The organism is Variovorax paradoxus (genome assembly GCF_022009635.1).
Taxonomy (GTDB): domain Bacteria; phylum Pseudomonadota; class Gammaproteobacteria; order Burkholderiales; family Burkholderiaceae_C; genus Variovorax.
In genome coordinates, this window is the sequence record NZ_CP091716.1 from 3537706 (window position 1) to 3759669 (window position 221964).

The following is a 221964-nucleotide window of genomic DNA, read 5'->3' on the forward strand; positions in this document are numbered from 1 at the left end:
CGCGAGATCCACTGGCTCGAATGGGGTGCCGAAGACGCGCCCGTGGTCATCGCCTGGCACGGCCTGGCGCGCACCGGCCGCGACATGGACGAACTGGCGCAGCACTTCGCCTCGCGCGGCTTCCGCGTGATCTGTCCGGACACCATCGGCCGCGGCCTGAGCCAGTGGAGTCCGCTGCCCGACGAGGAATACAAGCTGTCGTTCTACGCGCGCATCGCCAATGCGCTGTGCGACGAACTGCGACTGGGGCGTGTGCACTGGGTGGGTACCTCGATGGGCGGGGCCATCGGCACGGTGTGCGCGTCAGGCCTCTTCGAGCCGCGCATGAAGGCCCGCATCGCGAGCCTGGTGCTCAACGACAACGCGCCGGAGCTGGCCCAGCCCGCCATCGAACGCATCCGCGCCTACGCGGGCCAGCCGCCCGCGTTCGACACCGTGGCCGAACTGGAGGCGTTCTTCCGCACCGTCTACAAGCCCTACGGCTGGCTCAGCGACGCGCAATGGCGCCGGCTGACCGAAAGCTCCACGCGCCGGCTGGCCGACGGCCGTGTCACGCCGCACTACGACCCGGCGATGGTCCGGCAGTTCAGCGCGCACGACAACGACTACCTGATCTGGCCGCACTACGACGCCATCGAAGTGCCGGTGCTGTGCCTGCGCGGTGTCGAGTCCGACCTGGTGCTGCCCGAGGTGATCGAGGAAATGAAGCGCCGCGGCCCCGGCGCCGCCGGCCGGCTGCAGGTGATCGAAGTGCCTGCCTGCGGACACGCGCCCGCGCTCAACGTGCCGGAACAACTGGATCCGGTCGAAGGGTTTATCCGGGCCGCCGGTCGGTGAAGCCGCGGCGGCGGGACAATCGCCGCCGCGTCTTCAACCACCACAACAAGGCCTCGAACATCATGGCGCTCTCGCTGTATGACCTGTCCGTGCCCGTCTTCGCACGCGGACTCGGCCAACTCACCCATCTGCTCGACAAGAGCCTGGCGCACGCCAAGGCCAACGGCATCGACCCGGCCGCGCTGGTCGAGGCCCGCCTGGCGCCCGACATGCTCACCCTGGCCGGCCAGATCCAGCGCGCCAGCGACGCGTCGAAGCTGGGCACGGCCCGCATCGCCGGCATCACCGCGCCGAGCTTTCCGGACGAGGAAAAGACCTGGGACGACCTGCTCGCGCGCATCGTGAAGACGCAGGACTTCCTGGCCACGGTTGACCGCGCGCTGATCGACGGGCAGGAAGAACGCCCCGTGACCATCAAGGCGCGCGAAGGCGAAGCGCACTTCACCGCGCAGCGCTACCTGCTGCAGTTCGCGCTGCCCAACTTCTTCTTCCACGTGACCACCGCCTACGACGTGCTGCGCCACAAGGGCATTCCGGTGGGCAAGATGGACTACCTCGGCAAGTTCTGAGGCCGCCTCCCCGGGGGGGCGCCCGGACAAAGTTCAAATTGCCGTGACACATGCGCACGCCCGGCGTGCGCCGCGAACAATCGCACCTGACCGCTGTCGGTCTGACACAGGAACGGGGTTGCGATCATGAAGAACATGCTGTCCAGGAGAGCGTTCTCGGGGCTCGCGGCGGGGGCGTCGGCCCTGGTGGCCGCGGCCGGTGGCGGATGGCCGGTGCGCAGTGCCTTTGCCGCGCCGCCGGTCCTGCGGGAGTACGGCAAGGCCCCCGAGTTCGCCGGCATCGACAAATGGCTCAACTCCGAACCGCTCACCCTCAGGAGCCTGGCCGGGCAGGTGGTGCTGGTCGATTTCTGGACCTACTCCTGCATCAACTGCATTCGCACGCTGCCGCACGTGGTGAGCTGGTACGAGAAGTACAAGGACCAGGGCTTCGTGGTGGTGGGCGTGCATTCGCCCGAGTTCGCCTACGAGAAGCTGACGCGCAACGTGGAAGACGCGATCCGGCGATTCAACATCCGCTACCCGGTGGCGCAGGACAACGCCTTTGCCACCTGGAAGGCCTACGACAACCAGTACTGGCCGGCTTTCTACCTGGTCGACAGCAAGGGCCAGGTGATGCGGCAGCACTTCGGCGAAGGCGAATATGCCGAGATGGAGACCGCTATCGAGGCGCTGCTGTCGCGCAAGTCGGCGGTCTGAGGCTTGCGGGCTACCGGGCGCGCGTCAGGGCTTGCGCGCGCACAGCGAATACATCAGCGGGATGCGGGGCATGCCTTCAGGCGGCGCCATGCGGCGGCCGCCGATGTCGCGCATGCCCTCGAAGGGCTTCCAGCCGTTGGCATACGGATACTCGTCGAGGCGCTCGACCACCAGGCCGGCCTGCGACAGCGCGGTCGTCACCTGGCCCACGCCCCATGAGAACTCGAAGCTCGGGTGCGGGTTGCTGAAGTCCTGCACGCCGGCCTCGTAGCCCTCGCGCACGAGGCCATCGCCGGACTCGGCCACGTAGTCGCTCACGCCGTCTTCCGGCACCGGCGCGTCGTTGAAATAGTCGTAGTGGAACCGCCACGCCGGGTCGAACACCATCGCGAACGGATGGAAGTCGATGAAGACGAAGCGCCCGCCGGGCGCGAGCACTTGCGACACGCCGCGCGCCCATGCCGACAGGTCGGACAGCCAGCACAGCGTGCCGTAGGAACAGAACACGATGTCGTGGCGCTCGCCGCGCGCCTGTGCCTCACCGAAGTAGTCGTACACGTCCGAGCGGACGAACCGCGCCGGAACGCCCGACTGCGCCGAGAGCCGCGTCGCGAAGGCGATGGCCTCGTCGGAAATGTCCACGCCCGTCACGTCGGCGCCCAGCCGCGCGATGCTCAGGCTGTCCTGTCCGGCGTTGCACTGAAGGTGCAGCACGCGCAGGCCCTGCACGTTGCCGAGCAGCCCGGCTTCTTCGGGGAAGAGCGTCGAGCCGCCGTTGCGGAAGAACGCAGCCTGGTCGCCCTTGTGGCTGTTGTGCGCGACGGTGGCCGCGTTCCACGAGAGCCGGTTGGCCTCGTGCAGTTCTTTTTTCATCGCGTGAATGCCTGTGTCGGCCAGCCCGCCAGGTTGCGCTCGGCGATGCCCGCGAGCGCGGTGATCCACGCCGGGCTGTCGTTGAGGCAGGGGATGTAGCTGAAGGCCTTGCCGCCTGCGTGCAGGAAGGCTTCGCGGCCTTCCATGGCGATTTCTTCCAGCGTTTCCAGGCAGTCGGCGGGAAAGCCCGGGCACACCACGTCGACGCGCTGGATGCCTGAGGCGCCCAGTTCGCGCAGCGTGGGTTCGGTGTAGGGCTCGAGCCACTTGGCGCGGCCGAAGCGCGACTGGAAGGTGACGCGATGCTGCGCCGCGGAAAGCCCCAGCCGCGCAGCGAGCAGGCGCGCGGTTTCCAGGCACTGCGACTGGTACGGGTCGCCGAGCGCGATGTTGCGCGCGGGAATGCCGTGGAAGCTCATCAGCAGCACTTCGCCGCGGCCTTCGGTCTTCCAGTGTTTCTCGATGCCTTGCGCGAGCGCCTCGATGTAGGCCGGGTCGTCGTGGAAGTCGTTGACGAAGCGGAACTCCGGTAGGCGGCGCTGCTTGCGGCTCCAGTCGTTCACCGCGTCGATCACGCTGGCCGTGGTGGTAGCCGAGTATTGCGGGTAGGCCTGCAGCACCAGCACGCGGGTGGCGCCTTCGGCCTGCAGCGCGTCGAGGCGCGAGGCGATGGACGGGTTGGCGTAGCGCATCGCGTCGCGCACCGTCACGCGGTGGCCGCGTTCGCCGAGCCAGCCGGCCAGCAGCGTGGCCTGCTTCTGCGTGAACACCTTGAGCGGCGAGCCTTCGGGCGTCCAGATGCTCGCGTACTTGGCGGCCGACTTGGCGGGCCGCGTGCGCAGGATGATGCCGTGCAGGATCAGCGCCCAGATCGCCTTGGGGATCTCGACCACGCGCGGGTCGCCCAGGAAGTCGGCGAGGTAGGGGCGCACGGCGGCGGCGGTGGGTGCGTCGGGCGAGCCCAGGTTGCACCAGAGCACGGCGGTGCGCGGGGTGCCCGGCTGGGCGGTCTCGGGATGTGGAGGCATGCGATATTCTCTCAGGCATGACCTCCGCTTCGACGGCGCCAGCGGGCGCCGAACCCCTCGACCTCCAACGCATTTCCGCGATTTCGCTCGACCTCGACGACACGCTGTGGCCGATCTGGCCGACCATCGAGCGCGCCGAGGGCGTGCTGCAGGAATGGCTGCTGCGCGAGGCGCCCAAGACGGCCTCGCTGCTGCTCACCCCCGGCATTCTTCGCGAACTGCGCGAGGCCACCGCCAAGGAACGTTCCGACCTCGCGCACGACCTCAGCGCGCTGCGCCGCGAGTCGATCCGCACCGCGCTCAAGCGCGCGGGCGAAGACCCGGCTCTGGCCGACCCGGCCTTCGACGCCTTCTTCGAGGAACGCCAGCGCGTGACGCTGTACGACGACGCGCTGCCCGCGCTCAAGTGGCTCAGCGAGCGCTATCCGCTGGTGGCCATCTCGAACGGCAACGCCGACATCCACAAGACCGGCGTCGGCCGCTGGTTCCGCACCGCCTTCAATGCCCGCGCCTTCGGCAGCGGCAAGCCGCATGCGCCGATCTTCCGCGCCGCCGCGGCATCGGTCGGCTTCCTGCCGAAAGACGTGCTGCACGTGGGCGACGACGCCGAACTCGACGTGGTCGGCGCGCTCAATGTCGGGATGCAGGCCGCATGGCTCGTGCGCGACGAGCGGCCCTGGGTGCATGGCGCCCGGCCGCAGCTGATCGTGCCGAACCTGCACGCGCTGTGCGTGGCGCTGGGCGCCTGAAGCCTTACTTGAATACCGGCCGGAAGAAGCTGCGTTCGTAGCTGAGGATGCAGCGGGTTTCTTCCGCGTACCTGAAGGCGGCCTGGCACTCCGGGTCCTGCATCGAGTCGGCGCGGTACTTTTCGTAGGCGGCAAGGCTCGGAAAGGTGAACATCGCCAGAGCCACGTTGTTCGTGCCTTCCGAGGGCAGGAAGTAGCCGTGGTGCTGGCCGCCGAACTTCTCGACCAGCGGAATCCAGAGCTTGCCGTAGTGCTCGAACTCCTTGAGCTTGTAGGCGTCGACGATGTAGCGCAGGTAGCAGGTGACCATGGGGCGGGTTCCGGGAAGTGAGGGGGTATTGGCGCGGCGTCTGCGCCGAATCGCCGGGCTGACTATAGTTTCCCGTCGTCCTCAACGTCTTGCGGCCTCGCGCCGGACAGGAACCCGAAGTGCATTTTTCGAACTGGCTCGTCTTCTGCGGCGTCACGCTGCTCGTCGCCTTCACCCCCGGACCGGCGGTGCTGCTCGCGGTCTCGAACTCGATGAGCGTGGGTCCGCGACGCGCGATGATCAGCTCGCTCGGCAATGCGACAGGGCTGTTCATGGTGTCGGCCGCGGCGATGGCCGGCCTGGGCGTGGTGCTCTCGACCTCGGCCCATGCCTTCATGCTGCTGAAGCTGGCCGGCGCGGCCTACCTGATCTACCTGGGCATCAAGCAGTGGCGCAGCCAGGGCAGCGTGTTCGCCGACCTGCAGGGCGCACCGGCCGGTGCCGTGCCGCGTTCGAGCCTGCGACTGTTCGGCAACGGCCTGACGGTGGCGCTGACCAACCCCAAGGGCATTCTTTTCTTCTCCGCGCTGTTCCCGCAGTTCCTCACGCAGGAAGCGCCGCTGGCCATGCAGTTCGCGGTGCTGACGACCACCTTCGCGACTGCCTCGGTGCTGTCGCATGCGTTCTACGTGCTGCTGGCACGCCTGCTGCGCAAGCAGCTGTCGGACCCGCGCCGCACGCGGCTGTTCAACAAGGTGTCGGGCGGGGCCTTCGTGCTGCTGGGCCTGAGCCTGCTGCGGCTGCGCAACAAGGCCGCGGCCTGAGCTTCTTCTTCGCGCTTCAGTCGAGCGCGAACTGCTCGCGCAATGCCGCGCAGAAGTCGGCCGAGCCGCTGAGCGAGAGGGTGACAGTGTCGAAGCGCGGGTTTTCCTCGCGCGTTTCCTGCAGGTCGTAGTCCCAGGTCGCGCCTTCGTCGAGGGGGCCCCGCGCGTGCGGGAAGGTGGCCTCGGCCCACGCCAGCACGGCGGCGATTTCCTGCTTTACCTCGGGCGTCTTTTCGGGCGTGGTCGATGCCATCGCGTCGAAGGTGCCGTGGCCTTCGGTGTCTTCGCTGTAGTCGAAGTCGAGATAGCGCAGTTCGGTGGTCATGGTGTCAATGCCTGGGCGGCGGCGAGCCCGCTGAGGACGGCGCCTTCGAGCGTGGCGGGGTAGGGGCCTTCGGTGTAGTCGCCGCAGGCCTGCAGGCCGGGCGCGATGGCCGAGGAAGGCCTGGCGAGGGCGGGCGTGCATGCGAAGGTGGCGCGCTTTTCGACCACGGTCTGCACGAGCTGCAGCTCCGATTGGCCCAGTTGCGCGGCCGCCTGCGCGATCACCTGTTCTTCCAGCACTTCACGCGAGCCCTCGTTGGCGCTGACGACCATCGCGAGTACCCCTTGCATGCCGCCAAGCTGGCCCCGGTCGAACGCGAACTGCGCGGGGGCGGTGGCCGGGTCGCTGCGCAGCGCGAGCATCGGTTCTGCCAGCGGCGAGGCGCCGCGCACGTAGACGGTGGCGATGGCTTCGAAGCGCAAGGCCTCGGTGGTCGCGCACCAGCCATCCGCTTGCAGGCCGGACGCGCGGACCAGCCGTGCCGCGTCCCACGGCGCGCAGGCCAGCACGACCTGGTCGAAGACTTCGCCGTCGGCACGCCACTGGACACCTTCGGGTGCGATCGCGCGCACCCGGGTGCCGATGCGCACTTGCGCGCCCTGTGCGGTCAGCCATCGGATGGCCGCGTCGGGAAGCAGTGCGCCCAGGTCGGCACGGGGCAGCAGCAGGTCGGCGCCGCCGCTGCCGCTGAAGAGGGCGTCTTTCAGAACGCGAAGGAACACTTCGCCGCTCGACTGCGCCACCGGCGTGTTGAGCGCGGAAACGCACAGCGGCTCGATCAGCTCCTTCATCACGCGCGGCGTGAGGCCGGCGCACAGATCGGCGACCGTGGTGGTGCCGGCGCAGCGAAAGCCCGCAAGGCGCCAGCCGATGGCGGTGCGCAGCAGCGACGACTTGTCGCGCCACGTCCAGCCGCGCGCGGTGAAGATGCCGGCCAGCAGGTCGAGCGGCGCGGGCAGCCGCGGCAGCTTGAGCCCGCCGCCGTCCGCAAAGCGCAGCGACAGCGGCAGGCGCAGCAGCACGCTGTCGACATCCACGCCGACATCGCGCATGAGCTTCAGCGTGGCGGTGTACGCGCCGATCAGGATGTGCTGCCCGTTGTCGAGCGCCAGCCCATGCATGTCGTCGACGCGCCGCGCCCGGCCGCCGGGCATGTGCGCTGCTTCGAACAGCGTGACGGCTTGCCCGAGCCGCGTGGCCTCGACCGCGCAGGCGAGGCCGGCCCAGCCGGCACCGATGACGGCTGTCTTCATGCGCGATGTGCCGCTGGCGTGGGGCCATTTCCAGGAACACCGAGGAACTGGCTTTGCCGGGCCTCAGGTGTTGCCCCCGGTAGGGGGGGGGCGAAGCGACACGAAGTGCGCGAAGCCTGGGGGCGAGTCATATTCTGCCCAGCGCCTGAACTTTCCAGGCCAGCCAGAACTTGCGTACCGGCGTCAGGCTCACGCGCTGGTTCAGCACCTGGAAGTCGTCGCGCTCGATCTCGCGCAGCAGGGTGCGGTAGATGCTGGCCATCATGAGGCCCGGCTTCTGCGCGCGGCGGTCGGCCAGCGGGAGCAGGGCGAGCGCCTCGTCGTAGGCCACATGGGCGCGCGCGGCCTGGAACTTCATCAGCGTGACGAAGCGGTCGGAGTGCACGCGGTTCAGGATCTCGTGCGCCTTCACGTCGAACTTCTGCAGCTCGTTCACCGGCAGGTAGATGCGTCCGCGCAGGGCGTCTTCGCCCACGTCGCGCAGGATGTTGGTGAGTTGCAGCGCCAGGCCCAGCTTGTGGGCGTAGGCGGTGGTCTGCGGGTCGGTCTGGCCGAAGATGCGCGCCGCGACTTCGCCCACCACGCCGGCCACCAGGTGGCAGTAGCGCGAAAGGCCCGGGAAGTCGAGGTAGCGGGTCTGGTGCAGGTCCATCTGGCAGCCGTCGATCACCTCGTTGAGCTGGCGCGCCTCGATGCGGTAGGCCGCGGCGTGCGGCATCAGCGCCTGCATCACCGGGTGGCGGGGCGTGCCGGCAAAAGACTGGGCCACCTCGGTGCGCCACCAGGCGAGCTTGGTGGCGGCCACGCCTGGGTCGCTGACCTCGTCGACCACGTCGTCGACCTCGCGGCAGAACGCATAGAAGGCCGTGATCGCGGCGCGGCGCGGCTTGGGGAGAAACAGGAAGGCGTAATAGAAACTGCTGCCCGAGGCGGCGGCCTTGTCTTGCACGTATTGCTCGGGATTCATCGGGGAGGCGCTGCTTTCATGGGCCGTGATTGTCTCCGCATCCGCATGGCCTTCCAGAGCAGCACGGGGGCATCGGCCTTGCCGACGGTGGGGCGCTGCGAGAAGGTGTCGAAGCCGAGGTCGACGATCTTGTCGAGGATGCGCAGCCCGCCCTGCACGACCAGCCGCAGTTCCCAGCCCGCGCGGCCCGGTAGCCGGTGCACCAGCGGCGCGCCTTCGGTCATGAGTTCGCGCGCCCAATAAGACATCACTGCTATCAGATTGATAGCTTCCTGCGGCGGCGGGGCCGGCGAGAGCGGCGCGAAGACCTTGAAGTTCTCGCGCGTCAGGCCGCGCCGATCGCAGTCGGTCAGCGGAAAGTAGAAGCGCCCGCGCGGCAGGTCGACGCCCGGGTCCTGCCAGAAATTGATGAGCTGCAGCGCGCTGCAGATGGCGTCGCTCTGCGCCAGCGCCTGGGCGTCGTGCACGTCGTACAGGTGCAGCAAGAGGCGGCCGACCGGGTTGGCGGAGCGGCGGCAGTAGTCGAGCAACTCGGCGCGGTCGGCATAGGTGCCGTGGTCGCGGGTTTTCTCGATGTCCTGCATGAAGGCGCTCAGCAGGTCGGCGAGCAGGTCTTCGGGCAGCTTGTACTGCGCGATGCTGTGGACCAGGGGGCCGAACACATGGGGCCAGCGCGACGACGCCAGCACCTCGCCCTGCGCGGCGGCGGCCAGTTCTTCTCGGTAGGCGCGCAGCTCGGCCAGCCGCTGGTCGGGCGAGGCTTCGCCTTCGTCGGCGATGTCGTCGGCGGTGCGCGCGAAGTGGTAAATGGCGGCAATGGGCGGTCGCAGGTGCGGCGGGCACAGCCAGGAGGCGACCGGAAAATTTTCGTAGTGGGCCGGCGCAGCGGCAAGGTGGGGAGTGGCAGGCACGCGACGATTGTCCGCGACGACGCAACGCCTCGGCACTATGCTCGCATCGTCGCCACTTCGAACTTCCTGCTTCTCATGAAAGCATCCGCACCGGCTTCCGGGTCCCAGGTTTCAGCGTATGGCGAGGCAGCGCACCCGGCGGGGCCGACGCTCATGATCGCCGCGCTGGGCGTGGTGTTCGGCGACATCGGCACCTCGCCGCTCTACGCCTTCAAGGAGACGATGAACCCGGAGCACGGCGTGCCGTTCTCTCCCGACTCGGTGCTGGGCCTGCTCTCGCTGATCTTCTGGGGGCTGATGTTCGTGGTCACGCTGAAGTACGTGGTGTTCGTGCTGCGCGCCGACCACGACGGCGAGGGCGGCATCCTGGCGCTGCAGGCGCTGGCGCGCAACGCGGTGGCCGGGCCGAAGACAAAACCCTGGGTATGGAACGTGATCGGCATGCTCGGGCTGGTGGGCGCGGCCATGTTCTACGGCGACAGCCTCATTACCCCGGCCATCTCAGTGCTGTCGGCGGTCGAGGGCCTGGAGGTGCAGGCGCCGGTGCTGCAGAAGGCGGTGCTGCCGATCACGGTGATCATCCTCATAGGGCTGTTCGCGGTGCAGAAAAAAGGCACGGGCGTGGTCGGCAAGGTGTTCGGGCCGGTCATGCTGTTGTGGTTCCTGATACTCGCCGCGGCCGGGCTGTGGCAGGTGCTGCAGCAGCCGCAGGTGCTGGCGGCGCTCGATCCGCGCCGGGCCCTCGGTTTCCTGGTCGAGCACCGGGCGCAGTCGCTGGCGGTGCTGGGCGCGGTGTTCCTGGCCTTCACGGGCGGGGAGGCGCTGTATGCCGACATGGGGCATTTTGGCGCCAGGCCGATCCGGCTTGCCTGGCTGTTCATCGCGCTGCCGGGGCTGGTGCTGAACTACTTCGGGCAGGGTGCGCTGGTGCTGGGCAACCCGGCGGCCATCGACAACCCGTTCTTCCGGCTCTTTCCCTCTTGGGGCGTGCTGCCGATGGTGGTGCTGGCGGCCATGGCCACGGTCATTGCTTCGCAGGCGGTGATTTCGGGCGCCTTCTCGCTCACGGCGCAGGCGATGCGCATGGGCTACCTGCCGCGGATGCGGGTGATCCAGACCTCGGGCACGGCCATCGGTCAGATCTACGTGCCGACGGTCAACTGGCTGCTGATGGTGGGGGTGCTGCTGCTGGTGCTGGGCTTCCGCAGCTCGGGCGCGCTGTCGGCGGCTTACGGCATCGCGGTGTCGATCACCATGGTGACGACCACGCTGCTGGCCGGCATCGTGGCCTGGGGCCTGTGGCGTTGGAACAAGGTGGCGGTGGTGGTCGGCGCGGCGGCCTTCGTGGTGGTCGACCTGACCTTCGTGGTGGCCAACAGCCTCAAGATCGCGGAGGGCGGCTGGCTCACGCTGGCGGTGGCGGTCGTGGTGATGGTGCTCTTCACCACCTGGGCCAAGGGCCGCCGGCTGGGGCTGGAAGCCGCCGCGGCCGAGAGCCTGCCGCTGCGGCCCTTCTTCGAGTCGCTGGCACTGCACATGCCGCATCGCGTGAGCGGCACGGCGGTGTTCCTGAACCCCGACGCCACGGCGGTGCCGCATGCGCTGCTGCACAACCTCAAGCACAACCAGGTGCTGCACGAGCAGGTGATCGTGCTGCGCGTGCAGCCCAGCGACACGCCGCGCGTCGATGCGCGCAACCGCATCGAGGCCGAGCAGCTGATGGACGGCATATGGGTGGTCACGGCGCATCACGGCTTCATGGAGCGGCCGGACGTGCCCGAGTTCATGCGCATCCTGGCCTACCAGAAGACGCTGGCGATCGACTCGATGAAGACCTCGTATTTCGTCTCGCGCGCCTCGGTCGGCGAGGAAAACCTGCCGGGCATGAACCCGGTCCGGCGCGCGCTGTTCGGCTGGCTGCAGCGCAATGCGGGGCGGGCATCGGACTATTTCGAACTGCCCGACAACCGCCTGGTGGAGATGGGGCTGCGCACGTAGCTTGGAGGCGCGAGCGGGGCTTCGTTCTCCGCTCTAGTGACCAACGGGTCATTGACAGTATTTCGCGCTTACCCTAGATTACTAACCAGTGGGTCATTAATGACCCGGTTCGTCCTCTTCTGGGTGTCTCATGACCGCCTCCACCACTGTCTTTTCCCGTGCCCGCAGCGCCGCATGGCTGCTGCTTCCCGCCGTCTTCCTGGTCGGCTGCTCGCCGAAACCCGCGGCCCAGGACCCTGTTCGCGCGGTCAAGTTCGTGACCGTGGGGGCGAGCGAATTCGACGCCCAGCCCGAGTTCTCGGCCGAGGTGCGGGCGCGTGTCGAGTCGCGACTGGGCTTCCGCGTGGCGGGCAAGATCACCCGGCGCCAGGCCGAGCTCGGCCAGCATGTGCAGGCCGGCCAAGTGCTGGCGCAACTCGATCCGCAGGATTACCGGCTCGCCGCCGAAGCCGCCCGCGCCCAGCAGGCCGCGGCGCTGACCAACCGTGATCTAGCCGCCGCCGACCTGAAGCGCTACCGCGAGCTGCGCGAGCAGAACTTCATCAGCGGCGCCGAACTGGAGCGCCGCGAAACCACCTGGAAGGCCGCGCAAGCCCAGCTCGAGCAGGCACAGGCCCAACTCTCGTCGCAAGGCAACCAGGCCAACTACACGACGCTCGTGGCCGACGTGGCCGGCATCATCACCGCCATCGAGGCGGAGCCGGGCCAAGTGGTGCAGGCCGGCACGCCGGTCGTGCGCATCGCGCAGGACGGCGCGCGCGACGTGGTGTTCGCGGTGCCGGAAGACCGCGCCACGCTCGTGAAGACGGGTTCGCCGGTCACGGTGCGCGGCTGGTCGGGCGGCAACGAACTGCAGGGCCAGGTCCGCGAGGTCGCGGCCAGCGCCGATGCTGTCACGCGCACCTATTCGATCAAGGTGGCCATCGACGCCGCCACCGCGCCGCCGCTCGGCGCCACGGTCTATGCGCGCCCGCAGGCGCTGGCGCATGCCGGCGCCACGGTGCTGAAGCTGCCGACCAGCGCCCTGCGCCAGGAAGGCAAGGGCTCGGCTGTGTGGGTGCTCGACAAATCGACCATGACGGTGCGCTCGCAGGCCGTGCAGGTGGCCACGGCCGACGGCAACGAGGCCGTCATCGCCAGCGGCATCACGCCCGGCATGATGGTCGTGGCCGCCGGTGTGCACGTGCTCTCGCCGGGTCAGAAGGTCACCATCTACCAGTCGAAGGAGGCGGCCGCGGCCGCCGCCAATGCCGGCACAAAGGCGTCGGTGCAGCCCGTGGCCGCCGTCGCCGCGACCGACAAGGAGATCGCGGCAGGCGCAACGGGTGGTGTTGCCAAATGAGCGGCAGCCCAGCGAACACCCACGACAAGCCCGCCGGCTTCAACCTCTCCAAATGGGCGCTGGACCACGCGCCCCTGACGCGCTACCTGATGGTGGTGCTGATGGTGCTGGGTGCGTTCGCGTACTTCCAGCTGGGGCAGGACGAAGACCCGCCGTTCACCTTCCGCGCCATGGTCGTCAAGACCTACTGGCCGGGCGCCACCGCGCAGCAGGTGGCCGAACAAGTGACCGACAAGCTCGAGCGCACGCTGCAGGAAGCGCCCTACGCCGACAAGATCCGCAGCTACTCGAAGCCGGGCGAGTCGCAGATCATCTTCAACATCAAGGACTCGTCGAAGTCCACCGAGGTCGCCAACGTCTGGTACACGGTGCGCAAGAAGATCGGCGACATGCGCGCCACCTTGCCGGCCGGCGTGCAGGGGCCGTTCTTCAATGACGACTTCGGCGACGTCTACGGCGTGATCTACGCGCTGGAAAGCGAAGGCTTCAGCTACGCCGAACTCAAGACGCTGGCCGACGACGTGCGCCAGCAGCTGCTGCGCGTGAAGGACGTGGCCAAGGTCGATCAGTTCGGTGTGCAGGACGAGAAGGTCTACATCGAGATCTCGCAGAAGCGCCTGGCCCAGCTCGGGCTCGACTTCAATGCGGTGCTGCAGCAGCTCGGCTCGCAGAACGCGGTGGAAAGCGCCGGCTCCATCTCGTCGCCGCAGGACGTGGTGCAGGTGCGCGTGGCCGGCCAGTTCACCAGCGTCGACCAGCTGCGCGACATGCCCATCCGCGGCAGCTCGGGCAGCCAGATCAAGCTGGGCGACATCGCGGACATCCACCGCGGCTATGTCGATCCGCCGGCGGTCAAGGTGCACCACCAGGGCAAGGAAGTGATCGCGCTCGGCGTGTCGATGGCCAAGGGCGGCGACATCATCGCGCTGGGCAAGGCACTGAAGGCCACCACCGCCACCATCGACAAGCGCCTGCCGGCCGGCGTGAAGCTGGCGCAGGTGCAGGACCAGCCGGTGTCCGTGGCCAGCTCGGTCAATGAATTCGTCGGGGTGCTGATCGAGGCCGTGGCCATCGTGCTGGCCGTGAGCATCATCTCGCTCGGGCTGCACAAGGGCGGGCGCTTCGGCTGGTACATCGACATGCGTCCGGGGCTGGTGGTGGCGATCACCATTCCGCTGGTACTGGCCGTGACCTTCCTGGCGATGAACTACTTCGGCATCGGGCTGCACAAGATATCGCTGGGCTCGCTCATCATCGCGCTCGGCCTCCTGGTGGACGACGCCATCATCGCGGTCGAGATGATGGTGCGGAAGATGGAAGAGGGCTACGACAAGGCCCGCGCAGCCACCTACGCCTACGACGTCACCGCCAAGCCGATGCTCACGGGCACGCTCATCACCGCCGCCGGCTTCCTGCCGATCGGCCTGGCCAAGTCGGTGACGGGCGAATACACCTTCGCGATCTTTGCCGTGACGGTGATCGCGCTGGTGCTGTCGTGGATCGTCTCGGTGTACTTCGTGCCGTACCTCGGCACGCTGCTGCTCAAGGTGAAGGCGCACGACCCCGATGCACCGCCGCACGAGATGTTCGACTCGGCTTTCTACAACGCCTTTCGCCGCGCGGTGAATTGGTGCGTGGAGCACCGCTGGGCGACCATCGGCGCCACTGTGTTGATCTTCGCGCTGGGTATCGTGGGCATGGGCAAGGTGCAGCAGCAGTTCTTCCCGGACTCGAGCCGGCCCGAGATCCTGGTCGACATCTGGTTCCCGGAAGGCACTTCGTTCGCCGCGAACGAGGAAGTTGCAAAGCGCGTGGAGAAACGATTCATGGAAGAGGCCGGCGTGAGTACGGTCAGCACCTGGATCGGCTCGGGCGTGCCACGCTTCTACCTGCCGCTGGACCAGGTGTTCCCGCAGACCAACGTGTCGCAGCTCATCGTGCTGGCCAAGGACCTGAAGGTGCGCGAAACGCTGCGCCTGAAGCTGCCGCAGCTGCTGGCGCAGGAGTTTCCCGAGGTGCGGGGCCGCGTCAAGCTGCTGCCCAACGGGCCGCCCGTGGCCTACCCGGTGCAGTTCCGCGTGATCGGACCCGACCCCGCGCTGCTGCGCGGCCACGCCGACGAGGTCAAGGCCGTGCTGCGCGACAACCCCAACATGCGCGGCGTGAACGACAACTGGAACGAGTCGGTGAAGGTGATCCGCCTCGAGGTCGACCAGGCCAAGGCCCGCGCCCTGGGCGTGACCAGCCAGGCCATCGCGCAGGCGTCGAAGACGATGTTCAGCGGCACCACCGTGGGCCAGTACCGCGAGAACGACCTGCTGATCGACATCGTGCTGCGCCAGGCGCCCGACGAGCGCCAGGCCATCTCGGACATCGGCAATGCCTACATCCCGACGAGCTCGGGCCGCTCGATTCCGCTCACGCAGATCGCCAAGCCGGTGTTCACCTGGGAGCCGGGCGTGATGTGGCGCGAGAACCGCGACTACGCCATCACCGTGCAGGGCGACGTGATCGAAGGCCTGCAGGGCGCGACCGTCACGACCCAGCTGCTGCCGAAGCTGCGCGAGCTGGAGGCCGGCTGGGCCGCGGCCGGGCAGGGCGGCTACCGCGTCGAAGTGGCGGGCGCGGCCGAGGAAAGCAGCAAGGGCTCGGCCTCCATCGTGGCCGGCGTGCCGATCATGCTGTTCCTGGTGTTCACGTTGCTGATGCTGCAGCTGCACAGCTTCAGCCGTTCGCTGCTGGTGTTCATCACCGGTCCGATGGGCATTGCCGGCGTGGCTGGCGCGCTGCTGGTGCTGAACCGGCCGTTCGGCTTCGTCGCGCTGCTGGGCGTGATCGCGCTGATGGGCATGATCCAGCGCAACGCGGTGATCCTGATCGACCAGATCGAGATCGACCGCGCGGCGGGCGTGCCGGCGTGGGACGCGATCGTCGAGTCGGCGGTGCGGCGGCTGCGCCCGATCGTGCTGACGGCGGCGGCCGCGGTGCTGGCGATGATCCCGCTGTCGCGCAGCGTGTTCTGGGGGCCGATGGCGGTTGCAATCATGGGCGGGCTGATCGTGGCAACGGTGTTGACCCTGCTCGCGTTGCCTGCGATGTACGCCGCTGCATTCCGTGTGAAGCGAGAGCCGAAAGCGGTGCCGATTAGCGTCTAAAATAGAAAGCTGACCGATTTCAAGCGGATGGTCTTTGGCCCACGGCAACCCGTGGCGCAGAAAGCCCGTCCGCTTTTGCATTCACCTGAAAAGATTGGCATCGCGCGGGTGGCGAAATTGGTAGACGCACCAGGTTTAGGTCCTGACGTTCGCAAGAACGTGCCGGTTCGAGTCCGGCCCCGCGCACCAGCCCTCTGCAACGTAGCCCGTTCTATCGAGCAGTAAAAAGCCCCGTTTCGCAAGGAACGGGGCTTTTTCTTTTGCGCCGGTTCTTACCAGTCGTTGTCGCCGCCGCTGTTGTCGCTGCCGCTGTCGAAACTGCCGCCGCCGCTCGAGTCGTCCCAGGAACTCGTGTCCTTGATGCCGAAGTCGTTGTCGACGATGCGATCGGACTCAGGCGTGGTCGACGAAGGCCAGAGGCCGCGGCCCATTTCGGTGTTGCCGTTGTCGGTGATGCGGCTCGTGCCGTTGTCCCGGTTGTCGATCGTGTTGCTGTCACTGCCGTGCATCCAGTGGCGCACCGCTTCCTGCGCGACCATCGCGCCGACGCCCACCGCCGCACCCGTGGCAAGCGCCGATCCGAGGCCCATGCCGGGGCTGGCTGCGGGCGGTGGCGCGGGTGTCCAGTTGCCGCCGGGGCCATAGCTTCCGTAGCCAGCCGGAGCGCCCTGCATGCCTGGCATTCCTGGGCCCGGGCCGTACGACGGAGCGACCGGTGTCGCGGGCGGCGCGACACGGCGCCGGAAGGCGAGATACCCGACGACCAGCAGCCCCAAAAGGACGATGGGCGTCCAGGGCACGGAGCTCGTTCCGCGCTCGGTGACGCGCGGCGCAGGCGCGGCGGGTTCGCTCACGCGAGAGGGCGCGCTCCTGGTCTGCGGCGCCGGCTTGTCGAGCTTGTTCGTGAGCCGCTCGACGGCCTCGGGCTTGGCGAAATCGAGTTCGGGCGACAGCGTCTTCGCCTTCGCGAGCTCGCTTCTCGCGTCGTCGAGCTTGCCTTCGGCCGCGAGCAGTTCGGAGTGGACGAAGTGCGCCTTGGCGCTGCTCGGGTGGTCCTTCAGCACCTTCGCGATCATCGCGTCGGCGTCGGACATGCGGCCGCCGTTGGCGGCCTCGTAGATCTGCTGGATGGTCGGCTCTTTGGGAGCCGGCGCGTCGGTCTTGGCCTGCGCGAGCGATGGCATGCCGAATGCCACGGCAAGGGTGAAGGCGAGGGCGGCGAACATTCTCTGGAGCATGAGAGTCTTCCTGTGCGTTCCTGTGAAGGACGATGAATCGATGGTCACTCTACGAGCCGAATATTGGCCAAACCTGACCGCCGTTCGCGCCGCCTCCCACCCCCGTGAAAACCCGCTTTCCCGCCGGATTAGAATCCCGGGTTGCCCAGTTTTGCAGGCGGCACCAGCGTGCCTCCGCTTAAATCCCGCCAGCGAGTGTAAGTCCTTGATCTGTATTGATAAAAAAAGATGCAGGCCCCGCGCAACAGCCCCCTTACCAGGAAGACATCATGACCGTGACCGTTGAAACTCTCGAGAAGCTCGAACGCAAGATCACGCTGACCCTGCCGGTCGGCACCATCCAGTCCGAAGTCGATTCGCGCCTCAAGAAGCTCGCGCGCACCGTCAAGATGGACGGCTTCCGTCCCGGCAAGGTGCCGATGAACGTCGTGGCCCAGCGCTATGGCTACTCGGTGCACTACGAAGTCATGAACGACAAGGTCGGCGAGGCCTTCTCGCAAGCCGCGAACGAAGCCAAGCTGCGCGTCGCCGGCCAGCCCCGCATCACCGAGAAGGAAGACTCGCCCGAAGGCGAACTCGCCTTCGACGCAATCTTCGAAGTGTTCCCCGAAGTCAAGATCAACGACCTGTCGGGCGCCGAAGTCGAGAAGCTCTCGGCCGAAGTGGGCGAAGACGCCATCGACAAGACCCTGGACATCCTGCGCAAGCAGCGCCGTACCTTCGCCCAGCGCGCGCAAGACGCCGTGGCCCAAGACGGTGATCGCGTGACGGTCGACTTCGAAGGCAAGATCGACGGCGAGCCCTTCCAGGGCGGCAAGGCCGAAGACTTCCAGTTCATCGTCGGCGAAGGCCAGATGCTCAAGGAATTCGAAGACGCGGTGCGCGGCATGAAGTCCGGCGACAGCCGCACTTTCCCGCTGTCGTTCCCGGCCGACTACCACGGCAAGGACGTGGCCGGCAAGCAAGCCGACTTCCTCGTGACCGTGAAGAAGATCGAAGCCTCGCACCTGCCCGAAGTCAACGAACAGCTCGCCAAGTCGCTCGGCATTGCCGAAGCCACCGTGGAAGGCCTGCGCGCCGACATCAAGCGCAACCTCGAGCGCGAAGTGAAGTTCCGCCTGCTGGCCCGCAACAAGAACGCCGTGATGGACGCCCTGGTGGCCAACGCCGAACTCGACCTGCCGAACGCCAGCGTGCAAGCCGAAGTGAACCGCATGGTCGAAGGCGCCCGTGCCGAGCTGAAGCAGCGCGGCATCAAGGATGCCGACAAGGCTCCGATTCCCGACGAAGTGTTCCGTCCGCAAGCCGAGCGCCGCGTGCGCCTGGGCCTGGTGGTGGCCGAACTGGTGCGTGCCAACAACCTGCAGGCCAAGCCCGAGCAGATCAAGGCCCACATCGACGAACTGGCCGCCAGCTACGAAAAGCCGGCCGACGTGGTGCGCTGGTACTTCAGCGACAACAACCGCCTGGCCGAAGTCGAAGCCGTCGTCATCGAGAACAACGTGACCGACTTCGTCCTGGGCAAGGCCAAGGTCAACGAGAAGTCGGTGTCGTTCGACGAACTGATGGCGCAGCAGCAAGGCTGATCTTCGCCGCCGCCCGCTACGCCAATGGGGCTTGTGCTTTGCGGCACGAGCCCCATTTCACTCAGGCGTACAGTTCACAAGTAGCGAACGATTTCATTTTCCGGAGAGCATATTCATGAGCGCACAGGAAATCCAAGGCCTCGGCATGGTCCCGATGGTCATCGAGCAATCGGGCCGCGGCGAGCGGTCTTATGACATCTACTCGCGGCTCCTCAAGGAGCGCATCATTTTCCTGGTGGGCGAGGTCAACGACCAGACGGCCAATCTCGTGGTGGCGCAGCTGCTGTTCCTCGAGAGCGAGAACCCGGACAAGGACATCTCCTTCTACATCAACTCCCCGGGCGGCAGCGTGAGCGCCGGCATGGCGATCTACGACACCATGCAGTTCATCAAGCCGGACGTGTCGACCATGTGCCTGGGCTTCGCGGCCAGCATGGGCGCCTTCCTGCTGGCGGCCGGCGAGAAGGGCAAGCGCTTCTCGCTGCCCAACTCGAAGATCATGATCCACCAGGTGCTGGGCGGCGCACGCGGCCAGGCCACCGACATCGAGATCCATGCGCGCGACATCCTGCGCACCAAGGACCAGATGAACCGCATCCTGGCCGAGCGCACCGGCCAGCCGCTGGAAAAGGTCAAGACCGACACCGAGCGTGACTATTTCCTCACGGCCGACGAGGCCAAGGACTACGGTCTGGTCGACCAGGTCGTCGCCAAGCGCGGTTGAAGGCCGGCGCCGGCGGCGCCAAATGGCAGAAACGGCGTTTTCCACACGGGAAACGCCGTTTTTGTTTAGTTATCATTGTCCCTACCCTGTAACGAGGCATCTGTCCATGGCCGAAAAAAAAGGCTCTTCCAGCGAAAAAACGCTTTATTGCTCGTTCTGCGGCAAGAGCCAGCATGAGGTCAAGAAGCTGATCGCGGGCCCTTCGGTCTTCATCTGCGACGAGTGCATCGACCTTTGCAACGAGATCATCCGCGACGAACTGCCCGCGGGTGAAGAGGCGCGCGAGGCACGCAGCGACCTGCCGACGCCGCTGGAGATCAAGACCAACCTCGACAACTACGTGATCGGCCAGGAGCCGGCCAAGCGCATGCTGTCGGTGGCGGTCTACAACCACTACAAGCGCCTGCGCCACAAGGAAAAGGCCAAGGGCGACGACGTGGAGCTCAGCAAGAGCAACATCCTGCTGATCGGCCCCACGGGCTCGGGCAAGACGCTGCTGGCGCAAACGCTGGCGCGCATGCTTGACGTGCCGTTCGTGATGGCCGACGCCACCACGCTGACCGAAGCCGGCTACGTGGGCGAAGACGTCGAGAACATCATCCAGAAGCTGCTGCAGAGCTGCAACTACGAGGTCGAGCGCGCCCAGCGCGGCATCGTCTACATCGACGAAATCGACAAGATCTCGCGCAAGTCCGACAACCCCTCGATCACCCGCGACGTGTCGGGCGAGGGCGTGCAGCAGGCCTTGCTGAAGCTCATTGAAGGCACCATGGCCAGCGTGCCGCCGCAGGGCGGGCGCAAGCACCCGAATCAAGACTTCCTGCAGATCGACACGACCAACATCCTGTTCATCTGCGGCGGCGCGTTCGCCGGCCTCGAAAAGGTCATCGAAAACCGCACCGAGGCCTCGGGCATCGGCTTCGGCGCCGCTGTCAAGAGCAAGGCCCAGCGCAGCATCACCGAGGTGTTCCGCGAAGTCGAACCCGAAGACCTGATCAAGTTCGGCCTGATCCCCGAACTCGTGGGCCGCATGCCCGTGGTCGCGTCGCTCGCCGAACTCAGCGAAGACGCGCTGGTCCAGATCCTGACCGAGCCCAAGAACGCCGTGGTCAAGCAGTTCACCAAGCTGTTGCAGATGGAAGGCGTTGACCTCGAGATCCGCCCGGCGGCGCTCAAGGCGATCGCGCGCAAGGCCCTGGCCCGCAAGACCGGCGCGCGCGGCCTGCGCTCGATCCTTGAACAGTCGCTGATCGACACCATGTTCGAATTGCCGAACGCGACCAATGTCGACAAGGTGGTGGTCGAGGAATCGACCATCGACGAAAACAAGCCCCCGCTGCTCGTGTACCGCGAGGCGGCGAAAAAGGCTTAAAGCCAAAGACGCGAAGGATCTGCATGTCTGGCCACACACCCCTGCCTCCCGAAGCCCTCGACCTGCCGCTGCTGCCGCTGCGGGACGTCGTGGTGTTTCCCCACATGGTGATCCCGCTCTTCGTGGGCCGCCCCAAGAGCATCAAGGCGCTGGAGCTGGCCATGGAGGCGGAGCGCCGCATCATGCTGGTGGCCCAGAAGGCCGCCGCCAAGGACGAGCCCTCGGTAGAGGACATGTTCGAGGTCGGCTGCGTCTCGACCATCCTGCAGATGCTCAAGCTGCCCGACGGCACGGTGAAGGTGCTGGTCGAGGGCCAGCAGCGCGCCCGCGTGAACCGCATCGATGACGGCGAGACCCATTTCTCGGCCAACGTGACGCCTGTCGAGGCGGTCGAAGGCGGCGAGAAGGGCACCGAGGTCGAGGCGCTGCGCCGCGCCGTGATGCAGCAGTTCGACCAGTACGTCAAGCTGAACAAGAAGATTCCGCCCGAGATCCTGACCTCGATCTCGAGCATCGACGATCCGGGCCGCCTGGCGGACACCATCGCCGCGCACCTGCCGCTCAAGCTCGACAACAAGCAGGCCGTGCTGGACCTCGACGACGTCAAGGCCCGCCTGGAAAACCTGTTCGGCCAGCTCGAGCGCGAAGTCGACATCCTGAACGTCGACAAGAAGATCCGCGGCCGCGTGAAGCGCCAGATGGAGAAGAACCAGCGCGACTTCTACCTCAACGAGCAGGTCAAGGCCATCCAGAAGGAGCTCGGCGAAGGCGAAGAGGGCGCGGACATCGAGGAGATCGAGAAGAAGATCAAGCTCGCGAAGATGTCCAAGGAAGGCCTGAAGAAGGCCGAGGGCGAGCTCAAGAAGCTCAAGCTCATGTCGCCCATGTCGGCCGAGGCCACCGTGGTGCGCAACTACATCGACGTGCTGATCGGCCTGCCCTGGAGCAAGAAGACCAAGATCAAGCACGACCTGGCCAACGCGGAGGCGGTGCTCAATGCCGACCACTACGGCCTCGAGAAGGTCAAGGACCGCATCCTCGAATATCTCGCGGTGCAGCAACGTGTCGACAAGGTCAAGGCACCGATCCTGTGCCTCGTCGGACCTCCGGGCGTGGGCAAGACCTCGCTGGGGCAGTCGATCGCCAAGGCGACCGGCCGCAAGTACACCCGCATGGCGCTGGGCGGCATGCGCGACGAAGCCGAGATCCGCGGCCACCGCCGCACCTACATCGGCGCGCTGCCGGGTAAGGTGCTGCAGGGGCTGAGCAAGATCGGCACGCGCAATCCGCTGTTCCTGCTCGACGAGATCGACAAGCTGGGCACGGACTTCCGCGGCGACCCGTCGAGCGCGCTGCTCGAGGTGCTCGACCCCGAGCAGAACCACACCTTCGGCGACCACTACGTGGAAGTCGACTTCGATCTGAGCGACGTGATGTTCGTCGCCACCTCGAATTCGATGAACATTCCGCCGGCGCTGCTGGACCGCATGGAAGTCATCCGCCTCTCGGGCTACACCGAGGACGAGAAGACCAACATCGCGATCAAGTACCTGCTGCCCAAGCAGATGAAGAACAACGGCGTGAAGGACGAAGAACTCTTCGTCACCGAAGAGGCCGTGCGCGACATCGTGCGCTACTACACGCGTGAAGCGGGTGTGCGTTCGCTCGAGCGCGAGCTGTCCAAGATCTGCCGCAAGGTGGTGAAGGGGCTGCTGCTCAAGCAGCTCACGCCGAAGGTCACGGTCGACGGCGCGAACCTCAACGAGTTCCTGGGCGTGCGCAAGTACAGCTTCGGCCTCGCGGAAAAGCAGAACCAGGTCGGCCAGGTGGTCGGCCTTGCATGGACCGAAGTCGGCGGCGACCTGCTGACGATCGAGGCCGTGACCATGCCCGGCAAGGGCGTGATCAGCCGCACCGGTTCGCTGGGCGACGTGATGAAGGAGTCGGTCGAGGCCGCACGCACCGTGGTGCGCAGCCGCTCGCGCCGCCTGGGCATCAAGGACGAAGTGTTCGAGAAGCGCGACATCCACATCCACGTGCCCGACGGCGCCACGCCGAAGGACGGCCCGAGCGCGGGCGCGGCAATGACGACGGCCTTCGTGTCGGCGCTCACGGGCATTCCCGTGCGCAGCGACGTCGCGATGACCGGCGAGATCACGTTGCGCGGCGAGGTGACGGCCATCGGCGGCCTGAAGGAAAAGCTGCTGGCCGCGCTGCGCGGCGGCATCAAGACCGTGCTGATCCCGGAAGAGAACGCCAAGGACCTGCAGGACATTCCCGAGAACGTGAAGAACGGCCTCGAGATCGTTCCCGTGAAGTGGATCGACAAGGTGCTCGAGATCGCTCTCGAGAAGATGCCTGAAGAATTGTCCGACGAAGAAGTGGCCGCATCGGCTGCTGCAGTGGCCGAACTGGCCAAGCAGCGTGCTGCGGCGCCGGCTTCCGGAGGCTCCGTCAAACATTGATCGATCGATTGATCGCAAAACTTTCAGAGTCCAGAAATATTGGTATATAATTCGAGGCTCGAAACGCGGGAATAGCTCAGTTGGTAGAGCGCAACCTTGCCAAGGTTGAGGTCGAGAGTTCGAGACTCTTTTCCCGCTCCAGTTTTGAAAAAGGGAAGCTCCAGCTTCCCTTTTTTTCGCTAGGTCGATTTCGTTTTTCTGCGTGGCGCGATAGCAAAGCGGTTATGCAACGGATTGCAAATCCGTCTAGCCCGGTTCGACTCCGGGTCGCGCCTCCACCCTCTCGTTCAACTCGATTCGACCCCGACCACCAAGCCCCGCCAACCAACGTTGCCGGGGCTTGTTTTGTTTGGGTTATCTTCGATGTTCAACCTGACGCCCGGATGGTGAAATTGGTAGACACATCGGACTTAAAATCCGCCGCTTCCTTAATCGGGGCATACGGGTTCGACCCCCGTTCCGGGTACCACATTTACAAGGGAGCATTCGATGCCTCGCTACAACGCTCCATTTGAGATCCATGTGCACGGCGATGTGCCGTTGCGCGCGGACGTGAGCTTCGACCAGATCCAGGAGGCGCTCAAGCCCCTGTGGAAGTACGCCGGCGCCAAGTCGCTGGCCGACGGCGCCACCAGCACCTACGAAGAAGAGCCGGGCATCCGCTTCGAGCAGAAGGACCACATGCTCCAGATCTGCTGGACGGTGCCGGGCGACGAAGACTTCCGCCAGGCGCTCGACGAGATGTGCATGGGCCTGAACGAGCTGTCGGACCGCGGCGCGGCCATCGAGGTCACGTTCTACGACACCGACTTCGACGAGGAAGAGGGCGACCCCGAAGAAGAGTCGCGCGACGACTTCCTGATGCTGTTCGTCGGCCCCAATCCGGCAGCCATCATGCAGGTGCAGCGCGACCTGCTGGTGGAAGACGTCGTAAACCTCATGGAACGCCACTTCGACGGTGCCGAACTGGGTGGGGTCGTTTCCGAGATCGATCGCCTCTTCAGCGACCGTTTTGACGCCTTGGTGAACTCGCTGGAAATCGGCAAGCGCCCGCGCGGCACGGGCGGCCCCGGCAGCGGGGGCAGCGGCGGTGGACACGGCGGCGGGCGCCGTCCGCGCCACCTGCACTGAGCAACAGCAGAAGAAAAAGAAAAAAGAAACTTCAGGGTGCTTGCCGCAGCAGCGACTTCGGCACCTTGAAGCGCTCGCCGTCATAGCGCAGCGTCACTGTGCTGAACTTCGCGGGCAGCGCCTTCTCCACGCACCCCTGGTCTTCCTCTTCCTGCGCGCGGCTTTGCACCAGCGTGCGCGACAGCTGCAGGTCGGCAAAGCCGTTGCTCGTCGTCTTGCCGACCGACAGCATCGTGCGCAGCTTCTCGAAGTGGCCGGTGCAGGTCGAGTCCCATCCCCCGTTGTCGTGGTCGAGCTCGACCTCCTGCAGCACCTGGCGGAACTGCTTGCCGTGCTGCACGTACAGGCGCACGGTCTCGCTCGCCAGCGGGCTGCCGGGGGCGCTGGTGCCCCGGTAGCGCACGCGCACGCCGAAGGCGCGGGCGTCGGACGCCAGCACGTAGCGCGAGGTGTCGATGCGGATGTCCTGGATCGAGGTGGTGGCGTCCTCGTCGAGTGCCTCGGGCTGGAAGAGCCGGCCAATCACGGTGTCGCGTTCAGTGTTGCCGTTGTCGGGGCGCTGGATCAGCAGCAGCTCCAGGTCGAAGACCTTGGCGCCGTTATCGGTGGTCTCGCGCGGCAGCGGCAACACGACGATGCTGCGCCCCGGAAAAGCCGGCCAGACCTTGCAGGCCGCGAGCCGCTCGTCGAGCGGTCGCTTGGGGTGCAGCTTGGCGTGCATGCGTTCGGCCAAACCGCTCTCGCAGGCCGCATGACTCAGGCCGGCGGCCAGCAGAAGGCTCAGGAAGAGGGCAGCGTGGCGAATCTGGGAACGCATGGAAGTCGTGGAGTCCGATCAGGCTGAAGCGGCGGTGGTGCCGGTGGCAAGCCCGAGCCAGCGCGCCGCGGCGGCTTCGAGCACGGCAACATTGCCGCTGCTTTCGAGGCGCAGCCCGCCGGTGGTGCCGCTGCCCGCGAGCCGGCCGGCCGAAGCCAGCAGGCGCCGCGTCTGCTGCGCGACGGGCACACCGGTATCGATGAAGCGCAGCGTGGCCGGGGCATGCCGGCGCAGCTCGTCCTTCACGAGCGGGTAGTGGGTGCAACCAAGCACCACCGTGTCGACCTGCGTCGGCCCATCGCCGAAAGGCCCGGCCTCACGCATGTAGCGCTCGCACAGCGCCGCAATGCCGGCGGCATCGAAGCCTTCGATGGCCTTCACCAGCCCGTCGCAGGGCACCGGCCGCACCTCGGCCGACCCGGCGAACGAGGCGCGCAGGGCCGCGTACTTGGCGCTGGCCAGCGTGCCGCGCGTGGCCATCACCGAGATGTGCCCCGTGCGGCTGGCTGCCACGGCGGGCTTGAGACCAGGCTCCAGCCCGACGATCGGCAGGTCGGGATGCTCGGCGCGCATCAGGTGGATGGCGGCGGTCGTGGCCGTGTTGCACGCCACGACCAGTGCCTTGATGCCGTGCTCGCGCCGCAGGTGTTCGACCACCGCGCGCGAGCGCTCGATCACGTAGGCGTCTCCGCGCTCGCCGTAGGGCGCATAGGCCGTGTCGGCGAAGTACACGAAGTTCTCGTGCGGCAACTCGGCCCTCAGCGCGGCCAGCACGCTGAGGCCGCCCACGCCGCTGTCGAAGACGCCTATCGGGTTCAACTCAGGCTTCTTCCATCATGATGGTCTTGAATTCGCCGCTGGCGATGCGCTTTTGCCACTCGGCCGGGCCGGTGATGTGCGCGCTGGTGCCGCCGGCGTCGACCGCCACCGTCACGGGCATGTCGACCACGTCGAATTCGTAGATGGCTTCCATGCCCAGGTCCTCGAAGCCCACCACCTTGGCGGTCTTGATGGCCTTGCTGACCAGGTAGGCGGCGCCGCCCACGGCCATGAGGTAGGCGCTCTTGTGCTTCTTGATGGCCTCGATGGCGACCGGGCCGCGCTCGGCCTTGCCGATCATCGCGATCAGGCCGGTTTCGGCCAGCATCATTTCGGTGAAGCCGTCCATGCGCGTGGCGGTGGTCGGGCCTGCGGGACCCACGGCCTCGTCGCCTACCGGGTCGACCGGGCCGACGTAGTAGATGACGCGGTTGGTGAAGTCCACCGGCAGCTTCTCGCCCTTGGCCAGCATGCCCTGGATGCGCTTGTGAGCGGCGTCGCGGCCGGTGAGCATCTTGCCGTTCAGCAGGATCGTGTCGCCCGGCTTCCAGCTTGCCACTTCGGCGGGCGTGAGCTTGTCGAGGTCGACGCGCTTGCTCTTCTTTTCGTCGGGGGCCCAGTTCACGTCGGGCCACAGGTCGAGCGAGGGCGCCTCGAGGTACACGGGGCCGCTGCCGTCCATCGTGAAGTGCGCGTGGCGCGTGGCCGCGCAGTTGGGGATCATGGCCACGGGCTTGCTCGCCGCGTGCGTGGGGTACATCTGGATCTTGACGTCGAGCACGGTGGCCAGGCCGCCCAGGCCCTGCGCGCCGATGCCCAGCGCGTTGACCTTCTCGTACAGCTCGACGCGCAGCGCCTCGACCTTGCTCAGCTCGGCGCCCGAGTTCTTCTTGGCCAGCAGCTCGTGCATGTCGAGGTCGTCCATCAGGCTTTCCTTGGCCATCAGCGCGGCCTTCTCGGCGGTGCCGCCGATGCCGATGCCCAGCATGCCCGGGGGGCACCAGCCGGCGCCCATGGTCGGCACGGTCTTGAGCACCCAGTCGACCACGCTGTCGCCGGGGTTCAGCATGACCAGCTTGCTCTTGTTCTCGCTGCCGCCGCCCTTGGCGGCCACGGTGACCTCGAGCTTGTCGCCCGGAACGATCTCCGTGAAGATGACCGCGGGCGTGTTGTCCTTGGTGTTCTTGCGGTCGAACTGCGGGTCGGCCACCACCGAGGCGCGCAGCGTGTTGTCGGGGTGGTTGTAGCCGCGGCGCACGCCTTCGTTGATGGCGTCGTCCAGGCTGCCGGTGAAGCCGCCCCAGCGCACGTCCATGCCCACCTTGAGGAACACGTTGACGATGCCGGTGTCCTGGCAGATCGGGCGCTGGCCCGTGGCGCTCATCTTGCTGTTGGTCAGGATCTGCGCGATGGCGTCCTTGGCCGCGGGGCTCTGCTCGCGCTCGTAGGCGCGGGCCAGGTGGGCGATGTAGTCGGCGGGGTGGTAGTAGCTGATGTACTGCAGCGCGGCGCTGATCGATTCGATCAGGTCGGCCTGCTGGATCGTGGTCGTCATGGTGGGGGGCTTTTTTAGGAATGTGAAAACGCCCCCCGATTATCTCAGCCCATCGCCTAGGGAGCCGCCGCGGCCCGCGCCTGGGCGATCCACCCGTCGAACAGCTCCTGGTGCGCCTTGATCCACCCGTCGGTGTGCCGTTCCACGTCCTGCTGCGTGTTCGCGCCCTGGCTCATGCGCAGGTTCTGCGCGTTGATGTCGCTGATCGGCAGCTTCATGACCTCGAACAGCTTGCCCGCGGCCGGGTTCTTCTCGACGAAGGCCCGGTTGGCCACGATCTGCTCCTGGTTGGCCTGGAAGCCGTAGTTCTTGCCGTTCGGCAACTGGGTGTCGACGTTGCCGGCGTCGCCCTGCGACGAAGAGAAGGGCACCTGCAGCCACACCACGTCCGCCCCCGGGCGCAGCACGGCGCTGACCCAGTAGGGCGTCCACGTGTAGTACAGCACCGGCTTTTCCTGCTTGAAGCGGGCGATGGTGTCGGCCATCAGCGCGGCGTAGCTGCCTTGCTTGTGGGTGACGGTGTCGCGCAGCTGGTAGGCCGTCAGGTGGTTCTCGATGGCCAGCTCGCAGCCCCAGCCGGGGTTGCAGCCCGTGAGGTCGGCCTTGCCGTCGCCGTCCGCGTCGAACAGCTTGGCGATGGCCGGGTCCTTCAGCTGGGCGATGCTGGTGATGCCGTATTGCTCGGCCGTCTTGCGGTCGATCAGGTAGCCCTGCACCGCGCCGTCGGAGTACACGCCCTTGCGCCACAGCTTGGCATCGCCGCCGCTGTTCTTGTAGAAGTCGGCATGCAGCAGGCTCCAGTGGTTGGTCATGAAAGTGGCGTCGCCGTTGGCGATGGCCAGGTGCTCGGTGGCGGGCTCCAGGTCTTTCATGGGCTCGACGGTGTAGCCGAGCTTCTCGAGCGCGCGCATCACCAGCAGCGTCTGGAAGGCCTCCTCGGCCAGCGAGCTTTTCAGCGGCAGCACGGTCACGCCCTTGCCGGGCAGGTCGTTGCCCGTGGCCAGGGCCGTGGCGCCGCAGGCCACGAAGGCCAGGGCCAGCAGGCCGCGTGCGATGAGACTGGTTTTCTTCGTCATGCGTTGGTGTCCTCCGTTCATTGCGCCTGGGTCGACAGGGCAGGCACCGGCTCGCCAGCGGCGCGGCTCGGCGCCACCGCGCGTTGCAGCATGCGCAGCGCGAAGCCCACCGGCCCGGTGTGCCACCAGCGGCGGCCGCCGGCACGGCGCGACTTGCCCATGGCCTGCGTCAGGCGGTCCAGCGAGATCGCCAGCAGCACGATGCCCAGGCCGCCAACGGTGGCCAGGCCCATGTCGAGCCGGCCGATGCCGCGCAGCACCATCTGGCCGAGGCCGCCCACGGCGATCATCGAGGCGATCACCACCATCGACAGCGACAGCATCAACGCCTGGTTGATGCCCGCCATGATCGACGGCATGGCCAGCGGCAGCTGCACTTTCACCAGCATCTGCCAGGGCGAGGCGCCGTAGGCGCGCGCGGCCTCGATGAGGTCAGGCCGCACCTGGCGCAGGCCGAGGTTGGTCAGGCGCACCAGCGGGGCCAGCGCGAAGATGATCGTGACGATCACGCCCGGTACGTTGCCGATGCCGAACAGCATCACCACCGGTACCAGGTACACGAAGGCGGGCGTGGTCTGCATGGCGTCGAGCACCGGCCGCATGATCCGCTGCGCCCGGTCGCTGCTGGCCAGCAGCACGCCCAGCGGCAGACCGATGACCATGCAGAACACCAGCGAGGTCAGCACCAGCGACAGCGTCACCATCGCCTCGGGCCAGATGCCCAGCATGGCCACCAGCAGCAGCGCCACGGTGGTGCCGATGGCCAGCGCGCGGCCCGCGAACTGCCAGGCGAACAGGCCGATCAGCGCGATCATCGCCAGCGTGGGCAGGCCGGTCAGCAGGCTCTGCACCGAATTGAGCGTGCTGTCGATGGGCAGGCGCACGGTCTGGAAGAAGGGGCGGAAGTGCTCGACCACCCAGCCCAGGCCCTGGTTGATCCAGGACTCGATGGGCAGCGAGCCGTCCCACAGGCGGTGCAGCTGGAAGCCGCCGGTGGCGGCATCGGCCTGGCCGGCCATCTGGTGCGCTGTGTGGGCGGGGGCGTCGAGCCAGGCGCTGGTCGACGCGGGGTCGGGCGCGGCGGACATCGCTTCCCACGGATCGACCGGCGCAGGCATCGGCGCGGGCGTCGCGAGCGTGGAGGCAGCGTCGTTAAGGGGCGCGAGTTCGGAGGGCAGTGTGGTGTCGTTCATCTGGAGGTCCTTCGAAATCGGTCAGGCCACTGCTGCTGCGGCGGCGGGTTGCTGTTGCGGCTGGTGCGTGGGGTCGATCGGCGGCGTGTCGCGGTCGAGGAACTTCAGCAACGTCGTCTTGCTGATGGCGCCGCAGAAGCGGCCGTCGGCGGCCACCACAGGCACCGCGCACGGCGCCTGGCCCACCTGGCCGAAGAGGCCGGCCACGGGCGCGTCGGCCTCGATCACGCCCAGGTCGCTGAGAAACGCGTGCCGCAGGCCCAGCGGGCCCGAATGGCCGTCCAGCGCCGCGCGCAGGGTGTCGGCCGACACGGTGCCCAGGTAACGCTTGTTCGGGCTGGTCACGTAGGCGAAGTCGCGGTCCTGGTCTTCCAGCTGCTTGAGCGCCGCGCGCGCGCCGCGCTCGGGGTGCTCGCTGACCACGGTGAGCTGCTTGCGCGCGATGTCGCCGGCCTTGAACACGGCCGCCGCGTCCACGCCGCGCACGAAGCTGCGCACGTAGTCGTTGGCGGGGCTGCGCAGGATCTCGTCGGGCGTGCCGACCTGGATCACCTGGCCGTCCTTCATGATCGCGATGCGGTCGCCGATGCGCATGGCTTCGTCGAGGTCGTGCGAAATGAAGACGATGGTGCGGCGCTGCTCCTGCTGCAGGCGCAGCAGCTCCGACTGCATCTCGGTGCGGATGATCGGGTCGAGCGCCGAGAAGGCTTCGTCCATCAGCAGGATCGACGGGTCCGAGGCCAGCGCCCGCGCCAGGCCCACGCGCTGCTGCATGCCGCCGGAAAGCTCGTCAGGGTAGCTGGCGCCCCAGCCCGCCAGGCCCACCTGCGCCAGTGCCTTGTCGGCCTGCGCGAGGCGCTCCTTCTTGCCCGTGCCCGAGAGCTCGAGGCCGAAGGCGGTGTTCTCGCGCACCGTCATGTGCGGCATCAGCGCGAACGACTGGAACACCATGCTGATGTCCTTGCGGCGCAGCGCGCGCAGGCGGGCGTCGGAGTGTTCGTTGATGTCGGCGCCGTCGATCACGATGCGGCCCGCGGTCGGCTCGATCAGCCGGTTCAAGAGGCGCACCAGCGTCGACTTGCCCGAACCCGAGAGCCCCATGATGACGAAGATTTCTCCGGCCTGGATTTCGAAAGTGGCGTCGAACACGCCGATCGACTGGCCGGTGCGGGCCAGGATTTCTTTCTTGGACAGACCTTGCCGGACCAGCTCCAGTGCTTGCTCGGGCTCGTCGCCGAACACCTTGAAGACATGGTCGATGAGAATTCCTTTGGCCATACGTCGGGGCTCCTTTCGTGTGAAGGGTTGACAGATCGCCGCCCCCGAAAGGACGACGCGACCACGCCCCCAGCCCATTCGATGGACTGCCGACAGGCACTGAAGACGACTTGGCGACGAAACCAGTGCCCGCCGGATGCTTCATTCGCAGAGCGGCGGGCCTGGTCGAGGGGCGCCGCCTGGATGAGCTTGGCGTGGCAATGGGGACGGAAAGATCCGTCCGGTTTGCCGGGCTTGGCCCGGCGGGGGACCTTGCACCGCGACGGGATTCGGTGATCCGCGAGTAGTGAAGGCTTGACCGACGCTGTCATCATCATGACTTGTCGGTCGTCAGAAGACGTTAATCATAACTTTTTGACATGATGAGGTCAAGGCGCGGGAGGTATCAGCCTGTCAGCGGCAGCGCAATAGCCTCGTCAGATGAGAGCCACTCTTATTGGCGCGATACTGTGCATCGCGCCGGAAAGCGGCGCGCTTTTTCTTGAATGCGGAGCTTTTTCTCATGACGACTTCCCCCAAGACCCGTGCCGAGCGCGACACCTTCGGACCGATCGACGTGCCGGCCGACAAGCTGTGGGGCGCGCAAACGCAGCGCTCGCTGCAGAACTTCGACATCTCCGGCGAGCAGCAGCCGCGCGAAATCATCAAGGCGCTGGCGCAGGTGAAGCGCGCGTCGGCCGTGGTCAACCATGCGCTGGGCCTGCAGGACGAGAAAAAGACCGGCGCCATCGTGGCCGCGGCCGACGAAGTCATCGCCGGCAAGCACCCGGGCGAGTTCCCGCTGGTGGTCTGGCAGACCGGCTCGGGCACCCAGACCAACATGAACGTCAACGAAGTGCTGGCCAACCGCGCGAGCGAGCTGCTCGGCGGCGAACGCGGCGAAGGCCGCCTCGTGCACCCGAACGACGACGTGAACCGCAGCCAGTCGAGCAACGACGTGTTCCCGACCGCGATGCACGTGGCCGCCGTGGAAGCCATCACCCACAAGCTGCTGCCCGCCATCGCCAAGCTGCGCGGCACGCTGGAGCAGAAGTCGAAGGACTTCGCGGACATCGTGAAGATCGGCCGCACCCACCTGCAGGACGCCACGCCCCTCACGCTGGGCCAGGAGTTCTCCGGCTACGTGGCGCAACTGGCGAATGGCGAGGCGCATGTGCGCGCCGCGCTGCCGCACCTGAGCGAACTGGCGCTGGGCGGCACGGCCGTCGGCACCGGTCTCAACGCGCCCAAGGGCTACGCGGAGCAGGTGGCGGCCGAGCTGGCGAAGATCACAGGCCTGCCGTTCGTGACCGCGCCGAACAAGTTCGAAGCCATGGCCAGCGTCGACGCGCTGGTGCATGCCCACGGCGCGCTGAAGACGCTGGCCGCCAGCATGAACAAGATCGCCAACGACGTGCGCTGGCTCGCCAGCGGCCCGCGCAGCGGCATCGGCGAACTGAGCATCCCCGAGAACGAGCCGGGCTCGTCGATCATGCCGGGCAAGGTCAACCCGACGCAGAGCGAGGCGGTCACGATGCTGGCCGCGCAGGTGTTTGGCAACGACGTGGCCATCAACATCGGCGGCGCGTCGGGCAACTTCGAGCTGAACGTGTTCCGCCCGATGGTGGCGCACAACTTCCTGCAGAGCGTGCGCCTGCTGGCCGACGGCATGGTGAGCTTCAACGACCACTGCGCGGTGGGCATCGAGCCGAACCGCGAACGCATCACCGAGCTGGTGCAGCGTTCGCTGATGCTGGTGACGGCGCTGAACACGCACATCGGCTACGACAAGTCGGCCTACATCGCCAAGAAGGCGCACAAGGAAGGCACGAGCCTGCGCGAAGCCGCCATCGCGTCGGGCCACCTCACGGCCGAGCAGTTCGATGCATGGGTGGTGCCGGAGAACATGACCGGCCGTTGATTCGCCAGTCGGCACCATGAAAAAAGGACCCTCGCGGGTCCTTTTTCATTTTCAATAACCGGTGGTGTAGCGCTGACGGGGGTGAGAGGGCTTTTCCAGCTCGTCGATGAACGCGATCGCGTAGTCCGCGAAGGTGATCCAGCTGCGGCCTTCGGCGCTTACCAGCAGGTCGTCCTTGCCCAGGCGGAACTTGCCGGTGCGCTCGCCTTCGACGAATTCGGCGGAGGGCGACAGGAAGGTCCAGTCGAGATCCTTTTCGCTGCGCAGGGTGTCGAGGAACACGCCGCCGGCCGAGGCCTCGGCGCGGTAGGCGTCCGGGAAGTTGGGCGTGTCGATCACCTTCAGGCCGGGCGCCGCGAACAGGCTGCCGGCGCCGCCGACCACCAGCAGGCGCTTCACGCCGGCACGCTTCGTCGGCTCGATGATGGCCGCGGGCGGCACGGTGGCGAAGTGCGCGGCGCTGAACACGGCGTCGTGGCCGGCCAGGGCCTTCTCGAGGGCGGCGCCGTCGAGCACGTCGAGGTCGACGGCCTTCACGCTGGCGCGGCCGGCCAGCTTGGCGCTGGCCTTGCGGGCGATGGCGGTGACGGTGTGGCCGCGGCGCAGCGCCTCTTCGAGAAGCTGGCTGCCGGCGCGCCCGGTGGCGCCGATGATGGCGATGTGGCTCATGGTGATCTCCAGAAAGTGGATGGGATGAACCGCATCTTAGGTTTCTGCTTTCGAAAGAAATACCTCGATTTGCGCGCTTGTTTATTCCTAAAATCGTGCAAATGGATCGATTGAATGCAATGCGGGTGTTCGTCAACGTGGTCGATTCGGGCAGCCTTTCCGCTGCCGCCGACAAGCTCGACCTGTCCCGTCCGGTGGTCACGCGCTACGTGGCCGAACTGGAGCAGTGGACCGGCGCGCGCCTGCTGCATCGCACGACGCGCCGGCTGAGCCTCACGGCGGCTGGCGAAGAGCTGCTGCCGCGTTGCCGCCAAGTGCTGGAACTCACGGGCGACATGCAGGCCGCGGTGCGGCACCCGGCCGAGGCGCCGCGCGGGCAGCTGCGCATCACGGCCAGCACGTCGTTCGCGCAAGCGCAGCTGGCCGGGGCGGTGGCCGACTATGTGCGGCTCTATCCGGGCGTGGCGGTCGACCTGGTGCTGCTCGACCGGTCGGTCAACCTGGTGGACGAGCGCATCGACCTCGCGATTCGGGTGGCTGCGGAAATCGACCCCAACCTCATCGCCCGGCGGCTTACCGACTGCCGCTCGGTGGTGTGCGCCTCACCGGGCTACCTGAAGGAGCAGGGCAGGCCGCTGCGGGTGGAAGAGTTGGCCCAGCGCAATTGCCTCACGCATTCCTACTTCGGGCGCAGCCTGTGGAACTTCACGCGCAAGGAAGACGGGGAGCCGGTGTCGGTGGCCGTGGGCGGCAACGTGTCGACCAACGATGCGGCCAGCCTGATGTACCTGGCGCGGGCCGGGGCGGGCATCGCGATGCTGCCGACCTACCTCACGTCGGAGCTGCTGCAGAAGGGGGAACTGGTGCGGCTCTTTACCGATTTCGAGCCGCAGGTGGTGGGCATGTACGCGGTGTATGCCTCGCGCAAGCACATGCCGGCCACGCTGCGCACGATGCTCGACTTTCTGGCCGCGCGCTTTACTGAAGTGCCTGCGTGGGACGCGCCGCACGCAGGCTAGGGGCAGGGCTCAGTGGCGGTCGTCGCCGTGCGGCGCCGACGAGGTCATGAGCTTGTCGGTGTAGGCGATGGCCATGGCCGAGAACAGGAACGCGATGTGGATCACCGTCTGCGCGATGAGCACGCGGTCGGTGTAGTTGTCGGCGTTGATGAAGGTCTTCAGCAGGTGGATCGAGCTGATGCCGATGATGGCCGTGGCCAGCTTCACCTTGAGCACCGATGCGTTCACGTGGCTGAGCCACTCGGGCTGGTCGCGGTGGCCTTCGAGGTCCATGCGGCTCACGAAGGTCTCGTAGCCGCCCACGATCACCATGATCAGCAGGTTGGAGATCATGACCACGTCGATCAGCGCCAGCACCACCAGCATGATCACCGTCTCGTTCAGCGTGCCGACCGGTGCGGTGGTCTTGTAGCCGATGCTGGTGATCAGCGCCTGCAGGGCTTCCTTGCTGCCGAAGGCTGCTTCCACGAGGTGCAGCAGCTCGACCAGGAAATGCACCACGTACACCGCCTGCGCCACGATCAGGCCCAGGTACAGCGGCAATTGCAGCCAGCGGCTCGCGAAAATCAGCTTGGGCAGCGGCCGAAGCGGCGAACCACGGCGCGGTACGGGCGGGTTCCGGGTGTCGAAGGGATCGGGAGCGGACATCGGGAGGGCGGTTGTTTTGGACGGGGGATTCTAGGGGTGTCCCCGTGTCGCACTCGTGATAACCCCGCGAACTAACATCGGGCAGTCACCGACCCGTCAGTGACCCGTAAGTGGGCACGCCGACATTACGGCCGCATCCATCCAGGAGACATAGAGCATGAGCAGCGCATCGAAGAACATTGAATCCGTCCTGGTCGAGAACCGCGTGTTCCCGCCCGACGCCCGCGCCACCGAAGGCGCCCGTATTTCCGGCATGGCCGCCTACGAGGCCCTGTGCAAGGAAGCCGAACAGGACTTCGACGGTTTCTGGACCCGCCTGGCCAAGGGCAACCTGCAGTGGACCAAGCCGTTCACCAAGACGCTCGACGAGTCGAACGCACCGTTCTACCAATGGTTCGGCGACGGCGAACTCAACGCCAGCGCCAACTGCCTCGACAGGCACGTCGGCACCCCGGTCGAGAACAAGACCGCCATCGTCTTCGAGGCCGACGACGGCACCGTCACCAACGTCACCTACAAGGAACTGCTGGCCCGCGTGAGCCAGTTCGCCAATGCGCTGAAGGCGCAGGGCATCAAGAAGGGCGACCGCGTCATCATCTACATGCCGATGACCGTGGAGGGCGTGATCGCCATGCAGGCCTGCGCGCGCATCGGCGCCACCCACAGCGTGGTGTTCGGCGGCTTCTCGGCCAAGGCGCTGCAGGAGCGCATCATCGACGCGGGCGCGGTGGCGGTCATCACGGCCAACTACCAGCTGCGCGGCGGCAAGGAACTGCCGCTGAAGGCCATCGTGGACGACGGCATCGCGCTGGGCGGCTGCGAGTCGATCAAGACCGTGTTCGTATATGAGCGCACGCCCACCGCCTGGACGCGCGTCGAAGGCCGCGACAAGACCTTCGACGAAGCGCTCAAGGGCCAGAGCACCGAGTGCGCGCCCGTGCCGGTGAATGCCGAGCATCCGCTGTTCATCCTCTACACCTCGGGCTCCACCGGCAAGCCCAAGGGCGTGCAGCACGCCACCGGCGGCTACCTGCTGTGGGCCAAGCTCACGATGGACTGGACCTTCGACATCAAGCCCGAAGACGTGTTCTGGTGCACCGCCGACATCGGCTGGATCACCGGCCACACCTACGTCGCCTACGGCCCGCTCGCGGCCGGCGCCACGCAGGTGGTGTTCGAAGGCATCCCGACCTTCCCGCACGCGGGCCGCTTCTGGCAGATGATCGAGAAGCACAAGGTCAGCGTGTTCTACACGGCGCCCACCGCCATCCGCTCGCTCATCAAGGCGGCCGAGGGCGACGAGAAAGTGCACCCGAAGAACTGGGACCTCACCAGCCTGCGCATCCTCGGTTCGGTCGGCGAGCCGATCAATCCGGAGGCGTGGATGTGGTACCACCGCCATATCGGCGGCGAGCGCTGCCCGATCGTCGACACCTTCTGGCAGACCGAGACCGGTGGCCACGTCATCACGCCGCTGCCGGGCGCCACGCCGCTGGTGCCGGGCTCGTGCACGCTGCCGCTGCCGGGCATCATGGCCGCCATCGTCGACGAGACGGGTAAAGATTTGCCCAACGGCGCGGGCGGCATGCTGGTCATCAAGCGGCCCTGGCCCTCGATGATCCGCACCATCTGGAACGACCCCGAGCGCTTCAAGAAGAGCTACTTCCCCGAGGAAATGGGCGGCACCATCTACCTGGCCGGCGACGGCGCGGTGCGCAGCGCCGACCGCGGCTACTTCCGCATCACCGGCCGCATCGACGACGTGCTCAATGTGTCGGGCCACCGCCTGGGCACGATGGAAATCGAATCGGCGCTGGTGTCCAAGACCGACCTCGTGGCCGAAGCCGCCGTGGTGGGCCGACCCGACGACGTGACCGGCGAGGCGGTGTGCGCCTTCGTCGTGCTCAAGCGCGGCCGCCCGACCGGTGATGAAGCCAAGCAGATTGCCAACGAGCTGCGCAACTGGGTCGCCAAGGAAATCGGCCCCATCGCCAAGCCCAAGGACATCCGCTTCGGCGACAACCTGCCCAAGACGCGCAGCGGCAAGATCATGCGCCGCCTGCTGCGCAGCATCGCCAAGGGCGAGGCCATCACGCAGGACACTTCGACGCTGGAGAACCCGGCCATCCTGGAACAGCTGGCCGAGAAGCTCTGACGGCTGTAGGACGTGGCCCCCTGTGGGGCCATAAGCCCGTGGACGGCCTCCGGCTGGGGTAAAACCGTCGGAATGACCGTGCGCCTCGACGCGCACGGCTGTTTCCGATGTGTTCGATCTTTCCGAAGGAGGCCCCCATGGGCGTGAGATCTGCTTTTCTTTTTGTCATCGTGCTGCTCATCGCGGCACTCGCCGCGTTGAACTGGGGCACGCTGTCCGCGCCCACCGACGTGTGGCTGGGCTTCATGACCGTGTCGGCGCCGCTGGGGCTGATCATGCTGGGCCTCACGGTGGTGCTGGCGGCCTTCTTCCTCGTGTACGTGCTGTACCTGCACAGCTCCGTGCTGATCGACACCAAGCGCCACACGAAGGAAATGCAGGCTCAGCGCGATCTGGCCGACAAGGCCGAAGCGTCGCGCTTTACCGAGCTGCGCAATTTCCTGGAAGCGCAGGAGAACAAGCACATGGCGCAGAACGCCGACCGGCAGACCGCGCTGCTGGCGCGTCTGGATCAGCTGGAGACGTCGGTCCGGTTGCGCTCCGACCAGACCGACAACACGGTGGCCGCGCACATCGGCCAGCTCGAAGACCGCATCGAGCGCCGGCCGCTGTCGCCGGTCGTGATGCCGGCCGACATCAACCCGCAGGGTTGAGCGAAAAGGCGCTTTCTTTTTTACTTACTTCGTCTGCAGCACCCAGGTGGCGAGCTTCTTCGCATCGGCTTCGCTGACCTGGTTGTTGGCCGGCATCGGCACCGGCCCCCAGACGCCGGAGCCGCCCTTCATGATCTTGCTGGCGAGCTTGTCGACCGCGCCCTTGTCGTCTTTGTACTTCGCGGCCACGTCCTTGAACGACGGCCCGAGCACCTTGCGCTCGACCGCATGACAGCTCATGCAGTTCTTCGAGGTGGCCAGCGCCAGGTCGGCGAAGGCGGGCGCGGCGAGTACGCCAAGGCCGAGACCCAGGGCTGCCGTCATCAAGACTCTTTTCATGGGGATCTATTTCGTAAGGGCTGAGTTACATTCGGCTCAACGCGATTGTAGGTAGCGCCGTGCACGGCGTCCCTCAGCGTTGCCAATACAACCTCAAGGGATTCGCGATGTGGTTTCTGGCATTGGGCCTGCTCGGCCTGGCCCTGAAGTATCTCGAAGTCGGCATGGTCGCCGGCTGGAGCTGGTGGATCGTGCTGTCGCCGTTTGCCATGGCCCTCGCGTGGTGGGCATGGGCCGATTCGTCGGGCTATACCAAGCGCAAGATCATGGAGCGGGAAGACCAGCGCAAGCAGGCGCGCATCGACCGCCAGAAAACCAACATGGGCGTCAAGACCACCAACGCTCAGCGCCGGAAGTAGGGCTCGCCCCCAGGCTGCGCGGCACTTCGTGTCCGCTTCGCCTTCCCCCTACCGGGGGCAACACCTGAGGCCCGGCAAAGCCGGTTCCTCGGTGTTTCTTGCAATACCTGCCCTGGTCAGAATTTGTCGAGGACTGCGCCTGAGCTGGCGCTCGAGGCATTGAACGCGAACTTCGCCTGCACGCCGCGCGTGTAGCGCGGTGCCGGTGCCTTCCAGCCTTCGCGGCGCTTGGCGATCTCGGCTTCGGGCACGTTCAGCTCGAGCTTGAGTTCATGCGCGTCGATGGTGATCGAGTCGCCCTCGTTCACGAAGGCGATGGTGCCGCCCGCGGCGGCTTCGGGTGCCACGTGGCCCACCACCATGCCCCAGGTGCCGCCGGAGAAGCGGCCGTCGGTGATCAGGCCCACGCTTTCGCCGAGGCCCGCGCCGATCAGCGCGCCGGTGGGCGCCAGCATCTCGGGCATGCCGGGGCCGCCCTTGGGGCCGAGGTAGCGCAGCACCATCACGTCGCCGGCCTTGATCTTGCCGTCCAGAATCGCCTTGAGCGCCGACTGCTCGTCGTCGAACACGCGGGCCGGGCCGGTGATGACCGGGTTCTTCAGGCCGGTGATCTTGGCCACGGCGCCTTCGGGCGACAGGTTGCCCTTCAGGATGGCCAGGTGGCCTTCGTCGTACATCGGCTTGTCGATCGGGCGGATCACGTCCTGGTCGGCGCGCGGCACGTCCGGCACGTCCTTGAGCACTTCCTCGATCGTCTGGCCGGAGATGGTGATGCAGTCGCCGTGCAGCAGGCCTGCCTTCAGCAGCACCTTCATCACTTGCGGAATGCCGCCGGCCTGGTGCAGGTCGACCGCGAGGTACTTGCCCGAGGGCTTCAGGTCGCAGATGACCGGCACCTTCTTGCGCATGCGCTCGAAGTCGTCGATGGTCCACTCCACGCCGGCCGCGTGCGCGATGGCCAGGAAGTGCAGCACCGCGTTGGTCGAGCCGCCGGTGGCCATGATGACCGCTACCGCGTTCTCGATGGCCTTCTTGGTCACGATGTCGCGCGGCTTCAGGTCTTTCTTGATCGCCTCGATCAGCACCTTGGCCGACTCCTTGGCCGAGTTGGCCTTTTCGTCGTGCGGGTTGGCCATGGTCGACGAGTAGGGCAGCGAGATGCCCAGCGCCTCGAAGGCGCTCGACATGGTGTTGGCGGTGTACATGCCGCCGCACGAACCGGTGCCGGGAATGGCGCGCTTCTCGATCTCGAGCAGGTCTTCGTCGCTCATGTTGCCGGCGGCGTTCTGGCCCACGGCTTCGAACACGCTCACGATGTTCAGGTCCTGGCCCTTGTAGCGGCCCGGAAGAATGGTGCCGCCGTACACGTAGATGGCCGGCACGTTGGCGCGCAGCATGCCCATCAGGCCGCCGGGCATGTTCTTGTCGCAGCCGCCGACCACCAGCACGCCGTCCATCCACTGGCCGCCCACGCAGGTCTCGATGCAGTCGGAAATGACTTCGCGGCTGACCAGCGAGTACTTCATGCCTTCGGTGCCCATGGCCATGCCGTCGGAGATGGTGGGGGTGCCGAACACCTGCGCGTTGCCGCCGGCTTCCTCGATGCCCGCGATGGCCGCGTCAGCCAGCTTCTGCAGGCCCGAGTTGCAGGGCGTGATGGTGCTGTGGCCGTTGGCGACGCCGACCATCGGCTTCTTGAAGTCGCTTTCCTCGTAGCCCATGGCGTAGAACATGGAGCGGTTGGGGGCGCGGCTCTTGCCTTCGACGATGTTGGCGCTGCGGCGGTTGATCTGGATCGGTTTGGTGTCCATGGTGTCTCTTCTGTCGTGGGGGAGATCGGGGAGCCCAAGTATCGGACTTCTGATTGATTGCTTCCAATCCATTTTCAAGCATGGATTGATATGCTCAGCATATGAATGAAGCCCTCATCGACCTGCGGGCCTGGCGCCAGTTCGTGGCCGTGGCCGAAGAACTGCATTTCGGCCGCGCCGCGCTGCGCCTGCACATGACGCAGCCGCCGGTGACCCAGGCCATCGCCCAGCTCGAAAAAGCGCTGGGCGTGGTGCTGTTCGACCGCACCCGCCGCCGCGTGGCGCTCACCCCGGCCGGCGAGGCGCTGCTGCCCGACGTGCGCGAACTGCTGGCCCGCGCCCAGGCGCTGCCGGCACGTGCCCGCGCGGCGGCGGCGGGGCAGGTGGGCCGGGTGCGAATCGCCTTCGTCTCGACGGTCGGCTTCGAGCGGCTGCCGGCCTGGGTGCGCGAGTTTCGCGTGCTGTGCCCAGAGGTGGCGCTGGAGCTGGTCGAGGCCACCGGCGACGTGCAGCTCGAAGCCTTCGCGCGCGGCGAGATCGATGCCGGGCTGATGCTGCACTCGCCCGGCGCCGCGCCACCGGGGCTCGCGAGGCTGGCGGTGTCCGAGGAGCCGCTGGTGCTCGCGCTGCCCGAGCGGCATGCGCTGGCGCAAACACCCAGGCTGCTGATGTCCGAGGTGCTGGCCGAACCGCTGGTGATCTTTCCGCGCCGCATCGTGCCTTCGCTGCACGACGCGATCTTCGGCCTGTACCACGCGGCGGGGCGCGTGCCGCAGCTGGGACAGGAGGCGATCCAGATGCAGACCATCGTCAACCTCGTCTCCGGCGGCATCGGCGTGGCCTGGGTGCCCGAGAGCGTCACGCAGTTCCGGCGCGCGGGTGTCGTGTACCGACGTGCCGAGGAATTCGCGCCGGCCGCGCGGCGGCGCAATGCGCCGGTGCTGCCGGCCTGCGAAACAAGCCTGGTGTGGCCCGAGGAGGCGGCCAATCCGGCGCTCGCGCGCTTCATCGCGTTCGTGCGGGAGCGCGGCGGAACTGCCCCTGATGACGCCCAAGAAGAAAGAAGCGCCGTATGAAATTTGCTCCGTTCCTCCGCTGCCTGGCCGGCGCGGTGCTCGTGTTCCATGCCGTGAGCGGCAGCGCGGAGCCATCCGCTGTTCCCCAGTTCAAGGACTACCCGGCCGACGCGCCCTACACCGGCCCCAACAAACCGCTGCTGCTCGACAGCGAGTTCGCCCGGCTCTACCGCACCCGGCTGCGCGAGGCGATCGCCCAAGGCAAACCGGATTTCGCGGGGCGCTACATCGTCACGCGCTGGGGCTGCGGTTCGGGTGGCTGCAATGTCGGCGCGGTGGTCGACGCCTCCACCGGCCGTGCCACGCCCATGCCCGGCGCGTTGATGAGCGTCTATCCGCTGAAGCCGCAGTTCGAGAAGGAAGACGGCCAGGAACTCATCTACCGCAAGTCCAGCCGGCTGCTGGTGCAGGCCGGCGACACGGACAACGCGAACAGCTCCGGCACGGACGTGGTCGAGTTCTACGAGTTCAGCAACGGCAAGTTCAACTTCATCAAGAGCATGCCTTACGGCCGAGCCGCCAGCACGCGGCCCTGACGCGGTCTGCGCGGGCGGGCGGGGGCGGCCTTCGCGGGCGGGTCGAGCGAGTCGGTCAGCAGCGCCTCGAGCCAACCGGCAAAGGCCTGCATGCGGCGCGACAGGTTGCGCCGGTGCGGGTACACCAGTTGCACCGGCAGCGGCTCGGCGCGCGCGTCGGGCAGCACCTCGACCAGCTCGCCGGCCGCGAGATGCTCGCGCACGTCGTACGCCGGGATCTGAATCAACCCCAGCCCGGCCAGCGCGCAGGCGATGTAGGTCTCGGCATTGTTCGCCGCCACCTGGCTGCGCATGCGCAGCGACGCGGTTTCGCTGTTCTCCCGCCATTCCCAGGGGGCTGCGCGCCCGCTGGTGGCCGATGCGTAGTTGACGGCCAGGTGCCGTGTCAGGTCCGCGGGCGCGCGCGGCGTGCCGTGGCGCGCGAGGTAGGCCGGGCTCGCGCAGTTGACGAGCGTGAAGTGCCCGAGCGGCCGCGCCACCAGGCTGCTGCTGGCCAGCGGGCCCACGCGCAGCGCGCAATCGACGCCTTCGAGTACCAGGTCGACCGCGCGGTCGCTGGAGCCCAGCTCCAGCTCGATGCCGGGATGCCGCTCGAAGAAGCCCGGCAGCGCCGGCGCGATCAGCCGCCGCGCGATGCGGCTGGGCACGTCGACCTTGAGCCGTCCGCTCACCTGGCCGTCGGCGGGCAGGAACTGCTGCTCGATGTCTTCCATGTCGGCCACCAGGGCGCGGGCCCGCTCCAGCATCACCTCGCCGTCGGGCGTGAGGCCGACGCGGCGCGTGGTCCGGTGCAGCAGGCGCGAGCCGAGCCGCGTCTCGAGTTGCTGCACGGCGGTGGAGACGGTGGCGCGCGGCAGGCCCAGCCGGTCGGCGGCGCGCGTGAAGCTGCCGGTTTCGGCCACGCGCATGAAAACCTGGAGGAGGTCGATTCGGTCCATTGTTCGCGGATTTTCGAACAGTCTAGCTTTGGATGAGCGATTTATCTGTGAAGGAGCGATCAATAGACTGAAGCCTCCTGTCACTCGTCAACAATCAACCAAGGGATCACGCCATGTCCGCACGCACGCTCAAGAACAAGGTCGCCGTCATTGCCGGTGGCGGCAAGAACCTCGGCGCTCTCATCGGCCACCTGCTGGTCGACGGGGGTGCCCGCGGCATCGCCATCCACTACAACAGCGACGCCTCGCGCGCCGAGGCCGAAGCGACCGCATCCGCCCTCAAGGCCAAGGGCGCCGACACGCTGCTGGTGCAGGGCGATCTCTCGGTGGTCGACAACAACGCCAGTCTGTTCGACCAGGCCGTGAAGCATTTCGGGCAGGTCGACATTGCCGTCAACACCGCCGGCGTCGTCATCAAGAAGCCGATCCTGGACGTCACCGAGGCCGACTACGACAAGAGCTTCGACGCCAACGCCAAGGCCGCCTTCTTCTTCATCCAGCAGGCTGGCCGCACGCTGGCCGACGGCGGCAGCATCGTCACGCTGGTGAGTTCGCTGCTTGCGGCCTACACGCCGTTCTATGCGATCTACCCGGGCTCGAAGGCGGCGGTGGAACACTTCACGCGCGCCGCCTCCAAGGAATTCGGCGAGCGCGGCATCTCGGTCAACGCCATCGGCCCCGGCCCCATGGACACGCCGTTCTTCTACGGCCAGGAAAGCAAGGAGGCCGTGGCGTACCACAGCAGCGCGGCGGCGCTCAGCAAGTTCTCGAAGAAGGGCCTGACCGACATCGAGGACATCGCGCCCATCGTGCGCTTCCTCGTCACCGAAGGCTGGTGGATCACCGGCCAGACCATCTTCGCCAACGGCGGCTACACCACGCGCTGATCCGGCAGGATGCCGCCAGGAGGATCGACGACATGCACACGGTCATGGTGATGGGCGGCGGCTTCGCGCTGCTGGTGGTGTTCCTGCTGGCGGGGCGCTTCATGGGCGACGGCTCCGCGCTGGCCCTGGCCACGGCGGCCAAGTGGTTCATTCCGGCCTGGTTCGTCGGCGCCGGCATCAACATGGCCGTGGGCGTGATCAAGGCGGGGTATTCGGTGGCCGAGGAACTGCCGATCTTCCTGCTGATATTCGCCGTGCCGGCGGTGGTCGCGGGGCTGCTCTGGTGGAAGTTCGGTCGGTAGCTTCGGGCCGAATATCCCCGTCCCGGCCTCGACATTCGGCCGGGGCACAATCTGCGGATGCTCATGTATCCGCAGATCAATCCCATCGCCCTGCAACTGGGGCCAGTGGCCATCCACTGGTACGGCCTGACCTACCTGGCCGCCTTTGCGCTGTTCTATTTTCTCGGCACGCGCCGACTGCGACATGAGCCGTACCGCTCGCTGGTGGGCGCGGGCGCATGGCAGCGCAAGGACATCGAGGACATACTTTTCCTTGGCGTGATGGGCGTCATCGTTGGCGGGCGGCTCGGCTACTGCCTGTTCTACAAGCCCGAGTTCTATCTCACGCATCCGCTCGAAATTCTGTACGTGTGGCAGGGCGGCATGAGCTTCCACGGCGGCCTGCTCGGCGTGATCGGCGCAATGGTGTGGTTCTCGCACTCGCGCGCGCGGCCGTTCTGGCAGGTGATGGACTTCGTCGCGCCCTGCGTGCCGACCGGCCTTGCCGCCGGCCGGGTGGGCAACTTCATCAACGGCGAACTCTGGGGCCGCTTCAGCAGCCCCGACCTGCCCTGGGGCATGGTGTTTCCGCAGAGCGGCTCGATGCTGCCGCGCCATCCGTCGCAGGTCTACCAGTTCCTGCTCGAAGGGCTGTTGCTGTTCGCGATCATGTGGATCTACGCGCGCAAGGAACGCAAGCAGGGGCAGGTGGCCTCCGTGTTCCTCATCGGCTACGGCGCGCTGCGCTTCATTGCCGAGTACTTCCGCGAGCCAGACGACTTCCTGGGCCTGCGGGCGCTCAGCCTGAGCCAGGGCCAATGGCTCAGCGTGCCGATGGTCATTGCCGGCATTGCACTGTGGTTCTGGTTCGGCCGCGGCGGCAAGACGGCCGCCACCGCGCGCGCTTGATCCGGAAGTTCGCAGGGTAAGTCCCAGCCGCGCAGCGGATGCGCGGTCTTGCGCCGCCTCGCGTGCAAGCTCAGAATTACGCGTAATTACAGGAAATTACGCGGTCCGATCCATGCGCCTGGTCCCCAACTCCCTGCACGACGAAGTCGCCGCCACGCTGCGCGAGCAGATCTTCGACGGCACCCTGGCGCCCGGCAGCTTCGTGGACGAGATCGCGCTGTGCGAGCGGCTCTCCATTTCGCGCACGCCGCTGCGCGAGGCGCTCAAGGTGCTCACCGCCGAAGGCCTGCTTCGGCACGAGCCGCGCCGCGGCTGCTTCGTGAGGGAAGTGACGGAGCGCGACCTCGACGAGATCTTCCCGGTCATCGCGCTGCTCGAAGGCCGCTGCGCCTACGAAGCCGCCCGCAACGCCAGCGACGCCGAGCTGCACGAGCTCGACGCGCTGCACGAGCGGCTGGTGCGCCATGCCAAGGCGCGCCGCATCAACGACTACTACGCCACCAACCACCTCATTCACGAGGCGATCATCACGCTCGCCGACAACAAGTGGCTGGCCCAGGTGATCGGCGACCTGCGCAAGATACTGAAGCTCGCGCGCCTGCAGCAGCTGCATGCGCCCGGGCGGCTGGAGCAGAGCCTTTCCGAGCATCTGGCCGTGTTCGCGGCCCTGAAGGCACGCGACAGCGAAGGCGCCGACGCCGCCATGCGCACCCACATGCTGCGCCAGCGCGAGGCACTGCGCGAAGTGATGCGCCACCAGAAATCCAGGGTGATGTCGTGACCATCCCCTCAAGCATTGGAGCTTCCAGATGAGTGCGACCGAATGGTTCCAGGCCCGGCTGCGGTCCGGCGAAGGCTCGAAGGTGCCGGTGGCGCTGGAGAGCACCGCCAGGAGCGCGCCGAAAAACGCCCCCAAGCCCAGCGCGCGTTCCACCGCCGAGCGCCTGCAGGTCACGCTGCGCAAGGCCGACGAGGCCCTGTCGCCGCGCGCCCTGCGCCGCGTGCTGGCCGAACTGCAGGCAGTGATCGATCCGCGCGTGAGCGAGGTCGAGGGCGGGCGCCGCGCCCATGCCATTGCCGTGGCTTACGCCGCCGCCAAGCCCGAGGAGCGCCGCGACTACTGGGCGCTCATGAGCGAGCATTTCGCCGCCGACGCGCAAAAGCTCAAGACCGCCCGCGACCAGCATCAGGCAGCGGTCGGCACGCCCGACGAAGGTCAGGCCGAACTGCGTCTGCGCCGCGCGCTGGTGTCGCCGCGCATGCGCCTCCTGCAGCGCTTCGCGGTCGAGCCCGAGGGCATGCGCTTTCTGGTCGACCTGCGCGCCGACCTGCTGCCGTGCCTGAAAGCCGACAAGCGCCTGATAGCGCTCGACGCCGAGCTGGAGCACCTGTTCTCCACCTGGTTCGACGTGGCCTTCCTGGAGCTGCGCCGCATCGACTGGGATTCGCCGGCCTCGTTGATCGAGAAGCTCATCCGCTACGAGGCGGTGCATGACATCAAGAGCTGGTCCGACGTGAAGAACCGGCTGGACGACAGCGACCGCCGCTGCTATGGCTTCTTCCATCCGCGCCTGCCCAACGAGCCGCTGATCTTCGTCGAGGTGGCGCTGGTCGACCGCATCAGCGACGGCATCACGCCGCTGCTCGACGAAGCCGCCGTGCCGGTGCTGCCGGCCAAGGCCACCACCGCCATCTTCTATTCGATCAGCAACACGCAGAACGGCCTGCGCGGCGTGAGCTTCGGCGACTCGCTCATCAAGCGCGTGGTCGAGACCCTGCAGGACGAACTGCCGCGCCTGAAGACCTTTGCCACGCTGTCGCCGATTCCGGGCTTTCGCACGTGGCTCGCAAAGAACGCCGCCGAGCTGCTGCCGCGGCTCGATGAAAAGCGCGAGGCCGAACTCGGCCGCCTCGTCGGCTCGCTGCCGCCCACCGCGGAGCGCCTGCTTGCCGCCGTGGACGCGGCCACCAGCTTCGAGCCCAAGTCGCCGCTGCGCCAATGGCTCATGCAGGCCGCCGCCGAATACCTGGGCCGCGCGCTGGTCGACGGCACGCCGGCCGACCCGGTGGCGCGCTTCCACCTGGGCAACGGCGCGCGCGTCGAGCGGCTCAACTGGGCGGGTGACCCTTCGCCCAAGGGGCAGAAGCAGTCGTACGGTCTGATGGTCAATTACCTCTACGACCTCAAGCGGCTGGACAAACATCGCACCTGGCTGGCGGACGGCAAGGTGGCAGTGTCGGGAGACATCGAAAGCCTGTTCTTCAAAAAAGGCTGAAGTCCGAAAGAGCGCAGCAACAGCAAGTGCCAGTGCCGGCGCAAGAAACGCCGGCGGCCGCATCGGGCGGCAAAATCCACAACGACAGGAGACGAGACAAATGAGCCACAACTTCCAACGCCGCGACGTCCTGCGCGCGGCCGCCGCCGGAGCAGCCGTGCTTTGCGGGGCCGCGCGCGCCGAGCCGGGCTGGCCCGCCAAGCCGGTGACGATGGTCGTGCCGTTCCCGGCGGGCGGCGGCACCGACGCATTCGCGCGGCCGTTGTCGGGCCAGTTCTCGCGGCTGACGAACCAGTCGCTCATCATCGACAACCGCGGCGGCGCCGGCGGCACGCTGGGCGCCAGCGTCGCATCGAAGGCGTCGGCCGACGGCTACTCGCTCTTCATGGGCGCGGTCCATCACGCAATCGCGCCTTCGGTCTACCCGAAGCTCGACTACGACATCGAGAAAGACTTCGTTCCGCTGATGCTGCTGGCCAACGTGCCGCAGGTGGTGGTGGTCAACCCGAAGCGGGTGCAGGCCACGACCATCAAGGAACTCATCGCGCTGGCCAAGCGCAGCCCCGGGCAGCTCAACTACGGCTCGGCGGGCGCGGGCACCTCGCACCACCTGGCGGGCGAACTGTTCAAGCTGCAGACCGGCACCTTCATCACCCACATTCCGTACCGCGGCGCGGGCCCGGCGCTGGCCGACCTGATCTCGGGCAACGTCGACCTCATGTTCGACGGCCTCGGTTCCTCGGCGCAATACATCAAGAGCGGCCGCATCAAGGCGCTGATGGTGGCCGGCACCAAGCGCAACCCCGCGTTCCCCGACGTACCATGCGCGGCCGAAGTCGGCCTGCCCGACTACACCGTCACCACCTGGTACGGCCTGTGGGCGCCCAGGCGCACCCCGGCCGATGTGCAGCCGCAGATCATCGATGAAATGAAGAAAGTGCTCGCAAGCGACGACATCAAGAACATCTGGGCCCAGAACGGCTCGGAGATCCCGACCCTCACCGGCGCCGCCTACGGCAGCTTCGTGAATTCCGAAATCAAGCGATGGGCGACGGTGGTGAAGGCCTCGGGCGCGAAGATCGAATGAGCATCGGCGAGCAGCAAGGCAGCCAGGTTTCGTTGCGCCGGGAAGGCGCGATCGCTTTCGTCACGCTCTCGAACTCGGGGCGGCTCAATGCGATGACGCGCGCCATGTGGCGCACGCTGCGCGCCGTGTTCGACGACCTGCGTGAGAACGACGAAGGCAACGGCGGCCTGCGCTGCGTCGTCGTGCACGGGGAGGGCGGGGCCTTCTGCGCGGGCGGCGACATTTCCGAATACCCGTCGTTCCGCTTCGAAGAACCCAGCCTGCGCGAATTCCACGAGAACGAGGTGTGGGCCGCGCTGCAGGCCATGCTCGATTGCCCGCTGCCGCTGGTCGCGCAGATCGAAGGCGCCTGCATGGGCGCGGGCATCGAGATCGCGAGCTGCTGCGACATCCGGCTGGCGGGTGCGTCCGCGAAGTTCGGCGCGCCTATTGCCAAGCTGGGCTTTCCGATGGCGCCGCGCGAGGCCGCGCTGGTGCACGGTGCCATCGGCGATGTGCTCGCGCGCGACATGCTGCTGGCCGCCGGCGTGCATGGCGCGCAGCGGCTGTACGACGCGGGCTTCCTGCTGAGCGTGCTGCCCGACAACGAAGTTGCCGCCGCCGCGCGCGACCACGCCACGCGCATCGCGGCGCTCGCGCCACAGACCGCGCGCCTGCACAAGAAAACTTTCTCCGCGCTGCGTGCCGGCGCGCCCTCGGCCCACAGCCTCTTGGCCACGGCCTATGACTATGCCGACTCCCCCGAGCATCGCGAAGGCATCGACGCCTTCCTTGCCAAGCGCAAACCGAATTTCTGAAGTAGTACCTGCCTGATGAAGAAGACCGACAACGCCAACCTGTTCGCCGCCTTGCGCGCGGCCTTTCCCGCCGACCTCGACGCCATCGCCGTCGAGACAGACAGCGGCCTGTTCTATTCGTGGCGCGACGTCGAACGCGCCAGCGCCATGATCGCCAACCTGCTCGAGGCCCTGGGGCTCGAGAAGGGCGCGCGCATCGCGGTGCAGGTGGAGAAGTCGGTCGAGGCGATGCTGCTGTACCTCGCCACCTTGCGCGCCGGCTACGTGTTCCTGCCGCTGAACACCGCCTACCAGAGCGCCGAGATCGAATACTTCATCGGCAATGCAGAGCCGGCCGTGGTGGTGTGTACCAGCCGCAATGCGTCGTGGGTCGCTCCCATTGCCACCGCGGCGGGCACGAAGCACGTCTTCACGCTGGACGACGACCGCACCGGCACGCTGCTGGAGGTGGCCGCGCAATGCAGCGACCGGCACACGCCGGCGCGGCGCAAGGCCGACGACATGGCCGCCATCCTTTACACCAGCGGCACCACCGGCCGCAGCAAGGGCGCGATGCTGTCGCACGGCAACCTGCTGTCGAACGCCGAGGTGCTGAAGGACTACTGGGGCTGGACCGAAGGCGACGTGCTGATCCACGCGCTGCCCATCTTCCACGTGCACGGCCTCTTCGTGGCGCTGCACGGTGCGCTGCTCAACGGCAGCAAGATGCTGTGGTTCTCCAAGTTCGATCCGAAGCGCATCGTGCAGAAGCTGCCCGAGGCCACGGTGTTCATGGGCGTGCCCACGCTGTACGTGCGGCTGCTGGCGGAGCCGGGCCTCACGCGCGAGGCGGTGCGCAACATGCGGCTGTTCATCGCGGGCTCGGCGCCGCTGTTGATCGAGACCTTCGAGGAATGGCGCGAGCGCACCGGCCACACCATCTTGGAGCGCTACGGCATGAGCGAGACCGCCATGCTCACCTCCAACCCCTACAACCCCGCGCAGGGCGAGCGCCGCGGCGGCACCGTCGGCTTCGCGCTGCCGGGCGTGCAACTGCGCGTGCGCGACGACAGCGGCCGCGACTGCACCACCGACGAGATCGGCAACATCGAAGTCAGCGGCCCCAACGTGTTCTCGGGCTACTGGCGCATGCCCGAGAAGACGAAGGAAGAGTTCACCGCCGACGGCTTCTTCAAGACCGGCGACGTGGGCAAGATCGACGGCCTGGGCTACATCACCATCGTCGGGCGCAGCAAGGACCTGATCATCAGCGGCGGCTACAACGTGTACCCGGCCGAGATCGAGGGCTACATCAACGAAATGGCCGGCGTGGCCGAAAGCGCAGTGGTCGGCGTGCCGCACCCCGACTTCGGCGAGGTGGGCGTGGCCATCGTCATTCCCAAGGCGGGCGCCTCGCTGGACGCCGACGCGATCGTGGCCGACCTGAAGTCCAAGCTCGCGAACTTCAAGATCCCGAAGCGCTGCTTCGTGGTGCCGGAGCTGCCGCGCAACACGATGGGCAAGGTGCAGAAGGCGCTGCTGCGCGCGGAGCACAAGGCCTTGTTCGCCGCCTAGGCGGCGGGCTCGGCCTTGGCGTCGGTGCGCTGGAACACGATGTCCGCCACCGCCGGTTCGAAGGGCGCGGCGATGCGGTCGATGCGGCCTTCGCGATCGTAGAGAAAGGTCAGCGCCAGCTCGTCGGGGTGGAACTCGGCGGGCCGGTGCGGCGTGTGGAACACGTCGTAGTGCCAGTGCGCGAGCGGGCCCGAGAAGGTGCGCCAGCGCCAGGCCAGGCCCTCGGCTTCCCGCGCAATCTCGATGCGTCCGTAGGCCGGGTGCGCATAGACGCCGACGTACTCGTCCAGCGCATGGCTGGGCTGCGTGTCCTTGCGACGTTTGTCTTCGCGGGTGGCGCGCTCTGATTTCTGCTGCTCTACGAACTCGCGGCGCTTCGGCTGGAGGCGCGCGAACCAGTCGACCGGTTCGCGGCCGCTCACGTGGTCGAGCACGGCGTAGGTCAGTATCGAGGTGACCGTGCTCGGTGCCCGGTTGGTCAGCACCACCACGGCGGTGCGGCGTTCGGGCACGACCGTCATCAGCGTGCCCCAGCCGAGCCATGAGCCCGAGTGCGCGTACGTGCGGTCGCCGCGGTAGTTCTCGCAGAACAGGCCGAAGCCGTAGTGCGAATCGCCGATCTCGGCGTGTTCCGACCGGCCCATGTGCACATGCGGCGTGCACATCTCGCGCAGCGATTTCGCCGACAGCAGTTGCGCGCCGTTCACCTTGCCTTCGTCCAGAAGGAAGCGCGCCCATTTCGCGATGTCGGCCAGCGAGACATTCATGCCGCCGCCGGCCGTGGTGCGAATGGGCCACAGCGGAGAAGGCACGCATTCGTCACCGACCATTGCATGCGGCCGCGCTGCGTTGTCCGCGGCTTCGAGCGCCTCGATGGTGAAGCCGAAGTCCTTGAAGCCCAACGGCTTCAGCAGCCGCTCGGTGGTGAAGTCTTCCCAGCGCTGGCCGCTGATGCGTTCCGTGACCATGCCGGCCACCATGTAGCCCAGGTTCGAGTACTGGAAGGTATCGCGCAGTTCGCGGCTTGGTGCGAGGTGGCGCAGCAGTGGCAGCATCTGCGCGCCGCCGAGGTCGCCGGGCATGTGCACCCAGTCGTGGCGCGGCAGGCCGCTGCGGTGGCACAGCAGGTCGCGCACGGTGAGGCGTTCGGTCGCGAGCGCGTCGTGCAGGCGGAACTCGGGAATCACCTCGCGCACCGGGCGGTTCCATTCGAGCCTGCCTTCGTCGATCAGCAGGCCGAGGCCCGCGGCGGTCAACGACTTGGTGATCGAGCACAGCAGGAACTGCGTCTCGGGCGTCACGGGCTCGGCACCGCGCATGTCGCGCACGCCGTAGCCCTTCTGGTGCACCAGCTCGCCGTCGCGCACCACCGCGAGCGCGAGGCCCGGAATCTTCCACTCGCGCATCGAGGCTTCGACCAGCCTCTCGAGATCGCTCCACATGTCGGGTCCTTGCCTCGGGAATAGGGCTGGGCATCCTAAGGCATCCGGCATCGAACAGAGTTCAGGCCAGCCCGTTCATCAGCCCGCTGCGCGCGTGGCAGTTGATGTATTCGTAGCTCTGCTCGTCGGCCTTCAGCACCGACACCTCGTGGTACACGCGCAGCTGCAGCTGGAAGTTCAGCGCCTGCACGTAGCGCATGAAGCTGCCGAAGATCGCGACGTGCGTCGGATGCGACTCGGCCCAGCGTTCCATGTCGGCCAGCGAGCGCCACCAGCTCAGGCCAAAGGACTTCTGCAGCGGCTTGCCGTGCGTGTCGAGGTTGTGCATGTAGCGGTTGCTGTAGCAGCCGATGCCCAGTCCCTGGTCGCGCAGGAAGTCCATGCCTTCGCGCAGCACCGGCTCCATGTCGTCGATGTAGAGCGTGCGCTCCTGGCCGGTGGTGTCGGTCCATTCCTGGCCGGAGCGGATCATCGCGATGTTCTCGTGGCCCGAGATTCGCACGCGCTGCCCCGGAGCCGGCGCACCGGCGATCACCGCGCGTGTGCCTGACGGCACCATGGCGTCGGTCTGCGAGAGTGGGATGCGGTCGCGCATCGATCCCCAGTAGCCGTGCTCCTGCAGCTCGCCGCTGATCTCGCCCATCACCACGCCGACCCCTTCGAAGCGATCGGGCGTGTTGAACATGGTCTCGAAGTGCGCGACGCGCGGCGAGGCAATTTCGCGAAAATAGCCGAGACCTTCTGATAGCCTTTCTTCCGAACGCCACCAGGCGTCGACCTGGGGCGTGGCGCTCCAGCGTGCATGGGCCGCGGCGTCACTCCAGTAGGCGATGGCGATCATGTTGTCGAAACCGTCGGCATCGACGTAGTGCGCCAGGTCGTGGTGGCCCGGGCCGTCGGGCAGGGCGAAGTCGCGCGCGATCCTCATCAGCGCGGCGCAGGCGCGGCCCTGCATGTCCGCGCCGCGCGACTGCACGCCGAAGTAGCCCATCACGACCTGCGTCGTCGTGGTCGGTGCGCGGGCCGACCATACGGGGTAGGGCGGCGTGTAGTCGTCTTCCACGCGGCGGTGGCGCGTGCGTGGGCACTTCAGGTGTTCGGCAATGGCGGATTCCATGGCGCGGTTCCTTGTCGGCTGGCGCTCAGGCCTCGACCGGCTCGGCCACGCTGGCCTCGGGCACCGGCGCAAGCACCACCACCACGGGCTCGCGGCGCGTCTTGTTCAGCAGCAGCTGCGTGGCGTCGGGGCGCGAGTAGTGGCCGCTCGGGTCGGCCGCGGCCTTGGCGAGCGAGATCATGCCCAGGTCGATGTCGGCGATGACCAGGCCTTCTTCGTCTTCGGCCAGGGGCGTGCCCAGCGGCGAACCGTCGGGTCCGTAGATGCGCGCATGGCCGCCGCCGACCCCCAGCATCTGCTGCTTGCCGGCGTCGGTGCACATCAGCTCGCTCATCGCCTTCGACACCGTGGCGCAGGGCGCTATCACGAAGCAGCTGCCCTCGGCCGCATACACCTGGCTCGCGGCGTTGTTGACCTCGTGGCCCAGCGCATAGGCGGCGCCGCGGTAGAGAGAGAAGCTCGGCCACGCGCCGCAGTGGATCTGCTCGTTCTGCGAATACATCGCGTACTTGCTCAACGGCTGCAGATGTTCCCAGCAGCACAGCGAGCCGATGTTGCCGATGGGCGTGGGCACCACGTGCAGGTCGGAGCCGTCGCCCTCGCCGAACACGGTGCGTTCCACGTGCGTGGGCTTGAGCTTGCGGCGGGTCTGCACGGTGTTGCCCTGGTCGTCGATCAAAGCCTGCGCGATGTAGAGGCTGCCCGCGGCCTTCTCGCTGTAGCCGAAGGACAGCCAGATCCTGTGCTTGCGCGCCGCGGCCTTCAGGCGCTCGAACTCGGGCGAGCCGACGACCAGCGAGTTGTCGTGGTAGCGCTGCACGAACTGCATGCCCCACGCCGGCGAGTCGAGCCAGATCCACCAGGGATAGCCCGGCACCCAGGTCTCGGGAAAGGCGATGAGCTGCACGCCCTGTTTGGCGGCCTGCGCCATCAGCTCGATGGTCTTGTCGATGGTGGCGTCGAGGTCGAGGAACACGGGCGCGGCCTGCACGGCGGCAACGCGCAGCTTGGGGTGGACGGTGGTCGGCATGGTGGGTCTCCAGGTGCAAGGAAGGTAAGGAATCGCAGGCCAAGCGCACCGGGTTTGCGCTGTGGCATACGGGTTGCTTGAAGCGTAAATTCGCGGCGCCGAAACGGCTTGACCCGGATTGGCGGCGTTCTTGTTCCAGCGTTGCATGCCCTGTTCTTGGCCTCCTGCAGGCCTTCCGAGGAATTCCGATGACCCAGTTGCTCAGCACCGACGCCGTCTCGCGCGACCAGCGGCTCGCCTACTGGACCGACATGATCTGCAACGTCTACGTGCAGCTCGAGTGCGACGCCGTGCAGCAGTCAGGCACGGGCAACTTCGAGGGCAGCATCCGCCAGCACACGCTGCCGAGCCTCGACATGTCGGTGGTCACCTCGGGCCCCCAGAAGGTGATGCGCACGCCGGGCCACATCGCGCATTCGAGCGACGACTATTTCCTCGTGAGCATCCAGGCGCGCGGCCAGGGCGTGGTGCGCCAGGACGGCCGCGACGCCGTGCTGTCGGCCGGCGACTTCGCGCTGTACGACAGTACGCGGCCCTACGAGCTGCTGTTCGAGGAGTCGTTCGAGCAGATCGTGCTCAAGCTGCCCGGCGACCGCCTGCGCGGCGAGTTGCGGGATACGGAGGCGCTGACGGCCACCACGGTGTCGGGCCGCGAAGGCGCGGGCCACCTGCTGCTGGGCATGATCCGCACGCTGCGCGAGGATATCGACACGCTGCAGCCCGCGTCGGCGCTGGCCGTGGCGCACGGAGTGCAGAGCATCCTGGTGGCGGGGCTGCAGACGCTGCCTGCCGCGCGCGCACCGGCGCTCAGCAACCTCACGGCCTACCACCTGGCGCGGGTGAAGCGGCTCATCGACGAGCAACTGGCCGATCCGATGCTGTCGGTGGGCACCCTGGCCGCGCAGCTGGGCGTGTCGGTGAGCCACATTCACCGCGTGTTCAAGAGCGAGCCGCTCACGCCCTCGCAGTACATCTGGGAGCGCCGGCTCGAGGCCTGCAGCCGCGACCTGCTGGAGCCGCGCCTGGCGGGGCGGCCGGTGGCCGAGATTGCCTATGGCCGCGGCTTCAACGACGCGGCGCATTTCAGCCGCGCGTTTCGCGAGCGCTTCGGTTGCTCGCCGCGAGCCTGGCGGCAGCAGCGGGTGCAGTGAGTGGCGGGCAGCGGGCCGGCGGTCAGCCGTGCAGGCCCTTCCAGAGCATGTAGGCCGCCAGCACATACAGGATGCTCGCGAACACGCGCTTGAGCTTCTTCACCGGCAGGCTGTGCGCGGCCCTGGCGCCCAGCGGCGCCGTGAGCACGCTGCACGCGGCGATCACCGCGAGCGCGGGCAGCCAGATGTAGCCGAAGGAACCGGCCGGCAAGCCTTCGACCGACTGGCCGCTGATCACGTAGCCCGCCACGTTGGCTACCGCGATCGGAAAGCCCAGCGCGGCGCTGGTGGCGACGGCGTTGTGGATGGCGACGTTGCACCAGGTCATGAAGGGCACGCTGATGAAGCCCCCGCCCGCGCCCACCAGCCCCGAGATGAAGCCGATGGCGCCACCCGCCGCGAGCTGGCCGCCCGTGCCGGGCATCTGCCGCGTCGGCTTGGGTTTCTTGTCCAGGAACATCTGCGTGGCCGAGAAGCCCACGAACAGCGCGAACACGATGGCCAGGGCCGTGCCCTTGAGCAGCGCGAACACGCCCAGGCTGCCCGCGAGGCTGCCGATGACGATACCGGGCGCGAGCCGTTTCACGATGTCCCAGCGCACCGCGCCGCGCTTGTGGTGCGCGCGCACGCTCGACACCGAGGTGAAGATGATGGTGGCCATGGAGGTCGCGATGGCGATCTTCACCGCCAGGTCGGCCGGCACGCCGCGGTGGCCCATGATGATCGTGATGAACGGCACCATCATCATGCCGCCGCCGATGCCCAGGAGGCCCGCGAGAAAACCGGTGCCGAGACCGAGTGCCGCGAGTTCGGCGATGAGCAGGGGGTCGAGCAGGGCGGCGATGTTCACGGTGGCGTAGGCGAAGGAAAAAGAAAGCGCTTGCGCAAAAAGCAGCGGCCCCGTGCAACTGGTGCAGGGGGCCGCGGCGGGAAAAGGTGTCTGCAGATGATGTGCCGGACCCGCATCCTGAACCAGGGTTCAGGTGGGCGAGGGCAGCAAGACTTCGGGTTCATCTGACGCGAGATGATCACGCCCGTCTAGCGATGTACCAAGCCCGGCTCCGGAGAGCATTGGAACAAGGAAATATTAAGCCCGACACGTCTGCAGACAGTTCGGATTTTACGCCTGCCTGCCCGTGTCCGACGAAATCATTCAGAGCAAATGTCCATCGCCGGCCAGGGCCTGATCGAGTCTTTGAATGAGCTGGGCGGCCTTCGGGTCGGTTTCTGTTGTATCGGCGGCGGTGCTTGCTGCCTCGGCGGGAGGTACTGCCGCGGGCGCGGCTGCAGTGGCGGCTTGCTGCGCGGCCAGATCGAAGGCCAGATTCAGCGACGCCAGCACCGCGATGCGGTCGCGGGCCTTGACTTTTCCTGCATCGCGGATCTTGCACATGGCCGCGTCCACGCGTTCGACGGCTTCGCGCAACTGCGCCTCGCCGCCATCGGGACAGCCGAGCAGATAGCTCTGACCCATGATCTGTACTTCAATCTGCTTCATGCGGAGGGGTCTTGGGGAGGTGGTTCAGCCGGCAGCCGTTCGAGCAGCGCGTCGAGGCGCGTGCGGGCCGCGGCGAGCCGCGACTTCAGGGCGTCGCGTTCACGCGTGAGCGCATCGACCTGTTCCTGCAGCAACTCGTTGGTGCGCTGCACCTCTTCGTGACGCACGAGCAGGCGTTCGACACGCTCGGCGATCTGGTCGATGGGGCTGGATGCGGGCATGGTTGGCGATTGTAGTTTCCCTGGAAGGGGCCTTCGCCGGGAGCGGGCGAGGGTACGTCGAGGCGTGGATTCTGCGGCCTTCCATCGGCGTTTCAAACTACTCGCTGAGCCGCACGTAGGTGGCGAGCAGCGCGCTCTTGGCGGCCACGCCCAGCAGCATGGGGTTGGCCTCGCTCTCGATCACCGGCAGGCGCTCGCCCCGGTGCTCGAGAAAGCGCTGCAGCGCTTCGCCCAGGCCGGTGTCGGCGGTGATGGGCAGGATCACCTGCGAGAGCAGGGCGCCGGCGGAGGTCTCGGCCGGCGCCGCGCCGAGCGCGGCCAGCGGCACCACGCCCAGGTAGCGCCCCTGGGCATCGACCACGTACAGGTACTTCACCGGATGCTGCAGGAAGAGCTTGCTCATCGCCTCGCGATCCGCGTCGGGGCCCACCACCGTCTCGGCCGGCTGCACCAGGTCGCGCACATGCAGGCCGCGCAGGCGAAGCTGCGCGTCGCGCTGCTCGTTGCGGCGCAGCGTGATCTCGTACATGGAGCCGGCATTGGCCGAGCGTGCGACGAAGTACGCGATGACGCTCGCGGCCATCAGCGGCAGCATGACCTGGTAGCTCAGCGTCATCTCGAAAATCATCAATATCGCCATCAGCGGCGCCTGCGTCGCGCCCGCCAGGAACGCACCCATGCCGACGATGGCGTAGGCGAAGGGTGCCGAACTCGAAGCCGGCCACAGCGCCTGCACCGCCAGCCCGAAGAGCGCGCCGATCATGCAGCCGAAGAACAGCGCCGGCGTGAACACGCCGCCCACCGCGCCCGAGCCCGCGGTGGCCATCGTCGCTGCCGCCTTGGCGACCAGCACCATCGCGATCAGCGTCCAGGGCCACGGCGTGTGCAGCACCGCGTTGACCACGCTGTAGCCGTTGCCCCAGACCTCGGGCATCGGCACCGAAATGGCGCCCATCAGCAGGCCGCCCAGCGCAAGCCGCCACGGCAGCGCGATCGGCAGCTTCGCGAACAGCGCGCGGCTGCCCTGCAGCGCGCGCAGGAAGCCGACCGCCGCAAAGCCCAGCAGCACGCCGAGCACGCAGAACAGAATCACCTCGGTGCCGTGGATCTCGGGGAACGCCGGCATCTTGTAGGGCGGCTGGTAGCCCGGCAGCGCGCGCATGGCGACGTTCGCCACCACCGACGCGATGATGATCGGCCCCACGCTTTCCATCGCGATGGAGCCCAGCACGATCTCTGCGACGAAGAAGGCGCCCGCGATGGGCGCGTTGTAGGCGGCGGTGAGACCGGCCGCGGCGCCGCAGGCCACCAGCAGCCGCAGCCGTTCCGCCGGAAAGCGCAGCAGCCGCCCCAGTTGCGAGGCGGCCAGCGCCGCGAGCTGCACCATCGAGCCCTCGCGCCCGATGGAGCCGCCGGTGCCGATGCTCACGAGAGACGACGCGCTGCGCACCAGCGTCTGCGCGACCGGAATGCGGCCGTCGCCCAGCACGATCGCTTCCATGTAGTCGGAGGTGGCGCTGCGCACCGCAACGCGTTTGGCCAGCACCAGCAGCAGGCCGGCCACCAGTCCGCCGAGCGTCGGGCAGGCGATGCGCGCCCACCACGGCAGGTGTTTGGCCATGGCCACCAGCCCTTCGCCGGGGCCGAGCAGCAGGTGCTCGAAACCGTAGAGCGCCGCACGGAACAGCTCGGTCGCCAGCGTGCCGAGCAGGCCGGCGGCAATGGACCACAGCAGCATCGACTGCCAGCCAGAAACGCCGAAAAGCCGCTGCAGCGCGGAACGAATATTCAGGAAAACCGAGGCCGGGCGCATCGCTCCGATGTTAGCGGCGGCGCAACTTTCGGCTTAAACAGTGCTCGCCAGGGCCTAAAATCCCGCCCGTTGGTGCCTGCGGCGTGGTTCACGCGCCGCGGTTCAACGGGAAGCAGGAGTGAAGGTCCCCCGAACACGCGTCGGGCCCGGCCCAAGCCGCCTGCGCTGCCCCCGCAACGGTCAAGCAGACGACGCCGCAAGGCGTCACCCCTATCCACACAGCCACTGGGCACCCTGAAACAGGTGCCTGGGAAGGCGGCGGGGGGCGTTCTGCCAGCCCGGATACCGGCCAACAAGGCGGCTGCCGCATGCACCAAAGAAAAAGTGCGCGAGGCAGCCATTGCGCCCAGGTGCCGGCGGGGAAGCCGGCACGGGGCATTGACGTTCGTTCGGCACATTTCATGATTTCCCACGCTTCCGTTTCCCGTGGCCGCGCTCCCGCGCGCCGTCTCCGTTTCGCCTGCCTGCCGCTGGCGCTGGCATCCGCCTTCGGCGGCCTGGCCCATGCGCAAGAAGCGCCCACCCTCGGCGAAACGGTGGTCACGGCCAACCGCACGCCGCAGGCGCTGTCCGACCTGGTGGGCGACGTGTCCATCATCGATCGCCAGACCATCGAGCGCAGCGGCGCCACGGGCGTGGCCGATGTGCTGGCGCGCCTGCCGGGCATCGAGATTTCGCGCTCCGGCGGCGTGGGCAATACCACCAGCCTGTACATCCGCGGCGCGGAAACGCGCTTCACCGCCGTCTACCTGGACGGCGTGCGCATCGACTCGCAATCGACCGGCGGCGCCGGCTGGGAAGGCATTCCGCTGTCGCAGATCGACCGCATCGAAGTGCTGCGCGGGCCGGCCGCCGCGGTGTACGGCTCGGACGCCATCGGCGGCGTGATCCAGCTCTTCACCAGGCGCGGCGAAGAGGGCGTCTCGCCTTACGCGGGCATCGGTTTCGGCAGCTACGGCCTGCGCAAGATCGAAGGCGGCGTGAGCGGCAAGTCGGGCCTGCTGGACTACTCCTTCGGCGTCGCGCATGAAGAGAGCAAGGGCTACAACATCCAGCCGGTCGACAAGCGCAACGTGGTCAAGGACGGCTTCACCAGCCCCGACCGCGACGGCTACAACAGCACCTCGGGCAACCTGAAGCTGGGCTTCCAGATCACGCCCGATCAGCGCATCGACGCCACGCTGCTGGCCAGCGACATCCAGGCCGGCTACGACGCCACCGTGTCCTACAAGACCAAGCTGCCGTTCCTGTTCGCCAACGACATCTCGAGCAATACGCTGCGCACCGCCGGCCTCACCTGGTCGGCCAAGTGGAACGACGTCTACAGCACCCGCGTGCAGATCACCGATTCGCAGTCGGTCTACAAGACGCAGCCGAGCTTCTACCGCACCGAAACCCACCTGCGCGGCTACCTGTTCCAGAACGAATTCCGCTTCGGCCCGCACCTGGTGACGGCGGCCCTTGAGCGCCGCGAAGACGCGCTCGACAACGCGCCCACCACCAGCTCGAAGCTGCTCTCGCGCGACCGCGCGCAGGACGCGGTGTCGCTGGGCTACGGCTTCGTGCAGGGCCCGCACTCGCTGCAGCTGCACCTGCGCCACGACCGCGACAGCGAGTTCGGCGGCAAGACCACCGGCAGCGCCGCCTACGGCTATGCCATCACACCGTCGCTGCGCTTCACGGCCTCGGCCGGCACCGCCTTCCGCGTGCCCACGCTGTACCAGCGCTTCAGCGAATACGGCCTGGCATCGCTGCAGCCCGAATCCAGCCGCAACGTCGAACTGGGCCTGCAGTACACCGAAGGCGCCTCGCATGCCGGCATCGTGGTCTACAAGAACCAGGTGCGCAACCTGATCACCTTCGACGGCACGGCCAAGGGCTGCGCCTCGTCCTTTGGTTGCTACGGCAACACCGCGCGCGCCCGCTACCAGGGCGTCACGCTGTCGGGCGGCCATCGCATCGGCGACGTCACGCTGCGCACCTCGCTCGACTTCCAGGACCCGCGCGACCTCGGCACGCACAACCTGCTGGCACGCCGCGCGCAGCGCCACGCCACCTTCGGCGCCGACTGGCGCGTCGCGGGCTGGACGCTGGGCGCCGAGGTGCAGACCTCGAGCCGGCGCTACGACGACGCCGCCAACAGCGTCAAGCTGGGCGGCTACACGGTGCTGAACCTGTCGGCCAGCACGCAGATCACGCGCGACCTGAACCTGATCGCGCGGGTCGACAATGTGGGCAACAAGGACTACCAGTACGCGCGCCTGTACGCCACCGCCGGCCGCACCGCGTACGTCGGTCTCAAGTGGACGCCGCAATAAGCAACCCCTCGCAACGAAGCGACACCGCCGGTGCCGCGGCGGCCGCCTGCGCCGCGGTGCTGGTGGCGGCCCCGGCCTCGGGGCAGGGCAAGACCACGGTCGCGGCCGCGCTCGCGCGGCTGCACGCGCGGCAGGGCCGGCGGGTGCGGGCCTTCAAGTGCGGGCCCGACTTTCTCGATCCGCTCTGGCTCGCGCTGGCCACCGGCGCGCCGGTGCATTCGCTCGACCTCTGGATGACCGGCGAGGCCGACTGCCGCGAGCGCCTGCGCGCGGCGGCGGCCGACTGCGACCTGCTGATCGTCGAAGGCGTGATGGGCCTGTTCGACGGCACGCCCAGTGCCGCCGACCTGTCCCAGCGCTTCGGCCTGCCGGTGCTGGCCGTGATCGACGCGCACGCCATGGCCGGCACCTTCGGCGCGCTGGCCTACGGCCTGCAGAACTTCAGGCCCGGCCTGCCGTGGGCCGGCGTGCTGGCCAACCGCGTCGGCAGCGAGCGCCATGCCGGCATGCTGAAAGAGGCGCTGCGCGAACCGTCCCGATGGCTGGGTGCCTTGCCGCGCGACGCCGGCTTCACCTTGCCCGAGCGTCACCTCGGCCTGGTTGTTGCCGACGAACTGGGCGACGCGATGGCGCGCCTCGACGCCGTGGCCGACGTGCTGGCCGGCACGCTGCTGGGACAGCTGGACGTCGCGCAACTGCCGCAGGTGCGCTTCGATGCCGCGCCGCCGGTAGCCCCGGTGGCACCGCTGCTGGCCGGCAGCACCATCGCCATTGCGCGCGACGCCGCCTTCTCCTTCATCTACCCCGCGAACCTCGACGTGCTCGGCGCGCTGGGTGCGCGGCTGTCTTTCTTCTCGCCGCTCGCGGGCGACGCCTTGCCCGCTTGCGACGCCGTCTGGCTGCCCGGCGGCTACCCGGAGCTGCATGCCGAGGCGCTGTCGCGCTGCGAGCCGATGCGTGCCGAGCTGGCGGCCCATGTCGCCGCCGGCAAGCCCGTGTGGGCCGAGTGCGGCGGCATGATGGCGCTGTTCGACGAACTGGCCACGCATGACGACGGCGCGGGCGACCGCAACGTGCATCGCCTCTGGGGCCTGCTGCCCGGCAGGGTGACGATGCAGAAGCGCCTGGCCGGTCTCGGCCCGCAGCAACTGCAGCTCGGCGGCCACGCATTGCGCGGTCACACCTTCCACTATTCACGCTGCGAGACGCCACTCGCGCCCGTCGCGCGCACCGCCCGGCCCGGCACGACCCAGGCCGTGGGCGCGCAGGGCGGCGAGGCGCTCTATGTGCACGGTCCGGTGCGCGCCAGCTATTTCCATGCGTGGTTCGCTTCCAGCCCGGAAGCCACCGCGTGCCTTTTCGGCGCCATGCCCATCGAGTTGCAAAGCCATGCCCCCCATGAATAAGCCGGCGACAGTCGAGCACGAGTTCATCCTCGGCGGCCAGAAGAGCGGCAAGTCGCGCCGCGCCGAGCAAAGGGCAGCCGACTGGCTCCTTGCCGGCCCGCGCACGCATCGCGCCGTGATGATCGCCACCGCCCAGGCCTATGACGACGAGATGCTCGAGCGCATCGTGCGCCACCAGGCCGACCGCGCCGAGCGCGTGCCCGGCATGCGCACCATCGAAGAGCCCATCGAACTCGCGCGCGCCATCGTCACGCAGAGCACGCCCGAGACGCTGGTGGTGGTCGACTGCCTCACGCTCTGGCTCACCAACCTGATGATGCCGATGCCCTGCGAAGACGCCCGTCCCGCCACGCGCACGCCGGCCACGCACGCCGCCATGCTGCTGGTCGCGCTGCGCGAAGCGCGCGGGCCCGTGGTGCTGGTGGGCAACGAGATCGGCCTGGGCGTGATCCCGCTGGGCCGCGAGACCCGCGCCTTCGTCGATGCGCTGGGCCGCTTGAACCAGGACGTGGCCGCCGCCTGCCATCGCGTGACGCTCATGGCCGCCGGCCTGCCGCTGAGCCTGAAAGCACCCGCCGCATGCGCATGAAGAACAAGATCCGCATTCCCTTGGCCGCGCTCGGCCTGGCCATTTTTGCGCTGGCGGCGCATGCGCTGGACGTGGTCGACGAGCGCGGCGTCACCGTGAGCCTGCGCGAGCCGCCGCGCCGCATCGTCACGCTGCTGCCTTCGCTCACCGAATCGGTCTGCGCGCTCGGCGCCTGCGACCGGCTGGTGGGCGTCGACCGCTATTCGAATTCGCCCGAGCAGGTCAAGGCGCTGCCGCAGGTCGGCGGCGGGCTCGATCCGAACGTCGAAGCCATCGTCGCGCTCAAGCCCGACGCGGTGCTGCTCGCCAAGTCGTCGCGCGTGACGCAGCGGCTGGAGGCGCTGGGCATCAAGGTGCTGGTGCTCGAGCCCAAGAGCCATGCCGACGTGCGGCGCGTGCTCGACAAGCTCGACCAGGTGCTCGGCACGCACGAGGCACCCAAGGTCTGGCGCGTGATCGACGCCAGCGTGTCGGCCGCCGCGCAGTCGCTGCCCGCGAGCGCCAAAGGCCTGCGCGTGTACTTCGAGGTGAACAGCGCGCCGTACGCGGCGGGCGAGTCGTCGTTCATCGGCGAGACGCTCACCCGGCTCGGCGTGAAGAACATCGTGCCGGCATCGCTCGGGCCCTTTCCCAAGCTCAACCCCGAGTACGTGGTGCGCGCCAATCCCGACCTCATCATGGTCAGCGTGCGCAGCGCGCAAGGGCTGGAGCAGCGGCCCGGCTGGGCCGGCATCCGCGCGGTGCGCGAAGGGCGCATCTGCCGCTTCAGCGCCGAGCAGTCCGACGTGCTGGTGCGCCCCGGCCCGCGCATGGACGAGGCCGCGCGCCTGATGGCGCAGTGCCTGAGCGACAAGGGCGGCAAGCGGTGAGCGCGGCCCACAGGCACACGGCGCACCTGCGGCGGGTGCTGCTGCTCGGCCTGGGCCTGCTGGTGCTGGGCGCCGGGGCGATGCTGCTGGGCCTGGGCATCGGCAGCACCGGCTTCGAGAGCCTGCTGTTGGCCCGGCACGACCCGGTGGCGCTGCAGATCGTGTGGGACATCCGGCTGCCGCGCACGCTCGGCGCCTGGCTGGCCGGCGCCTTGCTCGGGCTGGCGGGCTCGGTGGCGCAGGGGCTGTTTCGCAATCCGCTGGCCGACCCGTACCTGCTGGGCAGCGCCTCGGGTGCCTCGCTCGGCGTGGCGCTGGCGCTGCTGATGTTCGGCGGCTCGGCCGCCAGCACGCAATGGGTGATGCGGCTCGGGCTCACCGGCGCGGCCTTCGTCGGCGCGGTGGTCGCGGTGATGCTCACGCTGCTGCTCGCGCGCGGCGTGCAGCAGACGCTGCGGCTGCTGCTCGCGGGCGTGATCGTCGGCGTGGTGCTGGGCGCCGCCAAAGACCTCATCACCATCGCCTCGGCCGACATTCTTCAGGCCATACAGGGCTTCATCCTCGGCAGCACCGGGCTGGTCGGCTGGAGCGCCTGCGCCGTGATGGCGATGGTCGGCGCGGTGTGCCTGCTGCTGGGCTGGGCGCTGGCGCCGGTGCTCGACGGGCTGGCGCTCGGCGAGGCCACGGCGCGCAGCCTGGGCCTGCCGCTGGGCGCGATGCGCGCGGCGCTAGTGGTGGTGCTCGCGCTGGCCACCGGCGCGGCGGTGGCGCAGACCGGGCTGATCGCCTTCGTCGGTCTGGCTGCGCCGCATCTGGTGCGCTCGGCGGTCAAGACCACGCATGCGCGGCTGATCGTGCTGTCGGCGCTGATGGGCGGGCTGCTCCTGATGTCGGCCGACCTGCTGGCGCGCTGGCTGATTGCGCCGCAGGAGCTGCCGGTGGGCGTGCTCACGGCGGTGCTGGGCGGCAGCTACCTGCTGTGGCTGATGCACCGGCGCGGCGCGCGCGGGGGCGTGGCATGAGCAACGCTCCCGCGCTCGAAGCACGCCGCCTGAGCGCCACGCTCGGCGCCACCGAGGTGCTGCATGGCATCGACCTGGCGCTCGCCTCCGGGCGCTGGACCAGCATCGTCGGGCCGAACGGCGCGGGCAAGTCGACCTTGCTCAAGGCGCTGGCGGGGCTGCTCGCGCACCGGGGCGAGGTGCGGCTGTTCGGCCAGGCGCAGGCGAAGATTCCGGCGCGCGCGCGAGCGCAGCGCTTGTCTTGGCTCGGCCAGAGCGGCACGGGCGAGGGCAGTGCCGACGACCTGATGGTGTACGACGTCGCCATGCTCGGCCGCCTGCCGCACCAGCGCTGGCTGGCCGCGCCCAGCGATGCCGACCGTGACGCCGTCGAACGTGCGCTGCGCACCACCCAGGCCTGGGACTGGCGCGACCGGCCGCTGGGCCAGCTTTCCGGCGGCGAGCGCCAGCGCGTGCTGCTGGCGCGCGCGCTGGCGGTCGAGGCTGAGCTGCTGCTGATGGACGAGCCGCTCGCCAATCTCGACCCGCCGCACCAGGCCGACTGGATGCAGACGGCGCGCGCCCTGGTCGCCGAAGGCCGCACGGTGGTCAGCGTGCTGCACGAGCTGCCGATGGCGCTGGCCGCCGACGAACTGGTGGTGATGAACCACGGCCGCGTGACGCATCACGGCGCCTGCGGCAACCCGGCCACGCATGCCGCGCTGGAGCAGGTGTTCGACCACCGCATCCGCGTGCACCGCGTTGCCGACCAATGGATCGCGCTGCCGCAGTAACCCACATACGAACCGAAGAATCATGCAGATCGAAACACCACCCAGCGAGAAGCCTTACGAGAAGCCCGAGGGCGAGCGCCGCGGCATCGTCATCGTCAACACCGGCGACGGCAAGGGCAAGAGCACGGCCGCCTTCGGCCTCGCGCTGCGCGCCCATGGCCGCGGCAAGGCCGTGAAGATCTACCAGTTCATGAAAGTGCCGACGGCGCGTTTCGGCGAGCACCGCATGTTCGAGCAGATCGGCATTCCGATCGAGGGGCTGGGCGACGGCTTCAGCTGGAAGAGCCAGGACCTGGAGCGCTCGGGCCAGCTCGCGCGCGACGGCTGGGAGAAGGCGAAGGCGGCGATCATGTCGGGCGAGTTCTTTCTCGTGGTGCTCGACGAGATCACTTACCCGCTGATCTACGGATGGCTGCCGCTCGACGGCGTGCTCGAAACCTTGCGCGCACGGCCCAGGCATGTGCACGTGGTGCTGACGGGGCGCCGCTGCCCACCGGAGATCATCGAGTTGGCCGATACGGTGACCGAGATGACTTTGGTGAAGCACGCGTTCAAGGCTGGTATTCCTGCGCAGCGCGGGATCGAGGATTGACGTGGGGCTGTTTTTTCGCCGTCGCTCAGGGCGCGCTCACCCCGAAAGAGCAGCGTGACCAGCCCGACTTTCACTGAAGAAGAAGCGCAGGCGGTCTATCGCGCCATCCACGAGCGCCGCGACATGCGCCACTTCGCAGGCGGCCAGGTGGAGCCCGATGTGCTGCGACGGCTGCTCGACGCGGCACACCACGCGCCCAGCGTCGGCTTCATGCAGCCGTGGCGCTTCATCAGGGTTCGCGGCGAAGCCTTGCGGCAGCGGTTGCACCACGTCGTCGAACAGGAACGCGTGCTCACGGCCCGCGCGCTCGGCGAGCGTGAAGACGAGTTCATGCGGCTCAAGGTGCAGGGCCTGCTCGACGCCGCCGAACTGCTCGTGGTGACGCTGGCGGACGGACGCGAGAAGCACGTGTTCGGCCGCCGCACGCTGCCTCGAATGGACCTGGCCTCGGCCTCCTGCGCCATCCAGAACCTCTGGCTTGCGGCGCGCGCCGAAGGGCTGGGCATGGGCTGGGTGTCGCTGTTCGATCCGGCCGAGGTGTCGGTGCTGCTCGGGCTGCCCGAAGGCGCCGAGCCCATCGCCTTGCTGTGCCTGGGGCCCGTGCACCAGTTCTACGAAGAGCCGATGCTGCAGCGCGAACGCTGGGCGAAGCGCGAGCCGCTCGCGTCGCTGGTGTTCGACGAAAGCTGGGGCCGTCCTTCGGACCTGTTCGACCCCACTTCTTCTCCCACGGAGCCGACCTGATGCTGGCCTTCGACACCGTTCTCTTCGAGCTTGCGCGCCTGTTCCTCTGGCCGGTGACGCTGGGCGTGCTGCTGTCCTTCGTTTATGCGGTCTATTGCCTCGGCGCCTTCGGCATCGAGTATGTGCAGCGCCGCCGCGATCCGTTGCGCGCGCTGGTGCTGCAACGCCACGCCACCGCGAGCCAGGAGCAGATGGAGCTGGTGGTGCTCAAGCAGCTCGAAGGCGTGCGGCTGTGCAGCCGGGTGGCGCCGATGCTGGGGCTGATCGCCACGATGATCCCGATGGGCCCGGCGCTGGTGGCCGTGGCCTCGGGCGAATCGCAGGGCGTGGCGCAGAGCCTGGCGCCCGCGTTCGCCAGCGTGATCGTGGCGCTGGCTTCGGCTTCCATCACCTTCGTGGTGTACACCGTGCGCCGCCGATGGCTCATGCGCGAACTGGTGACGGTGCTGGACGCGCGGGATCGGCTCTCATGAGCCGGCGGCAGTTTTCCATCCTGAGCAGCCTGGACAGCGACGACGACGATCCGGTGCTCTCGACCATCAACCTGATCGACGTGTTCATGGTGGTGATCGGCATGCTGATGATCGCGGTCATCAACAACCCGATGAACCCGTTCGCGCAGGACAAGGTGACGATCATCCGCAACGAGGGCAAGCCCGACATGGAGATCATCACGCGCGAAGGCCAGAAGCTCACACGCTTCAAGGCCAGCGGCGCGACGGGGCAGGGCGACGGCGAAAAGGCCGGCACCGCCTGGCGGCTGAAGGACGGCACGATGGTCTACGTGCCGGCGGACGCGGTGCCGGCGCAGGGCGGGAAGTGACGCGGGTCTTCTTGCGCTGGCTGCTCGGGCTGCTGGCGGCGCTGGGGTTGCTGGCGTCGGTTCATGCGCAGCCGGCTGGCGGGCGTGTCGTGGTGTTGAGCACGCCGTTGGTGTCGCCGGCGCGGGTGGTTCGGCTGGAGGCCGCGGCGCGCGAGGCGGGGTTGCCGCTGCAGGTGGTGTCGGCTTCGAAGGATTCGCCCGAGACGCTGGCAGCCGCGCTGGAAGACGCACGGCTGCTGGTCATCGACGCGCCGCACATCAGCGTGGCACAGGCTGCCGCCGCCCGCTTCGGCGACGTGATTTCGCGTGGCGCCGTGCCCTATGTGCTGGTCGGCGAGTTCGCGCTGGTTGCCAAGGGGCAGGCCTCCGCCGCCGCGCCGCTCGCGGCCGAGCGCGGCGTCGATGCCGCGTGGGCGCAGCGGCTGCGCGAGTACTGGCGCTTCGCCGGCACGGCCAACCTTGCCGCCTCGATGCAGGCGATGGCCAAGCCCGGCGAGTTGGCGGGGCTTCCGGCGCCCGTGCCGCTTCCGCTGGCCGGCTTCTATCACCCAGGCTGGCCGCGCATCGAAACCGACATCGCCGCGCTCGACCGGTTGCCCGGCAACCCCGCAAGCGGCACTGTCGCCATCGCGATCAACAGCGCCACCGTCACCGGCGACGACACCGGCTGGCTCGATGCGCTCATCGCCTCGCTCGAACAGCGCAGCCTGCGCGCCTACGCCTTCTACGGCCCGCGCCAGCAGAAAGACCTGTTCTTCGGCATGACGCACGCCGGCGAGCGGCGCGTGGCCGACCTGATCGTCAACGCCTCGCTGGTCTTCAGCCCCAACGAGCGCAAGGCCGAGCTCGAGCGCATCGGCGTGCCCGTGCTGCAGACGCTGCCCTCGCTGGCGATGGACGCAACGCAGTGGGCGCAGAGCAAGGACGGCCTTTCGCAAACCGACATCGCCTCGTACTACAGCCCGAGCGAACTGGCCGGCATGACCGACCCGATGCTTGTGAGCGCGCGCGACGCGGCCTCCGGCACGCTGCAGCCGCTGCCTGCGCAGATCGACGCCGTGGCCGCCAAGGCCGCCGCGCTGCTGCGGCTGCAGCGCACGCCCGCCTCGCAGCGGCGCGTGGCGATGCTGGTCTACAACTATCCGCCGGGCGAGGCCAACTTCGGCGCGTCCTTCCTCAACGTGCCGCGCAGCGTGAACAACATGCTCGCCGCGATGAAGTCCGCCGGCTACGACACCGATCTGCCGGGCACCGACGCGCTGATCGCGCAGGTGCAGGCGACGATGAAGGCCTACTACCCGACAGGGCAGGACGACGCCCTGCAGCCGCTGCTCGACCGGGGCCTGGCCGAAGCGATGCCGCTGCCTCGCTACCTCACATGGTTTCGCACGCTGCCCGAGGCGACGCAACGGCGCATCGAGGCCTACTGGGGGCCGCCTGAAAAGTCGGCCATGCTGCGCCCGGTCGCGGGCGAGCCGGTCTTCGTGATTCCGCGCGTGCGCTTCGGCAATGTCGTGGTGTTGCGCCAGCCGCCGCGCTTCGAGCCCGGCACGCAGGTCGTGGACAAGGCCGGGCAGGTCTATCACCGATCGGCCGTGCCGCTGAGCCACGGCTACCTGGCCACCTACCTGTGGCTGCGCACGCAGTTCGGCGCGAGCGCGGTGGTGCATGTGGGCACCCATGGCACGGTCGAATGGTCGGCGGGCAAGGAGCGCGGGCTGTCGGTGCAGGACGATCCGCTGCTCGCGCTGGCCGACCTGCCGAACGTGTACCCGTACATCATGGACAACCTCGGCGAGGCCACCACCGCCAAGCGGCGCGGCCGCGCGACGATGGTGAGCCATTCGACGCCGATGTTCGCGCCCGCGGGTTTCCGGCCCGGCGTGCAGGCGATGCACGAGCGCATGCACGACTGGGAAAACCTGTCGCCCGGGCCGGTGAAGACGGCCATGGAAAGGCAGCTGACGGCCGAGTTCGCCGAACAGCACTATGACCGCGACCTGCAATGGACACCGGCGCGTATCCGCGCCGACTTCGCGGGTTTCATCGCGGTGCTGCATCCGTACCTCGACGAGCTCGCGCAGACAGCGCAGCCGCTGGGCCTGGCCACCTTCGGACAGGCGCCGGATGCCGAACGCCGGCGCATGACGATCCTTCAGATTCTCGGCAAGCCGCTGGTGGAAGCGTTGGGCGAGGACATCGACGAGGCCTTCCTGATCGACGCGAAGAGCGTGGCCGCATCGAAGCCCGCGCGCTGGGTCGAACTCGCGTTGAGCGACGCCGCGGCCGCGAGCGCGATGGGCAAGACGCCTGCAGATGTGCAGAAGCTCGGCGAGCTGGCCGAGCGCGCCCGCAAGCTCGACGCCGTGCTCTCGCACAACGAGGAAATCGAAGGCCTGCTGACGGCGCTGGACGGCCGCTACCTCAAGGCCAGCTACGGCGGCGACCCGGTGCGCAACCCCGACAGCCTGCCGACCGGGCGCAACCTCTACGGCTTCGACCCGAGCCGCGTGCCCACGCGCGCCGCCTGGGAAACGGGCGTCGCAGCAATGGACGCCTGGATCGCCGCGCATGCGAAGAGCCACGCCGGCAAGGCGCCCGAAAAGATCGCGTTCACGCTGTGGGCCGGCGAGGCTTCGCGCCACCAGGGCGTGCTCGAGAGCCAGGCTTTCCATGCGATGGGCGTGAAGCCGCGCTGGGACGACGCGGGCCGCATGAGCGGCATCGAAGTGATTCCGGCGAAGGCCTTGGGGCGTGCGCGCATGGACGTGCTCATCAGCGTCACCGGCTCCTACCGCGACCAGTTCCCGAACGTGATGCGCTGGCTCGACGAGGCGGTGCGGCAGGTGGCCGCCTTGCCCGAGCCCGGCAATGCGGTGGCGCAGCACAGCGAGGCGCTGGCCGGCAAGCTGCGCGCCCAGGGCGCCACGCCGGAGGAGGCAAGGCGATGGGCTACCGCGCGGGTGTTCTCGAACGAGCAGGGCAGCTATGGCGCGGGGCTGGAGGAAGCCGCGCTCGCGAGCGATGCCTGGAAGAGCCAGCAGCGCGGCGGCGGCGATGCGCAGATGGCGCAGCTCTACATGGACCGCATGGGCCATGCCTACGGCAAGGGCCTGGACGGCGCGTCGCGGCCCGGCGCCTACGCGGGCAACCTCGCGCAGGTCGACGCGGCGCTGATGGCGCGCAGCTCCAATCTTTATGGCGTGCTCACCAACGACGATCCCTTCCAGTACCTCGGCGGTATCGCGCAGGCGGTGCGGCAGCTCACCGGCAAGGACCCGGCGCTGTACGTGCAGAACCTGCGCGACGGCCCGGCTGTGCGCACAGACACCGCCGCCGGCGCCATCGCGCGCGAGATGCAGACGCGCTACCTGCATCCGCAGTGGATCGCCGCGCAGAAGGCCGAGGGCTACAGCGGCACGCTGCAGGTCCTGAAGACGGCGCAGTTCCTGTGGGGCTGGCAGGTCACCGCGCCCGACGTGGTGCGGCAGGACCAGTGGCAGTCGCTGCACGACGTGTATGTGCGCGACAGATACAAGCTGGGCACGCGCGAATGGCTCGAAGGCGACAACCGCGCGGCGTTCGCGCAGACGCTGGAACGCATGCTCGACGCGGTAAGGCTGAACTACTGGAAGCCCGATGCGGCCACGCGCAGGGAACTGGCGCGGGCCTATGTCGAGGCGGCAGGCGCCACCGGCCTGCGTGAGCGCAATGAAGGCGTGCAGCGCTTCGTGCGCCAGCAGCTCGCCGCGCCCACGGTGCACGCCGCAACGGTCGCTCCGGTGATTGCGGCGCCGCCACCTGCGGAACCCGCCAAGGCTCCGGAAGCCGAGCCGGCAGCCGACGGCGCGCGGCCTGTGAGCGGCCTGCGGCTGGAACCCACGCCCGATAAGCTGCCGGCGCCCAAGGCCGAATCCGTCGTGCTGCAACTGTGGGTCGTGTTCGGCGCCGCGTTGCTCGCCGCGCTTGGCGCCCTGGTTCAGTGGCGGCGCGGCAGGGCAGCCGCCTGATTCGCGAGAATGGCGGCTCCCATGCCTGCTGACGATCCGTTGTCCTATTCCTTCGCCCTTGTCGCCGCGCTGTGGCTCGCGCTGGCCATCGACCGCTGGCTCGGCGAACCGCGCCCATACCTGCACCCCGTGGTGTGGATGGGCAACTACCTCGGCTGGATCGGCTCGCGCGCCGCGCCGCTGCATCACCACGCGAAGCCGGTCGACATGCCGGCCTTCTTCATCGGCGCGCTGACCTGGTGTGTCGGCGCGATGGCTGTCTGGGGCGTGGCCTCCGGTCTGCAGGGCGCGATCGTGCAATGGCTGCCCGCATGGGCCGTGGCCGTGCTGCTGGGCCTGCTGTTCAAGCCGCTGTTCGCATGGCGCATGCTGCGCGACGAAGTACTGGCGGTCGAGGACGCGCTGGCCGTGTCGCTCGACGCGGGCCGTGCGCAGCTCGCCCGGCTGGTGAGCCGCAATGTGGCCGAGCTCGGTGAGCGCGAAGTGCGCGAGAGCGCCATCGAGTCGCTGGCCGAGAACCTCAACGACTCGTTGGTGGCCCCGGTGTTCTGGTTCGTGCTGTTCGGCCTGCCGGGGGCGGCGATCTACCGTTTTGCCAACACGGCCGATGCGATGTGGGGCTACCGCGGCGAACGCGGCGGCCGCGACTGGACATGGTTCGGCAAATGGGCCGCGCGCGCGGACGACGTGCTTTCGTGGGTGCCCGCGCGCATCACGGCGGTGCTGCTCGCGGTGGCGGCCTTGCGCTGGCCTGCGCGGTTGTCGGAAGAAGCGCGGCGCACGCCGTCGCCCAACAGCGGCTGGCCGATGGCGGCGATGGCGCTGTTGCTTGGCGTGCGGCTGGCGAAGCCGGGCGTGTATGCGCTGAATGCGGAAGGGCGCGCGCCTGCCTCGGCGGACACGCGGCGTGCCGCGCAACTGGGCGCGGTGGTGGTGTTGGCATGGGCGGTGTGCGCCTCACTGGTCATCGTCGCGGTGCTGGGGGGGACGGGGGGATGACGGGCGGCTTCATTCACGGCGGACCCGACGCATCGGGCGCGGCACCCCATGATTTCTCGACCAACGGCAATGCGGTGGGTGCATGCCCCGCCGTGCTTGCCGCATTGCGCGACGCCGATCCCACGCATTACCCGGACCCGCGCTACACGGCGTTGCGCGACCGGCTCGCGGGCTTCCACGGCGTGGCGCCGGAACGCATCGTGATCGCGGCGAGCGCGAGCGAATTCATCCACCGCATCGGCGCCGCCGTCGCTCAGGGCGGTGCCGGCGTGGTCTGGCTGCCGGCGCACAGCTACGGCGACTACGAGCGCGCCGCGCGGGCCTGGGGCCTGCAGGTGCTGCGCGCGCCCGCGCCGTTCGAGACGGCTGCCTTGCGCTGGTGCTGCGAACCATCGAGCCCGCTCGGGCAGCCGCAGGCCAATCTGGTGGCGCATGCGCAAGGCGACGGAGGGCCTTGCGTGCTCGATATGGCCTATGAACCGCTGCGCCTCGAAGGCAGTCCCTCGCTGGATGCCGCACAGCGCGACCGCGTCTGGCAGATGTGGACGCCGAACAAGGCCATGGGCCTCACCGGCATTCGCGCTGCCTATGCCATTGCGCCCCTCGACGCTGTCGGCTCGCCGTTGATGGGGCGCCTCGAGCGGTTGGCGCCGTCGTGGCCGCTGGGCACGCATGGCGTGGTGCTGCTGGCGACATGGACCGGCGACGACGCCCAGCGCTGGCTCGCGCAAAGCCTGGTCACGCTGCGCGAATGGAAAGCGCAGCAGCAGGTCGCCTGCGAGTCGCTGGGCTGGCAGTGCCTGCCCGGCGACGCGAACTTCTTCTGCGCCCGCACCGACAAGCCATATCCCCATTTCGCCGACGCACTGCGCGCCGAGGGCATCAAACTGCGCGACTGCGCCTCCTTCGGCCTGCCGGGCCATGTGCGGCTCGGCGTGTTGCCGCCCGCGAGCCATCAAGCCTTGAAAGAGGGATGGACAAAGGCGGTGTCTTCCCTCGAACATTCGCGCTGAGCGCGCACCCGAACAAGAACACGAAGACCATGCTCTACGCCATCACCACGCTTTTTCTCTGCCAGCTTGCCGGCGAACTGCTCGTGCAGTGGCTCGGCCTGCCGATTCCCGGTCCGCTGATCGGCATGGTGCTGCTGTTCATCGGCCTGCTGGTGCGCGGCGGCGTGCCGCAGGTGCTGACCGACACCTCGGGCCATCTGCTGCGCAACCTGATGCTGCTGTTCATTCCGGCCGTGGCCGGCGTGATGCTGCATTTCGAACGGGTAGGGCGCGAGTGGCTGCCGTTCCTGGCGGCCGGCATCGTGGGCGCGGCCTTCACCATGACGGTCACCGCGCTCACCTTCCGCTGGATGATCCGCGTCACCGGCAAGGACGCCGAATGAGCGCCGCGCAGGGCCGCCCCAAGCAAGCTCGCACCGCAGCGCGAAGCGCGGAGGTCTTCCGGTTGAGCGCCGCGCCGGGCCGCCCCAAGCAAGCTCGCACCGCAGCGCGAAGCGCGGAGGTCTTCCGGTCGAGCGCCGCGCCGGGCCGCCCCAAGCAAGCTCGCACCGCAGCGCGAAGCGCGGAGGTCTTCCGATGATGAGCGCGCCGGCCAGGCTGTCCGAAATCTGGGTCTTCCTCGCGCAATCGCCGCTGCTGTGGCTGTCGCTCACGCTGCTGGCCTACCTGGGCGCGCTGTGGCTGCACACGCGCAGCGGGCGCAATCCGGTGGTCAACCCGGTGCTGATTTCCGTGATCGTCATCGTGTCGGTGCTGCTGCTCACGCGCACGCCTTACGACACGTATTTCGAGGGCGCCAAGTTCGTGCACTTCCTGATCGGCCCGGCCACGGTGGCGCTGGCGGTGCCGCTCTACGGGCAGGTCGGGCGGCTGCGCAGGCTGTGGCTGCCGATCGGCGTGGCGCTGCTGGTGGGCTCGGTCGCGGCCATCGTCTCGGCGATCGGCATCGCCTGGGTGCTGGGCGGTTCGCACGAGCTGATGATGTCGCTGGCGCCCAAGTCGGCCACCATGCCGATCGCGATGGGCGTGGCCGAGAAGATCGGCGGGCTGCCTTCGCTGGCAGCGGTGGCGGCCGCCATTGCGGGCATCTCGGGCGCCATCATGGCCACGGGCCTCTTGAACCTGCTGCGCATCCGCGAGCCCGCGGTGCGCGGCTTCGCGGTCGGCATGGCGGCGCACGGCATCGGCACGGCGCGGGCCATCCAGGTGAACGAAACGGCGGGCGCGTTCTCCGCGCTGGCCATGGGGCTCAACGGCATCGCGACGGCGCTGCTGGTGCCGCTGATCGTCAAGCTGATGGGAGCCTGAGGGCGTGTCCCGGTACTGGCCCAGACCCATCACCGAGGCGCGGCCCATGGAGCTCGTCTGGCCCGCGAAGCCCTATCTGAGCGGCTATGTGTCGGCCCTGAATCGGGGCTGGGCGCGCGACGAATCCCGGCCCGAATCCGGTGCCGAGGAGCGCGCGGCCATCGAGGCCGACTCGGCGCAGTTCCTCGCGAACCTGGTGGACCGCGAAGCCAAGGGCCCGCCCGTCACGCTGCCCGACGGCTCGCGCGTGCCGCGCCTGCCGGGCTACAAGCTCTGGATGTGGGACGGCGAGTTCTGCGGCAGCATCGATCTGCGCTGGCAGCCCGGCACCATCGCCTTGCCCGTCTACTGCCTGGGGCACATCGGCTACCACGTGGTGCCGTGGAAGCAGCGAAAGGGCTACGCGACGCGCGCGCTGCGCGCCGTGCTCGCGCTGGCGGCCGGCGAGGGACTGAGCCGGGTCGAGATCACGACCAGCCCCGACAACTTCGCCTCGCAGAAGGTGATTCTGGCCAACGGCGGCGTGCAGGCCGAGACCTTCCTCACGCTGCCCAGCCAGGGCAGCCTGACCAAGTTCCGCTACTTCATCTACCTCTGATACCCGCTAGCAAGGAGCGCAAGCCATGGCCCACTACACAGCCGAAGTCCTCTGGCAGCGAGGCGAGCAGGATTTCCTGGGCAACACCTACAGCCGGCGGCACACGCTGCGCTTTGACGGCGGGGTGGAGGTGCCGGCCTCGTCGTCGCCGCACGTGGTGCCGCTGCCCATGTCGGACGCCTCGGCGGTCGACCCGGAGGAAATGTTCGTCGCATCGCTGTCGAACTGCCACATGCTGTGGTTCCTCACGATGGCGGTGAAGCGCAAGTTCGTGGTCGACCGCTACTTCGACGCGGCCGTCGGCACCATGGAAAAGAACGCCGAAGGCAAGATGGCGATGACGGTGGTCACGCTGCGGCCCGAAGTGACCTTCTCGGGCGAGCACCTGCCCACGCGCGAGCAGATCGAGCAGATGCACCACCGCGCGCACGACGAATGCTTCATCGCGAACTCGGTGAAGACCGAGGTGCGCTGCGAGCCGGTGTACTGAGGGCTTGTTCAGCCCACCAGCGAACGGCTCTTCATTTCGAGCCGCGTGATCAGGCGCTGCAGCGCGGTTTCGGCGCCGGCCGGCAGCGTGACGAAACGGAACCCCAGTTGGTAGCGTAGCGTGCCGTTCTCCAGCGTGGTGGCGCGCTGCGACACGAGCTGCATGTCGAGCGTGAGCTGGCCCAGGGTGCCGAGCGACAGTTCGCAGTCGAGCAGGCGGGTGCCCAGGGGCAATTCGGCCACCCGCACGTCCTTGGTGCGCAGGCCGACGCCGCCGAGCGACAGGTCTTGCACCTCGAAGCTGAACGGATCGCCCTTGGGCGGCAGGCGCCCCGAGCAGGTGAACGAATCGAGGATCGGCGCATCGACGCGGAAATACTCGCGCCGCTGCATGTAGACCAGCACTTCGGGAAAGTCGGCCTCGAAGGCGGGCAGCCCCTCGAAGCGGACCTCGCGTGGCGTGGTGATCGAGAACTCGAGGCGCACGCCCTCCGGCTGGGCCTGGAACAGGCAGCGCCGCGCGGCCAGCAGGCCCTTGTTCTGCTCGGGCTGCGCGCCCCAGTCGAAGGTGAAGACGCGCCTGCGCAGATCCACGTCCAGAAGCTGCGTCACGAGGTGGCCGCCGGCATATTGAACGGTGAGGTTGTTGCTGCGATTGACGAGATTGCGCAGCTGAACGCCGATCTCCGCCGGGGTGCGGCGGCCGAAATTGCCTGCGCTTTCATCGGGCGCGTCGGCCTGGGCGTTCGACGGGTCTGTATCCATGAGCTTGCCGGTGTGTATGTTCTTGCGGGCGCGTGCCGAGCCCCTGCCGGGGCTTTTGCGCGGTCTTCATCGAGGCCGCGGCACGTGCGTTCAGCCGGAAATCGCAACGCTTTCCGGTATCGGACCTAAGTCATTAGCGGCATCAAGCGGCGAACATTTAGGGTCCGGCGCGAATTATCTTCTGCAAATGTGGCGGAACCGGCGGCCCGCACAGGGCAAATCAGCGGCGCTGCAGCCTTGGATTCTTCGCGAACAGCTCCGCCGCCCAGTCCACGAAGGCCCGCACCTTGGCGCTCAGGTGCCGGTTGGGCGGGTAGACCACGTGGATGGGCAGCGGGTCGCGGCTCCAGTCGGGCAGCACCTCGACCAGCTCGCCGCTTTCCAGCAGCGGCTCGGCCATGAAGGTGATGCACTGCGAAATGCCGAAGCCGCCCAGCACCGCCGCGATGTGGGCGTTGCTCTCGTTCACCGACACGCGGTAGGGGCCGTTCAGCTCGATCTGCTCGTCGCCCTTCTTGAACTCGTGCGGGTAGACGCGCCGCGTGGTGCCCGAGAAGTAGCTCACCACGTGATGCCGCTTCTCGATGTCGTTCGGGTGCTGCGGCATGCCGTAGCGCTTGATGTACGCGGGTGACGCCACGGTGACGAAGTGCAGCGTGCCGATGCGCCGCGCCACCAGCGACTGGTCGCTGAGCTCGCCGGCGCGGATCACGCAGTCGACGTTGTCGCTGATCAGGTCGACCGTGCGGTCGCTCACGCCCAGGTCGACCTGGATGTCGGGGTAGCGGTCGCAGAAGGTGGCCAGCGCGGGCAGGATGACCAGCCGCGCCACCGAGGTGCCGATGTCGATGCGCAGCCGCCCCGTGGGGTTGGCCTGCGCGTTCGTCATGCTGGCTTCCATGTCGTCGAAATCGTTCAGGAGGCGCGCGGCCCGCTCGAAGTACGCGGCGCCGTCGGGCGTGACCGTCACGCGGCGCGTGGTGCGGTTGAGCAGCTTCACCCGCAGGCGCGATTCCAGCGCCTGGATCTGCTTGGTGACGGTGCCCTTGGGCAGCGCGAGCGAGTCGGCGGCCCGGGTGAAAGTGCCGGCCTCCACGACGCGGACAAAGATCCGCATGGCCTGGATTTGATCCATTGAATGCCTGTTCTGGGATACCCGGCCCACACCGGGGGGAGCGGATTCTCACACAAGAGGGCAATCCCCATGTGGCCCCGGATTGTTGTCGGTTTGGAAACAGAGTGGGGGCATGTTTCCTGTTTAACGCCGCATGTAGCGCCTTATATTTCAACCATCGCCCATTCCCCCGAGGTCGCCCATGTCACCCGTTCCATCGTCCCGTTCCGCCGAAGCCGCAGCGCGCGCCGCGGCACAAGGCGTGGAAGCCGATCTGTCGATCGAGCTGCCCGGCCGTGAACCGGTCGGTGCGCGCGTGTACGGCCAGCGTGCCAAGGGCGACGTGGTGCCGCTGGTGCTGCATTTCCATGGCGGAACCTTCGTGTGCGGCGGCCTGGACAACGGCCGCAACGTGGCCCGACTGCTGTCCGGCGCCGGTGCGGTGGTGGTTTCGCTGGCTTATCCGCTGGCGCCCCAGTCGCCCTTTCCGGAACCGATCGAGGTGGGCTATGCCGCCCTCGAATGGCTCTACAAGCAGCGCACCAAGCTGGGCGGTAAGGGCGCGCAGGTCTACCTGGCCGGCGAGGAAGCCGGTGGCAACCTCGCGGCCGCCGTGGCGCTGATCGCCCGCGACCGCGCCCATCCGCCGGTGGCCGGCCAGATCCTGCTGTCGCCCATGCTCGACCCGTGCGCCGGCACCGCCTCGCTGCGCAAGGCCACCAACGATGCGGCCGAGTGCCGCTGGGCCAGCGGCTGGGAAAAGTACCTGAGCTGCCCCTCGAACGCCACGCACCCCTATGCGGTGCCCAGCGGTTCGCTGCGGCTGTCGGCCCTGGCGCCCGCGCTGGTGCTGGTGGGGCAGGACGACGCCATGCGCGACGAGGCCCTGACCTTCGCCGGCCGCCTGCGCGCCGCCGGCATCGAAGTCACGAGCAGCGTGCTGCCCAGCGCCACCGACTGGCCGAAGGCGCTGTACGACACCGAGAACACGGGTTGCGTGGCCTGTGAGGCCACGGTGCAGCAGCACTTCCGTGAGTTCTTCAGCGCAACCACGCCAAAGGCCGTGCCCTCGGGCACGGCGCCCAACCACCCCAGCTAGTACCCGGCCGACCCTGTCCGCCTGATCGACACGCTGCCGGCGCGGCAGCGTGCGAGGGCCCCTTTTTTTCCGAAATCCGCCTCCTGGTGCCGAAAAGCGCCGGGCTGGCCTGTTGCATCCCAAAAGTCATCGAGAAGGACTGAACATCATGTCGAACAACGAGAAAAAGCTTTCTTCCGCCGCCCGCAAGGGCCTGTGGCCTGCCGTGACCGGCCTCACCGCGCTGCTGGCAGTGGCCGCCGCGGTGGTGGGCATGTACAGCTTCAAGGCCGAAGCCAACAACACCCCGGCCGCGCCGCAGGCCACGCCGGTGTCGGTGGCCACCGTGGCCTCGAGCGAGATCAACGCCTGGGACGAGTTCTCGGGCCGGCTTGAAGCCGTCGAGCGCGTCGACGTGCGCTCCCGCGTGGCGGGCGCCGTGCAGGCGGTGCACTTTCGCGAAGGCGCGCTGGTGAAGCAGGGCGACCTGCTGGTCACCATCGACCCCGCGCCGTACGCGGCCGAGGTCGAGCGCGCCGAGGCGCAGGTGGCGTCCGCGCAGGCCCGCCAGTCGTTCAGCCGCAGCGAGCAGGAGCGCGCCAAGCGCCTGTGGGACGACAAGGCCATCGCCCAGCGCGAATTCGACGAGCGCGTGAACGCCGGCCGCGAAGCCGACGCCAACCTGCGCGCGGCGCAGGCCTCGCTGCAATCGGCGCGCCTGAACCTGGGCTACACGCAGGTGCGCGCCCCGGTGTCGGGCCGCATTGGCCGCATCGAGGTGACGGTGGGCAACCTGGTGGCGGCCGGCCCGGGCGCCCCGGTGCTGACCACGCTGGTGTCGGTGAGCCCCATCTACGCGAGCTTCGACGCCGACGAGCAGGTCATCACCCGCGCCCTGAAAGACCTGCCCACCGGCTCCAGCGCCCGCGGCCAGATCGAGAGCATTCCCGTGCAGATGGGCACCGCCGGCCTGGACGGCACGCCCTTCACCGGCAAGCTGCAGCTGATCGACAACCAGGTCGACGCCAAGAGCGGAACCGTGCGTGTCCGCGCTTCCTTCGACAACAAGGACGGCGCGCTCATCCCCGGCCAGTTCGCCCGCATCCGCATGGGCCAGGCGCGCAGCGACAGCGCGCTGCTGGTGAGCGAACGCGCCATCGGCACCGACCAGAACAAGAAGTTCGTGATGGTCGTGGGCGAAGACAGCAAGGCCACCTACCGCGAAGTGACGCTGGGCGCCTCCATCAACGGCCTGCGCGTGGTGAGCAAGGGTCTGAAGGCGGGCGACCGCGTCATCGTCAACGGCCTACAGCACATCCGCCCCGGCGCGCTGGTGGCGCCGCAGCAAGTGACCATGGACGCCAAGGCCGACCCCAAGCAACAACAACCGGAACGCGTCGCGGAAGCGGCCAAGTCCTGATTTCGGAGGAGGGCGCAGCCGCGCCCGCCGGAGAACCAACATGAATCTCTCAAAATTCTTCATCGACCGGCCGATCTTTGCCGGCGTGCTGTCGCTATTGATGCTGATAGCCGGCCTGATCGCGCTGCGCGGGCTGCCGATCTCGGAGTACCCGGAAGTCGCGCCGCCCTCGGTGGTGGTGCGCGCCCAGTACCCCGGCGCCAACCCGAAGGTGATCGCTGAAACCGTTGCCACCCCGCTCGAGGAGCAGATCAACGGCGTCGAAGGCATGCTCTACATGGGCAGCCAGGCGACCACCGACGGCGTGCTGACGCTCACCGTCACCTTCCGCCTGGGCACCGACCCCGACAAGGCGCAGCAACTGGTGCAGAACCGCGTCTCGCAAGCCGAGCCGCGCCTGCCCGAGGAAGTGCGCCGGCTCGGCATCACGACCGTCAAGAGCGCGCCCGACCTGACGATGGTGGTCCACCTCGTCTCGCCGAACAACCGCTACGACATCAACTACCTGCGCAACTACGCGGTGCTGAACGTGAAGGACCCGCTGGCACGCATCGAAGGCGTGGGCCAGGTCCAGATCTTCGGCGGCGGCGACTACTCGATGCGCGTGTGGCTCGACCCGCAGAAGGTCGCGCAGCGCGGCCTCTCGGCTTCCGACGTGGTGGCCGCCATCCGTGGCCAGAATGTGCAGGCCGCGGCCGGCGTGGTCGGCGCTTCGCCGGGCCTGTCGGGCGTGGACATGCAGCTGTCGATCAATGCGCAAGGTCGCCTGCAGAGCGAGGAAGAGTTCGGCGACATCATCGTCAAGAGCGGCACCGACGGCGCCGTCACGCGTCTTCGCGACATCGGCCGCCTGGAAATGGGCGCCGCCGACTACTCGCTGCGTTCGCTGCTGAACAACGACCCGGCCGTCGGCATGGGCGTGTTCCAGGCGCCGGGCTCCAACGCGCTCGACATCTCGGCCAACGTCCGCAAGACGATGGAAGAGCTGAACAAGAACATGCCCGAGGGCCTGGAATACCGCATCGCCTACGACCCGACGCAATTCGTGCGCGCATCGATCGAATCGGTGATCCACACGCTGCTCGAAGCCATCATGCTGGTGGTGCTGGTCGTGATCCTGTTCCTGCAGACCTGGCGCGCTTCCATCATTCCGCTGCTGGCCGTGCCGGTGTCGGTGATCGGTACCTTCGCGGTGCTGCATGTGCTGGGTTTCTCGATCAACGCGCTGAGCCTGTTCGGGCTGGTGCTGGCCATCGGCATCGTGGTGGACGACGCCATCGTGGTGGTGGAGAACGTCGAACGCAACATCGAGGCCGGGCTCACGCCGCGTGAAGCAACGTACCGTGCCATGCGCGAAGTGTCGGGCCCGATCATCGCCATCGCGCTGGTGCTGGTGGCTGTGTTCGTGCCGCTGGCCTTCATCAGCGGTCTCACGGGCCAGTTCTATCGCCAGTTCGCGGTGACGATTGCGATCTCGACAGTGATCTCCGCCATCAACTCGCTCACGCTGTCGCCCGCGCTCGCCGCCTTGCTGCTGCGCGGCCACGACCAGCCCAAGGACGCGCTCACGCGCGGCATGGACCGTGCCTTCGGCTGGCTGTTCCGCGGCTTCAACAAGCTGTTCCATCGCGGCTCGGAGGCCTACAGCGGTGGCGTGAAGAACGTCATCTCGCGCAAGGCGCTGATGCTGGCGATCTACGTCGCGCTCATCGCGGTGACCTTCGGTCTGTTCAAGGCGGTGCCCGGCGGCTTCGTGCCGGCGCAGGACAAGCAATACCTGATCGGCTTTGCGCAACTGCCCGACGGCGCCACGCTGGACCGTACCGACGAAGTGATCCAGCGCATGGGCGAGATCATGAAGAAGAACCCGAACGTGGAAGACGCCATCGCCTTCCCGGGCCTGTCGATCAACGGCTTCACCAACAGCTCGAACTCGGGCATCGTGTTCGCCACGCTCAAGCCTTTCGACCAGCGCAAGCGCCCCGACCAGAGCGGCGGCGCGGTGGCCGGACAGCTCAACGGTGCCTTCGCCGGCATCCAGGACGCCTTCATCGTGATGTTCCCGCCGCCGCCGGTGGCGGGCCTGGGCACCACGGGCGGCTTCAAGCTGCAGCTGGAAGACCGCGCCTCGGTGGGCTACGACCAGATGGACGCGGCCGTGAAGGCCTTCATGGCCAAGGCACAGCAGGCGCCCGAGCTGGCCGGCATGTTCACCAGCTGGCAGGTCAACGTGCCGCAGCTGTACGCGGACATCGACCGCACCAAGGCCCGCCAGCTCGGCGTGCCGGTGACGGACATCTTCGACACCATGCAGATCTACCTGGGCAGCCTGTACGCCAACGACTTCAACAAGTTCGGCCGCACGTACAGCGTGCGTGTGCAGGCCGATGCGCCGTACCGCGCCCGTGCCGAAGACGTGGGCCTGCTGAAGGTGCGCTCCACGAGTGGCGAGATGGTGCCGCTGTCGGCGCTGATGAAGGTGAATTCGACCTTCGGGCCGGAACGCGCCATGCGCTACAACGGCTACCTGGCCGCCGACATCAACGGCGGCCCGGCACCGGGCTATTCGTCGGGCCAGGCGCAGGACGCAATCACCAAGATCGCGGCCGAGACGCTGCCCAAGGGCGTCAGCTTCGAATGGACCGAGCTGACCTACCAGGAAATCCTGGCCGGCAACTCCGCCTTCCTGGTGTTCCCTCTGGCCATTCTTCTGGTGTTCCTGGTGCTGGCCGCGCAGTACGAGAGCCTAACGCTGCCGATCGCGATCATCCTGATCGTGCCGATGGGCATCATGGCCGCGATGGCGGGCGTGTGGATATCGGGGGGTGACAACAACGTCTTCACGCAGATCGGGTTGATCGTGCTGGTGGGGCTGAGTGCGAAGAACGCGATTCTCATCGTGGAGTTCGCACGGGAGCTCGAATTTGCCGGCCGCACCCCCGTGCAGGCCGCCATCGAAGCCAGCCGCCTGCGCCTGCGCCCGATTCTCATGACCTCGCTGGCCTTCGTGATGGGCGTGCTGCCCCTCGTGCTGTCGACCGGTGCGGGCTCGGAGATGCGCAAGGCCATGGGCGTGGCTGTGTTCGCCGGGATGATCGGCGTGACGGCCTTCGGCCTGTTCCTCACGCCGGTGTTCTACGTGCTGCTGCGCCGCCTGGCCGGCAACCGCCCGCTGAAGCTGCATGGCGAAGTGCCGCACGGCGAAGACTTCGTGTCGGCCGACCATCCGGCAACCCCGTCGCTGGGTGGCTCGGGCGGTGGTGGCCTGCACCCGATGCCTGCGTCGCCGCGTCCTTCGCATGACGACTGATCAAGAAAGTTCATCATGAATTTCCAAGCAAAGAATCTGGTGAAGCCGTTTCGCACCGCCTTGCTGCCGCTGATGGCCGCCCTGGTGCTGGCCGGCTGCGCCACCGTGCCTTCGGGCCTGCCCGAAATCCAGACCACGGCCCAGTTCAAGGAACAGGGCAAGGACCAGGGCGCCACGCCGCCCGCCGGCTTCACGCGCGCCGTGCCTTCCGAGTCGCAGCCGCGCGGCGCCTGGTGGCTGGCGTTCAACGACCCGACGCTCAATGCGCTGGTCGAGAAGGCCGACATCCACAACAACGACATCCAGGCCGCCGCCGCGCGCCTGGCCGAGGCCCGCGCGCTGGCGCGCACCGCCGACGCCGACCGCCTGCCGCAGATCGGCCTGGGCGCCGGCGCCAACCGGGGCGCGGGGCTGGACAAGGCCACGGCCAGCACCCGGCCGGCCACGATGACCAACATCGGCGCCACGTTCTCGTACGAGGTCGATCTGTTCGGCCGTCTCTCGGGCGCCAGCAAAGCGGCCCGGCTCGACGCGGCCGGCCGCGAGGCGCTGCTGCAGAGCACCCGGCTCGCGGTGCAGGCGCAGACCGCGCAGACCTACCTGCAACTGCGCGCGCTCGACGCCGAACGCGCCCTGGTGCGCGAGCAGGTCGAGGCCTACCGCGACACGCTGCGCCTGTCGCAGCGCCGCGAGCAGGCCGGCGACATCGCCGAGCTCGACGTGGCGCGGGTGCAGACCGAGGTGTCGTCCACCGAGTCCGACGCGCTGGCGCTCGACCGGCAGCGCGCCCAGGTCGAGCATGCGCTGGCCGTGCTGGTGGGCGATTCGGCCTCCAGCTTCGGCCTGCGCACCGACGAGTGGTCGACCGTGCTGCCGAACATTCCGGCGGGCGTGCCTTCCACCGTGCTGATGCGCCGTCCCGACGTGTCGGCCGCCCAGAGCGCGGTGCTGGCCGCGCAGGCGCGCGTGGGCGTGGCGCAGGCCGCGTGGTTCCCCGACATTTCGCTGACCGGCGCCGCCGGCTACGCCTCGCCCGAGATCGGCGACCTGTTCAAGTGGTCGGCCCGCTCGTGGGGCGTGGGCGCGCTGCTGTCGCTGCCGATCTTCGACGGCGGCCGCCGCGAGGCCGGCGTGCAGGGCGCCAATGCCCAGCTCGACGGCGCGCTGGCCAGCTACCGCACGCAGGCGCTGGTCGCCTTCCAGGAGGTCGAAGACCAGCTGGCCGCCATCCGCATCCTGCAGGAGCAGTCGGTGGTGCAGGCGCAGGCCGTGACCTCGGCCCAGCGCGCGACCAGCCTGTCGGACACGCGCTATCGCAACGGCTACATCAGCCAGCTCGACCTGCTGGACGCGCGCCGCAGCGAACTGCGCAACCGCCGGCAGGCGCTGCAGGTGAAGTCCGCGCAATACCAGGCGGCGGTGGCCCTGGTCCGCGCGATCGGCGGGGGCTGGGACGTGCCGGCGCCCGTGGCGTCAGCGCCGGCCACCGGGCAGGCCGTGGCCGCACGCTGAGCGGCCCGGAGCGACCGCGGAACTTGAAAAAATTGAAAGCCTGAACGCTGCAAGGCGGTCTTTGCGCCGCCGTGGGTTCAGTCGGTTTTGCCGGCTGTGCCTGCGGCGGCGCTTATTTTTTGCAGTTCCAGCACGCCAAGCGCCAGGGCGTTGGAATAGGTGGCCTGCGGCTTGGGTGCGGTGCGGTAGACCCGGTAGTCGAGGGTCTCGGAGGCGTCGCCGCCGTGGTGGGCTTCGAGAAGGGTCCAGAAAAACTGGCCCGGCTCGCGTTCCTCGACAGCTAGCGCCAAATCGTTCAAAACTGGCATGGGTCCCTGAGTGCGATGCGATGTGTGAGCCGTGTCTACGCATCAGAGCCACTTTTGGATTCAAGCGCTGCATTTGCAATGCTCGAGGTGTGAAAGATGTCGCATTTCGTCGATCCGCATGGATGGTTTTGGCGCTCAACGACAATCCGCCGATGAGTTCAAAGGCGAAAAACGGGCCGGCGCGCAGCGTCATGGTTCTGGGCACCACCAGCGGGGCCGGCAAGAGCTGGCTGGCCACGGCGCTGTGCCGCTGGTACGCGCGGCGCGGCCTGAAGGTGGCGCCGTTCAAGGCGCAGAACATGAGCAACAACGCCCGCGTGGTGGGCGGCGGAGAAATCGGCAGCGCCCAGTATTTCCAGGCCCTGGCCGCCAACGCCGTGCCCGACGTGCGCATGAACCCGCTGCTGCTCAAGCCCGAGCGCGACACCCGCAGCCAGGTGGTGCTGATGGGGCAGGTGAACGAAGAACTCTCGGCCCTGCCGTGGCGCGGCCGCAGCGAGCGCGTCTGGCCCCGGATCGCCCGGGCGCTCGACGAGCTGCGCGCCGAGAACGACGTGGTGGTGATCGAAGGCGCCGGCTCGCCGGCGGAGATCAACCTCATGGCCAGCGACATCGTCAACATGCGCATCGCCCGCCATGCCCAGGCCCGCTGCCTGCTGGCGACCGACATCGACCGGGGCGGCGCCTTCGCCCACCTGTACGGCACCTGGGCGCTGCTGCCCGAGGCCGACCGGGCGCTGCTGCAGGGCTTCGTGCTCAACAAGTTCAGGGGCGACGCCGCATTGCTGGCGCCCGCGCCGCAACAGCTGCAGGAGCTGACCGGCGTGCCCACCGTGGCCACGCTGCCCATGTGGTGGCAGCACGGCCTGCCCGAGGAAGACGGCGTGTTCGACGACCGCAGCCGCGCGAGCGGCACCGTCACCCGCACGGTGGCGGTGGTGGCGTATCCGCGCATCAGCAACCTCGACGAATTCCAGGCGCTGAAGAACGTGCCGGGCGTGCGCCTGGTCTGGGCCCGCACGCCGGCCGACGTGGCGGCCGCCGACTGGATCGTGCTGCCCGGCTCCAAGCACACCAGCGGCGACCTGGCCTGGCTGCGCGCGCAGGGCCTCGACCGCGCCGTGGCCGCGCACGCCGAGCGCGGCGGCGCCGTGCTGGGCATCTGCGGCGGGCTGCAGATGCTGGGCGAGGCGCTGGTCGATCCGCACGGCATCGACGGCAACGCCCCGGGGCTTGGCCTGCTTCCGCTGGTGACGGTGTTCGCGCGCGAGAAGACGGTGCGCCACCGCACGGCCAACTTCGGCGAACTGGGCGGCGCCTGGGCCGCGTTGTCGGACGTGCCGGTGGCCGGCTACGAAATTCACCACGGCCAGACGGCCGCCCATCCGCAACTCGCGCACGACGGCCAGCCGGTGATGCCCGACGGGCTGGCCTGGCAGAACGCGCGCGGCAACGTGCTGGGTATTTATATGCACGGCCTGTTCGAGGACCCCGGCGCGCTTCATGCATTGTTCGGCGCCTCGGCGCCCACGCTGGACGCCACCTTCGACGGCCTGGCCGATTTCATCGACTCCCACTTCGACGCCGGCGTGTTGGCCGGACTGATCGCATGAACAACGACAACAAGCTGATCCCCGACATCCCCGACTTGGCCGACACCGCGCTGGCGGTGCGCCTGCAGAGCGCGCTCGACAACAAGACCAAGCCGCTCGGCGCGCTGGGCCGGCTGGAGGCGCTGGCCCTGCGCATCGGACTGATCCTGGGCAGCGAGCTGCCGCAGCTCGAGGCACCGCAGATGCTGGTGTGCGCGGGCGACCACGGGCTGGCGGCGCGCGGCGTCTCGGCTTACCCGAGCGATGTGACCTGGCAGATGGTCGAGAACTTCCTGGCCGGCGGCGCGGCGGTGAGCGTGCTGGCGCGCCAGCACGGCCTGGCGCTGACTGTGGTCGACTGCGGTGTGCGGCGCGGCTTCCCGCCCCGGCCCGGCCTGGTCTCGCGCCGGGTAGCCGCGGGCACGGCCGACGCCTCGGCCGGCCCGGCCATGACCGCCGAGCAATGCGCCCAGGCCATCTCGAACGGCCGCGACGTGGTGCGGGCGCTGCCCGGCAATGCCTTGCTGCTGGGCGAGATGGGCATCGGCAACAGCTCGTCGGCCGCGCTGCTGCTGTCGCGACTGGGTGGGCTGCGCATCGACGACTGCACCGGCATCGGCACCGGGCTCGACGGCGCGGGGCTGGTGCGCAAGCGCGAGGTGCTGCGCCAGGTGCTGGCGCTGCATGCGGGCGCGACGGCGCCGCTGGACGCGCTGGCCGCTTTCGGGGGCTTCGAGATCGCCACGCTGGTCGGGGCGGTGCTGCAGGCCGCCGAGGAGCGGCGCGTGATCGTGGTCGACGGCTTCATCGCCAGTTCGGCCGTGCTGGTGGCGCAGGCCCTGCAGCCGTGCGTGGTGCAGCGCTGCGTGGCGGCGCATTGTTCGGCCGAGCCCGGGCACCTGCTGCTGCTGGAGCAACTGGGCCTGGAGCCGCTGCTGAATCTCGACCTGCGGCTGGGCGAAGGCTCGGGCGGTGCGCTGGCCTGGCCGCTGCTCGAATCGGCCTGCCGCATCCTGCGCGAGATGGCGAGCTTCGAGGCCGCGGGCGTGTCGCGCAAGGACGCATGAGCGGGATTCGCCATTTCCTGCTGGCGCTTCAGTTCTTCACGCGGGTGCCGGTGACGGGCCCGCTCGCGGACTGGGTCGGCTTCAGTCCGCAGATGCTGCGCGCGAGCGCCGCGCACCTGCCGGGCATCGGCTGGGTGGTGGGCGCCGTGGCGGCGCTGGTCTTCACGGGCGTGGGCATGGGGCTGCCCGGCGTGGCGGGCGCGCTGGCGGCGGCGGTGCTGAGCACGGTCGCCACGGTGATGCTCACCGGCGCCTTCCACGAAGACGGGCTGGCCGACGTGGCCGACGGGCTGGGCGGCTCGGCCCGGCGAGAGCGCGCGCTGGAAATCATGAAGGACTCGCGCATCGGTGCCTTCGGCGCGGTGGCGCTGGTGCTGGCGCTGGGCCTGAAGTTCGCGCTGCTCGCCGCGCTGGCGGCGCGCGGGCTGCAGTCGGTGGCCATCGCCATCGTCGGCGCGCATGTGCTGTCGCGGCTGATGCCGCTGTTTTTGATCCGCTGGCTGCCCTACGTGGGCGACAGCGGCGCGAGCAAGGCCAAGCCGCTGGCGGACGCGATCAGCGGCGGCGCGCTGCTCATCGCCGTGGTGTGGACCTTGCCCGCCGTAGCCTTGCTGCTGCTGGCGCACGACGCCGTGCACGTCGGCGCGGCGGTGCTCGTTGCTCTGTTGGCGGCGGGCTGGATGGCGCGGCTCTTCATGCGGCGGCTGCAGGGCTTCACGGGCGACGGGCTGGGCGCGACCCAGCAGGTCTGCGAGCTCGCGATCTACCTGGCGCTGGCCTGGCACGCATGAGCACGCTCTGGCTCCAGCGCCATGCGCCGGTGGTGGCCGAACCCGGCCTCTGCTACGGCGCGACCGACCTCGAAGCCCATGCCGACGCCACGCTCGACGCCGCCCGTCGCATCGCGAAGCTGCTGCCCGCCGGGACGATGCTGTGCAGCTCGCCCCTGCGGCGCTGCGCCGCGCTGGCCGACGCCATCGCCGCGCTGCGGCCCGATCTGCCGCTGCGGCGCGACGCCCGGCTGGCCGAGATGGATTTCGGTGCCTGGGAAGGCCGGCCCTGGTCCGCGATTCCGCGCGAAGACTTCGATGCCTGGACCGCCGACTTCGCGGACCTGCGCGTGGGCGGCCACGGCGAAAGCGTGCGCGACTTCATGTCGCGCATTGCCGAGGCGCACGACGAATGGCTGGGGCAGCCGCGCGACACGCTGTGGGTCACGCATTCCGGGGTGCTGCGCGCGGTGACGCTGCTGCGGCGCGGCATCCGCTGCCCGGCGGTGGCGGACGACTGGCCCGGCGGCGAGATGCCGTTCGGCGGCTGGCTGACTTTCGAGCATCCGCCTTCCGGCTGATCCCTCCGTCTGATGTGAGCGAGGGCGGCGGCTACTTGTCGCCGTCGTCGCGTTCCAGCTCGAGCCGCATGCGCTCGGCGACGGCGCCGCGCCCGTGGGCGTCCAGCTTCATGTAGATGTTCTTCAGGTGCCACTTGACCGTGTCCAGCGACAGGCCGAGCGTGAGCGCGATCTTCTTGTTCGGCAGCGACTGCAGCAGCAGCTCGGCGATCTCGGCTTCGCGCAGCGTGAGCAGGCGGCTCAGCCGGCGGTCGTCCCGAAAGCGCGGCACCGGCGGCGGCTCGGCGCGCGCGTCGCTCTGCAACTGCGCCAGGGCCTCGATGCGCTCGATGAAGAACGACAGCACCGGGTCGAGGTTGGGAATCGTGGCCACCGTGCGGATCAGCGCCAGCGCGTTGTCGTGCGCGCCCAGCAGGGTGGACAGCAGCCCCAGCCGGTGGCCCAGGCGCAGGGCGGCGCACACGCGTGCCCGCGACGCTTCGGCGCGCCCGAGCCTGCGCTCGACCTCGGCCGCCTGGAGCTGGAGGGCGGCGACGAAGCCGACCTGTCCGCGTTGTCCGTAGCGGTGGGAGAGGGTTTCGATCTTCGCCAGCGTGGGCAGAAGGTCGCCGTCGTGCATCGCCATGCAGATGCGCGCCCGCTCCACGATGTCGGCGATGCGCCGGAGGGTGCCGGGCTCGACGCCCGGGTGACGGCCGTGCAGCACTTCCAGTTCCTGCAACGACGCCCGTGCTGCTTCGGCGTCGTCGCTCGCCAGCTGGATCCTGAGTTGCTCCAGCAGCACGCAGGCCAGCGCGCGGTCCATGCCGAAGCGCCCCAGGAAGCTCCCGGCCTGCGCCAGATGCTCCAGCGCCTCGCGCCAGCGGCCGGCCGCCTGCTGCGCGCGGTTCGACACGATGATCATGCGCAGGGCGGTGTCGGGAATCAGGCCGTCGTGCGTGCCCAGCTGTTCCTGGATGAAGCGCGCGGCGGCCAGCGGGCCCTGCTGCTCGTAGAGCACCTCGACCAGCAGCTGGGCGGTCAGCCGCTCGGCCTCGGCGCAGCGCGCGCCGCGCTCCTGCGCTTCGCTCAGCACCTGGCGGTAGATGCGCTCGGCGCGGTGCATCTGGCCCTCGACGGCATACGACAGGCCCACGAGGCAGCGGCCCACCAGCGACCCGAACAGGGTGCCGACCACGGGCTCGCCGTCGACCCGGGGCGTCGGCTCGTCGCGCTGGATGCGCCGCGCCTGCTCGAACTCGCCGCGGTGCAGGTAGAGCCAGGTCAGCACGTTGCGGCGGCCTGCCAGCGCGAAGTCGTCGGCGCCCGGCGGCGGCGCCAGCAGCTCGGGCAGCAGCCGCGAGAGCGCGTCGTTGTCGTCGTTGCGGATGGCGAGCAGGCAGCCCAGCAGCGTCAGCCGGTAGCGCATGGCCGGCGCAATGTCGCCCGCCTGCGCCCGCAGCAGCTCGATGCTGCGGGCGCAGTCGTCGAGGCGGTAGTCGGCCAGTTCGACCCAGGCCATCCAGAGAGCGAGATTGGCGTTGTCGCCGATGGTCTGGGTGTCGAGCTGGCGCACCAGCGCGATCATCTCGGTCATCCGGCCCTGGGTGAACAGCGCCGACGCGCCGCGCTCGGCCAGCCGGGCTGCCGTCTCGCGATTGCCGGCCGCCAGCGCATGCCGCACGGCCTGGTGGTGCATGCCGCGAACCGCGAACGACTGGCAGGCCGTGGCATGCACCCGCAGGCGCTCGGCTTCGGGCCGGGCCGCGAAGCGCGTCAGCAGCACGCTGCGCAGCAGCGGGTGCATGTACCACCAGCGCTCGCGGGGCGGCGCGGCGTCCGGGGCGTCGAGCGGTTCGGGCGGCTCGTGCGCTTCCGGCACGGCGGACAGCAGGCCTTCGCGCGCCAGCGGTTCCAGCAGCTCGGCGCACAGGGCGGGGGTGAAGCCGGCGCCCGCCAGGTCGGCGCACAGCGGCGCGTTGAAGCGAGTGGAGGCGGCGCAGCAGGTGAGCAGGCGCAGCTGCGTTTCCGAGAGACGGGAAAAGACGTGGTCGTGAAAGTACGCGGCAAAGGGCTCGGGGTCGGGCACGCCGTGCACCAGCGGCGACGACTGCACGCCGCGCCGCCGCCGCACGTCGGCGCTGGCCAGTCGCAGCAGGGCCGGCCAGCCCTCTGTGAGCCGGTGGATCGCGGAGGCGGCGCGCTCGTCGAGGTCGGGCAGGCGCATGCAGAGGTAGTCGATCGACTCAGGCAGGCTGAAGCGCAGGTCGTCGTTGCGCAGCTCCAGCACGGCCTTGGAGGCCGGGGCGTGCGCCAGCGTCATCGGCAGGTCGTCCTGGCTGGCGAACACGCACAGCAGGTTGGGCGGCGCGTACTCGACGAGCAGTTGCAGCGCGTGCAGCACGTTCTCGCTCTGCGCGCAGTGCACGTCGTCCACGATCAGCACCACCTTGCGGCCCTGCGCCGCAATGCCGCGCACCAGTGCGATGACCAGCCGCTCGATGGCGTAGGCGTCGGGGCGGGCGTGGGCCACGGCCTGCCTGGGGATGGCGGCGTCGATGCCGCCCAGAGCCGCCATCAGGGCGGTCATGAAATGCAGGTCGCCCTCGGGAACGTCGGCGAGCCGGACCCAGGCGATGTCGGTGTCGGCCGAAACCAGCTCGCGCTGCCAGGTGAGCAGCAGCGAACTCTTGCCGAAGCCGGCGGGCGCCCGCAGCACGACGCAGCGGCGCGCGCCCGGCGCCGCCAGCCGGTCGAGCAGGCCCTGGCGGACCAGCAGCCGGCGGCTGCGGGTGCGCAGTGCCGTCGCGCCGGGGGAGAGATCGGGTTGCTGCATCCCTGCGAATTCTCATTCATCCGGCGCCCGCTGAAACACATGTATCCGGGTTTGCCCATCCCACCCTTCAGGGGTGGGGTGGCGCATGCAGGGGCCGCCGATGACGAAAGGGAGGCCCCGCAACTTTTTTGAAGGAAGCTACATGCTCGATCTTTCGAATCTCAGGATTGGCGCCCGTCTCGGGCTGGGTTTTGCGCTGTTGCTGCTGCTGCAGCTGGTCATCACCGGCATCGGCCTGCGCGAGATGGCGCATCTTTCGGAGCGCATCGCCTTTGCGACCGAGGTCGGCCAGCGCAAGCTCGACGAACTCAACAACGTGCAGTCCGCCATCGGCAAGCGGGCCATCGCGGCGCGCAACCTGGCGCTGGTGAGCGACTCGGCCGCGCAGAAAGGCGACATCGAACTCGTCGGGAGCTCCCAGCGCGAGATCGACGGCGGGCTGCAGAGCCTGGCCACCGTGATGGCCGACCCCGCCGCCTCGACCCCCGAGGAACGCCAGATGCTCGAAAAGCTGCGCGCGCTGGAGGCGCAGTACCTGCCCATCGCCAAGAACGTGGTCGGGCTCGCCACCTCGCACCAGACCGACGCGGCCGTCAAGGTGCTGACGCAGGAGTGCATGCCGCTGCTGAACCAGGTGCTGGCGCATGTGGCGGCCTTCCAGGCGCAGCTGAAGAAAAGCGCCGACGAGAGCACCGCGTCGACTCAGGCCGCGTACCAGCGCGCCAAGTGGATGATCGTGTGGATCAGTTGCGCCTCGCTGGTCGGCGGGCTGCTGCTGGCCTTTCGCATGACGCGCTCGATCACGCGGCCCCTTGGGCAGGCGGTAACGGTGGCGCAGCAGGTGGCTTCGGGCGACCTGACGGCGCGCATCGAGGTGGGGGATTCCTCGGAGTCGGGCATGCTGATGCGCGCGCTGCGCTCCATGAACGACGAGCTGGCCAAGGTGGTGGGGCAGGTGCGCGACGGCACCGATTCGATCGCCACGGCGTCGAGCCAGATCGCCTCGGGCAACCGCGACCTGTCTTCGCGCACCGAGGCGCAGGCCAGCTCGCTGGAGCAGACGGCGGCGTCCATGCAGGAGCTGACCTCCACCGTCAAGCAGAACGCCGACAACGCGCGGCTGGCCAACCAGCTGGCCGACTCGGCCTCGCAGGTGGCGTCGCGCGGCGGCGCGGTGGTGGACCAGGTGGTGGAGAAGATGGCGTCCATCAACGCCTCGTCGCGCAAGGTGGTGGAGATCATCGGCGTGATCGACGGCATCTCTTTCCAGACCAACATCCTCGCGCTGAACGCTGCGGTGGAGGCCGCGCGCGCCGGCGAGCAGGGGCGCGGCTTCGCGGTGGTGGCCTCGGAGGTGCGCAGCCTGGCGCAGCGCTCGGCGGCGGCGGCGAAGGAAATCAAGACGCTGATCGGCGACTCGGTGGACGAGGTCGACGCGGGCAGCACGCTGGTCAATGAAGCCGGCAAGACCATGGAAGAGATCATGGGCAGCGTGCGGCGGGTGACGGACATCATGGCCGAGATCACCGCGGCCAGCCAGGAGCAGTCGGCCGGTATCGAGCAGGTGAACGACGCCATCAAGCAGATGGACCGCACCACGCAGCAGAACGCGGCGCTGGTCGAGCAGGCCTCGGCCGCCGCGCAGTCGATGAACGATCAGGCCGCGGGCCTGGTGCATGCGGTGCGCATGTTCAAGCTGGCCTGAGCGGGCAGCGCGCGGAGCCCTTCGGCTTCAGTTCTTCTGGCGCCACTGCTCGCGCCAGAGCTTGTCGAGCTGGGGCGCGAGCGCCGCGGGCGGCGTGCCCACGAGACGGTTCTTGCCGTTGCGCTGCACCAGGCCGTAGATGCGGCCCGAGCCCTGGTCGTACAGGGCGATGGCGTTGTTGTCGTAGCAGTCGTGCGGCTTGCAGAAGGCATGCAGCAGGTAGCGCGTGCCGTCGACCGTCACCCATTGGGGCTCGGGCGCCGGGCCTTCGCGGCGCACCAGCCAGCGGTCGGTCTCGCGCGTGCCGAGCGCGGCGCGCCAGGCCTTCTGCATGGCCGGGCCCTGGGCCAGCGCGGCGGGGCTGCCGGTGGGCGGGGCGGGTTGCTTCGCGGGCGCCGCGGCTTCGGCCGGCGGCGGCGCGGCGCGCGCGGCGCCGTCGCAGCGCCAGTAGCGCAACTTCATCATGTCGGGGCCGAGCTGGCCGGCGACGGGCTTCTCCGCGTCCAGCGTGATCGACTGGCCGCGCGCCTCGCGGTAGACCAGGAAGGTCATGGCGCCGGCCTTGCCCACGGTGCTCATCAGCGCCACGTCGAAGTTGGCGGGCGGAGGGCTGTTGCCGAAGAAGCTGTGGGCCGTCTGCGGCGCCGTGCCGACCACGCGGCGCTTGCCGCTGGCGGCGATCAGCATGTCAGGGTGCACCTGCACGGTGGGCGCGGCCGCGTTGGCGCAGTCGGTCGACCAGCGCCCGCCGTACTGCGCCATCGCATCGGCGGGCAGGCCGGGCGAAGCGGCCTGCGACCACGACACGGCCGGCACGCAGACGGCCATGCCGAGCAGGACGGTGGCCAGGAGCGTGCGGGACGGGGGCTTCTTCATTGTCATTCGGTGTGTTGTCGGGTGTGTTTTTCAGGCTGTCTTCGGCGCCGGCGTCTTGGGCTTGTAGTCGCAGAAGGTGGCGACCGCGCATTCCCAGCAACGCGGCTTGCGCGCCACGCAGATGTAGCGTCCGTGCAGGATGAGCCAGTGGTGCGCGTGCAGCCGGTATTGCAGTGGGACGCGCTTCTCCAGCTTGAGTTCCACCTCGAGCGGCGTCTTGCCCGGCGCGAGCCCGGTGCGGTTGCCCATGCGGAAGATGTGCGTGTCGACCGCGATGGTGGCCTCGCCGAAAGCCACGTTCAGCACCACGTTGGCGGTCTTGCGGCCCACGCCGGGCAGCGCCTCCAGCTCGGCGCGGGTGCGCGGTACTTCGCCGCCATGCTGCTCGACCAGCATGCGGCAGGTTTCGATCAGGTGCTTGGCCTTGCTGCGGTACAGGCCGATGGTCTTGATGTATTCCTCCAGGCCTTCCACGCCGAGGTCGTAAATGGCCTGCGGCGTGTTCGCCACCGGGAACAGCTTGCGCGTGGCCTTGTTCACGCCCACGTCGGTGGCCTGCGCGGACAGCAGCACGGCGGCCAGCAGTTCGAAGGGCGTGGTGTATTCGAGTTCGGTCTGGGGTTCGGGGTTGGCCGCCTGCAACGTGGCGAAGAAGAGGGGGATGGTTTCTTTTTTCATGGGGCGGGGATCGGCTTTAGCGCAATATATCGTTGAAAGGCCAAAGCCTTACGCAGCTTTATTGCCCGCCGCTTTCGCGACAATGGCACCCCAGAAAGAGAGCCAAACCATGCAATTCGCCTCCCGACTCGACAACGTCGAGACCTCCGCCATCCGCGAACTCTTCAAGCTGCTGGGCAAGCCCGGCATCATCAGCTTCGCGGGCGGCTTCCCTGACAGCGCCATGTTCGACGTCGAGGGCCTCAAGGAGGCGAGCAACAAGGCACTCACCGAAGAACCCGGCGGCGCGCTGCAATACGGCGCCACCGAAGGCTACGAGCCACTGCGCACCCAACTGAGCGCCTTCATGAAGACCAAGGGCGTCGACGTCGACCCCAGCGGCCTGATCGTCACCACCGGCAGCCAGCAGGCGCTGGACCTGCTGGGCAAGACCATGATCTCGCCCGGCGACAAGGTGATCGTCGAGGGCCCGACCTTCCTGGCCACCATTCAGTGCTTCCGCCTGTACGGCGCGCAGCTCATCAGCGCGCCCATCGACGCCAATGGCGTGAAGACCGACGAACTCGAGAAACTCATCGCCGAGCACAAGCCCAAGTTCGTCTACCTGATTCCCACCTTCGGCAACCCCAGCGGCGCCATGCTGAGCCTGGAGCGCCGCAAGAAGGTGCTCGAGCTGGCCGTGAAGTACCAGACGCTGATCGTCGAGGACGACCCCTACGGCGACCTGTACTTCGGCGAAGCCCCGCCGCCGTCGATCATGGCGCTGAGCAAGGACGTGCCCGGCAGCCGCGAACTGCTGGCCCACTGCGGCAGCCTGAGCAAGGTGCTGAGCCCGGGCCTGCGCATCGGCTGGATGATCGCGCCGCCCGAGCTGCTGGCCAAGGCCACCATGTGCAAGCAGTTCAGCGACGCGCACACCAGCACCTTCTCGCAGGCCACGGCCGCTCAATACCTCAAGAGCGGCCGCATGCCGGCCACGCTGGCGCATGTGCGCGAGGTGTACGGCCAGCGCGCGCAGGCCATGGGCAATGCGCTCAAGCGCGAACTGGGCGATGCGGTGAGCTTCACCCAGCCCAACGGGGGCCTGTTCTTCTGGGCGCGCCTGACGGGCGCCAACGGCAAGCTGGCCGATGCGAACGAACTGGCCAAGCGCGCGATCGAGAAACTGGTGGCCTTCGTGCCCGGCGCGCCGTTCTTCGCCGAGAAGCCCGACGTGGCCACGCTGCGCCTGAGCTTCGCGACGGCCGACGTGGCGAAGATCGAAGAGGGCGTCAAGCGCCTCGGACAGGCCCTGTAAGCCCCGGAGTCAAGGGGACCGGTGCAGCCGGGGCGCTGCAAGCAGGTCCAGGTTGTCCGCGATGGCCGCATCCACGTTCGGATAGCGGCCTTTCATTTTCGAGAGCGTCATGATGGTCTGGAGCGCCTTCAGGTCCTTGACCGAGGGCGCGACCTTGATCTGCGCGATGGCGGCGGTGGGATTGCCACCGTTGATCAATGCCATCACCTTGCTTGCCCAGTCGTTTGCGCGCGCCATGTCTTTCACCTGCTTTCGTTTGAAGCGCCGACTGTACACAGCGGCGCGGCGGGGGCGTTACGATCACCCATGAGAAAAACCTTTCAGCTTCAGGTCGAGGGCAAGCACCCCGACCGTCTCCTCGAAGCCATCAAGCACGAGATCCGCAAGTACATCAAGCGCGAGCGGCGGCGCGTATTGCCGGAAGGCGCGGACTTCTGGGACTTCGACTGCAAGTTCGGCGCGGCCGAGGAATCGGCCGAAGTCGTCCATCTTTCGGCCATTACCGGCCTGATCGACGGCGTGGTCAAGGACGGCGGCAAGCAGTTCTATGTCGAGGTCGTCGCCAAACCCGGCAAGCGCAAGCCGCGCCCCGCGGGTGAAACCGCCCCGGACGCTTCCGAAACCGAAGAAGACTGAGCCGGCCTCTTCAGGCCAGCGCCTGCGCCAGCCGCAGGCCGTGACGCTGCTCCGCATCCTGCAGCGCACGTGCGATCGACGGGTGCAGCCGCACCCCGTTCTTCGATTGCGCATCCCGACGCTTCAAACCGCCTTCGCCCGGCAGCCGCACAGGCTTTGCCGGGTCGATGGGCGTGTTGGCGCGGCATTGCGCGGCCACATGGTCCATCTGGCGCAGGAAGGCGTCCTTGCCGCCGAAGGCGTTGAGGTCGTGCAGCGTGATGTGCACCGTGGCGCCCCAGCCTTCGGGCGCATCGGCCCGGCCGTGACCCGCCAGGCCGGCGGTCAGCGTCTCGACCAGCAGCGCCATGCCGTAGCCCTTGTGGCCGTGGCTCAGGCCGCCCACGGGCAGCAGCGTGCCGGGCGGCTGGTCGAACAGCACCTGCGGGTCGTTCGACGGCTTGCCGGCGGCGTCGATCAGCCATTCCTCGGCGAAGGTCTCGCCGGCCGCGCGCTTGCGGTTGCTCATGCCGTTGGTGGTGATGGAGGCCGAGATGTCGACCATCACACCGCCCTGCGACAGCGGAAAGCCCATGGCCAGCGGATTGGGCGTGAACACGGCCTGCGTGCCGCCGAAGGGCGCGACGCTGGCGGTGTTGGGGTCGGAGCAGGCCAGCAGCATGAGCATGTCTTCCCGCAGCGCGCGCAGCATGTAGACGGCGAGGCAGGCGATGTGGTGGCTGCGGCGGATGACGAGCGAGGCGGTGCCGAGTTCGCGCGCGCGGGGCACCAGCAGGTCCATGCCCTGGTCCATGAGCCAGGGGCCGGGCAGGCGCTTGCCGTCCCACAGCACGGCGGCCGGGCGGTCCGACAGCACTTCGGGAGCGCCGTCGCGTGTCATGCCGCCGGACTCCAGCTCCTTCACATACCCGGCCAGCAGCGCGAGGCCGTGGGTGTCGTGGCCGAGCAGGTCGCCTTCGACCAGGGTGCGGGCGACGCTGCCGGCTTTCGATGCTTCGAGTCCGGCTTTCTGGAGGAGGGCGCTGGCGTAGTCTTCGAGGGCGTCGGCGCGGTAGAGCGGAGCGGTGTCGGTCATGTCCATGGTCCGTTGTCTCGTCGTGTTGTTCGATGTTCGTTCAGGGCGTGATCGCCCCAAGAATCGCGCCCCAACCAGTCATCGCAGTATTTCGAGAACGCGGTCCAGGCCGCCTTCGTTGATGGCAACCATGGCCTGCTCGCGCACCTTCGGCTTGGCGTGATAGGCCACGGATAGACCGGCCTCGCCCATCATCGGGAGGTCGTTGGCGCCGTCGCCCACGGCGATGGTCTCTTGCGCAGAGATGCCCATGAGCGACGCCACCTCGAGCAGCGTGCGGCGCTTCTCGGCGCCGTCGCAGATGTCGCCCCAGCTTTGCGTGACGACCTCTCCGGTGAGCTTGCCGTCGGCTTCGTCGAGCAGGTTGGAGCGCGCGAAGTCGATACCCAGGCGCTCCTTCACGCGGTTCGCGAAAAAGGTGAAGCCGCCCGACACCAGCAGCACCTTGAGGCCCGCCTTCTTGCAGGCCGCAACCAGCTCGCTCGCGCCGGGGTTGAGCTTCAGCCGCTCGTCGTACACCTGCTGCAGCGCCTCGACCGGCACGCCCTTCAGCAGGGCCACGCGGCGCCGCAGGCTTTCCTTGAAGTCCTTGATCTCGCCGCGCATCGTGGCTTCGGTGATGGCGGCCACCTCGGCCTTTTTGCCGACAGCGTCGGCAATTTCGTCGATGCATTCGATGTTGATCAGCGTCGAGTCCATGTCGAACGCGATCAGCTTGAAGTCGGCCAGTTTCAGCGGTGGCTTCACGCGCTGGATGACCAGGCCGGGGGAGATTTCTTGGGTGGCGCTCATGCGGTGACGTTTTCCTTGACGGTGGGTTGGCCCAGGCTGCGCAGCACGTCGCGCACCATCTGGGCCCGTTCCTTGGGTTCTTTCAGTTCGCGCTCGATGCGCAGCTTTTCGTTGCCCGCCAGCTTGATGTGCTTGTTCTTCTGGATCAGCTGGATGATGGCCATGCCATCCACCGGCGGGTCTTTCTTGAAGGTGATATTGATGATGCCGGGCGCGGCATCGACCTTCACCACGCCGTACGGCCGCGCCAGCACGCGCAGGCGGTGCGTGTCGATGAGCGTCTGCGCCTGCGGCGGCAGCTTGCCGAAGCGGTCGACGATTTCTTCGAGCAGCGTGTCGATCTGGTCGGGCGTCTTCGCGGTGGCGAGCTTCTTGTAGAACGACAGGCGAAGGTGCACGTCGCCGCAGTAGTCGTCGGGCAGCAGGGCGGGGGCGTGCAGGTTGATTTCGGTGGTAACAGACAGCGGCGACAGCAGGTCCGGCTCCTGCCCGGCCTTGAGCGCGCGCACGGCCTCGCTGAGCATCTCGTTGTAGAGCTGGAAGCCGATCTCCGTCATGTTGCCGCTCTGGCTTTCGCCCAGCACTTCGCCGGTGCCGCGGATCTCCAGGTCGTGCATGGCTAGGTAGAAGCCGGAGCCCAGTTCTTCCATCTGCTGGATGGCGTCGAGCCGCTGCGCCGCCTGCTTGGTCAGGCCCTCGGTGTCGGGCACCATGAGGTAGGCATATGCCTGATGGTGCGAACGGCCGACGCGGCCACGCAGCTGGTGCAGCTGCGCCAGGCCGAATTTGTCGGCACGGCTCATCACGATGGTGTTGGCGGTCGGCACGTCGATGCCGGTCTCGATGATGGTCGAGCACAGCAGCAGGTTGTAGCGCTGCGCCACGAAGTCGCGCATCACGCGCTCGAGCTCGCGCTCGGGCATCTGCCCGTGGGCCACGGCGATGCGGGCCTCGGGGAGGATCTCTTCCAGCTTCTGGCGGCGGTTCTCGATGGTCTCGACCTCGTTGTGCAGGAAGTAGACCTGCCCGCCGCGTTTCAGCTCGCGCAGCACGGCTTCGCGGATCACGCCGGTGCCTTCGTTGCGCACGAAAGTCTTGATGGCCAGGCGCCGCTGCGGCGCGGTGGCGATCACGCTCAGGTCGCGCAGGCCTTCGAGCGCCATGCCCAGCGTGCGCGGAATCGGCGTGGCGGTGAGCGTGAGCACGTCGACCTCGGCGCGCATGGCCTTCATCGCCTCCTTGTGGCGCACGCCGAAGCGATGCTCCTCGTCGATGATGAGCAGGCCAAGGTTCTTGAACTTGACCGACTGCGAAAGCAGCTTGTGGGTGCCGACCACGATGTCGACCTGGCCCTCGGCCAGCCCCTTGGCGGCGGCGGTGATTTCCTTGGCCGAGCGGAAGCGGCTCATTTCGGCCACCTTCACCGGCCACTTGGCGAAGCGGTCGACCAGCGTCTGGTAGTGCTGCTCGGCCAGCAGCGTGGTCGGCGCGAGGAAGGCCACCTGCTTGCCGCCGGTCACGGCGATGAAGGCGGCGCGCAACGCAACCTCGGTCTTGCCGAAGCCCACGTCGCCGCACACGAGGCGGTCCATGGGCTGGGGCGAGATCATGTCCTGCACCACGGCGTGGATCGCGGCCTTCTGGTCGGCGGTTTCCTGGAAGCCGAAGTCGTTGGCGAATACCTCGTAGTCGGCCGGCGAGTAGCGGAAGGCATGGCCTTCGCGCGCGGCGCGGCGGGCGTAGATGTTGAGCAGCTCGGCGGCCGAGTCGCGCACCTGTTCGGCAGCCTTGCGCTTGGCCTTTTCCCACTGGCCGGAGCCCAGCTTGTGCAGCGGAGCCTCGTCGGCACTGACGCCGGTGTAGCGGCTGATCTGGTGCAGCTGCGAAACGGGCACGTAGAGCGTGGCCTTGTCGGCGTACTCCAGGTGCAGCATTTCCTGCAGCAGCGGCTTGCCTTCGGCGTCGGTGCCCTGGCCCAGGTCCATGTGGATCAGGCCCCGGTAGCGGCCGATGCCGTGCGCCGTGTGCACCACCGGGTCGCCGACATTCAGCTCCGACAGGTCCTTGATGAGTGCTTCGACGTCGCTGACCTGCTCCTGCTTCTTGTTGCGCCGGCGCGTGGTGGGCGCGGTGGCGAACAGCTCGGTTTCGGTGACGAGGTCGATGCCTTGCTCGCGCCAGGCGAAGCCCGAGGCCAGCGCGGCGGTGGCGATGCCGACCTTTTCGTCGGCCGAGGCTTCGAACTCGGCCAGCGAGTCGAAGGCCGGCGGATTCACGCCGCTGGCGCGCAGGAAGTCGAGCAGGCTCTCGCGGCGGCCGTCGCTTTCGGCGATCAGCAGCACGCGGTGCGGCGTCTTCGCGATGTGCGCCTTGAGGCCGACCAGCGGGTCTTCGGCGCCGCGCACCACGGCGAAAGGCGGCAGCCTGTCGAACTCGGCGTAGGGTGCCTCGGTGGGGACGTCGCCGCGAATGGCAAGTTGTGCGTGCGGCTTGGCGCGCTGGTAGAACTGCTCGGCGTTCAGGAACAGCGCCTCGGGCGGCAGCGCGGGGCGCTCCGGGTCGCCGCGCACGAGGCGGTAGCGTTCGTTGGTGTCCTGCCAGAAATGCTGGAACGCGGGTTCCAGGTCGCCGTGCAACACCACGGTGGCGTCGGGTCCCAGGTAGTCGAACACCGTGGCCGTCTCGTCGAAGAACAGCGGCAGGTAGTACTCGATGCCGGCCGTTGCCACGCCGTTGCCCATGTCCTTGTAGATGCGGCTCTTGGTCGGATCGCCCTCGAGCAGCTCGCGCCAGCGGCCGCGGAAGCGCCCGCGCGCGTCTTCGTCCATCGGGAACTCGCGCCCCGGCAGCAGACGCACTTCTGGCACGGGGTAGAGGCTGCGCTGGGTGTCGGGGTCGAAGGTGCGGATGGAGTCGATCTCGTCGTCGAACAGGTCGACGCGGAAGGGCACCGGCGAGCCCATGGGGAACAGGTCGATCAGCCCGCCGCGCACCGCGTATTCGCCGGGGCTCACCACCTGCGTCACATGGCTGTAGCCGGCCAGCGTGAGCTGGGCCTTGAGCTTCGATTCCTCGAGCTTCTGCTTGGCCTTGAAATGGAAGGTGTAGCCGGCCAGGAAGGCCGGTGGCGCGAGCCGGTAGAGCGCGGTGGTGGCGGGCACCAGCACCACGTCGGCCTCCTTCTGGCTGATGCGCCAGAGGGTGGCCAGGCGCTCGCTGATCAGGTCCTGGTGGGGCGAGAAGCTGTCGTAGGGCAGCGTCTCCCAGTCGGGGAACAGGGCGCAGCGCAGCTCGGGCGCGAAGAAGGCGATTTCGTCGATCAGGCGCTGGGCGTCGTTGGCATCGGCGGTGAACATCGCCGTGGCGCGCCCGGCAGCTTTCTCGCGCATGGCCAGCTGCGCCAGCAGCAGTGCATCGGCCGACAACGGGGGACGCGGCAGCGTGAAACGCTTGCCCGCCGTGAGGTGGGGGAGGTCCATGGAACGCTTAGGAAATGCACAACACCCCGCGCCGGCTGGCGAGGGGTGTGCGAAGGGCAATTCTAGAATGGCGGCCCTTCATCCGCTTGTCGGCCATTGGCCCGCCCGTACAGGACCTCATGTCTTCTTCCCGACTTTTCGTGCTGATCCCCTGCGCCGGTTCCGGCCACCGCGCGGGCCATGCGCAGTCCACCCAGCCCAAGCAGTACCAGCGACTGGCCGGCCTGCCGATGGTGGCCCACACGCTGGAGGCCTTCCGGGCGCTGTCGGGCCGCTTCGCGGGGCTGGCGCTGGTGGTGTCGCCGGACGACCGCGACGTGGATGCCGCATTGCCGCGCTTTCCCGCCGAGAACGAATACCTGCTGCGCGTGGGCGGCCTGACCCGGGCGGCCACGGTGCGCAACGGCCTCGCGGCGCTGCGCCAGAAGGGCGCCGGCGCGCACGACTGGGTGCTGGTGCACGACGCGGCGCGCTGCCTCGTCAGTTCCAGCCAGATCGAGGCGCTGATCGCCGCCTGCGAGCACGACGCCGTGGGCGGCCTGCTGGCCCACCGGCTGGCGGACACGCTGAAGGTGTCGACCACCGAAAGCCGCGTGGCCCAGACACTGCCGCGCGCCGACAAGTGGCTCGCACAGACGCCGCAGATGTTCCGCATCGGCATGCTGCTCGACGCGCTGGAGCGCATCGGCGATGCCGTGACCGACGAGGCCGGCGCCATCGAGGCCATCGGCCTGTCGCCGCTGCTGGTGCCGGGCAGCGCGCAGAACTTCAAGGTGACCTACCCCGAAGACTTCGCACTGGCCGAGGCCGTGCTGCTCGGCCGCAAGAAGGGCATGGCATGACGAGCGCTTTCAACATCCGCATCGGCGAGGGCTGGGACGTTCACCAGCTGGTGGCGGGGCGCAAGCTGATCCTGGGTGGCATCGACGTGCCGCACTCCACCGGCCTGCTGGGCCACTCGGACGCCGACGTGCTGCTGCACGCCATCACCGACGCGCTGCTGGGCGGCGCCGGGCTGGGCGACATCGGGCGGCACTTTCCGGACACCGATCCGCAGTTCCGCGGCGCCGATTCGTCGGTGCTGCTGGCCGAGGCGGCGCGCCGGGTGCGCGCTGCAGGCTGGGAGATCGGCAATGTCGACAGCACAGTGATCGCGCAGGCGCCCAAGCTGGCGCCGCACATTCCGCTCATGTGCCAGCGCATCGCCGACACGCTGGGCGTGACACTGGAACAGGTGAACGTGAAGGCCAAGACAGCCGAGAAGCTGGGTCCGGTGGGCGAAGGCCGCGCGATGGAAGCGCGCGCGGCCGTTCTGCTCCACCGCTGACGCGGCGCCGGTGTTCAGGTCGGCTTCTTGCCGCCCTGCGACTCGCCGGGTTTGCCGGCGCTCGTAGGCATCGCCCGCGGCATCCGTATGTGGGCCGCGAGGCCGCGCCCCGGGGTGCTGGTCAGCGCGAAGGTGCCGCCCATGCGCTCGATGTTCTTCGCCACGATCGACAAGCCCAGGCCAGCGCCGGCCGCCGAGGTGCGGGCCGTGTCGCCGCGAAAGAAGGGCTTGGTCAGCTGTGAGAGCAGGGCGGGCTCGACGCCCGCGCCGTGGTCGCGCACCTTGATCAGTACCGCGTCGTTGTTGGCCTGCGCCTGGATCGTCACGTCGGCCACGCCGGTGGAGGGCGTCTTGCCGTAGCGCCGCGCGTTCTCGACCAGGTTGGAAATCACCCGCGTGAGCTCGACCTCGTCGCCCAGCACCCGCAGATCGGCGGGCACGTCGACGGTGATGTTCATCTCCTCGTAGTCCTGCACGGCGTAGGTGCAGGCATCGACCACGTCGCGCAGCAGCACCGGGCGCGGATCGACATGGTCGGGCCGCGCGTAGTCGAGGAACTTGTCGATGATCGCGTCGAGCTGGGCGATGTCGGCGGCCATGTGATCGCGCGCGTCTTCGTCGGCCACGCTCATCTCTGTTTCTAGCCGCAGGCGTGCCAGCGGCGTGCGCAGGTCGTGCGAGATGCCGGCCAGCATGATGGCGCGGTCCTGCTCGATCTTGGCGAGCTGGTCGGCCATGCGGTTGAAGCCGATGTTCACGGCCCGGATCTCGTTGGTGCGGGCGCGTTCGTCGAGCCGGTGGGCTTCGTATTCGCCCTCGCGCACTTGCATGGTCGCGCGCGACAGTTGCTTGAGCGGCAGGTTGATGAGCCGCGTGATCAGCGCCGCCCCGGCCAGCGACAGCGCCATCGCCGTGCTCAGCCAGACCAGCCAGGTGCGCCCGCCCACCCGGCTGAAGCGCGTGGGGTCGAGCAGCAGCCAGTAGGTGTCGCTCTCGATGGTGAAGCCGATCCACAGGCCCGCTTCGTCGTTCACACGGCTGGCCACCGTGGTGCCTTCGCCGAGCTGGTCGATCAGCTCCTCGGTCACGCGCAGGTCGAGCGCGCCGCTGGTGTAGGGCTCGAAGCGGTCGTTGGGCTCGCGCGGCAGGATGCGCACGCCTTCCTGGTCGGCCAGCGTCTTGATGAGCGAGACCCGGGTGATCGCGTCCGAATACACCAGCGCCGCGCGCGTGAGGTTCACGAGCGAGGCAATCTGGTGCGCGGTCTGAATCGCGCGGGGCTCGTATTCGAGCGAGCGGAAAGTCTGCAACCACGCGACCGTGCAGCCGATCAGCAGCAGCGCGAGCAGGAAAAAGGTGCGCCAGAAGAGGCTGAAGCCCAGCTTGAGGCCGGGGCGTCGGTCACGCTGCGCGCTCGCCTCGAGCGGGCTCGGCATCGTGACCTGCGCGCCGTCCTCCTGGACCAGGCCTGGTCTGGCGGGTTGGCCGATGGCCACCTTTCAACGGGGCGTCAGGCCGTGCCGTCCGGCACGAACACGTAGCCCACGCCCCAGACGGTCTGGATGTAGCGCGGCGCGGCGGCGTCGGACTCGACCAGCTTGCGCAGGCGCGAGATCTGGACGTCGAGGCTGCGGTCGAAGGGCTCGAACTCGCGCCCGCGCGCCAGCTGGGCCAGCTTTTCGCGCGACAGCGGTTGACGCGGATGGCGCACCAGCGCCTTCAGCATCGCGAACTCGCCGGTGGTCAGCGAGAGTTCTTCGCCATCCTTCTTCAGGGTGCGCGAGCCGAGATCGAAGGCGAACGGGCCGAAGGTGACGGTCTCGTTCTCGGTGGAGGGCGCGCCGGGCGCCTCCAGCGGCGGACGGCGGCGCAGCACGGCGTGCACGCGGGCCAGCAGTTCGCGGGGGTTGAAAGGCTTGCCGAGGTAGTCGTCGGCGCCGACTTCGAGGCCGACGATGCGGTCCACATCCTCGCCCTTGGCGGTGAGCATGATGATCGGGGTGCGATCGTTGGCGGCGCGCAGCCGGCGGCAGACCGAGAGGCCGTCTTCGCCGGGCATCATCAGGTCGAGCACGATCAGGTCGACCGTGTCGCGCAACAGGATTCGGTTGAGCGCCTTGCCGTCCTCGGCCACGATCACTTCGAATCCTTCCTGCGTCAGGTAGCGGCGCAGCAGGTCGCGGATGCGGGCGTCGTCGTCGACGATCACGATCTTGTCGGTGCGAGCGGGAACTTGAGTCATTTCTACAACGATGAATTTGTAACAGGGCCGATTCTGAAGGCGTTAAGGGCCCGTTGAGCCAGATTTACTTATGGTTTGACACTAAGTTACAAAACTTGCGGAAGCTCGCGGTCTGGTCACCAGGGGTGCGCGTTGAGGTGGCAAAGTTCCCGTTGCCCTATGACTTTCGCTCAATGAGACACCCATTTTTCGCCCGGTCATTTCTCGTCGTCTGTGCCTGCGCGCCGCTGTGGGCGCAGGCGGTTCCCGACAACTTCCTGAGGGTCGGCGAGGTGCGCCGCAGCGAGGTCCGCGATGCCGTCGCCGCCCACCGGGCGGCGCAGCGCGAAGAGGTCCGCCGCGAGGAGGCCGTGGCCGGCCGGCGCCTGACGGCCGCCGAGCTGTACGAGTTGCGCCAGCAGGTTCGCGGCCAATGGACCCCGCCGGCCACGGGTGCATTGGTGAATTCGGCAGAATCACAGCCGGCCGAGCGGATCGCGCCGGCACCGCCGACCGCGGCCCGCCCGCTGACGCCACCCAGCAGCCAACGCCGCTGAGGCGCTTCGGCAGGCCAGCCTTCAGCTTGCTGGCCTCGGCTTGTCTTTCATACCAACTGGGGAGAACTACACCTTGAAAACCATCAGATTGCTCGCGGCCTGCGCCGCCCTGGCCGTGGCCGGCACCGCCATCGCGCAAAGCGTCGTCACGCCCGCGCCGCAGAACGTGCTGCAGCTCTCGGCAGCCGGCACGGTCGAGGTCCAGCAGGACATGCTGAGCATGACGCTCGTGACCACCCGCGACGCTGCCGACGCGGCCACCGTGCAGACGCAGCTCAAGGCAGCGCTCGACGCCGCGCTGACCGAAGCCAGGAAGAGCGCCCAGCCGGGCCAGCTGGACGTGCACACCGGCAATTTCAGCCTGTCGCCGCGCTACACCAAGGACGGCAAGATCAACGGCTGGCAAGGCTCCACCGAGCTGGTGCTTGAAGGCCGCGATTTCCCGCGCATCACCCAGGCCGCCGGGCGCATCAGCACCCTGAGCGTGGGCAATGTCGGCTTCGGCCTGAGCCGCGAACAGCGCAGCAAGACCGAAACCGAGGCGCAGGCCATTGCCATCGAGAACTTCAAGCAGAAGGCCGCCGAGCTGGCCAAGGGCTTCGGCTTCGGCGGCTACACGCTGCGCGAGGTGTCGGTGAACGCGAGCGACAACGGCCCGCGCCCGCGCATGATGGCGATGCAGGCGAAGGCGTCGTTCGCGTCCGATTCGGCGGTGCCCGTCGAGGCCGGCAAGACCAGCGTGGTCGTGAACGTGTCGGGCTCCGTGCAGCTCAAATAAGAGAGATGCGTACCGCTGGGCTACCCTTTACTGGGCAGTCCAGCCGCCGTCCATGGCCCAGGCAACGCCCCGGACCTGGTCGGCAGCCGGCGAGCACAGGAACACGGCCAGGCCGCCCAGTTGCTCGACGGTGGTGAACTGCAGCGAAGGCTGCTTTTCGCCCAGCAGTTCGTTCTGCGCCTGCGCGGCCGTGATGCCTTCGCGTGCCGCGCGGTCGTCGATCTGCTTTTGCACCAGCGCCGTGAGCACCCAGCCCGGGCAGATGGCGTTGACGGTGACGCCGGTGGTCGCGGTTTCCAGTGCGACCGACTTGGTCAGGCCGACGATGCCGTGCTTGGCCGCCACGTAGGCCGACTTCTGCGCCGACGCCACGAGCCCGTGGGCCGAGGCGATGTTGATGACGCGACCCCAGTTGGCTTCGCGCATCGCCGGAATCGCCAGCCGGGTCGTATGAAATGCGCTGGTGAGGTTGATTGCGATGATGGCGTCCCAACGTTCGGCGGGGAAGTCCTCGACCTTCGCCACATGCTGAATTCCGGCGTTGTTCACGAGGATGTCGACACGGCCGAACTTCGACGCGGCGAACTTCATCATGTCCTCGATCTGCTCGGGCTTGCTCATGTCGGCCCCGTGGTACTCGGCGCGAACGCCCAGCGCCTCGATCTGGGACTTGGGAGCCTCGGCGTCGCCGAAGCCGTTGAGCACGATGTTCGCGCCCTGTTGCGCGAGCGACTTTGCGATGGCCAGGCCAATGCCACTGGTGGACCCCGTGACAAGCGCGGTTTTGCCTTTGAGCATGTAGATCAATCTCCGGATGAATTAGGATGCGACGAGACAATTATCCGCACCAGGACGACTTCGTTTTCATGACCGAACCGACGCTTCATCACGTGGCGTGCGACGACGCCCAAGGCGGCCATCGCATGGCTTATTGGCAATGGGGCGACGCCCGCAGCGCGAACGTCGTCATTTGCGTGCACGGATTGACCCGGCAGGGGCGCGATTTCGACCTGCTGGCCCAGGCCATCGTGGCGCGCGCCGGCGGCAATGTGCGCGTAGTCTGCCCCGACGTGGTCGGGCGCGGGCGCAGCGACTGGCTGCGCGATCCGGCCTTCTACCAAGTGCCCGTCTACGCCGCCGACATGGTGGCGCTGGTGGCGCAGCTGCATCGCGAACAGCCCATCGACACGCTCGACTACATCGGCACCAGCATGGGCGGGCTTATCGGCTTCGTGCTCGCGGGGCACAAGGAACTGCCGCTGGCGCGGCCGATCCGCCGCTTCGTGCTGAACGATGTCGGCCCGACGATCGAGCCTGCCGCGGTGCAGCGCATCGGTGCCTATGTGGGCAAGAGCGGCCGCTACGAAAGCGTGCAGGCGGCGGCCGATGCCATGTGGGCGCTGTCGACCACCTTCGGGCCGCACACGCCGGAGCAATGGCTCGCGCTGTCGCGGCATATGGTGGTGCCGGCGTCGCAACGCACGGCCGACGGTTCGGCAAAGGTCGAGGCCGGCGGCAGTGAAGACGGCGGCTGGCTGCTGCACTACGACCCCGCCATCGGCGTGGCGCTGCGGGCCATCACGCCTGAGGCGGCGGCGCAGGGCGGCGCGATCATGTGGAGCCTGTACGACGCCATCGAGGCGCGCACGCTCATCACGCGCGGCGCCGTGTCCGATCTGTTGTCGCGCGAGACCGCGCAGGCCATGACGCAGCGCGGCCCGCATGCCGCGCTGGTCGAGTTCGAGGGCATCGGCCATGCCCCGACCTTCGTCGACCCTGCGCAGATCGCCGTCGTCACCAACTTCCTGTTCGATTGAGTGAACGAGCGTGAAGCGCGATTCCTCGAGCCTCCAGACGTCACCCGTGTCCGACATGGCCATGGTCGACTATCCGTTGTCCGCCGCAACGGCCGAGCGCTCGCCGGTGATGGAGAACATGCTGGCGCGCGCGCGTGCGTTCGCCGAGCCGCTGATTGCCGATGAGACGCTCGACACGGGCGAGAACACGCTCGCGCATGCCGACGCGGTCGCGGCCATCGTCGCGAAGATGGGCGGTTCCGAGGCGATGCAGGCCGCGAGCTATCTTGTCTATGCCTGCCAGCACCTGAACCGTCCGCAGGAAGTGATCGCCAAGGTGTTCGGCGACAACTTCGCGGCGCTCGCGGTCGAGACGACCAAGCTGGTGCGCGTGCAGGAGCAGGCGCGTTCGGCCGCCCAGGGGCATCACATCGAAGGCGCGGGCGCGCAGACCGAGAACGTGCGCAAGATGCTGCTGGCGTTCTCGCGCGACCTGCGCGTGGTGATGCTGCGGCTGGCTTCGCGCCTGCAGACCTTGCGGCACGCGGCGGCGAGCAAGCAGCCGGCGCCCGAAGGGGTGGCGCGAGAGTCATTGCAGGTGTTTGCGCCGCTGGCCAACCGGCTGGGCATCTGGCAGGTGAAGTGGGAGATCGAGGATCTTTCTTTCCGCTTCCTCGAGCCGGAAACCTACAAGCTGATCGCACGGCTGCTCGACGAGAAGCGCATCGAGCGCGAAGGGCACGTCGAGCAACTGCGCTCGCAACTGGAGCGCGAACTGCAGAACGAGGGCGTCAAGGCCACGGTGCAGGGGCGGCCCAAGAATATCTACAGCATCGTCAAGAAGATGCGCGGCAAGTCGCTCGACTTCGCGCAGGTCTTCGACATCCTCGCGCTGCGCGTGGTGGTGTCTGACGTGAAGGACTGCTACGCGGCGCTGGCCTGGGTGCATTCGCACTTCCAGCCCATCGACGAGGAGTTCGACGACTACATCGCGCGGCCAAAGCCGAACGGCTATCAGTCGCTGCACACGGTGGTGCGTGAGCTTGTCGATGGCAAGCCGGGCAAGCCCATCGAGATCCAGATCCGCACCGAGGAAATGCACGATCACGCCGAGCACGGCGTGGCCGCGCACTGGGCCTACAAGGAAGCAGGCCACAAGGGCTATGCGGGCGTGTGGGCGAGCGGCGAGTACGACGCCAAGATCGCAGTGCTGCGGCAGCTGCTGGCGTGGGAGCGCGACCTGTCGGGCGGGCTGCAAGGGCAGGGCCTCTTCGATGACCGTATCTATGTGCTGACGCCCGACGCGGCGATCGTCGAGCTGCCGCAGGGCGCGACGCCGGTCGACTTTGCGTACACGGTGCACACCACGCTGGGCCATCGCTGCCGCGGTGCGCGTGTCGACGGCGCGATGGTGCCGCTGAACACGCCGCTGTCGAACGGGCAGACGGTCGAGATCATCGCCGCCAAGGAGGGCGGCCCGTCGCGCGACTGGCTCAATGCGGAGCTCGGTTACCTGGCCAGCCATCGTGCGCGTGCGAAGGTGCGCGCATGGTTCAACGCGCAGATCACGCACGAGACCGTGGCGCGCGGACGCGAGGCGGTCGAGAAGCTGCTGCAGCGCGAAGGCAAGACGGCAGTGCGGCTGGAAGACCTTGCTTCGCAGCTTGGCTTCAAGTCGGCGGACCATCTGTTCGAAGTCGTCGGCAAGGACGAGTTCTCGCTGCGCAATATAGAGACGCTGCTGCGTCCGCCAGAGCCGGCGCCTGGTCCTGACGATGGCGTGCTCATCAAGAAGGCGCGGGGCAGCGAGAAGTCGGGCAAGGGCGGCGTGCTGGTGGTGGGCGTGTCTTCTTTGATGACGCAACTCGCCAAGTGCTGCAAGCCCGCGCCGCCCGATTCGATTCGCGGCTTCGTCACGCGCGGTCATGGCGTCAGCGTGCATCGAAGCGATTGCAGCAACTTCCGCACGATGGCGTCGAAGGATAACGAGCGAGTCATCGACGTGGAGTGGGGCGCTCCGAAGAAGGGCGCGGAGGCGCCTGTGTATGCGGTGGACGTGGCTGTGGAAGCAGCCGATCGCCAGGGGCTGCTGCGCGATATCTCCGATGTCTTCGCACGAGAGAAGATGAACGTGATCGGCGTGCAGACGCAGTCGATCAAGGGTACGGCGTGGATGACCTTCACTGTCGAAATCGCCGATGCCGCGCGGCTTACGCAGGTGCTCGGCGTGGTCACTGCAGTAATTGGTGTGCGATCTGCACGTCGCCGCTAAAAGGTGCGATTTCTCCTGCTACAATAGACGCTTCTCGAATACAACCTTAGGCGCGTAGCTCAGCTGGTTAGAGCACCACCTTGACATGGTGGGGGTCGTTGGTTCGAGTCCAATCGCGCCTACCAAATTTCCCTCTGAAGAAGACCAGTCTTCAGGCTTACGGGGAAATTTTGGAAATTGCAGATACTCAAAAAGTAGCCTGCAATTTTTCCTTCTTACTGCCTCGTTGGCATCATAAGTTCTCATCGCATAAGCCCCGAAACAAGCATTCGGGTGTTTGCGTCATGCTCGTCTTGGTTTCGGAAGACCTCGGCCATGTTGTTGTGCTACCTTGAGGGCTCTGAAATCTCATTTCAAATTTCTTGATTAGCGATCCGATACATACGCGATCAACGTTGGTTGATCGCACTCATGCCGAGAAGCGCCTTGCTGCGCTGATGAAGCAGGCTCCACTCGAGTTTGCGCGTGCTGTCTACGGCATCAATGACCATTCGAGCGGTCGCATCGACACCATGGCCGCGCGCGAAGTAGCACGTGCGCAACGCCAGGGCATGCCATTGACCGAAGAGCGCGCCGAACAGCGCGCACGTGCCTATTTGCCGACCTCGGGTCAGGAGCACTGTCCGCGTTGCTGGGTCGTCTACGGGCAGAAAACTCCGCTGCGTTTTCGCGATGCAGCTGAAGAGCGGCCTGAAACCGCGGCTTGCCACGCTTGTGGCGCGGAGTACGCGACATCGCCGGATTGAGCAACGCGCGCGACGCGGTCAGGGTAAACCTTGTCGCGATGCAGCAAAACCGCTCCCTAGAATCATCCGATGACATGGGCGTCCATGTGAAGGAGTCCGCAGTGCAGAGCAAGAAGTCCGGGGTCAAGCCGGTCCAACGTGTGATCAAGAAGTACCCCAACCGAAGGCTCTACGACACCGAGACATCGACGTACATCACCTTGACCGAGGTGAAGCAGTTGGTCATCCAGAGTGCGCAGTTCGTGGTGCGGGATGCCAAGACCGGCGACGACCTCACGCGCAGCATCCTGCTGCAGATCATTCTCGAAGAAGAGGCGGGCGGAGCACCGATGTTCACCGAGCAGGTGCTGGCCAACATCATTCGGTTCTACGGCCAGGCCATGCAGGGCTACATGGGGCCGTACCTCGAGAAGAACATCCAGGCCATGACCGAGGTGCAGGCGCAGCTGGCCGACAAGGCCGAAGGCCTGACGCCCGAGATGTGGTCGCGCTTCATGACCATGCAGTCGCCGATGCTGCAGGGGTTGATGGGCAGCTACGTCGAGCAGTCCAAGAGCGTTTTCCTGCAGATGCAGGAGCAGATGCAGAAAAACACCGAGCAGGTATTGGGGGCCTTTGGCATCAAGCGTCCCTGAGTACCGCCCGTTCGCTCCAGGGCGAAGGTTTTTCAACGGGCGCCCGGCCGTCACCGATAGCTGGGACAATAGAGGCATATGAGCGAAGTTGCCTCCCCCGAACGTACGGCCACGCCGACTGCCCCCAAGGTCGGATTCGTGAGCCTGGGCTGCCCCAAGGCCCTGACTGATTCCGAACTGATCCTGACCCAGCTGAGTGCCGAGGGTTATCAAACCGCCAAGACCTTCGAAGGCGCCGATCTGGTGATCGTCAACACCTGCGGCTTCATCGACGATGCCGTGAAGGAGAGCCTGGACACCATCGGTGAAGCGCTGGCCGAGAACGGCCGCGTCATCGTCACGGGTTGCCTGGGCGCCAAGACCGGCGACCAGGGCGGCAATCTGGTGCGCCAGATGCACCCGAGCGTGCTGGCCGTCACCGGTCCGCATGCCACGCAGGAAGTGATGGATGCGGTTCATGCGAACCTGCCCAAGCCGCACGATCCCTTCATCGATCTGGTGCCCAACACCTTCGGCGTTGCCGGCCTTAAGCTGACGCCGCGCCACTATGCATATCTGAAGATCAGCGAAGGCTGCAACCATCGCTGCACCTTCTGCATCATCCCGTCGATGCGCGGCGACCTCGTGTCGCGGCCTGTCGGCGACGTGCTGAGCGAGGCCAAGGCCTTGTTTGAAGGCGGCGTGAAAGAGCTGCTCGTGATCAGCCAGGACACCTCGGCCTATGGCGTCGACGTGAAGTACCGCACCGGCTTTTGGGACGGCAAGCCCGTCAAGACGCGCATGCTCGAACTGGTGCGCACGCTCGGTGAAATCGCGGAGCCTTACGGCGCCTGGGTTCGCCTGCACTATGTGTATCCGTATCCGAGCGTGGACGAAGTCATTCCGCTGATGGCGAGTGGCCAGGTGTTGCCGTATCTCGACGTGCCGCTGCAGCACAGCCACCCCGATGTGCTCAAGCGCATGAAGCGCCCGGCCAGCGGCGAAAAGAACCTGGAGCGTCTCGCGCGTTGGCGCGAGGTGTGCCCGGAGCTCGTGATCCGCAGCACATTCATCGCCGGCTTCCCTGGCGAGACGGAGCAGGAATTCGAGCATCTGCTCGACTTCATTCGCGAAGCCGAGATCGATCGGGCTGGTTGCTTTGCCTATAGTCCCGTCGAAGGCGCCACTGCCAACGACATTCCGGGCATGCTGCCCGAGCCTGAGCGCGAAGCGCGCCGCGCCCGATTCATGGAGGTGGCTGAAGCCGTCTCCATCGCCAAGCTGCAGCGCCGCATTGGTTCGACCATGCAGGTGCTGGTCGATTCGGCGCCCGGCCTGGGCCGCAAGGGTGGAGTGGGGCGCACGTACGCCGATGCACCGGAGATCGACGGCACGGTCCGTCTGCTGCCGCCCGAGAAGATCAGCAAGACGCTGAAGGTCGGCGAGTTCACGCGCGCGCGCATCGTGGGCGCTGAAGGCCACGACCTGATCGCTCTGCCGATTTGATGCAGATTCGAACGGACAAGAAAAAAGCCACCGGAGACCGGTGGCTTGTTTCGGAACATGACCTGGCGGGGGTCAATGTGAATTTGGTGCCCAGAAGAGGACTCGAACCTCCACGATGTTACTCGCTAGTACCTGAAACTAGTGCGTCTACCAATTCCGCCATCTGGGCATTCTCTGCTTTTCAGCAAAGACTGCGATTATATACACAGATTTGGCGCGCCCCTTTTGCGCAGTCAAAATTTTTGCGTCTGCACGGCTTTGTTCGTGCGGAGGAGGCATTGCCGAATGCGGGCGAGCGTGTTCGTGCGTGCACGGTTGGTATCGATGGGGGCGATCTGACGATCATGTCGCCCGTGATGCAGATCCGAGCGACCATGAAAAAAGCCACCGGAGGCCGGTGGCTTGAATCGAATGACCTGGTAAAGGTCTGTTTAAACTTGGTGCCCAGAAGAGGACTCGAACCTCCACGATGTTACTCGCTAGTACCTGAAACTAGTGCGTCTACCAATTCCGCCATCTGGGCCCACGTAGTTGCAGAAGCAACTGCGTTTTGAATTTCAGGAAAGAAGGAGATCATATCAAAAATAATGGCACTTCCAGCGGTCTGCTGGACGAATTCGAAGGAACTGTTCAAGGACATCGCGACGGGCACGGCTTCGTGCAGCGTGATGACGGTGAAGCAGACATTTATTTGCCACCGAACGAGATGCGCGCGGTGCTGCACAAGGACCGCGTCAAGGCGCGTGTGGTGCGGCAAGACCGGCGCGGCCGCCCCGAGGGGCGCGTGGTCGAAATCGTCGAGCGCTCAGAGCAGCCGATCATCGGCCGCCTGCTGCATGAAGGTGGAATCTGGCTCGTTGCTCCGGAAGACAAGCGCTACGGTCAGGACGTACTGATCCCCAAGGGCGCGACCGGTCCCGCGAAGGTGGGGCAGGTTGTCGTCGTGCAACTCACGGAGCCGCCGGCGCTGTTCGGCCAGCCCGTGGGTCGCGTGAAAGAGGTGCTGGGCGAGATCGACGACCCCGGCATGGAAATCGAAATCGCCGTGCGCAAGTACGGCGTGCCGCACGAGTTTTCCGCGGAGTGCCTGGCTGAAGCCAAGGCGCTGCCCGAGAAGGTCCGTCCCGCAGACAAGAAGGGGCGTGTCGACCTCACCGACATCCCCCTCGTCACCATCGACGGCGAAGACGCACGCGACTTCGACGATGCCGTCTACTGCGAGCCTGCAAAAGTGGGCCGTGGCAAGGGCTGGCGCCTGCTGGTCGCCATCGCCGACGTCAGCGCCTATGTGCAGACCGGTTCGGGTATCGACATCGACGCCTACGACCGCGCCACCAGCGTCTACTTTCCGCGCCGCGTCATCCCGATGCTGCCGGAGAAGCTGTCGAACGGCCTGTGCTCGCTGAACCCGGAGGTCGAGCGCCTGTGCATGGTGTGCGACATGCTGGTCGCGGCCGACGGCGAAATCTACGCCTACCAGTTCTATCCGGCCGTGATGTTCAGCCATGCGCGATTCACGTACACCGAAGTCGCGGCCATCCTTGGCAACACGCGTGGCCCCGAAGCCGCCAAGCGCAAGGATCGCGTCAAGGACCTGCTGAACCTCGCCGACGTCTACAAGGCGCTGCTCAAGCAGCGCGGCAAGCGCGGCGCGGTCGACTTCGAAACCACCGAGACGCAGATCATCTGCGACGACGCCGGTCGCATCGAGAAAATCGTGCCGCGCACGCGCAACGAGGCGCACCGCCTGATCGAAGAAGCCATGCTCGCGGCTAACGTCTGCAGCGCCGACTTCATCGCCGAAGGCAAGCACCCAGGCCTGTTCCGCGTGCACGAAGGCCCGACGCCCGAGAAGAAGGAAATCCTGCGGGGCTATCTGAAGGCGATGGGCGTGGGCCTGAGCATCACCGACGACCCCAAGCCGGGCGAGTTTCAGGCGATTGCCGAGGCCACCAAGGAGCGCCCCGACGCGCAGCAGATCCACACCATGCTGCTGCGTTCGATGCAGCAGGCGATCTACACGCCGATCAACAGCGGCCACTTCGGGCTGGCTTACGAGGCCTACACGCACTTCACGAGCCCGATCCGGCGTTATCCGGACCTGCTGGTGCACCGCGTGATCAAGGCCATCCTGGGCAAGACGCGCTACCAGCTGCCGATGCTGCCGACGCCGGGCGAGGCGCATGCCAAGCTGGCGAAGCGGCTCGCGTCGCGCGTGAAGGCGCCGACCAACAAGCCGCAGAAGGCGACCGTCGCTCCCAGCAAGGAAGTGCTGGCATGGGAAGCCGCGGGCCTGCATTGCAGTGCCAACGAACGCCGCGCCGATGAAGCCAGCCGCGACGTCGAGGCCTGGCTCAAGTGCAAGTACATGCGCGAGCACCTCGGCGAGGAGTACGGCGGCGTGGTCACTGCGGCCACGACATTCGGCATCTTCGTCACGCTCGACGCGATGTACGTCGAAGGGCTGGTGCACATCACCGAACTCGGCGGCGAGTACTTCAAGTTCGACGAGATGCGCCAGGAACTGCGCGGCGAGCGCACCGGCATCCGCTACGCCATCGGCACGCGGGTGCGGGTGCAGGTGAGCCGCGTCGACCTGGACGGCCGCAAGATCGACTTCCGCCTCGTGCGCGAAGGCGAGGAGCTCATGGCGCGCGCCATGAAGGACAAGGGCGCGGCATCATCCGGCGTGCCGGTCAAGGCATCGGCCAAGCGCGGCACGCGCCACAAGGCGGCGGAAGCCGGCGGCGGCGAGCCGCGCGGAGAGCGAGGCACCTCGGCCTCCGCGGGGCCGCAATCGGCGATGCAGGCTTTCAAGTCGGCGGTCAAGAAGGCCGCCAACAAGATGAAGGGGCGCAAGCCGCGCCGCTGATGGCTTTGCCCGAATTAATCGAACCATCGACAACCTCAACAAAGAAAGAGACAGACAGCATGAGCGCTGAAGACAACAAGGGCCGCATCGCCATCGTCACGGGGGCGGGCTCCGGTATCGGCCGCGCCGCGGCGCTGGCGCTGTTGGGCGACGGCTGGAGCGTGGCACTGGCCGGGCGCCGGCTGGAGCCGCTGGAGCAGGTCGCCGAGGAGTCTGGCGCCGGTGCGCGCGCCTTCGCGGTGCCCACCGACGTCGCCAAGGCCGATTCGGTGCAGGCCTTGTTCGCCGCCACGGTCGAGCGCTTCGGCCGTGTCGACCTGCTGTTCAACAACGCTGGCGTGGGCAACCCGCCGGGCCCGTTCGAGGACTGGACGCCTGAGCAGTGGCAGGGCGTGGTCGACATCAACCTGACGGGCATGTTCTTCTGCATCCAGCAGGCGTTCCGCACGATGAAGGCGCAGACGCCGCGCGGCGGCCGGATCATCAACAACGGCTCCATCTCGGCCACCGCGCCGCGTCCCAATTCGGCGGCCTACACGTCCACCAAGCATGCGGTCGAAGGGCTCACCAAGACGGCATCGCTGGACGGGCGCAAGTACGACATCGCGGTGGGGCAGGTCGACGTGGGCAATGCGATGACCGAACTGGCCGCGCGCATGGCCAAGGGCGTACCGCAAGCCAATGGCGAGCTGGCGATCGAGCCGCTGATCGACGTGAAGATCGTCGGCCAGTCGGTGCTCTACATGGCCAACCTGCCGCTGGAAGCGAACGTGCTGTTCCACACCATCATGGCGACGAAGATGCCCTTCGTCGGGCGCGGCTAGGAAAAGAGCCGCGTCAGACCGGCGCGCGACGGGCCAGCGTGCCGGCCGTGAGCGGGGTCGCATCTGCCGGCCAGGTGTCGGCAATGTGGCCGTGCTGCCAGACGGCTTCCGAGGCTGCCTCTAAGACAGGGCGACCGGCGGCCAGCGCGGCGCCGATCATGCCGGCGAGCACGTCTCCGGTGCCGGCTGTGGCGAGGCGGGCGTTGCCTGTCAGGTTGATGACCGGGGGCGTTCCGTCCGCATCCGAAATCACTGTTCCGGAGCCTTTGAGCACGGCAACGACGCCGAAGCGCGATGCAAGCTGACGGGCCGATGCAAGCCGGTCGGCCTGGATGTCGGCGGCCGTGCAACCAAGCAGGCGCGCCGCTTCGAGCGGATGCGGTGTGATCACCGTGGGCAATCCGTCTTTTCCGCGCGATGCGAGCTGCGCCTGGAGCGCGCTGTCGGCCGCGATGGCGTTGAGTGCGTCCGCATCGAGCACCAATGCGGCGGCTGTCGTCACCACGCGCGGCAGCAGTTCGTGCACGGCTTCGCCACCGCCACAGCCGCAGACGACGGTCATGCCCGAGAGGTCGAGCGAGCGGGCGTCGCGCAGCATCAGTTCAGTCTGCGAGGTGTCGACGACGGCCGCGTCGGGGTCGAGCAAGCCGACGAACACCCGTCCCGCGCCTGCGTGCAGCGCGGCCGAGCCGGCCAGCAATGCCGCGCCGGCCATGCCGGATGCGCCTCCGATCACCGCAACGTCGCCGTAGCTGCCTTTGTGTGACGCATGTGCGCGCGGCTGTGCCTTTGGCGTGCCGGTGAGTCGGGCGGCTGGCCTGTCGGTGATGTGGCCGCAGCCGAGATCGTCGAACCATGTAGTGCCTGCTGCATCGCGCCCCTGTGCGGTGAAGAGGCCTGGCTTCAGCGTGAGAAAGGTGATGCAGTGGCGCGCGGACGTGATCGCGCTGGCGGCGTCCTTCGGCAGCACGCCGGTATCCGCATTCAGTCCTGACGGCACGTCGACGCTGAGCACCGGCTGCGTGCTCCCGTGCATCAGCTGGAGCCATTCAGCCATGGTGCCTTCGGGTGGTCTGGTCGAGCCGATGCCAAGCAGTGCGTCGATGGCCAGTTCGAAGGTGGTCGGCGGGGTCTCCGCAAAGGTGACGCCAGCATCTCGGGCACGCTGCAGCGATGTTTTCGCGTCTGGCGGCAGTCGGCTCTCATCCCCGGCGAACGTGACCACGGGAAAGAACCCTCGATGCCGCAACTGCGCCGCCGCCTCGAAGCCGTCGCCGCCGTTGTTGCCCGGCCCGCATGCCACCCAGATCGTTCGCGCATGCGGCGCAATGGCCATTGCAAGCCGCGCGACCGCGAGGCCGGCGCGCTGCATCAACGCATGGGCGGGCAGGGCGGCTGCCGCAGCCTGCTCGATGCGGCGCGTGGCGGCGATGTCGAACAGATCGGCGGCGGTGGCGGGCGTGATGCGTTGCATCGGTCCATTGTGCCGCCGCACCGGCTCTCTATGATTCGCGGATGAACTTCAAGAGCCTCGCCTGGGTGCTCGTCCTGCTGCTGGCGGGGCTGGTATTTTTCCTGGGTGCGACCGTTGCCTGGATCGCCGGACTGGCATGGGTGCTGGCGCTGCTGGGCGCTGTGTGGGGTGTGTTTCTATTGGCCCAGCTGAAACGCTGGGTGCCGCTGAGGGATGTGGCCTGGGCCGCCAACATGGGCGTCGGCGTCAGCGTGATCCGCTGGTTCGATCTGCCGGCGGACACCGTTTCGGGCCTGGCGCGCTTCGCGCTGCTTGGCGCCGCTGCGATTTGCCTGATTTTCTTCGCGCTGATCGGCCCCGGCCTTCTGGGGTGGATTGCCGAGCGGCTTCGGCCGCCGCCGGAGCCCGAATTGCCCGTCGAGCAGCCCGCAAGCCCGGAGCGCCTGCGCCGCTGGGATCCTAGAGACTGAGCCGTTCGACGCCGAGCCCTTCGAGGTCGATTCCCGGGTCCTGACCCGCGATCAGGTCGCCCAGCACGCGAGCGCTGCCGCATGACAACGCCCAGCCGCTGGACCCGTGGCCCAGGTTGAGCCACACGCCGGGTATGCCGCTGGCGCCCAGCACTGGCGGCCCGTCGGGGAGCATCGGCCGCGCGCCTTTCCATTGCTGAACGCCCGACTGCAGCGTTGCCGCGCCGGGAAACCAGTCGTGCAGCACTTTGTAGAGCATCTGCACCGAGGCCGGATTCATCGTGTCCAGCGAGCCGCCGATCTCGGCGCTGCCGGCCACGCGCACACGCTGGCCCAGGCGGGAGATCGCGACCTTGTAGCGTTCGTCCATCACCGCGCTGCGCGGCGCATTGAGCGGCTCGCGCACCGGTGCGCTGACCGAGTGGCCGTAGACCGGTGCCATCGGAATGCGCAGTCCCAGCGGGCGCAGCAACGTGGCCGAGGCCAGCCCGGCGCACACGACGATGGCGTCGTAGCGCACGGGGTCCGAGCCGCTCGCCAGCGAAAGCGACGTGGGGGCCGCGCGGCTCAGCGGCGCGATGTCGCAGTTGAAGTGAAACTGCGCGCCCAGTGCTTCGGCCTCCCACTTGAGCAGCAGCGCGAACTGGCGGCAGTTGGCCACTTCGTCTTCCGGCAGGTGGATGGCGCCGGCCAGCGGGGTTTCGGGATTGAGCGCGGGTTCGATCAGCCGGGCCTCGTCGGCATCGACTTCCCTGAAGACGCTGCCGGCCGCGCGCAGCACGTCGAGCCCGGGCTGGACCAGCTTTTTCTCGCGCTTGGAGCGCAGCAGGACGAGGTAGCCGTCGCTGCGCTCGTAGCTCAGTTCGCGCGCCTCGGTCACTTCGTGCAGCCGGGTGCGGCTGTAGAAGGCCAGCCGCTGCATGCGGGCGCGGTTGGCGAGGTAGGTCTCGAGCTTGCAGGCCTTCTGCCAGCGTGACATCCAGCCGATGTCGCGTGAACTCAGCGGCCAGCGCAGCTTGATGGCGCCATGCGAGGACAGCAGCGAGCGCAGCACCTTGCCGCGCATGCCGGGCGCGGCCCAGGGAGTGACGTATCCGGGGGCGACCACGCCCGCGTTGGCGAAACTGGCTTCTTCGGCGGCGGCGCCGCGGCGCTCGAAGACGGTCACTTCATGGCCGTCGGAAACCAGTTCCCAGGCGGTTGTGACGCCGATGATGCCGGCGCCCACGATCGCGATTTTCATTGAATGTTCTAGATAAGAGAGACGGCTGACGCCCGTAGTATGGGCGAAGTCAGCTATTGATTCTGTAGCGTGCGCTCGGTTTGCAGGGCTACTGCGAGCACGGCGTCGTCGTGCAGCGCGGCATGCCAGAGCATGAGGCCGACCGGCAGTTCGCCGGGAGCGTGGCACGGCAGGGAGATGGCGCAGCCGTCGAGCATGTTGACGATCGACGGATTGCGCAGCAGCAGTCCGTTGATGCGGAAGAATTCATCGTCGCGTTCGGCGCCCGGCGCCACGCTGGCGATGGAAGGCGCCGTGATCGGCACGGTGGGCGAGAGCACGGCATCGAACGGGGCCAGCGCTGCCTCGACGCGGGCGATCCAGTCGCGGCGGGCGTGGATCAGGTCGATGTATTCATGCGCCTTCATGCCGGCGCCGCGCAGGATGCGCTGGGCTACGCGGGGGTCGTACCCGGCGCCGCTGCGCTCCAGCAGCAATCGGTGCCAGGCGTGGGACTCGGCTGCCGAGAAACCGCCGGTGGCGTTGATGGTCGCCAACTCGGCCAGTTCGGGCAGCTCGATTTCCTGGATTCGGGCGCCGGCGGCGCGCAGCGTCTTCAGCGAGCGTTCGAATGCGGTGGCCACGGCGGGCTCGATGCCGTCGAAGAACACGTTTTTCACCACGGCGATCCTGTAGGCAGCCAAGGGGGCATTGCCGGCCGTGACGCGGCGGGCCGCGAGGATCTCGTGCGCCGTGATGGCGTCGCGCACCGACCGGGTCATGGCGCAGACGGTGTCGAGCGTGGTCGACAGCGGCAGCGCGCCGTCGGCGGGGGTGAGGCGGGCGGTGTTCTTGAAGCCGACGATGCCGTTCAGCGCCGCCGGAATGCGGATCGAGCCGCCCGTATCGGAACCCAGGCCGATGAAAGCGGCGCCGCTGGCCACCGAGATTGCCGCGCCTGACGACGAGCCACCCGGAATGCGGGGCGTGCCGGCGTCGCTCACGTTGGCGGGTGTGCCGTAGTGCGGATTGACGCCGACGCCGGAGAAGGCGAACTCCGTCATGTTGGTGCGGCCGGTCAGTACGCCGCCAGCGGCGCGCAGCCGCGCCACGGCGAGGGCATCGGTTTTGGCGGCTGGCGCGTGCGACAGCACCATGGAGCCGGCGGGCGTCGGCTGGCCCGCGACGTCGAACAGGTCCTTGCTGGTGAATGCGAGGCCGGAAAGCCGGCTGTCGGGGCCGATGCCGGCGACGGCCTGGCGGGCTTCGTCGAACATCGTGCGGGTGAAAACATGGGCGCAGGCCGGCGACTGCGAGACGTCGATGGCGCGCTCCAATTCGGTGCGTGCATCGGAGCCACCTGCCAGGAGGGAGAGACGGGTGGCGTGGAGGTCGTTCATGGGTGGCTGCAGTGCCGCGCGGGCGGCTCGGGTTCAGGAAGAGGGCAGAGTGGCCGTGCTATACTCTTTGGGTTTCGCTGGTCGAGCGACGGGTTCCGTTGCATCCAGTCAAACACATCCGCAAACCGGCCCAATCAAGGTGTTGTGACTCCATCCAAGGGAGCGCAAAACGGGCTGGATTTTAGACCCAACCTTTGGAGTAATTTCAATGTCTACCACCATGCGCGAAATGCTGGAAGCCGGTGTCCATTTCGGTCACCAAACCCGCTTCTGGAACCCCAAGATGGCTCCGTTCATCTTCGGCCATCGCAACAAGATCCACATCATCAACCTGGAAAAGTCGCTCCCGATGTTCCAGGACGCGATGAAGTACGCCAAGCAGCTCACCGCCAACCGCGGCACGATCCTGATGGTCGGCACGAAGCGCCAGGCCCGTGAAATCGTTGCTGCCGAAGCCCGCCGCGCCGGCGTGCCCTTCGTCGACACCCGCTGGCTCGGCGGCATGCTGACCAACTTCAAGACCGTCAAGACCTCGATCAAGCGTCTGAAGGACATGAAGGCCCAGCAGGAAGCCGGCCTCGACTCGCTGAGCAAGAAGGAGCAACTGACCTTCTCGCGCGAAATCGAGAAGCTCGAAAAGGACATCGGCGGCATCCAGGACATGACCGCTCTGCCCGACGCCATCTTCGTGATCGACGTGGGCTTCCACAAGATCGCCGTTGCTGAAGCCAAGAAGCTCGGCATTCCGCTGATCGGCGTGGTCGACTCCAACCACTCGCCCGAAGGCATCGACTACGTGATCCCCGGCAACGACGACTCGTCGAAGGCTGTCACGCTGTACGCCCGCGGCATCGCCGACGCCATCATCGAAGGCCGCAACAGCGCCACCGGTGACGTGGTCAAGGCCATCGCCGAAGGCGGTAGCGACGAATTCGTCGAAGTCGAAGAAGGCGCTTCGGCCTGATTCGCGCGCTCGCGAGCCTGAGGAAGGGGCTTTGGTGCCCCTTTTTTTTAACCTGATTTTTGGAATTACGGAGATACACAAATGGCTGCAATCACCGCAAGCATGGTCGGCGAACTGCGCGCGAAGACTGACGCGCCCATGATGGAATGCAAGAAGGCCCTGACGGAGGCCGACGGCAACATGGAAAAGGCCGAAGAGCTGCTGCGCATCAAGCTCGGCAACAAGGCTGGCAAGGCATCTGGCCGCATCACCGCCGAAGGCGTGGTCACGGCTTTCGTCGACGGCGCTGCCGGCGGCATGATCGAAATCAACTGCGAAACCGACTTCGTCACCAAGAACGACAGCTTCCTGGCCATGGCCAACGCTGCCGCGATGCTGGTCGCCAAGCACAACCCCGCCGACATCGCCGCGCTGGGCGCGCTGGCCTATGAGCAAGACGGTTTCGGCCCCACGCTCGAAGACGTGCGCAAGGGCCTGATCGGCAAGATCGGCGAGAACATGAGCTTCCGCCGCTTCAAGCATTTCACGGGCAACGGCAAGCTGGCTTCGTACCTGCACGGCACGCGCATCGGCGTGATGGTCGAGTTCGAAGGCGACGACACGTCGGCCAAGGACGTGGCAATGCACATCGCCGCCATGAAGCCGGTCGCCATCCAGGCTTCCGACGTGCCTGCCGACCTGATCGAAAAGGAACGTGCAGTTGCCAAGGGCAAGGCCGACGAAGACCGCAAGACGGCCGAAGCCGAAGGCAAGAAGCCCCAGCCTGACGACATCGTCGCCAAGCGCATCGAAGGCGGCGTGCAGAAGTTCCTGAAGGAAGTTTCGCTGCACAACCAGCCGTTCGTGAAGAACGACAAGCAGACCGTCGAGCAGATGCTCAAGGCCGCCGACACCTCGATCAAGGGTTTCACCCTGTACGTGGTCGGCGAAGGCATCGAGAAGAAAGTCGACGACTTCGCCGCCGAAGTGGCCGCGCAAGTTGCTGCTGCCAAGGCTGCTGCCTGATCCAGCCGCCACACAAGCGGCGGTGCGCGAACGCGTGCCGCCGCTTTTTCACCGCTACGTTTTACACTCGCCCCCGCCAACTCAAGGAAATTGCCCATGTCTGATGCCCGCCCAGCCCACAAGCGAATCTTGTTGAAGCTGTCGGGAGAGGCGTTGATGGGCGACGACGCGTTCGGCATCAATCGCGCCACCATCGTCCGCATGGTCGAGGAAATCGCCGAAGTGGTGAACATGGGCGTCGAAGTGGCCGTGGTCATCGGCGGCGGCAACATCTTCCGCGGCGTCGCGGGAGGTTCCGTCGGCATGGATCGCGCCACGGCCGACTACATGGGCATGCTGGCCACCGTGATGAACGCGCTGGCACTGGCCGACACCATGAACAAGCAGAACCTGGTGGCCCGGGTGATGTCCGCCATTGCCATCGAGCAGGTGGTCGAGCCCTACGTGCGCCCCAAGGCCCTGCAGTACCTCGAAGAGGGCAAGGTCGTGGTGTTCGCCGCCGGCACGGGCAACCCGTTCTTCACCACCGACACGGCCGCCGCGCTGCGCGGTGCCGAAATCGGTGCCGAGCTGGTGCTCAAGGCGACCAAGGTCGATGGCGTGTACACCGCCGACCCCAAAACCAACCCCAATGCAACGCGCTACGCCACGCTGACTTTCGACGAGGCAATCGCGCAAAATCTCGGCATCATGGACGCCACGGCCTTTGCGCTGTGCCGCGACCAGAAGCTGCCGATCAAGGTGTTCTCGATCTTCAAGAACGGCGCGCTCAAGCGCGTCGTCATGGGCGAGGACGAAGGCACGCTGGTGCATGCCTAGGAGTATTTGAGATGACCATTGCAGACATCCGCAATGCGACCGACGCGAAGATGAATCAGTCGCTCGCCGCATTCCAGAACAACCTCACCAAGATCCGTACGGGCCGCGCCAACTCGGCACTGCTCGACTCGATCCACGTCGAGTACTACGGCTCGCAAGTGCCGCTGAGCCAGGTGGCCAACGTGTCGGTACTCGACTCGCGCACCATCAGCGTCCAGCCCTGGGAAAAAGGCATGGGCGCCAAGATCGAGAAGGCCATCCGCGAAAGCGACCTGGGCTTGAACCCTGCTTCGATGGGCGACCTGATCCGCGTGCCGCTTCCCGCCATGAGCGAAGAGCGCCGCAAGGAAATGACCAAGCTGGTCCGCAATGAAGGCGAGAGCGCCAAGATCGCCACGCGCAACCTGCGCCGCGACGCGAACGAGTCGGTCAAGAAGCTGGTCAAGGACAAGCTGGCGTCCGAAGACGATCAGAAGCGTGCCGAAGCCGAAATCCAGAAGGTCACCGACCGCCACATCGCGGAAATCGACCGCCTGGTCGCGGCCAAGGAAGCGGAGATCATGGCCGTTTGAGGCCTGCCATGGCCTCGTCAACGCCGCGCGTTCCGCATCACGTTGCCATCGTCATGGACGGCAACGGCCGTTGGGCGACGCGGCGTTTCCTGCCCCGCGTCGCGGGGCACAAGCAGGGCGTCGAATCGCTGCGCCGCTGCGTCAAGGCCTGCGCCGACCGCGGCGTAGGCGTGCTCACGGTGTTCGCGTTTTCGTCCGAGAACTGGAATCGGCCCGTCGAGGAAGTTTCCGGACTCATGGAGTTGATGGTCGGTGCGCTCGCCCGCGAAGTGCCCCGACTCAGCAGCGACGGCGTGCGACTGTACTTCGTCGGCGAACGCGGCGGCCTGTCGCCGAAGATGGTGAAGGGGCTGGTCGACGCCGAAGCGGCGACCGCGCACAACGAGCGCATGGTGCTCAACGTCTGCTTCAACTACGGCGGCCGGTGGGACGTTGCGCAGGCAGCTGCAAAGCTGGTGGCGCGAGGCGAAGCGGTTACCGAGGCGAGCCTCGACCGGGCGATGTCGTTGGCCCACGTGCCCGATCCCGATCTGTTCATCCGCACGGGCGGCGAGCAGCGGTTGTCCAATTTCCTGCTCTGGCAAAGTGCCTACGCAGAGCTTTTCTTCAGCGACAAGCTGTGGCCGGAATTCGACGAGGCTGCGCTGGACGAGGCCATCGCCGCGTTCCAGGGCCGCGAGCGGCGCTTCGGTCAAACCTCGGCACAGGTCTCGCCCCCCCAGGGGCAGGCGGCCTGACGGCCCGACAACCTCCCGCATGCTCAAACAACGCATCCTCACGGCGATCGTGCTGCTCGCGATCCTGCTGCCGGCGCTGTTCTACCGAAACTACATTCCTTTTGCTTGCGTGATGCTGGTGCTGATCGGCGCCGCAGCTTGGGAATGGGGGCGCCTGAACGGCTACGGCCAGCGGCTTTCGGTGTTCCTGGGCGTCGAGACAGTGCTGCTTTGTGCGCTGTCGTGGTGGCTGGGCCTGCTGGAGCAGTCGCTGGTGCTGATGTGGACCCTGGCCGGCGCGGCCTGGGTGCTGGGTGGCGCGGCGCTGCTTCGCGTGGCGGTGCCGGGCTGGCCCCGCATTCCGCGCGGCCTGCGGCTGGTCGGCGGCCTTTTGGCGCTCTGGGTTGCGTGGCTCGCCGCTGTGCAGGCACGCATGGTCGGCATCAATTTCCTGCTGTCCATCCTCGTGCTGGTGTGGGTCGCCGACGTGTTCGCCTATTTCGCCGGCCGGGCCTTCGGGCTCAAGTTCACGCGCAACAAGCTCGCTCCCGCGATCAGTCCCGGCAAGAGCTGGGAAGGCGTCTGGGGCGGAATGATCGGCGTGGTGGTGCTGGCCTTTGCCTGGGTCTGGGCCGACAAGGCCGCTGGCGCGACCGTCGCCAGCCTCTACACCCGGCTCAATGAGCGCGGCTGGTGGCTGCTGCTGCTGGGCGCGCTGTTTCTTGCGGCAATGAGTGTCGTCGGCGACCTCGTCGAATCGCTCATCAAGCGAAGCGCCGGCGCCAAGGACAGCAGCAAGCTGCTGCCCGGCCACGGCGGCGTACTCGACCGCGTGGATGCCCTCTTGCCGGCGCTTCCCATTGCCATGATGCTGGCTTCTCTGTGAATACTCCCAAACAACGCGTCACTGTGCTTGGTTCGACCGGTTCGGTCGGTGTCAGCACGCTCGACGTTATTTCGCGCCACCCCGAGCGTTTCGAGGTTTTCGCGCTGTCCGCCGCCACCAAGGTGGACGAACTGCTGGCGCAGTGCGCGCGGTTCCTGCCGCGTTTTGCCGTCATGGCCAGCGCGCCGCATGCGGCGCTGCTGGCTGAAAAGCTCAAGCAGAACAACCTGAAAACCGTTGTCCTGATGGATGGCGATGCTCTTGAAAAGATAGCAGCGCACGAAGAGGTCGATGCGGTCATGGCGGCTATCGTCGGCGCCGCTGGCCTCGGCCCTTGCCTGGCTGCCGCGCGTGCCGGCAAGCGCCTGCTGCTGGCCAACAAGGAAGCGCTGGTCGTCGGCGGCGAGTTGTTCATGCGCACGGTGCGCGAGGGCGGTGCCACGCTGCTGCCGATCGACAGCGAGCACTCGGCCATTTTCCAGTCGCTGCCCGAAGACCCGACTACCTGGTCGCGCCGCATCGACAAGATCATCCTGACCGCCTCGGGCGGCCCGTTCCGCACGCGCGCGCCAGAGACCCTGGGCTCCGTGACGCCCGAGCAGGCCTGTGCTCATCCGAACTGGGTCATGGGCCGAAAGATCTCGGTCGACTCGGCCACGATGATGAACAAGGCGCTCGAAGTGATCGAGGCGCGCCACCTGTTCGGCGTGTCGCCGGAGCAGATCGAGGTCGTCATCCATCCGCAGAGCGTGGTGCATTCGATGGTGCAATTCACCGACTCGTCGGTCATCGCCCAACTCGGCACGCCCGACATGCGGGTGCCGATCGCTGTCGGCCTGGCCTGGCCCGAGCGCATCGAGAGCGGCGCCGCCCGGCTCGATTTCCGCCAGATGGCCTCGCTGACCTTCACCGCGCCCGACGCCGCATTGTTCCCGGGGCTGGGCCTGGCATGGCACGCGTTGCGCGCCGCGCCGGGTACGACGGCCGTGCTCAATGCCGCCAACGAGGTCGCGGTTGAAGCATTCCTTGACCGGCGGCTGCGTTTCGACCGTATTCATGCGGTCAACATGGAAACTTTGGAGACGGTCTCCCCCTCCAAGCCGGCATCGCTGGCCGACCTGCTGGCCCTGGATGCCAGCGCCCGCGCGGCCGCCAATGCCGCGGCGCTGCGTTTCGCAGCCTGACGACCCACCCTTACAGCTCAGAGGACCCGGATGCTTACTGTCATAGCCTTTGTGGTCGCCCTCGGCGTGCTCATCGCGGTGCACGAATACGGCCACTACCGGGTCGCCGTGGCCTGTGGTGTCAAGGTGGAGCGCTTTTCGGTCGGGTTCGGCAAGGTGCTGTTCCGCTGGCAGCCCAAGCGGCAGCATCCGGGGCAATCGACCGAGTTCGTCATCGGCGCTTTCCCGCTGGGCGGCTACGTCAAGATGCTCGACGAGCGCGAAGGCCCGGTCGCCCCCGAAGAGCGCCATCGCGCCTTCAATACCCAGCCGCTGCGCTCGCGCGCGGCCATCGTCGCGGCGGGTCCGATCGCCAACCTGCTGCTGGCGGTGGTGCTTTACACGGCGGTCAACTGGATCGGCGTGCAGGAGCCGGTCGCCAAGCTGGGCCGGCCGGTGGCGGCTTCGATGGCCGAGTCCGCGGGCCTGCACGGCGGCGAATACATCACCCGTGCGGGCTTCGACGGCGATCTGTCTCCGGTGCAGTCTTTCGAGGACCTGCGCTGGCGCATGACGCGCGGCGCGCTCGACGGCCATGACCTGACGCTCGAAGTGGCGGGCGAGGGCGGTCGCCCCGCTCGCACGCTGGTGCTTCCCCTGAGCAGCCTCGAGACCCGGGATGCCGATCCGCAGATGTTCCGCAAGATCGGCGTGCTCTCGCCCCTGACCAAGCCGGAAATCGGTGAAGTCATGGCCGGCAGCGCCGCTGAGCGCGCGGGCCTTCGCAACGGCGACGTGGTGCGCGCCATCGGCGACACCGCCATCGTCGACGGGCAGCAGCTGCGTGAAGTAATCCGCGCCTCGGTCGACGGCAGCCAGCCGCGCACCCAGGCCTGGAAGATCGAGCGCGGCGGCCAGTCGCTCACGATCGACGTCAAGCCGGAGGTACGGGAAGAGGGCGCCGCCAAGGTCGGCCGCATCGGTGCCTACGTGGGCGCTCCCCCCGAAATGGTGACGGTGCGCCAGGGGCCGGTCGACGGCGTCTGGCGTGGCGTGGTGCGCACCTGGGAGGTGTCGGCGCTGACCGTGCGGATGATGGTCAAGATGGTCATTGGTGAAGCTTCCCTTAAGAATCTGAGCGGTCCGCTCACCATTGCCGACTATGCCGGCAAGTCCGCCAGCCTCGGCCTGACGCAGTATCTGGTCTTCCTGGCGCTCATCAGCGTGAGCCTTGGCGTGCTCAATCTCATGCCGCTGCCAGTCCTCGATGGGGGGCACCTGATGTATTATCTTTGGGAGGGCCTGACCGGGAAAAGCGTCTCTGACGCCTGGATGGAACGGCTGCAGCGGGGCGGGGTTGCCCTGTTGCTGGTCATGATGTCGGTCGCACTCTTCAACGACGTCACGCGGCTCTTTGGTTAACTTTCTGCCGGCCCTTTCCGTGCCGGCTCAATTCACAGATGAACAAAAACTTCAGTCGCTTTCGCCTGCGTAGCGTTGTCGCGGTGGTCGCCAGTGCACTCGCCGCCACGGCAGCCTGGGCCGTAGAGCCTTTCACGGTGCGTGACATTCGCGTCGAAGGCCTGCAACGCGTCGAAGCCGGCACGATCTTCGCGTCGCTGCCCCTGCGCGTGGGCGATACCTACAGCGACGAGCGCGGTTCGGCCGCGATCCGCGCGCTGTTCGAGCTGGGGTTGTTCAAGGATGTGCGCATCGACGTGAACGGCAACGTGCTGGTGGTGATCGTCGAAGAGCGGCCCACCATCGCCGATGTCGATTTCGTCGGCACCAAGGAATTCGACAAGGCCGCGCTGACGAAGGCGCTGCGCGAAGTCGGCCTGACCGATGGCCGTCCGTACGACAAGGCACTGACCGACCGCGCCGAGCAGGAGCTCAAGCGCCAGTACGTGAGCCGCAGCCTGTACAACGCGCAGGTCGTGACGACCGTCACGCCCATCGAGCGCAACCGCGTCAACCTGACCTTCACGGTCACCGAAGGCGAATCCGCCCGCATCCGCGAAGTGCACGTGGTGGGCAACAAGGCCTTCAGCGAATCGACGCTGCTGAGCCTGTTCGACCAGGACAGCGGCGGTTTCATGAGCTGGTACACGAAGTCGAACCAGTACTCGCGCGCCAAGCTCAACGCCGACCTCGAAACCCTGCGCTCGTACTACATCACGCGCGGCTACCTCGAGTTCCGCATCGACTCGACCCAGGTCGCCATTTCGCCGGACCGCAAGGATCTGACGGTGACGGTGAACATCTCCGAAGGCGAGAAGTTCGTGGTTGCAGGCGTCAAGCTCGACGGCAACTACCTCGGTCGCGACGATGAGTTCAAGTCGCTGATCACCATCAAGCCGGGCGAGCCCTACAACGGTGAGCAGGTCACGGAGACCACCAAGGCCTTCAACGACTACTTCGGCACCTTCGGCTATGCGTTCGCCCGCGTGCAGGCGCGTCCGGACATCGACCGTGTGAACAACCGCGTCACGCTGACGCTGCAGGCCGAGCCGTCGCGCCGCGTGTACGTGCGCCGCGTGATGGTCGGCGGCAACAACAAGACCCGCGACGAAGTGATCCGCCGCGAGTTCCGCCAGTACGAAGCCTCGTGGTACGACGGCGACAAGATCAAGCTGTCGCGCGACCGCGTCGACCGCCTGGGCTTCTTCACCGAAGTGAACGTCGAAACGCAGGAAGTGCCTGGCTCGCCCGACCAGGTCGACCTGACTGTCAACGTGGCCGAAAAGCCCACCGGCAGCCTGCAACTGGGCGCTGGTTACTCGAGCTCCGACAAGGTCGCGCTGACCTTCGGCATCTCGCAGGAAAACGTGTTCGGCTCCGGCAACTTCCTGGGCGTGCAGGTCAACACCAGCAAGTACAACCGTACGCTGTCGCTGACCACGACCGATCCGTACTTCACGAAGGACGGCATCTCGCGCACGATCAGCGTCTACCACACGACGACACGGCCGTACTCGACGTCGGAAGACGGCGACTACAAGCTCGTCAACCAGGGCGCTTCGATCCGCTTCGGCGTGCCGTTCAGCGAGGTCGACACCGTGTTCTTCGGCATCGGCCTCGAGCGCTACGCCTTCGACCCGAACCGGTCGTCGATCTTCGCGGGCCTGTACACGCCGAATTCGTACCTCAGCTACTTCAAGTGCCAGAAGGACTCGACCGGGTTCTTCGTGCTCGGATGCGACCAAAAGAGCGTCTGGGGTGTTCCCCTGTCCGTCGGCTGGGGCCGCGACAGCCGCGACAGCGCGCTGACCCCGACCACGGGCCGCCTGCAGCGCGCCAACCTCGAGTTGGGCGTCGGCGGCGACATGAAGTACATCAAGACGAACTACCAGTACCAGCAGTTCTTCGCGATCAACAAGCAGTACACCTTCTCGGTCAACGGCGAAGTGGGCTATGCCAAGGCACTTGGCAGCACGACTTACCCGATCTTCAAGAACTTCTACGCCGGTGGTCTCGGTTCGATCCGTGGCTTCGAGCAGAACTCGCTGGGTCCGCGCGACGTGCCGCTCTTCGGTCAGACCGACGGCGCCGCGCTGGGCGGCACCAAGAAGGCCATCTTCAATGCCGAGCTGAGCACGCCGTTCCCGGGTGCCGGCAACGACCGTACGCTGCGCCTGTACAGCTTCTTCGACATCGGCAATGTGTTCGGTTCCCGTGCGCCTGGCCTGACGGATGCGCAGTGGAGTGCACAGAAGAAGCTGCGCGCTTCGGTCGGCCTCGGTGTCAGCTGGATCTCGCCACTGGGCCCGCTGCGCCTGGCTTATGCCTTCCCCATCAAGTCCCAGAAGGAAGTCACGGATCCGAACACCGGCCTCGTCACGATCCCGAAGGATAGAATCCAGCGCCTCCAATTCCAGATCGGAACGTCTTTCTAAATGAAGCATTTGATTCGCGCCGCGGCCGGTGCGTTGTTGATCCCCGCTTTCGTGTTCGCTGCCGCGCCTGCCCAGGCGCAAGCACAGGAAACCTTTCGCATCGGTTTCGTGAATCCGGACCGCGTGCTGCGCGAAGCCCAGCCTGCCAAGGCCGCCCAGGCCAAGCTCGAGGCTGAGTTTCTCAAGCGCGAGAAAGACCTGACCGCGCAAGGCGAGGCGCTGAAGGCGGCGTCCGAGAAGTTCGAGCGCGAGGCTCCGACGCTGTCTGAAGCCCAGCGTGTCTCGCGCCAGCGGTCGCTGGTCGACCAGGACCGTGACTTCCAGCGCAAGCGCCGCGAATTCCAGGAAGACCTGAATGCGCGCAAGAACGAAGAGCTCCAGCAGGTCTACGAGCGTGCCAACCGTGTCGTGAAGCAGGTGGCCGAGGCCGAGAAGTATGACGCCATCCTGCAGGAAGCGATCTACATCAACCCGAAGCACGACATCACCGACAAGGTGATCAAGGCGCTGAACGCGTCGGTCGGCTCTCCTGCGCCCGCGGCCGGCAAGTAACGCCGCGAACCGGCGTGTCACTGCAGCTCGGAGCCATCGTTGACGCCCTCGGGGGCGAGCTTCATGGCGATGCGGCGCTGTCCATCGAGCGGCTGGCGCCGCTGCAGAATGCACAGCCCGATGCGCTCAGCTTCCTGAGCCATCCCAAATACCAGCAGGAACTGGCGGCCTCGAAGGCCGCCTGCGTGATCGTTTCGCCCGCCATGCGCGAGGCGGCCGGCGCGCGGGGCGCCTTCATCGTCACGCCTGATCCTTATTTCTACTTCGCGCGCCTGACGCAACTCTGGAAGGCGCACCATGCGCGTCCGGATGCCGACCGCATTCATCCCAGTGCGGTGATCCATGCCGAGGCGCATGTCGACCCCACGGCGCGCATCGGCGCGCTGTGCGTGGTGGAGCGGGGCGCACGCATCGGCGCGGGCACGGTGCTGAAGTCGCGCGTGACGGTCAGCGAAGATTGCTCGATCGGCGAGCGCTGCCTGCTGCATCCGGGCGTGGTCATCGGGGCAGACGGCTTCGGCCTGGCGCTGCACCAGGGGCAGTGGGTCAAGATCGAGCAGTTGGGTGCGGTGCGCATCGGAAATGACGTCGAAATCGGCGCCAACACCTGCATCGATCGCGGCGCGCTCGACGACACGGTGATCGAGGACGGCGTCAAGCTCGACAACCTGATCCAGATCGGCCACAACGTGCGCGTCGGCAAGAACACCGCGATGGCGGGCTGCGTCGGCGTGGCCGGCAGCGCGATCATCGGCGCCAACTGCACCTTCGGCGGCGGCGCCATCGTGCTGGGTCATCTGACGGTGGCGGACGGCGTTCACGTATCCGCCGCGACCATCGTTACCCGTTCACTCCACAAGGCCGGTCAATACACCGGTATGTTTCCCATCGATGACAATGCGAGCTGGGAAAAGAATGCGGCAACGCTCAAGCAGTTGCACAGCCTGCGCGAACGACTGAAGGCGCTGGAGAAGGCTCCCTCGAAAAAATGACGACGATGCAGGAACAAAAAATCATGACGACGACGCTCGATATCCATCAAATCCTCAAGCTGCTCCCCCACCGCTACCCGTTCCTGCTGGTGGACCGCGTGCTGGACATGGAAAAGGGCAAGCGCATCACGGCGCTCAAGAACGTGACGATGAACGAGCCGTTCTTCAACGGCCACTTCCCGCACCGCCCGGTGATGCCGGGCGTGCTGATGCTCGAAGCCATGGCCCAGGCCGCGGCGCTGCTGTCGTTCCATTCGCTCGACATCGTGCCGGACGACAACACTGTCTACTACTTTGCCGCCATCGACGGCGCGCGCTTCAAGCGGCCCGTGGAACCCGGCGACCAGCTGACGCTCGAAGTCGAAATCGAGCGCATGAAGGCCGGCATCTCGAAGTTCAAGGGTCGCGCCCGGGTGGGCAGCGAACTCGCCTGCGAGGCCACGCTGATGTGCGCCATGCGCCAGATCAGCTGATCCGGCCACAGCCAGTCGTTTTCACAAGGCATGACCCAGGTTCATTCGACAGCAATCGTCGACCCCCAGGCAGAACTCGACGCCTCGGTGTCGGTCGGGCCCTATACCGTGATCGGCCCGCACGTGCGGATCGCCGCGGGCACCACCGTCGGCGCGCATTGCGTGATCGAAGGGCGCACCACCATCGGGCGCGACAACAGGATCTTCCAGTTCTCGTCCCTCGGCGCCGTGCCGCAGGACAAGAAGTACGCCGGGGAGCCGACCGAACTCGTCATCGGCGACCGCAACGTCATTCGCGAGTTCTGCACCTTCAACCTCGGCGTGCCGGGGGCGGGCGGCGTGACGCGCGTGGGCAGCGACAACTGGATCATGGCGTACACGCACATCGCGCACGACTGTCGTGTCGACAACCACACCACGCTGTCCAACAACACCACGCTGGCCGGCCACGTGCATCTGGCCGACTGGGTGACGATCGGTGGGCTCACGGGCATTCACCAGTTCGTCTCGGTCGGCGCCCATGCCATGGTCGGCTTTGCGAGCGCCATATCGCAAGACGTGCCGCCCTTCATGCTGGTCGACGGCAATCCGTTGGCGGTGCGCGGCTTCAACATCGTCGGCCTGCGTCGGCGCGACTTTTCCGCCCAGCGGCTCGCGGCGGTGAAGCAGATGCACCGGCTGCTGTACCGCCAGGGCAAGACGCTCGAGGAAGCGCGCACGGACATTGCCGCGCTTGCCACGGAAATGCCGGAAGCGGCGGGCGACGTCGCGTTGATGGAATCCTTCCTGGCCAACTCGACGCGCGGCATCGCGCGCTGACGTGACCGCGATGCAGAAGGACGGACAGCGACGCTTTGCGCTGGTCGCGGGCGAAGCCTCCGGCGACCTGCTCGCTGGACTGCTGCTCGACGGCCTGCAGGCCCGCTGGCCGGACCTGCAGACGGTCGGCATCGGCGGTCCCCGCATGCTGGCCCACGGCTTCCAGAGCTGGTGGCCGCAAGAGAAGCTCGCGGTGCGCGGTTACGTCGAGGTGCTGCGGCACTACGCTGAAATCGCCGGCATCCGCCGCCAGCTCAAGGCCCGCCTGCTGCGCGAATGGGCCGAGCTGTTCATCGGCGTCGACGCTCCCGATTTCAATCTCGATCTCGAAGCAGGCCTGCGCAGCCGCGGCATGAAGACGGTGCATTTCATCTGCCCGTCGATCTGGGCCTGGCGGCCGGAGCGCATCGAGAAGGTCCGCGCCGCTGCCGACCATGTGCTGTGCATCTTTCCCTTCGAGCCCGCGTTGCTGGCTGAGCACGGCGTTGCGGGCAGCTACGTCGGCCATCCCCTGGCCAACGTGATCCCGATGACGCCCGACCGCGCCGGCGCACGCGCTGCGATGGGTTTCGCGCCCGACGCACAGGTCGTGGCCCTGCTGCCCGGCAGCCGTCGCTCTGAAGTGCGCTACCTGGCCGCCCGGTTCTTCGCCGCTGCGGCGCTGATGCAGAAGGAGCGACCGGGCGTCCAGTTCGTGGCGCCCATCATTCCGAGCTTGCGCGCGGAAGTCGAGGGGCTGCTGCATGCCAGCGGCATGACCGGCCGCGTGAAGCTGCTCGACGGCCAGTCGCATGCCGCGCTGGCCGCCTGCGACGCCACGCTGATCGCCAGCGGCACCGCCACGCTCGAAGCCGCGCTGTTCAAGCGGCCGATGGTCATCGCGTACAACATGAACGCGCTCTCGTGGCGTCTCATGCAGCGCAAGCAGCTGCAGCCCTGGGTCGGCCTGCCCAACATCCTGTGCCGCGATTTCGTGGTGCCCGAGCTGCTGCAGGAAGCCGCCACCCCGGAAGCGCTCGCCAAGGCCACGTTGGCCTGGCTCGACGCACCCGAGAAGACGCAAGCGCTGCAACAAAAATTTTCAGAGCTGCATGTGCAATTGCAGCGCGATACGCCGACACTTTGCGCCGATGCGATCCAGAAAGTTCTTGAAGGCTGAGCAGGCCCCGCTGGTGTGGGATGCACCGGGGCTGCTTGCGGGCGTCGACGAGGCGGGGCGCGGCCCCCTGGCCGGCCCCGTGGTGGCTGCTGCCGTGATCCTCGACGACCTGCGGCCGATCCGCGGGCTGGCCGATTCCAAGACCCTCACGGCCCTGCAGCGCGAACGCCTGCACGACCAGATCCTGGCCAAGGCGCTGTGCTGCTCGATCGCTCAGGCCACCGTCGACGAAATCGACACCCACAACATCCTGCAGGCGACCATGCTTGCGATGCGTCGCGCCGTCGAGGGCCTGCGGCTGAAGCCGGCGAAGGTGCTGGTCGACGGCAACCGCTTGCCGACGCTCGACGTGCTGGCCGAGGCCATCGTCAAGGGCGACGCCCGGGTCAAGGCGATCTCCGCTGCGTCGATCCTGGCGAAGGTGCACCGCGACCGCCTGTGCGAGCAACTCCATGCCGAGTTTCCCGATTACGGCTTTGCCGGCCACAAGGGCTACGGCACGCCCGAGCACCTGGAGGCGCTGAAGCGCCACGGCGCCTGCGTGCACCACCGGAAGTCTTTCAGTCCGGTGGCGGCTGCGCTGGCTCGCACGGCAGCGGCGGCGGGTGCCGGTGTGCCGGCGGGGGCGGGATCGGTATCGCCGACGATGGTCATCAGCGTGACCGAGTCGGTGCGCCTCGATCTGCGCGCCTCGCCCTGAACCCCGAATGACCTCCGATACCGGCGCCAGCCACATCAGCTCGCGCGACAACCCGCTGCTCAAGGATCTGCGCAAGCTCGCGCAGGATCCCGGGGCGTACCGCAAGCTGGGCCGCATCTGGCTCGAAGGCGACCACCTGTGCCGGGCCGCGCTGGCACGCGGCGTCAAGCCGGCGATCGCGGTGTTTTCAGAGTCTTTCTGGCCCCAGGCGCCGGCCGAATGGGCCCGCGATGCGGCCAAGACGGTCGTCGTCAGCGACGACCTTCTGCGCGGCGTCAGCGGACTGGAGTCGCCGGCGCCCATGGGTTTCGTGCTCGACCTGCCGGTGCGGCCCGAACTGCTGCCCGACGCGCCCAGCGTGGTGCTCGATCGCCTGCAGGACGCCGGCAATGCCGGCTCCATCCTGCGCAGTGCGGCGGCATTCGGGTTTACCCAGGTGATCGCGCTCAAGGGCACTGCGGCGCTGTGGGCGCCGAAGGTGCTGCGCGCCGGCATGGGCGCCCATTTCGGCCTGCGGCTGATAGAGGGCGTGGAGGCCGAGGCACTGGATGCATTGACAGTGCCTCTCCTGGCCACCAGCTCGCACCGCGGCGAGTGGCTGCACAAGGCTGACCTGCCGCACCCCTGCGCCTGGCTCATGGGGCACGAAGGGCAGGGCGTGTCGGCCGCGCTCGAGGCCCGGGCCACGCACCACATCCGCATCGCCCAGCCCGGCGGCGAGGAGTCGCTGAACGTGGCTGCAGCAGCCGCAATTTGTCTTCATGCCAGCGGTGCGACCCTGCAGGGCAAATAGCACATCCAGTCCGAGCTACAATCGGGGGCTTACTCGCAATAGCGTCGCCCGGCCGCCTTTAACGCCAAAATCCCCTTAAGCAGCAGTCCGCAGGCAACGCGCCTGGGGCTCCGGGCGACCGTAACCATCCGGAGAACCCAGTGCTTTTGTCTCTCAAGGGAAGTTTCCCGCCCGCCATCCTGGCGCTCGCAGACGGCACGGTCTTTCAAGGCAATTCGATCGGAGCCGCCGGCTCCACGACCGGTGAGGTGGTGTTCAACACCGCCATGACCGGTTACCAGGAAATCCTCACCGACCCGAGCTACTGCCAGCAGATCGTGACCCTCACGTATCCGCACATCGGCAACTACGGCGTCAACGGCGAGGACATCGAAGCCGACAAGATCCATGCCGCGGGCCTGATCATCAAGGACCTGCCCCTCGTCGCCTCCAACTTCCGCAAGACCGCCACGCTGACCGAGTACCTCGTGTCCGGCAACACGGTGGCCATCGCGAACATCGACACCCGCAAGCTCACGCGTCACCTGCGCACCCACGGCGCGCAGAACGGCTGCATCCTGGGCCTCGCGGAAGGCGAGACCGTGACGCAGGCGTTGATCGACAAGGCCATCGCCGCCGCCAAGGCCGCGCCGAGCATGGCAGGGCTCGACCTGGCCAAGGTGGTGTCGGTCACGCAGACCTACGAGTGGACCGAGACCGAGTGGAAGCTCGTCAATCTGAACGGTAAGCCGGGCTACGGCGTGCAGATCACGCCGAAGTTCCACGTCGTTGCCTTCGACTACGGCGTCAAGAAGAACATCCTGCGCATGATCGCCCAGCGCGGCGCGCGCATCACCGTGGTGCCGGCGCAGACGCCCGCGGCCGACGTGCTCAAGCTGAAACCCGATGGCATCTTCCTGGCCAACGGCCCCGGTGACCCGGAGCCCTGCGACTACGCCATCAGCGCGGTCAAGGAACTCATCGAGACCGGCATTCCCACCTTCGGCATCTGCCTGGGCCACCAGATCATGGCGCTGGCTTCCGGCGCCAAGACCTTCAAGATGAAGTTCGGCCACCACGGCGCGAACCATCCGGTGAAGGACCTCGACAACGGCCGCGTGAGCATCACCAGCCAGAACCACGGCTTCGCGGTCGACGAGAAGTCGCTGCCGGCCAACCTGCGTCCCACCCACGTCAGCCTGTTCGACAACACGCTGCAGGGGCTGGCGCGCACCGACAAGCCCGCGTTCTGCTTCCAGGGCCACCCTGAAGCCTCGCCGGGCCCGCACGACATCGGCTATCTGTTCGATCGCTTCACGGCACTCATGGAAAAGCACAAGACGGAGAACAAGAATGCCTAAGCGCACAGACCTCAAATCGATCCTCATCATCGGCGCCGGCCCGATCATCATCGGCCAGGCGTGCGAGTTCGACTATTCCGGCGTGCAAGCCTGCAAGGCGCTGCGCGAGGAGGGCTACAAGGTCATCCTGATCAACAGCAACCCCGCGACGATCATGACCGACCCGGCCACGGCCGATGTCACCTACATCGAGCCCATCACTTGGCAGACGGTTGAAAAAATCATCGCCAAGGAACGCCCTGACGCGATCCTGCCGACGATGGGCGGCCAGACCGCGCTGAACTGCGCGCTCGACCTCTGGCGCAACGGCGTGCTCGACAAGTACACGGGCGCTGCCACCAACAAGCCGGTCGAGCTGATCGGCGCCACGCCCGAGGCCATCGACAAGGCCGAAGACCGCCTGAAGTTCAAGGACGCGATGACCAAGATCGGACTGGGCTCGGCCCGCTCCGGCATCGCGCACTCGATGGACGAAGCCTGGGCGGTTCAGAAGAGTGTCGGCTTCCCGACGGTCATCCGCCCCAGCTTCACGCTCGGCGGCACGGGCGGCGGCATTGCCTACAACCCGGAAGAGTTCGAGACCATCTGCAAGCGCGGCATCGAAGCCTCGCCCACCAACGAGCTGCTGATCGAAGAATCGCTGCTCGGCTGGAAAGAGTACGAGATGGAAGTCGTGCGCGACAAGGCCGACAACTGCATCATCGTCTGCTCGATCGAAAACCTCGACCCGATGGGCGTGCACACCGGCGACTCGATCACCGTGGCCCCCGCGCAGACGCTGTCCGACAAGGAATACCAGATCCTGCGCAACGCCTCGCTGGCCGTGCTGCGCGAGATCGGCGTCGACACCGGCGGCTCGAACGTACAGTTCTCCATCAACCCGAAGGACGGCCGCATGGTCGTCATCGAGATGAACCCGCGCGTGTCGCGTTCGTCGGCGCTGGCCTCCAAGGCCACGGGCTTCCCGATCGCCAAGGTCGCGGCCAAGCTGGCCGTGGGCTACACGCTCGACGAACTGCGCAATGAAATCACCGGCGGCGCCACCCCCGCGTCGTTCGAGCCCTCGATCGACTACGTGGTCACCAAAATCCCGCGTTTCGCCTTCGAGAAATTCCCGCAGGCCGATTCGCGCCTCACCACGCAGATGAAGTCGGTGGGCGAGGTGATGGCCATGGGGCGCACCTTCCAGGAGTCGTTCCAGAAGGCCCTGCGCGGCCTCGAAGTGGGCGTGGACGGTCTGAACGAGAAGACGCAGGACCGCGAAGTGCTCGAAAAGGAACTGGGCGAGCCTGGTCCCGAGCGCATCTGGTACGTGGGCGATGCCTTCGCCATGGGCCTGAGCGTGGACGAGGTGTTCGCGCTGACCAAGATCGACCCGTGGTTCCTGGTGCAGATCGAAGAGATCGTGAAGATCGAGCTCGAACTGGAAACCAAGTCGCTCGACGACATCGACCGCGACACGCTGCTCGCGCTGAAGAAGAAGGGCTTCTCCGACCGCCGCCTGGCGCGCCAGCTGAAGACCACCGACACGGCCATCCGCGAGAAGCGTCGCGCCCTGGGCGTGCGCCCGGTCTACAAGCGCGTCGACACCTGCGCGGCCGAGTTCGCGACCAACACGGCCTACATGTACTCGACCTATGAGGACGAGTGCGAAGCCGATCCGACCGACAAGAAGAAGATCATGGTGCTCGGCGGCGGTCCCAACCGCATCGGCCAGGGCATCGAGTTCGACTACTGCTGCGTGCACGCCGCGCTCGCCATGCGCGAGGACGGCTACGAGACCATCATGGTCAACTGCAACCCCGAGACCGTGTCGACCGACTACGACACCTCGGACCGTCTGTACTTCGAGCCGCTGACGCTCGAAGACGTGCTCGAGATCGTCGATAAGGAAAAGCCGCTCGGCGTGATCGTGCAGTACGGCGGCCAGACGCCGCTGAAGCTCGCGCTCGACCTCGAGGCCAATGGCGTGCCGATCATCGGCACCTCGCCCGACATGATCGACGCGGCCGAAGACCGCGAGCGCTTCCAGAAGCTGCTGCATGAGCTCAAGCTGCTGCAACCGCCGAACGCGACCGCGCGCACCGAAGCCGAAGCCCTCGAAAAGGCCGCGGCACTGGGCTATCCGCTGGTGGTGCGCCCGAGCTACGTGCTGGGCGGCCGCGCGATGGAAATCGTGCACGAGCAGCGCGACCTCGAGCGCTACATGCGCGAAGCGGTCAAGGTCAGCAACGACTCGCCGGTGCTGCTCGACCGCTTCCTGAACGACGCTGTCGAATGCGACGTCGACTGCCTGCGCGACGCCGAGGGCCAGACCCTGATCGGCGGCGTGATGGAGCACATCGAACAGGCCGGCGTGCACTCGGGCGACTCCGCCTGCTCGCTGCCGCCCTACAGCCTGAGCGCCGACACGGTGGCCGAGCTGAAGCGCCAGAGCGCCGCGATGGCGGCCGCGCTGAACGTGGTTGGCCTGATGAACGTGCAGTTCGCCATCCAGCAGAAGGACGGCAAGGACGTCATCTACGTGCTCGAAGTGAACCCGCGCGCCTCGCGCACCGTGCCTTACGTGAGCAAGGCCACTGGCATCCAGCTCGCCAAGGTGGCGGCACGCTGCATGGCCGGCCAGTCGCTGAAGTCGCAGGGCGTGACGAAGGAAGTCACGCCGCCGTATTTCAGTGTGAAGGAAGCCGTGTTCCCGTTCGTCAAGTTCCCGGGCGTGGACACCATCCTCGGCCCCGAGATGAAGTCGACCGGCGAAGTGATGGGCGTGGGCAAGACCTTCGGCGAAGCCTTCGTGAAGTCGCAACTGGGCGCCGGCACGCACCTGCCGAAGTCGGGCAAGGTCTTCATCTCGGTGAAGAACAACGACAAGGCGCGTGCCGTGGAAGTGGCGCGAGGCCTGGTCAAGCTCGGCTTCGTGCTGACGGCCACCAAGGGCACGGCAGCCGCCATCAACGCCGCGGGCATCGAGTGCGCGACGGTGAACAAGGTGACCGAAGGCCGCCCGCACATCGTGGACATGATCAAGAACAACGAGATTGCCCTGGTCATCAACACGGTGGAAGAGCGCCGCAATGCCATCACCGATTCGCGGCAGATCCGCACGTCGGCACTGCTGGCGCGCGTGACCACGTTCACCACGATCTTCGGCGCCGAAGCCGCGGTGGAAGGCATGGGCTTCATGGACGAACTCGGCGTGATCTCGGTGCAGGAGATGCACGCGCAACTGGCCTCGGCCTGAGCGTCATCATGGAAACGCAGCTCGTCGAACTGGACCTGACGGACTGGAACGCGGCCACGCCCAACGAGGCGTGGATCGCGGAACTGGAAGCAGGCAAGGTGCTGTACTTTCCGCGCCTGGGCTTCGAGCTGCTGCCCGAAGAGCGCAGCCTGCTCACGCCCAGCCTGCTGTCGCCCGACGTGCGCAACATCAGCCTCGATGCCAACGGCAAGCTCAAGGGCGCCGTGGGCGACGAGGCGGTGCAGCGCACGGCGGCCGCGATGGTGGGGCGTTTTCGGGCGCAGGCCACGCAACTCATTCATGGGTTGCTGCCGCATTACACGTCGGCGCTGCGTCTTGCCCCCACCAGCTACCGGCCGGCGCAGGTCGAGACGCGCGTGCAGTCGTGGCGCGCGGACGACCGGCGTTTGCATGTCGACGCATTTCCGTCGCGGCCCAACTATGGCGAACGCATCCTGCGTGTGTTCACCAACGTCAATCCTGAAGGCGCACCGCGCGTGTGGCGCGTGGGCGAGCCTTTCGAGGATATCGCCCGGCGCTTCCTGCCGCGCGCCAAGCCCTATGCGCGCTGGCAGGCCAAGCTGCTGCAGGCACTGCATGTGACCAAGTCGTTCCGCAGCGAGTACGACCACCTGATGCTGCAGCTGCACGACGGCATGAAGTCGGACATGGCGTACCAGGAAAGTTCGCCGCAGGAGACCGCCAAGTTCCCGCCGGGTTCCGTGTGGGTGTGCTTCTCCGACCAGACCTCGCACGCGGTGATGGCAGGGCAATACATGCTCGAACAGACCCTTCATCTGGCTGCTTCGAAGCAATACAATCCCGACTCGAGCCCGCTCGCCATCCTGAGCCGGCTGACCGGACGCACACTCGTCTGATCAATTCCCTCAATCGACCGCCGAACGGCAGCGTTCGGCGGTTTCGCTTTATGGAGAAACAACAACATGGCAACCATTCCGATCACCAAGCGCGGCGCTGAAAAACTGCGTGCCGAATTGCATCAGCTCAAGACGGTGGACCGTCCCTGGGTCATCAACGCCATTTCCGAAGCACGTGCCCAGGGCGACCTGAGCGAGAACGCCGAATACGAAGTCGCCAAGGACCGCCAGGGCTTCATCGAAGGCCGCATCCAGGAAGTCGAGGGCAAGCTGTCCGCCGCGCAGGTCATCGACCCGAGCGAGCTCGATGCAGGCGGCAAGGTGGTGTTCGGCTCTACCGTCGAACTCGAGGAAGAAGAGTCCGGCGAAGCCGTGAAGTACCAGATCGTAGGCGAGGACGAAGCCGACCTGAAGCTCGGCCTCATCAACATCTCCAGCCCGATCGCGCGCGCGCTCATCGGCAAGGAAGAGGGCGACACCGCCGAAGTGCAGGCGCCCGGCGGCCTGAAGCGCTACGAGATCGTGGCCGTTCGCTACCTCTGATTTTCAATTCATGAAAGACCGCGTTGCGCTGATGCTGGCCGCCTTCTGGTGGGGCAGCCTCACCACGATCGGCTTTCTGGTGGTGCCGATGCTGTTCGCCAGGCTCGGCAATCCATCGGTGGCGGGCAATTTCGCGGCGCAGCTGTTCGAGGCACAAAGCTGGATCGCCGTCGCCTGTGGGCTGATCCTGCTGATCCACTTTCGCGCCAAGGCCGACGACCGCATGGACGGTCCCGCGATGACGGCGATTTTCCTGATCCTCGGGGCTCTGCTGCTGGCGCTGCTTCAGCAGTACGCCGTGGCGCCGCGCATCGTGGCGCGCGACAACCTCAAGCTGTGGCACGCCGTGGGCAGCGGCATGTACCTCGTGCAGTGGGTGTGTGCCGGCGTGCTGCTGTGGCGCATGGGCGCCCGCAAGCCGGGCTGATCTACGGCGCGGCGGAGGCGGCAGCAGGTGCTGCCCCACCGTCACTCACTCTTTCCAGTATTGCGCAACCCAGCTCGCCGGCCGGATGAACCGGAAGGCGCGGTTGCGGCGTCCCGCCAGTGCGTCCGGCGGGTTGCATTCGCCATGGAACACCATGACGCGCGCACCTTCGGGCACGAAAGGCTCTTCCCAGTAGTTGGTCGGCCAGGTCGGGATGCCGTGATACTTGAAGCTCGGGCACCAGGCCGCGGGCCAGTAGGCCAGCTTGCCCTGCTTGTGGAGCATGTCCGACAGGTAGGCCTGCTCGTTGCGATATTCCGCCTGCACCTTGTCCATGTTGGCGCGCAGGTAGGCCAGGATGTCGGCGTGGGCGCCGATCTCGAAGCGGTAGACCGAAGAGTTGCCGGTGATGCGTTCGCGCCGCCAGGGGCGGGGGTAGTCGTGAATGATCAGGAACTCGCCGGGCTGCTCGAAGAAGGCGTCGAGGCTGCCCACGACCACCACGTCCAGGTCGAGGAAAAGGGCGGTACCGCGCAGGCCGTACAGGTCTTTTTCGAAGGTCGTGAGCTTCTTCCAGCCGCCGTCGCGCTGGCCGGGGGCCAGGTTCAGGTTGAGCTGCGGAATCGGCAGGCACGTCACTTCGGGGTGGATGCCGTTGCCGTCGTCGGTCAGGCACACGAACTTGAAGTCGCCGCTGAGGTTGCGGCGCACCATGCCGTAGAGCCGGTTGACGTATTCGGGGCCGTATTTCGTGCCCCACTTCATGCAGAGAATATGGCGCTGGGCGCCTTGCGCTGCCACCGGCCTCAGTCCGCCTGGTTGCGCTTCTTGGCCGACAGCGGCCGCTTGGCCTTGGCGCGCTTGATGGTGCCGCCGGGGGTGAGGCGCTGGTTGCCGAGCACGCGCAGCGTCTTGATTTCAGGGCGCTGGCCGCCGCGCTTGCTGTACTTGACGATCTTCACGTCGCGCGGGCCGGGCATGCGGTCTTCGTCGATCACGCGCTCTTTTTCGGGCTTCGGACGCCACAGCACCAGCAGCTTGCCGATGTGTTGAATGGGGGCGGCGTCGAGCTCGTCGGCCAGTTCGCGCAGCATGGCGTCGCGGGCGAGGCGGTCGTCGGAGAAGACGCGGATCTTGATCAGGCCATGGGCCTTGAGCGCCGCGTCGGCTTCTTTCTTTACGGCAGGGGTAAGCCCGTCTCCACCGACCATGACGATCGGATCCAGGTGGTGAGCTTCGGCGCGGTGCACCTTGCGCTCGGCAGGGGTAAGTTGAATGGCGGGCATCCCCGTATTATCGACGCGTACACGAAGACCCCCATGAGCACCAAAGCCAAAAGCAAAAAAGTCAACAAAGCGTGGCTTCACGACCATATCAACGACCCCTATGTGAAGCTCGCCACCAAGGAGGGTTATCGCGCGCGCGCCGCCTACAAGCTCAAGGAAATCGATGAGTCGCTCGGGCTCGTCAAGCCGGGCCAGCTGGTGGTCGACCTCGGCTCCACACCCGGAGCCTGGAGCCAGTACCTGCGCCGGCGCATGTCGCCCGACGGCGCCGCGGCCGGCGAACTGAACGGCACCATCATTGCCCTGGACATCCTGCCGATGGAGCCCATCGAGGGCGTGACCTTCCTGCAGGGCGACTTCCGCGAAGATGCGCTGCTGCAGCAGCTGCTTGGCGTGCTGGCTGGACGCAAGGCCGACCTGGTGGTGTCCGACATGGCGCCCAACCTGTCGGGCATCCATTCGGCCGATGCCGCCCGGGTGGCGCACCTGATCGAGCTTGCAATCGACTTCGCCCAGCATCACCTGAAGCCCGAGGGCGCGCTGGTGGCCAAGCTCTTCCACGGCAGCGGCTACGACGACCTGGTGAAGCTGTTCAAGGCCAATTTCCGTATCGTGAAGCCCTTCAAGCCCAAGGCCTCGCGGGACAAATCGTCCGAGACCTTCCTCGTCGGAGTGGGTCTAAAGGCCTCAGATACGCATTGATACCTTGCCGCCGGGCGTCGGTACAGGGCGCAAACCCCTGTCAGGCTATGGCTGCTTTAGGGAAATGCCCGCTTTTCGCAGCTTGAAAAGCCTAAAATGGGGCGCAATTGCGTACCCACAGCGCGTATTTTCATTTTGCCGTCACGCGCTTTCGACTGGAGCTTCGTTTGAACAATCAGTGGTTTTCCAAAGTTGCCGTATGGCTCGTCATTGCCATGGTGTTGTTCACTGTGTTCAAGCAGTTCGACACCCGCGGTGGGGTCGGCTCGGGAGCAGTCAGCTACTCCGAGTTTCTGGACCAGGTCCGGAATAACCAAATCAAGAGCGCCGTCATTCCCGAAGGCGCGGCCGGCGGCGAGATCGTCGCCGTCACCAACGACGATCGCAAGATCCGCACGACCGCCACGGTGCTCGACCGCGGCCTCGTGGGCGACCTGATCGACCACAACGTCAAGTTCGACGTCAAGCCGCGTGAAGAGGGCTCGCTCCTCATGACGCTGCTGGTCAGCTGGGGCCCGATGCTGCTGCTGATCGGCGTGTGGATCTACTTCATGCGCCAGATGCAGGGCGGCGGCAAGGGCGGGGCGTTCAGCTTCGGCAAGAGCAAGGCCCGCATGATGGACGAGAACAACAACACGGTGACCTTCGCCGACGTCGCGGGCTGCGACGAGGCCAAGGAAGAAGTCCGTGAAGTGGTCGACTTCCTGAAGGACCCGCAGCGCTTCCAGAAGCTTGGCGGCCGCATTCCGCGCGGCCTGCTGCTGGTCGGCCCTCCGGGTACCGGCAAGACCCTGCTGGCCAAGTCGATCGCCGGCGAAGCCAAGGTGCCTTTCTTCTCGATCTCGGGCTCCGACTTCGTTGAAATGTTCGTCGGCGTGGGCGCTGCCCGTGTCCGCGACATGTTCGAGAACGCCAAGAAGAACGCACCCTGCATCATCTTCATCGACGAAATCGATGCTGTGGGTCGTCAGCGCGGTGCCGGTCTCGGCGGTGGCAACGACGAACGCGAGCAAACCCTCAACCAGATGCTGGTCGAGATGGACGGTTTCGAAACCAACCTCGGCGTGATCGTGGTGGCTGCCACCAACCGCCCGGACATCCTGGACGCCGCGCTGCTGCGCCCGGGCCGCTTCGACCGTCAGGTGTACGTCACGCTGCCGGACATCCGCGGCCGCGAACAGATCCTCGGCGTGCACATGCGCAAGGTCCCGCTGGGCCAGGACGTGAACCCGAGCGTCATCGCCCGTGGCACCCCCGGCATGTCGGGCGCCGACCTGGCCAACCTCTGCAACGAAGCAGCCCTCATGGCCGCCCGCCGCAATGCGCGCGTGGTCGAGATGCAGGACTTCGAGAAGGCCAAGGACAAGATCTTCATGGGCCCCGAGCGCAAGAGCATGGTCATGCCCGAGGAAGAGCGCCGCAACACGGCCTACCACGAGTCCGGCCACGCCCTCATCGGCAAGCTGCTGCCCAAGTGCGACCCGGTCCACAAGGTCACGATCATCCCGCGCGGCCGCGCCCTCGGCGTGACCATGAGCCTGCCGTCGCAGGACCGCTACAGCTACGACCGCGAATACATGCTGAACCAGATCAGCATGCTGTTCGGTGGCCGCATCGCCGAAGAAGTGTTCATGCACCAAATGACCACCGGCGCCAGCAACGACTTCGAGCGCGCGACCTCCATCGCCCGCGACATGGTCACGCGCTACGGCATGACCGACGCGCTGGGCCCGATGGTCTACGCCGAGAACGAAGGCGAAGTGTTCCTGGGCCGCTCGGTCACCAAGACCACGAACATGAGCGAGCAGACCATGGAAAAGGTCGACTCCGAAGTGCGCCGCATCATCGACGAGCAGTACGCCCTGGCGCGCAGCCTGATCGAAGAGAACAGCGACAAGATGCACGCGATGGCCAAGGCGCTGCTCGAGTGGGAAACCATCGACAGCGAACAGCTCGACGACATCATGGCCGGCCGCGCACCGCGTCCGCCCAAGGACTGGACGCCGCGCATCCCGCCTTCGGGCAGCGGTGGCAGTGGTGGCACGCCGGCCGTCAATCCCGACCCGGCGCCCACAGCGGCCTGAGGTGGGCTTGATCTCAAGCGATAACGGGGCCTCTGGCCCCGTTTTTCATGGTGGCGCTGCCGTCTGGCAGACCTCGCGTTTTCGCATCGACCTTGCGCAACCGCGCGTGATGGGCATCGTCAACGTCACGCCCGACTCGTTTTCCGATGGCGGCGCGCATGCGTCCACCAGCACCGCGCTCAAGCATTGCGAGCAGTTGCTGAAAGAGGGCGCCGACATCCTCGACATCGGCGGCGAATCGACCCGCCCCGGCAGTCCCGCCGTACCGCTCGACGCGGAACTGGCGCGCGTGCTGCCGGTGGTGCGCGAAGCGGTGAAGCTCAACGTGCCGCTGTCGATCGACACCTACAAGCCCGAAGTCATGCGCGCAGTGCTCGACCTGGGCGCGGACATCGTCAACGACATCTGGGCACTGCGCCAACCCGGCGCGCGCGAAGCCGTGGCGGCGCATCCGTCCTGCGGCATCTGCCTGATGCACATGCACCGCGACCCGCAGACGATGCAGGCCGTGCCGATGAGCGGCGACGTGATTCCCCAGGTGCTGTCGTTCCTGCAGGCGCAGGTACAACTGCTGCGCGCGCTGAAGGTCGACGCCTCGCGCATCACGCTCGATCCGGGCGTGGGCTTCGGCAAGACCGTGGCGCAGAATTTCGCGCTGCTGGCGCGACAACGCGAACTGCTCGATGGCGGCGGCCTGCCGCTGCTTCTGGGCTGGTCGCGCAAATCGTCGATCGGTGCCGTCACGGGCATCGAGGCGGCGGGAGAGCGCATCGTGCCCAGCGTTGCCGCGGCGGTGCTGGCGGTGGACCGCGGCGCGGCCGTGGTGCGCGTTCACGATGTGCGCGACACGGTGGCAGCCATCGCCGTATGGCGCGCCATGAGGGCGGAAGAACCAAGACAAACACAACAAGACAGAGAGCAACCATGACCCGTAGATATTTCGGCACCGACGGCATTCGCGGCACCGTCGGCCAGGCGCCCATCACCCCCGACTTCGTGCTGCGCCTGGCGCATGCCGTGGGCCGCGTGCTCAAGAAGAGCCAGGCCCGCCCGACGGTGCTGATCGGCAAGGACACCCGCATCTCGGGCTACATGCTCGAGTCGGCGCTCGAATCGGGCTTCAATTCGGCGGGCGTCGACGTGGTGCTGCTCGGCCCGCTGCCTACGCCCGGCGTGGCGTACCTCACGCGCGCCCAGCGCGCGAGCCTCGGCGTGGTGATCAGCGCCAGCCACAACGCCTACCCCGACAACGGCATCAAGTTCTTCAGCGCGCAGGGCACCAAGCTCGACGACGCCTGGGAGCTGGCCGTGGAAGCCGCGCTGGAAGAAGATCCGGTGTGGGTCGACTCCGCGAACTTGGGCAAGGCCCGCCGGCTGAACGACGCGCCCGGCCGCTACATCGAGTTCTGCAAGAGCACCTTCGCCAACGACCTCACGCTGCGCGACATGAAGCTGGTGGTCGATGCGGCGCACGGCGCGGCCTACCAGGTGGCGCCCAACGTGTTCCACGAACTGGGCGCGGAGGTGAGCAGCATCGGTGTCTCGCCCGACGGGCTGAACATCAACAAGGGCTTCGGCGCCACCCATCCCGAGGCGCTCGTGGCCGCGGTGACGGCGCAGGGGGCTGACTACGGCATCGCGCTCGACGGCGACGCCGACCGCCTGCAGCTGGTCGACGCCAGCGGGCGCCTGTTCAACGGCGACGAACTGCTCTACCTGATGGTGGCCGAGCGTATTGCGCGCGGCGAGAAGCCCGTGGGCGTGGTCGGCACGCTCATGACCAACAAGGCCGTCGAAGTCGCGCTGCGCGGTCTCGGCATCGAATTCGTGCGCGCCAAGGTGGGCGACCGCTACGTGCTCGAGGAGCTCGACAAGCGCGGCTGGCTGCTGGGCGGCGAAGGTTCCGGCCATCTGCTGGCGCTCGACCGTCACACCACCGGCGACGGCATCGTCAGCGCACTCCAGGTGCTGCAGGCCTGCGTGCGCAGCGGCAAGACCGTGGCGCAGTTGCTCGACGGCGTCACGCTGTTCCCGCAGACGTTGATCAACGTGCGCATCGCGCCCGACCAGAACTGGAAGGACAACAAGGCGCTGGCCGCCGAAACCGGGCGCATCGAGGCCGAACTCGGCGACGCCGGCCGCGTGCTGATCCGCGCCAGCGGCACCGAGCCGCTGGTGCGTGTGATGGTCGAGGCTCGCGATGCGAAGCTGGCCGAATCCTGCGCAAGACGCCTGGCGGCCACGCTGGAGCCCGCGCAATGAGCGCGGGCACGCAGATCGAGGTCTTCCTGGCCGACTACCGCGACGCGGCCCAGGCAGCCGCCGTGGTGGCGCTTCTCGACGCCTATGCGAGAGACCCGGCCGGCGGTGGAGAGTCGCTCGGCCCCGCGGTGCTCCAGGGCCTTCCGGCCGCCTTGGCGGCGCGGCCGCAGGCCTTCAGCGTGCTCGCGTTCGAGGGCGGGCAGCCCGTGGGGCTGATCAACTGCCTGGAGGGCTTCTCGACCTTCGCCTGCAAGCCGCTGGTCAACGTGCACGACGTGGTCGTGCTGGCCAGCCATCGCGGCCGGGGCGTGGCGCGGAAGATGTTCGCGCTGGTCGAGCAGGAGGCCCGCAGGCGCGGTGCCTGCAAGCTCACGCTCGAAGTGTTGTCCGGCAACAAGCCCGCGCTGCGTACCTACGAGCGCGAAGGCTTCTCGAACTACCAGCTCGACCCGGAATTCGGGCACGCGGTGTTCCTGCAGAAGAAGCTCTGACAAGAAAAAGGGCCGGGGCGAGTTGATCGCCGTCGGCCCTCACCCCAGCCCCCTCCCCGCGGGGAGAGGGAGCAAGTCCATCAGAAGCGCGTCACCGGCATGTCGGCGTCGGCCTTGTTCGGCGCGTACTTGCCCAGTTCCCACTTGGCGATCGCGTTGCGGTGCACTTCGTCCGGGCCGTCCGCGAAGCGCAGCGTGCGAGCGCCGGCGTAGGCGTAAGCGAGCGGGAAGTCGTCGCACATGCCGCCGCCGCCATGGACCTGCATGGCCCAGTCGATCACCTGGCAGGCCATGCTCGGCGCCACCACCTTGATCATCGCGATTTCGTTCTTGGCGACCTTGTTGCCGGCCACGTCCATCAGCCATGCAGCCTTGAGCGTGAGCAGGCGGGCCATGTCGATCTTGCAGCGGGCTTCGGCGATGCGCTCCTGCGTCACCGTCTGCGAGGCGACGGTCTTGCCGAAGGCCACGCGCGAGGAGGCGCGCTTGCACATCAGCTCGAGCGCGCGTTCGGCCAGGCCGATCAGGCGCATGCAGTGGTGGATGCGTCCTGGGCCGAGGCGGCCCTGGGCGATTTCGAAGCCGCGGCCCTCGCCCAGCAGGATGTTGCCGACGGGCACGCGCACGTTCTCGAAGTACATCTCGACGTGGCCGTGCGGCGCGTCGTCGTAGCCCATCACGTTGAGCGGGCGCACGATGCGGATGCCCTTGGCGTCGGCGGGCACCACGACCATGCTCTGCTGCGAGTGGCGGGGCGCCTCGGGGTCGCTCTTGCCCATGGTGATGAACACGGCGCAGCGCGGGTCGGCGGCGCCGGAGATCCACCACTTGTGGCCGTTGATGACGTATTCGTCGCCCTGGCGCTCGATGCGCGTGGAGATGTTGGTGGCATCGCTCGATGCCACGTCGGGTTCGGTCATGGCGAAAGCGGAGCGAATCTGGCCTTCGAGCAGCGGCTTGAGCCAGCGTGCCTTGATTTCTTCCGAGCCGTAGCGCGCGATGGTTTCCATGTTGCCGGTGTCGGGCGCCGAGCAATTGAATGCTTCGCTGGCCCATGGCACCGCACCCATGATCTCGGCCAGCGGCGCGTATTCCTGGTTGGTGAGGCCCGCGCCGGAGTAGCCCGAAGCCGAAGCGCTGTCGACCGGCAGGAACAGGTTCCACAGACCCTGGGCCTTGGCCTTTTCCTTGACCTTCTCGACCGTCTTCAGCGCCGTCCAGCGCTTGCCTGCTGCCGTGTTGGCGGCGAGTTCGGCGCTGTACTCGGCTTCGGCCGGGTAGATGTTTTCGTCCATGAACGCCTTGACGCGTTTCTGAAGGTCTTTGGTCTTGGCCGAGTATTCGAAATCCATCTTCGTCTCCTGGTGGGTGTGGGGTCGGCGGTCAGGCCTTCTGGGCGAACTGCCAGGCCATTTCGGCCATGGGGCGCGCGCCGCGGGCCGAAGCCACGGCTTGCTCGCTCGATGCGGTGCCGGCCTCGACCCGCTTGGCAATGCCTTGCAGGATCGCGGCCATGCGGAACAGGTTGTAGGCCTGGTAGAAGTTCCAGTCGGGCGCCAGCGCCTCGGGTGTGCTGATGCGGGTGCGTTCGCAATAGCGGCGGATGTATTCGCTCTCGGTGGGAATGCCCAGCGAGGCGACATCCACGCCGCCGATGCCGCGCCCGGTGCTGGGCGGCATGTGCCACGACATGCAGTGGTAGCTGAAGTCGGCCAGCGGATGGCCCAGCGTGGAAAGCTCCCAGTCGAGCACCGCGATGATGCGCGGCTCGGTGGCGTGGAACATCACGTTGTCCAGGCGGTAGTCGCCGTGGACGATCGACACCTTGCTTTCGTCGCGCGCGCTCGCCGGCATGTGGGCCGGCAGCCAGTCGATCAGCCGCTCCATGGCCTCGATGGGCTGCGAGAGCTCGCCGGCACCGTCGGCCGAAGCCTTGTACTGCTTGCTCCAGCGGCCGATCTGGCGCTCGAAATAATTGCCGGGCTTGCCGTAGTCGGCCAGGCCGCGTTCGGCGAACTTCACAGTGTGCAGCGCCGAGATCACGCGGTTCATCTCGTCGTAGTGGGCCGCGCGCTCGGCATTGCTCATGCCGGGCAGCGACTGGTCCCACAACACGCGGCCCTGCATGAACTCCATCACGTAGAAGGCGCGGCCGATGACGGCTTCGTCCTCGCACAGGCAGTACATGCGCGGCACCGGCACGTCGGTGCCGGCCAGGCCGCTCATGACCTTGAACTCGCGTTCCACCGCATGGGCCGAGGGCAGCAGCTTGGCGACCGGGCCCGGCTTGGCGCGCATCACGTAGCTCTGCGTGGGCGTGACCAGCTTGTAGGTCGGGTTCGACTGGCCCCCCTTGAACATCTCGACCGTCAGCGGCCCCTTGAACCCGTCGAGGTTCTTCTCGAGCCAGGCGGAGAGCGCCTCGATGTCGAAGGCGTGCTGTTGCGAGACGGCGCGGGTGCCGATGAAGTTGGAGAAGTCCTGCTGGCTCATGTCGGTTTGTCTGGTGTTCTAGTTTTCAGCTTCCGAGACGCGCATCAAGGCCGCGCGATCCAGCACGACCAGGCCGCCCGGCTCGATCCGGATGGTGCCCTCGCGCTCCATCGTCTTGAGTTCCTGGTTGACCCGCTGGCGCGACGCGCCCAGCAGCTGCGCCAGTTCTTCCTGCGCGAGCTGCAGGCCGATGCGCATCTGGCTGCCGTCTTCCAGGTTCGGCACGCCGTAGCTGCGCACCAGGTGAATGAGCTGCTTGGCCAGCCGCGCCCGCAGGGGCAGGGTATTGAGGTCTTCCACCAGCCCGAACAGCGTGCGGATGCGGCGCGCCTGCAGCCGCATCAGCGCTTCGTACAGCTCCACGTGCGAGGCCAGGATCTTCTGGAAGTCGGCGCGCGCCACGCAAAGAATGGTGCTGTCGCCGTGCGAGTAGGTGTCGTGCGTGCGCCGGTCCCCGTCGAACATCGCCACGTCGCCGAACCAGATGCCCGGTTCCACGTAGGTCAGCGTCACCTGCTTGCCGGAGACCGCTGTCGAGCTGACGCGCACCGCGCCCTTGGCGCAGGCGATCCAGTGATCGGGCGGGTCGCCGCGGGCGGCGATCAGGTCGCCGTCCTTGTAGCGTTTGACGAAAGCACATCGGAGGATGTCGTGCCGTAGCGATGGAGATAGGGAAGAAAACCAGCGACCACTGTTGATCGCTTCACGTTCTTCGATGGTAAGAATGGGGTCGTCCATTGGTCTGTCCTCTCGGCGACTGAAAAGCTGATGGGTGTCACGGGAGCGACGCGGCGCACCGTCACTCGTATTGCGGCGGCTTTTTCTCCAGGAACGCGGCGATGCCGATGCCCGCGTTCGCATGGTGCAGGTTGCGCACGAAGTGGTCGCGCTCCTGCGACAGCTGCGAAGCCAACGTGGCGCCACGCGCGTCGCTCAGCAGCTCCTTGATGCTGGCCAGCGAGTTGGGCGCGCGGGCGTTGAGCTTGGCGGCCAGGGCCAGCGCCCCCGCCAGCGCCTGGCCGTTTTCGGTCAACTCGTTCACCATGCCCAGCGCATGCAGGCGCGGCGCGCCGATGCGCTCGCCGTTCATGAGCCACTCGCTCGCCAGCTGGCGCGGCAGTTGCTGCCCCAGGTGCCAGCTCAGGCCGCCGTCGGGCGACAGCGCCACGTTGCTGTAGGAGGCCGCGAAGACGGCGTCGCGCGCTGCCACCACGAAGTCGCAGGCCAGCGCCAGCGAGAAGCCGGCGCCGGCGGCGGCGCCCTCGACCGCCGCGATGATCGGCTTGGGGAAGGTGCGGATCGAGTCGATCCAGTTGTGCAGGCCCTCGATGCTTTCGGCCTGCACCGAGCGGTCGAGCTGGCGGTTGGCCAGCAGCCGCTGCAGCGAGCCGCCGGCGCAGAACCATTCGCCTTCGCCCACGATGACGACGCTGCGGATCTCCGCGCTGCCCTCGGCGCCGTTGAGCGCCTCGATGCCGGCGGCGTAGATCTCGGGGCCCAGCGCGTTGCGCTGGGTCGGGTTGGAGATGGTCAGCACCATGGTGCTGCCTTCGCTGGTGCTCTTGAGTTCGGCGGTCATGGCTTTCTTTTTTATTCTTCTTCGTGCAGCAGGCTCAGGCCCAGCGCGCCGCGACGGCGCAGCCACGGGCTCGGGCGATAGCGCGGATCGCCATACACCGTCTGCAGGTTGAACAGCACCTCGAGCATGTTGGTGGGGCCGAAGAGGTTGCCCATGGCCAGCGGGCCGCGCGGATAGCCCAGGCCCAGTTGCACGGCGGTCTCGAGGTCGGCCGGCGAGCACACGCGCTGCTGGCACATGTCGGCCGCGATGTTGACGATGGTGCCGATCACGCGCTGCGTGACGAAGCCGCCGCTGTCGCGGATCACGCTCACGGCCTTGCCGTCGCGAGCGAACAGGGCATGCGCGGCGTCGCGGATGTCGCGGCGCGTGGCCGGGTTGGTGGCGAGCACGCGGCGCTTGGTGGCGGCGTCGTCCACGAGCATGTCGATGCCGATGGTGCGGGTGGCGTCCAGGCGCTCGACGGCGGCGACCGTGGTCACGTCGAAGCCCAGGGGCGCCACCAGGATCAGCGAATGCGGCGCCGGGGCGGCGCCGCTGTCGATCTGCGCGCCCAGCGTGTTCACCAGGCGCAGCAGCTCGGCGCGGCGCGCGGCGCGCGGCGACACCCAGACCGAAGGCGTGCCGTCGACCACGGGCGCGGGCGCCTCGGGCGTCTGCTGCATCACGCCGTCGGTGTAGCGGTAGAAGCCTTCGCCGGTCTTGCGGCCCAGCGCGCCGGCAGCCAGGCGCTGCGCGGTGATCACGCTCGGGCGGAAGCGGGGCTCCTCGAAGTACTGGTGATAGATCGACTCCATCACCGGGTGCGACACGTCGAGCGCCGTCAGGTCCAGCAGCTCGAACGGGCCGAGGCGAAAGCCGGCCTGGTCCTTGAGGATGCGGTCGACGGTGGCGAAATCGGCCACGCCTTCGCTGACGATGCGCAACGCCTCGGTGCCGTAGCCACGGCCGGCGTGGTTGACGATGAAGCCGGGGGTGTCCTGCGCCTGCACGGCGCTATGGCCCATCTGTTTGGCGTAGCCCGCCAGTTGCGTGCAGACCTCGGAGGCGGTCTTGAAGCCCGCCACCACCTCGACCACTTTCATCAGCGGCACGGGGTTGAAGAAGTGGAAACCCGCGACGCGCTCGGGGCGCTTGAGCCCGGCCGCAATGGCCGTCACCGACAGCGACGAGGTGTTGGTGACCAGCGTGGCGCTCTCGGCCACCACGCCTTCGAGCTCGCGGAAGAGCTTGCGCTTGACTTCCAGGTCTTCGATCACGGCTTCGACCACGAGGTCGCAGCCGGCGAGCTCTTGAATGGCGTCGACCGCCTTGACGCGGGCGACGTACGCGTCGCGCTCGGCGGCGTCGATCTTGCCCTTTTCATGCAGCTTGTTCCATTGGGCGGCGAGGGCTTCGAGGCCGCGCTCCGCGGCGCCCGCGAAGCTGTCGAGCAGCAGCACTTCGCTGCCTGCCTGGGCGGCGATCTGCGCGATGCCGCGACCCATGGCGCCGGCGCCTATGACGCCGATTCGGGTGTAGTTCACTGTCATTTGCTGAAGATTTTCGCTGGTTGATTGGTATCCGGCCTGCCGCGCAGGCGTCGACGCAAGCGCTGTCGTCACCTCCGATTTTGCAGTTGTGCGCGGGCGGGGCGTGACGGGTTTTACGCGGGGGCGGAATTTCAGGCCGGACGGCGGCTGCGGTCGATGGCCGTGCTGAGCGCGATGGCCACCAGCATGACGCCGAAGCCGACCCAGCTCATCCAGGCCGCCGCGTCGTGCGCCAGCAGCCAGCCGCCGAGCGCCGCGCCCACGGCCTGGCCGGTGTAGATGCCGGAACTGTTGAGCGCCACCGAGCCTGGCGCGAGGGCCGGCGCCAGCCCCACCAGGCGGGCCTGCTGGGCCGAATTGGTGGCGAAGCAGCCCAACCCCCAGGGCACCAGCACCACGGCCAGCCAGGCGAGCGTGGAGGCCGTCGGCCACAGCAGCAGGCTCAGCGCGATCAGCACGGTCGTGATCAGCACCATGCGCCCGGCGCCGACGCGGTCGATGAAGCGGCTGACCACCATGTTGCCGATGAGCCCGCAGGCGCCGAACAGGGCCCACATCACGCTCAGCGTGGTGGCGTCCGCGCCGAAGCTCTGCTTGAGGATCGGGCCGAAATAACTGAACAGCACGAACTGACCGGTGCCCTGAAGGGCCGTGACGGACACGATGCCCATCAGCACAGGGCTGCGCAGCACACGCGACCAGGCGGCGGCAGTGAGCGCCGCCGGGCGAATGCCGTTCGGCAGGGTGAACCAGATCGATGCCGCGCTCACGACACTGAGCAGGGCAATCGCCCCGAAGGCCATGCGCCAGCCTAGGTGCCCGCCGATCAGCGCGCCGATGGGCAGGCCCAGCACCGAGGCCATCGACCAGCCCAGGAACACGAAGGTGACGGCGCGCCCGCGCTGCTCGGGCGGCACCAGCATGCCGGCGCAGGCCGCGGCCTGCGGCGTGAAGATGGCGGGTGCGATCACCGTGAGCATGCGCACCGGCAGCAGCGCACCGAAGCTGGGCATCAGCGCCGCGAGAGCATGGCCGACGGCGTACCAGAGCAGGGTGAGGGCGAGCAACTGGCGGCGATCCCAGCCCGCGACGGCGGCCGCCAGCAGCGGCGCGCCGATGCACATTACCGCCGCCGCGGCCGTGATCAACTGGCCCGCGGTGGCGACCGAGACGGCCAGCGAGGCGCTGATTTCATTGAGGGTGCCGGGCACGACCATCACGCCCGTGCCGATTACGAAATTGCCGGCCAACAGCGCCCAGAGCGCACCCTTGGGCGCGGGCCGGCTCACCGGCGAACCTGCAGCGCGCCGGGATTCACGATGTTCGTGGGATTGCCGTTGATGTAGCTCACGACGTTGTCGAAGGCCTGGCCGAAGTAGCTCTCGTAGCTTTCCTGCTCGACGTAGCCGATGTGCGGGGTGCAGATGCAGTTTTCGAGCCGCAGCAAGGCGTGGCCCTGCAGTGGCGGTTCGCTCTCGAACACGTCGATGGCGGCCAGCCCGGGGCGGCCCCGGTTGAGTGCCGCGAGCAGGGCATCCGCCTCGACCAGCTCGGCACGCGAGGTGTTGACGAACAGCGCCGTCGGCTTCATGCGGGAGAGATCCTCGAGCGTGATGAGGCCGTTGGTCTCATCGTTGAGCCGCAGATGGACCGACAGCACGTCGGCCGCGGCAAAGAACTCGTGGCGGTTCTGCGCCACCTGGAAGCCGTCGGAACGGGCCTTGGCGCAGCTGGCTTCACGCCCCCAGATCACGACCTGCATGCCGAAGGCCTGCCCGTAGCGCGCGACCAACTGGCCGATGCGGCCGTAGCCCCAGATGCAGAGCGTCTTGCCCTTGAGCACCGAGCCGAGCCCGAAGTTGGGCGGCATCGAGGCCGACTTGAGGCCCGACTGCTGCCAGGCCCCGTGCTTGAGGTTGCTGATGTACTGCGGCAGCCGGCGCATGGCGGCCATGATGAGCGCCCATGTGAGCTCGGCCGGTGCCTGGGGAGAGCCGGAGCCTTCCGCCACGGCGATGCCGCGCTCGGTGCAGGCCGCCACGTCGATGTGGCCGGCAACGCGCCCGGTCTGCGAGATGAGCTTGAGCTTGGGCAGCTTCTCGATGAGCTGCCGGGAGATCTGCGTGCGCTCGCGAATCAGCACGATCACGTCGGCGTCTTTAAGGCGAACCGAGAGTTGCCCGATGCCTTTGACCGTGTTGGTATAGACCTTGGCGGCGTACGCGTCCAGCTTGGCGGCGCAGCGCAATTTGCGCACGGCGTCCTGGTAGTCGTCGAGGATCACAATATTCATGGCGTGCCATTGTGCCTCGCAGCATTGGGATGTCGCACCCCCGAACGTTTGGATACCCACCGCCGACGGGCTCTCCCAGGGGTACCGGGCCTCAGTGCAGGCGCGTGGAGCGGGGTGCGGCGACCATGGATTCGGCCGCTTCGATAGCCGCCAGCCGGTCGAGCTCCGCGCACACGTCGTCCATTCGGCCGGAGATCAAGACACGGTTGCTGCTGCGCTGCTGGCCCTTTCCGTCAACCACGCGCACCACGCGCAGGGGACGCACGGGCGTGGCGGCTTGCGCTGCCGGGGGCGTTGCGCCGCAAGACGGACGCACAGCGACATAGCGCAGTCCGGCGGAGCTCTCGCTGTGGTCGAGGGGGGCGTGGCGATGCGGGCGGCGTGCCGGGATCAAACGGCTGGCGAGTGACTGCAGCGGCATCCAGAAATCAGCGATGGCGAGGAGGGCGATTCCCATGTGAACTCCAAAAAAGTATGAGGTTGAACACAGGCAGGATTTCTTGAATCGGTCGCGACAGGGTGATGGCGACTTCGCGCCATACGCCCGCCACCTGTAGCGGCCGGATGAGTGCTGCTGCCAGCAGGCCGCGAGGCCTACATCAGCATGGTGTTGCGGATGAGGCCCACCGCGAGGCCTTCGATCTCGAAGGGCTCGCCGGGCTGGACAATGATGGTCGGGTAGTCGGGGTTCTCGGCGTGCAGCTCGATGACCTGCTTGTTGCGCTTCAGGCGCTTGACGGTGACCTCGTCGCCCAGGCGCGCGACCACGATCTGGCCGTTGCGCGCTTCCTTGGTGGCTTGCACGGCGAGCAGGTCGCCGTCCATGATGCCGGCGTCTCGCATCGACATGCCGCGCACCTTGAGCAGGTAGTCGGGCTGGCGCTGGAACAGCGTGTTCTCGACGTAATAGGTCTGGTCGACATGCTCTTGCGCGAGGATCGGCGAGCCGGCCGCGACACGGCCGATGAGCGGCAGCGCCAGTTGCGCCATGCCCGGCAGCGAGAGCGAGAACTGGCCGCCTTCGCGGTGGCGCGTTTCGTTCAGCGAGCGCAGGGCGTCGCCCTTGAGGCGGATACCGCGCGAGGTGCCGCTGACGAGTTCGATGACGCCCTTGCGGGCCAATGCCTGTAGATGCTCTTCGGCGGCGTTGGCCGACTTGAAGCCCAGTTCATTGGCGATTTCGGCGCGCGTGGGTGGCGCGCCGGTGCGGGCGATGGCGCTCTGGATCAAGTCCAGGATCTGCTGCTGGCGGGCTGTAAGCTTCACGGCGAACTGCATATGTGGTTCCTTGCGGCACTGGCTAGATATCCAGTACCTGTATTTTTAACCAGTTTTAAAAAGTTGACAAGTCATGGCCGATTTCCCTTCGCCTGAACTGCGCCGCGTGGTCGTGCTTGGCACCGGCGGCACCATCGCCGGCAAGGCCGCCAGCAGCGGCGACAACATCGGCTACACGGCCGGGCAGGTGGACGTGGCCGACCTCCTGGGCGGCATCGAAGCGCCGCGGGGCGTGACGCTGGTGGCGGAGCAGGTCGCGCAACTCGACAGCAAGGACATGTCGTTCGAGACCTGGCAGAAGCTCGCGCAACGCTGCGCGCACTGGTTGGCCGAGCCCGATGTGGCGGGCGTGGTGATCACCCACGGCACCGACACTCTGGAGGAGACGGCTTTCTTCCTGCACTCGGTGCTCGCACCCTCGAAACCGGTGGTGCTGACCTGCGCCATGCGACCGGCAACCGCACTGTCACCCGACGGGCCGCAGAACGTGCGCGATGCCATCGGCGTGGCTCTGGCAGCCGGTGCGAAGGGCGTGACGGTGGTGTGTGCCGGGGCGATCCACAGTGGTGCGGACGTCCAGAAAGTGCACACCTACAGGCTCGATGCCTTTGCGTCGGGCGATGCGGGTCCAGTGGGCTATGTGGAAGAGGGCGAAGTCCGCCGCGTGAGGGCGTGGCCCGAAGGCAAGGCGCTGCCGGCTTCGAAGATCTTGCAAGCGGCCGCTGTCCAGTGGCCTCGCGTGGAGGTCGTCATGAGCCATGCCGGTGCGAGCGGCGCGGTCATCGAGGCCCTGCTGCAGCCCGGCGGCTTTGAGCCGGTGCGTGGACTGGTGCTGGCCGCCACGGGCAACGGCACGCTGCATCACGCGCTCGAAGCAGCCGCACTGAAGGCGCAGGAGACAGGCGTGGCGGTGGTCCGCGCGACGCGCTGCATGAACGGCCGCATCCTGCCGAAAGCCGACGACAAGCTGCGAGACGCGGGCGTGCTCACGCCCGTGAAGGCGCGCATCGCGCTGATGCTCGAATTGCTGGGGTGAGGTGTTGGCCGCCCTGTCGAAGGGCGGCCGGCAATCAGCTGCTCAGCGCGGCGAGTGCGCGCTGCGTGATTTCATCGACCGTGCCCACGCCCTTGATGGCGCGGTACTTGGGCGCTGCGGCCGGGTCGGTCTTGGCCCAGGCCGAGTAGTAGTCGACCAGCGGACGCGTCTGCTGGCTGTACACGTCGAGCCGTTTGCGCACGGTTTCTTCCTTGTCGTCCTCGCGCTGGATCAGGTCTTCACCGGTGACGTCGTCCTTGCCTTCCACCTTGGGCGGGTTGAATTTGACGTGGTAGGTGCGGCCCGAAGCCGGGTGCGAGCGGCGGCCGCTCATGCGCTCGATGATGTCGCCGAAGGGCACGTCGATCTCGAGCACGTAGTCGAGCTTGACGCCCGCTGCCTTCATGGCGTCCGCTTGCGGAATGGTGCGGGGGAAGCCGTCGAACAGGAAGCCGCTGGCGCAGTCGGCCTGGGCGATGCGTTCCTTCACGAGATTGATGATCAGGTCGTCGCTGACCAGTGCGCCCGCATCCATGACGGCCTTGGCTTGCAGCCCGAGCGGCGTGCCGGCCTTGACGGCGGCGCGCAGCATGTCGCCGGTCGAGATTTGGGGGATGCTGTACTTCTGGCAAATGAAGGCCGCTTGCGTGCCTTTGCCCGCCCCGGGCGCGCCCAGCAAAATTAGTCTCATGGTGTCCTCGGACGGTTCTTAGATTTTGTGTCGCGCCAGGCGTCGGCTTGGGGGCTGGGCAGGGCGGAGTTGCTTCGAGGATAGCACGCGTGCTTCCTGCGATTTGTCGCTCCCCCGACAAGCACGGCGGGCCCCCTTCAGGCCGTCAGGCCGGCGGCGAAGACCGCGCGCACGCGCGCCAGGTCTTCGGGCGTGTCGATGCCCGGTCCGGGCGCGACGTGGCTCACATGCACGGCAATGCGGTGCCCGTGCCACAGCGCCCGCAACTGCTCGAGTGCCTCGGTCGCCTCGACTGGCGACGGCGGCAGCGACGGAAACTTGCGCACGAAGCCCGCGCGATAGCCGTAGATGCCGATGTGGCGCAGCGGGGCAGGCGTGGGCAGTACTGCCGGCGCGGCGCCGTTGGCGGAGCCGTCACGCCACCACGGGATGGGTGCACGGCTGAAGTACATGGCATTGCCCTGTGCGTCGAGCACGGCCTTTACCACGTTCGGATTCATGAAGTCGGCCAGCGAATCGATCTCATGGGCCGCGGTGCTCATCGCGGCTTCCGCGTGTGCTGCCAGCGTGGAGGCCACGGCATCGATCAGCGCCGGGGCGATCAGCGGTTCGTCGCCCTGCACGTTGACGACGATATCGTCGCCGTCGAGGCCCAGTTGCTCGCAGGCCTCGGCCAGCCGGTCGGTGCCGCTGGGGTGGTCCTGGCGGGTCAGGATCGCCTCGACGCCGTGCGCCTTGCAGGCGTCGATGATCGAGGCGTCGTCACCGGCCACCACCACGCGCGCCGCGCCGGATTCGCCGGCACGCCGGGCCACGCGCACCACCATCGGCACGCCGGCGATATCGGCCAGGGGTTTGTTGGGAAGCCTTGTCGACGCCAGACGCGCCGGCACCAGAACCGTGAAGCTCACAGCCCGAGCTCTTCGTCGGAAAGCGTGCGTGCTTCGTTTTCCAGCAGCACGGGGATGCCGTCGCGCACGGGATAGGCCAGGCGCGCGCTGCGCGAGCAGAGCTCCTGCTTCTCGGGGTTCCAGGTCAACGGACCCTTGGTGACGGGGCAGACGAGCAGTTCAAGCAGCTTGGTATCCATCGAGCGATGATAGCTTTGCGTCGAGCGCGTTGAAGAATTCCGGAACGGGTGCGAAGAGCAGGGGTACGGCCAGTGCGTCGGGTGCCTTGCGCCACAGCTTGACCGCGTCTTTCTCGGTGCAGACAAGAGGGCCGCCGGCATCGGCCGGGCGTTGCCAGGCGCCGAAATCATGGTGATCGGGCAGCGCAATGGTCTCGGCCAGCGTGAGGCCGCGGCCCCGGAGCATGTCGAAGAAGGCCTTGGGTCGCGCGATGGCTGCGAGCGCGATCACTGGCTTGCCCGCCAGGGTGCTCAGCGGCACGCGCTGTCCGTCGCTGGTCAGGGCGTAGTCCGCGAGGCGGCGCGAAGCGGTGTAGCCGCCGTCGAAGGCAGGGCGTTCGCCGCTGTGCAGCACCAGGTCGCAGCGGCGCGGCCACGCTTCGCGCAAGGGGCCTGCGGGCAGTCGCCAGCCGTTGCCGATGCCGCGGTCGTCGAACACGCAGATCTCGATGTCGCGGCCCAGCGCCAGGTGCTGCAATCCGTCGTCGCTGACGATGACCTGCGTGCCGGGATGCTGCTTGAGCAAGGCCCGCGCGGCCTCGATGCGCTTGCGCGCGACGAACACCGGGGCCTTCGTGGCGTGGTGAATCAGGGCGGGCTCGTCGCCAACATCGAGGGGATTGCTATCGCCCATCACTTCGCGGCAGTCGTCGGTGCGCCGGCCGTAGCCGCGCGAAACCACGCCCACCTGGATGCCCCGCGCGCGCAGATGCCGCACCACCGCCATCACAACCGGCGTCTTGCCCGCGCCGCCCGCGATCACGTTGCCGACGACGATCACGGGCACAGGCACGCGTTCGGACCGAAGCCAGCCGAGGCGATAGAGCCAGCCCCGCACGGCGAAGAGGCCGGCGTAGAGCAGCGACAGCGGCCACAGCAGGCAGGCCAACGGGCCGCGGTGCAGCCACGCTTCCTGCAGCCGCGAAGCTGCCGGCGTACCCGTTGTGCTGCCGCGGCCTTCGGAAGGCACTCAGCGACCGGCTTGCGCCGTCGACTGGGCTGCGAAGGTGATCTGCATCAGGCCGGCGCGGCGCGCGGCCTCCATCACCGTGACGACGGCTTGGTGCGGGCTGGTCGCGTCGGCGCTGATGATCACCACGCTGTCCTTGCCGCCGGTGGCAGCGGCGGCGAGCGCGGCTGCCACGGCCTCGACGTTGCGGTCGGCCACGGGCGTCTTGTTGATCGAATAGCGACCGTCGGCCGACACCGCCACGATCACTTCCTTGGGATAGTCGCGCTGCGCGTCGACGTCCGCGGTCGGCAGCCGCAGCTGCATTTCGGTGAACTTGCTGTACGTGGTCGACAGCATCAGGAAGATCAGGATCACCAGCAGCACGTCGATGAACGGGATCAGGTTGATCTCCGGCTCGTCGCGCGCACCGTGGCGGAACTGCATGCGGCCTCGGGTCATGGCGTCACTTGCGCAGAGCGTTCAGATGGCGGGCGAAGCGCTCGCCGGACAGCTCGAGATTCAGCAGGTATTCGTCGACCCGGCTGCGGAAGTAGCGCCAGAAAATGAGCGTCGGAATCGCCACGATCAGGCCGAATGCCGTGTTGTACAGCGCGATCGAGATGCCGTGCGCCAGTTGCGCCGGGTTGCCCGAGCCCACCGCGCCACTGCCGGGCGACTGCGAGCCGAAGATCTCGATCATGCCGATCACCGTGCCCAGAAGGCCCAGCAACGGGGCTGCGGAGGCGATGGTGGCCAGGGCAGGCAGGTAACGCTCCAGCTTGTGCGCCACAGTGCGGCCCGAGGCCTCCATGGCGGCGCGCAGGTCGTCTTCGGTGCAGCGTGGGTTGGCGTTCAGTGCGCGCAGGCCGGCGGCCAGCACCTGGCCGAGCATCGAGTTGCGTTCGAGCTTGGTCACAACGTCAGGACCAGGAATGGCTCCCTGCGACACCGTGATGGTCTCGTCGAGCAGCTTCGGCGGCAGTACCCTCACGGTCTTCAGACTCGTGAAACGTTCTATAACCAGCGCGAGCGCAATGACCGAACAAGCGAGCAAGGGCCAGATCGGCCAACCCGCGGCAACTATGATGGAAAACAAGAAAATCCTCCGGCCCGTAGACTGCAAATGCGCGGCGATTATCCACTGAGCCCACCATCGGCACGCGCCTTGTTTTGGTGTCGGCAAGGACGCACAGATTCTGTGGATAACTTTGTGACTAACCTGCTGCGCTACGTGTCCGAACCCGCATGGGATGGGCTTTTCGTTAGAACGACTGAATTTTGAGCAGCACTTTTTTCAATGAAATCAATGGCTTGCACGGAGAACCGTGCACCCGTCCCGCTTCAGGGGCGGGCGACAGGGGGCGGGCCGCCCGTTGTGGAAGAGTGGCATCTGGCCGAGCGTGCTCTTCGTGAGCGTGCGTGACATGAATTCCGCGCCGGGCCCGCGCGTCTGGGCCGTCGGAGCCTTGTGCCATGCGGTTGCCGACGCGCTCGACGCGCGTTTCAACCCGGTCACGGTGCGCGGCGAAATCTCCGGTTTTTCTCGCGCCTCTAGTGGACATTGTTACTTCGCCCTGAAGGACGAGTCGGGTCAACTGCGCTGCGCGATGTTCCGCCGCGCCGCGGGGCTGCTCGATTTTTCGCCGCGCGACGGCGACCAGGTCGAGGTGCGCGGCCGACTCGCGGTGTACGAACCGCGCGGCGATCTTCAACTTGTTGTCGAGAGCTTGCGGCGCGCGGGGCAGGGCGCCCTGTTCGAGCAGTTCATGCAGCGCAAGGCGCGGCTCGAAGCCGAAGGGCTGTTCGATCCGGCGCGCAAGCGTGCCTTGCCTACCATGCCGCGCGCGGTGGGCGTCGTCACGTCGCTCGGAGCGGCTGCATTGCATGACGTCGTGACGGCACTGCGACGCCGCGTACCGCACATTCCCGTGGTGCTGGCGCCTGCCGCCGTGCAGGGGGCGAATGCGCCGGGCGAACTCGTTCGCGCGCTGCATTCGCTTTATGCGCTCGAGCCGGCGGTCGACGTGATCTTGCTGGTGCGCGGCGGTGGCTCGATCGAAGACCTGTGGGCGTTCAACGACGAGGCCCTGGCACGCACGATCGTGCAGAGCCCGGTCCCGGTGATCAGCGGCGTGGGGCATGAGACAGACTTCACCATCGCCGATTTCTGCGCCGACCTGCGCGCGCCCACGCCGACCGCGGCGGCGGAACTCGTCAGCGCGCCGCGCGACCTGTGGCTCGGCGCGCTCGACCTGCTCGACGAACGGCTCAGCGACTCGCTGGGTGGTCGGCTCGATGTACTTGGGCAGCGGCTCGACCAGGCGGCGGGGCGGCTCGGCCGTCCTTCGAACCTCGTGACGCGCCAGCAACTTCGCCTGGCGCACCATGCGCAGCGCCTTCAGTACGCGATGCGGTCGAAGCGCGAACGCCTGGCTCAGGCGCCGCGTGCAATGGCTGCCGACTTTCCGTCGAAGCTAGAGCGTGCAGTGACGCAACGCCACGATCGGCTGGAGCGCGTGGCCCTGCGCTGGCGGCTGCTCGATCCGGCATTGGTCTTGCAACGCGGCTACGCCTGGCTCACGGATGCGGATGGCCGCGCGGTCGTCAGCGCGAAGCAATTGGCACCGGGAGATGCGGTCGTGGCGCGGCTTGCCGACGGCGAAGTCGACATGACCGTCTCGCCGGGCGGCGTGACGGGAACACGTCCGACGCGACCTCAATAATTAATTCCTAGAATCCACGATTCCCACAACCAACCCACGAGAAAAAACCATGGAACATGTGCTCCCACCCCTGCCGTACGCACTCGACGCACTGGCACCCGAGTATTCGAAGGAAACCCTCGAGTACCACTACGGCAAGCACCACAACGCCTACGTGGTGAACCTCAACAACCTGCAAAAGGGCACCGAATTCGAAGCGATGACGCTCGAAGAGATCGTCAAGAAGTCCAGCGGCGGCATCTACAACAACGCCGCCCAGATCTGGAACCACACCTTCTTCTGGAACTGCATGAAGCCGCAAGGCGGCGGTGCTCCCAGCGGCGCGCTGGCCAAGGCCATCGAAGCCAAGTGGGGCAGCTACGACGCTTTCAAGGAAGCTTTCGTGAAGTCGGCCGTGGGTAACTTCGGCTCGGGCTGGACCTGGCTGGTGAAGAAGGCCGACGGCTCTGTGGACATCGTGAACACCGGCGCCGCCGGCACGCCGCTGACCACTGCCGACACCGCGCTGCTGACCGTGGACGTCTGGGAACACGCCTACTACATCGACTACCGCAACCTGCGCCCGAAGTTCGTCGAGACCTTCCTGGCCAAGCTGGCCAACTGGGATTTCGCGGCCAAGAACTTCGGCTGAGCCCTGGTTTTGCAATGAAAAAAGCCGACCCTCGGGTCGGCTTTTTTGCGGGCTGGAGGCGGCAGAAACTCAGCGCTTGGTGGCTGTGAACAGCTCGCCGCCGAGCTTCGCGCCCTTCTTGATGTTCTTCTTGGCGAACCAGCCCTGATTCATCTCGAGCACGTAACGCACGGGCTCGAGCGAGCAGTGCGAGTTCTCGGTCATGGGCTGCATGTCGACCAGATTGACGATGCGGCCGTCATCGGCCACGAAGGCGGCGGTCAACGGCAGGATCGTGTTGCGCATCCAGAAGCATTGCGTGGCGGGCTGCTCGAACACGAAGATCATGCCTTCAGCCTGGGGCATTTCCTTGCGGAACATGAGACCGATCTCGCGTTGCAAAGGGGTCTGCGCGATCTGCGTATCGATCTTGTAGAGGCCGACCGACAGCTGCGTGCGCGGCAGATCGGTCTGGGGTTGCTGCTGGGCATGCGCCGACATCATGAAGGACGCGGACACGAGGAGCAGGGCGGCTAGACGCTGGAACATCGGACGACTCTTTCAGGGCGGGGACTGGGTGGGTCCGGCCTCAACCAAATATGCAAACAAAAATGCCCGCTGATGCGGGCATTGCCGGTGAGCGCGAAAGCTTACACCTTCTTGGAAGCGGCCGTGTGAGCCTTGGCGACGTGGCGAACCTTGTGCTTCTTGGCTGCTGCGTGCTTCTTGGCGGTGTGCTTGGCAACCTTGGGAGCGGCGGGAGCAGCTGCGGTGGGTTCGGCTTGTTGAGCGAAGGCACCGGCGGCGAAGAGACCGGCGATCAGGGCTGCGAGCAGCTTGTTCATTTGAAATCCTTTGAAATTCGTTGATTTGGACAGCCCTCCCTGCGGAGGTAGACATTCAACGGAGGCAGCTTCCGGCGGTTGACAGTCAATTGCAGTCCGCGGACGAAAAAAAAGCGCTCCGAAGAGCGCTCTTTTTTCGAGGGGCTGGGCCGACTTACTTGGCGCCTGCCATGTCAGGCGTGCCGCCTTGGGTCGACTTGCGCTTCACGCTGCCGTCCTTGTTGCGACGACGTTGGTCGCGGGTGCTGGCGCGCTTTTCGCCGGAAGCAGCAGCCTTGTCGGCACCGATGGCGCCGCCTTCGGGCGTCTTGACTTCGTCGCCAGCGGCAGCCTTCACTTGGCCAGCGGGCTTGGCAGCCTTCTTGGCTTCGGCACGTTGCTGCGACTTGCTGTTCGTGGCGTTCCCTTGTTCGGGCGTGGTGCCAGCCGGGTTTTGGGCGTAGGCGCCAGCGGCAAACAGGCCAGCGATCATGACTGCGAGAATTTTGCTCATTGAGATTCCTCTATTCGAGAATTGATTGGAAACGCCTCCCGGCGAGCAGAAGGTCAGCCACTAACGAGGCCATTGGCCTGATGGTTGACAAACCCTCGCTGATGGGTTGCGTCTAAAATGTACAGCGATTTGTTCGCGTCCTGTACAGCGATTCCTCGCGGCTGTCTGAATTCGCTGACACTCGTCAAAATTACGCCACTCCCCCGGAGCCCAACCCCCTCATGTCCAGCTATCAGCACATCAACGTCCCGACCGAAGGTCAGAAGATCACGGTCAACGCTGACAACACCCTCAATGTGCCTGACCAACCGATCATTCCTTTCATCGAAGGCGACGGGACCGGACTGGACATCACGCCGGTGATGCTGAAAGTGGTGGACGCCGCAGTGGCCAAGGCCTACGGCGGCAAGAAGAAGATTCACTGGATGGAGGTCTATGCAGGGGAGAAGTCGACCAAGGTCTACGGCCCCGACGTCTGGCTTCCCGAAGAAACGCTGCAGGCCGTGCGCGACTACGTGATCTCCATCAAAGGCCCGCTCACCACGCCCGTCGGCGGTGGCATCCGCTCGCTGAACGTCGCGCTGCGCCAGGAACTGGACCTCTACGTTTGCCTGCGTCCCATCCGGTACTTCGATGGCGTGCCCAGCCCGGTGCGCGAGCCGCACAAGACCAACATGGTGATCTTCCGCGAGAACTCGGAAGACATCTATGCAGGCATCGAGTTCGAAGCCGAAAGCGACAAGGCCAAGAAGCTCATCAAGTTCCTGCAGGACGAAATGGGCGTCAAGAAGATCCGTTTTCCGGACACCTCGGGCATCGGCGTCAAGCCCGTGTCGATCGAAGGCACCGAGCGCCTCGTGCGCAAGGCGCTGCAATACGCCATCGACAACGACAAGTCCAGCGTGACCATCGTCCACAAGGGCAACATCATGAAGTTCACCGAAGGTGGCTTCCGTGACTGGGCCTACAACCTGGCAGCCAAGGAGTTCGGCGCAGAGCTGGTCGACGGCGGGCCATGGATGAAGTTCAAGAACCCGAGGACGGGCAAGGACATCACCGTCAAGGACAGCATCGCCGACGCGTTCCTGCAGCAGATCCTTTTGCGCCCCGCGGAGTACAGCGTGATTGCCACGCTCAACCTCAACGGCGACTACGTGTCCGACGCATTGGCCGCGCAGGTCGGCGGCATCGGCATTGCGCCGGGCGCGAACCTGAGCGACACGGTCGCGATGTTCGAAGCCACCCACGGCACGGCGCCCAAGTACGCAGGCAAGGACTACGTGAACCCGGGCTCGGAGATCCTCTCGGCTGAAATGATGTTGCGCCACATGGGCTGGACCGAAGCCGCCGACCTGATCATCAGCTCGATGGAGAAGTCGATTGCCAGCAAGAAGGTCACCTATGACTTCGCGCGCCTCATGGATGGCGCCACTCAAGTGAGCTGCTCCGGTTTCGGCCAGGTGATGATCGACAACATGTAATTGCGCAAGTGCGCTGTTCGGTGCTTCGCAGGCATCGAGTGATCGAACCCTTGGATTTCGAAAGAAATTCGAGGGTTTTTTTCTTTGCGACAGCGTTCTTATGCGATTTTTGTACTGTCGCGCACGGCACAACCCCCTTGATTTGTCGAATACGCGCCACCAAGTCTTCATGCGCCGGCACGGCGCTTGCACGCTCTATAGAATCTTTTTCATGGCAACGAGAATTCCCAAGACTCCCACCACCCCGCCGGCCCAGAAACCGGCCGGGGATGACGGAGATTCGGTCGTCCTGGAGCGCCGGCCGCAGAAAACTGCGCCGCCCCAGATGTACCAGGTAGTGATGCTGAACGACGACTACACCCCCATGGAGTTCGTGATCGTCGTGCTGCAGGAGTACTTCAGCAAGGATCGCGAAACCGCGACCCAGATCATGCTCAAGATCCACCTCGATGGCCGCGGCGTCTGTGGGGTCTATTCCCGCGACATGGCGGCCACCAAGGTCAACCAGGTGATGGAAGCAGCCCAGCAGGCAGGGCATCCGCTGCAATGCGTCAGCGAACCTGTTGCGTGAACCTGTTGAATTGCGCAAGCTCCAACCCATCTGAGAACTTATTTACAGCAAGGCAAAAGGAAATCACATGATTGCCCAGGAACTGGAAGTCAGCTTGCACATGGCCTTCGTCGAGGCCCGGCAGCAGCGCCACGAGTTCATCACCGTGGAGCATCTGTTGCTCGCTTTGCTGGACAACCCGAGCGCCGCGGAAGTTCTGCGCGCCTGCTCGGCCAACGTCGACGACCTGCGGGCGTCGCTCACCAACTTCATCAAGGACAACACGCCCCAGGTGGCGGGTACCGACGATGTCGACACCCAGCCGACCCTGGGTTTCCAGCGCGTGATCCAGCGCGCCATCATGCATGTGCAGTCCACCGGCAACGGCAAGAAGGAAGTCACCGGCGCCAACGTGCTGGTCGCGATCTTCGGTGAGAAGGACTCGCACGCCGTCTACTACCTCCACCAGCAGGGCGTGACCCGCCTCGACGTGGTGAACTTCATTGCCCACGGCATCAAGAAGAGCGATCCGCCGGAAGCCGTCAAGGGCGCGGGCGAAGCACCGTCGAACGAAGGCGAAGAGGGCGGCGGCGAACGCAACGAGAAGGCATCGCCGCTCGAGCAGTTCACCCAGAACCTCAACCAGCTCGCCAAGGACGGCAAGATCGATCCGCTGATCGGCCGCGAATACGAGGTCGAGCGCGTCATCCAGATCCTGTGCCGCCGGCGCAAGAACAACCCGCTGTTGGTCGGCGAGGCCGGCGTGGGCAAGACCGCCATCGCCGAAGGCCTCGCATGGCGCATCACGCAGGGCGACGTGCCGGAGATCCTGGCCGAGTCGAACGTGTTCTCGCTCGACATGGGCGCGCTGCTGGCCGGCACCAAGTACCGCGGCGACTTCGAACAGCGCCTGAAGGGCGTGCTCAAGTCGCTCAAGGACAAGCCGAACGCCATCCTGTTCATCGACGAGATCCACACGCTGATCGGTGCGGGCGCTGCCTCGGGCGGCACGCTCGATGCGTCGAACCTGCTCAAGCCGGCGCTCTCGAGCGGCCAGCTCAAGTGCATCGGCGCGACCACCTTCACCGAATACCGCGGCATCTTCGAAAAAGACGCGGCCCTCTCGCGTCGCTTCCAGAAGGTCGACGTGGTCGAGCCGTCGGTGCAGGAAACCGTCGACATCCTGAAGGGCCTGAAGTCGCGCTTCGAGGAACACCACGGCGTGAAGTACGCGGTGGCGGCCCTGCAAGCCGCGGCCGAGCTCAGCGCCAAGTACATCAATGACCGTCACCTGCCCGACAAGGCGATCGACGTCATCGACGAAGCCGGCGCCGCCCAGCGCATCCTGCCGCCGAGCAAGCGCAAGAAGACCATCAGCAAGACCGAAGTCGAGGAAATCGTGGCGAAGATCGCGCGCATTCCCCCGGCCAACGTCAGCAACGACGACCGCAGCAAGCTGCAGACCATCGAGCGCGACCTCAAGAGCGTGGTGTTCGGCCAGGACAAGGCGCTCGAAGTGCTCGCCTCGGCGGTCAAGATGGCGCGTTCGGGTCTTGGCAAGGGCGACAAGCCGATCGGTTCGTTCCTGTTCTCCGGCCCCACGGGCGTCGGCAAGACCGAAGCCGCGAAGCAGCTCGCCTACATCATGGGCATCGAGCTGATCCGCTTCGACATGTCGGAGTACATGGAGCGTCACGCGGTGAGCCGCCTGATCGGCGCGCCTCCGGGCTATGTCGGTTTCGACCAAGGCGGCCTGCTGACCGAGGCCGTCACGAAGAAGCCGCACGCGGTGCTGCTGCTCGACGAAATCGAGAAGGCGCACCCGGACATCTTCAACGTGCTGCTGCAGGTCATGGACCACGGCACGCTGACGGACAACAACGGACGCAAGGCCGACTTCCGCAACGTCATCATCATCATGACGACGAACGCGGGTGCCGAGACCATGAACAAGGCGACCATCGGCTTCACCAACCCGCGCCAGGCGGGCGACGAAATGGGCGACATCAAGCGCCTGTTCTCGCCTGAATTCCGCAACCGGCTGGACGCCATCGTCAACTTCAAGGCGCTGGACGAGAACATCATCCTGCGCGTGGTCGACAAATTCCTGCTGCAGCTGGAGACCCAGCTCAGCGAGAAGAAGGTGGAAGTCACGTTCAGCGACAAGCTGCGCAAGCACCTGGCGAAGAAGGGCTTCGATCCGCTGATGGGCGCTCGTCCGATGCAGCGCCTGATCCAGGACACGATCCGTCGTGCACTGGCGGACGAGCTGCTGTTCGGTCGCCTGACCGACGGCGGTCGCCTCGAAGTCGACCTCGACGACAAGGACGAAGTGCTGCTCGACATCCAGCCTCTTCCGAAGAAGGAAGGCAAGTCGAAGCCCGAAGCCGAGGAAACTGCCGCAGGCTGAGAAACCAACCAGGCAATCCGTGGCCGACGAGGCCACGGAACAGCCTCCAAAGGCCGGTAGCATCGCGCTGCCGGCCTTTTTCTTTGGGTCGGCCGAACCGCACCGCCGCCTCAACCCTTTTTTCGCCTTGATCCTCCCCGAACTCAGCCACGAATGGAAAACCGGCCTCTCCCTGGCGTGGAGCGGCTACATCGCCGTGCTGTCGGTCTGGATCGTGATGCAGAAGCGCGCGCCGGTGTCCACCATGAGCTGGATCCTGTCGCTGGCGCTGCTGCCGTTCGCGGGCTTCGTCGTCTACTACTTCCTCGGGCCGCAGCGCCTGCGCAAGCAGCGGCTCAAGCGGCTGCGCAGCCGCGCCGGCGCCTCCGCCCAGGCCGACGTGGCCCGGCTGCGCGACGCGGCGCAGAACGCGCCGCCGGCCCTGCAGCAGATGGCGAGGCTGGGCATGGCCACCTGCGGCCTGCCGGTGTCGAGCGCGCTCGGCGTCGAGCTGCTCTCGGGCGGGGCGCGCACCTTCGATGCGATCTTCGATGCCGTGCGCGCGGCGCGGGATCACATCCACCTCGAGTACTACATCTTCGAGCCCGACAGGATCGGCACCGCGCTTCGCGACCTGCTTGTCGAACGCGCGAAGGAGGGCGTCACGGTACGCCTGCTGATCGATGCACTCGGCTCCAAGCGTATCGGCCGCAAGTTCATGGCGCCGCTGCACGAGGCCGGCGTGCAGGTGGCGCTGTTCCACGACACCAAGATCGGCCGCCGCCTGCGCCCGGTGACCAACTACCGCACCCACCGCAAGATCGTGGTGTGCGATGGGCGCGTCGGCTTCACGGGCGGCGTGAACATCACCGACGAGGAAGACAAGCGCACCAACCCCGACGCCTACCACGACGTGCACCTGCGCATCGAAGGCAGCGCGGTGCGCTGGCTGCAGACCACCTTTCTCGAGGATTGGACCTACGCCACCGGCGAAGACCCGCGCGGCATGGACGCCGGCCTCGATGCGATGCTCCCGCTGCTCGAGGCGGGCAGCATCCCGGTGCAGATCGTCACCAGCGGCCCCGACAACGCGCTCGAAGCCATCCACCGCATGCACGTGGAAGCCATCCATTCGGCCACGCACCGGGCCTGGCTGACCACGCCGTACTTCGTGCCCGGCGAGCCCGCGCTCATGGCGCTCACCAGCGCCGCACTGCGCGGCGTCGATGTGCGCCTGCTGGTGCCGCGCCGCAGCGACTCGGCCATCGTGAGCGCCGCCGCGCGCTCGTATTTCGACGAGCTGATCGCCGCCGGCGTGAAGGTGTGGGAATACAGGGCCCGCATGCTGCACTCCAAGACCTTGGTGGTCGACGACCATTGCGCGATGATCGGCACCGCGAATTTCGACAACCGCAGCTTCCGGCTCAACTTCGAGGTCTGCGCCGTGGTCTATGGTCCGGCGCTGGCCGGCCCGCTGGCGGCGCAGTTCGAGACGGACCTGCACAGTTCCGGCGCGGTGCGCGCCAATCGGCGCCAGAGTTTCTGGCGCCGTCTCGGCGATGCGATCGCGCGCCTGTTTTCACCCTTGCTCTGAATGAACCACACCTTTCTCTGGCACGACTACGAAACCTTCGGCGCGGTGCCGCGCCGCGACCGCCCCTCGCAGTTCGCGGCCATCCGCACCGATGCCGAGCTCAACGAAGTCGGCGAGCCGCTGATGATCTATTGCAAGCCCGCGCCGGACTACCTGCCCAGCCCCGAGGCCTGCCTGATCACCGGCATCACGCCGCAGGTGTGCCTGGAGCGCGGCATTCCCGAGCATGAATTCGCCGCGCACATCGAGCAGGCGTTCTCGCAGCCCGGCACCATCGGCGTCGGCTACAACACCATCCGCTTCGACGACGAAGTCACGCGCTTCCTGTTCTGGCGCAACCTGATCGACCCCTACGCGCGCGAATGGCAGAACGACTGCGGGCGCTGGGACCTGCTCGACGTGGTGCGCCTGACCTACGCCCTGCGCCCCGACGGCATCCAGTGGCCGAAGAAGGAGGACGGCAAGCCCAGCTTCAAGCTCGAAGACCTGGCCCGCGCCAACGGCCTGCTGCACGAGTCGGCGCACGACGCGCTCTCCGACGTGCGCGCCACCATCGCGCTGGCCCGCCTGATCCGCGACAAGCAGCCCAAGCTGTTCGACTTCGCCTTCGGCCTGCACAAGAAAGATCGCGTGGCCGTCGAACTGGGCCTGCCCGCCATGCGCGAGACCGCCAAGCCCTTCCTGCACGTCTCTGGCATGTTCCCGGTCGAGCGCGGCTGCCTGGCCGTGATGTGGCCGCTGGCCAGCCATCCCACCAACAAGAACGAGCTGCTGGCCTGGGACCTGGCCCATGACCCGAGCGAGCTGCGCGACATCGACGCCGACACGCTGCGCCTGCGCCTCTTTACCCGCACGGCCGACCTGCCCGAGGGCGTGACGCGCATTCCCGTCAAGGGCATCCATCTGAACAAGTCGCCGATGGTGGTTGGCAACCTGCGCACGCTGGCGCCTGCCATGGCCGAGCGCTGGGGCGTCGACCTCGACACCGCCATGCGCCACGCCGCCATTGCGCGCGACCTGCCCGACATGAGCGCGATCTGGTCGAAGGTCTACGCTCGCCCGAAGGAAGAAACGCCCGACGTCGACGAAGACCTCTACGGCGGCTTCGTCGGCAATGCCGACCGCCGCCGCCTCAACCAGCTGCGCGGCCTGTCGCCCGAGGAGTTGGCCAAGGACCGCACCGGTTTCGATGACGGTCGGCTCGACGAGATCCTGTTCCGCTACCGCGCGCGCAACTGGCCCGAGCTGCTGAGCGAGGAAGAGAACGAACGCTGGGAAGCGCTGCGCGTGGCCCGGCTGTTCAAGGGCGAGGGCGGCGCACGCACCATCGAGGCCCTCTTCAGCGAGGTCGACGCGCTGTCCGAGAACGCGGACGAGCGCGGCGAAGAGATCCTCGGCGCCCTCTACGAGTACGCCGAGGCCATCGCGCCGGAAGCCTGAAACCCAACGGGCCGGCCATGTCCATGATCCTGACCGTCACCCCCGAACTTTCCCCGGCGCTCGAATCGCACGGCCTGTTCATCGCGCCCGGCGTGGTGCTGTCACTGCCTTTCCGGCACGAGACACCGGTGCGTCTCTGGCCGGCGGTCGGCCTGTATGGGGTGTCGGTGGGCGCCTATTCCTATGTCTCGCCCCAGGTCCAGCTGCATCAGCTGCGGATAGGGCGCTACTGCTCGATAGGCGACAACCTGAACCTGCTGAGCCAGCATCCGACGGCGTGGCTCACGGCGCATCCGTTCTCGCATCAGCACATCTTTCCGGAGCCGTACCGCAACGAGGCCATCGACCCGTTTCCGCAGCTGGAGCCCACGGTGATCGGCAACGACGTATGGATCGGCTCCAAGGTGAGCCTCAAGAGCGGCGTGACCATCGGCGACGGCGCGCTCATCGGCGCGGGTGCGGTGGTCACGAAAGACGTGCCGCCGTTCGCCATCGTGGGCGGCGTACCTGCGCGAGTGATCCGGCGGCGATTTCCCGATGCGCTCATCGAACGCATCCAGGCCTGCCCCTGGTGGGATTGGGACCTGCGCAAGCTGCCGCTCGACTGGCGGCATCCGGAGGCCGCCCAGGCAACGCTGGAGGCAGCGGTGGCCGAAGGTCGCGTCTCGAAGTGGGAGCCCGGCTGGCGCCAGCTCGAATTCGGCACGCCTGTCGAAGAAGGGCAGAGCGCGCCGCTGGTCTTCCGGCACCTGCCTGCGACGCCTGGCTGAACAGGAGGCTGCATGACGACAAGCAACAACGCCGGGGCGCACGGCGGCATCGTCCGGCGCCTGGACGCGTCCGATGCGGCTGCCTACCGCGCGGTGATGCTCGAGGCCTACGCCATGCATTCCAGCGCATTCACTTCCACGGTTCAGGAGCGTGAGGGCCTGCCGCTGCGCTGGTGGGAAGAGCGCCTCGGCGTCACCGCTGATGCAGCGGAGGCCAGCGTGGTCTACGGTGCGTTCGACGACACCGGCGTGTTGGTCGGTGCGGCGGGGCTGTCCTTCGGCGCGCGCCAACGGGAGCGGCACAAGGCCACGCTGTTCGGCATGACGGTGGCCGCGTCGGCACGCCGCTCGGGCTTCGGCCGCCGGCTGGTGCTGGCATTGCTCGACCACGCGCGGGCGCGCGGCGGCCTGCGGCTGGTGCAGCTCACCGTCACCGAAGGCAACGCCTCGGCGCAAAAGCTTTATGAAGACTGCGGCTTTCGCAGCTTCGGCCTGGAGCCGTTGGCCATCGACGTCGATGGCGAATTGCTGGGCAAGGTCCACATGTGGTGCGACCTCGAGTCGCCCGATTCAGCGCGTCCGCCGGTCGACCGAGGCGATGAAGGCGTCCACCGCTGAGGTGTAGGCGCCGGGCAGGCCGAGTTCGGCGTTGATCTGCGCATGCGACAGGTCTTCGGGCACCACCTGTGCCCGCCCGCCCGTTCCGGTGACGCGGGCTGCGAATTGATCGGCCTGCGCGCACGAACCGTCGCGACGCTGCGTCGAGCACACCAGCAGCATCGGCGGCGCGCCGGGTGCCAGCGCATCGGTCGGCGACACGCTGCGCCAGAACGCCGGGTCGCTGCCGAACACGCGGTCGTAGAAGGGCAGGTGGCGCCGCTGCATCAGCGCCGCGGTATCGAGCGCGGCGCTGTCGAGCGCGATCGCACCCAGCCATGGCCGGGCGCCTTGCTGCCGTGCGATGTCGGGCGAGGCGCTCAGCAGCGCGACCAGGTGCGCGCCCGCCGAATGCCCCATGAGCACGATCCGGCCCGCGTCCGCGCCCCATGACGCCGCGCCGGCCTGGACCGCGGCCAGCGCACGCGCCACGTCCTGCGCCTGCTGCATCACATCGACTTGAGGCACGAAACGGTAGCCCACCGACACCAGGATGAAGCCCTGTGCACGCACCCAGTGATCGACCTTGAGGTCGATCACCGAGGCGGCGTCCTTCTTGCCGAACATCCAGGCGCCGCCGTGGACCATCACCAGCACCGGCGCGCCGTGAGCATCGGGCGGCAGGTAGACGTCCATGCGCTGCGCCGCATCGGGGCCGTAGGGCAGGTCGGCAAGCCGGCGCACGTCCGGCTGCGCCATCGCGGGAAAAAGCACCAACGCCAGCAGGCACGCGAGGCCGAATTGCAGAAGGCGCTTCATGGCAAGGCTCCTGTTCAGGCCTTGGGGATCATCCAGCCTGTCTCGCCCGCGCGGCCGGGCAGGTGCAGCGTGGCGGTGGCGGCTGGCGTCTGCGCCAGCAGCCGTCCCTTGCGGAAGACCTTGAGCCGCGTCGCGCGCAGGCGGATCGCCTCGACCGGGTCACGAGCCTGCAGCAGCACGAAGCTCGCGTCGCAGCCGGCCTCGATGCCGTAGCCCTGCAGGTGCATCACGCGCGCGGCATTCGTCGTCACGGCCTCGAAGCACTGGCGGATGCCCGCCTGGCTGGTCATCTGCGCCACGTGCAGGCCCATGTGCGCCACTTCGAGCATGTCGCCCGAACCCATGCCGTACCACGGGTCCATCACGCAGTCGTGCCCGAACGCGACGTTGACGCCGGCGGCCATCAGCTCCGGCACGCGCGTCATGCCCCGGCGCTTGGGATAGGTGTCGTGGCGGCCCTGCAGCGTGATGTTGATCAGCGGGTTGGAGATGACCGCCACGCCGCTCTGCGCGATCAGCGGCAGCAGCTTGCTCACGTAGTAGTTGTCCATGGAATGCATCGAGGTGCAATGCGAGCCCGTCACGCGGCCATGCATGCCCAGCCGCTGCGCCTCGAAGGCCAGCGTCTCGATGTGGCGCGACAGCGGGTCGTCCGATTCGTCGCAATGCATGTCGACCAGCTTGCCGCGCTCGGCCGCCATTTCGCACAGCAGCTTCACGCTGGCGGCGCCGTCGGCCATGGTGCGCTCGAAGTGCGGAATGCCGCCGACCACGTCCACGCCCTTGTCGAGCGCGCGCTCCAGGTTCTCGACGCCGCCGGGCGAGCGCAGCACGCCGTCCTGCGGGAACGCGACCAGTTGCAGGTCGAGGTAGGGCGCCACCTTGCGCTTGACTTCCAGCAGCGCGTCGACCGCAAGCAGGCTCGGATCGCTGGTGTCCACGTGCGAGCGCACCGCCAGCAGCCCCTTGGCCACGGCCCAGTCGCAATAGGCCAGCGCGCGCTCGATGAGCGCCTCCGCCGTGAGCAGCGGCTTCAGCTCGCCCCACAGCGCGATGCCTTCGAGCAGCGTGCCGCTCTGGTTGACGCGCGGCAGGCCGTAGCTCAGCGTGGCGTCCATGTGGAAATGCGGATCGACGAAATGCGGCGAGAGCAGCATGCCCTGCGCGTCGAGCTTTTCGTGCGCCGGCGCGTCCAGGCCCTCGGCGACTTCGGCGATGCGGCCGTCCTGCACGGCGATCGACATGCCGGTGCGGCCGTCGGGGAGGGTGGCGTTGGTGATGAGGAGGTCGAGCATCGTTGGGGGTCTTGTGGGATCGGTTGGCCGCTATTTTCCGCCGCCACTCTCTCGAAGCACAGGCCGTGCCGTGAAAATCCCGCGATGCCCCGCAAACCCGCGCCAAAGACCGACGCCGAAGGCGCCATGCCCGACCTCAGCGAGCGCGCCGACGGCCCCGCGCTCATCGCGCTGCGCGGCGCCGATGCGCCGGAGCACGAGTTCCGCCTGGGCACCCGCGAGTACGACTGGCACCGCCATCTGCGCGGCCAGGTCTTCTGCGTGGAAAGCGGCCTCGTCCACGTGCGCACCGCGCACGGCTCCTGGCTGCTGCCGCCGCACCGCGCGGGCTGGCTGCCGCCGGGCGAGTTGCACAAGGTCGGCATCAGCGGCGCGACGAGCGGATGGACCGTGCTGATCGCGCCAGCAGCCGCGGCGCAACTGCCCGAGCGGCCTTGCGTGATCGGCATCAGCGAACTCATGCGCGCGCTGGTGCGCCGCGCCGTGACGTGGGGCGGCCACGACACGCTGGACGCCGAGCAGGAGCGCATGGCCGCCGTGCTGCTCGACGAAATGCGCCGTGCGCCGCACGAGCCGCTGCACCTGCCCATGCCGACCGATCGCCGGCTGCTGCGCATCGCGACCGCGATCTACGAGCAGCCCGAGAACAACCGCACGCTGGATGAATGGGCCCATTGGGCCGGCCTGTCGCCGCGCACGCTGAGCCGGCTGTTCCTCGCGGAGACGGCCGTGAGCTTCGCCAAGTGGCGGCAGCAGGCGCGGCTGGTGCATGCGCTGGAGCGGCTGGCGCGCGGCGAGGCTGTGGCGGACATCGCCGATGCGCTGGGCTATGCGACGCCGAGCAACTTCATCGCCATGTTCCGGCGCGCCTTCGGTGAATCGCCGGGGCGCTACTTCGCCGGACGCGGCGCGCAGTGAAGGTAGATATGGACGTTTTCGCCGCGATCGCGCGCGACGCCGATATCGCCCCATGGGAGCGCGACCGGCTGGCGCGGCACGCCGGCTGAAGCCAGCCAGCGCTCGTGGAAACGGTAGCGCTCGTCGGCGCTGGCGTAGAAGGCTTCGCTGTCCAGGTTGCGGTGGCGATGCGGCGTGAGCGTGAGGAAGATGCCGGTCAGCCGTTCATGCTCGAAGCGCAGGGTCAGCTCGACGGCATTGCGGTCGGCCGCCGTGCCGCTGGCGGTTGCGAACAGGCATTCGACTTGCCGACCCTCAACGTTCACTGACTGGTTGTTCTTCGAGAAGACGGGCGGGAGATCGTCGGCTTTGCAGCCCGCGTCGATGACGACACCGAAGGCTTCGAGCCGTCCATTCGCGGCATCGAGTGCCGGGGTGGGGGCCATGGGCTGCGTCTATCGCGTGCGCTGCGCCCGGAACAGGTACTGGCCCAGCTTCGGCCCGACCTCGATGGTCACGCGGCGCAGCTTGTCGTCATGCCCCGAGTCGGCCTTCGCCGTGACGACGATGCCGCGCGGCGTGGCGCGGCAGGTGAGTTCCGACAGGGAGATCTCCGCATGGTCGTTGTCGAGTTCGGCGATGGACACCGTGTGCGCGGCCTGCAGGTGGCCGTCGGCGTCGCGCTTCATCCACTGCACGTAGAGGAAGGACTGCGCGAACTGCTCGGCGTGGATCACGCGGTACACGCCTTGGTGGTCGCTGTCCCAGGTGCCGCACAGCTGCACCCAGTTGACTGCGTCGGGCGTCTTGAAATTTTCGTAGCTGAGGTCGTTCCCCAGCGCATGCACGCTGCTGCCGCCGCACACGGCCAGCAGGGCGGCGATCAGCCTGGCTCGAATGGTCGATAGCGCGTTCATCGTCAACGTTCCCCTTTGCGGTAGGGCTTCATCAGTGCCTGCGGGTAGCTGGCCTTTCGTGCCACAAGCACCAGCGCCAGGATCGACAGCAGGTAAGGCAACATCAGGTACAGCTGGTAGGGCAGCACGGCATCGCCCGATTGTTGCAGCCGCAACTGCAGCGCGTCGAAGAACGCGAACAGCAGCGCGCCGAGCAGGGCCTTGCCCGGCCGCCACGAGGCGAACACCACCAGCGCCACGCAGATCCAGCCGCGCCCGTTGACCATGTTGAAGAAGAAGGCGTTGAAGGCCGACAGCGTGAGGAAGGAGCCCGCCATGCCCATCAGCGCCGAGCCCGCGACGATGGCACCGGTGCGCGTGGCCGCGACCGACACGCCCTGGCTCTCGGCCGCCTGCGGGTTCTCGCCGGCCATGCGCAGCGCCAGCCCGAGCGGCGTGCGGTACAGCACCCAGCCCACCACCGGCACCAGCAGCAGTGCGAACAGGGTGAGCGCGGTCTGCGCGTTCAGGATGGGCACCGGCAGCCAGTCCATCGGCGCGAAGGGCGTGATGGTCGGCGGCGTGTTCACCTTGGGAAAGCTCACGCGGTAGCCGAAGTAGCTGAGCGCCGTGGCCAGCAGCGTGATGCCCAGCCCCGACACGTGCTGCGAGAGCGCGAGCCCCACGGTAAGAAAGGCGTGCAGCAGGCCGAACACCATGCCGGTGAGCGCGGCCACGCCGACGCCCACCCACAGCGGCGCGCCGGCATACACGGCGAGCCAGCCGGTGAAGGCGCCGGCGACCATGATTCCTTCGATGCCGAGGTTGAGCACGCCCGCGCGCTCGCACAGCAGCACGCCGAGCGTGCCGAGGATCAGCGGGGTGGCGATGCGCAGCACCGCGACCCAGAAGGCGGGGTTGGCGAGGATGTCGAGCAGGTCAGTCATTGCGTATTTCTCCCTCCCCTTCCGGGGGAGGGTCGGGGTGGGGGCAGGCGGCGCTCGCAGGGGCGGCCGATGCCCCCATCCCAGCCTTCCCCCGGGAGGGGAAGGAGCAAGAAAGAAGAAGCCACGGCCATGGTCATTTCTTCATCCTCACCCGGTACTGCGTCAGCAGCGTCGCCACCAGCACCGCGATCAGCGAGGCCGCGACGATCACGTCGGCGATGTAGGTCGGCACGCCCACGGCGCGGCTCATGGTGTCCGCGCCCACCAGCACGCCCGCCACGAACACGCCGGCCGCGATCACGCCCAGCGGGTGCAGGCCGGCCAGCATCGCGATCACGATGCCGGTGTAGCCGTAGCCCGGCGACATGTCGAGCGTGACGTAGCTGGTGCGGCCCGCCACCTCGATGGCACCCGCCAGCCCGGCCAGCGCGCCCGAGAGCAGCGCCACCATGACCACGGTGCGCGTCACCGGCACGCCCGCGAAGGCGGCCGCGCGCGCATTGGCGCCCACCGCGCGGATGTCGAAGCCCAGCACCGTGTACTTGAAGACGGCCCACACCATCACCGCGAGCGACACCGCCCACAGCAGCCCGGTGTGCACCCGCGTCTGCGCGACCAGCTTGCCCAGTTCGAGGTCGGATTGCAGCGACACGCTCTGCGGCCAGCCCATGGCGGTCGGGTCCTTCATCGGTCCGTCGAGCAATGCCGACACGCCCAGCAGCACGATGAAGTTGATCAGCAGCGTGGTCACGACCTCGTCCACGCCCAGCTTGTTCTTCATGAGCGCCGGGCCCAGCAGCATGAGCGCGCCGGCCACGGCGGCGGCCAGCATCATCAGCGGGAACAGCAGCCAGGGCGACAGCTCGAAGCCGGTGCCGCCATGCATGCCGCCCACGGCAACCGCGGCCAGTGCGCCCGCGTAGAGCTGCCCCTCGGCGCCGATGTTGAAGAGCCGCGCCTTGAAGGCGACGGTGGCCGCCAGCCCGGTGAGGATCAGCGGAATGGCGCGCGTCAGCGTTTCGCTCCAGGCGAACACCGAACCGAAGCCGCCCTGCAGCAGAAGCGCGTAGGTGCGGCCGACCGGCGCGCCCGCCCACAGCACGAGCAGGGCGCTGACGATCATGGTGAACACGACCGCGCCGATGGGCGCCAGCACCAGCGCGGCGCGCGAGGTCTGGTGGCGTTTTTCGAGCCGCATCATGTGGGCGCTCCGTTGCGTTGCGGCGCTGCGGCCGTCGCGCCGGCCATGGCCAGCCCGATGGCTTCGCGTGTCCAGGCCGTGGCGGGGCGTGCTTCGCCCAGATGGCCGCCATGCATCACGGCCACCCGGTCGCCGAGCGCCAGCACTTCGTCCAGGTCGTCGGAGATCACCAGCACGGCCGCGCCGGCGTCGCGCGCGGCGATGAGCTGCTGCTGCACATAGGCGACCGCGCCGATGTCCAGGCCCCAGGTCGGCTGGTGCGCGACGATGAGGCGGGGGGCACGGTTCGGATATTTCTTGTTGTCGTCGCCCTTGGCCGCTTCGGGCTGCTCGGGTGAGAGCAGGGCGCGGCCCAGGATCAGCTTCTGCATGTTCCCGCCCGAGAGCGAGCGGGCCGGCGCCATCAGGCCGGCGCCGCGCACGTCGAACGCCTTCTCGATGCGCCGCGCATGCAGCCGCGCGGCGGCGCGCTTCACGATGAACGACCAGCGCGAGAACACCGGGCTGCGCAGGCGCTCGGACACGGCGTTCTCCCACACCGGCAGGTCGCCGACCACGCCCACCGCGTGCCGGTCTTCGGGAATGCGCGCCACGCCGCGCTGCACCAGCCGGGCAGGAGAAGGCGGCAAGGCGCGGCCCATGAGCTGCGCGGAGCCCGAGCTGGCCCGGCGCGTGCCGCACAGCAGCTCGGCCAGCGCGACCTGCCCGTTGCCGGACACGCCCGCGATGGCGGTGATTTCGCCCGCGCGCAGCGTCAGCGAGACCTCGCGCAGCCGGTCTTGCCCGCCGTCCTTGCCGGCGGCCGTGCTCACATGGTCGAGCACGCAGACCGCGTCGCCCACCGACTTGGCGGGGCGGCGCTTCGGCGCCTCGACCGCATGGCCCACCATCCACAGCGCGAGCTGCGCCTGCGTGGTGTCGGCGGTGCGCGCCTCCGCTACCAGCTTGCCACCGCGCAGCACCGCCACGCGATGCGACACGCGCAGCACCTCGCCGAGCTTGTGGCTGATGAAAATGACAGACAGGCCCTGCGCCACCATCTGCGCCAGCGTGGCGAACAGCGCCTCGCTTTCCTGGGGCGTGAGCACGGCGGTCGGCTCGTCGAGAATCAGGATGCGCGCGCCGCGGTACAGCGCCTTGAGAATTTCCACGCGCTGGCGCTCGCCTACCGACAGGCTGCCGATCTTCGCGTCGGGCTGCACCGGCAGGCCGAAGCGCTGCGCCACGTCGAGCAGCCTGGCGCGCGCGGCTGCGCGGCGCGACACCGGGCGCCACAGGGGCTCGGTGCCCATCATCACGTTGTCGAGCACGCTGAGGTTGTCGGCCAGCGTGAAGTGCTGGTGCACCATGCCCACGCCGGCGGCCAGCGCGGCCTTGGGGTTGCCGGGCGGCAGCGGCGCGCCGAAGACTTCGATGGCGCCTTCGTCGGCGACGTAGTGGCCGAACAGGATCGACATCAGCGTCGACTTGCCCGCGCCGTTCTCGCCGAGCAGCGCGAGCACTTCGCCGGCCTGCAGGTCGAGGGAGATGGCATCGTTGGCCACCAGGCTGCCGAAGCGCTTGGTGATGCCGGCGAGCCGGAGCACAAGAGGGTTCATGGGGTGGCGGGCTCGGGGTTGACGAGCTCGCGGCAAAAGTTTTCGATAGCTTGGGCGGCGGCTGCAGGCGCTGCCTGCAACAGGCCGTGCGGACCTTCCAGCCGGACGATGCGAAGGCCCGACAGCGCGCGCTGGATGGTACGGGCTGCCTGGCCGGGAACGATGCGGTCCTCGATGGCCTGCAGATACATCACCGGCACGCGTACCAGGGGAAGCTTGTCGACCACGTTCACGCGCTGCACTTCTTTCATGCGGCGCGTCATGACGGCGGTCGACACCTGCCGCAGCGAATCCTGCAGCGAGGCGGAAAGGCCCGGCGTGGCAAAGCGGCCCAGGAGCATGCGGCGCATGGGGCCGCGCATCAGGCCGGAGTGCATGAATTTCATCGACAGCTCGAGCAGGCCGCCGCGCAGCAGCGCGAGGCCCGGCTTGGGGCTGCGGGCGAAGCTGCAGCACAGGATCAGCCCGCGCAGTCCGGGTGGCGGTGCCGCCGCGATGGAAATGGCCAGCGGGCCAGAGAAGGATTCGCCCAGCAGCACGAAAGGCTGGCCGGCGGGCAGTTGCGCGCGCACGAGCCGTTCGAGTTCGTCGTAGCCCAGCGCCTCGGTGCCGGGGTAGCGCACCACGTCGATGGCATTGCGCGGCCCCATGGCTCGGACCAGGGGCTCGAAGAGGTCGCCGGTGCCGTCCATGCCAGGGAGCAGAACTAGACGAAGCGCGCGGACAGGCGCCGCCGTCACTTCCACGCGGCGAGAAACGCCAGCATGACCTTGGCGGAGTTGTCCGCCGCGATGCTCATGAATGTGCCCATTTCGTTCTCGCCCTCGCCGCCGCCCGCGAGGTCGCTGAGCGAGCGGAAGGCGATGTAGGGCACGCCGTTGCTGTAGGCGACCATGCCCACGGCGGCGGTTTCCATGTCGAGCACGTTGGCTTGGAAGGTCTTGTAGGTGTATTCGCGGTAAGCCTTGTTGTCCATGAAGGCCTGGCCCGAGACGCCGTTGCCGCCCACCACCAGCTGCGGCTTGCGCGGCAGGCACTTGCCGGCGCCGCAGTTCGCCAGGTCGACGTTGTGGATGCTGCGCGCCACCTCGAGCATCTTCGGGTCGGCCTCGAACCAGAACTTGCGCACGATCTGCGGATTGGCCGCCGAGCGCACCTCGACCGGACGCGGGAACATCATCCCGAAGTTGGGCAGCGTGGCGTCGGTGATGAAGGGCGGCGCGCTGTACTTGCCCGGCGCGGTCTCGCGCGCCATCAGCACTTCGAGGTACTGGCCCCACTGCGCTGGAACGGTGACGTCGCCCACGTGCAGCTGCGGATTCACGCCGCCCGCGATGCCGCTGAAAACGATGTTGGTGACGCGGAAGCGGTTGAGCACCAGCTGCGTGTTCATGGTCGCGTTCGTCATGCTGATGCCCGACAGGAACAGCACCACCGGCTTGCCTTCGAGCGTGCCGGTGGTGAACTCCACTCCGTTCACCGTGTGCCTGACCGGGCCCTGCAGCCGGGTCAGCAGCAGCTTCAGCTCGGGCTCGAAGGCCGACAGCACCGCGATGCGCGGCGTGTCGTCCAGCCGCGTGCTGCTGTTGATGCTGACCGCGTCGGACTTGTAGACGCCGACGCAGCCCGCCAGCAGCACGCCGAACGCGGCAGCCAGGACCGGCGCGCGCAGGCGCCGCAGCAGGGAGGAAGTGTTCTTCGTCGTGGTGGTCATGAGTTGGTGGTCATGAGTTGGTGGGCGGAAGTTGCGGGCGGTGCGCGGCGTCGGGCGTGGCAATCCAGGCCTGCAGCGACGCGACGCGCGCGTGCTTCGGGGCCAGGCCGACGAAGGTGGTGTAGGCAGCCAGCGCCTTGGCGTCGTTGCCGGCCTGCAGATATGCATCGCCCAGGTTCAGGTAGGCGAGGGCGCGGCTGCCGTCCATGTCGATGGCCTGCTCGAACCAGCGCGCGGCTTCCACCGGCTTGCCGCGCTTGAAGTACACGAAGCCGAGGTTGTTGGCCGCCAGCGCAAAGCGCGGCTGCAGCTTCAGTGCCTCGGTGAAGGCGGCTTCGGCTTCGTCGTAGCGGCGCTCGCGGTAAAGCTGCAGGCCGCGGTCGTTGGCGCGCTGCGCCGCCACGCGCGGAGAGACGGGCGCGGCGGCCGGCATGGTCAGCTTGGCGTCCGCGCCCTCGAGGTTCTTCACCACCACCTCGATGGCGGCCGGGCCGGCCTTGGGCGCCGCTGCCGCCGTGTGCACCGCCTGCTCGTTGGCTTCGTCGATGCGCTTGTTGACCTGGCTGGCGGCGGCGTCGAGCTGCACGATGTCGCCGCTCAGGCCCTCGCGGTCGGTAGGCAGCTCGAACACGAATTCGCCGCCCTCCGAGCCAGGCAGGCTGCCGAAGGCCGGCGTCTGCCGCGCGATGGCCGAGACGGCGGGCGCCACGTAGGCTGCGAGTTCGGTGCCGGTGATGACGCCGTCGCCGTTCAGGTCGGCCTTGCCCGACAGTGCCTGCAGCATCGTCCAGGTGAAGACCGAATGGCCGCCGGGGCCGTCGTCGGCCACCTGCTGGTCGGCGCCGCCGGCGGTGAGCATCTGGCGGCCGATGCGGCGCGCGTTGTCGGTCAGGAAGTTCTTGCTGCCCTGCGGTGCGCCGCCGCGCGTGAGCCCAAGGCCCGAATAGCAGGCGTCCACCAGAAAGAGCACGTGCTTGGCTGACAGCGCCTCGGCCACCTCCTGCAGCTGCGGCATGGAGATGGCGTCGGAAGCCAGGTCGTCCAGCGCCGCATCGACCGGGATGATGTAGCCGACGTCGCGCCCGCTCGCGAGCTTGCGGGTGCTGCCGTGGCCGGCGAAGAACACCAGCACGCGGTCGTCGCGCTTCACGCGCTTGGCGTCCGCCAGCTTGTCGTTGAGCGCGCGCAGGATGTTGGCGCGCGTGGCTTCGCCGTCGTACAGCGAGGTGACGTTCTCGGGCTTGAAGCCGAAGCGGGTGACGAGCAGTTGCTCCATCGACCTGGCGTCGGGCACCGCATGGTGCAGGCCGGGCCACTTGGCGTACTTGTCGATGCCGATGATCAGCGCGTGGCTTTCGCGGTAGAGCGTGTCGCCGGCTCCGGCGGCGGCAATGCTGTCGCCCGGGGTCGCGCGCTTGGACGCGCTGACGACGAACTTGCCGTCGCGCCAGGTGGCGAAGCGGTAGCCGTCGGCCACCAGCTGGTCGAGCACCGTGGGCAGCGCCTGCACGGTGCGGCCCTGGATGTCGTGGAACAGGATCACGCCGCGCTTGGCCTTGTCGACCTCGGCCAGCACGCGGTCGGCGATCGACTTGGGCACCGGGTCGGCCCAGTCCATGGAGTCGACAGTCCAGAGCATCGAGCGCAGCTTGAGCGCCTCGACGGTGCTCAGCTTGTCTTCGTTGCGCGCGCCGTAGGGAAAGCGGAACAGGGTGGACTGCGGGCGGCCGGTGGCGTCGAGCAGGGCCTCGGTTTCGGAGGCCTCGGTGCGCACCGTGTCGTCGCTCATCTTGGCCATCATCCCGTGGCTGAAGCTGTGGTTGGCGAGCACATGGCCGGCGGCCAGCACGCGCTTGGCGACGGCGCCGTTGGCGCCCAATTGCGCCTTGCCCTGCGCGTCGAGCTTGCCGAGGTTGCGGCCCAGCTCGAAGAAGATGGCCGGCGCGTCGTAGCGCTTGAGGATCTCCAGGATCTCGTCGGTGTGCCTGGCGTGCGGGCCGTCGTCGAAGGTCAGCACCACGGTCTTGGGCGGCAGCGAGGTGCCGAAGATCTCGCGGGTGTCGGCGCCTTCCTTTTCCTTGGCGTTGGTGCCCGCGGGCTGGGTCGCCTGCGTGTAGGGCACGATGGAACCGAAGTCCTTCAGGATCTTCTCGCGCGAATACAGGCCCTGCAGCTTGGCCACGTAGTCGGACCACTTCTCGCGCTGGGGCTCGATGCCGCGCTGCGCGAAGCGGCCGAAAACGTCTTTGAGCTCGCGGTCGTAGGCCTGCTCGATCTCGGCGAGCACGGCCAGGTCTTCGCTGGCGCGGCGGCCGAGCTTGAGGCCGGGCAGCGACTGCGCCTGGGCGTAGCGCGTGCTCAGCTCGGAGAGGAATTCCTTGAAAGCGAGGCGGTCGGCGTCGAACCAGCTGGGCTCGCTCTCGATGCGGTCCAGCAGCGCGTTGAGTGCAGGCACCGTGGCCGGGTCGGTCATTTCGCCGGCTTGGGCAATGAGCGCCTGCTGGCGCTCCTGCATGTCATGGAACAGCATCTGCCCGACCGCGCCGACGGCACGCTTCTCGGCCGCGTCGAGCGTTCGCTCGCCGGTCATCAGCACGATCATCTGCCGGTGGGCGGCGAGCAGGGCGTCGGCGCGCTCCTGCAGCGCGGCTGGAATGCCTGCGGGGACGGCGGGTGCCGGCGGCGGCGCCACGGCAGCGGGGGCGGCCGCGGCAGGTGTCGCCGCCGTGCCGGCGGATTCAGGCTGGCATGCAGCCAGACCGGCGACGGCGAGCGCCGCCATCGCCATGCCGCGGACCGCGGTCCGCCATCGCGCAGGATTCATCAGCACTTGCAGGCGTTTACTTGGCGGTGGACTTGGGTTGGCCGTCGTCCACCTTCACGGTGAACTTGCCCGCGAGGATGTCGGCCTGCTTGGCCTTCACCTTGGCGATGATGTCGGCCGGCACCTTCTTCTCGAAGGTGCCCAGCGGCGCGAGCTCGGAGCCCTTGTGCTTCATCTGCGCGTACACGCCGTAGTCCTCGGCCGCGAACTTGCCTTCCTTCACCAGCTTGATCGCGTGGTCGGCCGCGGGCTCGAAGTTCCACAGCGCCGAGGCGACCACCGTGTCCGGGTACTGGCTCTGGGTGTCGATCACGTTGCCGATGGCGAGCTTGCCCTTTTCCTTGGCCGCGTCGGACACGCCGAAGCGCTCGGCGTACATCACGTCCGCGCCCTTGTCGATCATGGCGAAGGCGGCTTCCTTGGCCTTCGGTGGGTCGAACCAGCTGTTGATGAAGCTCACGCTGAATTCGACCTTCGGGTTGGTTTCCTTGGCGCCGGCCATGAAGGCGTTCATCAGGCGGTTCACTTCGGGAATCGGGAAGCCGCCGACCATGCCGATGCGGTTGGTCTTGGTCACGCCGCCGGCCACCATGCCGCTCAGGTAGGCGGGCTCCTGGATGTAGTTGTCGAACACGCTGAAGTTGGGCGCCTGCGGCTTGAGCGACGAGCCCATCAGGAAGGCGACCTTCGGAAAGTCCTTCGCGACCTTGCGCGCAGCCGCTTCCACGCCGAACACCTCGCCCAGGATCAGCTGGTTGCCGCCGGTGGCGTACTCGCGCATCACGCGCTCGTAGTCGGCGTTGCTGACGTTCTCGGTGGCCTTGTATTCGATCTCGCCGCGCGCCTCGGCCGCCTTCAGCGCCTTGTGGATGCGGCCGACCCATTGCTGCTCGAACGGCACGGTGTATACCGCGGCGACTTTCAGCTTGGCCTGTTGTGCGAGCGCAAGGCCCGGGGCGCCTGCCGCGAGCGCGGCGGCAATGGCGACGGAACGGATGATCAATTGACGGCGTGCTGCCACGATGTTTCTCCTCGAGTTATGGAAATCTTCGGCTCGCAAAAAACGCGCCTCCCCTTCCAGAACACCGCGGAACCGGCTCCGCCGGGCCGCAGGTGTTGCCCCCGGCAGGGGGAAGGCGAAGCGACACGAAGTGCGCGAAGCCTGGGGGCGAGCCTTATTTCGTGCCGAAGATGCGGTCGCCCGCGTCGCCCAGGCCCGGCAGGATGTAGCCGTGGCTGTCGAGTTCGCGGTCGATGGCGGCGGTGTAGATCGGCACGTCGGGGTGCGCGGTCTGCATCGTCTTCACGCCTTCGGGGCAGGTCAGCAGGCAGACGAACTTGATCGACTTGGGGTTCAGCTCTTTCAGGCGCTCGACCGCGGCCACGGCCGAGTTGCCGGTGGCCAGCATCGGGTCGACCACGATCACGTCGCGGCTGTCCATCTCGCCGGGCATCTTGAAGTAGTACTCGACGGCGGTCAGCGTCTTGGGGTCGCGGTACAGGCCGATGTGGCCGACGCGGGCGCCGGGCACCACCGTGAGCATGCCGTCCAGGATGCCGGTGCCGGCGCGCAGGATGGACACCAGCACCAGCTTCTTGCCGTCGATGACCTTGGCCTGCATGGTCTCCAGCGGGGTTTCGACCTCGATGTCCTGCATCGGCATGTCGCGCGTGACCTCGTAGGCCATGAGCATGCTGATTTCATTGAGGAGCCGGCGGAAGCTGTTGGTCGAGGCGTCCTTGCGGCGCATCAGCGTCAGCTTGTGCTGGACGAGGGGGTGGTTGACGAGGTGGACGTTGCTCATTTGAATTGTCTGTAGCGTTGCTGGGAGAACACGAGAGTCTAAAAGACAGTGCCGTCGCTCTCGATCAGCAGCGGTGGCGCTCCATTACGCAAGCGTTGTGCCAATGCCCGGCCTGCCGCCCATGTGCCGCCTTCGAGCACGCAGGCCAGCGGCAGTTCTTCCTCGGTGCGGTCGAGCACCTTGCGCACGCGCGGCGCCACTTCGTCGAGCAGCGCCACGGTCAACGCTCGCCACTCGACGATGAATTCGTCGGCCGCCTTCCAGCGGCGGGCGAGGAAGGTTGGATCCTTGGGCACGATCACGCCGCTGTCGATCAGCAGGCCGCCGTTGCGGTATTCGGGCAGGGCGGTGAGGGCGTCGAGGTGGCGCACCTTCACGCCGGCCCACTCGAAGGGTTCGAGCAGCGAGTAGGTGAGCCACTGCGACAGCTTGTGGAAGGGCATCCAGCCGTTGGTGAGCCCCGGGCCGCGTACCGCGCTGTGGCGCCAGCAGTCGCCCAGCGCCAGCGCCGGATCGCCCGAGCCGATGCCACCGGCGCTGTCGCTGCCGTCGGCCGCGATGCTGTCCACCGAGTTGGCCGAGGGCCAGATGCGCGACAGCGTCTCGAGCAGCAGCGACAAAATCTGGTGCGCCGTGATCTCGGCCGTGGGCGGCGCGGCCGGGCCGTAGGGGCCGACCAGCGCATCGAACAGCCGGCCCGGGCGGCCGTCGTCGCCGAAGGTCTCGGGCTGCTCGCTCATGGCTTCGCCCAGGCGGCGCAGCAGCGTGGCCCGGCCTGCCAGCCCGACCAGCGGGTTCACCTCGCTGACCTGGAAGGCGTCTCCCAGCCGGTCGGTCACCAGCCCGCGCAGGCCGGCCGCGTCGACCTGGTAGGGGTGGTCGGGGTCGGACGAGAACAGCCCCGCCATGAAGGCGTGGTAGCTGGCCACGCCCAGCCCCTCGGAGCGGGTGAAGCGCTCGCCGGTGGCGGCTTCGGTGTAGTGCCAGTCGGGGCCGGCGCCGGCGTCGAGCAGCACGCTCACCAGCACCAGGTCGATGTGGGCGCGGGCGCGCTGTCGCGCATCGGCCTCGCCCAGCAGGGTGTCGAGTTCCTCGATGCGGTTGACGCCGCCGGCCTCGAAGTGGCGCCAGCGGCTGTGGTACGGAATGGTGTCCCAGGGGTAGCGCTCGCGCGTCACCTCGGCCACGTTGCGCGCGGCGTCTTCCAGCGTGTCGTCGGCGCCGATGCTGAACCACTGCGATTCGCCGCGCCGCGCGCGCGCCAGGAGGGCGCCGGCGCGCTGGCGGATGGCCGCCGTGGTGCGCAGCAGGCTGGCCGCGCCGGCCGGATGGGCGGTGTCGGCGGTGAATTCGATCGACGGGTCGACCTTGCCCGCGCCGCCGGGCGGCAGGCTGCCGGAGCCGTCGACGGGCATGTTGGGATCGCTGTTTCGGCTTGTCGTCATTCGCTGAGTCCTCGGCCCTTGGCCTTTTTCAGTTCTTCGGCGTCCGGCACCGGGCCGGGAGTGAAATAGCCGGCCGCCATCTTGGCGTCCATCTCGACGCGGGCGTCGGCCGGGATCAATTCGTCGGGAATGTTGACGCGCTCGCCGATCTCGATGCCCGAGCCGGTGATCGCGTCGAACTTCATGTTGCTCATCGACACGAGCCGATGGATCTTCCTGATGCCCAGCCAGTGGAAGACGTCGGGCATCAGCTCCTGGAAGCGCATGTCCTGCACGCCGGCCACGCACTCGGTGCGGGCGAAATACTGGTCGGCCGTGTCGCCGCCCACCTGCCGCTTGCGGGCGTTGTAGACCAGGAACTTGGTCACTTCGCCCAGTGCCCGGCCTTCCTTGCGCGAGTAGGCGATGAGCCCGACGCCGCCGCGCTGCGCGCCCATGATGCATTCCTCGATGGCGTGCGTGAGGTAGGGGCGGCAGGTGCAGATGTCGGAGCCGAACACGTCGGAGCCGTTGCACTCGTCGTGGATGCGCGCGGTGAGTTCGACCGCCGGGTTGGCCAGGTCGCGCGGGTTGCCGAAGATGTAGAGCGTCTGCCCGCCGATGGGCGGCAGGAACACTTCCAGGTCGGAGCGCGTGACGAGTTCGGGGTACATGCCGCCGGTTTCCTCGAACAGGGTGCGGCGCAGGTCGGTCTCGGAGCAGCCGAAGCGCCGCGCCACCTCGGGCAGGTACCACACGGGCTCGATCGCGGCCTTGGTGACCATGGCCGCACCGCCGGTCGTGAGGAAGTGGCCGTCGGCCTTGAGCCGCCCGCTCTGCAGCGCCTCGATCACCTCGGGCAGGATCACGTGGGCCTTGGTGATCGCGATGGTCGGGCGGATGTCGTAGCCCGCGGCGAGTTCGGCCGCGAACACGTCGGCCACCTGCGCGCCCCAGGGGTCGAGCGACACGATGCGGCCCGGCTCGCTCCACTGCGGGTAGGGGCCGATCACGTCGGTGGGGGCGGTGTTGGTCAGGTCGGCCTTGTGCTCGCGCTTGAGCGCGCCCGAGGCCACGGCCAGCGCGCGGTACACGCTGTAGGAGCCGCTGTGCGTGCCTATGACGTTGCGATGCGCCCGCTTGGTGGTGGTGCCGACCACCGGCCCGCGCTCGACGGCGGTGGCCGCGCCCCAATGGATGGGCAGCGCGCCGAACCCGCCGGCATGGGAGGTCAGCCGGATGTGGCCGGTCGACGAAGAAGGGTGAAGCGGGGGGAGGGGCGTGGTGCTGCCCGGGGCGGAAGGGATCGTTGTGCTGTCTGCAGACATTGGGGACCCTCAAAAAACACAATGTACCGATGGTGTGTGGTGCTTGCAAGCAGACGGCTTCGGCACAATCGGCCGCAACCTTTTTTTGGGCAGGGCTGTAACCAGCCGACCGGATGGCACGAAACACAGTAGGCAGCAGGACGAACCCGGGCGACGCGGAAGCGGCGCTGCGCAGCCTGTTCCTTCGCGGACTGGACGGCGACGCCAGGGCCTACCGCGACTTCCTGCAGCAACTCAGCGCGCACCTGCGCGCCTTTCTGGGCAAGCGTCTTTTTGGCTGGCCCGATGAAGTGGAAGACCTCGTCCAGGAATGCCTGCTCGCCATGCACAACCAGCGTCACACCTACCAGAGCGACCAGCCCTTGACGGCCTGGGTGCATGCCATTGCCCGCTACAAGATGATCGACCTGCTGCGCGCCAAGTCGGTCCGTGAAGACCTGCACGACCCGCTGGACGACGACCTGGCCGTGTTCGCCGAATCGGCCGAGGAGGCCAGCGATGCCCGGCGCGACCTGGGCGGACTGCTCCAGACCCTGCCCGAACGGCAGCGCCTTCCTATCGTGCACGTGAAGATCGAGGGCCTTTCGGTGGCCGAGGCCGCGAGCCTTACCGGCATGTCGGAATCGGCCGTGAAGGTCGGCATCCACCGCGGCCTGAAGGCGCTGGCCGCGCGCTTCGGCAACCGCTGGGGAGGCGCCGCATGAAGACCGACGACCTCGTGGCGATGCTGTCCACCGGCAACGTGGCGGTACCGCGCCGCAGCGCGAGCGGGCGCATCGGCCTGGCGGTGCTGGCCGGGTTGCCGGTGTCGCTCTTCATCCTGTTCGCCGAATACGGCATGCGGCGCGACATCGTGCAGGCCATGTTCTGGCCGATGTTCTGGGTCAAGGTGGTGTTCCCGTTGTGCATCGCGGCGGCCGGTTTCGTGGCGGTGCAGCGGCTCGCGCGGCCGGGCGTGCCCGCGCGGCATGCGTGGACCGGTGCGGCGCTGCCGGTGATCGGCATCTGGGCGCTGGCGGTGATCGCCTGGTTCGTCGTGCCGCCCGAGGAGCGCATGCCGTCGCTCATGGGGCAGTCGTGGCGCGTCTGCGCGGTCAGCATCGGGCTGATGGCGTTGCCCGTGTTCGCGGCCACGATGGTGGCGCTCAGGGGCCTGGCGCCCACGCGGCCGGCGCTGGCCGGCGCCGCGGCCGGGGCGCTGGCCGGGGGCCTTGGTGCGGCGGTCTATGCGCTGCACTGCATGGAGCTGACTGCGCCGTTCCTTGCCGTCTGGTACGTCAGCGGGATTGCCGTGCCGGTGCTGGTGGGCGCGGTGCTCGGGCCGCGCCTGCTGCGCTGGTAGGCGCCGCCGCCCCGGGATCAGCGCTTCTTGCTGCCGAAGATCCCGCCGAGCACGCCGCGCAGGATCTCCTTGCCCACCGACGTGCCCATGGTGCGCACCGCCGACTTGGCCATGGTCTGCACCAGGCCGTCGTGCTTGGCGCCGCGCGGGCCGGTGGTACCGAAGAGCATGTCGTTGAGCATGCCGCCCATGCCCGAGCCGGAGGCTTCCGCCGCCGGCTTGCCGCCCGGCAGCGTGGCCGTCGGCGCGCCGGGTGCGCTGTCGGCGCGGCCCTTGAGCTTTTCATAGGCCGATTCGCGGTCCACCGCCTTCTCGTAGACGCCCGCCACCAGCGAATTGGCGATCAGCGCCTTGCGCTGGTCCGGCGTGATCGGGCCGAGCTGGCTGCCCGGCGGCAGCACGAACACGCGCTCGGTCACGCTGGGGCGGCCTTTTTCGTCGAGGAAGCTCACCAGCGCCTCGCCCACGGCGAGCTCGGTGATGGCGGTCTCGATGTCCAGCCCCGGCTTCTGCCGCATGGTGCTGGCGGCCGCCTTCACGGCTTTCTGGTCGCGCGGGGTGAAGGCGCGCAGCGCGTGCTGCACGCGGTTGCCGAGCTGGGCGAGCACGGTGTCGGGAATGTCCAGCGGGTTCTGGGTGACGAAATACACGCCCACGCCCTTGGAGCGAACCAGCCGCACCACCAGCTCGATGCGCTCGACCAGCGCCTTGGGCGCTTCGTTGAACAGCAGGTGGGCTTCATCGAAGAAAAAAGCCAGCTTGGGCTGCTCGGGGTCGCCGATTTCGGGCAATTGCTCGAACAGCTCCGACAGCATCCACAGCAGGAAGGTGGCGTACAGGCGCGGCGAATTCATGAGCTTGTCGGCCGCCAGGATGTTGATCACGCCCTTGCCGCCCACGGTCTGCATGAAGTCGGCGATGTTGAGCATCGGCTCGCCGAAGAACTTGTCGCCGCCCTGGGTCTCGATCTGCACCAGCCCGCGCTGGATGGCGCCCACGCTGGCGGCGCTGATGTTGCCGTACTGCGTGGTGAACTGGCTCGCGTTTTCGCCCACGTACTGCAGCATGGCGCGCAGGTCCTTCAGGTCGAGCAGTAGCAGGCCGTTGTCGTCTGCGATCTTGAACACCAGGTTCAGCACGCCGGCCTGGGTGTCGTTCAGGTCGAGCATGCGGCTCAGCAGCAGCGGGCCCATGTCGGAGATGGTGGCGCGCACCGGGTGGCCCTGGTCGCCGAACACGTCCCACAGCGTGACGGGGCAGGCGGAGGGCTCGGGCACGTCGATGCCGCGCTCCTTCAGCGTGGCCGCCAGCTTGGCGCCGATGCTGCCTTTCTGGCTGATGCCGGTCAGGTCGCCCTTCACGTCGGCCATGAACACCGGCACGCCGATGCCGGACAGCTTTTCGGCCATGGTCTGCAGCGTGACGGTCTTGCCGGTGCCGGTGGCACCGGTGATCAGGCCGTGGCGGTTGGCCAGGGCGGGCAGGAGGGCGCACTCGACAGTCTCGTGGCGTGCGATCAACAATGGCTCTGTCATAGGGTCCTCACTCAGATATTTGCGGGCAGTCTATCCAAACCCCGCCTTTACAATGGCTGCGAATTTTCGTATCAACGCAAAGTAAACCGGAGCACGTGTTGTCCTCGACCGTACAAACCAATTCTTCCGCCGTAGGCGATTCGCCTGAACAGTCGCCCACCGAAAAAGAGCTGGCCGTGTTGCTGGTGAATGCGTTGAACCTCGAGATCGCCCCCGAGGACATCGTGCCCACCGACCCCCTGTACGGCGAAGGCCTGGGGCTCGATTCGATCGACATCCTCGAAGTCGCGCTCGAAGTCTCGCGCCGCTACGGGTTCCAGCTGCGCTCGGACGACGAGCGCAACCAGCAGATCTTCCAGTCGCTGCGCACGCTCGCGACCCACGTCGCCCAGCACCGCGTCGCTACCTGATTCCCATGTCTCGATGGCGATTGGCGCTCCTGCTGCTGCTGGGAGTCGCTTATGCCGGCCTCTCGCACTGGATGACGCTGTTCCACGCCACCGAGCCGTGGGCGGTGGTCGTGTTGCTGGGGCCGCTGTGGCTGGCCGCCGTGGGCTTTGCCGCCAGCCGCTTCGGCCGCTGGGGCTGCGCCGGCGCCGTGCTGCTGGGCATTGCCGGCTTCGTGCTCGTCTTCCTCGGTGAGGCGGGCGACCCTAACCGTCTCTACGTGTTCCAGCACGTGGCCATCAATGCGTTGCTGTGCGGCTGGTTCGGCTCCACGCTGCGCGGGCAAGGCCTGCCGCTGATCACCCAGTTCGCGCAGCGCGTGCACCCGCTCAAGGGGCACATGCTGGCCTACACCACGCAGCTCACGCGCATCTGGACGGCGTATTTCGCGGTCGTGGTGCTGGCGTCCATCGCCATCTACCTGACGCGGCCGTTTTCCGACTGGTCGCTGTTCGCCAACGTGCTGTCGCCCGTGATGGTGGGCGTGCTGTTCGTCGGCGAACACCTGGTGCGCTACCGGCTGCATCCCGAATTCGAACGTACGCGCCTGGTCGATGCGGTGCGCGCGTTCTATGGCACGTCGTCGGTGGATTCCAGCGCCGGCGGCCAATGACACAGGCGCTGCCCGCGTGACGACGACAGACAACTTCCTCCTGCCGCTGCTCGCGGACCGCGACCCCGATGCCCCCCTGGCCTGGCGCGCCGGCGTGCCGGTGAGCACACGGCAGTTCCTGGCCGACGTGGCCCGCTTCGCCCCCGAACTGCCGGAAGACGGCCCCGCGGTCAACCTGTGCGTCGATCGCTACGCCTTTGCCGTGAGCCTGGGCGCGGCGCTGGTGCGCGGCCACGCGAGCCTGCTGCCGCCCGATGCCCGGCCCGACACGCTCGCGCGCCTGGTCGAGTCCGGCGGCCCCCGCCTGTTCGCGCTCACCGACGACCCGAAGCTCCAGACCCCCGGCATGCGCCGCGTGCTGATCGAAGACCGCTCCAGCCTCGAAGGCGACGCAAGCGGTGCGGTGCCGCAAATCAATGCCGGCATGCACGCGGTCAGCCTGCTGACCTCGGGCTCGACCGGTGTGCCCCAGCCCCATGCCAAGACCTGGGGCACGCTGGTGGGCGACGTGGCCGTGGCGGTCAAGCGCCTGTGCCGCGTGCTCGGCCGTTCGTCGCTCGAAGGCCTGACGCTGGTCGCGACCGTGCCGGTGCAGCACAGCTACGGCATCGAATCGTCGGCGCTGCTGGCCATGCTGGGCGGCGCGGCCTTCGAAAGCGGGCGGCCCTTCTTCCCGGCCGACGTGGCGCAGACGCTGGCCTCGGTGCCGCGCCCCCGCGCGCTGGTGACCACGCCTTTCCACCTGAAGACGCTGCTGCTTTCGGGCATCGCGCTGCCGCCGGTGGACCTGATTCTCTCGGCCACCGCGCCGCTGTCGCCCCAGCTCGCGCTGCAGGCCGAGCAGGCCATGGGCGCCGTGCTGCTCGAGATCTACGGCAGCACCGAGTCGGGCCAGGTCGCCACGCGCCGCACGACCGAAAGCGAAGTCTGGGAAACCTTCGGCGACATCCGCGTGCACGCCGAGCCGGGCGAGGGCGGCGGGCCGGAGCGCTTCATCTTCAGCGGCGACTTCATACCCGAGCCCACGCCCATGGCCGACGTGCTCGAGCTGCTCGACGAGCGGCGCTTTCGCCTGTTCGGGCGCGCCAACGACCTGATCCACGTGGCGGGGCGGCGCAGTTCGCTGGCCCACCTCAATTACCACCTCAACAGCATTCCCGGCGTGGAAGACGGCGCTTTCTGGCTGCCCGACGAGGTGGCCGACGGGGTGGTGCGGCCCGTGGCCTTCGTGGTGGCGCCCACGCTTTCGGCGGGGGAGATCATCGCCGCGCTGCGGCAGCGGCTCGAAGCGGTGTTCGTGCCGCGCCGCGTGGTGCAGGTCAAGGCCTTCCCGCGCGAAGGCACCGGCAAGCTCACGGTGCGCGCGCTGCGCGAGTTCGCGCTGGCCCAGCTCGCCGAAGACGACACGCCGGTGCAACTGGCCCACACCGTGCCGGTCGACCACCCGGTCTTCGCCGGCCACTTCCCCGGCCAGCCGCTGGTGCCGGGCGCCTTGCTGCTCGCCGAAGTCATGGAAGCCGTGCAGCGCGTGCCGGCGCTGGCCAACCGGCTGGGCGCCAACCCGACGCTGGCGGCCGCCAAGTTCCTGGCGCCCGTGCGGCCCGGCAGCACGCTGTCGATCGAACTGCATCCGGAGGCCGGCGCGGGCCGCGGCGTACGTTTCGACGTGCGTTGCGACGGCGTGGTGGCTGTCAGCGGACGATGGACGGCCGTGCAAGAGTCGGCCTGATGAAGCACACCGATGTCGAAGCGCGCGCCGTGAACGAGGCGGCCCAGGCGCCCCGGTCCGCGCCGAAGGGAGAAAAAAGCGAAAAGGGCGATTGGGCCCACACGCCCGAGCGCAGCAACATGCTCGCGCTGCGCTTCATCTGCTTCATGGCGGTGGTGTTCGGGCGGCATGTCACGCGGCTGCTGCTGCCGCCCATCAGCCTTTACTTCCTGCTGTTCCTGCCCGCGCAGCGGCGGCACATCAAGCGCTATCTTTTCAGGGCCATCGGCCCGCATGCGGGCTGGATCGACGGCTATCGCCTGCTGCACGCCTTTGCATCGACGGTGCTCGACCGGGTGTACTTCCTGCGCGGCCGCATGGACCTGTTCAAGGTCAGCATCGACGGCAACCTGCCGATCGACAAAGAGCTTTCGCAGGGGCGCGGCGCCTTCCTGCTCGGCGCCCACGTCGGCAGCTTCGAGGCGCTGGGCGCCTGCCGCCAGCAGACGCACCAGCACAACCTGCGCATCGCGATGCTCATGTACCCGGACAACGCACGGCGCATCACCGCCACGCTCGACGCCATCGCGGTGCCCGAGCTGCGGCCGCATGTCATCGCGCTGGGCCGGCCGCATTCGATGCTCGCACTGCGCGACTGGCTCGACGGCGGCGGCTTGGCCGGCATGCTGGCCGACCGCACGCTGCCGGGCGGCGAAGACCAGCCGGCGCACCAGCGCGGCAACAACATCGTGCTGCCGTTCCTGGGGCAGCCGGCGTGCTTCAACGACGGTCCCTTCCGGCTTGCCGCGCTGCTGCGTCGCAAGGTGTTCTTCATGGCGGGCCTCTACGGCGGCGGCGCGCGCTACGACGTGCAGTTCGATGCGCTGGCCGACTTCGGCGAGCCGGTGTCGGGCCTGGCGCAGCGCGAGGAGCGCATCCGCGCCGCGCTCGAGGCCTATGTCGCGCGGCTCGAGGCGCTGTGCCGCGCACACCCCTACAACTGGTTCAACTTTCATGATTTCTGGCTCGAAGATGCGGCTTGACCGGCTCTGCAAGGCATTCGTGCTGGCACTGGCTTTTTGCGCCGTGCCGGCCTGGGCGGCGTTCGACCTGCCCGAGCTGATGACCCTGCTGGCCAAGCAGAAGAGCGGCGAGGCCCGCTTCACCGAACAACGCTTCGTGCACGGCCTGGAAGGCCCGCTCGACGCCAGCGGCACCCTGAACTTCGACGCGCCCGACAAGCTGGTGCGCCGCACCCTGTCGCCGCGCATCGAGACCATGGCGGTCGAGGGCAACACGCTGACTCTGTCGCGCGGCGGGCGCACCCGCACGCTGGCACTGGACAGCATGCCCGAGCTGCAAGGCCTGGTCGAAGCCATGCGCGGCACGCTGACCGGCGACGGCGCCACGCTGCAGCGCTACTTCCGCAGCACCGTCACGGGCTCCGCAGCCAAGTGGACGCTCGATCTGGTGCCGCTCGACAGCCGGCTGGCCGCCCAGGTGCGCAGCATGCGCATCAGCGGCCGCGCAAGCGACGTGCTGGGCCTCGAAATGGAGTTCATCGGCGGCGACCGCTCGGTCATGAACATTTCGCCGAACGCGCCCGGCACGGCGCCCGCGGGCGCGGCACCTTCCGGCGCGGCCGGCCGCGGCACGCCGTGACCGTGGGGCAGGCTGGCGGGCCGCCAAGCTGGCGGCGCAGGGCAGTCGTGCTGCTGGCATGGCTGCTTGTGCTGGTTTGCGGCGCGGTCGTCATCGCGCGCACGCAGATCGGCGCCGACCTCTCGGCCTTCCTGCCCAAGAGTCCCGACGTGCGCCAGCGGGTGCTGATCGAGCAGCTGCAAAGCGGCGTGGCTTCGCGCACGTTGATGCTGGGCATCGAGGGCGGCAGCGTCGAGCAGCGCGCCACGGTGTCGCGCGCGGTGGCCAAGAGCATGCGCGAGAGCCAGCTGTTCGACCTGGTGCAGAACGGCGACGTCAGCGACTGGAGCGACGCCGGCACCTGGGTCTTCGAGCATCGCTACCAGCTGTCGCCGGGCGTCACGCCGGGGCAGTTCACCGTCGCCGGCCTGCGCGACGCGATCAACGAGACGTTGTCGATGCTCGGCACGCCGGCCGGCAACGTCATCAAGCCGCTGCTCGACCGCGACCCCACCGGCGAAACCCAGCGCATCGCGATGGAGCTGGTGCCCGCGAGCGCACCGCGCAGCGAAGACGGCGTGTGGATGTCGCGCAGCGCGCCGCGCGCGCTGATGATCGCGACCACCCGTGCCGCCGGCAGCGACCTCGACGCGCAGGCCGTGGCCATCGCGCGGGTGAATGCGGCCTACGAAGCGGTCGCTCGCGGCATGGGGGCCGACGCGCCCAAGCTGCTGCTGAGCGGCCCGCCGGTTTTCTCGGTGATGAGCCGAGACAAGATCAAGACCGAAGCCATTCACCTCGCGGTGGTGGGCGGCATCGTGATGGGCGGGCTGCTGCTGCTGGCCTTTGCCTCGCCGCGCGCGCTGGTCATTGCCTTCCTGCCAGTGGCCACGGGCGTGGTGGTCGGCACCGCGAGCGTGAGCCTGGTGTTCGGCTCCGTGCACGGGCTGACGCTGGGCTTCGGCAGCACGCTGATCGGCGAGACGGTCGACTACGCCATCTACTACCTCATCCAGGCGCGCGGCGCGGCCGTGGCTGGCACCGGCTGGCAACGCTGGCGCGACCTGAATTGGCCGACCGTGCGGCTGGGCTTGCTCACTTCGGTGTGCGGTTTTGCCGCGCTGGTGTTCTCGGGCTTTCCGGGGCTGGCGCAGCTGGGCGTGTTTTCGATCGCCGGGCTGGTGTCTGCCGCGCTGGCCACGCGCTATGTGCTGCCGATGCTCGCGCCCGACGGCGCCACCGGCATGGGCATGCGCCGCTACATGGCGCAGCTCGCGGGTGCGCTGGTGCGCGGCCTGCCGCGCCTGCGCTGGCCGCTGGCCGCGCTCGGCGTGGCGGCGCTGGGGCTGGTGCTGTGGCAGGGCGGCCATCTGTGGCGCGGCGACCTGGGCGCGATGAGCCCGGTGCCCAAGGCCGCCCAGCAGATGGACGAGATGCTGCGCAACGACATCGGCGCCAGCGATGGCGGCGTGCTGGTGGTGGCCTACGGCGACGACGAGCAGGCCGCGCTGCGCAACACCGAGGCCGCGGCGGCGCGGCTCGATGCGCTCGTGGACAGCGGCGAACTCATGGGCTACGAGACCGTCACGCGCGTGCTGCCCAGCCTGCAGACCCAGGCGGCGCGCATCGGCGGCCTGCCGTCCGGCGATACCCTCCGCGCCAATCTTGCCGAGGCGACGCAGGGCATGCCGCTGCCGGCGGCACGCCTCGAACCTTTCGTAAAGGACGTGGAGGCCGCGCGCAAGCTGCAGCCGGTGCAGCGCGCCGACCTGGCCGGCGGCCCGCTGGGCTCGGTGCTCAATACGCTGATGTACCAGCGCCCGGGCGGCGGCTGGGGCACGCTGGTGGTGCTGCACCCCGGCGCCAAGTTCGACCAGAAGCGGCTCGAGACCGCGCTGGCCGGACTGCCCGAAGTGCAGGTGGTCGATGTCGGCCGCGAGCTGGCCGGCCTCTATCAACGCTACCTGCACGAAGCCTTCGTGCAGGTGCTGCTGGGCGCGCTGGCGGTGGTGGTGTTGCTGGGCATCTACCTGCGCTCGTGGCGCCGGCTTCTGGCCGTGTGCCAGCCGCTGCTGTTCGCGGTGGTGCTCACGCTGGGCGGCATGGCAGTGCTGCAGGCGGCGTTGGGCATCCTGCACCTGGTGGGGCTGCTGCTGATCGTGGCGGTGGGCTCCAACTACGCGCTGTTCTTCGACCAGCTGCGCACCACCGGCCGGGCCGACGAGGACACGCTGGCCTCGCTGATGCTGGCCAACCTGACGACGGTGGTGTCCTTCGGGCTGATCGCGATCTCCGACATTCCCGCGCTTTCGTCGATCGGCCGCGTGGTCGCACCGGGGGCGCTGCTGGCGCTGCTGCTGTCGGCGGCGTTCGCACGCAGCGTGGGGCCTTCGAAGGCTTCGCGCGGTTGATGAGGGGAAAATCCGGTCTCATGTCTTCCGCCTCCGCTCCTCGTGAATCCTGGCCCTGGCCGCCGGCCATCCGGGCCAGCGCTGCTTGGCACGTTGCCGCCATCGGCGCGGGTGTGCTGGTGCCGGGCGCACTGCCGTGGGCCGTGGGCGCCATCGTGCTGAACCATGCACTGATCACAGGCGCCGGCCTCACGCCGCGCAGCAGCCTGCTGGGCCCCAATGTCACGCGCTTGCCTGAAGCGGCCGGCGCGCGCCGCGAGGTGGCGATCACCATCGACGACGGACCGGAGCCCGAGGTCACGCCGCGCGTGCTCGACCTGCTCGACGCGCACGGCCAGCGCGCCACCTTCTTCTGCATTGCCGAGCGCGTGCTGGCGCAGCCCGCGCTGGCGCGCGAGATCGTGGCGCGCGGCCACAGCATCCAGAACCACACGGCGCGGCATCGTCACAATTTTTCCTTTCTCGGACCGAGCGGTTTCGCCGCCGAGATCGCGCGCGCGCAGGACATCTTGAGCGACGTCACCGGCCAGCGCCCGACCTGTTTCCGCGCGCCGGCCGGCCTGCGCAACCCTTTCCTGGAACCCGTGCTGCACAGCCTCGGCCTTTCGCTGGTGAGCTGGACGCGGCGCGGTTTCGACACGCGCGAAGGCGACGCCGCCAAGGTGATGGCGCGCCTGAGCCGCAACCTGCAGGCGCGCGACATCCTGTTGCTGCACGACGGCAATGCCGCGCGCACCGCCGAAGGACAACCCGTTTTGCTGGAGGTATTGCCCTTGTTGCTCGAACGTCTGCGCGCCGATGGACTGCGCGCTGTCACCTTGCCCGAGGGCATGAAGTCATGAGCGCGGTGTTGCCCTCGCGGGGCGCAACCGACAACGCATGGCGCGAGCTGCATGAAGCCGCGACCATTCCCTACAAGAAGGGCGGCAGCTTCGCCTGGCACTTCGCGCGCGGCAAGCTCGGGCGCGACCCGGTGTTCCGCGGCCTGCTCGAGCGCGGCCTGATCGGTGCGCAGCACCGTCGCGTGGTCGACATCGGCTGCGGGCAGGGCCTGTTCGCCAGCCTGCTCGCGTCGATGAGCGCGATGCAGAAAAAAGGCCGCTGGCCCGCGTCGTGGTCCGCCACGCCGGACAGCGCCGACTACACCGGCATCGAGCTGATGCCCAAGGACGTGGCGCGCGCCGAAGCCTCCATCGGCCATCTGCAGCCCACGCCCAAGCTGGTCTGCGCCGACATGTGCTCGGCCGAGCTGCCCGACTGCGACCTCGTCGTGATCCTGGACGTGCTGCACTACGTGAACCTGGAGGCGCAGCAGGGCGTTCTGCTGCGCGTGCGCGACGCGCTGCGGCGCGGCGGCAACCCGCAGGCGCGGCTGCTGCTGCGCGTGGGCGATGCGTCGAGCCGCCGCGGCTTCGCGATCAGCCAGTGGGTCGACCGCACGGTGACGCGCGTTCGCGGCCACAAGGTCTCGCCGACCTGGGGGCGCCCGCTGGCCGAGTGGACCGCCTTGCTCGACCATCTGGGCTTTCGCGTGCACAGCATCCCGATGAGCGAGGGCACCCCCTTTGCCAACGTGCTTCTGGTGGCCGACCTGGAAGTGGACCGCGCCGCATGACCGCGCCGCAGACGCTCGACCGCGCCGGCATCGCGCAGCGCATTCCGCACAGCGGCAGCATGTGCCTGCTGGAGCGGCTCGAAAGCTGGGACGCCGACGCGATCCATTGCAGCACCACCACGCATGCCCAGGACGACAACCCGCTGCGCACCGAGAGTGGCTTGCTCGCGCCGAACGCCATCGAATACGCCGCGCAGGCGATGGCGCTGCACGGCGGCCTGCTGGCGGCCGAAGGCAGCACGCCGTCGGCCGGTTTTCTGGCGAGCGCGCGCAACGTCAAGCTGGCGGTGGCGCGACTCGACGATATCGACGGTGCCTTGCAGGTGCGCGCGAAGCGCCTGTCTGGCGACGACCGCCAGATCCTCTATGAATTCACGGTGAAGGCCGAAGACGGCCGCTCGCTGGCCGAGGGCCGTGCCGTGGTGGTCCTGAACACGCCGCTGGCCGCGGAAGAAAGCACATCGTCATGAGTCTCGAAGGAAAACGCGCCCTGATCACCGGCGCCAGCGGCGCGCTCGGCGCGGCCATGGCCCGCCGCTTCGCGCGCGAGGGCGCGACGGTGCTGCTGCACGCCAACTCGCGGCCGGAAGCGGTCGAGCAACTGGCCGAGGCCATTTCGGCCGACGGCGGCAAGGCGGAATGCCATGTGTTCGACCTGCGCAGCGACGAGGCTTGCGCGGCGGCTTGCGCGCGCATCCTCGAGGGCGGCTCGGTCCAGATCCTCGTCAACAACGCGGGCGTGCACGACGACGCAGTGCTGCCGGGCATGCGTGCCGAGCAGTGGCACAAGGTGATCGACGTTTCGCTCAACGGCTTCTTCCGCGTCACGCAGCCCTTGCTGCTTCCGATGATGCGCACACGCTGGGGACGCATCCTGAACATCTCGTCGGTGGCCGCCATCGCCGGCAATCGCGGGCAGGTCAACTACGCTGCGGCCAAAGGCGCGCTCAACAGCGCAACCAAGGCGCTGTCGCTCGAAGTGGCGTCGCGCGGCGTGACGGTGAACGCCATCGCGCCGGGGATCATTGCGTCGCCCATGGCGGATGCGGTGTTCGATCCGGCGGTCATCAACCAGATGGTGCCTGTGAAGCGGGCCGGGACACCGGAAGAGGTGGCTGCCTTGGCCGCGTTCCTTGCTGGCAACGAGGCCGGGTACATCACTGGGCAAGTGATTTCGGTCAATGGCGGGATGATCTGACGCTTTGACTTTTGGGGTGCGGCGGTGGGCGCTGTTCCCTTGGGCGGCCAACGTCACCGGCCCTTCGGGCTTCCCTGCGCTGCTCGCGACGGGCGGGGTCTCGCAGAACTCGCTGCGCTCAAACAGCTGCGAGCCCTGATCCGCCCGCCACTGCGCTGCTCGGCGGTGCCTCAACGGCCACCCAAGGGCACAGCACCCACCGCCGTGGACAAAGCCGTGGCACGTCCTCCCTATTCGAGATCAGCCTTTTGTCTTGCTCCCCCTCCCTCCGGGAGAGGGCTGGGGTGAGGGCATCGGCCTCAACCACCCGACAAGCCCGGTGCGTGGTGCGGTGTGGTCGGCCCCTCTGTGCCGCCGAGGAGCGCAGCGTTTCGCGGATCAGGGCTCGCAGCTGTTTGAGCGAAGCGAGTTCTGCGAGACCCCGCGAAATGCGAGCACCGCAGGGAAGCCCGAAGGGCCGGCGCAGTGGGGCTGACCGCGCCGTACCGCGTACCGGGCGCTATCCGGCAAGAACAAAGATTCAGTCCTGAAACGGCGGCTTCCCAGCCAGCTTCCGAAACACCAACCCCGGCAGCCGCAGCACGAACTCCACCATCAGCCGCGTGTGCATCCACGTCAGCAGCACGTTGTCCCGCCCATAGCGGAAGTGCGAAACCCCGCCTTCCTCGGCGCTCAGGTATTTCACCGGCGCATCGATGTTCACCGGCTTGACCCCGCGCCAGGCCAGCCGGACAACCGCTTCGGTGTCGAAGTCGAAGCGCCGCATCCACGGCTGCTTGGCCATCACCGCGATCAGGTCGCCCACCGGATACACCCGAAAGCCGTAGAGCGAATCGCCCACCCCGGCAAACAAGGTTTCTAGCTGCGTCCACCCATTCGATACGCGCCGCCCGCGCACGCGCAGCAGCGGCGCACTCGCGTCGAACACCGGGCGCCCCAGCACCATCGTCTCGGGCCGGTCCAGCGAGGCTTTCATGAATTCGGGAATCAGGTCCGCCGGATGCTGCCCGTCGGAGTCCATCGTCAGCGCATGCGTGAAGCCGGCGTCCTGCGCGGCGCGCAGTCCGTGCAGCACCGCCGAGCCCTTGCCCTGGTTCTGCGGCAGCACCCACACCCGCAGGCCGGGATCGCTGGCGGCCATCTGCTGCAGCCGCTCGCCCGTGCCGTCGTCGCTGCCGTCCACCACCACCCATACCGGGTTCCATTGAGCGCGCGCGGCCTCGACCGTGGAGAACACGCGTTCTCCCGTGTTGTAGCTCGGGATCAGGACAAGGTGGGTGCGCGAGGCGTCTGGCATTCGGGGGACGCGTCGGTGGCGCGCTGTTCCATGTTTTGGCGAAAGTAGTGTTCCAGGTCGGCCTGCAGCACATCGCTGTCCTGCGTGGCCGCGAAGCGCTTGCCCAGCCGCAGCGTGAAGACGATCGGCAGCGGCGGCACCCGCCACAGCGGCCAGCCCTTGCTGAGATAGGGCGAGTCGGTGTCGATGAACACGGTCTGGATCGGCGCCTGCGCCAGCTTGGCGATCAGCGTCACGCCGGGCCGAAAGGGGTTGAGCGGCGGCGTCACCGTGCGCGTTCCTTCGGGAAAGATCACCAGCTGCCCGCCGTTGCGCAGGTCGTTCACCGCCAGCCGCACCATCATGCGGGCCGACTTGTTGCTGATGTAGCGCGCCAGCCGCGCACCCGCGCCGAGGAAGATGTTGCCCATCAGGTCGGCCTTCATGATGCAGGCGCTGCGCGGCAGACGCGCCACCAGCAGCAGGGCGTCGAGCATGGTCGGGTGGTTGGCCACGAAGATCACGCCGGGCTCCTTGCGCATCGGGTCGAGGCAGGTGGCGTCGATGCGCATCATGCCCGTCACCGACGCCAGCCACCAGAACATGCGGTAGGCGAACGCGATGGTCATGCGGCCCAGCGCGCGGGCAGGGCGCATGGGCATCAGCGGGTAGATCAGCATGGCCACGAAGTTCCAGACCAGAGAGATCAGGCCCAGGAAAAGCAGCAGCGCGTAAAGCATCAACGCAAGCGGGATCGACGTGAGAATGCGCAGCACTCGGGTCATTGAGTCAGTCGTCGGGCGATCGGGGCCGTCGGCCGGTCGGTCGGGCGCCGGCAAGTCAGGCCCGCAATCGGCCGGCTGCAACCGTGTGCGCCTCGATCTCGACCAGCAGGTCGCTGCGGCAGATGTCGGCTTCCAGGTACACCGCATGGCGCGCCATCGGCGCATCGGCGCCTAGCGTGCTCTCGATGATGCCGCGCACCGCCTCGGTGTCGGATGGATGCCGTACGTACACCACGCAGTCGAGCTCGGCCAGCGAGAACTGTGCGGTGCCGCGCTCGTTGGCGGCGGTGATCACGGCCTGCAGGTTGCGCAGCGTCTCGCGGGTCTGCTCGAGCACGTCGCCGTGGTGAATGGTTTCATGCCCCACGATGCTCGCGGTGCCGGAGATGAAGAGCGCGATGTTGCCGTCGCCGATGTCCGACAGCGCCGCGCGCGAAAAGGTGGGCGAGCGCGGGCCGTAGGTCTCGGGGTAGCGATAGGCAGACACCTGGCGTGGGTTTTCTACCGGCAGCGGCGCCTGCTGGCCGGCCAGGAAGCGGATCGACAGCGCACCCTGGTGGATGCCCAGCGCGCAGGCGGCCGGCGCGCCCTCGAAGGCGGCGCGGCCGGCTTCGAGGAAGGCTTCCTGACGGCCTGCATTGAACTGGCGGTAGCGCTCCAGCCCGCCGCCGTCGGCGTTGATCTGCGGCAGGTAGTTCCAGATGCGCTGCAGGTGCGGAATGCCGGCCTGGTCGAGCGTCTTGAACAGGTCGCTGTAGGCGCGGCGCGCGAGTTCGGTCAAGCCTTGCTTCTCGGTCGCCTCGTCGAGGTCGATGGCGCCCAGCAGCCATTGGCCGTCGGTGCGCCAGCGCGCGATGCCGGTGGTGCCCGACTCGATATGCGGCGCCGTCAGGTGCCACACATCGGCCATCGCGCCGTTGGACGAGAGCACGCGCGCATTGACTGTCGGCATCCACGCCACGCCGTGCGGCGTGCCGTAGCCCAGCGCCGCGAACGGCGCCTTGCCGCCGGCGGCCAGCGCGAGGCTGTCGGGCAACGAAAGGCGCTCCACGCGCAGATGGGAAGAAGAAGAGGTTTCGTCCTGAACTTGCACTGTCACCTTGCCTCGACGATATGGTCTGGTTTGATGGCGGTATAGGCAGAGAACACGCCGAGGCTGGCATGCCGGCGCACGTCGCGGAAACCCGCCGCGGCCAGCGCCTGCACCACCTGTTCAGGGGGAATGCAGGCCTCGATCGTGTCCCAGTAATAGCGCCACAGTTCCGAGGTGTCACGCCGACGACCGACCACGCGGGCGATCAGCGGCACCACGGCGCGCATGTAGCCCTTGAGCAGCGCCGTCGCGACGCGGCCCTCGGGCTTGGTAATTTCGAGCACCACCACGCGCCCGCCGGGGCGCAGCACGCGGTGGAATTCGCCGAAGGCGGCGGCCACGTCGCTGATGTGGCGCATGGCGTAGCCCATGCTCACGAAATCGCAACTGGCGTCGGGGCGGGGAAGGGCCTCCGCCACGCCCTGCACCAGCTCGACGCCGGGCAGCTTCACCTGGTCCATCATGCCGGCGCTGGGGTCCACGCCCACGAGCTTGCCGGTCGGGCCGATGAGCTTCAGCGCCTCGCGCGCCACCAGCCCGGTGCCGATGCCCACGTCGAGCACCTCGGCGCCCGGCGCCAGACCCGCCTGCTGCAGCGCCGCGCGGCGGTAGGAGGGGCCGGTGCCGAAGGCGAGCACGCTTTCGATGCGGTCGTAGTCGGCAGCCGTGTTGTCGAAGATGCGACGCAGGAACGCCTGGTGCTCTGCCTCGTTGCTGTAGTACAGCGGCAGGGGAGCGTGTGGCGGCAGGACGACGGGCGTCACGGGGCCGCCGGTAGGCGATGGCGTCATCGAACGATTATCACCAAAAGCCCGGGCCCGAAATCCGGGGCCCCTCCGGGCGTTGTGTGCGCCGGACAGTAAACTCGGAGCTTGCTTTGAAAACACAAGACAGCGAGATAGAAAGCCATGGCCGGACATAGCAAATGGGCAAATATTCAGCACCGCAAGGGCCGTCAGGACGAGAAACGCGGCAAGCTCTGGACCCGTGCCATTCGCGAAATCACGGTGGCGGCGCGCGCCGGCGGCGCTGACCTGGGCTCCAACCCCCGGCTGCGGCTGGCGGTTGAAAAGGCCAAGGCCGTGAACCTGCCCATCGACACCATCAAGCGCAACATCGACAAGGCCACCGGCAACCTCGAAGGCGTCAATTACGAAGAAATTCGTTACGAAGGGTACGGCATCGGCGGCGCGGCGATCATCGTCGACACCATGACCGACAACCGCGTGCGCACCGTGGCCGAAGTGCGCCACGCCTTCTCCAAGTACGGCGGCAACATGGGCACCGAAGGCTCGGTGGCCTTCCAGTTCAAGCATTGCGGCCAGATCGTCTTCGCGCCCGGCACCGATGAAGACAAGGTGATGGAAGTGGCGCTCGAAGCGGGCGCCGAAGACGTCGTCACCGACGACGACGGCGCCATCGAAGTGCTCACTCCCGTTGCCGACTTCGAAGCCGTCAAGAACGCGCTCGAGGCCGCGGGCCTGAAGCCCGAGGTGGCCGAAGTCACCATGCGCGCCGAGAACCCCATCGAAGTCGCCGGCGAGGACGCCGCGAAAATGCAGAAGTTGCTCGACGTGCTCGAGGACCTGGACGACGTGCAGGACGTTTATCACAACGCCTCGTTGTCCGAGTAAGCACGAATGAATGTTTGTTGAATCACAGCGAGAAATGAAGGCCCGCGAATGAAGGTACTGGTAATTGGGGGAGGGGGCCGTGAACACGCTCTGGCGTGGCGTCTGGCGCAGGCCACCCGGGTGAGCCGCGTGTACGTGGCCCCCGGCAACGGCGGCACCGCGAGCGACGAACGCTACGACTGCATCGACATCACCGAGCCCGCCGCGCTGCGCGAGTGGGCCATCAAGGAAAAGATCGCGCTGACCGTGGTCGGCCCCGAGGCGCCGCTGGCGGCCGGCGTGGTCGACGAGTTCCGCGAGCACGGCCTGCGCATCTTCGGGCCCACGCAGGCCGCCGCGCAGCTCGAAAGCTCCAAGGCGTTTTCCAAGGCGTTCATGAAGCGCCACAAGATTCCCACGGCCGAATACGAAGCCTTCACCGACGCCGCGCTCGCGCATGCCTACATCGACGCCAAGGGCGCGCCGATCGTCGTCAAGGCCGACGGCCTGGCAGCCGGCAAGGGCGTGGTGGTGGCCATGACCGCGCAGGAAGCGCACGAGGCGGTCGACTTCATGCTGGTCGACAACAAGTTCGGCGTGTCGCACAACGAAGGCGGCGCGCGTGTCGTCATCGAAGAATTCCTGCAGGGTGAGGAAGCCAGCTTCATCGTGCTGTGCGACGGCAAGAACGTCACCGCGCTGGCCACCAGCCAGGACCACAAGCGCCTGCTCGACAACGACGAAGGCCCCAACACCGGCGGCATGGGCGCGTATTCGCCCGCGCCGGTGGTCACGGCAGAGGTGCATGCGCGCGCCATGCGCGAGATCATCCTGCCGACCATCCGCGGCATGGAAAAGGACGGCATTCCTTACACCGGCTTCCTGTATGCCGGCCTGATGATCGACGCGGCCGGCCATCCGAAGACGCTCGAGTTCAACTGCCGCATGGGCGACCCCGAGACGCAGCCGATCATGATGCGCCTGAAGTCCGACCTGTTCGAGGTGTTCTGGCACGCCACCGACGGCACGCTCGACCAGGTCGAGCTGCAATGGGACCGTCGCGTGGCGCTGGGCGTGGTGATGGCCGCGCACGGCTATCCGCTGTCGCCGCGCAAGGGCGACCGCATCACCGGCATTCCGGCCGAGGCGCCCGACGCGGTGGTGTTCCACGCCGGCACCACGCTGGACAACGGCGAGCTCAAGACCAGCGGCGGCCGCGTGCTTTGCGTGACCGTGCTGGCCGACAGCGTGAAGCTCGCGCAACAGCGGGTCTACGAGGTGGCGGCGCGCGTCAAGTTCGACGGCGCGCAGTACCGCAAGGACATCGGATTCCGCGCGCTTCATGCGCGCAACACTCCTCCCAACGCTTGATGCAGCAAACCAACCCGGCGGCGGTCGGCGACTATCTGCGCGGACTGCAGCAATCGATCATTTCAACGGTGGAAAAGGCTGACGGTGGCGCTTGCGTGCGCGACGCCTGGCAAAAAGAGCCCGGCGAACCGCTGCAGGGCCAGGGCCTGACCTGCATCCTCGAAGGCGGCGAGCTGTTCGAGCGCGCCGGCTGCGGCTTCTCGCAGGTGCGCGGGCCGAAGCTGCCGCCATCGGCCACGCAGAACCGGCCCGAGTTGGCTGGCGCGCCTTTCGAGGCGATGGGCGTGTCGCTGGTGTTCCATCCGCGCAACCCGTACGTGCCGATCGTCCACATGAACGTGCGCATGCTGGCGGCACTGCCCGAAGGCGGCGAGCCGGTCTGCTGGTTCGGCGGCGGCATGGACCTCACGCCGTGCTACGGCTTCGAGGAAGACGCGGTGCACTTCCACACCGTGTGCCGCGATGCGCTCGCGCCCTTCGGCGACGACAAGTACCCGCGCTTCAAGACCTGGTGCGACGAGTATTTCTTCCTCAAGCACCGAGGCGAGCAGCGCGGCGTCGGCGGCATCTTCTTCGACGACTTTTCCGAGGGCGGCTTCGAGAACGGCTTTGCCATGATCCGTTCGGTGGGCGACGGCTTCCTGCCGGCCTACCTGCCCGTGGTCGAGCGCCGCCGCGCCATGCCGTACACCGAGCGCGAACGCAACTTCCAGCTCTACCGGCGCGGCCGGTACGTGGAGTTCAACCTCGTATGGGACCGCGGCACGCACTTCGGCCTGCAATCGGGCGGGCGCACCGAATCGATCCTGTTGTCGATGCCGCCACTGGCGAGCTGGGCCTACCAGCAGCAGCCCGAGCCGGGGAGCCCCGAAGCCGCGCTGTACAGCGACTTCATCGTGCGGCGCGACTGGCTGTGAATTCTTCTTCCGGCAAGGCTCCGCGCATCGGCGTTTTCGGTGGCGCGTTCGACCCGCCGCACAACGCCCACGTGGCGCTTGCCGAAGCCGCGCTTGCGCAGCTCGATCTGGCCGAGCTGCACGTCATTCCCACCGGGCAGGCATGGCACAAGAGCAGGGCGCTCACGCCCAAGGAAGATCGCCTCGCGATGACGCGGCTGGCTTTCACGGGACTGAAAGGCACGGTCGTCATCGACAGCCGCGAAGTGCTGCGCGACGGCCCGACCTACACGCTCGACACCCTGCACGAACTGCAGCAAGAGCAGCCTGGCGCACAGCTCGTGCTGATCATGGGCGCCGACCAGGCAAGCGCGCTGCCGACCTGGCACGGCTGGCAGGATATACTCGGCATTGCTATCGTTTCTGTAGCGTATCGCGCATTATCGACGGGCGACACTGCTCGTTTTGATCCGAAAATGCTGCCCGGCCTCCCGGCCGGTGCGCGTTTCGAGGCGCTCGAATTGCCACCTATGGACATCAGCGCCACCGAAATTCGGCGGCGCGCGGCGCTTGGCGTGGACATTTCCTCGCTGGTTCCGGCCACGGTTGCACGCTATATTGACCAACACCACCTCTACCGCTCTGCCTGATGACCACTGAAGCCGCCGCCAAAAAAGACACCCAGAAACTCCAGCGAGCCATCATCGATGGTCTCGAAGACGTCAAGGCGCAGGACATCCAGGTATTCGACACAGAGCATCTGTCACCGCTGTTCGAGCGCGTGATCGTCGCGTCGGGCACCTCGAACCGCCAGACCAAGGCGCTTGCCGCCAGCGTGCGCGACGCTGTGCGCGAGGCCGGTTTCGGCAAGCCGCGCATCGAGGGCGAGGAAAACGGCGAGTGGATCATCGTGGACTGCGGCGCCGCGGTCGCGCACATCATGCAGCCGGCCATCCGCCAGTACTACCACCTCGAAGAGATCTGGGGCGACAAGCCGGTGCGCGCCAAGCTCGGCGGTGCCAAGCCTGCCGCTTCCACGAGTTCGTCGGTCAAGGACGAGCCCGAGACCAAGAAGAAGGGCACCGCCAAGGAACCGACGCTGCGCCGCTCGAGCGCCGCCAAGACCGCGATCCGCGCGGCCGAGCAGGAAGCCAAGGCCGCGAAGGCGCCGGCCAAGAGGGCCACCGCCAAGACCGCGGCCAAGAAGGCGCCCGCCAAGAAGACCGGCACCACCACCGCGCGCGTGCCGGTCAAGGTCGTCGGCAAGCCGGCGGCCAAGAAGCCCGCCGCGAAGAAGACGGCGGCAGCCAAGAAGGCGCCAGCCCGCCGCGCATGAAGCTCCTGGTGGTCGCCGTCGGGCAGCGCATGCCCGATTGGGCACAGACTGCCTGGGACGACTACGCCAAGCGCTTCCCGCCCGAACTCAAGCTCGAGCTGCGCGCGGTCAAGACCGAGCCGCGCGGCTCCAAGTCGCTTGAAACGCTGTATGCCGCCGAGCGCGAGCGCATCGAAGGCGCCATTGCGCGCGGCATGCGCATCGTCGTGCTCGACGAGCGCGGCACGGCGCTGACCACCAAGGCGCTGGCGGCGCGGCTGCAATCCTGGCAAGGCGAGGGCGACGACGTCGCGCTGGTCATCGGCGGGCCCGACGGGCTCGACCCGGCCTTCAAGGCCGCGGCCCATGAGCGCATCCGCCTGTCCGACCTGACGCTGCCGCATGCGATGGCGCGGGTGCTGCTGGTCGAGCAGCTGTACCGGGCGTGGTCGGTGAACGCAGGTCATCCCTACCACCGCGAATGACCAGCGCCGACGGGCAGGCCGCGTTGCTCGACGAGAAGGGCTATGCGCTTCTGCCGGCGCTGCTGCCGCCCGATCTTCTGGACGAAGCCGCGCAGTCGCTCGGGCGTTGGCTCGGGCAGGCGGCGGGCAGCCGCAATCTGCTGAGCAGCCCGGCATGCCGCCAGATCGCCGTCGAGCTGAAAGCGCGACTGCTTGAAGCCGGCTTGCTCGACAGCGCCTCGGTGGCCGTGCAATGCACCCTGTTCGACAAGACGGCCGAGCGCAACTGGCTGGTCGCGCTGCATCAAGACACCTCGATTCCCGCCTCCAGCGACAGCCTGCCGACGGTCGTGAAGGAAGGCGAGCCGTATGTGCAGCCTTCGGCCGAGCTGCTGCAGTCGCTGCTCGCCGTACGCGTGCATATGGACGATTGCGGCCCCGACGCCGGCCCCCTGCGCGTCGTGCCGGGCAGCCATCGCAACGGCCGGCTGAGCGACGTCGAGTCGCAGGCCGTGCGCGCGGCCCACGGCGAGACGACCTGCACGGCAGCGCGAGGCGACGCACTGCTGATGCGGCCCCTGCTGCTGCATGCATCGTCCCGCGCCCAGTTGCCGGTGCGCCGGCGCGTCCTTCATTTCCTCTTCGGACCCGCGCACCTGCCGCCCGGGCTGGCATGGAACCGCACAGTGGCCGGCGCGCAATCCGCGGCGCAGGCTTCACAGGAGAACTGAACCTTGTCCGACTTCATCTACCTCGCCTCGCAAAGCCCGCGCCGTGCCCAACTGCTGGGCCAGCTCGGCATTCGCCATGCGCTACTGCTTGCGGACGCCAGCGAGGACGCCGAATCGCTCGAAGCGGTGCTGCCGAACGAGGCGCCGGCCTCCTACGTGCAGCGCGTGACCGCGCTCAAGCTCGATGCCGCTGTTGCGAGGCTGCAGCGGCGCGGGCTGGCCAGCGCGCCGGTGCTCTGCGCCGACACCACGGTCGCGCTCGGCCGCACCATCCTCGGCAAGCCCGAGGACGCCGCCGATGCCGCCCGCATGCTCGCGATGCTCTCCGGCGCGATGCACCGCGTGCTGACGGCCGTGGCCCTGCAGGACGGCGACCGGCGCCTTGCCGCGCTCAGCGTCTCGCGCGTGCGCTTCGCGAAAGTCACCGAAGCACAGATTGCCCGCTACGCCGAAAGCGGCGAGCCGCTCGGCAAGGCCGGGGCCTATGCCATCCAGGGCGCGGCGGCCGCGTTCATCGAGCACATCAGCGGGTCCTATTCGGGCATCATGGGACTTCCCATGTTCGAGACCGCCGAACTGCTGCGCGGCGCCGGTTTCAATACCTGACAAGAATTCCATGCAAGACATCCTGATCAACTGGTCCCCGCAAGAGACCCGTGTGGCGCTGGTCGAGCACGGCGCGGTGCAAGAGCTGCACGTCGAGCGCACGCTGGAGCGCGGACTGGTCGGCAACATCTACCTCGGCAAGGTGTCGCGCGTGCTGCCGGGCATGCAGTCGGCCTTCATCGACATCGGCCTGGAGCGCACCGCCTTCCTGCACGTGGCCGACATCGTGGCGCCGTTCACGCCGGGTTCGCGGCCCAGCGCGCCGGCACCCGAGCGCGATCACCGCAACGGCGGGCCGATGGTGCCCATCGAGAAGCAGGTGTTCGAGGGGCAGTCGTTGCTGGTGCAGGTCATCAAGGACCCGATCGGCACCAAGGGCGCGCGGCTTTCCACGCAGATCAGCATTGCCGGGCGGCTGCTGGTGTTCTTGCCGCAGGACAACCACATCGGCGTGTCGCAGAAGATTCCGTCGGACCAGCGCGAGTCGCTGCGCAACCGCATGCTGGCGCTGATCGAGGCGGCTGCGGCGGCCGACAGCGGCGGCGTGGTGCCGGCCAACACCGGCGGCTTCATCCTGCGCACCAACGGCGAGGATTCGTCCGACCCCGAGCTGGCCGAAGACATCGCCTACCTGCGCAAGACCTGGTCGCGCATTCGCGAGGCCTCGATGCGCATGCCGCCGATGTCGCTGCTGCATCAGGACCTCAGCCTGCTGCAGCGCGTGCTGCGCGACATGACCAGCGAAGACACGCAGACCATCCGCATCGACTCGCGCGAGCAGTTCGAGGTGCTGCTGAAGTTCGGCCTCGAATTCATGCCCAAGGCCGCCGGCAAGCTGCAGCACTACAAGGGCGAACGGCCGATCTTCGATCTGTATTCGGTCGACGAGGAAATCGCGAAGGCGCTGGGGCGTCGCGTCGAGCTCAAGTCGGGCGGCTACCTCGTGGTCGACCAGACCGAGGCGCTCACCACGGTGGACGTGAACACCGGCGGCTTCGTCGGCGCGCGCAACTTCGACGACACCATCTTCAAGACCAACCTGGAGGCGGCGCAGGCCATTGCGCGGCAGCTGCGGCTGCGCAACCTGGGCGGGATCATCATCGTCGACTTCATCGACATGGGCCGGGACGACCATCGCGAGCAGGTGCTGGGGGAGTTTCGCAAGCAGCTGGCGCGCGACCGCGTGAAAACCACTGCCGGCGGCTTCTCGCAGCTCGGTCTGGTCGAGATGACGCGCAAGCGCACGCGCGAATCGCTCGCGCACATGCTGTGCGAGCCTTGCGCGGCCTGTGGCGGGCAAGGCATCGTGAAGACCGCGCGCAGCGTGGCCTACGACGTGATGCGCGAAATCTTGCGCGAGGCGCGTCAGTTCACGCCGCGCGAGTTCCGCATCGTGTCGTCGCCGCAGGTGATCGAGCTGTTCCTCGACGAGGAAAGCCAGCATCTGGCGGGCCTGAGCGACTTCATCGGCAAGCCGATTTCGCTGCAGTCGGAGCCGGCGATCGGGCAGGGGCAGTACGACATCGTGCTGCTCTGACCCGGACGCCCCGGCGGCCCGGTCAGAGCGTCGGGTCTTGCCCCGGCGGCGCGCTGCGCACGGCGAGCGTCTGCAGCCGCGCATAGAGGCCGTCGAGCTGCATCAGCTGCTCGTGGCTGCCTTGCTCGGCGATGCGGCCTTGCTCCATCACGATGATCCGGTCCGCGTGCTGGATGGTCGACAGGCGGTGGGCCACGATCAACGTGGTGCGGTTCTGCATCAGGCGCTGCAGGGCGTCCTGCACCAGCCGTTCCGATTCGGTGTCCAGCGCCGACGTGGCTTCGTCGAGCAACAGCACCGGCGCGTTCTTGTAGAGCGCGCGGGCAATCGCCAGGCGCTGACGCTGACCGCCTGAAAGCTGCGTGGCGTTGTGGCCCAGCACCGTGTCGATGCCCTGCGGCAGGTTCTCGACGTGCGAGCTCAGGTTGGCGGCATCGATGCATTGCAGCACGCGTTCGCGATCGATCTCCGAACCCAGCGCCACGTTGGCGGCGAGGGTCTCGTTGAGCATCACCACGTCCTGGCTCACCATCGCGAATTGCGCGCGCAGGCTCTTGAGCTCCCATTCGCTGGTGTCGTGTCCGTCGAGCAGCACCTGGCCGCTGCTGGGCTGCACGAAGCGCGGCAGCAGGTTGACCAGCGTGGTCTTGCCCGAACCCGAGGGGCCGACGAATGCGACCACCTGGCCGGGCTCGATGGTGAGGTTCACGCCGTCGAGGGCGCGCTGCTCGTCGTCGCCACGGTAGCTGACCTGCACGTTGCGCAGCTCGATGCGGCCTTCGGCATGCTCGATGCGGAACGTGCCCTGCGATTCCGGCGCGACCTCGTCGATCAGCACCAGCCCGCGTTCCAGCGCGGCCAGGCCGCGCGTGATCGGCCCTGCCACTTCGGCCAGCCGGCGGATCGGTGCGATGAGCATCAGCATGGCCGTGATGTAGGCGACGAAGCCGCCGACGGTGAAGCCCTGCTTGCCGCTTTGCCAGAGCGCGATCATCACCACTACCGACAGCGCGAGCGAGGCCATCATCTGCGTGAGCGGCGTGGTCGCGGCCTGCGCAATGGTCGACTTCACGGCCAGGCGGTTCAGGCGCTGGCTCAGCTGCTCGAAGCGGCGGCCCTGCGCGCCTTCGGCGCCGTGCAGGCGCACCACGCGGTGGGCGAGCACGTTTTCCTCGACCACGTAGGCCAGCTCGTCGGTGGCCTGCTGGCCCTGCTGCGTGAGCCGGTAGAGCCGCTTGGAGAACACCTTCATGATCCACGAGATGCTGGGCACCAGGAAGGCGACGATGAGCGTAAGCTTCCAGTTCAGGTAGACCAGGTAGCCCAGCAGCGCGATCAGCGTGAAGCCGTCGCGCGAAAGGCCGAGCAGGGCCTGTACCAGCAGCATCGCGCCGGTCTGCACTTCGTAGACCACCGTATTCGAAAGCGCACTGGCCGACTGCCGCGTGAACAGCGCGAGCTCGGCGCCGAGCAGGCGCTCGAACATCACCCGCCGCAGTTTCTGCATGCCTTCATTGGCGATGCGCGACAGGGCGTACTGGGAAATGAACTGGGCAATACCGCGCACCGCGAACAGCAGCAGCACGGCGGCGGGCACGAACCACAGCGGCATTTCGCCGCGGGTGAAGCCGCGGTCGAGCAGTGGTTTGAGCAGGGCGGCCATGAGCGGCTCGGTGATTGCCGCCAGCATCGCCCCGCTCAATCCAAGGGCCCACCATTGGCGCGAGCCGCCGAACCAGGTCATGAGTCGCGCCAGACGGCGCATCAGGGGAGGGCGAGGAGTCTCGCCGCCGGGGGAAGCTTGCATGGCGGCGGATTCTACGGGTGGGCCCGTTCCGGGCTTCCTGAAGTGATTCTGTAGGACCGTACCGCTGGATAAACGTTTTGTGACGGCGTCTCCAAACCAGTGTGTAACATGTGCACCGTCAAGCCGGGGAGAACTTTTTACCCGGAAACCTCTCCGAACCGCATGAACAAGCCGTTGCCAACTCCAATTCCAACTCCTTCTTCATCGCTATTTGCACGCCGCACCGTCATCGCGGCTCTTGCCGCCACTCCCATGCTTCCTGCACTCGCCCA

General features: G+C 67.5%; 210 protein-coding genes, 7 tRNA genes and 1 riboswitch (2 of these 218 cut by a window edge). Of the genes, 133 read left to right on the plus strand and 84 right to left on the minus strand.

What is annotated here, in order from left to right; genetic code table 11:
• The 3 genes from L3V85_RS16415 to L3V85_RS16425 all read left to right on the plus strand — a co-directional run.
• A protein-coding gene (locus tag L3V85_RS16415; RefSeq protein ID WP_237680120.1) for an alpha/beta fold hydrolase crosses the window boundary here: on the plus strand, window positions 1-837 show its 3' portion. It extends 57 nt beyond the left edge of the window; the window shows 837 of its 894 coding nt (coding positions 58-894); its start codon lies beyond the left edge, outside the window; it ends in the stop codon at window positions 835-837.
• A gap of 62 nt (window positions 838-899) precedes the next feature.
• Window positions 900-1406, plus strand: coding sequence for a DUF1993 domain-containing protein (locus tag L3V85_RS16420; protein WP_237680121.1), 507 nt, complete (start codon window positions 900-902; stop codon window positions 1404-1406).
• Window positions 1407-1541: 135 nt separating this feature from the next.
• On the plus strand, window positions 1542-2105 hold the full coding sequence (locus L3V85_RS16425; protein WP_237680575.1) for a thioredoxin family protein: 564 nt from the start codon (window positions 1542-1544) through the stop codon (window positions 2103-2105).
• 24 nt (window positions 2106-2129) lie between these two features.
• On the opposite strand, the gene L3V85_RS16430 is transcribed toward L3V85_RS16425, so the two are convergent.
• Window positions 2130-2978 carry a class I SAM-dependent methyltransferase gene (locus tag L3V85_RS16430; protein ID WP_237680122.1) on the minus strand — a complete coding sequence of 283 codons (849 nt, stop codon included), beginning with the start codon at window positions 2976-2978 and terminating at the stop codon, window positions 2130-2132.
• Window positions 2975-4006 carry a ferrochelatase gene (hemH, locus tag L3V85_RS16435; protein ID WP_237680123.1) on the minus strand — a complete coding sequence of 344 codons (1032 nt, stop codon included), beginning with the start codon at window positions 4004-4006 and terminating at the stop codon, window positions 2975-2977. Before hemH ends, L3V85_RS16430 begins: the two co-directional genes overlap by 4 nt.
• A gap of 17 nt (window positions 4007-4023) precedes the next feature.
• Here hemH and L3V85_RS16440 point away from each other — a divergent pair, with 17 nt between their 5' ends.
• Window positions 4024-4755 (plus strand): HAD family hydrolase, encoded by a 732-nt coding sequence (locus L3V85_RS16440; protein ID WP_237680124.1) that lies wholly within the window; start codon window positions 4024-4026, stop codon window positions 4753-4755.
• A gap of 4 nt (window positions 4756-4759) precedes the next feature.
• Here the strand turns inward: L3V85_RS16440 and L3V85_RS16445 are convergent, their stop codons facing one another.
• Window positions 4760-5065, minus strand: a complete 306-nt coding sequence (locus L3V85_RS16445) for an NIPSNAP family protein (protein WP_237680125.1) — start codon at window positions 5063-5065, stop codon at window positions 4760-4762.
• A 119-nt stretch (window positions 5066-5184) separates the two neighbouring features.
• On the opposite strand from L3V85_RS16445, the gene L3V85_RS16450 reads away from it, so the two are divergent.
• A complete protein-coding gene (locus L3V85_RS16450) occupies window positions 5185-5829 on the plus strand; it encodes a LysE family translocator (RefSeq protein ID WP_237680126.1) in 645 nt (214 codons plus the stop codon).
• Window positions 5830-5845: 16 nt separating this feature from the next.
• Here L3V85_RS16450 and L3V85_RS16455 read toward each other — a convergent pair whose 3' ends face one another.
• From L3V85_RS16455 to hpnC, 4 genes are all read right to left on the minus strand, one after another.
• On the minus strand, window positions 5846-6154 hold the full coding sequence (locus L3V85_RS16455) for a hypothetical protein (protein ID WP_237680127.1): 309 nt from the start codon (window positions 6152-6154) through the stop codon (window positions 5846-5848).
• Complete coding sequence (gene hpnE / locus L3V85_RS16460) at window positions 6151-7407, minus strand: hydroxysqualene dehydroxylase HpnE (protein ID WP_237680128.1); 1257 nt, start codon at window positions 7405-7407, stop codon at window positions 6151-6153. The genes L3V85_RS16455 and hpnE overlap by 4 nt, the downstream gene beginning before the upstream one ends.
• A 127-nt stretch (window positions 7408-7534) precedes the next feature.
• Window positions 7535-8374, minus strand: a complete 840-nt coding sequence (gene hpnD, locus L3V85_RS16465; RefSeq protein ID WP_237680129.1) for a presqualene diphosphate synthase HpnD — start codon at window positions 8372-8374, stop codon at window positions 7535-7537.
• On the minus strand, window positions 8371-9285 hold the full coding sequence (gene hpnC / locus L3V85_RS16470; protein WP_237680130.1) for a squalene synthase HpnC: 915 nt from the start codon (window positions 9283-9285) through the stop codon (window positions 8371-8373). The genes hpnD and hpnC overlap by 4 nt, the downstream gene beginning before the upstream one ends.
• A gap of 153 nt (window positions 9286-9438) precedes the next feature.
• Between hpnC and L3V85_RS16475 the strand changes: the two genes are divergently transcribed.
• The 4 genes from L3V85_RS16475 (at window position 9439) to L3V85_RS16490 (ending at window position 15969) form a co-directional block, all read left to right on the plus strand.
• Complete coding sequence (locus tag L3V85_RS16475; protein ID WP_237680576.1) at window positions 9439-11283, plus strand: potassium transporter Kup; 1845 nt, start codon at window positions 9439-9441, stop codon at window positions 11281-11283.
• Window positions 11284-11413: 130 nt separating this feature from the next.
• Window positions 11414-12625, plus strand: coding sequence for an efflux RND transporter periplasmic adaptor subunit (locus L3V85_RS16480; RefSeq protein WP_237680131.1), 1212 nt, complete (start codon window positions 11414-11416; stop codon window positions 12623-12625).
• Window positions 12622-15780 (plus strand): efflux RND transporter permease subunit, encoded by a 3159-nt coding sequence (locus L3V85_RS16485; protein ID WP_237680132.1) that lies wholly within the window; start codon window positions 12622-12624, stop codon window positions 15778-15780. Before L3V85_RS16480 ends, L3V85_RS16485 begins: the two co-directional genes overlap by 4 nt.
• A gap of 102 nt (window positions 15781-15882) precedes the next feature.
• Window positions 15883-15969: transfer RNA gene (locus L3V85_RS16490), tRNA-Leu, on the plus strand.
• A gap of 83 nt (window positions 15970-16052) precedes the next feature.
• On the opposite strand, the gene L3V85_RS16495 is transcribed toward L3V85_RS16490, so the two are convergent.
• On the minus strand, window positions 16053-17018 hold the full coding sequence (locus L3V85_RS16495) for a tetratricopeptide repeat protein (protein WP_237680133.1): 966 nt from the start codon (window positions 17016-17018) through the stop codon (window positions 16053-16055).
• 269 nt (window positions 17019-17287) lie between these two features.
• Between L3V85_RS16495 and tig the strand changes: the two genes are divergently transcribed.
• From tig to L3V85_RS16535, 8 genes are all read left to right on the plus strand, one after another.
• Window positions 17288-18604 carry a trigger factor gene (gene tig / locus L3V85_RS16500; protein ID WP_237680134.1) on the plus strand — a complete coding sequence of 439 codons (1317 nt, stop codon included), beginning with the start codon at window positions 17288-17290 and terminating at the stop codon, window positions 18602-18604.
• 115 nt (window positions 18605-18719) lie between these two features.
• Window positions 18720-19328 (plus strand): ATP-dependent Clp endopeptidase proteolytic subunit ClpP, encoded by a 609-nt coding sequence (clpP, locus tag L3V85_RS16505; protein WP_237680135.1) that lies wholly within the window; start codon window positions 18720-18722, stop codon window positions 19326-19328.
• Between the two features lie 106 nt (window positions 19329-19434).
• A complete protein-coding gene (gene clpX / locus L3V85_RS16510) occupies window positions 19435-20700 on the plus strand; it encodes an ATP-dependent Clp protease ATP-binding subunit ClpX (protein WP_237680136.1) in 1266 nt (421 codons plus the stop codon).
• Between the two features lie 23 nt (window positions 20701-20723).
• Window positions 20724-23165, plus strand: a complete 2442-nt coding sequence (lon, locus tag L3V85_RS16515) for an endopeptidase La (RefSeq protein WP_237680137.1) — start codon at window positions 20724-20726, stop codon at window positions 23163-23165.
• A gap of 65 nt (window positions 23166-23230) precedes the next feature.
• Window positions 23231-23306: transfer RNA gene (locus L3V85_RS16520), tRNA-Gly, on the plus strand.
• A 63-nt stretch (window positions 23307-23369) separates the two neighbouring features.
• Window positions 23370-23443, plus strand: a tRNA-Cys gene (locus L3V85_RS16525).
• Window positions 23444-23542: 99 nt separating this feature from the next.
• Window positions 23543-23634: transfer RNA gene (locus L3V85_RS16530), tRNA-Leu, on the plus strand.
• Window positions 23635-23654: 20 nt separating this feature from the next.
• Window positions 23655-24296 carry a DUF6806 family protein gene (locus L3V85_RS16535; RefSeq protein ID WP_237680138.1) on the plus strand — a complete coding sequence of 214 codons (642 nt, stop codon included), beginning with the start codon at window positions 23655-23657 and terminating at the stop codon, window positions 24294-24296.
• 31 nt (window positions 24297-24327) lie between these two features.
• Here L3V85_RS16535 and L3V85_RS16540 read toward each other — a convergent pair whose 3' ends face one another.
• The 6 genes from L3V85_RS16540 to proV are packed head-to-tail and all read right to left on the minus strand — an operon-like array spanning window position 24328 to window position 31034.
• A complete protein-coding gene (locus L3V85_RS16540; protein WP_237680139.1) occupies window positions 24328-25113 on the minus strand; it encodes a hypothetical protein in 786 nt (261 codons plus the stop codon).
• An 18-nt stretch (window positions 25114-25131) separates the two neighbouring features.
• On the minus strand, window positions 25132-25932 hold the full coding sequence (murI, locus tag L3V85_RS16545) for a glutamate racemase (RefSeq protein WP_237680140.1): 801 nt from the start codon (window positions 25930-25932) through the stop codon (window positions 25132-25134).
• Window position 25933: 1 nt separating this feature from the next.
• Window positions 25934-27487 (minus strand): fumarate hydratase, encoded by a 1554-nt coding sequence (locus L3V85_RS16550; protein WP_237680141.1) that lies wholly within the window; start codon window positions 27485-27487, stop codon window positions 25934-25936.
• A gap of 56 nt (window positions 27488-27543) precedes the next feature.
• Complete coding sequence (gene proX, locus L3V85_RS16555) at window positions 27544-28563, minus strand: glycine betaine/L-proline ABC transporter substrate-binding protein ProX (RefSeq protein ID WP_237680142.1); 1020 nt, start codon at window positions 28561-28563, stop codon at window positions 27544-27546.
• A gap of 17 nt (window positions 28564-28580) precedes the next feature.
• Window positions 28581-29756 (minus strand): glycine betaine/L-proline ABC transporter permease ProW, encoded by a 1176-nt coding sequence (gene proW / locus L3V85_RS16560; RefSeq protein ID WP_237680143.1) that lies wholly within the window; start codon window positions 29754-29756, stop codon window positions 28581-28583.
• 21 nt (window positions 29757-29777) lie between these two features.
• On the minus strand, window positions 29778-31034 hold the full coding sequence (proV, locus tag L3V85_RS16565) for a glycine betaine/L-proline ABC transporter ATP-binding protein ProV (protein ID WP_237680144.1): 1257 nt from the start codon (window positions 31032-31034) through the stop codon (window positions 29778-29780).
• A gap of 502 nt (window positions 31035-31536) precedes the next feature.
• Between proV and fumC the strand changes: the two genes are divergently transcribed.
• Window positions 31537-32934 (plus strand): class II fumarate hydratase, encoded by a 1398-nt coding sequence (gene fumC, locus L3V85_RS16570; RefSeq protein WP_237680145.1) that lies wholly within the window; start codon window positions 31537-31539, stop codon window positions 32932-32934.
• Window positions 32935-32985: 51 nt separating this feature from the next.
• Here fumC and L3V85_RS16575 read toward each other — a convergent pair whose 3' ends face one another.
• Window positions 32986-33603 (minus strand): NAD(P)-dependent oxidoreductase, encoded by a 618-nt coding sequence (locus L3V85_RS16575; protein ID WP_237680146.1) that lies wholly within the window; start codon window positions 33601-33603, stop codon window positions 32986-32988.
• A 101-nt stretch (window positions 33604-33704) separates the two neighbouring features.
• Here L3V85_RS16575 and L3V85_RS16580 point away from each other — a divergent pair, with 101 nt between their 5' ends.
• Complete coding sequence (locus L3V85_RS16580; protein WP_237680147.1) at window positions 33705-34622, plus strand: LysR family transcriptional regulator; 918 nt, start codon at window positions 33705-33707, stop codon at window positions 34620-34622.
• 9 nt (window positions 34623-34631) lie between these two features.
• Here the strand turns inward: L3V85_RS16580 and L3V85_RS16585 are convergent, their stop codons facing one another.
• Window positions 34632-35270, minus strand: a complete 639-nt coding sequence (locus L3V85_RS16585) for a YqhA family protein (RefSeq protein WP_237680148.1) — start codon at window positions 35268-35270, stop codon at window positions 34632-34634.
• A 157-nt stretch (window positions 35271-35427) separates the two neighbouring features.
• On the opposite strand from L3V85_RS16585, the gene acs reads away from it, so the two are divergent.
• Window positions 35428-37425, plus strand: a complete 1998-nt coding sequence (gene acs / locus L3V85_RS16590; RefSeq protein ID WP_237680149.1) for an acetate--CoA ligase — start codon at window positions 35428-35430, stop codon at window positions 37423-37425.
• A gap of 137 nt (window positions 37426-37562) precedes the next feature.
• Window positions 37563-38078 carry a LapA family protein gene (locus L3V85_RS16595; RefSeq protein WP_237680150.1) on the plus strand — a complete coding sequence of 172 codons (516 nt, stop codon included), beginning with the start codon at window positions 37563-37565 and terminating at the stop codon, window positions 38076-38078.
• 24 nt (window positions 38079-38102) lie between these two features.
• Here L3V85_RS16595 and L3V85_RS16600 read toward each other — a convergent pair whose 3' ends face one another.
• Window positions 38103-38417, minus strand: coding sequence for a c-type cytochrome (locus tag L3V85_RS16600; RefSeq protein ID WP_237680151.1), 315 nt, complete (start codon window positions 38415-38417; stop codon window positions 38103-38105).
• Window positions 38418-38524: 107 nt separating this feature from the next.
• Between L3V85_RS16600 and L3V85_RS16605 the strand changes: the two genes are divergently transcribed.
• Entirely contained in the window at window positions 38525-38776 is a 252-nt protein-coding gene (locus tag L3V85_RS16605) for a TIGR04438 family Trp-rich protein (RefSeq protein WP_237680152.1), read from the plus strand.
• A 116-nt stretch (window positions 38777-38892) separates the two neighbouring features.
• On the opposite strand, the gene ilvD is transcribed toward L3V85_RS16605, so the two are convergent.
• Window positions 38893-40587, minus strand: coding sequence for a dihydroxy-acid dehydratase (gene ilvD, locus L3V85_RS16610; RefSeq protein ID WP_237680153.1), 1695 nt, complete (start codon window positions 40585-40587; stop codon window positions 38893-38895).
• A 101-nt stretch (window positions 40588-40688) separates the two neighbouring features.
• Here ilvD and L3V85_RS16615 point away from each other — a divergent pair, with 101 nt between their 5' ends.
• Together L3V85_RS16615 and L3V85_RS16620 are read left to right on the plus strand one after the other, a co-directional pair.
• On the plus strand, window positions 40689-41663 hold the full coding sequence (locus L3V85_RS16615) for a LysR family transcriptional regulator (RefSeq protein WP_237680154.1): 975 nt from the start codon (window positions 40689-40691) through the stop codon (window positions 41661-41663).
• Window positions 41660-42199, plus strand: a complete 540-nt coding sequence (locus tag L3V85_RS16620; protein ID WP_237680155.1) for a hypothetical protein — start codon at window positions 41660-41662, stop codon at window positions 42197-42199. The genes L3V85_RS16615 and L3V85_RS16620 overlap by 4 nt, the downstream gene beginning before the upstream one ends.
• Here L3V85_RS16620 and L3V85_RS16625 read toward each other — a convergent pair.
• On the minus strand, window positions 42169-43137 hold the full coding sequence (locus L3V85_RS16625; protein ID WP_237680156.1) for a LysR family transcriptional regulator: 969 nt from the start codon (window positions 43135-43137) through the stop codon (window positions 42169-42171). The genes L3V85_RS16620 and L3V85_RS16625 overlap by 31 nt on opposite strands.
• A gap of 113 nt (window positions 43138-43250) precedes the next feature.
• On the opposite strand from L3V85_RS16625, the gene L3V85_RS16630 reads away from it, so the two are divergent.
• The 8 genes from L3V85_RS16630 (at window position 43251) to L3V85_RS16665 (ending at window position 50928) form a co-directional block, all read left to right on the plus strand.
• Entirely contained in the window at window positions 43251-44024 is a 774-nt protein-coding gene (locus L3V85_RS16630) for an SDR family oxidoreductase (RefSeq protein WP_237680157.1), read from the plus strand.
• Between the two features lie 32 nt (window positions 44025-44056).
• Window positions 44057-44326 (plus strand): hypothetical protein, encoded by a 270-nt coding sequence (locus tag L3V85_RS16635; protein ID WP_237680158.1) that lies wholly within the window; start codon window positions 44057-44059, stop codon window positions 44324-44326.
• Window positions 44327-44383: 57 nt separating this feature from the next.
• Window positions 44384-45214: a prolipoprotein diacylglyceryl transferase gene (gene lgt / locus L3V85_RS16640; protein ID WP_237680159.1), complete on the plus strand. Its 831-nt coding sequence runs from the start codon at window positions 44384-44386 to the stop codon at window positions 45212-45214.
• A gap of 112 nt (window positions 45215-45326) precedes the next feature.
• Entirely contained in the window at window positions 45327-45995 is a 669-nt protein-coding gene (locus tag L3V85_RS16645; RefSeq protein ID WP_237680160.1) for a GntR family transcriptional regulator, read from the plus strand.
• A 28-nt stretch (window positions 45996-46023) separates the two neighbouring features.
• The gene (locus L3V85_RS16650; protein WP_237680161.1) at window positions 46024-47490 is read left to right on the plus strand and encodes a malonyl-CoA decarboxylase; all 1467 of its coding nucleotides are present in this window, start codon (window positions 46024-46026) and stop codon (window positions 47488-47490) included.
• A gap of 100 nt (window positions 47491-47590) precedes the next feature.
• Entirely contained in the window at window positions 47591-48577 is a 987-nt protein-coding gene (locus tag L3V85_RS16655; RefSeq protein ID WP_237680162.1) for a Bug family tripartite tricarboxylate transporter substrate binding protein, read from the plus strand.
• Entirely contained in the window at window positions 48574-49374 is an 801-nt protein-coding gene (locus L3V85_RS16660) for an enoyl-CoA hydratase/isomerase family protein (protein ID WP_237680163.1), read from the plus strand. Before L3V85_RS16655 ends, L3V85_RS16660 begins: the two co-directional genes overlap by 4 nt.
• Before the next feature lie 15 nt (window positions 49375-49389).
• Complete coding sequence (locus L3V85_RS16665) at window positions 49390-50928, plus strand: malonate--CoA ligase (RefSeq protein ID WP_237680164.1); 1539 nt, start codon at window positions 49390-49392, stop codon at window positions 50926-50928.
• Here the strand turns inward: L3V85_RS16665 and L3V85_RS16670 are convergent.
• The 3 genes from L3V85_RS16670 to L3V85_RS16680 all read right to left on the minus strand — a co-directional run bounded on the left by L3V85_RS16670 (window position 50925) and on the right by L3V85_RS16680 (window position 54517).
• Window positions 50925-52370: a serine hydrolase gene (locus tag L3V85_RS16670; protein WP_237680165.1), complete on the minus strand. Its 1446-nt coding sequence runs from the start codon at window positions 52368-52370 to the stop codon at window positions 50925-50927. The genes L3V85_RS16665 and L3V85_RS16670 overlap by 4 nt on opposite strands.
• Before the next feature lie 61 nt (window positions 52371-52431).
• On the minus strand, window positions 52432-53487 hold the full coding sequence (locus tag L3V85_RS16675; RefSeq protein ID WP_237680166.1) for a phenylacetaldoxime dehydratase family protein: 1056 nt from the start codon (window positions 53485-53487) through the stop codon (window positions 52432-52434).
• A 25-nt stretch (window positions 53488-53512) separates the two neighbouring features.
• Entirely contained in the window at window positions 53513-54517 is a 1005-nt protein-coding gene (locus tag L3V85_RS16680; RefSeq protein WP_237680167.1) for a carbon-nitrogen hydrolase family protein, read from the minus strand.
• A 188-nt stretch (window positions 54518-54705) separates the two neighbouring features.
• Between L3V85_RS16680 and L3V85_RS16685 the strand changes: the two genes are divergently transcribed.
• The gene (locus L3V85_RS16685) at window positions 54706-55668 is read left to right on the plus strand and encodes a helix-turn-helix domain-containing protein (RefSeq protein ID WP_237680168.1); all 963 of its coding nucleotides are present in this window, start codon (window positions 54706-54708) and stop codon (window positions 55666-55668) included.
• A gap of 22 nt (window positions 55669-55690) precedes the next feature.
• Here the strand turns inward: L3V85_RS16685 and L3V85_RS16690 are convergent, their stop codons facing one another.
• From L3V85_RS16690 to L3V85_RS16705, 4 genes are all read right to left on the minus strand, one after another.
• A complete protein-coding gene (locus tag L3V85_RS16690; protein WP_237680577.1) occupies window positions 55691-56512 on the minus strand; it encodes a sulfite exporter TauE/SafE family protein in 822 nt (273 codons plus the stop codon).
• 309 nt (window positions 56513-56821) lie between these two features.
• Window positions 56822-57166, minus strand: coding sequence for a cell division protein ZapA (locus L3V85_RS16695; protein WP_237680169.1), 345 nt, complete (start codon window positions 57164-57166; stop codon window positions 56822-56824).
• On the minus strand, window positions 57163-57387 hold the full coding sequence (locus L3V85_RS16700) for a DUF904 domain-containing protein (RefSeq protein ID WP_081270851.1): 225 nt from the start codon (window positions 57385-57387) through the stop codon (window positions 57163-57165). The genes L3V85_RS16695 and L3V85_RS16700 overlap by 4 nt, the downstream gene beginning before the upstream one ends.
• Before the next feature lie 97 nt (window positions 57388-57484).
• On the minus strand, window positions 57485-59200 hold the full coding sequence (locus L3V85_RS16705; RefSeq protein WP_237680170.1) for a ClcB-like voltage-gated chloride channel protein: 1716 nt from the start codon (window positions 59198-59200) through the stop codon (window positions 57485-57487).
• Window positions 59201-59254: 54 nt separating this feature from the next.
• Window positions 59255-59508: riboswitch (cobalamin riboswitch) on the plus strand.
• Between the two features lie 93 nt (window positions 59509-59601).
• On the opposite strand from L3V85_RS16705, the gene L3V85_RS16710 reads away from it, so the two are divergent.
• From L3V85_RS16710 to L3V85_RS16790, 17 genes are all read left to right on the plus strand, one after another.
• A complete protein-coding gene (locus L3V85_RS16710; protein WP_237680171.1) occupies window positions 59602-61518 on the plus strand; it encodes a TonB-dependent receptor domain-containing protein in 1917 nt (638 codons plus the stop codon).
• A complete protein-coding gene (locus tag L3V85_RS16715; RefSeq protein ID WP_237680172.1) occupies window positions 61503-62924 on the plus strand; it encodes a cobyrinate a,c-diamide synthase in 1422 nt (473 codons plus the stop codon). The genes L3V85_RS16710 and L3V85_RS16715 overlap by 16 nt, the downstream gene beginning before the upstream one ends.
• The gene (locus tag L3V85_RS16720; protein ID WP_237680173.1) at window positions 62908-63513 is read left to right on the plus strand and encodes a bifunctional adenosylcobinamide kinase/adenosylcobinamide-phosphate guanylyltransferase; all 606 of its coding nucleotides are present in this window, start codon (window positions 62908-62910) and stop codon (window positions 63511-63513) included. The genes L3V85_RS16715 and L3V85_RS16720 overlap by 17 nt, the downstream gene beginning before the upstream one ends.
• The gene (locus L3V85_RS16725) at window positions 63504-64382 is read left to right on the plus strand and encodes an ABC transporter substrate-binding protein (protein ID WP_237680174.1); all 879 of its coding nucleotides are present in this window, start codon (window positions 63504-63506) and stop codon (window positions 64380-64382) included. Before L3V85_RS16720 ends, L3V85_RS16725 begins: the two co-directional genes overlap by 10 nt.
• Complete coding sequence (locus tag L3V85_RS16730) at window positions 64379-65404, plus strand: FecCD family ABC transporter permease (RefSeq protein WP_237680175.1); 1026 nt, start codon at window positions 64379-64381, stop codon at window positions 65402-65404. Before L3V85_RS16725 ends, L3V85_RS16730 begins: the two co-directional genes overlap by 4 nt.
• Window positions 65401-66177: an ABC transporter ATP-binding protein gene (locus L3V85_RS16735; protein WP_237680176.1), complete on the plus strand. Its 777-nt coding sequence runs from the start codon at window positions 65401-65403 to the stop codon at window positions 66175-66177. The genes L3V85_RS16730 and L3V85_RS16735 overlap by 4 nt, the downstream gene beginning before the upstream one ends.
• A gap of 22 nt (window positions 66178-66199) precedes the next feature.
• Window positions 66200-66769, plus strand: coding sequence for a cob(I)yrinic acid a,c-diamide adenosyltransferase (gene cobO / locus L3V85_RS16740; protein WP_237680177.1), 570 nt, complete (start codon window positions 66200-66202; stop codon window positions 66767-66769).
• 54 nt (window positions 66770-66823) lie between these two features.
• Window positions 66824-67513: a 5,6-dimethylbenzimidazole synthase gene (gene bluB / locus L3V85_RS16745; protein WP_237680178.1), complete on the plus strand. Its 690-nt coding sequence runs from the start codon at window positions 66824-66826 to the stop codon at window positions 67511-67513.
• Entirely contained in the window at window positions 67513-67986 is a 474-nt protein-coding gene (locus tag L3V85_RS16750; protein ID WP_237680179.1) for a MotA/TolQ/ExbB proton channel family protein, read from the plus strand. Before bluB ends, L3V85_RS16750 begins: the two co-directional genes overlap by 1 nt.
• Complete coding sequence (locus L3V85_RS16755; RefSeq protein ID WP_081266948.1) at window positions 67983-68336, plus strand: DUF2149 domain-containing protein; 354 nt, start codon at window positions 67983-67985, stop codon at window positions 68334-68336. Before L3V85_RS16750 ends, L3V85_RS16755 begins: the two co-directional genes overlap by 4 nt.
• Window positions 68333-72346 carry a cobaltochelatase subunit CobN gene (cobN, locus tag L3V85_RS16760; protein WP_237680180.1) on the plus strand — a complete coding sequence of 1338 codons (4014 nt, stop codon included), beginning with the start codon at window positions 68333-68335 and terminating at the stop codon, window positions 72344-72346. The genes L3V85_RS16755 and cobN overlap by 4 nt, the downstream gene beginning before the upstream one ends.
• A gap of 9 nt (window positions 72347-72355) precedes the next feature.
• The gene (gene cbiB, locus L3V85_RS16765; protein ID WP_414080220.1) at window positions 72356-73345 is read left to right on the plus strand and encodes an adenosylcobinamide-phosphate synthase CbiB; all 990 of its coding nucleotides are present in this window, start codon (window positions 72356-72358) and stop codon (window positions 73343-73345) included.
• A complete protein-coding gene (locus L3V85_RS16770; protein WP_237680182.1) occupies window positions 73342-74358 on the plus strand; it encodes an aminotransferase class I/II-fold pyridoxal phosphate-dependent enzyme in 1017 nt (338 codons plus the stop codon). The genes cbiB and L3V85_RS16770 overlap by 4 nt, the downstream gene beginning before the upstream one ends.
• Window positions 74359-74387: 29 nt before the next feature.
• Window positions 74388-74741, plus strand: coding sequence for a CidA/LrgA family protein (locus L3V85_RS16775; RefSeq protein ID WP_237680183.1), 354 nt, complete (start codon window positions 74388-74390; stop codon window positions 74739-74741).
• 196 nt (window positions 74742-74937) lie between these two features.
• Window positions 74938-75666, plus strand: a complete 729-nt coding sequence (locus L3V85_RS16780; protein ID WP_237680578.1) for an LrgB family protein — start codon at window positions 74938-74940, stop codon at window positions 75664-75666.
• A gap of 46 nt (window positions 75667-75712) precedes the next feature.
• Complete coding sequence (locus L3V85_RS16785; RefSeq protein ID WP_237680184.1) at window positions 75713-76264, plus strand: GNAT family N-acetyltransferase; 552 nt, start codon at window positions 75713-75715, stop codon at window positions 76262-76264.
• Between the two features lie 25 nt (window positions 76265-76289).
• Window positions 76290-76754, plus strand: a complete 465-nt coding sequence (locus L3V85_RS16790; protein ID WP_237680185.1) for an OsmC family protein — start codon at window positions 76290-76292, stop codon at window positions 76752-76754.
• Between the two features lie 8 nt (window positions 76755-76762).
• Here the strand turns inward: L3V85_RS16790 and L3V85_RS16795 are convergent, their stop codons facing one another.
• Window positions 76763-77518, minus strand: coding sequence for a flagellar brake protein (locus tag L3V85_RS16795; protein ID WP_237680186.1), 756 nt, complete (start codon window positions 77516-77518; stop codon window positions 76763-76765).
• 220 nt (window positions 77519-77738) lie between these two features.
• Window positions 77739-78653 carry a LysR family transcriptional regulator gene (locus L3V85_RS16800; RefSeq protein WP_237680187.1) on the minus strand — a complete coding sequence of 305 codons (915 nt, stop codon included), beginning with the start codon at window positions 78651-78653 and terminating at the stop codon, window positions 77739-77741.
• Window positions 78654-78834: 181 nt separating this feature from the next.
• On the opposite strand from L3V85_RS16800, the gene L3V85_RS16805 reads away from it, so the two are divergent.
• From L3V85_RS16805 to L3V85_RS16820, 4 genes are all read left to right on the plus strand, one after another.
• Window positions 78835-79731 carry an alpha/beta hydrolase gene (locus tag L3V85_RS16805; RefSeq protein WP_237680188.1) on the plus strand — a complete coding sequence of 299 codons (897 nt, stop codon included), beginning with the start codon at window positions 78835-78837 and terminating at the stop codon, window positions 79729-79731.
• Window positions 79732-79879: 148 nt separating this feature from the next.
• Entirely contained in the window at window positions 79880-81130 is a 1251-nt protein-coding gene (locus L3V85_RS16810; RefSeq protein ID WP_237680189.1) for an efflux RND transporter periplasmic adaptor subunit, read from the plus strand.
• 40 nt (window positions 81131-81170) lie between these two features.
• Window positions 81171-84440 (plus strand): efflux RND transporter permease subunit, encoded by a 3270-nt coding sequence (locus tag L3V85_RS16815; RefSeq protein WP_237680190.1) that lies wholly within the window; start codon window positions 81171-81173, stop codon window positions 84438-84440.
• A 15-nt stretch (window positions 84441-84455) separates the two neighbouring features.
• Window positions 84456-85952, plus strand: coding sequence for an efflux transporter outer membrane subunit (locus L3V85_RS16820; protein WP_237680191.1), 1497 nt, complete (start codon window positions 84456-84458; stop codon window positions 85950-85952).
• 77 nt (window positions 85953-86029) lie between these two features.
• Here L3V85_RS16820 and L3V85_RS16825 read toward each other — a convergent pair whose 3' ends face one another.
• Window positions 86030-86260, minus strand: coding sequence for a hypothetical protein (locus L3V85_RS16825; protein ID WP_237680192.1), 231 nt, complete (start codon window positions 86258-86260; stop codon window positions 86030-86032).
• Between the two features lie 152 nt (window positions 86261-86412).
• On the opposite strand from L3V85_RS16825, the gene L3V85_RS16830 reads away from it, so the two are divergent.
• From L3V85_RS16830 to L3V85_RS16845, 4 genes are read left to right on the plus strand one after another with little or no spacing between them, the layout of a single operon-like run.
• The gene (locus tag L3V85_RS16830; RefSeq protein WP_237680193.1) at window positions 86413-87873 is read left to right on the plus strand and encodes a cobyric acid synthase; all 1461 of its coding nucleotides are present in this window, start codon (window positions 86413-86415) and stop codon (window positions 87871-87873) included.
• A complete protein-coding gene (gene cobT, locus L3V85_RS16835) occupies window positions 87870-88919 on the plus strand; it encodes a nicotinate-nucleotide--dimethylbenzimidazole phosphoribosyltransferase (protein WP_237680194.1) in 1050 nt (349 codons plus the stop codon). Before L3V85_RS16830 ends, cobT begins: the two co-directional genes overlap by 4 nt.
• A complete protein-coding gene (locus tag L3V85_RS16840; protein WP_237680195.1) occupies window positions 88916-89710 on the plus strand; it encodes an adenosylcobinamide-GDP ribazoletransferase in 795 nt (264 codons plus the stop codon). The genes cobT and L3V85_RS16840 overlap by 4 nt, the downstream gene beginning before the upstream one ends.
• Window positions 89707-90270, plus strand: coding sequence for a histidine phosphatase family protein (locus L3V85_RS16845; protein WP_237680196.1), 564 nt, complete (start codon window positions 89707-89709; stop codon window positions 90268-90270). The genes L3V85_RS16840 and L3V85_RS16845 overlap by 4 nt, the downstream gene beginning before the upstream one ends.
• Window positions 90271-90301: 31 nt before the next feature.
• Here the strand turns inward: L3V85_RS16845 and L3V85_RS16850 are convergent, their stop codons facing one another.
• On the minus strand, window positions 90302-93085 hold the full coding sequence (locus L3V85_RS16850) for a LuxR C-terminal-related transcriptional regulator (protein WP_237680197.1): 2784 nt from the start codon (window positions 93083-93085) through the stop codon (window positions 90302-90304).
• Window positions 93086-93227: 142 nt separating this feature from the next.
• On the opposite strand from L3V85_RS16850, the gene L3V85_RS37335 reads away from it, so the two are divergent.
• Complete coding sequence (locus tag L3V85_RS37335; RefSeq protein ID WP_272934797.1) at window positions 93228-94790, plus strand: methyl-accepting chemotaxis protein; 1563 nt, start codon at window positions 93228-93230, stop codon at window positions 94788-94790.
• A 27-nt stretch (window positions 94791-94817) separates the two neighbouring features.
• Here the strand turns inward: L3V85_RS37335 and L3V85_RS16865 are convergent, their stop codons facing one another.
• Together L3V85_RS16865 and nth are read right to left on the minus strand one after the other, a co-directional pair.
• Window positions 94818-95666, minus strand: a complete 849-nt coding sequence (locus L3V85_RS16865) for an Ivy family c-type lysozyme inhibitor (RefSeq protein WP_237680198.1) — start codon at window positions 95664-95666, stop codon at window positions 94818-94820.
• 30 nt (window positions 95667-95696) lie between these two features.
• Window positions 95697-96344 carry an endonuclease III gene (gene nth, locus L3V85_RS16870; protein ID WP_237680199.1) on the minus strand — a complete coding sequence of 216 codons (648 nt, stop codon included), beginning with the start codon at window positions 96342-96344 and terminating at the stop codon, window positions 95697-95699.
• A gap of 109 nt (window positions 96345-96453) precedes the next feature.
• On the opposite strand from nth, the gene L3V85_RS16875 reads away from it, so the two are divergent.
• Complete coding sequence (locus L3V85_RS16875) at window positions 96454-97641, plus strand: PLP-dependent aminotransferase family protein (protein ID WP_237680200.1); 1188 nt, start codon at window positions 96454-96456, stop codon at window positions 97639-97641.
• A 9-nt stretch (window positions 97642-97650) separates the two neighbouring features.
• Here the strand turns inward: L3V85_RS16875 and L3V85_RS16880 are convergent, their stop codons facing one another.
• Window positions 97651-97878 carry a hypothetical protein gene (locus tag L3V85_RS16880; RefSeq protein WP_176664311.1) on the minus strand — a complete coding sequence of 76 codons (228 nt, stop codon included), beginning with the start codon at window positions 97876-97878 and terminating at the stop codon, window positions 97651-97653.
• A gap of 69 nt (window positions 97879-97947) precedes the next feature.
• On the opposite strand from L3V85_RS16880, the gene L3V85_RS16885 reads away from it, so the two are divergent.
• Complete coding sequence (locus tag L3V85_RS16885) at window positions 97948-98277, plus strand: DUF6172 family protein (RefSeq protein ID WP_237680201.1); 330 nt, start codon at window positions 97948-97950, stop codon at window positions 98275-98277.
• 10 nt (window positions 98278-98287) lie between these two features.
• Here L3V85_RS16885 and L3V85_RS16890 read toward each other — a convergent pair whose 3' ends face one another.
• The 3 genes from L3V85_RS16890 to mfd all read right to left on the minus strand — a co-directional run bounded on the left by L3V85_RS16890 (window position 98288) and on the right by mfd (window position 103623).
• Window positions 98288-99352: an Ldh family oxidoreductase gene (locus L3V85_RS16890; protein ID WP_237680202.1), complete on the minus strand. Its 1065-nt coding sequence runs from the start codon at window positions 99350-99352 to the stop codon at window positions 98288-98290.
• Window positions 99353-99430: 78 nt separating this feature from the next.
• A complete protein-coding gene (gene serB / locus L3V85_RS16895; RefSeq protein WP_237680203.1) occupies window positions 99431-100144 on the minus strand; it encodes a phosphoserine phosphatase SerB in 714 nt (237 codons plus the stop codon).
• The gene (gene mfd / locus L3V85_RS16900) at window positions 100141-103623 is read right to left on the minus strand and encodes a transcription-repair coupling factor (protein ID WP_237680204.1); all 3483 of its coding nucleotides are present in this window, start codon (window positions 103621-103623) and stop codon (window positions 100141-100143) included. The genes serB and mfd overlap by 4 nt, the downstream gene beginning before the upstream one ends.
• 119 nt (window positions 103624-103742) lie before the next feature.
• On the opposite strand from mfd, the gene ispD reads away from it, so the two are divergent.
• Together ispD and ispF are read left to right on the plus strand one after the other, a co-directional pair.
• The gene (ispD, locus tag L3V85_RS16905; protein ID WP_237680205.1) at window positions 103743-104465 is read left to right on the plus strand and encodes a 2-C-methyl-D-erythritol 4-phosphate cytidylyltransferase; all 723 of its coding nucleotides are present in this window, start codon (window positions 103743-103745) and stop codon (window positions 104463-104465) included.
• Complete coding sequence (gene ispF, locus L3V85_RS16910; protein ID WP_237680206.1) at window positions 104462-104950, plus strand: 2-C-methyl-D-erythritol 2,4-cyclodiphosphate synthase; 489 nt, start codon at window positions 104462-104464, stop codon at window positions 104948-104950. The genes ispD and ispF overlap by 4 nt, the downstream gene beginning before the upstream one ends.
• A gap of 14 nt (window positions 104951-104964) precedes the next feature.
• On the opposite strand, the gene L3V85_RS16915 is transcribed toward ispF, so the two are convergent.
• Both L3V85_RS16915 and ompR read right to left on the minus strand, forming a co-directional pair.
• Complete coding sequence (locus L3V85_RS16915) at window positions 104965-106386, minus strand: sensor histidine kinase (RefSeq protein ID WP_237680579.1); 1422 nt, start codon at window positions 106384-106386, stop codon at window positions 104965-104967.
• A gap of 74 nt (window positions 106387-106460) precedes the next feature.
• Window positions 106461-107192 carry a two-component system response regulator OmpR gene (gene ompR, locus L3V85_RS16920; protein WP_007837017.1) on the minus strand — a complete coding sequence of 244 codons (732 nt, stop codon included), beginning with the start codon at window positions 107190-107192 and terminating at the stop codon, window positions 106461-106463.
• 95 nt (window positions 107193-107287) lie between these two features.
• Here ompR and L3V85_RS16925 point away from each other — a divergent pair, with 95 nt between their 5' ends.
• The gene (locus tag L3V85_RS16925; protein WP_237680207.1) at window positions 107288-107728 is read left to right on the plus strand and encodes a hypothetical protein; all 441 of its coding nucleotides are present in this window, start codon (window positions 107288-107290) and stop codon (window positions 107726-107728) included.
• A 73-nt stretch (window positions 107729-107801) separates the two neighbouring features.
• The gene (locus tag L3V85_RS16930; protein WP_237680208.1) at window positions 107802-108506 is read left to right on the plus strand and encodes an SIMPL domain-containing protein; all 705 of its coding nucleotides are present in this window, start codon (window positions 107802-107804) and stop codon (window positions 108504-108506) included.
• Between the two features lie 27 nt (window positions 108507-108533).
• Here L3V85_RS16930 and L3V85_RS16935 read toward each other — a convergent pair whose 3' ends face one another.
• Entirely contained in the window at window positions 108534-109304 is a 771-nt protein-coding gene (locus tag L3V85_RS16935; protein WP_237680209.1) for a 3-hydroxybutyrate dehydrogenase, read from the minus strand.
• A 26-nt stretch (window positions 109305-109330) separates the two neighbouring features.
• Between L3V85_RS16935 and L3V85_RS16940 the strand changes: the two genes are divergently transcribed.
• The 6 genes from L3V85_RS16940 (at window position 109331) to rimO (ending at window position 115440) form a co-directional block, all read left to right on the plus strand.
• On the plus strand, window positions 109331-110323 hold the full coding sequence (locus tag L3V85_RS16940; RefSeq protein WP_237680210.1) for an alpha/beta fold hydrolase: 993 nt from the start codon (window positions 109331-109333) through the stop codon (window positions 110321-110323).
• A 55-nt stretch (window positions 110324-110378) separates the two neighbouring features.
• On the plus strand, window positions 110379-112574 hold the full coding sequence (locus L3V85_RS16945) for a RelA/SpoT family protein (RefSeq protein ID WP_414080232.1): 2196 nt from the start codon (window positions 110379-110381) through the stop codon (window positions 112572-112574).
• Between the two features lie 48 nt (window positions 112575-112622).
• Window positions 112623-112699 (plus strand) — tRNA-Val (locus L3V85_RS16950).
• Between the two features lie 270 nt (window positions 112700-112969).
• Complete coding sequence (locus L3V85_RS16955; protein ID WP_237680211.1) at window positions 112970-113320, plus strand: hypothetical protein; 351 nt, start codon at window positions 112970-112972, stop codon at window positions 113318-113320.
• A gap of 74 nt (window positions 113321-113394) precedes the next feature.
• Window positions 113395-113955: a polyhydroxyalkanoate synthesis repressor PhaR gene (phaR, locus tag L3V85_RS16960; protein WP_237680212.1), complete on the plus strand. Its 561-nt coding sequence runs from the start codon at window positions 113395-113397 to the stop codon at window positions 113953-113955.
• 78 nt (window positions 113956-114033) lie between these two features.
• Entirely contained in the window at window positions 114034-115440 is a 1407-nt protein-coding gene (gene rimO / locus L3V85_RS16965) for a 30S ribosomal protein S12 methylthiotransferase RimO (RefSeq protein ID WP_237680213.1), read from the plus strand.
• A gap of 84 nt (window positions 115441-115524) precedes the next feature.
• On the opposite strand, the gene L3V85_RS16970 is transcribed toward rimO, so the two are convergent.
• Both L3V85_RS16970 and L3V85_RS16975 read right to left on the minus strand, forming a co-directional pair.
• A tRNA-Leu gene (locus tag L3V85_RS16970) sits at window positions 115525-115609 on the minus strand.
• Between the two features lie 269 nt (window positions 115610-115878).
• Window positions 115879-115963 (minus strand) — tRNA-Leu (locus L3V85_RS16975).
• A gap of 81 nt (window positions 115964-116044) precedes the next feature.
• Between L3V85_RS16975 and rnr the strand changes: the two genes are divergently transcribed.
• Window positions 116045-118312: a ribonuclease R gene (rnr, locus tag L3V85_RS16980; protein WP_237680581.1), complete on the plus strand. Its 2268-nt coding sequence runs from the start codon at window positions 116045-116047 to the stop codon at window positions 118310-118312.
• Between the two features lie 59 nt (window positions 118313-118371).
• A complete protein-coding gene (locus L3V85_RS16985) occupies window positions 118372-119136 on the plus strand; it encodes an SDR family oxidoreductase (protein WP_237680214.1) in 765 nt (254 codons plus the stop codon).
• A gap of 13 nt (window positions 119137-119149) precedes the next feature.
• Here L3V85_RS16985 and L3V85_RS16990 read toward each other — a convergent pair whose 3' ends face one another.
• A complete protein-coding gene (locus L3V85_RS16990; protein WP_237680215.1) occupies window positions 119150-120610 on the minus strand; it encodes an NAD(P)H-hydrate dehydratase in 1461 nt (486 codons plus the stop codon).
• Between the two features lie 41 nt (window positions 120611-120651).
• On the opposite strand from L3V85_RS16990, the gene L3V85_RS16995 reads away from it, so the two are divergent.
• Window positions 120652-121080 carry a hypothetical protein gene (locus L3V85_RS16995; protein ID WP_237680216.1) on the plus strand — a complete coding sequence of 143 codons (429 nt, stop codon included), beginning with the start codon at window positions 120652-120654 and terminating at the stop codon, window positions 121078-121080.
• On the opposite strand, the gene L3V85_RS17000 is transcribed toward L3V85_RS16995, so the two are convergent.
• Complete coding sequence (locus L3V85_RS17000) at window positions 121070-122323, minus strand: D-amino acid dehydrogenase (RefSeq protein WP_237680217.1); 1254 nt, start codon at window positions 122321-122323, stop codon at window positions 121070-121072. The two genes, L3V85_RS16995 and L3V85_RS17000, sit on opposite strands and share 11 nt — an antisense overlap.
• 53 nt (window positions 122324-122376) lie before the next feature.
• Window positions 122377-123702: an amidase gene (locus L3V85_RS17005; RefSeq protein ID WP_237680218.1), complete on the minus strand. Its 1326-nt coding sequence runs from the start codon at window positions 123700-123702 to the stop codon at window positions 122377-122379.
• 208 nt (window positions 123703-123910) lie between these two features.
• Here L3V85_RS17005 and rpsB point away from each other — a divergent pair, with 208 nt between their 5' ends.
• From rpsB to L3V85_RS17110, 21 genes are all read left to right on the plus strand, one after another.
• Window positions 123911-124666, plus strand: coding sequence for a 30S ribosomal protein S2 (gene rpsB, locus L3V85_RS17010; RefSeq protein WP_081267266.1), 756 nt, complete (start codon window positions 123911-123913; stop codon window positions 124664-124666).
• 81 nt (window positions 124667-124747) lie between these two features.
• On the plus strand, window positions 124748-125671 hold the full coding sequence (tsf, locus tag L3V85_RS17015; RefSeq protein ID WP_237680219.1) for a translation elongation factor Ts: 924 nt from the start codon (window positions 124748-124750) through the stop codon (window positions 125669-125671).
• Window positions 125672-125767: 96 nt separating this feature from the next.
• Window positions 125768-126490 (plus strand): UMP kinase, encoded by a 723-nt coding sequence (gene pyrH, locus L3V85_RS17020; protein ID WP_081267264.1) that lies wholly within the window; start codon window positions 125768-125770, stop codon window positions 126488-126490.
• Between the two features lie 11 nt (window positions 126491-126501).
• Entirely contained in the window at window positions 126502-127062 is a 561-nt protein-coding gene (gene frr, locus L3V85_RS17025; RefSeq protein ID WP_081267263.1) for a ribosome recycling factor, read from the plus strand.
• Between the two features lie 8 nt (window positions 127063-127070).
• Complete coding sequence (uppS, locus tag L3V85_RS17030) at window positions 127071-127799, plus strand: polyprenyl diphosphate synthase (protein ID WP_237680220.1); 729 nt, start codon at window positions 127071-127073, stop codon at window positions 127797-127799.
• A 19-nt stretch (window positions 127800-127818) separates the two neighbouring features.
• Window positions 127819-128664: a phosphatidate cytidylyltransferase gene (locus L3V85_RS17035; RefSeq protein ID WP_237680221.1), complete on the plus strand. Its 846-nt coding sequence runs from the start codon at window positions 127819-127821 to the stop codon at window positions 128662-128664.
• Window positions 128661-129848, plus strand: coding sequence for a 1-deoxy-D-xylulose-5-phosphate reductoisomerase (gene ispC, locus L3V85_RS17040; RefSeq protein ID WP_237680222.1), 1188 nt, complete (start codon window positions 128661-128663; stop codon window positions 129846-129848). The genes L3V85_RS17035 and ispC overlap by 4 nt, the downstream gene beginning before the upstream one ends.
• 30 nt (window positions 129849-129878) lie before the next feature.
• Window positions 129879-131249: an RIP metalloprotease RseP gene (gene rseP, locus L3V85_RS17045; protein ID WP_237680223.1), complete on the plus strand. Its 1371-nt coding sequence runs from the start codon at window positions 129879-129881 to the stop codon at window positions 131247-131249.
• Between the two features lie 38 nt (window positions 131250-131287).
• Window positions 131288-133723 carry an outer membrane protein assembly factor BamA gene (gene bamA, locus L3V85_RS17050; RefSeq protein WP_237680224.1) on the plus strand — a complete coding sequence of 812 codons (2436 nt, stop codon included), beginning with the start codon at window positions 131288-131290 and terminating at the stop codon, window positions 133721-133723.
• Window positions 133724-134275, plus strand: a complete 552-nt coding sequence (locus L3V85_RS17055; RefSeq protein WP_237680225.1) for an OmpH family outer membrane protein — start codon at window positions 133724-133726, stop codon at window positions 134273-134275.
• 14 nt (window positions 134276-134289) lie between these two features.
• On the plus strand, window positions 134290-135267 hold the full coding sequence (gene lpxD, locus L3V85_RS17060) for a UDP-3-O-(3-hydroxymyristoyl)glucosamine N-acyltransferase (RefSeq protein ID WP_237680226.1): 978 nt from the start codon (window positions 134290-134292) through the stop codon (window positions 135265-135267).
• Window positions 135268-135290: 23 nt separating this feature from the next.
• The gene (gene fabZ / locus L3V85_RS17065) at window positions 135291-135740 is read left to right on the plus strand and encodes a 3-hydroxyacyl-ACP dehydratase FabZ (protein WP_237680227.1); all 450 of its coding nucleotides are present in this window, start codon (window positions 135291-135293) and stop codon (window positions 135738-135740) included.
• Between the two features lie 30 nt (window positions 135741-135770).
• A complete protein-coding gene (lpxA, locus tag L3V85_RS17070) occupies window positions 135771-136559 on the plus strand; it encodes an acyl-ACP--UDP-N-acetylglucosamine O-acyltransferase (protein WP_237680228.1) in 789 nt (262 codons plus the stop codon).
• A 10-nt stretch (window positions 136560-136569) separates the two neighbouring features.
• Window positions 136570-137718, plus strand: coding sequence for a lipid-A-disaccharide synthase (gene lpxB, locus L3V85_RS17075; RefSeq protein ID WP_237680582.1), 1149 nt, complete (start codon window positions 136570-136572; stop codon window positions 137716-137718).
• Window positions 137690-138418 (plus strand): ribonuclease HII, encoded by a 729-nt coding sequence (gene rnhB / locus L3V85_RS17080; RefSeq protein WP_237680229.1) that lies wholly within the window; start codon window positions 137690-137692, stop codon window positions 138416-138418. Before lpxB ends, rnhB begins: the two co-directional genes overlap by 29 nt.
• Window positions 138419-138425: 7 nt before the next feature.
• Window positions 138426-139211, plus strand: a complete 786-nt coding sequence (locus L3V85_RS17085; protein ID WP_237680230.1) for a TrmH family RNA methyltransferase — start codon at window positions 138426-138428, stop codon at window positions 139209-139211.
• Between the two features lie 140 nt (window positions 139212-139351).
• Window positions 139352-140551, plus strand: coding sequence for a glutamine-hydrolyzing carbamoyl-phosphate synthase small subunit (gene carA, locus L3V85_RS17090; RefSeq protein WP_237680231.1), 1200 nt, complete (start codon window positions 139352-139354; stop codon window positions 140549-140551).
• A complete protein-coding gene (gene carB / locus L3V85_RS17095; RefSeq protein WP_237680232.1) occupies window positions 140544-143792 on the plus strand; it encodes a carbamoyl-phosphate synthase large subunit in 3249 nt (1082 codons plus the stop codon). The genes carA and carB overlap by 8 nt, the downstream gene beginning before the upstream one ends.
• 8 nt (window positions 143793-143800) lie before the next feature.
• Window positions 143801-144670, plus strand: coding sequence for a Kdo hydroxylase family protein (locus tag L3V85_RS17100; protein ID WP_237680233.1), 870 nt, complete (start codon window positions 143801-143803; stop codon window positions 144668-144670).
• Between the two features lie 66 nt (window positions 144671-144736).
• Entirely contained in the window at window positions 144737-145213 is a 477-nt protein-coding gene (gene greA, locus L3V85_RS17105) for a transcription elongation factor GreA (RefSeq protein WP_237680234.1), read from the plus strand.
• A gap of 10 nt (window positions 145214-145223) precedes the next feature.
• On the plus strand, window positions 145224-145640 hold the full coding sequence (locus tag L3V85_RS17110; RefSeq protein ID WP_237680235.1) for a DUF4149 domain-containing protein: 417 nt from the start codon (window positions 145224-145226) through the stop codon (window positions 145638-145640).
• A gap of 45 nt (window positions 145641-145685) precedes the next feature.
• On the opposite strand, the gene L3V85_RS17115 is transcribed toward L3V85_RS17110, so the two are convergent.
• On the minus strand, window positions 145686-146405 hold the full coding sequence (locus L3V85_RS17115; RefSeq protein ID WP_237680583.1) for a glycosyltransferase: 720 nt from the start codon (window positions 146403-146405) through the stop codon (window positions 145686-145688).
• 41 nt (window positions 146406-146446) lie between these two features.
• Window positions 146447-146926 carry a YhbY family RNA-binding protein gene (locus L3V85_RS17120; protein ID WP_237680236.1) on the minus strand — a complete coding sequence of 160 codons (480 nt, stop codon included), beginning with the start codon at window positions 146924-146926 and terminating at the stop codon, window positions 146447-146449.
• 33 nt (window positions 146927-146959) lie between these two features.
• On the opposite strand from L3V85_RS17120, the gene L3V85_RS17125 reads away from it, so the two are divergent.
• The 5 genes from L3V85_RS17125 to L3V85_RS17145 all read left to right on the plus strand — a co-directional run bounded on the left by L3V85_RS17125 (window position 146960) and on the right by L3V85_RS17145 (window position 152465).
• The gene (locus L3V85_RS17125; RefSeq protein WP_237680237.1) at window positions 146960-147628 is read left to right on the plus strand and encodes an RlmE family RNA methyltransferase; all 669 of its coding nucleotides are present in this window, start codon (window positions 146960-146962) and stop codon (window positions 147626-147628) included.
• Window positions 147629-147795: 167 nt separating this feature from the next.
• Window positions 147796-149712, plus strand: a complete 1917-nt coding sequence (ftsH, locus tag L3V85_RS17130) for an ATP-dependent zinc metalloprotease FtsH (protein ID WP_237680238.1) — start codon at window positions 147796-147798, stop codon at window positions 149710-149712.
• A 109-nt stretch (window positions 149713-149821) separates the two neighbouring features.
• Entirely contained in the window at window positions 149822-150640 is an 819-nt protein-coding gene (gene folP / locus L3V85_RS17135; RefSeq protein WP_237680584.1) for a dihydropteroate synthase, read from the plus strand.
• The gene (gene glmM, locus L3V85_RS17140; protein ID WP_237680239.1) at window positions 150637-151974 is read left to right on the plus strand and encodes a phosphoglucosamine mutase; all 1338 of its coding nucleotides are present in this window, start codon (window positions 150637-150639) and stop codon (window positions 151972-151974) included. Before folP ends, glmM begins: the two co-directional genes overlap by 4 nt.
• Window positions 151971-152465 carry a GNAT family N-acetyltransferase gene (locus tag L3V85_RS17145; protein WP_237680240.1) on the plus strand — a complete coding sequence of 165 codons (495 nt, stop codon included), beginning with the start codon at window positions 151971-151973 and terminating at the stop codon, window positions 152463-152465. The genes glmM and L3V85_RS17145 overlap by 4 nt, the downstream gene beginning before the upstream one ends.
• An 80-nt stretch (window positions 152466-152545) precedes the next feature.
• On the opposite strand, the gene L3V85_RS17150 is transcribed toward L3V85_RS17145, so the two are convergent.
• From L3V85_RS17150 to lexA, 9 genes are all read right to left on the minus strand, one after another.
• Window positions 152546-153817, minus strand: a complete 1272-nt coding sequence (locus L3V85_RS17150) for an acyl-CoA dehydrogenase family protein (protein ID WP_237680241.1) — start codon at window positions 153815-153817, stop codon at window positions 152546-152548.
• A 31-nt stretch (window positions 153818-153848) separates the two neighbouring features.
• Window positions 153849-154958 (minus strand): phosphotransferase, encoded by a 1110-nt coding sequence (locus L3V85_RS17155; protein ID WP_237680242.1) that lies wholly within the window; start codon window positions 154956-154958, stop codon window positions 153849-153851.
• 18 nt (window positions 154959-154976) lie between these two features.
• A complete protein-coding gene (locus tag L3V85_RS17160; RefSeq protein ID WP_237680243.1) occupies window positions 154977-155696 on the minus strand; it encodes a Crp/Fnr family transcriptional regulator in 720 nt (239 codons plus the stop codon).
• 61 nt (window positions 155697-155757) lie between these two features.
• Complete coding sequence (locus tag L3V85_RS17165; protein ID WP_237680244.1) at window positions 155758-156537, minus strand: oxepin-CoA hydrolase, alternative type; 780 nt, start codon at window positions 156535-156537, stop codon at window positions 155758-155760.
• Window positions 156538-156548: 11 nt separating this feature from the next.
• A complete protein-coding gene (locus tag L3V85_RS17170) occupies window positions 156549-158069 on the minus strand; it encodes a 3-hydroxyacyl-CoA dehydrogenase (RefSeq protein ID WP_237680245.1) in 1521 nt (506 codons plus the stop codon).
• A gap of 131 nt (window positions 158070-158200) precedes the next feature.
• Window positions 158201-159358 (minus strand): MFS transporter, encoded by a 1158-nt coding sequence (locus L3V85_RS17175; protein ID WP_237680246.1) that lies wholly within the window; start codon window positions 159356-159358, stop codon window positions 158201-158203.
• Entirely contained in the window at window positions 159355-160362 is a 1008-nt protein-coding gene (locus tag L3V85_RS17180; protein ID WP_237680247.1) for a D-2-hydroxyacid dehydrogenase family protein, read from the minus strand. Before L3V85_RS17180 ends, L3V85_RS17175 begins: the two co-directional genes overlap by 4 nt.
• 91 nt (window positions 160363-160453) lie before the next feature.
• Window positions 160454-160819: a hypothetical protein gene (locus tag L3V85_RS17185; protein WP_237680248.1), complete on the minus strand. Its 366-nt coding sequence runs from the start codon at window positions 160817-160819 to the stop codon at window positions 160454-160456.
• Window positions 160820-160956: 137 nt separating this feature from the next.
• Window positions 160957-161640, minus strand: a complete 684-nt coding sequence (gene lexA / locus L3V85_RS17190) for a transcriptional repressor LexA (protein WP_013541704.1) — start codon at window positions 161638-161640, stop codon at window positions 160957-160959.
• A gap of 73 nt (window positions 161641-161713) precedes the next feature.
• On the opposite strand from lexA, the gene L3V85_RS17195 reads away from it, so the two are divergent.
• Window positions 161714-162676, plus strand: a complete 963-nt coding sequence (locus tag L3V85_RS17195; RefSeq protein WP_237680249.1) for an asparaginase — start codon at window positions 161714-161716, stop codon at window positions 162674-162676.
• A 34-nt stretch (window positions 162677-162710) separates the two neighbouring features.
• On the opposite strand, the gene adk is transcribed toward L3V85_RS17195, so the two are convergent.
• From adk to L3V85_RS17225, 6 genes are all read right to left on the minus strand, one after another.
• Window positions 162711-163367 carry an adenylate kinase gene (adk, locus tag L3V85_RS17200; RefSeq protein WP_081270374.1) on the minus strand — a complete coding sequence of 219 codons (657 nt, stop codon included), beginning with the start codon at window positions 163365-163367 and terminating at the stop codon, window positions 162711-162713.
• A 137-nt stretch (window positions 163368-163504) separates the two neighbouring features.
• A complete protein-coding gene (gene kdsB, locus L3V85_RS17205) occupies window positions 163505-164278 on the minus strand; it encodes a 3-deoxy-manno-octulosonate cytidylyltransferase (protein WP_237680250.1) in 774 nt (257 codons plus the stop codon).
• Complete coding sequence (locus L3V85_RS17210; RefSeq protein ID WP_007836935.1) at window positions 164275-164457, minus strand: Trm112 family protein; 183 nt, start codon at window positions 164455-164457, stop codon at window positions 164275-164277. Before L3V85_RS17210 ends, kdsB begins: the two co-directional genes overlap by 4 nt.
• Complete coding sequence (lpxK, locus tag L3V85_RS17215; RefSeq protein WP_237680251.1) at window positions 164438-165466, minus strand: tetraacyldisaccharide 4'-kinase; 1029 nt, start codon at window positions 165464-165466, stop codon at window positions 164438-164440. Before lpxK ends, L3V85_RS17210 begins: the two co-directional genes overlap by 20 nt.
• Window positions 165467-165892 carry an ExbD/TolR family protein gene (locus L3V85_RS17220; protein WP_414080233.1) on the minus strand — a complete coding sequence of 142 codons (426 nt, stop codon included), beginning with the start codon at window positions 165890-165892 and terminating at the stop codon, window positions 165467-165469.
• A gap of 19 nt (window positions 165893-165911) precedes the next feature.
• On the minus strand, window positions 165912-166544 hold the full coding sequence (locus L3V85_RS17225) for a MotA/TolQ/ExbB proton channel family protein (protein ID WP_081270371.1): 633 nt from the start codon (window positions 166542-166544) through the stop codon (window positions 165912-165914).
• A 313-nt stretch (window positions 166545-166857) separates the two neighbouring features.
• On the opposite strand from L3V85_RS17225, the gene xseA reads away from it, so the two are divergent.
• A complete protein-coding gene (xseA, locus tag L3V85_RS17230) occupies window positions 166858-168171 on the plus strand; it encodes an exodeoxyribonuclease VII large subunit (RefSeq protein ID WP_237680585.1) in 1314 nt (437 codons plus the stop codon).
• A gap of 49 nt (window positions 168172-168220) precedes the next feature.
• Window positions 168221-168802 carry a superoxide dismutase gene (locus tag L3V85_RS17235; protein ID WP_237680253.1) on the plus strand — a complete coding sequence of 194 codons (582 nt, stop codon included), beginning with the start codon at window positions 168221-168223 and terminating at the stop codon, window positions 168800-168802.
• 69 nt (window positions 168803-168871) lie between these two features.
• On the opposite strand, the gene L3V85_RS17240 is transcribed toward L3V85_RS17235, so the two are convergent.
• From L3V85_RS17240 to L3V85_RS17250, 3 genes are all read right to left on the minus strand, one after another.
• Window positions 168872-169330, minus strand: a complete 459-nt coding sequence (locus L3V85_RS17240) for a DUF192 domain-containing protein (protein WP_237680254.1) — start codon at window positions 169328-169330, stop codon at window positions 168872-168874.
• 101 nt (window positions 169331-169431) lie between these two features.
• A complete protein-coding gene (locus tag L3V85_RS17245) occupies window positions 169432-169626 on the minus strand; it encodes a hypothetical protein (protein ID WP_237680255.1) in 195 nt (64 codons plus the stop codon).
• A 154-nt stretch (window positions 169627-169780) separates the two neighbouring features.
• Window positions 169781-170119 (minus strand): cell envelope biogenesis protein TolA, encoded by a 339-nt coding sequence (locus tag L3V85_RS17250; protein WP_237680256.1) that lies wholly within the window; start codon window positions 170117-170119, stop codon window positions 169781-169783.
• Between the two features lie 221 nt (window positions 170120-170340).
• Here L3V85_RS17250 and icd point away from each other — a divergent pair, with 221 nt between their 5' ends.
• The 7 genes from icd (at window position 170341) to L3V85_RS17285 (ending at window position 178961) form a co-directional block, all read left to right on the plus strand.
• The gene (gene icd / locus L3V85_RS17255) at window positions 170341-171600 is read left to right on the plus strand and encodes an NADP-dependent isocitrate dehydrogenase (RefSeq protein ID WP_237680257.1); all 1260 of its coding nucleotides are present in this window, start codon (window positions 170341-170343) and stop codon (window positions 171598-171600) included.
• A 211-nt stretch (window positions 171601-171811) separates the two neighbouring features.
• Window positions 171812-172171, plus strand: a complete 360-nt coding sequence (clpS, locus tag L3V85_RS17260) for an ATP-dependent Clp protease adapter ClpS (protein WP_130426145.1) — start codon at window positions 171812-171814, stop codon at window positions 172169-172171.
• Between the two features lie 67 nt (window positions 172172-172238).
• Entirely contained in the window at window positions 172239-174560 is a 2322-nt protein-coding gene (clpA, locus tag L3V85_RS17265; RefSeq protein WP_237680258.1) for an ATP-dependent Clp protease ATP-binding subunit ClpA, read from the plus strand.
• A 127-nt stretch (window positions 174561-174687) separates the two neighbouring features.
• On the plus strand, window positions 174688-176133 hold the full coding sequence (gene cls, locus L3V85_RS17270; RefSeq protein WP_237680259.1) for a cardiolipin synthase: 1446 nt from the start codon (window positions 174688-174690) through the stop codon (window positions 176131-176133).
• Window positions 176134-177573 (plus strand): exodeoxyribonuclease I, encoded by a 1440-nt coding sequence (gene sbcB, locus L3V85_RS17275; RefSeq protein WP_237680260.1) that lies wholly within the window; start codon window positions 176134-176136, stop codon window positions 177571-177573. It abuts the gene before it with no gap.
• A gap of 17 nt (window positions 177574-177590) precedes the next feature.
• Window positions 177591-178343 (plus strand): CatB-related O-acetyltransferase, encoded by a 753-nt coding sequence (locus tag L3V85_RS37550; RefSeq protein WP_272934798.1) that lies wholly within the window; start codon window positions 177591-177593, stop codon window positions 178341-178343.
• 12 nt (window positions 178344-178355) lie between these two features.
• Window positions 178356-178961 carry a GNAT family N-acetyltransferase gene (locus L3V85_RS17285; RefSeq protein ID WP_237680261.1) on the plus strand — a complete coding sequence of 202 codons (606 nt, stop codon included), beginning with the start codon at window positions 178356-178358 and terminating at the stop codon, window positions 178959-178961.
• Here L3V85_RS17285 and L3V85_RS17290 read toward each other — a convergent pair.
• Together L3V85_RS17290 and L3V85_RS17295 are read right to left on the minus strand one after the other, a co-directional pair.
• Window positions 178914-179759, minus strand: coding sequence for an alpha/beta hydrolase (locus L3V85_RS17290; RefSeq protein WP_237680262.1), 846 nt, complete (start codon window positions 179757-179759; stop codon window positions 178914-178916). The genes L3V85_RS17285 and L3V85_RS17290 overlap by 48 nt on opposite strands.
• A 14-nt stretch (window positions 179760-179773) precedes the next feature.
• Window positions 179774-181054: an amidohydrolase family protein gene (locus L3V85_RS17295; protein ID WP_237680263.1), complete on the minus strand. Its 1281-nt coding sequence runs from the start codon at window positions 181052-181054 to the stop codon at window positions 179774-179776.
• A gap of 84 nt (window positions 181055-181138) precedes the next feature.
• Between L3V85_RS17295 and L3V85_RS17300 the strand changes: the two genes are divergently transcribed.
• Window positions 181139-181972 carry an AraC family transcriptional regulator gene (locus tag L3V85_RS17300; RefSeq protein WP_237680264.1) on the plus strand — a complete coding sequence of 278 codons (834 nt, stop codon included), beginning with the start codon at window positions 181139-181141 and terminating at the stop codon, window positions 181970-181972.
• Here the strand turns inward: L3V85_RS17300 and L3V85_RS17305 are convergent.
• The 12 genes from L3V85_RS17305 to L3V85_RS17360 form a co-directional block, all read right to left on the minus strand.
• A complete protein-coding gene (locus L3V85_RS17305; protein ID WP_237680265.1) occupies window positions 181945-182397 on the minus strand; it encodes a hypothetical protein in 453 nt (150 codons plus the stop codon). The genes L3V85_RS17300 and L3V85_RS17305 overlap by 28 nt on opposite strands.
• 9 nt (window positions 182398-182406) lie before the next feature.
• Entirely contained in the window at window positions 182407-182868 is a 462-nt protein-coding gene (locus tag L3V85_RS17310; protein WP_237680266.1) for a hypothetical protein, read from the minus strand.
• A 2-nt stretch (window positions 182869-182870) separates the two neighbouring features.
• Window positions 182871-183794, minus strand: a complete 924-nt coding sequence (locus L3V85_RS17315) for an ABC transporter permease (protein ID WP_198086576.1) — start codon at window positions 183792-183794, stop codon at window positions 182871-182873.
• 133 nt (window positions 183795-183927) lie between these two features.
• Window positions 183928-184992: an ABC transporter permease gene (locus L3V85_RS17320; RefSeq protein ID WP_237680586.1), complete on the minus strand. Its 1065-nt coding sequence runs from the start codon at window positions 184990-184992 to the stop codon at window positions 183928-183930.
• Window positions 184992-186593: an ABC transporter ATP-binding protein gene (locus L3V85_RS17325; protein ID WP_237680267.1), complete on the minus strand. Its 1602-nt coding sequence runs from the start codon at window positions 186591-186593 to the stop codon at window positions 184992-184994. The genes L3V85_RS17320 and L3V85_RS17325 overlap by 1 nt, the downstream gene beginning before the upstream one ends.
• On the minus strand, window positions 186590-187285 hold the full coding sequence (locus L3V85_RS17330) for an alpha/beta fold hydrolase (protein ID WP_237680268.1): 696 nt from the start codon (window positions 187283-187285) through the stop codon (window positions 186590-186592). Before L3V85_RS17330 ends, L3V85_RS17325 begins: the two co-directional genes overlap by 4 nt.
• A gap of 44 nt (window positions 187286-187329) precedes the next feature.
• Entirely contained in the window at window positions 187330-188307 is a 978-nt protein-coding gene (locus tag L3V85_RS17335; protein ID WP_237680269.1) for a 5'-methylthioadenosine/S-adenosylhomocysteine nucleosidase, read from the minus strand.
• 10 nt (window positions 188308-188317) lie between these two features.
• Window positions 188318-191131 (minus strand): polysaccharide deacetylase family protein, encoded by a 2814-nt coding sequence (locus tag L3V85_RS17340; RefSeq protein ID WP_237680270.1) that lies wholly within the window; start codon window positions 191129-191131, stop codon window positions 188318-188320.
• Window positions 191132-191147: 16 nt separating this feature from the next.
• On the minus strand, window positions 191148-192152 hold the full coding sequence (locus tag L3V85_RS17345) for a BMP family protein (RefSeq protein ID WP_237680271.1): 1005 nt from the start codon (window positions 192150-192152) through the stop codon (window positions 191148-191150).
• 154 nt (window positions 192153-192306) lie between these two features.
• Complete coding sequence (gene upp, locus L3V85_RS17350; RefSeq protein ID WP_093240978.1) at window positions 192307-192936, minus strand: uracil phosphoribosyltransferase; 630 nt, start codon at window positions 192934-192936, stop codon at window positions 192307-192309.
• 38 nt (window positions 192937-192974) lie between these two features.
• On the minus strand, window positions 192975-194381 hold the full coding sequence (locus L3V85_RS17355) for a URC4/urg3 family protein (protein ID WP_237680272.1): 1407 nt from the start codon (window positions 194379-194381) through the stop codon (window positions 192975-192977).
• On the minus strand, window positions 194378-195688 hold the full coding sequence (locus tag L3V85_RS17360) for a GTP cyclohydrolase II (RefSeq protein ID WP_237680273.1): 1311 nt from the start codon (window positions 195686-195688) through the stop codon (window positions 194378-194380). The genes L3V85_RS17355 and L3V85_RS17360 overlap by 4 nt, the downstream gene beginning before the upstream one ends.
• 113 nt (window positions 195689-195801) lie before the next feature.
• Between L3V85_RS17360 and L3V85_RS17365 the strand changes: the two genes are divergently transcribed.
• Both L3V85_RS17365 and L3V85_RS17370 read left to right on the plus strand, forming a co-directional pair.
• On the plus strand, window positions 195802-196392 hold the full coding sequence (locus tag L3V85_RS17365) for a sigma-70 family RNA polymerase sigma factor (RefSeq protein ID WP_237680274.1): 591 nt from the start codon (window positions 195802-195804) through the stop codon (window positions 196390-196392).
• Window positions 196389-197030: an NrsF family protein gene (locus tag L3V85_RS17370; protein ID WP_237680275.1), complete on the plus strand. Its 642-nt coding sequence runs from the start codon at window positions 196389-196391 to the stop codon at window positions 197028-197030. Before L3V85_RS17365 ends, L3V85_RS17370 begins: the two co-directional genes overlap by 4 nt.
• Before the next feature lie 17 nt (window positions 197031-197047).
• On the opposite strand, the gene L3V85_RS17375 is transcribed toward L3V85_RS17370, so the two are convergent.
• Complete coding sequence (locus L3V85_RS17375) at window positions 197048-198565, minus strand: helicase HerA-like domain-containing protein (RefSeq protein WP_237680276.1); 1518 nt, start codon at window positions 198563-198565, stop codon at window positions 197048-197050.
• Between the two features lie 98 nt (window positions 198566-198663).
• Here L3V85_RS17375 and L3V85_RS17380 point away from each other — a divergent pair, with 98 nt between their 5' ends.
• Genes L3V85_RS17380 through fabG form a run of 10 tightly spaced genes read left to right on the plus strand, consistent with a single transcriptional unit; the run spans window position 198664 to window position 208198 of the window.
• Window positions 198664-198975 (plus strand): phosphopantetheine-binding protein, encoded by a 312-nt coding sequence (locus L3V85_RS17380; RefSeq protein ID WP_237680277.1) that lies wholly within the window; start codon window positions 198664-198666, stop codon window positions 198973-198975.
• A 5-nt stretch (window positions 198976-198980) separates the two neighbouring features.
• The gene (locus tag L3V85_RS17385; protein WP_237680278.1) at window positions 198981-199625 is read left to right on the plus strand and encodes a hypothetical protein; all 645 of its coding nucleotides are present in this window, start codon (window positions 198981-198983) and stop codon (window positions 199623-199625) included.
• Window positions 199626-199641: 16 nt separating this feature from the next.
• Complete coding sequence (locus tag L3V85_RS17390; protein WP_237680279.1) at window positions 199642-201354, plus strand: AMP-binding protein; 1713 nt, start codon at window positions 199642-199644, stop codon at window positions 201352-201354.
• On the plus strand, window positions 201354-202376 hold the full coding sequence (locus L3V85_RS17395) for an acyl-CoA synthetase (RefSeq protein WP_237680280.1): 1023 nt from the start codon (window positions 201354-201356) through the stop codon (window positions 202374-202376). Before L3V85_RS17390 ends, L3V85_RS17395 begins: the two co-directional genes overlap by 1 nt.
• Window positions 202348-202995 (plus strand): LolA-related protein, encoded by a 648-nt coding sequence (locus L3V85_RS17400; RefSeq protein WP_237680281.1) that lies wholly within the window; start codon window positions 202348-202350, stop codon window positions 202993-202995. Before L3V85_RS17395 ends, L3V85_RS17400 begins: the two co-directional genes overlap by 29 nt.
• Window positions 202992-205385, plus strand: coding sequence for an MMPL family transporter (locus tag L3V85_RS17405; protein WP_237680282.1), 2394 nt, complete (start codon window positions 202992-202994; stop codon window positions 205383-205385). Before L3V85_RS17400 ends, L3V85_RS17405 begins: the two co-directional genes overlap by 4 nt.
• A 20-nt stretch (window positions 205386-205405) precedes the next feature.
• Window positions 205406-206227 (plus strand): polysaccharide deacetylase family protein, encoded by an 822-nt coding sequence (locus tag L3V85_RS17410; protein ID WP_237680283.1) that lies wholly within the window; start codon window positions 205406-205408, stop codon window positions 206225-206227.
• Window positions 206224-207000: a class I SAM-dependent methyltransferase gene (locus L3V85_RS17415; protein WP_237680284.1), complete on the plus strand. Its 777-nt coding sequence runs from the start codon at window positions 206224-206226 to the stop codon at window positions 206998-207000. The genes L3V85_RS17410 and L3V85_RS17415 overlap by 4 nt, the downstream gene beginning before the upstream one ends.
• Window positions 206997-207470 carry a hydroxymyristoyl-ACP dehydratase gene (locus tag L3V85_RS17420; protein WP_237680285.1) on the plus strand — a complete coding sequence of 158 codons (474 nt, stop codon included), beginning with the start codon at window positions 206997-206999 and terminating at the stop codon, window positions 207468-207470. The genes L3V85_RS17415 and L3V85_RS17420 overlap by 4 nt, the downstream gene beginning before the upstream one ends.
• The gene (fabG, locus tag L3V85_RS17425; RefSeq protein ID WP_237680286.1) at window positions 207467-208198 is read left to right on the plus strand and encodes a 3-oxoacyl-ACP reductase FabG; all 732 of its coding nucleotides are present in this window, start codon (window positions 207467-207469) and stop codon (window positions 208196-208198) included. The genes L3V85_RS17420 and fabG overlap by 4 nt, the downstream gene beginning before the upstream one ends.
• A gap of 520 nt (window positions 208199-208718) precedes the next feature.
• On the opposite strand, the gene L3V85_RS17430 is transcribed toward fabG, so the two are convergent.
• Genes L3V85_RS17430 through L3V85_RS17445 form a run of 4 tightly spaced genes read right to left on the minus strand, consistent with a single transcriptional unit; the run spans window position 208719 to window position 212143 of the window.
• Window positions 208719-209495: a glycosyltransferase family 2 protein gene (locus tag L3V85_RS17430; RefSeq protein ID WP_237680287.1), complete on the minus strand. Its 777-nt coding sequence runs from the start codon at window positions 209493-209495 to the stop codon at window positions 208719-208721.
• Entirely contained in the window at window positions 209462-210259 is a 798-nt protein-coding gene (locus tag L3V85_RS17435; RefSeq protein WP_237680288.1) for a lysophospholipid acyltransferase family protein, read from the minus strand. Before L3V85_RS17435 ends, L3V85_RS17430 begins: the two co-directional genes overlap by 34 nt.
• Window positions 210260-210314: 55 nt before the next feature.
• Complete coding sequence (locus L3V85_RS17440; RefSeq protein ID WP_414080130.1) at window positions 210315-211352, minus strand: hypothetical protein; 1038 nt, start codon at window positions 211350-211352, stop codon at window positions 210315-210317.
• A gap of 2 nt (window positions 211353-211354) precedes the next feature.
• Complete coding sequence (locus L3V85_RS17445) at window positions 211355-212143, minus strand: class I SAM-dependent methyltransferase (RefSeq protein ID WP_237680290.1); 789 nt, start codon at window positions 212141-212143, stop codon at window positions 211355-211357.
• A 117-nt stretch (window positions 212144-212260) separates the two neighbouring features.
• Here L3V85_RS17445 and L3V85_RS17450 point away from each other — a divergent pair, with 117 nt between their 5' ends.
• Genes L3V85_RS17450 through rng form a run of 9 tightly spaced genes read left to right on the plus strand, consistent with a single transcriptional unit; the run spans window position 212261 to window position 219885 of the window.
• Window positions 212261-212986: a YebC/PmpR family DNA-binding transcriptional regulator gene (locus L3V85_RS17450; RefSeq protein WP_237680291.1), complete on the plus strand. Its 726-nt coding sequence runs from the start codon at window positions 212261-212263 to the stop codon at window positions 212984-212986.
• Between the two features lie 48 nt (window positions 212987-213034).
• Window positions 213035-214336 carry a phosphoribosylamine--glycine ligase gene (gene purD / locus L3V85_RS17455; protein ID WP_237680292.1) on the plus strand — a complete coding sequence of 434 codons (1302 nt, stop codon included), beginning with the start codon at window positions 213035-213037 and terminating at the stop codon, window positions 214334-214336.
• Entirely contained in the window at window positions 214336-215253 is a 918-nt protein-coding gene (hemF, locus tag L3V85_RS17460) for an oxygen-dependent coproporphyrinogen oxidase (RefSeq protein ID WP_237680293.1), read from the plus strand. The genes purD and hemF overlap by 1 nt, the downstream gene beginning before the upstream one ends.
• Window positions 215250-215882, plus strand: coding sequence for a nicotinate (nicotinamide) nucleotide adenylyltransferase (nadD, locus tag L3V85_RS17465; RefSeq protein WP_237680294.1), 633 nt, complete (start codon window positions 215250-215252; stop codon window positions 215880-215882). Before hemF ends, nadD begins: the two co-directional genes overlap by 4 nt.
• Window positions 215882-216568 carry a ribosome silencing factor gene (rsfS, locus tag L3V85_RS17470; RefSeq protein WP_237680295.1) on the plus strand — a complete coding sequence of 229 codons (687 nt, stop codon included), beginning with the start codon at window positions 215882-215884 and terminating at the stop codon, window positions 216566-216568. Before nadD ends, rsfS begins: the two co-directional genes overlap by 1 nt.
• Complete coding sequence (rlmH, locus tag L3V85_RS17475; RefSeq protein ID WP_081270496.1) at window positions 216565-217032, plus strand: 23S rRNA (pseudouridine(1915)-N(3))-methyltransferase RlmH; 468 nt, start codon at window positions 216565-216567, stop codon at window positions 217030-217032. The genes rsfS and rlmH overlap by 4 nt, the downstream gene beginning before the upstream one ends.
• A complete protein-coding gene (locus tag L3V85_RS17480) occupies window positions 217029-217742 on the plus strand; it encodes a phytanoyl-CoA dioxygenase family protein (protein ID WP_237680296.1) in 714 nt (237 codons plus the stop codon). The genes rlmH and L3V85_RS17480 overlap by 4 nt, the downstream gene beginning before the upstream one ends.
• Before the next feature lie 3 nt (window positions 217743-217745).
• Window positions 217746-218348 carry a Maf family protein gene (locus tag L3V85_RS17485; RefSeq protein ID WP_237680297.1) on the plus strand — a complete coding sequence of 201 codons (603 nt, stop codon included), beginning with the start codon at window positions 217746-217748 and terminating at the stop codon, window positions 218346-218348.
• Between the two features lie 10 nt (window positions 218349-218358).
• Entirely contained in the window at window positions 218359-219885 is a 1527-nt protein-coding gene (gene rng / locus L3V85_RS17490; RefSeq protein ID WP_237680298.1) for a ribonuclease G, read from the plus strand.
• A gap of 22 nt (window positions 219886-219907) precedes the next feature.
• Here rng and msbA read toward each other — a convergent pair whose 3' ends face one another.
• Window positions 219908-221692: a lipid A export permease/ATP-binding protein MsbA gene (gene msbA / locus L3V85_RS17495; RefSeq protein WP_237680299.1), complete on the minus strand. Its 1785-nt coding sequence runs from the start codon at window positions 221690-221692 to the stop codon at window positions 219908-219910.
• Between the two features lie 252 nt (window positions 221693-221944).
• Between msbA and tolB the strand changes: the two genes are divergently transcribed.
• Window positions 221945-221964: the 5' portion of a Tol-Pal system beta propeller repeat protein TolB gene (gene tolB / locus L3V85_RS17500; protein WP_237680300.1), read on the plus strand. Its footprint extends 1207 nt past the window's final position; 20 of the gene's 1227 nt are visible here — the first part of the coding sequence; its start codon is at window positions 221945-221947; the stop codon falls past the right edge of the window.

Excerpts from the sequence above, each read along its gene's own strand:
- L3V85_RS16420 (WP_237680121.1), top strand. The coding sequence starts at position 900 with ATGGCGCTCTCGCTGTATGACCTGTCCGTGCCCGTCTTCGCACGCGGA.
- L3V85_RS16425 (WP_237680575.1), top strand. The coding sequence starts at position 1,542 with ATGCTGTCCAGGAGAGCGTTCTCGGGGCTCGCGGCGGGGGCGTCGGCC.
- L3V85_RS16430 (WP_237680122.1), bottom strand. The coding sequence starts at position 2,978 with ATGAAAAAAGAACTGCACGAGGCCAACCGGCTCTCGTGGAACGCGGCC.
- hemH (WP_237680123.1), bottom strand. The coding sequence starts at position 4,006 with ATGCCTCCACATCCCGAGACCGCCCAGCCGGGCACCCCGCGCACCGCC.
- L3V85_RS16440 (WP_237680124.1), top strand. The coding sequence starts at position 4,024 with ATGACCTCCGCTTCGACGGCGCCAGCGGGCGCCGAACCCCTCGACCTC.
- L3V85_RS16445 (WP_237680125.1), bottom strand. The coding sequence starts at position 5,065 with ATGGTCACCTGCTACCTGCGCTACATCGTCGACGCCTACAAGCTCAAG.
- L3V85_RS16455 (WP_237680127.1), bottom strand. The coding sequence starts at position 6,154 with ATGACCACCGAACTGCGCTATCTCGACTTCGACTACAGCGAAGACACC.
- hpnE (WP_237680128.1), bottom strand. The coding sequence starts at position 7,407 with ATGAAGACAGCCGTCATCGGTGCCGGCTGGGCCGGCCTCGCCTGCGCG.
- hpnD (WP_237680129.1), bottom strand. The coding sequence starts at position 8,374 with ATGAATCCCGAGCAATACGTGCAAGACAAGGCCGCCGCCTCGGGCAGC.
- L3V85_RS16475 (WP_237680576.1), top strand. The coding sequence starts at position 9,439 with ATGATCGCCGCGCTGGGCGTGGTGTTCGGCGACATCGGCACCTCGCCG.
- L3V85_RS16480 (WP_237680131.1), top strand. The coding sequence starts at position 11,414 with ATGACCGCCTCCACCACTGTCTTTTCCCGTGCCCGCAGCGCCGCATGG.
- L3V85_RS16485 (WP_237680132.1), top strand. The coding sequence starts at position 12,622 with ATGAGCGGCAGCCCAGCGAACACCCACGACAAGCCCGCCGGCTTCAAC.
- L3V85_RS16495 (WP_237680133.1), bottom strand. The coding sequence starts at position 17,018 with ATGCTCCAGAGAATGTTCGCCGCCCTCGCCTTCACCCTTGCCGTGGCA.
- tig (WP_237680134.1), top strand. The coding sequence starts at position 17,288 with ATGACCGTGACCGTTGAAACTCTCGAGAAGCTCGAACGCAAGATCACG.
- clpP (WP_237680135.1), top strand. The coding sequence starts at position 18,720 with ATGAGCGCACAGGAAATCCAAGGCCTCGGCATGGTCCCGATGGTCATC.
- clpX (WP_237680136.1), top strand. The coding sequence starts at position 19,435 with ATGGCCGAAAAAAAAGGCTCTTCCAGCGAAAAAACGCTTTATTGCTCG.
- lon (WP_237680137.1), top strand. The coding sequence starts at position 20,724 with ATGTCTGGCCACACACCCCTGCCTCCCGAAGCCCTCGACCTGCCGCTG.
- L3V85_RS16535 (WP_237680138.1), top strand. The coding sequence starts at position 23,655 with ATGCCTCGCTACAACGCTCCATTTGAGATCCATGTGCACGGCGATGTG.
- L3V85_RS16540 (WP_237680139.1), bottom strand. The coding sequence starts at position 25,113 with ATGCGTTCCCAGATTCGCCACGCTGCCCTCTTCCTGAGCCTTCTGCTG.
- L3V85_RS16550 (WP_237680141.1), bottom strand. The coding sequence starts at position 27,487 with ATGACGACCACGATCCAGCAGGCCGACCTGATCGAATCGATCAGCGCC.
- proX (WP_237680142.1), bottom strand. The coding sequence starts at position 28,563 with ATGACGAAGAAAACCAGTCTCATCGCACGCGGCCTGCTGGCCCTGGCC.
- proW (WP_237680143.1), bottom strand. The coding sequence starts at position 29,756 with ATGAACGACACCACACTGCCCTCCGAACTCGCGCCCCTTAACGACGCT.
- proV (WP_237680144.1), bottom strand. The coding sequence starts at position 31,034 with ATGGCCAAAGGAATTCTCATCGACCATGTCTTCAAGGTGTTCGGCGAC.
- fumC (WP_237680145.1), top strand. The coding sequence starts at position 31,537 with ATGACGACTTCCCCCAAGACCCGTGCCGAGCGCGACACCTTCGGACCG.
- L3V85_RS16575 (WP_237680146.1), bottom strand. The coding sequence starts at position 33,603 with ATGAGCCACATCGCCATCATCGGCGCCACCGGGCGCGCCGGCAGCCAG.
- L3V85_RS16580 (WP_237680147.1), top strand. The coding sequence starts at position 33,705 with ATGGATCGATTGAATGCAATGCGGGTGTTCGTCAACGTGGTCGATTCG.
- L3V85_RS16585 (WP_237680148.1), bottom strand. The coding sequence starts at position 35,270 with ATGTCCGCTCCCGATCCCTTCGACACCCGGAACCCGCCCGTACCGCGC.
- acs (WP_237680149.1), top strand. The coding sequence starts at position 35,428 with ATGAGCAGCGCATCGAAGAACATTGAATCCGTCCTGGTCGAGAACCGC.
- L3V85_RS16595 (WP_237680150.1), top strand. The coding sequence starts at position 37,563 with ATGGGCGTGAGATCTGCTTTTCTTTTTGTCATCGTGCTGCTCATCGCG.
- L3V85_RS16600 (WP_237680151.1), bottom strand. The coding sequence starts at position 38,417 with ATGAAAAGAGTCTTGATGACGGCAGCCCTGGGTCTCGGCCTTGGCGTA.
- L3V85_RS16605 (WP_237680152.1), top strand. The coding sequence starts at position 38,525 with ATGTGGTTTCTGGCATTGGGCCTGCTCGGCCTGGCCCTGAAGTATCTC.
- ilvD (WP_237680153.1), bottom strand. The coding sequence starts at position 40,587 with ATGGACACCAAACCGATCCAGATCAACCGCCGCAGCGCCAACATCGTC.
- L3V85_RS16615 (WP_237680154.1), top strand. The coding sequence starts at position 40,689 with ATGAATGAAGCCCTCATCGACCTGCGGGCCTGGCGCCAGTTCGTGGCC.
- L3V85_RS16620 (WP_237680155.1), top strand. The coding sequence starts at position 41,660 with ATGAAATTTGCTCCGTTCCTCCGCTGCCTGGCCGGCGCGGTGCTCGTG.
- L3V85_RS16625 (WP_237680156.1), bottom strand. The coding sequence starts at position 43,137 with ATGGACCGAATCGACCTCCTCCAGGTTTTCATGCGCGTGGCCGAAACC.
- L3V85_RS16630 (WP_237680157.1), top strand. The coding sequence starts at position 43,251 with ATGTCCGCACGCACGCTCAAGAACAAGGTCGCCGTCATTGCCGGTGGC.
- L3V85_RS16635 (WP_237680158.1), top strand. The coding sequence starts at position 44,057 with ATGCACACGGTCATGGTGATGGGCGGCGGCTTCGCGCTGCTGGTGGTG.
- lgt (WP_237680159.1), top strand. The coding sequence starts at position 44,384 with ATGCTCATGTATCCGCAGATCAATCCCATCGCCCTGCAACTGGGGCCA.
- L3V85_RS16645 (WP_237680160.1), top strand. The coding sequence starts at position 45,327 with ATGCGCCTGGTCCCCAACTCCCTGCACGACGAAGTCGCCGCCACGCTG.
- L3V85_RS16650 (WP_237680161.1), top strand. The coding sequence starts at position 46,024 with ATGAGTGCGACCGAATGGTTCCAGGCCCGGCTGCGGTCCGGCGAAGGC.
- L3V85_RS16655 (WP_237680162.1), top strand. The coding sequence starts at position 47,591 with ATGAGCCACAACTTCCAACGCCGCGACGTCCTGCGCGCGGCCGCCGCC.
- L3V85_RS16660 (WP_237680163.1), top strand. The coding sequence starts at position 48,574 with ATGAGCATCGGCGAGCAGCAAGGCAGCCAGGTTTCGTTGCGCCGGGAA.
- L3V85_RS16665 (WP_237680164.1), top strand. The coding sequence starts at position 49,390 with ATGAAGAAGACCGACAACGCCAACCTGTTCGCCGCCTTGCGCGCGGCC.
- L3V85_RS16670 (WP_237680165.1), bottom strand. The coding sequence starts at position 52,370 with ATGTGGAGCGATCTCGAGAGGCTGGTCGAAGCCTCGATGCGCGAGTGG.
- L3V85_RS16675 (WP_237680166.1), bottom strand. The coding sequence starts at position 53,487 with ATGGAATCCGCCATTGCCGAACACCTGAAGTGCCCACGCACGCGCCAC.
- L3V85_RS16680 (WP_237680167.1), bottom strand. The coding sequence starts at position 54,517 with ATGCCGACCACCGTCCACCCCAAGCTGCGCGTTGCCGCCGTGCAGGCC.
- L3V85_RS16685 (WP_237680168.1), top strand. The coding sequence starts at position 54,706 with ATGACCCAGTTGCTCAGCACCGACGCCGTCTCGCGCGACCAGCGGCTC.
- L3V85_RS16695 (WP_237680169.1), bottom strand. The coding sequence starts at position 57,166 with ATGAAGCAGATTGAAGTACAGATCATGGGTCAGAGCTATCTGCTCGGC.
- L3V85_RS16700 (WP_081270851.1), bottom strand. The coding sequence starts at position 57,387 with ATGCCCGCATCCAGCCCCATCGACCAGATCGCCGAGCGTGTCGAACGC.
- L3V85_RS16705 (WP_237680170.1), bottom strand. The coding sequence starts at position 59,200 with ATGCGCCCGGCCTCGGTTTTCCTGAATATTCGTTCCGCGCTGCAGCGG.
- L3V85_RS16710 (WP_237680171.1), top strand. The coding sequence starts at position 59,602 with ATGATTTCCCACGCTTCCGTTTCCCGTGGCCGCGCTCCCGCGCGCCGT.
- L3V85_RS16720 (WP_237680173.1), top strand. The coding sequence starts at position 62,908 with ATGCCCCCCATGAATAAGCCGGCGACAGTCGAGCACGAGTTCATCCTC.
- L3V85_RS16725 (WP_237680174.1), top strand. The coding sequence starts at position 63,504 with ATGCGCATGAAGAACAAGATCCGCATTCCCTTGGCCGCGCTCGGCCTG.
- L3V85_RS16735 (WP_237680176.1), top strand. The coding sequence starts at position 65,401 with ATGAGCAACGCTCCCGCGCTCGAAGCACGCCGCCTGAGCGCCACGCTC.
- cobO (WP_237680177.1), top strand. The coding sequence starts at position 66,200 with ATGCAGATCGAAACACCACCCAGCGAGAAGCCTTACGAGAAGCCCGAG.
- L3V85_RS16750 (WP_237680179.1), top strand. The coding sequence starts at position 67,513 with ATGCTGGCCTTCGACACCGTTCTCTTCGAGCTTGCGCGCCTGTTCCTC.
- L3V85_RS16755 (WP_081266948.1), top strand. The coding sequence starts at position 67,983 with ATGAGCCGGCGGCAGTTTTCCATCCTGAGCAGCCTGGACAGCGACGAC.
- cbiB (WP_414080220.1), top strand. The coding sequence starts at position 72,356 with ATGGCGGCTCCCATGCCTGCTGACGATCCGTTGTCCTATTCCTTCGCC.
- L3V85_RS16770 (WP_237680182.1), top strand. The coding sequence starts at position 73,342 with ATGACGGGCGGCTTCATTCACGGCGGACCCGACGCATCGGGCGCGGCA.
- L3V85_RS16775 (WP_237680183.1), top strand. The coding sequence starts at position 74,388 with ATGCTCTACGCCATCACCACGCTTTTTCTCTGCCAGCTTGCCGGCGAA.
- L3V85_RS16780 (WP_237680578.1), top strand. The coding sequence starts at position 74,938 with ATGAGCGCGCCGGCCAGGCTGTCCGAAATCTGGGTCTTCCTCGCGCAA.
- L3V85_RS16785 (WP_237680184.1), top strand. The coding sequence starts at position 75,713 with ATGGAGCTCGTCTGGCCCGCGAAGCCCTATCTGAGCGGCTATGTGTCG.
- L3V85_RS16790 (WP_237680185.1), top strand. The coding sequence starts at position 76,290 with ATGGCCCACTACACAGCCGAAGTCCTCTGGCAGCGAGGCGAGCAGGAT.
- L3V85_RS16795 (WP_237680186.1), bottom strand. The coding sequence starts at position 77,518 with ATGGATACAGACCCGTCGAACGCCCAGGCCGACGCGCCCGATGAAAGC.
- L3V85_RS16800 (WP_237680187.1), bottom strand. The coding sequence starts at position 78,653 with ATGGATCAAATCCAGGCCATGCGGATCTTTGTCCGCGTCGTGGAGGCC.
- L3V85_RS16805 (WP_237680188.1), top strand. The coding sequence starts at position 78,835 with ATGTCACCCGTTCCATCGTCCCGTTCCGCCGAAGCCGCAGCGCGCGCC.
- L3V85_RS16810 (WP_237680189.1), top strand. The coding sequence starts at position 79,880 with ATGTCGAACAACGAGAAAAAGCTTTCTTCCGCCGCCCGCAAGGGCCTG.
- L3V85_RS16815 (WP_237680190.1), top strand. The coding sequence starts at position 81,171 with ATGAATCTCTCAAAATTCTTCATCGACCGGCCGATCTTTGCCGGCGTG.
- L3V85_RS16820 (WP_237680191.1), top strand. The coding sequence starts at position 84,456 with ATGAATTTCCAAGCAAAGAATCTGGTGAAGCCGTTTCGCACCGCCTTG.
- L3V85_RS16825 (WP_237680192.1), bottom strand. The coding sequence starts at position 86,260 with ATGCCAGTTTTGAACGATTTGGCGCTAGCTGTCGAGGAACGCGAGCCG.
- L3V85_RS16830 (WP_237680193.1), top strand. The coding sequence starts at position 86,413 with ATGAGTTCAAAGGCGAAAAACGGGCCGGCGCGCAGCGTCATGGTTCTG.
- cobT (WP_237680194.1), top strand. The coding sequence starts at position 87,870 with ATGAACAACGACAACAAGCTGATCCCCGACATCCCCGACTTGGCCGAC.
- L3V85_RS16840 (WP_237680195.1), top strand. The coding sequence starts at position 88,916 with ATGAGCGGGATTCGCCATTTCCTGCTGGCGCTTCAGTTCTTCACGCGG.
- L3V85_RS16845 (WP_237680196.1), top strand. The coding sequence starts at position 89,707 with ATGAGCACGCTCTGGCTCCAGCGCCATGCGCCGGTGGTGGCCGAACCC.
- L3V85_RS16850 (WP_237680197.1), bottom strand. The coding sequence starts at position 93,085 with ATGCAGCAACCCGATCTCTCCCCCGGCGCGACGGCACTGCGCACCCGC.
- L3V85_RS37335 (WP_272934797.1), top strand. The coding sequence starts at position 93,228 with ATGCTCGATCTTTCGAATCTCAGGATTGGCGCCCGTCTCGGGCTGGGT.
- L3V85_RS16865 (WP_237680198.1), bottom strand. The coding sequence starts at position 95,666 with ATGAAGAAGCCCCCGTCCCGCACGCTCCTGGCCACCGTCCTGCTCGGC.
- nth (WP_237680199.1), bottom strand. The coding sequence starts at position 96,344 with ATGAAAAAAGAAACCATCCCCCTCTTCTTCGCCACGTTGCAGGCGGCC.
- L3V85_RS16875 (WP_237680200.1), top strand. The coding sequence starts at position 96,454 with ATGCAATTCGCCTCCCGACTCGACAACGTCGAGACCTCCGCCATCCGC.
- L3V85_RS16880 (WP_176664311.1), bottom strand. The coding sequence starts at position 97,878 with ATGGCGCGCGCAAACGACTGGGCAAGCAAGGTGATGGCATTGATCAAC.
- L3V85_RS16885 (WP_237680201.1), top strand. The coding sequence starts at position 97,948 with ATGAGAAAAACCTTTCAGCTTCAGGTCGAGGGCAAGCACCCCGACCGT.
- L3V85_RS16890 (WP_237680202.1), bottom strand. The coding sequence starts at position 99,352 with ATGACCGACACCGCTCCGCTCTACCGCGCCGACGCCCTCGAAGACTAC.
- serB (WP_237680203.1), bottom strand. The coding sequence starts at position 100,144 with ATGAGCGCCACCCAAGAAATCTCCCCCGGCCTGGTCATCCAGCGCGTG.
- mfd (WP_237680204.1), bottom strand. The coding sequence starts at position 103,623 with ATGGACCTCCCCCACCTCACGGCGGGCAAGCGTTTCACGCTGCCGCGT.
- ispD (WP_237680205.1), top strand. The coding sequence starts at position 103,743 with ATGTCTTCTTCCCGACTTTTCGTGCTGATCCCCTGCGCCGGTTCCGGC.
- ispF (WP_237680206.1), top strand. The coding sequence starts at position 104,462 with ATGACGAGCGCTTTCAACATCCGCATCGGCGAGGGCTGGGACGTTCAC.
- L3V85_RS16915 (WP_237680579.1), bottom strand. The coding sequence starts at position 106,386 with ATGCCGAGCCCGCTCGAGGCGAGCGCGCAGCGTGACCGACGCCCCGGC.
- ompR (WP_007837017.1), bottom strand. The coding sequence starts at position 107,192 with ATGACTCAAGTTCCCGCTCGCACCGACAAGATCGTGATCGTCGACGAC.
- L3V85_RS16935 (WP_237680209.1), bottom strand. The coding sequence starts at position 109,304 with ATGCTCAAAGGCAAAACCGCGCTTGTCACGGGGTCCACCAGTGGCATT.
- L3V85_RS16940 (WP_237680210.1), top strand. The coding sequence starts at position 109,331 with ATGCGACGAGACAATTATCCGCACCAGGACGACTTCGTTTTCATGACC.
- L3V85_RS16945 (WP_414080232.1), top strand. The coding sequence starts at position 110,379 with ATGGCCATGGTCGACTATCCGTTGTCCGCCGCAACGGCCGAGCGCTCG.
- phaR (WP_237680212.1), top strand. The coding sequence starts at position 113,395 with ATGGGCGTCCATGTGAAGGAGTCCGCAGTGCAGAGCAAGAAGTCCGGG.
- rimO (WP_237680213.1), top strand. The coding sequence starts at position 114,034 with ATGAGCGAAGTTGCCTCCCCCGAACGTACGGCCACGCCGACTGCCCCC.
- L3V85_RS16985 (WP_237680214.1), top strand. The coding sequence starts at position 118,372 with ATGAGCGCTGAAGACAACAAGGGCCGCATCGCCATCGTCACGGGGGCG.
- L3V85_RS16990 (WP_237680215.1), bottom strand. The coding sequence starts at position 120,610 with ATGCAACGCATCACGCCCGCCACCGCCGCCGATCTGTTCGACATCGCC.
- L3V85_RS16995 (WP_237680216.1), top strand. The coding sequence starts at position 120,652 with ATGAACTTCAAGAGCCTCGCCTGGGTGCTCGTCCTGCTGCTGGCGGGG.
- L3V85_RS17000 (WP_237680217.1), bottom strand. The coding sequence starts at position 122,323 with ATGAAAATCGCGATCGTGGGCGCCGGCATCATCGGCGTCACAACCGCC.
- L3V85_RS17005 (WP_237680218.1), bottom strand. The coding sequence starts at position 123,702 with ATGAACGACCTCCACGCCACCCGTCTCTCCCTCCTGGCAGGTGGCTCC.
- rpsB (WP_081267266.1), top strand. The coding sequence starts at position 123,911 with ATGTCTACCACCATGCGCGAAATGCTGGAAGCCGGTGTCCATTTCGGT.
- tsf (WP_237680219.1), top strand. The coding sequence starts at position 124,748 with ATGGCTGCAATCACCGCAAGCATGGTCGGCGAACTGCGCGCGAAGACT.
- pyrH (WP_081267264.1), top strand. The coding sequence starts at position 125,768 with ATGTCTGATGCCCGCCCAGCCCACAAGCGAATCTTGTTGAAGCTGTCG.
- frr (WP_081267263.1), top strand. The coding sequence starts at position 126,502 with ATGACCATTGCAGACATCCGCAATGCGACCGACGCGAAGATGAATCAG.
- uppS (WP_237680220.1), top strand. The coding sequence starts at position 127,071 with ATGGCCTCGTCAACGCCGCGCGTTCCGCATCACGTTGCCATCGTCATG.
- L3V85_RS17035 (WP_237680221.1), top strand. The coding sequence starts at position 127,819 with ATGCTCAAACAACGCATCCTCACGGCGATCGTGCTGCTCGCGATCCTG.
- rseP (WP_237680223.1), top strand. The coding sequence starts at position 129,879 with ATGCTTACTGTCATAGCCTTTGTGGTCGCCCTCGGCGTGCTCATCGCG.
- bamA (WP_237680224.1), top strand. The coding sequence starts at position 131,288 with ATGAACAAAAACTTCAGTCGCTTTCGCCTGCGTAGCGTTGTCGCGGTG.
- L3V85_RS17055 (WP_237680225.1), top strand. The coding sequence starts at position 133,724 with ATGAAGCATTTGATTCGCGCCGCGGCCGGTGCGTTGTTGATCCCCGCT.
- fabZ (WP_237680227.1), top strand. The coding sequence starts at position 135,291 with ATGACGACGACGCTCGATATCCATCAAATCCTCAAGCTGCTCCCCCAC.
- lpxA (WP_237680228.1), top strand. The coding sequence starts at position 135,771 with ATGACCCAGGTTCATTCGACAGCAATCGTCGACCCCCAGGCAGAACTC.
- lpxB (WP_237680582.1), top strand. The coding sequence starts at position 136,570 with ATGCAGAAGGACGGACAGCGACGCTTTGCGCTGGTCGCGGGCGAAGCC.
- rnhB (WP_237680229.1), top strand. The coding sequence starts at position 137,690 with ATGCGATCCAGAAAGTTCTTGAAGGCTGAGCAGGCCCCGCTGGTGTGG.
- L3V85_RS17085 (WP_237680230.1), top strand. The coding sequence starts at position 138,426 with ATGACCTCCGATACCGGCGCCAGCCACATCAGCTCGCGCGACAACCCG.
- carB (WP_237680232.1), top strand. The coding sequence starts at position 140,544 with ATGCCTAAGCGCACAGACCTCAAATCGATCCTCATCATCGGCGCCGGC.
- L3V85_RS17100 (WP_237680233.1), top strand. The coding sequence starts at position 143,801 with ATGGAAACGCAGCTCGTCGAACTGGACCTGACGGACTGGAACGCGGCC.
- greA (WP_237680234.1), top strand. The coding sequence starts at position 144,737 with ATGGCAACCATTCCGATCACCAAGCGCGGCGCTGAAAAACTGCGTGCC.
- L3V85_RS17110 (WP_237680235.1), top strand. The coding sequence starts at position 145,224 with ATGAAAGACCGCGTTGCGCTGATGCTGGCCGCCTTCTGGTGGGGCAGC.
- L3V85_RS17115 (WP_237680583.1), bottom strand. The coding sequence starts at position 146,405 with ATGAAGTGGGGCACGAAATACGGCCCCGAATACGTCAACCGGCTCTAC.
- L3V85_RS17120 (WP_237680236.1), bottom strand. The coding sequence starts at position 146,926 with ATGCCCGCCATTCAACTTACCCCTGCCGAGCGCAAGGTGCACCGCGCC.
- L3V85_RS17125 (WP_237680237.1), top strand. The coding sequence starts at position 146,960 with ATGAGCACCAAAGCCAAAAGCAAAAAAGTCAACAAAGCGTGGCTTCAC.
- folP (WP_237680584.1), top strand. The coding sequence starts at position 149,822 with ATGGGCATCGTCAACGTCACGCCCGACTCGTTTTCCGATGGCGGCGCG.
- glmM (WP_237680239.1), top strand. The coding sequence starts at position 150,637 with ATGACCCGTAGATATTTCGGCACCGACGGCATTCGCGGCACCGTCGGC.
- L3V85_RS17145 (WP_237680240.1), top strand. The coding sequence starts at position 151,971 with ATGAGCGCGGGCACGCAGATCGAGGTCTTCCTGGCCGACTACCGCGAC.
- L3V85_RS17150 (WP_237680241.1), bottom strand. The coding sequence starts at position 153,817 with ATGGATTTCGAATACTCGGCCAAGACCAAAGACCTTCAGAAACGCGTC.
- L3V85_RS17155 (WP_237680242.1), bottom strand. The coding sequence starts at position 154,958 with ATGAGCCAGCAGGACTTCTCCAACTTCATCGGCACCCGCGCCGTCTCG.
- L3V85_RS17160 (WP_237680243.1), bottom strand. The coding sequence starts at position 155,696 with ATGGACGACCCCATTCTTACCATCGAAGAACGTGAAGCGATCAACAGT.
- L3V85_RS17165 (WP_237680244.1), bottom strand. The coding sequence starts at position 156,537 with ATGACCGCCGAACTCAAGAGCACCAGCGAAGGCAGCACCATGGTGCTG.
- L3V85_RS17170 (WP_237680245.1), bottom strand. The coding sequence starts at position 158,069 with ATGACAGTGAACTACACCCGAATCGGCGTCATAGGCGCCGGCGCCATG.
- L3V85_RS17180 (WP_237680247.1), bottom strand. The coding sequence starts at position 160,362 with ATGAATATTGTGATCCTCGACGACTACCAGGACGCCGTGCGCAAATTG.
- L3V85_RS17185 (WP_237680248.1), bottom strand. The coding sequence starts at position 160,819 with ATGGGAATCGCCCTCCTCGCCATCGCTGATTTCTGGATGCCGCTGCAG.
- lexA (WP_013541704.1), bottom strand. The coding sequence starts at position 161,640 with ATGCAGTTCGCCGTGAAGCTTACAGCCCGCCAGCAGCAGATCCTGGAC.
- L3V85_RS17195 (WP_237680249.1), top strand. The coding sequence starts at position 161,714 with ATGGCCGATTTCCCTTCGCCTGAACTGCGCCGCGTGGTCGTGCTTGGC.
- adk (WP_081270374.1), bottom strand. The coding sequence starts at position 163,367 with ATGAGACTAATTTTGCTGGGCGCGCCCGGGGCGGGCAAAGGCACGCAA.
- L3V85_RS17210 (WP_007836935.1), bottom strand. The coding sequence starts at position 164,457 with ATGGATACCAAGCTGCTTGAACTGCTCGTCTGCCCCGTCACCAAGGGT.
- L3V85_RS17220 (WP_414080233.1), bottom strand. The coding sequence starts at position 165,892 with ATGCAGTTCCGCCACGGTGCGCGCGACGAGCCGGAGATCAACCTGATC.
- L3V85_RS17235 (WP_237680253.1), top strand. The coding sequence starts at position 168,221 with ATGGAACATGTGCTCCCACCCCTGCCGTACGCACTCGACGCACTGGCA.
- L3V85_RS17240 (WP_237680254.1), bottom strand. The coding sequence starts at position 169,330 with ATGTTCCAGCGTCTAGCCGCCCTGCTCCTCGTGTCCGCGTCCTTCATG.
- L3V85_RS17245 (WP_237680255.1), bottom strand. The coding sequence starts at position 169,626 with ATGAACAAGCTGCTCGCAGCCCTGATCGCCGGTCTCTTCGCCGCCGGT.
- L3V85_RS17250 (WP_237680256.1), bottom strand. The coding sequence starts at position 170,119 with ATGAGCAAAATTCTCGCAGTCATGATCGCTGGCCTGTTTGCCGCTGGC.
- icd (WP_237680257.1), top strand. The coding sequence starts at position 170,341 with ATGTCCAGCTATCAGCACATCAACGTCCCGACCGAAGGTCAGAAGATC.
- clpS (WP_130426145.1), top strand. The coding sequence starts at position 171,812 with ATGGCAACGAGAATTCCCAAGACTCCCACCACCCCGCCGGCCCAGAAA.
- clpA (WP_237680258.1), top strand. The coding sequence starts at position 172,239 with ATGATTGCCCAGGAACTGGAAGTCAGCTTGCACATGGCCTTCGTCGAG.
- sbcB (WP_237680260.1), top strand. The coding sequence starts at position 176,134 with ATGAACCACACCTTTCTCTGGCACGACTACGAAACCTTCGGCGCGGTG.
- L3V85_RS37550 (WP_272934798.1), top strand. The coding sequence starts at position 177,591 with ATGTCCATGATCCTGACCGTCACCCCCGAACTTTCCCCGGCGCTCGAA.
- L3V85_RS17285 (WP_237680261.1), top strand. The coding sequence starts at position 178,356 with ATGACGACAAGCAACAACGCCGGGGCGCACGGCGGCATCGTCCGGCGC.
- L3V85_RS17290 (WP_237680262.1), bottom strand. The coding sequence starts at position 179,759 with ATGAAGCGCCTTCTGCAATTCGGCCTCGCGTGCCTGCTGGCGTTGGTG.
- L3V85_RS17295 (WP_237680263.1), bottom strand. The coding sequence starts at position 181,054 with ATGCTCGACCTCCTCATCACCAACGCCACCCTCCCCGACGGCCGCACC.
- L3V85_RS17300 (WP_237680264.1), top strand. The coding sequence starts at position 181,139 with ATGCCCCGCAAACCCGCGCCAAAGACCGACGCCGAAGGCGCCATGCCC.
- L3V85_RS17305 (WP_237680265.1), bottom strand. The coding sequence starts at position 182,397 with ATGGCCCCCACCCCGGCACTCGATGCCGCGAATGGACGGCTCGAAGCC.
- L3V85_RS17310 (WP_237680266.1), bottom strand. The coding sequence starts at position 182,868 with ATGAACGCGCTATCGACCATTCGAGCCAGGCTGATCGCCGCCCTGCTG.
- L3V85_RS17315 (WP_198086576.1), bottom strand. The coding sequence starts at position 183,794 with ATGACTGACCTGCTCGACATCCTCGCCAACCCCGCCTTCTGGGTCGCG.
- L3V85_RS17320 (WP_237680586.1), bottom strand. The coding sequence starts at position 184,992 with ATGCGGCTCGAAAAACGCCACCAGACCTCGCGCGCCGCGCTGGTGCTG.
- L3V85_RS17325 (WP_237680267.1), bottom strand. The coding sequence starts at position 186,593 with ATGAACCCTCTTGTGCTCCGGCTCGCCGGCATCACCAAGCGCTTCGGC.
- L3V85_RS17330 (WP_237680268.1), bottom strand. The coding sequence starts at position 187,285 with ATGGACGGCACCGGCGACCTCTTCGAGCCCCTGGTCCGAGCCATGGGG.
- L3V85_RS17335 (WP_237680269.1), bottom strand. The coding sequence starts at position 188,307 with ATGACCACCACGACGAAGAACACTTCCTCCCTGCTGCGGCGCCTGCGC.
- L3V85_RS17340 (WP_237680270.1), bottom strand. The coding sequence starts at position 191,131 with ATGAATCCTGCGCGATGGCGGACCGCGGTCCGCGGCATGGCGATGGCG.
- upp (WP_093240978.1), bottom strand. The coding sequence starts at position 192,936 with ATGAGCAACGTCCACCTCGTCAACCACCCCCTCGTCCAGCACAAGCTG.
- L3V85_RS17355 (WP_237680272.1), bottom strand. The coding sequence starts at position 194,381 with ATGACGACAAGCCGAAACAGCGATCCCAACATGCCCGTCGACGGCTCC.
- L3V85_RS17360 (WP_237680273.1), bottom strand. The coding sequence starts at position 195,688 with ATGTCTGCAGACAGCACAACGATCCCTTCCGCCCCGGGCAGCACCACG.
- L3V85_RS17365 (WP_237680274.1), top strand. The coding sequence starts at position 195,802 with ATGGCACGAAACACAGTAGGCAGCAGGACGAACCCGGGCGACGCGGAA.
- L3V85_RS17370 (WP_237680275.1), top strand. The coding sequence starts at position 196,389 with ATGAAGACCGACGACCTCGTGGCGATGCTGTCCACCGGCAACGTGGCG.
- L3V85_RS17375 (WP_237680276.1), bottom strand. The coding sequence starts at position 198,565 with ATGACAGAGCCATTGTTGATCGCACGCCACGAGACTGTCGAGTGCGCC.
- L3V85_RS17385 (WP_237680278.1), top strand. The coding sequence starts at position 198,981 with ATGTCTCGATGGCGATTGGCGCTCCTGCTGCTGCTGGGAGTCGCTTAT.
- L3V85_RS17395 (WP_237680280.1), top strand. The coding sequence starts at position 201,354 with ATGAAGCACACCGATGTCGAAGCGCGCGCCGTGAACGAGGCGGCCCAG.
- L3V85_RS17400 (WP_237680281.1), top strand. The coding sequence starts at position 202,348 with ATGATTTCTGGCTCGAAGATGCGGCTTGACCGGCTCTGCAAGGCATTC.
- L3V85_RS17410 (WP_237680283.1), top strand. The coding sequence starts at position 205,406 with ATGTCTTCCGCCTCCGCTCCTCGTGAATCCTGGCCCTGGCCGCCGGCC.
- L3V85_RS17415 (WP_237680284.1), top strand. The coding sequence starts at position 206,224 with ATGAGCGCGGTGTTGCCCTCGCGGGGCGCAACCGACAACGCATGGCGC.
- L3V85_RS17420 (WP_237680285.1), top strand. The coding sequence starts at position 206,997 with ATGACCGCGCCGCAGACGCTCGACCGCGCCGGCATCGCGCAGCGCATT.
- fabG (WP_237680286.1), top strand. The coding sequence starts at position 207,467 with ATGAGTCTCGAAGGAAAACGCGCCCTGATCACCGGCGCCAGCGGCGCG.
- L3V85_RS17430 (WP_237680287.1), bottom strand. The coding sequence starts at position 209,495 with ATGCCAGACGCCTCGCGCACCCACCTTGTCCTGATCCCGAGCTACAAC.
- L3V85_RS17435 (WP_237680288.1), bottom strand. The coding sequence starts at position 210,259 with ATGACCCGAGTGCTGCGCATTCTCACGTCGATCCCGCTTGCGTTGATG.
- L3V85_RS17445 (WP_237680290.1), bottom strand. The coding sequence starts at position 212,143 with ATGACGCCATCGCCTACCGGCGGCCCCGTGACGCCCGTCGTCCTGCCG.
- L3V85_RS17450 (WP_237680291.1), top strand. The coding sequence starts at position 212,261 with ATGGCCGGACATAGCAAATGGGCAAATATTCAGCACCGCAAGGGCCGT.
- purD (WP_237680292.1), top strand. The coding sequence starts at position 213,035 with ATGAAGGTACTGGTAATTGGGGGAGGGGGCCGTGAACACGCTCTGGCG.
- hemF (WP_237680293.1), top strand. The coding sequence starts at position 214,336 with ATGCAGCAAACCAACCCGGCGGCGGTCGGCGACTATCTGCGCGGACTG.
- rsfS (WP_237680295.1), top strand. The coding sequence starts at position 215,882 with ATGACCACTGAAGCCGCCGCCAAAAAAGACACCCAGAAACTCCAGCGA.
- rlmH (WP_081270496.1), top strand. The coding sequence starts at position 216,565 with ATGAAGCTCCTGGTGGTCGCCGTCGGGCAGCGCATGCCCGATTGGGCA.
- L3V85_RS17480 (WP_237680296.1), top strand. The coding sequence starts at position 217,029 with ATGACCAGCGCCGACGGGCAGGCCGCGTTGCTCGACGAGAAGGGCTAT.
- rng (WP_237680298.1), top strand. The coding sequence starts at position 218,359 with ATGCAAGACATCCTGATCAACTGGTCCCCGCAAGAGACCCGTGTGGCG.
- msbA (WP_237680299.1), bottom strand. The coding sequence starts at position 221,692 with ATGCAAGCTTCCCCCGGCGGCGAGACTCCTCGCCCTCCCCTGATGCGC.